The 230686-nt window shown below is 45.3% G+C and carries 195 protein-coding genes, 5 tRNA genes, 1 other RNA gene and 5 pseudogenes (1 of these 206 cut by a window edge); 111 read left to right on the top strand and 95 right to left on the bottom strand.

The window, feature by feature from the left end; translation table 11 throughout:
* The first annotated feature begins 61 nt into the window (after window positions 1-61).
* Both L4C34_RS00085 and L4C34_RS00090 read left to right on the top strand, forming a co-directional pair.
* Window positions 62-138: transfer RNA gene (locus tag L4C34_RS00085), tRNA-Asp, on the top strand.
* Between the two features lie 33 nt (window positions 139-171).
* Window positions 172-248: transfer RNA gene (locus tag L4C34_RS00090), tRNA-Trp, on the top strand.
* 215 nt (window positions 249-463) lie between these two features.
* On the opposite strand, the gene L4C34_RS00095 is transcribed toward L4C34_RS00090, so the two are convergent.
* On the bottom strand, window positions 464-823 hold the full coding sequence (locus L4C34_RS00095) for a coiled-coil domain-containing protein (RefSeq protein ID WP_428787309.1): 360 nt from the start codon (window positions 821-823) through the stop codon (window positions 464-466).
* Window positions 824-1037: 214 nt separating this feature from the next.
* Between L4C34_RS00095 and mepA the strand changes: the two genes are divergently transcribed.
* Window positions 1038-1856: a penicillin-insensitive murein endopeptidase gene (mepA, locus tag L4C34_RS00100; RefSeq protein WP_428787761.1), complete on the top strand. Its 819-nt coding sequence runs from the start codon at window positions 1038-1040 to the stop codon at window positions 1854-1856.
* 37 nt (window positions 1857-1893) lie between these two features.
* Here mepA and L4C34_RS00105 read toward each other — a convergent pair whose 3' ends face one another.
* From L4C34_RS00105 to rdgC, 3 genes are all read right to left on the bottom strand, one after another.
* On the bottom strand, window positions 1894-2148 hold the full coding sequence (locus L4C34_RS00105) for a YfhL family 4Fe-4S dicluster ferredoxin (RefSeq protein WP_428787310.1): 255 nt from the start codon (window positions 2146-2148) through the stop codon (window positions 1894-1896).
* A gap of 6 nt (window positions 2149-2154) precedes the next feature.
* On the bottom strand, window positions 2155-3555 hold the full coding sequence (gene trhP, locus L4C34_RS00110; protein ID WP_428787311.1) for a prephenate-dependent tRNA uridine(34) hydroxylase TrhP: 1401 nt from the start codon (window positions 3553-3555) through the stop codon (window positions 2155-2157).
* Between the two features lie 173 nt (window positions 3556-3728).
* Entirely contained in the window at window positions 3729-4643 is a 915-nt protein-coding gene (rdgC, locus tag L4C34_RS00115; RefSeq protein ID WP_428787312.1) for a recombination-associated protein RdgC, read from the bottom strand.
* Window positions 4644-4858: 215 nt separating this feature from the next.
* Here rdgC and phoB point away from each other — a divergent pair, with 215 nt between their 5' ends.
* The 8 genes from phoB (at window position 4859) to phoU (ending at window position 14115) form a co-directional block, all read left to right on the top strand.
* Complete coding sequence (phoB, locus tag L4C34_RS00120) at window positions 4859-5548, top strand: phosphate regulon transcriptional regulator PhoB (protein WP_428787313.1); 690 nt, start codon at window positions 4859-4861, stop codon at window positions 5546-5548.
* Window positions 5549-5614: 66 nt separating this feature from the next.
* Window positions 5615-6913 carry a phosphate regulon sensor histidine kinase PhoR gene (gene phoR, locus L4C34_RS00125; RefSeq protein WP_428787314.1) on the top strand — a complete coding sequence of 433 codons (1299 nt, stop codon included), beginning with the start codon at window positions 5615-5617 and terminating at the stop codon, window positions 6911-6913.
* A gap of 64 nt (window positions 6914-6977) precedes the next feature.
* Window positions 6978-7901, top strand: a complete 924-nt coding sequence (locus L4C34_RS00130) for a PstS family phosphate ABC transporter substrate-binding protein (RefSeq protein WP_428787762.1) — start codon at window positions 6978-6980, stop codon at window positions 7899-7901.
* A gap of 194 nt (window positions 7902-8095) precedes the next feature.
* Window positions 8096-8218 carry a PAS domain-containing protein gene (locus L4C34_RS00135; RefSeq protein WP_428787763.1) on the top strand — a complete coding sequence of 41 codons (123 nt, stop codon included), beginning with the start codon at window positions 8096-8098 and terminating at the stop codon, window positions 8216-8218.
* Between the two features lie 427 nt (window positions 8219-8645).
* The gene (locus L4C34_RS00140) at window positions 8646-10871 is read left to right on the top strand and encodes an ABC transporter permease subunit (protein ID WP_428787315.1); all 2226 of its coding nucleotides are present in this window, start codon (window positions 8646-8648) and stop codon (window positions 10869-10871) included.
* Window positions 10872-10915: 44 nt separating this feature from the next.
* A complete protein-coding gene (gene pstA / locus L4C34_RS00145; protein ID WP_428787316.1) occupies window positions 10916-12562 on the top strand; it encodes a phosphate ABC transporter permease PstA in 1647 nt (548 codons plus the stop codon).
* A gap of 2 nt (window positions 12563-12564) precedes the next feature.
* Entirely contained in the window at window positions 12565-13383 is an 819-nt protein-coding gene (gene pstB / locus L4C34_RS00150) for a phosphate ABC transporter ATP-binding protein PstB (RefSeq protein ID WP_428787317.1), read from the top strand.
* A gap of 33 nt (window positions 13384-13416) precedes the next feature.
* Window positions 13417-14115 carry a phosphate signaling complex protein PhoU gene (gene phoU / locus L4C34_RS00155; RefSeq protein WP_428787318.1) on the top strand — a complete coding sequence of 233 codons (699 nt, stop codon included), beginning with the start codon at window positions 13417-13419 and terminating at the stop codon, window positions 14113-14115.
* Window positions 14116-14250: 135 nt separating this feature from the next.
* Here the strand turns inward: phoU and L4C34_RS00160 are convergent, their stop codons facing one another.
* The 4 genes from L4C34_RS00160 to L4C34_RS00175 all read right to left on the bottom strand — a co-directional run bounded on the left by L4C34_RS00160 (window position 14251) and on the right by L4C34_RS00175 (window position 17212).
* Window positions 14251-14427 (bottom strand): Flp family type IVb pilin, encoded by a 177-nt coding sequence (locus L4C34_RS00160; RefSeq protein ID WP_428787319.1) that lies wholly within the window; start codon window positions 14425-14427, stop codon window positions 14251-14253.
* A 494-nt stretch (window positions 14428-14921) separates the two neighbouring features.
* Entirely contained in the window at window positions 14922-15692 is a 771-nt protein-coding gene (locus L4C34_RS00165) for a copper homeostasis protein CutC (RefSeq protein WP_428787320.1), read from the bottom strand.
* Window positions 15693-15917: 225 nt separating this feature from the next.
* Window positions 15918-16244 (bottom strand): YebG family protein, encoded by a 327-nt coding sequence (locus tag L4C34_RS00170; protein WP_428787321.1) that lies wholly within the window; start codon window positions 16242-16244, stop codon window positions 15918-15920.
* Window positions 16245-16309: 65 nt separating this feature from the next.
* Complete coding sequence (locus L4C34_RS00175) at window positions 16310-17212, bottom strand: LysR family transcriptional regulator (RefSeq protein ID WP_428787322.1); 903 nt, start codon at window positions 17210-17212, stop codon at window positions 16310-16312.
* Between the two features lie 170 nt (window positions 17213-17382).
* On the opposite strand from L4C34_RS00175, the gene recC reads away from it, so the two are divergent.
* The 6 genes from recC to L4C34_RS00205 all read left to right on the top strand — a co-directional run bounded on the left by recC (window position 17383) and on the right by L4C34_RS00205 (window position 29458).
* Complete coding sequence (gene recC, locus L4C34_RS00180; protein ID WP_428787323.1) at window positions 17383-20895, top strand: exodeoxyribonuclease V subunit gamma; 3513 nt, start codon at window positions 17383-17385, stop codon at window positions 20893-20895.
* Between the two features lie 98 nt (window positions 20896-20993).
* Window positions 20994-24719 (top strand): exodeoxyribonuclease V subunit beta, encoded by a 3726-nt coding sequence (recB, locus tag L4C34_RS00185; protein ID WP_428787324.1) that lies wholly within the window; start codon window positions 20994-20996, stop codon window positions 24717-24719.
* Window positions 24719-26803 carry an exodeoxyribonuclease V subunit alpha gene (gene recD, locus L4C34_RS00190; protein WP_428787325.1) on the top strand — a complete coding sequence of 695 codons (2085 nt, stop codon included), beginning with the start codon at window positions 24719-24721 and terminating at the stop codon, window positions 26801-26803. Before recB ends, recD begins: the two co-directional genes overlap by 1 nt.
* 172 nt (window positions 26804-26975) lie before the next feature.
* Window positions 26976-28082: a murein transglycosylase A gene (mltA, locus tag L4C34_RS00195; protein ID WP_428787326.1), complete on the top strand. Its 1107-nt coding sequence runs from the start codon at window positions 26976-26978 to the stop codon at window positions 28080-28082.
* 118 nt (window positions 28083-28200) lie between these two features.
* Window positions 28201-29007, top strand: coding sequence for a tRNA cyclic N6-threonylcarbamoyladenosine(37) synthase TcdA (gene tcdA, locus L4C34_RS00200; protein WP_428787327.1), 807 nt, complete (start codon window positions 28201-28203; stop codon window positions 29005-29007).
* A gap of 16 nt (window positions 29008-29023) precedes the next feature.
* The gene (locus L4C34_RS00205; protein ID WP_428787328.1) at window positions 29024-29458 is read left to right on the top strand and encodes a SufE family protein; all 435 of its coding nucleotides are present in this window, start codon (window positions 29024-29026) and stop codon (window positions 29456-29458) included.
* Window positions 29459-29568: 110 nt separating this feature from the next.
* Here the strand turns inward: L4C34_RS00205 and L4C34_RS00210 are convergent, their stop codons facing one another.
* The gene (locus tag L4C34_RS00210) at window positions 29569-30012 is read right to left on the bottom strand and encodes a hypothetical protein (RefSeq protein WP_428787329.1); all 444 of its coding nucleotides are present in this window, start codon (window positions 30010-30012) and stop codon (window positions 29569-29571) included.
* Window positions 30013-30339: 327 nt separating this feature from the next.
* Between L4C34_RS00210 and L4C34_RS00215 the strand changes: the two genes are divergently transcribed.
* Window positions 30340-30915, top strand: a complete 576-nt coding sequence (locus tag L4C34_RS00215; RefSeq protein WP_428787330.1) for a recombinase family protein — start codon at window positions 30340-30342, stop codon at window positions 30913-30915.
* Between the two features lie 456 nt (window positions 30916-31371).
* Here the strand turns inward: L4C34_RS00215 and L4C34_RS00220 are convergent, their stop codons facing one another.
* On the bottom strand, window positions 31372-31614 hold the full coding sequence (locus tag L4C34_RS00220) for a hypothetical protein (RefSeq protein WP_428787331.1): 243 nt from the start codon (window positions 31612-31614) through the stop codon (window positions 31372-31374).
* Window positions 31615-31931: 317 nt separating this feature from the next.
* Here L4C34_RS00220 and L4C34_RS00225 point away from each other — a divergent pair, with 317 nt between their 5' ends.
* Window positions 31932-32822 (top strand): retron St85 family effector protein, encoded by an 891-nt coding sequence (locus L4C34_RS00225; protein WP_428787332.1) that lies wholly within the window; start codon window positions 31932-31934, stop codon window positions 32820-32822.
* 168 nt (window positions 32823-32990) lie between these two features.
* Entirely contained in the window at window positions 32991-33950 is a 960-nt protein-coding gene (locus tag L4C34_RS00230; protein WP_428787333.1) for a retron St85 family RNA-directed DNA polymerase, read from the top strand.
* 253 nt (window positions 33951-34203) lie between these two features.
* Here L4C34_RS00230 and L4C34_RS00235 read toward each other — a convergent pair whose 3' ends face one another.
* The 3 genes from L4C34_RS00235 to smpB form a co-directional block, all read right to left on the bottom strand.
* On the bottom strand, window positions 34204-35442 hold the full coding sequence (locus tag L4C34_RS00235; RefSeq protein WP_428787334.1) for an integrase domain-containing protein: 1239 nt from the start codon (window positions 35440-35442) through the stop codon (window positions 34204-34206).
* A gap of 166 nt (window positions 35443-35608) precedes the next feature.
* Window positions 35609-35976: a transfer-messenger RNA gene (ssrA, locus tag L4C34_RS00240) on the bottom strand.
* A gap of 78 nt (window positions 35977-36054) precedes the next feature.
* The gene (smpB, locus tag L4C34_RS00245) at window positions 36055-36540 is read right to left on the bottom strand and encodes an SsrA-binding protein SmpB (RefSeq protein ID WP_428787335.1); all 486 of its coding nucleotides are present in this window, start codon (window positions 36538-36540) and stop codon (window positions 36055-36057) included.
* 180 nt (window positions 36541-36720) lie between these two features.
* Here smpB and L4C34_RS00250 point away from each other — a divergent pair, with 180 nt between their 5' ends.
* Both L4C34_RS00250 and L4C34_RS00255 read left to right on the top strand, forming a co-directional pair.
* Window positions 36721-37164, top strand: coding sequence for an SRPBCC family protein (locus L4C34_RS00250; protein WP_428787336.1), 444 nt, complete (start codon window positions 36721-36723; stop codon window positions 37162-37164).
* The gene (locus tag L4C34_RS00255; protein ID WP_428787337.1) at window positions 37154-37465 is read left to right on the top strand and encodes an RnfH family protein; all 312 of its coding nucleotides are present in this window, start codon (window positions 37154-37156) and stop codon (window positions 37463-37465) included. Before L4C34_RS00250 ends, L4C34_RS00255 begins: the two co-directional genes overlap by 11 nt.
* Window positions 37466-37587: 122 nt before the next feature.
* Here the strand turns inward: L4C34_RS00255 and bamE are convergent, their stop codons facing one another.
* The 3 genes from bamE to nadK all read right to left on the bottom strand — a co-directional run bounded on the left by bamE (window position 37588) and on the right by nadK (window position 40984).
* Window positions 37588-37953, bottom strand: coding sequence for an outer membrane protein assembly factor BamE (gene bamE / locus L4C34_RS00260; RefSeq protein WP_428787338.1), 366 nt, complete (start codon window positions 37951-37953; stop codon window positions 37588-37590).
* Between the two features lie 301 nt (window positions 37954-38254).
* Window positions 38255-39919: a DNA repair protein RecN gene (gene recN, locus L4C34_RS00265; protein WP_428787339.1), complete on the bottom strand. Its 1665-nt coding sequence runs from the start codon at window positions 39917-39919 to the stop codon at window positions 38255-38257.
* Window positions 39920-40099: 180 nt separating this feature from the next.
* Complete coding sequence (gene nadK, locus L4C34_RS00270; protein ID WP_428787340.1) at window positions 40100-40984, bottom strand: NAD(+) kinase; 885 nt, start codon at window positions 40982-40984, stop codon at window positions 40100-40102.
* Between the two features lie 151 nt (window positions 40985-41135).
* Between nadK and grpE the strand changes: the two genes are divergently transcribed.
* From grpE to dnaJ, 3 genes are all read left to right on the top strand, one after another.
* Window positions 41136-41753: a nucleotide exchange factor GrpE gene (gene grpE / locus L4C34_RS00275; RefSeq protein ID WP_428787341.1), complete on the top strand. Its 618-nt coding sequence runs from the start codon at window positions 41136-41138 to the stop codon at window positions 41751-41753.
* Window positions 41754-42061: 308 nt separating this feature from the next.
* Entirely contained in the window at window positions 42062-43975 is a 1914-nt protein-coding gene (gene dnaK, locus L4C34_RS00280) for a molecular chaperone DnaK (RefSeq protein ID WP_428787342.1), read from the top strand.
* Window positions 43976-44241: 266 nt separating this feature from the next.
* On the top strand, window positions 44242-45396 hold the full coding sequence (gene dnaJ / locus L4C34_RS00285) for a molecular chaperone DnaJ (protein WP_428787343.1): 1155 nt from the start codon (window positions 44242-44244) through the stop codon (window positions 45394-45396).
* Window positions 45397-45531: 135 nt separating this feature from the next.
* Here the strand turns inward: dnaJ and L4C34_RS00290 are convergent, their stop codons facing one another.
* Entirely contained in the window at window positions 45532-45951 is a 420-nt protein-coding gene (locus L4C34_RS00290; RefSeq protein ID WP_428787344.1) for a type IV pilin protein, read from the bottom strand.
* 115 nt (window positions 45952-46066) lie between these two features.
* Between L4C34_RS00290 and L4C34_RS00295 the strand changes: the two genes are divergently transcribed.
* The 5 genes from L4C34_RS00295 to tadA are packed head-to-tail and all read left to right on the top strand — an operon-like array spanning window position 46067 to window position 49468.
* Complete coding sequence (locus L4C34_RS00295; RefSeq protein ID WP_428787345.1) at window positions 46067-46564, top strand: GspH/FimT family pseudopilin; 498 nt, start codon at window positions 46067-46069, stop codon at window positions 46562-46564.
* On the top strand, window positions 46545-47168 hold the full coding sequence (locus L4C34_RS00300) for a PilW family protein (protein WP_428787346.1): 624 nt from the start codon (window positions 46545-46547) through the stop codon (window positions 47166-47168). Before L4C34_RS00295 ends, L4C34_RS00300 begins: the two co-directional genes overlap by 20 nt.
* Entirely contained in the window at window positions 47161-48468 is a 1308-nt protein-coding gene (locus L4C34_RS00305) for a hypothetical protein (RefSeq protein ID WP_428787347.1), read from the top strand. Before L4C34_RS00300 ends, L4C34_RS00305 begins: the two co-directional genes overlap by 8 nt.
* On the top strand, window positions 48458-48889 hold the full coding sequence (locus tag L4C34_RS00310) for a type IV pilus modification PilV family protein (RefSeq protein WP_428787348.1): 432 nt from the start codon (window positions 48458-48460) through the stop codon (window positions 48887-48889). Before L4C34_RS00305 ends, L4C34_RS00310 begins: the two co-directional genes overlap by 11 nt.
* A gap of 42 nt (window positions 48890-48931) precedes the next feature.
* Entirely contained in the window at window positions 48932-49468 is a 537-nt protein-coding gene (gene tadA, locus L4C34_RS00315) for a tRNA adenosine(34) deaminase TadA (protein WP_428787349.1), read from the top strand.
* A 48-nt stretch (window positions 49469-49516) separates the two neighbouring features.
* Here the strand turns inward: tadA and L4C34_RS00320 are convergent, their stop codons facing one another.
* Window positions 49517-49648, bottom strand: a complete 132-nt coding sequence (locus L4C34_RS00320; protein WP_428787350.1) for a hypothetical protein — start codon at window positions 49646-49648, stop codon at window positions 49517-49519.
* Between the two features lie 294 nt (window positions 49649-49942).
* Window positions 49943-51484, bottom strand: a complete 1542-nt coding sequence (gene mltF / locus L4C34_RS00325) for a membrane-bound lytic murein transglycosylase MltF (RefSeq protein WP_428787351.1) — start codon at window positions 51482-51484, stop codon at window positions 49943-49945.
* Window positions 51485-51826: 342 nt separating this feature from the next.
* On the opposite strand from mltF, the gene purL reads away from it, so the two are divergent.
* Window positions 51827-55738, top strand: coding sequence for a phosphoribosylformylglycinamidine synthase (purL, locus tag L4C34_RS00330; protein ID WP_428787352.1), 3912 nt, complete (start codon window positions 51827-51829; stop codon window positions 55736-55738).
* A 128-nt stretch (window positions 55739-55866) separates the two neighbouring features.
* Here purL and L4C34_RS00335 read toward each other — a convergent pair whose 3' ends face one another.
* On the bottom strand, window positions 55867-56058 hold the full coding sequence (locus L4C34_RS00335) for a DUF4250 domain-containing protein (protein WP_428787353.1): 192 nt from the start codon (window positions 56056-56058) through the stop codon (window positions 55867-55869).
* A 423-nt stretch (window positions 56059-56481) separates the two neighbouring features.
* On the opposite strand from L4C34_RS00335, the gene L4C34_RS00340 reads away from it, so the two are divergent.
* Window positions 56482-57198: a class I SAM-dependent methyltransferase gene (locus L4C34_RS00340; RefSeq protein ID WP_428787354.1), complete on the top strand. Its 717-nt coding sequence runs from the start codon at window positions 56482-56484 to the stop codon at window positions 57196-57198.
* Here the strand turns inward: L4C34_RS00340 and L4C34_RS00345 are convergent.
* Both L4C34_RS00345 and L4C34_RS00350 read right to left on the bottom strand, forming a co-directional pair.
* Complete coding sequence (locus L4C34_RS00345; RefSeq protein ID WP_428787355.1) at window positions 57143-58429, bottom strand: MFS transporter; 1287 nt, start codon at window positions 58427-58429, stop codon at window positions 57143-57145. The two genes, L4C34_RS00340 and L4C34_RS00345, sit on opposite strands and share 56 nt — an antisense overlap.
* On the bottom strand, window positions 58401-59123 hold the full coding sequence (locus tag L4C34_RS00350; protein ID WP_428787356.1) for a PAS domain-containing protein: 723 nt from the start codon (window positions 59121-59123) through the stop codon (window positions 58401-58403). The genes L4C34_RS00345 and L4C34_RS00350 overlap by 29 nt, the downstream gene beginning before the upstream one ends.
* Before the next feature lie 359 nt (window positions 59124-59482).
* Between L4C34_RS00350 and L4C34_RS00355 the strand changes: the two genes are divergently transcribed.
* Together L4C34_RS00355 and tsgA are read left to right on the top strand one after the other, a co-directional pair.
* Complete coding sequence (locus L4C34_RS00355) at window positions 59483-60133, top strand: Qnr family pentapeptide repeat protein (RefSeq protein ID WP_428787357.1); 651 nt, start codon at window positions 59483-59485, stop codon at window positions 60131-60133.
* Window positions 60134-60393: 260 nt separating this feature from the next.
* Window positions 60394-61584 (top strand): MFS transporter TsgA, encoded by a 1191-nt coding sequence (gene tsgA, locus L4C34_RS00360; RefSeq protein WP_428787358.1) that lies wholly within the window; start codon window positions 60394-60396, stop codon window positions 61582-61584.
* Window positions 61585-61618: 34 nt separating this feature from the next.
* Here tsgA and L4C34_RS00365 read toward each other — a convergent pair whose 3' ends face one another.
* Complete coding sequence (locus tag L4C34_RS00365) at window positions 61619-62137, bottom strand: GNAT family N-acetyltransferase (RefSeq protein ID WP_428787359.1); 519 nt, start codon at window positions 62135-62137, stop codon at window positions 61619-61621.
* Window positions 62138-62291: 154 nt separating this feature from the next.
* On the opposite strand from L4C34_RS00365, the gene L4C34_RS00370 reads away from it, so the two are divergent.
* Window positions 62292-62684, top strand: a complete 393-nt coding sequence (locus L4C34_RS00370; RefSeq protein ID WP_428787360.1) for a VOC family protein — start codon at window positions 62292-62294, stop codon at window positions 62682-62684.
* A 104-nt stretch (window positions 62685-62788) separates the two neighbouring features.
* Here L4C34_RS00370 and L4C34_RS00375 read toward each other — a convergent pair whose 3' ends face one another.
* The 5 genes and pseudogenes from L4C34_RS00375 to L4C34_RS00395 form a co-directional block, all read right to left on the bottom strand.
* A complete protein-coding gene (locus tag L4C34_RS00375; protein WP_428787361.1) occupies window positions 62789-64504 on the bottom strand; it encodes a proline--tRNA ligase in 1716 nt (571 codons plus the stop codon).
* Between the two features lie 86 nt (window positions 64505-64590).
* Window positions 64591-64791: a hypothetical protein gene (locus L4C34_RS00380; protein WP_489686354.1), complete on the bottom strand. Its 201-nt coding sequence runs from the start codon at window positions 64789-64791 to the stop codon at window positions 64591-64593.
* 47 nt (window positions 64792-64838) lie between these two features.
* Window positions 64839-65286 (bottom strand): annotated as a pseudogene (gene tsaA / locus L4C34_RS00385) (tRNA (N6-threonylcarbamoyladenosine(37)-N6)-methyltransferase TrmO); the annotation flags it as partial.
* 15 nt (window positions 65287-65301) lie between these two features.
* Window positions 65302-65748, bottom strand: a complete 447-nt coding sequence (locus L4C34_RS00390) for a YaiI/YqxD family protein (protein WP_428787362.1) — start codon at window positions 65746-65748, stop codon at window positions 65302-65304.
* Window positions 65749-65752: 4 nt separating this feature from the next.
* A complete protein-coding gene (locus L4C34_RS00395) occupies window positions 65753-66067 on the bottom strand; it encodes a hypothetical protein (protein ID WP_428787363.1) in 315 nt (104 codons plus the stop codon).
* Window positions 66068-66360: 293 nt separating this feature from the next.
* Between L4C34_RS00395 and L4C34_RS00400 the strand changes: the two genes are divergently transcribed.
* On the top strand, window positions 66361-66852 hold the full coding sequence (locus tag L4C34_RS00400; protein ID WP_428787364.1) for a GNAT family N-acetyltransferase: 492 nt from the start codon (window positions 66361-66363) through the stop codon (window positions 66850-66852).
* Here L4C34_RS00400 and L4C34_RS00405 read toward each other — a convergent pair.
* Together L4C34_RS00405 and L4C34_RS00410 are read right to left on the bottom strand one after the other, a co-directional pair.
* A complete protein-coding gene (locus tag L4C34_RS00405) occupies window positions 66827-67126 on the bottom strand; it encodes a DUF3301 domain-containing protein (RefSeq protein WP_428787365.1) in 300 nt (99 codons plus the stop codon). The two genes, L4C34_RS00400 and L4C34_RS00405, sit on opposite strands and share 26 nt — an antisense overlap.
* Before the next feature lie 17 nt (window positions 67127-67143).
* Window positions 67144-68184 carry a DUF3549 family protein gene (locus tag L4C34_RS00410; RefSeq protein WP_428787366.1) on the bottom strand — a complete coding sequence of 347 codons (1041 nt, stop codon included), beginning with the start codon at window positions 68182-68184 and terminating at the stop codon, window positions 67144-67146.
* A 76-nt stretch (window positions 68185-68260) separates the two neighbouring features.
* On the opposite strand from L4C34_RS00410, the gene L4C34_RS00415 reads away from it, so the two are divergent.
* Together L4C34_RS00415 and truC are read left to right on the top strand one after the other, a co-directional pair.
* On the top strand, window positions 68261-68584 hold the full coding sequence (locus tag L4C34_RS00415; protein ID WP_428787367.1) for a YqcC family protein: 324 nt from the start codon (window positions 68261-68263) through the stop codon (window positions 68582-68584).
* Window positions 68578-69306, top strand: coding sequence for a tRNA pseudouridine(65) synthase TruC (gene truC, locus L4C34_RS00420; RefSeq protein ID WP_428787368.1), 729 nt, complete (start codon window positions 68578-68580; stop codon window positions 69304-69306). Before L4C34_RS00415 ends, truC begins: the two co-directional genes overlap by 7 nt.
* Window positions 69307-69423: 117 nt before the next feature.
* Here the strand turns inward: truC and dxs are convergent, their stop codons facing one another.
* Genes dxs through xseB form a run of 3 tightly spaced genes read right to left on the bottom strand, consistent with a single transcriptional unit; the run spans window position 69424 to window position 72459 of the window.
* The gene (gene dxs / locus L4C34_RS00425; protein WP_428787369.1) at window positions 69424-71289 is read right to left on the bottom strand and encodes a 1-deoxy-D-xylulose-5-phosphate synthase; all 1866 of its coding nucleotides are present in this window, start codon (window positions 71287-71289) and stop codon (window positions 69424-69426) included.
* A gap of 24 nt (window positions 71290-71313) precedes the next feature.
* Entirely contained in the window at window positions 71314-72198 is an 885-nt protein-coding gene (gene ispA / locus L4C34_RS00430) for a (2E,6E)-farnesyl diphosphate synthase (protein ID WP_428787370.1), read from the bottom strand.
* A 15-nt stretch (window positions 72199-72213) separates the two neighbouring features.
* Window positions 72214-72459, bottom strand: a complete 246-nt coding sequence (gene xseB / locus L4C34_RS00435; protein ID WP_428787371.1) for an exodeoxyribonuclease VII small subunit — start codon at window positions 72457-72459, stop codon at window positions 72214-72216.
* Window positions 72460-72821: 362 nt separating this feature from the next.
* On the opposite strand from xseB, the gene pomA reads away from it, so the two are divergent.
* The 7 genes from pomA to rlmM all read left to right on the top strand — a co-directional run bounded on the left by pomA (window position 72822) and on the right by rlmM (window position 79506).
* On the top strand, window positions 72822-73586 hold the full coding sequence (gene pomA, locus L4C34_RS00440) for a flagellar motor protein PomA (RefSeq protein WP_428787372.1): 765 nt from the start codon (window positions 72822-72824) through the stop codon (window positions 73584-73586).
* A gap of 8 nt (window positions 73587-73594) precedes the next feature.
* A complete protein-coding gene (locus L4C34_RS00445) occupies window positions 73595-74548 on the top strand; it encodes a flagellar motor protein MotB (RefSeq protein WP_428787373.1) in 954 nt (317 codons plus the stop codon).
* A gap of 143 nt (window positions 74549-74691) precedes the next feature.
* Window positions 74692-76140, top strand: a complete 1449-nt coding sequence (gene thiI / locus L4C34_RS00450) for a tRNA uracil 4-sulfurtransferase ThiI (RefSeq protein ID WP_428787374.1) — start codon at window positions 74692-74694, stop codon at window positions 76138-76140.
* A 364-nt stretch (window positions 76141-76504) separates the two neighbouring features.
* Entirely contained in the window at window positions 76505-77413 is a 909-nt protein-coding gene (locus L4C34_RS00455) for a transcriptional regulator GcvA (protein WP_428787375.1), read from the top strand.
* Window positions 77406-78023: an alpha/beta family hydrolase gene (locus tag L4C34_RS00460; protein WP_428787376.1), complete on the top strand. Its 618-nt coding sequence runs from the start codon at window positions 77406-77408 to the stop codon at window positions 78021-78023. Before L4C34_RS00455 ends, L4C34_RS00460 begins: the two co-directional genes overlap by 8 nt.
* On the top strand, window positions 78020-78418 hold the full coding sequence (locus L4C34_RS00465; protein WP_428787377.1) for a DUF423 domain-containing protein: 399 nt from the start codon (window positions 78020-78022) through the stop codon (window positions 78416-78418). Before L4C34_RS00460 ends, L4C34_RS00465 begins: the two co-directional genes overlap by 4 nt.
* Window positions 78415-79506, top strand: coding sequence for a 23S rRNA (cytidine(2498)-2'-O)-methyltransferase RlmM (gene rlmM, locus L4C34_RS00470; RefSeq protein ID WP_428787378.1), 1092 nt, complete (start codon window positions 78415-78417; stop codon window positions 79504-79506). Before L4C34_RS00465 ends, rlmM begins: the two co-directional genes overlap by 4 nt.
* Before the next feature lie 75 nt (window positions 79507-79581).
* Here the strand turns inward: rlmM and xni are convergent, their stop codons facing one another.
* The 5 genes from xni to queF form a co-directional block, all read right to left on the bottom strand.
* Window positions 79582-80349, bottom strand: a complete 768-nt coding sequence (xni, locus tag L4C34_RS00475; RefSeq protein WP_428787379.1) for a flap endonuclease Xni — start codon at window positions 80347-80349, stop codon at window positions 79582-79584.
* Between the two features lie 143 nt (window positions 80350-80492).
* Window positions 80493-81869, bottom strand: a complete 1377-nt coding sequence (gene ppnN, locus L4C34_RS00480; protein WP_428787380.1) for a nucleotide 5'-monophosphate nucleosidase PpnN — start codon at window positions 81867-81869, stop codon at window positions 80493-80495.
* Between the two features lie 198 nt (window positions 81870-82067).
* Entirely contained in the window at window positions 82068-83348 is a 1281-nt protein-coding gene (locus L4C34_RS00485) for a GGDEF domain-containing protein (RefSeq protein ID WP_428787381.1), read from the bottom strand.
* A 238-nt stretch (window positions 83349-83586) separates the two neighbouring features.
* Entirely contained in the window at window positions 83587-85869 is a 2283-nt protein-coding gene (locus L4C34_RS00490) for a tetratricopeptide repeat protein (RefSeq protein WP_428787382.1), read from the bottom strand.
* Window positions 85870-85883: 14 nt separating this feature from the next.
* Window positions 85884-86729 carry an NADPH-dependent 7-cyano-7-deazaguanine reductase QueF gene (gene queF / locus L4C34_RS00495; protein ID WP_428787383.1) on the bottom strand — a complete coding sequence of 282 codons (846 nt, stop codon included), beginning with the start codon at window positions 86727-86729 and terminating at the stop codon, window positions 85884-85886.
* A 220-nt stretch (window positions 86730-86949) separates the two neighbouring features.
* Between queF and syd the strand changes: the two genes are divergently transcribed.
* Window positions 86950-87495 (top strand): SecY-interacting protein, encoded by a 546-nt coding sequence (syd, locus tag L4C34_RS00500; RefSeq protein ID WP_428787384.1) that lies wholly within the window; start codon window positions 86950-86952, stop codon window positions 87493-87495.
* Window positions 87496-87497: 2 nt separating this feature from the next.
* A complete protein-coding gene (locus L4C34_RS00505; protein WP_428787385.1) occupies window positions 87498-88271 on the top strand; it encodes a Zn-ribbon-containing protein in 774 nt (257 codons plus the stop codon).
* Window positions 88272-88381: 110 nt separating this feature from the next.
* On the opposite strand, the gene metQ is transcribed toward L4C34_RS00505, so the two are convergent.
* Genes metQ through metN form a run of 3 tightly spaced genes read right to left on the bottom strand, consistent with a single transcriptional unit; the run spans window position 88382 to window position 90928 of the window.
* Complete coding sequence (metQ, locus tag L4C34_RS00510) at window positions 88382-89188, bottom strand: methionine ABC transporter substrate-binding lipoprotein MetQ (protein ID WP_428787386.1); 807 nt, start codon at window positions 89186-89188, stop codon at window positions 88382-88384.
* A gap of 38 nt (window positions 89189-89226) precedes the next feature.
* Entirely contained in the window at window positions 89227-89904 is a 678-nt protein-coding gene (locus L4C34_RS00515) for a methionine ABC transporter permease (protein ID WP_428787387.1), read from the bottom strand.
* Window positions 89894-90928 carry a methionine ABC transporter ATP-binding protein MetN gene (gene metN / locus L4C34_RS00520; protein WP_428787388.1) on the bottom strand — a complete coding sequence of 345 codons (1035 nt, stop codon included), beginning with the start codon at window positions 90926-90928 and terminating at the stop codon, window positions 89894-89896. The genes L4C34_RS00515 and metN overlap by 11 nt, the downstream gene beginning before the upstream one ends.
* A 236-nt stretch (window positions 90929-91164) precedes the next feature.
* On the opposite strand from metN, the gene gmhB reads away from it, so the two are divergent.
* Window positions 91165-91713, top strand: coding sequence for a D-glycero-beta-D-manno-heptose 1,7-bisphosphate 7-phosphatase (gene gmhB / locus L4C34_RS00525; protein ID WP_428787389.1), 549 nt, complete (start codon window positions 91165-91167; stop codon window positions 91711-91713).
* A 120-nt stretch (window positions 91714-91833) separates the two neighbouring features.
* Here the strand turns inward: gmhB and L4C34_RS00530 are convergent.
* The 3 genes from L4C34_RS00530 to L4C34_RS00540 all read right to left on the bottom strand — a co-directional run bounded on the left by L4C34_RS00530 (window position 91834) and on the right by L4C34_RS00540 (window position 92262).
* Window positions 91834-91918: transfer RNA gene (locus L4C34_RS00530), tRNA-Tyr, on the bottom strand.
* A gap of 86 nt (window positions 91919-92004) precedes the next feature.
* Window positions 92005-92089 (bottom strand) — tRNA-Tyr (locus tag L4C34_RS00535).
* Between the two features lie 88 nt (window positions 92090-92177).
* Window positions 92178-92262, bottom strand: a tRNA-Tyr gene (locus L4C34_RS00540).
* Window positions 92263-92619: 357 nt separating this feature from the next.
* Here L4C34_RS00540 and L4C34_RS00545 point away from each other — a divergent pair.
* The 4 genes from L4C34_RS00545 to L4C34_RS00560 all read left to right on the top strand — a co-directional run bounded on the left by L4C34_RS00545 (window position 92620) and on the right by L4C34_RS00560 (window position 99091).
* Window positions 92620-93672: an efflux RND transporter periplasmic adaptor subunit gene (locus L4C34_RS00545; protein WP_428787390.1), complete on the top strand. Its 1053-nt coding sequence runs from the start codon at window positions 92620-92622 to the stop codon at window positions 93670-93672.
* A gap of 2 nt (window positions 93673-93674) precedes the next feature.
* Window positions 93675-96770: a multidrug efflux RND transporter permease subunit gene (locus L4C34_RS00550; protein ID WP_428787391.1), complete on the top strand. Its 3096-nt coding sequence runs from the start codon at window positions 93675-93677 to the stop codon at window positions 96768-96770.
* Between the two features lie 346 nt (window positions 96771-97116).
* Entirely contained in the window at window positions 97117-98367 is a 1251-nt protein-coding gene (gene glyA / locus L4C34_RS00555) for a serine hydroxymethyltransferase (protein ID WP_428787392.1), read from the top strand.
* Window positions 98368-98662: 295 nt separating this feature from the next.
* A complete protein-coding gene (locus tag L4C34_RS00560) occupies window positions 98663-99091 on the top strand; it encodes an SRPBCC family protein (protein WP_428787393.1) in 429 nt (142 codons plus the stop codon).
* Window positions 99092-99211: 120 nt separating this feature from the next.
* On the opposite strand, the gene L4C34_RS00565 is transcribed toward L4C34_RS00560, so the two are convergent.
* The 15 genes from L4C34_RS00565 to leuS all read right to left on the bottom strand — a co-directional run bounded on the left by L4C34_RS00565 (window position 99212) and on the right by leuS (window position 114355).
* Window positions 99212-100621 (bottom strand): APC family permease, encoded by a 1410-nt coding sequence (locus L4C34_RS00565; RefSeq protein ID WP_428787394.1) that lies wholly within the window; start codon window positions 100619-100621, stop codon window positions 99212-99214.
* A gap of 114 nt (window positions 100622-100735) precedes the next feature.
* Complete coding sequence (locus L4C34_RS00570; protein WP_428787395.1) at window positions 100736-101023, bottom strand: YerC/YecD family TrpR-related protein; 288 nt, start codon at window positions 101021-101023, stop codon at window positions 100736-100738.
* A 346-nt stretch (window positions 101024-101369) separates the two neighbouring features.
* The gene (locus L4C34_RS00575) at window positions 101370-101696 is read right to left on the bottom strand and encodes a hypothetical protein (protein WP_428787396.1); all 327 of its coding nucleotides are present in this window, start codon (window positions 101694-101696) and stop codon (window positions 101370-101372) included.
* 179 nt (window positions 101697-101875) lie between these two features.
* Complete coding sequence (gene lipA / locus L4C34_RS00580) at window positions 101876-102841, bottom strand: lipoyl synthase (protein WP_428787397.1); 966 nt, start codon at window positions 102839-102841, stop codon at window positions 101876-101878.
* Window positions 102834-103487, bottom strand: coding sequence for a lipoyl(octanoyl) transferase LipB (lipB, locus tag L4C34_RS00585; RefSeq protein ID WP_428787398.1), 654 nt, complete (start codon window positions 103485-103487; stop codon window positions 102834-102836). Before lipB ends, lipA begins: the two co-directional genes overlap by 8 nt.
* Before the next feature lie 167 nt (window positions 103488-103654).
* Window positions 103655-103933: a DUF493 family protein YbeD gene (ybeD, locus tag L4C34_RS00590; protein WP_428787399.1), complete on the bottom strand. Its 279-nt coding sequence runs from the start codon at window positions 103931-103933 to the stop codon at window positions 103655-103657.
* Between the two features lie 117 nt (window positions 103934-104050).
* The gene (locus tag L4C34_RS00595) at window positions 104051-105232 is read right to left on the bottom strand and encodes a serine hydrolase (protein ID WP_428787400.1); all 1182 of its coding nucleotides are present in this window, start codon (window positions 105230-105232) and stop codon (window positions 104051-104053) included.
* An 89-nt stretch (window positions 105233-105321) separates the two neighbouring features.
* Window positions 105322-106104, bottom strand: coding sequence for a septal ring lytic transglycosylase RlpA family protein (locus tag L4C34_RS00600; RefSeq protein WP_428787401.1), 783 nt, complete (start codon window positions 106102-106104; stop codon window positions 105322-105324).
* A 3-nt stretch (window positions 106105-106107) separates the two neighbouring features.
* Window positions 106108-107229 (bottom strand): rod shape-determining protein RodA, encoded by a 1122-nt coding sequence (rodA, locus tag L4C34_RS00605; RefSeq protein ID WP_428787402.1) that lies wholly within the window; start codon window positions 107227-107229, stop codon window positions 106108-106110.
* Window positions 107229-109121, bottom strand: coding sequence for a penicillin-binding protein 2 (gene mrdA / locus L4C34_RS00610; protein ID WP_428787403.1), 1893 nt, complete (start codon window positions 109119-109121; stop codon window positions 107229-107231). Before mrdA ends, rodA begins: the two co-directional genes overlap by 1 nt.
* A gap of 6 nt (window positions 109122-109127) precedes the next feature.
* A complete protein-coding gene (gene rlmH / locus L4C34_RS00615) occupies window positions 109128-109598 on the bottom strand; it encodes a 23S rRNA (pseudouridine(1915)-N(3))-methyltransferase RlmH (protein WP_428787404.1) in 471 nt (156 codons plus the stop codon).
* Window position 109599: 1 nt separating this feature from the next.
* Window positions 109600-109917 (bottom strand): ribosome silencing factor, encoded by a 318-nt coding sequence (rsfS, locus tag L4C34_RS00620; RefSeq protein WP_428787405.1) that lies wholly within the window; start codon window positions 109915-109917, stop codon window positions 109600-109602.
* 41 nt (window positions 109918-109958) lie between these two features.
* Window positions 109959-110996: a DNA polymerase III subunit delta gene (holA, locus tag L4C34_RS00625; protein WP_428787406.1), complete on the bottom strand. Its 1038-nt coding sequence runs from the start codon at window positions 110994-110996 to the stop codon at window positions 109959-109961.
* Complete coding sequence (locus L4C34_RS00630; protein ID WP_428787407.1) at window positions 110996-111652, bottom strand: LPS-assembly lipoprotein LptE; 657 nt, start codon at window positions 111650-111652, stop codon at window positions 110996-110998. Before L4C34_RS00630 ends, holA begins: the two co-directional genes overlap by 1 nt.
* 126 nt (window positions 111653-111778) lie before the next feature.
* Window positions 111779-114355 carry a leucine--tRNA ligase gene (gene leuS, locus L4C34_RS00635; RefSeq protein ID WP_428787764.1) on the bottom strand — a complete coding sequence of 859 codons (2577 nt, stop codon included), beginning with the start codon at window positions 114353-114355 and terminating at the stop codon, window positions 111779-111781.
* 122 nt (window positions 114356-114477) lie between these two features.
* On the opposite strand from leuS, the gene L4C34_RS00640 reads away from it, so the two are divergent.
* Complete coding sequence (locus L4C34_RS00640; RefSeq protein WP_428787408.1) at window positions 114478-114948, top strand: zinc ribbon-containing protein; 471 nt, start codon at window positions 114478-114480, stop codon at window positions 114946-114948.
* Between the two features lie 132 nt (window positions 114949-115080).
* On the opposite strand, the gene lnt is transcribed toward L4C34_RS00640, so the two are convergent.
* From lnt to miaB, 5 genes are all read right to left on the bottom strand, one after another.
* The gene (gene lnt, locus L4C34_RS00645) at window positions 115081-116598 is read right to left on the bottom strand and encodes an apolipoprotein N-acyltransferase (protein WP_428787409.1); all 1518 of its coding nucleotides are present in this window, start codon (window positions 116596-116598) and stop codon (window positions 115081-115083) included.
* A 37-nt stretch (window positions 116599-116635) separates the two neighbouring features.
* A complete protein-coding gene (gene corC / locus L4C34_RS00650) occupies window positions 116636-117535 on the bottom strand; it encodes a CNNM family magnesium/cobalt transport protein CorC (protein WP_428787410.1) in 900 nt (299 codons plus the stop codon).
* Between the two features lie 61 nt (window positions 117536-117596).
* Entirely contained in the window at window positions 117597-118076 is a 480-nt protein-coding gene (gene ybeY / locus L4C34_RS00655; RefSeq protein WP_428787411.1) for an rRNA maturation RNase YbeY, read from the bottom strand.
* Between the two features lie 16 nt (window positions 118077-118092).
* A complete protein-coding gene (locus L4C34_RS00660) occupies window positions 118093-119196 on the bottom strand; it encodes a PhoH family protein (protein ID WP_428787412.1) in 1104 nt (367 codons plus the stop codon).
* A gap of 70 nt (window positions 119197-119266) precedes the next feature.
* Window positions 119267-120691: a tRNA (N6-isopentenyl adenosine(37)-C2)-methylthiotransferase MiaB gene (miaB, locus tag L4C34_RS00665; RefSeq protein WP_428787413.1), complete on the bottom strand. Its 1425-nt coding sequence runs from the start codon at window positions 120689-120691 to the stop codon at window positions 119267-119269.
* A 369-nt stretch (window positions 120692-121060) separates the two neighbouring features.
* Between miaB and L4C34_RS00670 the strand changes: the two genes are divergently transcribed.
* Window positions 121061-122221 carry a 2-octaprenyl-3-methyl-6-methoxy-1,4-benzoquinol hydroxylase gene (locus L4C34_RS00670; protein ID WP_428787414.1) on the top strand — a complete coding sequence of 387 codons (1161 nt, stop codon included), beginning with the start codon at window positions 121061-121063 and terminating at the stop codon, window positions 122219-122221.
* 76 nt (window positions 122222-122297) lie between these two features.
* Here L4C34_RS00670 and crr read toward each other — a convergent pair whose 3' ends face one another.
* The 5 genes from crr to cysZ all read right to left on the bottom strand — a co-directional run bounded on the left by crr (window position 122298) and on the right by cysZ (window position 127151).
* Complete coding sequence (crr, locus tag L4C34_RS00675) at window positions 122298-122807, bottom strand: PTS glucose transporter subunit IIA (protein WP_428787415.1); 510 nt, start codon at window positions 122805-122807, stop codon at window positions 122298-122300.
* 103 nt (window positions 122808-122910) lie between these two features.
* Complete coding sequence (gene ptsI, locus L4C34_RS00680) at window positions 122911-124635, bottom strand: phosphoenolpyruvate-protein phosphotransferase PtsI (protein ID WP_428787416.1); 1725 nt, start codon at window positions 124633-124635, stop codon at window positions 122911-122913.
* A gap of 141 nt (window positions 124636-124776) precedes the next feature.
* Window positions 124777-125034, bottom strand: coding sequence for an HPr family phosphocarrier protein (locus tag L4C34_RS00685; RefSeq protein ID WP_428787417.1), 258 nt, complete (start codon window positions 125032-125034; stop codon window positions 124777-124779).
* 290 nt (window positions 125035-125324) lie between these two features.
* Entirely contained in the window at window positions 125325-126293 is a 969-nt protein-coding gene (gene cysK, locus L4C34_RS00690) for a cysteine synthase A (RefSeq protein WP_428787418.1), read from the bottom strand.
* A 108-nt stretch (window positions 126294-126401) separates the two neighbouring features.
* Window positions 126402-127151 carry a sulfate transporter CysZ gene (cysZ, locus tag L4C34_RS00695; RefSeq protein WP_428787419.1) on the bottom strand — a complete coding sequence of 250 codons (750 nt, stop codon included), beginning with the start codon at window positions 127149-127151 and terminating at the stop codon, window positions 126402-126404.
* A 228-nt stretch (window positions 127152-127379) separates the two neighbouring features.
* On the opposite strand from cysZ, the gene zipA reads away from it, so the two are divergent.
* Entirely contained in the window at window positions 127380-128312 is a 933-nt protein-coding gene (gene zipA, locus L4C34_RS00700) for a cell division protein ZipA (RefSeq protein WP_428787420.1), read from the top strand.
* Window positions 128313-128369: 57 nt separating this feature from the next.
* A complete protein-coding gene (gene ligA / locus L4C34_RS00705; RefSeq protein ID WP_428787421.1) occupies window positions 128370-130379 on the top strand; it encodes an NAD-dependent DNA ligase LigA in 2010 nt (669 codons plus the stop codon).
* Between the two features lie 116 nt (window positions 130380-130495).
* On the opposite strand, the gene L4C34_RS00710 is transcribed toward ligA, so the two are convergent.
* The 3 genes from L4C34_RS00710 to L4C34_RS00720 form a co-directional block, all read right to left on the bottom strand.
* Window positions 130496-130948, bottom strand: coding sequence for an NfeD family protein (locus L4C34_RS00710; RefSeq protein ID WP_428787422.1), 453 nt, complete (start codon window positions 130946-130948; stop codon window positions 130496-130498).
* A gap of 9 nt (window positions 130949-130957) precedes the next feature.
* On the bottom strand, window positions 130958-131875 hold the full coding sequence (locus L4C34_RS00715) for an SPFH domain-containing protein (RefSeq protein WP_428787423.1): 918 nt from the start codon (window positions 131873-131875) through the stop codon (window positions 130958-130960).
* Window positions 131876-132190: 315 nt separating this feature from the next.
* Entirely contained in the window at window positions 132191-133045 is an 855-nt protein-coding gene (locus tag L4C34_RS00720) for a co-chaperone YbbN (protein ID WP_428787424.1), read from the bottom strand.
* A gap of 68 nt (window positions 133046-133113) precedes the next feature.
* On the opposite strand from L4C34_RS00720, the gene L4C34_RS00725 reads away from it, so the two are divergent.
* Window positions 133114-133269, top strand: a complete 156-nt coding sequence (locus L4C34_RS00725; protein WP_428787425.1) for a hypothetical protein — start codon at window positions 133114-133116, stop codon at window positions 133267-133269.
* 77 nt (window positions 133270-133346) lie between these two features.
* Here L4C34_RS00725 and L4C34_RS00730 read toward each other — a convergent pair whose 3' ends face one another.
* Complete coding sequence (locus L4C34_RS00730; protein WP_428787426.1) at window positions 133347-134174, bottom strand: SDR family oxidoreductase; 828 nt, start codon at window positions 134172-134174, stop codon at window positions 133347-133349.
* Between the two features lie 43 nt (window positions 134175-134217).
* The gene (locus tag L4C34_RS00735; protein ID WP_428787427.1) at window positions 134218-135132 is read right to left on the bottom strand and encodes a TIGR01777 family oxidoreductase; all 915 of its coding nucleotides are present in this window, start codon (window positions 135130-135132) and stop codon (window positions 134218-134220) included.
* 312 nt (window positions 135133-135444) lie between these two features.
* On the opposite strand from L4C34_RS00735, the gene L4C34_RS00740 reads away from it, so the two are divergent.
* From L4C34_RS00740 to L4C34_RS00755, 4 genes are read left to right on the top strand one after another with little or no spacing between them, the layout of a single operon-like run.
* Entirely contained in the window at window positions 135445-136179 is a 735-nt protein-coding gene (locus tag L4C34_RS00740) for a DUF1538 family protein (RefSeq protein ID WP_428787428.1), read from the top strand.
* Window positions 136176-136946 (top strand): DUF1538 domain-containing protein, encoded by a 771-nt coding sequence (locus L4C34_RS00745; protein WP_428787429.1) that lies wholly within the window; start codon window positions 136176-136178, stop codon window positions 136944-136946. Before L4C34_RS00740 ends, L4C34_RS00745 begins: the two co-directional genes overlap by 4 nt.
* A 19-nt stretch (window positions 136947-136965) precedes the next feature.
* Window positions 136966-137316, top strand: a complete 351-nt coding sequence (locus tag L4C34_RS00750) for a P-II family nitrogen regulator (RefSeq protein WP_428787430.1) — start codon at window positions 136966-136968, stop codon at window positions 137314-137316.
* Window positions 137313-137714 carry a CBS domain-containing protein gene (locus L4C34_RS00755; protein ID WP_428787431.1) on the top strand — a complete coding sequence of 134 codons (402 nt, stop codon included), beginning with the start codon at window positions 137313-137315 and terminating at the stop codon, window positions 137712-137714. The genes L4C34_RS00750 and L4C34_RS00755 overlap by 4 nt, the downstream gene beginning before the upstream one ends.
* Before the next feature lie 38 nt (window positions 137715-137752).
* Here L4C34_RS00755 and L4C34_RS00760 read toward each other — a convergent pair whose 3' ends face one another.
* The 3 genes from L4C34_RS00760 to L4C34_RS00770 form a co-directional block, all read right to left on the bottom strand.
* Window positions 137753-138031, bottom strand: coding sequence for an Rdx family protein (locus L4C34_RS00760; protein WP_428787432.1), 279 nt, complete (start codon window positions 138029-138031; stop codon window positions 137753-137755).
* Between the two features lie 144 nt (window positions 138032-138175).
* A complete protein-coding gene (locus L4C34_RS00765; RefSeq protein WP_428787433.1) occupies window positions 138176-138700 on the bottom strand; it encodes a regulatory protein ToxS in 525 nt (174 codons plus the stop codon).
* A gap of 14 nt (window positions 138701-138714) precedes the next feature.
* Complete coding sequence (locus L4C34_RS00770) at window positions 138715-139575, bottom strand: winged helix-turn-helix domain-containing protein (RefSeq protein ID WP_428787434.1); 861 nt, start codon at window positions 139573-139575, stop codon at window positions 138715-138717.
* A gap of 258 nt (window positions 139576-139833) precedes the next feature.
* On the opposite strand from L4C34_RS00770, the gene htpG reads away from it, so the two are divergent.
* The 3 genes from htpG to hemH all read left to right on the top strand — a co-directional run bounded on the left by htpG (window position 139834) and on the right by hemH (window position 143784).
* On the top strand, window positions 139834-141744 hold the full coding sequence (gene htpG, locus L4C34_RS00775; RefSeq protein ID WP_428787435.1) for a molecular chaperone HtpG: 1911 nt from the start codon (window positions 139834-139836) through the stop codon (window positions 141742-141744).
* A 260-nt stretch (window positions 141745-142004) separates the two neighbouring features.
* A complete protein-coding gene (gene adk, locus L4C34_RS00780; protein ID WP_428787436.1) occupies window positions 142005-142649 on the top strand; it encodes an adenylate kinase in 645 nt (214 codons plus the stop codon).
* A gap of 172 nt (window positions 142650-142821) precedes the next feature.
* The gene (gene hemH / locus L4C34_RS00785; RefSeq protein ID WP_428787437.1) at window positions 142822-143784 is read left to right on the top strand and encodes a ferrochelatase; all 963 of its coding nucleotides are present in this window, start codon (window positions 142822-142824) and stop codon (window positions 143782-143784) included.
* Window positions 143785-143868: 84 nt separating this feature from the next.
* Here the strand turns inward: hemH and dtpA (L4C34_RS00790) are convergent, their stop codons facing one another.
* From dtpA (L4C34_RS00790) to L4C34_RS00800, 3 genes are all read right to left on the bottom strand, one after another.
* Window positions 143869-145356: a dipeptide/tripeptide permease DtpA gene (gene dtpA, locus L4C34_RS00790; protein WP_428787438.1), complete on the bottom strand. Its 1488-nt coding sequence runs from the start codon at window positions 145354-145356 to the stop codon at window positions 143869-143871.
* 795 nt (window positions 145357-146151) lie between these two features.
* Window positions 146152-147639, bottom strand: coding sequence for a dipeptide/tripeptide permease DtpA (dtpA, locus tag L4C34_RS00795; protein ID WP_428787439.1), 1488 nt, complete (start codon window positions 147637-147639; stop codon window positions 146152-146154).
* A gap of 603 nt (window positions 147640-148242) precedes the next feature.
* Complete coding sequence (locus tag L4C34_RS00800) at window positions 148243-149361, bottom strand: ISAs1 family transposase (protein ID WP_428787440.1); 1119 nt, start codon at window positions 149359-149361, stop codon at window positions 148243-148245.
* A gap of 26 nt (window positions 149362-149387) precedes the next feature.
* Here L4C34_RS00800 and L4C34_RS00805 point away from each other — a divergent pair, with 26 nt between their 5' ends.
* From L4C34_RS00805 to L4C34_RS00835, 7 genes and pseudogenes are all read left to right on the top strand, one after another.
* A complete protein-coding gene (locus tag L4C34_RS00805; RefSeq protein WP_428787441.1) occupies window positions 149388-149561 on the top strand; it encodes a hypothetical protein in 174 nt (57 codons plus the stop codon).
* A 1226-nt stretch (window positions 149562-150787) separates the two neighbouring features.
* Window positions 150788-158314 (top strand): annotated as a pseudogene (locus L4C34_RS00810) (amino acid adenylation domain-containing protein); the annotation flags it as partial.
* Window positions 158315-158443: 129 nt separating this feature from the next.
* Window positions 158444-159874 (top strand): annotated as a pseudogene (locus L4C34_RS00815) (amino acid adenylation domain-containing protein); the annotation flags it as partial.
* 99 nt (window positions 159875-159973) lie between these two features.
* Window positions 159974-168493: pseudogene (locus tag L4C34_RS00820) on the top strand (amino acid adenylation domain-containing protein); the annotation flags it as partial.
* The gene (locus L4C34_RS00825; protein ID WP_428787442.1) at window positions 168490-169761 is read left to right on the top strand and encodes an ATP-grasp domain-containing protein; all 1272 of its coding nucleotides are present in this window, start codon (window positions 168490-168492) and stop codon (window positions 169759-169761) included. The pseudogene L4C34_RS00820 and the gene L4C34_RS00825, both read left to right, overlap by 4 nt.
* 16 nt (window positions 169762-169777) lie before the next feature.
* Window positions 169778-170731 (top strand): TauD/TfdA family dioxygenase, encoded by a 954-nt coding sequence (locus tag L4C34_RS00830; RefSeq protein ID WP_428787443.1) that lies wholly within the window; start codon window positions 169778-169780, stop codon window positions 170729-170731.
* Between the two features lie 295 nt (window positions 170732-171026).
* Window positions 171027-172421 (top strand): MFS transporter, encoded by a 1395-nt coding sequence (locus L4C34_RS00835; RefSeq protein ID WP_428787444.1) that lies wholly within the window; start codon window positions 171027-171029, stop codon window positions 172419-172421.
* 273 nt (window positions 172422-172694) lie between these two features.
* On the opposite strand, the gene bcp is transcribed toward L4C34_RS00835, so the two are convergent.
* Window positions 172695-173165 (bottom strand): thioredoxin-dependent thiol peroxidase, encoded by a 471-nt coding sequence (bcp, locus tag L4C34_RS00840; protein ID WP_428787445.1) that lies wholly within the window; start codon window positions 173163-173165, stop codon window positions 172695-172697.
* Window positions 173166-173175: 10 nt separating this feature from the next.
* Window positions 173176-173718: a glycine cleavage system transcriptional repressor gene (locus L4C34_RS00845; RefSeq protein WP_428787446.1), complete on the bottom strand. Its 543-nt coding sequence runs from the start codon at window positions 173716-173718 to the stop codon at window positions 173176-173178.
* A 309-nt stretch (window positions 173719-174027) separates the two neighbouring features.
* Between L4C34_RS00845 and dapA the strand changes: the two genes are divergently transcribed.
* The gene (dapA, locus tag L4C34_RS00850; RefSeq protein ID WP_428787447.1) at window positions 174028-174906 is read left to right on the top strand and encodes a 4-hydroxy-tetrahydrodipicolinate synthase; all 879 of its coding nucleotides are present in this window, start codon (window positions 174028-174030) and stop codon (window positions 174904-174906) included.
* Window positions 174907-174954: 48 nt separating this feature from the next.
* Window positions 174955-175983 (top strand): NlpB/DapX family lipoprotein, encoded by a 1029-nt coding sequence (gene bamC / locus L4C34_RS00855; protein WP_428787448.1) that lies wholly within the window; start codon window positions 174955-174957, stop codon window positions 175981-175983.
* Between the two features lie 57 nt (window positions 175984-176040).
* On the opposite strand, the gene L4C34_RS00860 is transcribed toward bamC, so the two are convergent.
* The 10 genes from L4C34_RS00860 to cobA form a co-directional block, all read right to left on the bottom strand.
* Window positions 176041-176250: a DUF2897 family protein gene (locus L4C34_RS00860; protein WP_428787765.1), complete on the bottom strand. Its 210-nt coding sequence runs from the start codon at window positions 176248-176250 to the stop codon at window positions 176041-176043.
* An 85-nt stretch (window positions 176251-176335) separates the two neighbouring features.
* Window positions 176336-177007: a M15 family metallopeptidase gene (locus L4C34_RS00865; RefSeq protein WP_428787449.1), complete on the bottom strand. Its 672-nt coding sequence runs from the start codon at window positions 177005-177007 to the stop codon at window positions 176336-176338.
* The gene (gene dapE / locus L4C34_RS00870) at window positions 177007-178143 is read right to left on the bottom strand and encodes a succinyl-diaminopimelate desuccinylase (RefSeq protein ID WP_428787450.1); all 1137 of its coding nucleotides are present in this window, start codon (window positions 178141-178143) and stop codon (window positions 177007-177009) included. Before dapE ends, L4C34_RS00865 begins: the two co-directional genes overlap by 1 nt.
* Before the next feature lie 9 nt (window positions 178144-178152).
* Window positions 178153-178503, bottom strand: a complete 351-nt coding sequence (locus tag L4C34_RS00875) for an ArsC family reductase (protein ID WP_428787451.1) — start codon at window positions 178501-178503, stop codon at window positions 178153-178155.
* 126 nt (window positions 178504-178629) lie between these two features.
* Window positions 178630-178962 carry a DUF2956 domain-containing protein gene (locus tag L4C34_RS00880; RefSeq protein WP_428787452.1) on the bottom strand — a complete coding sequence of 111 codons (333 nt, stop codon included), beginning with the start codon at window positions 178960-178962 and terminating at the stop codon, window positions 178630-178632.
* A gap of 60 nt (window positions 178963-179022) precedes the next feature.
* Window positions 179023-180774, bottom strand: coding sequence for a bifunctional protein-serine/threonine kinase/phosphatase (locus tag L4C34_RS00885; RefSeq protein WP_428787453.1), 1752 nt, complete (start codon window positions 180772-180774; stop codon window positions 179023-179025).
* Window positions 180775-180850: 76 nt separating this feature from the next.
* A complete protein-coding gene (locus tag L4C34_RS00890) occupies window positions 180851-182320 on the bottom strand; it encodes a NarK family nitrate/nitrite MFS transporter (RefSeq protein ID WP_428787454.1) in 1470 nt (489 codons plus the stop codon).
* Between the two features lie 35 nt (window positions 182321-182355).
* A complete protein-coding gene (gene nirD, locus L4C34_RS00895) occupies window positions 182356-182697 on the bottom strand; it encodes a nitrite reductase small subunit NirD (protein ID WP_428787455.1) in 342 nt (113 codons plus the stop codon).
* A gap of 71 nt (window positions 182698-182768) precedes the next feature.
* Window positions 182769-185288: a nitrite reductase large subunit NirB gene (gene nirB / locus L4C34_RS00900; RefSeq protein ID WP_428787456.1), complete on the bottom strand. Its 2520-nt coding sequence runs from the start codon at window positions 185286-185288 to the stop codon at window positions 182769-182771.
* A gap of 10 nt (window positions 185289-185298) precedes the next feature.
* Window positions 185299-186135 (bottom strand): uroporphyrinogen-III C-methyltransferase, encoded by an 837-nt coding sequence (gene cobA, locus L4C34_RS00905; protein ID WP_428787457.1) that lies wholly within the window; start codon window positions 186133-186135, stop codon window positions 185299-185301.
* Between the two features lie 414 nt (window positions 186136-186549).
* On the opposite strand from cobA, the gene L4C34_RS00910 reads away from it, so the two are divergent.
* From L4C34_RS00910 to L4C34_RS01050, 29 genes and pseudogenes are all read left to right on the top strand, one after another.
* On the top strand, window positions 186550-189027 hold the full coding sequence (locus tag L4C34_RS00910) for a molybdopterin oxidoreductase family protein (protein ID WP_428787458.1): 2478 nt from the start codon (window positions 186550-186552) through the stop codon (window positions 189025-189027).
* Window positions 189028-189254: 227 nt separating this feature from the next.
* Window positions 189255-190157, top strand: a complete 903-nt coding sequence (locus L4C34_RS00915; protein WP_428787459.1) for a Dyp-type peroxidase — start codon at window positions 189255-189257, stop codon at window positions 190155-190157.
* 93 nt (window positions 190158-190250) lie between these two features.
* Window positions 190251-191384, top strand: a complete 1134-nt coding sequence (locus tag L4C34_RS00920) for a flagellin (protein ID WP_428787460.1) — start codon at window positions 190251-190253, stop codon at window positions 191382-191384.
* Between the two features lie 235 nt (window positions 191385-191619).
* Window positions 191620-192753, top strand: a complete 1134-nt coding sequence (locus L4C34_RS00925) for a flagellin (RefSeq protein WP_428787461.1) — start codon at window positions 191620-191622, stop codon at window positions 192751-192753.
* 274 nt (window positions 192754-193027) lie between these two features.
* Window positions 193028-194158 (top strand): flagellin, encoded by a 1131-nt coding sequence (locus L4C34_RS00930; protein WP_428787462.1) that lies wholly within the window; start codon window positions 193028-193030, stop codon window positions 194156-194158.
* A gap of 77 nt (window positions 194159-194235) precedes the next feature.
* On the top strand, window positions 194236-194664 hold the full coding sequence (gene flaG, locus L4C34_RS00935) for a flagellar protein FlaG (RefSeq protein ID WP_428787463.1): 429 nt from the start codon (window positions 194236-194238) through the stop codon (window positions 194662-194664).
* A gap of 23 nt (window positions 194665-194687) precedes the next feature.
* Window positions 194688-196673, top strand: coding sequence for a flagellar filament capping protein FliD (gene fliD / locus L4C34_RS00940; protein ID WP_428787464.1), 1986 nt, complete (start codon window positions 194688-194690; stop codon window positions 196671-196673).
* A gap of 3 nt (window positions 196674-196676) precedes the next feature.
* On the top strand, window positions 196677-196982 hold the full coding sequence (locus L4C34_RS00945) for a flagellar protein FliT (RefSeq protein WP_428787465.1): 306 nt from the start codon (window positions 196677-196679) through the stop codon (window positions 196980-196982).
* A 12-nt stretch (window positions 196983-196994) separates the two neighbouring features.
* A complete protein-coding gene (gene fliS, locus L4C34_RS00950) occupies window positions 196995-197405 on the top strand; it encodes a flagellar export chaperone FliS (protein ID WP_428787466.1) in 411 nt (136 codons plus the stop codon).
* A 248-nt stretch (window positions 197406-197653) separates the two neighbouring features.
* Window positions 197654-199123, top strand: a complete 1470-nt coding sequence (locus L4C34_RS00955; protein WP_428787467.1) for a sigma-54 dependent transcriptional regulator — start codon at window positions 197654-197656, stop codon at window positions 199121-199123.
* A 117-nt stretch (window positions 199124-199240) separates the two neighbouring features.
* Window positions 199241-200299, top strand: coding sequence for a sensor histidine kinase (locus L4C34_RS00960; protein ID WP_428787468.1), 1059 nt, complete (start codon window positions 199241-199243; stop codon window positions 200297-200299).
* Between the two features lie 2 nt (window positions 200300-200301).
* On the top strand, window positions 200302-201711 hold the full coding sequence (locus tag L4C34_RS00965) for a sigma-54-dependent transcriptional regulator (protein WP_428787469.1): 1410 nt from the start codon (window positions 200302-200304) through the stop codon (window positions 201709-201711).
* Window positions 201712-201796: 85 nt separating this feature from the next.
* Entirely contained in the window at window positions 201797-202108 is a 312-nt protein-coding gene (gene fliE, locus L4C34_RS00970) for a flagellar hook-basal body complex protein FliE (protein WP_428787470.1), read from the top strand.
* Between the two features lie 72 nt (window positions 202109-202180).
* Window positions 202181-203869: a flagellar basal-body MS-ring/collar protein FliF gene (gene fliF, locus L4C34_RS00975; protein ID WP_428787766.1), complete on the top strand. Its 1689-nt coding sequence runs from the start codon at window positions 202181-202183 to the stop codon at window positions 203867-203869.
* Window positions 203862-204920: a flagellar motor switch protein FliG gene (gene fliG / locus L4C34_RS00980; RefSeq protein ID WP_428787471.1), complete on the top strand. Its 1059-nt coding sequence runs from the start codon at window positions 203862-203864 to the stop codon at window positions 204918-204920. The genes fliF and fliG overlap by 8 nt, the downstream gene beginning before the upstream one ends.
* Before the next feature lie 102 nt (window positions 204921-205022).
* Window positions 205023-205823, top strand: coding sequence for a flagellar assembly protein FliH (gene fliH, locus L4C34_RS00985; RefSeq protein ID WP_428787472.1), 801 nt, complete (start codon window positions 205023-205025; stop codon window positions 205821-205823).
* Window positions 205823-207145, top strand: coding sequence for a flagellar protein export ATPase FliI (gene fliI, locus L4C34_RS00990; RefSeq protein WP_428787473.1), 1323 nt, complete (start codon window positions 205823-205825; stop codon window positions 207143-207145). Before fliH ends, fliI begins: the two co-directional genes overlap by 1 nt.
* A gap of 10 nt (window positions 207146-207155) precedes the next feature.
* Entirely contained in the window at window positions 207156-207599 is a 444-nt protein-coding gene (fliJ, locus tag L4C34_RS00995) for a flagellar export protein FliJ (protein WP_428787474.1), read from the top strand.
* Between the two features lie 143 nt (window positions 207600-207742).
* Window positions 207743-209737 (top strand): flagellar hook-length control protein FliK, encoded by a 1995-nt coding sequence (locus L4C34_RS01000; protein ID WP_428787475.1) that lies wholly within the window; start codon window positions 207743-207745, stop codon window positions 209735-209737.
* Between the two features lie 59 nt (window positions 209738-209796).
* On the top strand, window positions 209797-210294 hold the full coding sequence (fliL, locus tag L4C34_RS01005; RefSeq protein ID WP_428787476.1) for a flagellar basal body-associated protein FliL: 498 nt from the start codon (window positions 209797-209799) through the stop codon (window positions 210292-210294).
* Window positions 210295-210301: 7 nt separating this feature from the next.
* Complete coding sequence (gene fliM, locus L4C34_RS01010) at window positions 210302-211351, top strand: flagellar motor switch protein FliM (RefSeq protein ID WP_428787477.1); 1050 nt, start codon at window positions 210302-210304, stop codon at window positions 211349-211351.
* A 12-nt stretch (window positions 211352-211363) separates the two neighbouring features.
* Complete coding sequence (fliN, locus tag L4C34_RS01015; RefSeq protein ID WP_428787478.1) at window positions 211364-211774, top strand: flagellar motor switch protein FliN; 411 nt, start codon at window positions 211364-211366, stop codon at window positions 211772-211774.
* Between the two features lie 3 nt (window positions 211775-211777).
* A complete protein-coding gene (gene fliO / locus L4C34_RS01020; protein ID WP_428787479.1) occupies window positions 211778-212161 on the top strand; it encodes a flagellar biosynthetic protein FliO in 384 nt (127 codons plus the stop codon).
* 64 nt (window positions 212162-212225) lie between these two features.
* Window positions 212226-212981 (top strand): annotated as a pseudogene (gene fliP / locus L4C34_RS01025) (flagellar type III secretion system pore protein FliP); the annotation flags it as partial.
* A gap of 13 nt (window positions 212982-212994) precedes the next feature.
* Window positions 212995-213264, top strand: a complete 270-nt coding sequence (gene fliQ, locus L4C34_RS01030) for a flagellar biosynthesis protein FliQ (protein ID WP_428787480.1) — start codon at window positions 212995-212997, stop codon at window positions 213262-213264.
* 6 nt (window positions 213265-213270) lie between these two features.
* The gene (gene fliR, locus L4C34_RS01035) at window positions 213271-214053 is read left to right on the top strand and encodes a flagellar biosynthetic protein FliR (RefSeq protein ID WP_428787481.1); all 783 of its coding nucleotides are present in this window, start codon (window positions 213271-213273) and stop codon (window positions 214051-214053) included.
* Window positions 214054-214076: 23 nt separating this feature from the next.
* Window positions 214077-215207, top strand: coding sequence for a flagellar biosynthesis protein FlhB (gene flhB, locus L4C34_RS01040; protein WP_428787482.1), 1131 nt, complete (start codon window positions 214077-214079; stop codon window positions 215205-215207).
* 99 nt (window positions 215208-215306) lie between these two features.
* Window positions 215307-215441, top strand: a complete 135-nt coding sequence (locus tag L4C34_RS01045) for a hypothetical protein (protein WP_428787483.1) — start codon at window positions 215307-215309, stop codon at window positions 215439-215441.
* Between the two features lie 6 nt (window positions 215442-215447).
* Window positions 215448-215786, top strand: a complete 339-nt coding sequence (locus L4C34_RS01050) for a hypothetical protein (protein WP_428787484.1) — start codon at window positions 215448-215450, stop codon at window positions 215784-215786.
* 89 nt (window positions 215787-215875) lie between these two features.
* On the opposite strand, the gene smrB is transcribed toward L4C34_RS01050, so the two are convergent.
* On the bottom strand, window positions 215876-216406 hold the full coding sequence (gene smrB, locus L4C34_RS01055) for an endonuclease SmrB (protein ID WP_428787485.1): 531 nt from the start codon (window positions 216404-216406) through the stop codon (window positions 215876-215878).
* Window positions 216407-216464: 58 nt separating this feature from the next.
* Between smrB and prmB the strand changes: the two genes are divergently transcribed.
* Window positions 216465-217397, top strand: coding sequence for a 50S ribosomal protein L3 N(5)-glutamine methyltransferase (prmB, locus tag L4C34_RS01060; RefSeq protein ID WP_428787486.1), 933 nt, complete (start codon window positions 216465-216467; stop codon window positions 217395-217397).
* Window positions 217398-217583: 186 nt separating this feature from the next.
* Window positions 217584-218669 (top strand): chorismate synthase, encoded by a 1086-nt coding sequence (gene aroC / locus L4C34_RS01065; RefSeq protein ID WP_428787487.1) that lies wholly within the window; start codon window positions 217584-217586, stop codon window positions 218667-218669.
* A 106-nt stretch (window positions 218670-218775) separates the two neighbouring features.
* Here aroC and L4C34_RS01070 read toward each other — a convergent pair whose 3' ends face one another.
* Window positions 218776-219402: a trimeric intracellular cation channel family protein gene (locus tag L4C34_RS01070; RefSeq protein ID WP_428787488.1), complete on the bottom strand. Its 627-nt coding sequence runs from the start codon at window positions 219400-219402 to the stop codon at window positions 218776-218778.
* Between the two features lie 219 nt (window positions 219403-219621).
* On the opposite strand from L4C34_RS01070, the gene L4C34_RS01075 reads away from it, so the two are divergent.
* The 3 genes from L4C34_RS01075 to L4C34_RS01085 all read left to right on the top strand — a co-directional run bounded on the left by L4C34_RS01075 (window position 219622) and on the right by L4C34_RS01085 (window position 221164).
* A complete protein-coding gene (locus tag L4C34_RS01075) occupies window positions 219622-220182 on the top strand; it encodes an elongation factor P hydroxylase (protein ID WP_428787489.1) in 561 nt (186 codons plus the stop codon).
* 32 nt (window positions 220183-220214) lie between these two features.
* Window positions 220215-220478 carry a YfcL family protein gene (locus L4C34_RS01080; RefSeq protein WP_428787490.1) on the top strand — a complete coding sequence of 88 codons (264 nt, stop codon included), beginning with the start codon at window positions 220215-220217 and terminating at the stop codon, window positions 220476-220478.
* A 161-nt stretch (window positions 220479-220639) separates the two neighbouring features.
* Entirely contained in the window at window positions 220640-221164 is a 525-nt protein-coding gene (locus L4C34_RS01085) for an NADPH-dependent FMN reductase (RefSeq protein WP_428787491.1), read from the top strand.
* Between the two features lie 153 nt (window positions 221165-221317).
* On the opposite strand, the gene mnmC is transcribed toward L4C34_RS01085, so the two are convergent.
* Window positions 221318-223372, bottom strand: a complete 2055-nt coding sequence (gene mnmC / locus L4C34_RS01090; RefSeq protein WP_428787492.1) for a bifunctional tRNA (5-methylaminomethyl-2-thiouridine)(34)-methyltransferase MnmC2/FAD-dependent 5-carboxymethylaminomethyl-2-thiouridine(34) oxidoreductase MnmC1 — start codon at window positions 223370-223372, stop codon at window positions 221318-221320.
* Window positions 223373-223498: 126 nt separating this feature from the next.
* On the opposite strand from mnmC, the gene fabB reads away from it, so the two are divergent.
* The 4 genes from fabB to L4C34_RS01110 form a co-directional block, all read left to right on the top strand.
* Window positions 223499-224710 (top strand): beta-ketoacyl-ACP synthase I, encoded by a 1212-nt coding sequence (gene fabB / locus L4C34_RS01095; protein WP_428787493.1) that lies wholly within the window; start codon window positions 223499-223501, stop codon window positions 224708-224710.
* A gap of 185 nt (window positions 224711-224895) precedes the next feature.
* Window positions 224896-226029 carry a 4-phosphoerythronate dehydrogenase gene (locus L4C34_RS01100; RefSeq protein ID WP_428787494.1) on the top strand — a complete coding sequence of 378 codons (1134 nt, stop codon included), beginning with the start codon at window positions 224896-224898 and terminating at the stop codon, window positions 226027-226029.
* Window positions 226026-227039, top strand: coding sequence for an aspartate-semialdehyde dehydrogenase (locus tag L4C34_RS01105; RefSeq protein WP_428787495.1), 1014 nt, complete (start codon window positions 226026-226028; stop codon window positions 227037-227039). Before L4C34_RS01100 ends, L4C34_RS01105 begins: the two co-directional genes overlap by 4 nt.
* A 216-nt stretch (window positions 227040-227255) precedes the next feature.
* Window positions 227256-230686: the 5' portion of a FimV/HubP family polar landmark protein gene (locus tag L4C34_RS01110; protein WP_428787496.1), read on the top strand. It continues 4036 nt past the right edge of the window; 3431 of the gene's 7467 nt are visible here — the first part of the coding sequence; its start codon is at window positions 227256-227258; the stop codon falls past the right edge of the window.

Below are 230686 nucleotides of genomic sequence, written 5' to 3' on the forward strand. Positions count from 1 at the left end.
GCCAAAACCTGAATAAAGCAATCTAACCATAAGACTTTATTTAGGGTAACAATATCACTGCGGAGTGGTAGTTCAGTTGGTTAGAATACCGGCCTGTCACGCCGGGGGTCGCGGGTTCGAGTCCCGTCCACTCCGCCACTTATTTAGAGCATCACCTCTTAAAACTGAGATAGGGGTGTAGCTCCAATTGGCAGAGCAGCGGATTCCAAATCCGCGTGTTGGGAGTTCGAATCTCTCCACCCCTGCCATTAATTCTAAGCGCTAGCAGAAATGCTGGCGCTTTTTCGTATGCGTGAAATAAAAACCACAGATTCCTTTCATCAATCCCATCTTTCTCGAATCCTATTTTCATTGTTTGGATTTATTAATCTAGCGACTAATCTTGAATTGGCCGCTAGATTATCCCTTGCTTAGAAACCGGGCTTTGTTGAGCCAAATTAAATACACATCCGACTATTTCACGCTACTTTATCGTTTCACAACTCACTTTATCTTTGGTGCAGAACATCTGGTTGTTTGCATTGGAGCACTTCTCCATAGCTCTTAGCGTTGCTTTGGCATGGCTGTTGGATTTTCCGCGGTAGACATTACCAAAGGCATCGATGGAACAGACATAGATCGCACCATGAGGCGGAACGATATTGTTATGTGACTCTAGAATCGTGACTCGCTGAGTCAGCTGGCTTACTTCTTGCTCCAAAAACTGTACTTGCTGTTGCAGCTCTGCAATTTTCTGACTGTTTTTTTGTGCATGTGCTGAAGCAGTCGGACTTAAAAAAGCTGCCATAGTCAGCAAGCAGCACAAGATTGATTTTGTCTTCATATGTATATCCATCAGTGATTTTTGTTATCACTGTTGTTAAAGGGAGCATCCCAAGTTGAGTAAGAATGCAAGTATAACATGTCTATATTTACCAGAATAATGAGTCGGTTAGCAAAATCTGTTTACGTTGCTTTCTTTCTCTACTCTGACGTTTTTACACAACTATGCTTTATAGGTCGGCGGATCTAAAGGAGGAAAGATGACGAAGTGGCGAATGTATTTATTGTTGTTAGTTGGGGTGCCCTTAGTATCCAAGGCGACGCCGTGGGAAGATATACGGATTCCGTCCTCTTCGATGACGGAATCCATTGGTGGTTACGCTAATGGTTGCTTAGCTGGCGCCAAAAAATTGCCTCTACAGGGGCAAGGATATCAAGTTATTCGCCGTCAAAAAGAGCGCTTTTATGGGCACGCGGAAACGATAGAATTTATTAAAAGGTTATCTGGCCAGGTGCAAAGAACGTTAGGCGTTAATCTATTGATTGGCGATCTTTCTTTGCCGCAAGGAGGGAGGTTTTCTTCCGGTCACAAGAGTCATCAAACTGGGTTGGATGTCGATATCTGGCTGCGTATAGCGGATCAAAAGTTATCTCGTATTGAATTAGCCAAGCCTTCTGCGATTAGTGTGGTGCACCAACAGCGGTATACGATTAACCATGAAAATTGGCGAGCGGAGCATTTCCCTATCATGAAAATGGCTGCGAAAGATGATTCCGTCGCCCGTATCTTTGTCCACCCCGTCATCAAGCGTCAATTGTGCACAGCGGAGGTTAGCGATCGATCTTGGTTACGAAAATTACGACCATGGTGGGGGCACCATGCACATTTTCACGTACGGCTAAAATGTCCAGCGGGGGATTATCATTGCCGAGCGCAAAAAGCTATTCCAGAGGGAGATGGTTGCGGTGATGAATTGGCGAGTTGGTGGCCCGAGAATCGACCAGAGCCAACAGCTTATGTGAAGAAAAAGCGCCGAGCAGTCCCTATTATTCCTCAGCTTTGTGTTGCGATGCTAAGAGAAGCTAGTTTCTAATAAAATAAAAGCCCTTGCGGGCTTTTATTTGTTGTGATTAAGCGAGACCTTGAATAATGACAAACTTCTCAAGCAACTGCTCTTCGGTCTCGACATTATTAGGGTCAGTAATAATACAGTTATTAATAGGACATACCGACTGACATGTCGGTATGTCGTAATGGCCTTTGCATTCAGTGCACAAGTCAGGGTCAATCTCATAAACGCTAGCCCCCATGGAGATAGCATTGTTAGGACACTCAGGTTCGCACATGTCACAGTTGGTACACTTGCTCGTGATGGACAAAGACATGCTCGATTATTTCCCTGTTGGCTTGCGAGTATCAAGTCCTTGTGGCAGGTTGCGCATTAGCAAACCGTAGTCCAAATCCATATCTTGCGGGACAGGGATAAAGACAAAGTGGCCATTACCTTTGGCATCGTCAATCGATTCAGATTTACGGTTTTCCATCGCTTCGAGAGTGAAGACTACGTTGCCGTTCGGTGTCATAAGCTCTAGACTGTCACCGACAATAAACTTGTTTTTCACTTCGACTTCCACAAAGTCACCTCGGCGTTTCCCTGTAATCTCACCAACAAATTGTTGAGCATCAGAAACCGAATAACCGTATTCGTAGTTTTGGTAGCTATCGTGTGTGTGGCGACGTAGGAAGCCTTCTGTGTAACCACGGTGCGCTAGGCTTTCTAGAGTGCCGAGTAAGCCTTCATCAAATGGTTTACCCGCAACGGCGTCATCAATGGCTTTACGATACACTTGAGCGGTTCGTGCACAGTAGTAGAAAGATTTGGTACGGCCTTCAATTTTGAGCGAATGAATCCCCATTTGGGTTAGGCGCTCTACATGTTGAACGGCGCGAAGATCTTTCGAGTTCATGATGTAAGTACCGTGCTCGTCTTCAAAAGCCGCCATTTTTTCTTCTGGGCGGTGCGCTTCAGAAAGGAGAACTACTTCGTCGCTTGGTTTGCCAAGGCCGAGAGTATTGTCTGGGCGTTCTTCTTTAACTTCGATGGCATTTTCTGCCGCGGGATCAAATTTTTCGACGATTTGGCCTGCGTCGTCTTCCTTGCCTGATTCCACGTTGTATTGCCAACGACAAGCATTGGTACACGTGCCTTGGTTCGGGTCGCGCTTGTTCATGTAGCCAGAAAGTAGACAGCGTCCAGAGTAGGCCATGCAAAGGGCACCGTGGACGAAAATCTCTAGCTCGGTTTCAGGACAATGCTGGCGAACTTCTTCTATTTCTTCCAGTGACAGTTCACGAGATAAGATGACGCGTTCAACACCTTGAGTCGACCAGAATTTCACCGTCGCCCAGTTTACCGCATTCGCTTGTACCGAAAGGTGGATTGCCACCTCAGGGAACGCCTCACGTACCAACATGATTAAGCCAGGATCAGACATGATCAGAGCGTCAGGGCCCATTTCTACAATTGGTTTCAAGTCGCGAATGAAAGTTTTTAGCTTCGAGTTATGCGGTTGAATATTGCAAACGACATAAAACTTCTTCCCTTGAGCATGTGCTTCATCAATACCTATTTGTAGGTTTTCATGATTGAATTCATTGTTACGTACACGCAGGCTGTAGCGAGGTTGACCAGCATAAACGGCATCTGCGCCGTATGCGAATGCGTAACGCATGTTTTTAAGGCTGCCGGCTGGAGAAAGAAGTTCTGGTACAAATGGGGTAGTGCTTGTCATAGCTTTGATCTCTAATTCTGATTTCAAGTCAGACCAATACCACCCAATGGCATTGGAGGGCGCAAATTTTACGTTAGTTAGCGCTCAATGCCTAGGAAATGTTTTCACGGTTTAAAAGATCAGTAGGTTAGGTGAAGGAGGCAGGTCTATCTGCCTCTGTAAAAAGTGATGTGTTATTGAGTTGGGCCAGCTAAACCACCGAGTGCTTCATACAAGTTTGGCAAGAAAGCGCTAAATTCTGCCGCGATAAGAGAAAAATCGGCATCGAAGCGAGCGGCTTGCTCTTCTCTCGGAATGTCGTCATTTTGCTCTTTTAATTCATCAGAATATTTAAGGCGTTTAATTGCGCCATCTTCTGAAAGAACAAAGTCGAGGCGGCTTTGCCAATTAATCGCGAGTTTGGTGACCACTTTATCGACTTCGATGTGATGCTGAATCTCGTCTGCCGCCAACTCTTGGTTCTTGCAGCGGATCACCCCACCATCTTCTTGAACTGATTTGAGCTCCGCTTCATCTAGCACTGTAAAGCCAGCAGGAGTGTTACCTGTTTTCACCCATTCTGTCATCGTGCTTTCAAGCGCTTGTTCAGGTAGCGCAGGGACAACGGGTAGGCTGCCCATGGATTTGCGTAGTAAGGCCAATACATCTTCGGCTTTTTTGTAGCTGCTGGCGTCAACGACAATCAGTTGTTGCTTAGGTAGAATGAGCACAAATGTTCGCTGGCTGCGGCTAAATGCACGCGGCAGCAAATCAATGATGATTTCTTCTTTCAGGGTGTCTTTTTCTTTTTTCTTCAGAGGACGACCTTCCTGAACTTCCAAAGCCTCTGCTTTGTTATTCAAACTTTCTTGGATGACGGAAGCTGGCAGCATCTTCTCTTCTTTTTTAGCACAGATGAGGATATTGCCATCGGAAACATGAGTCATCATGTCGCCATGTTTTCCCATTGCACTTGTCCAGCCAAACTTTTGCTTGTCTTGGCTTTGACAAGGCGTGAAGGCAAACTCATTTAGTTGCTGCTCAAGTTGCTCAGCGTTGAAGACGATATCTCGATTAAAACGATATACCAGACAGTTTTTGAACCACATAATTATCTCACTACCCGCACAAAAGGACGCAATGATAGGCAATTTTTTATCGCTTGTCCTACCCCAAACTCAAACTATCTTAATGAAGTCATTTAAAAGCTTGTATGAAAATTTGTTTTCAATGGTCACAAAAGTGTCATAATTACTGGTAATAATGCTTGCTATCGCAAGGGCCTATGCCTATTTAGAACTTAATTCTCATAAGGTTACTCATCATGTCTCGAAGGATTCTAGTAGTTGAAGACGAAGCCCCTATTCGCGAAATGTTATGCTTCGTGCTTGAACAAAAAGGATATCAAGCGGTTGAAGCGGAAGATTATGACACTGCGGTCAACAAATTGGCCGAACCGTTTCCAGATTTAGTTCTATTGGATTGGATGCTGCCAGGTGGCAGTGGTATTAACTTTATTAAGCATATGAAGCGGGAAGAGCTAACTCGTAATATCCCCGTCGTTATGTTGACAGCTCGCGGTGAAGAAGAAGATAAAGTGCGTGGGCTTGAAGTAGGAGCCGATGATTACATCACTAAGCCATTCTCCCCTAAAGAACTGATTGCCCGATTAAAAGCCGTTATTCGCCGAGTTACTCCCACTGCATTAGAAGATGTCATTAATGTGCAAGGCCTCGCGCTTGACCCTGTTTCACACCGAGTGAGTGCCAACGATAAGCCGTTGGATATGGGACCAACAGAGTTCAAAATGCTGCACTTTTTTATGACTCACCAAGAGCGAGTGTATAGCCGTGAACAGCTTTTAAATAATGTATGGGGCACTAACGTCTATGTGGAAGACCGCACCGTTGACGTGCATATTCGTCGTCTACGTAAGGCACTAGAACATGCAGGCCACGACAAGTTAGTGCAAACAGTACGAGGTGCAGGTTATCGCTTTTCTGTTAAAGCTTGATCAATGGGAGCTTCATCAATTAAAGCTTAATCAATTACAGCCTAACCAATGCGAGCGAGGTGACCAATGGTTGCGAGGTTAACTTGGAAAAAACTGGCTTGGGGGTTAGTTTTTTTCTATGCACCTTGGTTTATTGTCGGTTGGTTCTTTGGCCATCTGCCTTGGCTTCTATTGGCTGCTACGTCATTGCAACTGACGTGGCACTTGTTCAACCAAATGCGCCTATCCATATGGTTGTGGGATGAAAAACGCTTAGCGCCGCCTTCTGGTACGGGCGATTGGGAGTCCATTTTCAATGGCATCTATCGTGTTCAACAAAGACAGCGTAAAAAACGTAAAGAGCTGACCAATATCATCCGCCGCTTCCGCAATGGTGCAGAATCTTTGCCCGATGCTGTGGTGGTGTTTCGTAGTGAAGGGAATATTGTTTGGTGTAATAAACTTGCCCAAGCACTTTTGGGTTTTCGTTGGCCAGAAGATTCGGGACAACCGATTTCAAATTTAATCCGCACGCCAGACTTTATTAAGTACCTCAATAAAAAAGATTTCTCAGAACCCCTTGAATTGAGTTCGCCGCTGAATGTAGAGCGAGTGCTCGAAATGCGGATTGTTCCTTATACGGAAGGGGAACATCTGATGGTAGTACGTGATGTCACCCAGCTTAATCAGCTTGAAGGAATGCGCCGTAACTTTTTTGCCAATGTTTCTCATGAACTGCGCACGCCGATGACGGTGTTACGCGGTTATTTGGAAATGACCGAAGATCCTGACATGCTCGTGGGTCCAATGTGGACGAAAGCACATGGCGTGATGACTGAGCAGCTTAATCGGATGAATGCGTTAGTTAATCAATTGCTTACTTTATCTAAGATTGAAGCATCGCCAATACACGAACTCGAAGACATTGTAGATATTCCTTCTATGCTAGAGGTGTTGGAAAAAGAAGCGAACAGTTTGAGCGGTGATCAAGAGCATAAGCTCACGTTTTCGGTCGAGGGCAAACTACGTGTTTTGGGCGACCAAGATCAGCTGAGAAGTGCGATTTCAAATTTGGTGTACAACGCGGTGAAATATACGCCAGCCGGTGCAGATATTCATGTGAAATGGTTTCAGACGGGCCAAGGTGCGTGTTTGGAAGTGTCTGATAGTGGTGAAGGGATTGAGCCTCAGCACTTGTCTCGTCTCACGGAACGTTTCTATCGGGTCGATAAAGCTCGCTCCCGAGATACCGGAGGCAGCGGGTTGGGACTCGCGATTGTAAAACATGCCCTGAACCATCACGACTCGCACTTAGATATCTATAGCGAGGTCGGGGTGGGCAGCAAGTTCTCTTTTGTCTTGCCTTATCGCTTGATCGCAAGCTAACTGAGACGCTTGATATGAACGAGAGAGACATCGAATGAAAGCGGTAGTCACAGTCTTACTGCTGATGTTGTTACCTTTATCGCAGAGTTTCGCGAATGCTTTGCCGAATTACGTCAAGCAGTCAGGCGTATATGGCAGTATTGCATCGACAGGCTCAGATACACTCGCTGGTATGATGACGTTATGGGTAGAAGCATTCAATCGTCTCTACCCTGGGGTAAGTATTCAAGTACAGGCTTCAGGCTCTTCAACTGCCCCCCCAGCTTTGATTGGAGGTACAGCGCAATTAGGACCGATGAGCCGTCCGATGCGGACCAAAGAAATCGAAGCATTCGTCAATCACTATGGATACCAGCCAACTCAACTCATCGTTGCCATTGACGCGATTGGAGTGTTTGTTTACCGCGACAACCCGATTAAAGGGCTCAACTTTTCCCAAATAGACAGTATTTACTCTGCTACTTTGCGCTGTGGTGGCGTGAAGCCAATCAATACATGGTCGCAACTTGGGTTGAAGGAAGAGTGGGCGAAAAGAAGTATCCAAATTTTTAGTCGTAATACTATTTCTGGTACTTACGGTTATTTCAAAGATCACGCCCTATGCGGCGGTGATTACAAAAGCCGTGTGAACGAATTGCCGGGTTCATCGTCTGTAGTGCAATCGGTCGCGTCAGCAATCAATACTATCGGCTACTCTGGTGTCGGTTATCAAACATCCGGTGTTCGTTTACTACCGATTGCCCAAACGGGCACAGAATATATAGCGCCTACGCGAGTGAACATACTGTCTGGCCGTTACCCATTAACTCGTTATTTGTACGTTTACATCAATAAAGCGCCGAATAAGCCTCTACCTGCCACGACTCGCGCTTTCATTCGCTTTATTTTTTCCTCTCAGGGACAATCTCTGGTGGTGAAAGATGGCTATGTGCCGATTTCCAATAAGATAGCCCAACGCGAGTTAGCCAAAGCAGGCCTGACTCGCTAGCCTCTTCTTCATAGCACAAAAAACAGTTCTCTATGCCACATAACTTATTCGTTACAAAGCCTACTGAGATATAGCTCTCATTCTATACTTCAAAGAGTTTGTGCTGAGATCATCGAATATTCGTAGAAGCTAACTATGCATCGAGTAGTGAATATCGTGAGTTTTGGCAGCAATTTAATCAGGGAGAGGTTTTAATCGGTGAATTTGAACGAGTGGCGAAAACTGGTCGAGATGTTTGGATTCATGCCAGTTATAACCCGATCTTTGATCCCAGTGGGCGAGTATTTCAAGTCGTTAAATATGCCACTATTGGTTGAACGTGTCTCTTCGCTAGGTAAACAGATGTCGGGTCAAGCGAAAAGCATGAATGACACGCTGCAGTTTTTCTCTCTCGGTGATGACGCTGAATAAAATAACGCGAGTTATTGGTCTGGCAGTGTTCCTTTCAAATCACTTGAAAAAGCAAGTACCCAAGTTGTTAGGTAAGTGCTAGACAAGTTGTTAGAAAATATACTTAAAAATCTAATGTGTTGGTTTTCTATCTCTCGGTTTTCATACGATATCTGCTATGGAAAAGCAGATGTCGGTGCCTAAAGCATTTAGTTTGTCTGTAATGCAATCCATAATCTCTGCTCAGCTTCCTTCATATACTTCTATTGTTTTCAGTAATTTATTTGGTTTTGTAATATAATTGTCATTTAAGCGACATACGATAATAGTGCGTTGAAGTAGGTAGAGCAGTTGATGGCCGAAAAGGGTATCCCTTTAAAGGAACAAGACAGAAAAAGACTAATCAAAGATCGCATCATTCGAGCCGCTGTGACGTGCGGAGGCTTGGGTGTGCTTGCCGCTTTAATTTTAATTTTCGTTTACTTGGTGATGATGGTGATGCCGCTGTTTTCTGCAAGCCAACTTAAACCGAATGTTGCCCATCAACTTATTAGCTCCCCCGTACCTAGTTCATCCGCACCGAGTTCACCAGCGCCGTTAGCCATGCGAATAGATAACTCTGGCCAGTACGCTTATACCTATTCAGCGTCGGGGAAACTAGCATTGTGGCATATTGGGCAAAGCGATCTGCCCACACAGTCTTGGCAGATTAGCGAGGGTGTGACGGCATTTTCCCGTATGCTGGAACAAACAGGCTGGTTGGCCAGTGCCGATGCCAAAGGGCAAGTAACGATCTTTAAGCCAGCATTTGCTCACCACTACCAGCATCAATCAATGCATATCAAGGCCAAGATAGACTACCCAGCGGGAGTTCAAGGGCGTTATTCCCTTACTCGCTCCGACGCAAGCTTGCGTACCTTCACATTTGCGGTGGATAAGCAGCAGGTGACAATCGCAGGCTACTACTCTGACGGAAAAGTTGAAGTGTGCTGGTATCATGGCCGCACGGAAACTCACCATTCGATCCTGCCCCTTCCGCATCAAACGATTGATCAGTTGCTAATGACTCCTGACGGGAAAACTTTGTATTTGCGCTCTGGAGATCAATTGACGGTTGCCGTGATGCAAGGCAAGCAATTCCAAATTCGAGAAACCGTTGAACTTCAGCCTAATCATCAAGGTGGGAATGTAAAAAATATTCAGCTGCTGGCTGGTGCTTATTCGTTGTTGGTGACGGATACCGAAGGGAGCGTGTCGCAATGGTTTGATGTGCTCAAGCAACAAAAGCGGAGTTTGACTTATATTCGCTCGTTTCATATTGGCTCTGAGCTCAAATACATTCTTCCTGATAGCTACCGTAAAGGCTTTTATGCCTTTTTAGCCGATGGTAGCGTGAGAAGTTATTATACGACTAGCGGCCGTGAGGCGACCTTTAAACATGCGTACTCCCACCCCCCGCAAGTGATTGCCATGTCGAACAATGAGTCTTACTTGGCAACTGTGCAGGGCTCGACTTTATCGGTGTCACACATTCATGCTTACGCTCCTGAGATTTCATTCTCTTCGCTATGGCGCAAGGTGTGGTATGAAAGCTATCCAGAGCCAAGTTATGTGTGGCAAACCACCTCGGCGAGTAAAGACTTTGAAGCCAAATACAGCTTTGCCCCTATTGTCTTTGGTACGTTAAAAGCCGCTGTTTTTGCCATGCTATTCTCCGTCCCGATTGCCATCTGTGGTGCCATATACACAGCTTATTTTATGTCGGTGCGAATGCGTGGTGTGGTGAAACCCTCAATTGAGTTAATGGAAGCCCTACCGACTGTCATTATTGGTTTTTTGGCGGGATTGTGGTTTGCACCCATTGTGGAGGCGAATTTGGTCTCCGTGGTGTCGGTCATGGTGCTGTTGCCGCCATTTATCATTTTAATTGGTTTTAGTTGGCGATTTTTGCCGCCAGCTTTTTTGCAACGGTGTCCGAATGGGCTGCATCCTATTATCTTGATGCCGCTAATCGCTTTGTTTACCTATTTTATTTTGCTCAATGGTTCAGCCATTGAGTTTGGATTGTTCCATGGTGATGTGCGGGTATTTCTTGCCGAGCATGGTATTGATTACGATCAGCGTAATGCGTTGGTGGTGGGGTTTGCGATGGGCTTTGCGGTGATCCCAACTATTTTCACCATTGCCGAAGATGCCGTCTTTTCAGTACCTAAGCATTTATCAGACGGCTCGTTGGCATTAGGGGCGACTCCGTGGCAAACCCTAACTAATGTAGTGCTGTTTACCGCAAGCCCGGGGATTTTCTCAGCGGTGATGATGGGTCTTGGCCGGGCGGTTGGAGAGACCATGATTGTATTGATGGCCACGGGCAATACGCCGCTCATGGACTGGAATATTCTTGAAGGCATGCGCACGCTGTCCGCGACGATAGCTGTGGAAATGCCGGAGTCTGAAGTCGGTAGTCCACATTTTCGACTACTATTTTTGGCCGCACTGCTTTTACTGATATTTACTTTTGCAGTGAACTCCTTGGCTGAGTGGGTTCGACAACGGCTGAGGGATAAATATCGTGCGATGTAATCAAGGTTTTATCGTTAAGGATTCAGTAGAAGATTGGTGTGGCCATGCTGAAATGGTTTAGAGGTGGTGCACCTTGGGTCTGGTTAACGGGTGGGGCGGTAAGTATTAGCTTACTGTCGGTACTTGGCTTGCTTGCCCTAATTGGTTGGAAGGGCTTGTCGTATTTCTGGCCAGCGCCTTTGTATATGTGGCAAACCGACAATGGACATATCATGGTGGGGCAGTTGTATCGCTCAGAATCTGTGCCTGTGAGTCATTTACGTGAAATGAAGATCCCTTTACCTGCGAGTGCTCGCGATAAGGGAGAAGTCGAGCGATTGAATATCAAGATTGCCAATCGAGATTTGTATACTGCTGATTTTGTCACCTTACTTGCGGTTAATATTGCCTCCCAAACAACGCCAGCGAACTGGGCCGTGATTGAGCGTACCGAGGATGGTGATTTTTACGGAAAGCCGCTCGGGTTAGTGACGAAACATGGTACTCGATATAAAAATGTGCGAGCGCATCTTGCCAGCATGCTAGCTCGTGATGTAAAAATTCGCTCACAGATTCAAGATGTTATTCATAATCAAATTCAGTTAATTAGCTCAAAGGCGGAAAATCTACGTCTTGAACAACGCAGTAAAGAGCTCAAAGGTCAGCTCTCTAGTGCTGATATTGCTCACTACCAATATCAGCAACATGAGCTCGCTGCGCAGCAACAGGCTGCGAGTGGCGAGATTGATAGACTGCGTGCAGAGCTTGGTCAGCGCTACTTGTTGATGCAGGATATGACAGGACAACAGGTGAAAATCCCACTGAGTCACGTGTTGGATATGTGGTATCCAAATCAAATGACATTGGTTGAAAAAATCACGCATTGGGGCAAAAAAGTGTGGGCTTTTTTGTCGGATAACCCAAGAGAGTCGAATACGGAGGGCGGTGTTTTTCCCGCGATTTTTGGCACCGTCTTGCTGGTGATTATTATGTCGGTCATCGTGATGCCATTGGGTGTGCTTGCCGCAATATACTTACATGAATACGCTAAAAATAACTGGGTGACGCGTCTTATCCGCATTGCGGTGATAAACCTCGCTGGAGTTCCATCCATTGTTTATGGTGTATTTGGCCTCGGTTTTTTTGTTTATACCATTGGTACCTCAATCGATAAGTTGTTTTATGCTGAGCGTCTTCCGTTACCTACATTTGGCACGCCGGGCTTATTGTGGTCGGCGCTCACGCTTGCCGTGCTAACCCTTCCCGTGGTGATTGTGGCCACAGAAGAAGGCTTGTCACGCATTCCGGTAACTGTCCGTCATGGCTCGTTGGCGTTAGGCGCGACGCAATTTGAAACCTTATGGCGTATTATTTTACCTATGGTGACGCCCGCTATGTTAACAGGCCTTATTTTGGCGGTGGCCAGAGCGGCTGGAGAAGTTGCGCCGCTGATGTTAGTGGGGGCAGTGAAGCTGACCTCAAGTTTGCCTGTTGATGATCAGTTCCCTTACCTACACTTAGAACGTAAGTTTATGTATTTGGGGTTTCATATTTACGATATAGGCTTTCAGAGCACCAATATTGAATCTGCGCGGCCGTTAGTTTACGCAACCTCGTTTCTTTTAGTGACGGTGATTGTTGGTTTGAACTTGACGGCCATTAGCATTCGCAATAACTTGCGTGAGAAGTATCGAACCTTAGGACAAGATTAACTATGTTTTCTGTCAATCAGGCGCTTGGCTATTCGAGCCCAATAGATGTGAACAAACTTACTGAAGATCAAACGGCAATTGCCATTGAAGATCTAAATTTGTTTTATCACCAGACCCAAGCATTGACGAACATTTCAATGCGGATCCCTAAAGGTCAAGTGACGGCGTTTATTGGTCCATCAGGGTGTGGGAAATCCACTTTGCTGCGCTGCATCAACCGTATGAATGACTTGGTCGATGGTTGTCGCGTGGAAGGTGAAATCAAACTGCAAGGTGGTAATGTCTACGACCCTAAGGTCGATGTGTCAACGCTGCGTCGCCGGGTAGGGATGGTCTTTCAGCGGCCGAATCCATTTCCTAAATCGATTTATGAAAACGTCGTGTATGGCTTGCGTTTACAAGGGATTAAAAATAGCCGTGCGCTTGATGAAGCCGTGGAACGATCTCTCGTTGCCGCTGCCTTATGGGATGAGGTTAAACATCGTTTACATGAAAATGCATTCGGCTTATCAGGCGGTCAGCAGCAGCGATTGGTGATTGCTCGCGCAATCGCTATTGAGCCAGAAGTATTATTGTTGGATGAACCGACTTCAGCATTGGACCCGATATCCACGCTCACGATTGAAGAGTTGATTAACGATCTGAAAAAGCAATACACGGTAGTTATCGTGACTCATAACATGCAGCAAGCCGCACGAGTAAGCGATCACACTGCGTTTATTCATTTAGGGCGCTTAATTGAATACTCGGATACGGACTCTATTTTTACCTCGCCGAGAAAGAAGCAAACCGAAGATTACATTACTGGTCGGTATGGGTAAGGCTACAAACGTTAATAATAAACAGGAGCATCAATGAACTTTGGTCGTCATATTTCTGGTCAATACAATGTCGAGCTTGAGTCGATTCGTACTCACGTGCTTACCATGGGAGGCCTAGTTGAGCAGCAGTTATCGTTTGCTATGCAGGCATTGCATAAAGAAGACATTGAATTAGCGAGGAAAGTCGTTGCGGACGATCATAAAGTGAACGCGATGGAAGTGTCGATCGATGAGGCTTGCACACGCATCATTGCCAAACGTCAGCCTGCTGCGAAAGATTTGCGTTTGATCATGGCTATTATTAAAACCATTACCGACTTAGAGCGAATTGGCGATGTGGCGCGTGATATTGCCAATAGCGCTATCGAGAGCCAAACGGTGCAAGAGCGACAGTTTCAAGTGTCGTTAGAGCCACTCTATCGCCAAGCCACCTTTATGTTGCATCAAGTTTTGGATGCCTTCGCTCGTATGGATGTAGAAGCCGCTGCCCAAGTGTATAAGTTTGATGAGAAAATCGACGAAGAATATCAAGCGGTGATTCGCCAACTCATGAGTTATATGATGGATAACCCAGAAAATATTCCGAGTATTTTGCAGGTGATGTGGTCAGCAAGGGCGATTGGGCGAGTTGGCGATCGATGCCAGAATATTTGTGAGTACATTATTTATTTCGTGAAAGGGAAAGATGTGCGTCATTTAGGCGATCAGAGTATCGATGATGTACTCAAATAGATAAACGCCATTGTTATGATGCAAAGTTGCTGTTTAAATATGAACTGTAGCAGAAATGCCTAGGAAAAAGAAAACCCAAGCTCTTAGCTGAGCTTGGGTACGATGATTGTGGAGCAGCTTTGTATAAGTTTCTTCTCACTCGTCGGGCACTGTGAACACTGTACCTAATTGAGCTTCTAGGGTATCGCTAAATGCACCAAATATTCCAGTAAGTCCGGCAACCAATAGCCCGGCACCAACCACATACTCGACTACTGTTAGTCCTTCTTCGTCTTGCATGAATTCTTTCGCATTTTCCATTAATGTTTTCATATCAGTCGTCCTTCCATTTGCGACAATTTGTTCATCTTGTGCTTTGTCTAATTTAGATAGGCTCCTTATGATGAGTTAGGACTTTTTTGCTGTTAACTAGGACTTTTTTGTTATGCATTGGATTATTTTGTCGTCAGCTAGGACTTTTTGACCCCTTTATTGATAACTCTGTATTTATATAGGTAGGGATGTTGAAGGTGTTTGGTTTTTTGGGCCCAATCATTAACTGACTGTTATTAAATTTCTTTTTTCTTTTTTTCTCTTAGGGAAACGAAAATGATGAGAAAAAAAACAATGTCTTATATTTGAGACGAATCCTGTTGGTGCTAAAGCGCGATAATGAGATCTAGATATCATTAAATATACACTATCTTTTTGATTATAAAGATAATACGGTGTAATAGCTAAAATGGGAGGAGGCAACAAATTCAGCTGCCTCATTTTATCGAGTAGGGGCGATGTGGTGAGCCAGAGTGTAGTGGATCGATTCTCGTTTACTTGCTCGATTGTTCAATATTTAGCTTCAGTAATCTTGATTTCGCGTTTTCTATGGCTGTAGAGCTGGTGGTCGGAATACTAAATTCATCGATGTCACTCTGGCCCATTTGGGCCTGATTCGTTTGATAGCGCATTAGGCTAGGGCGTACTGATTTCCCAGAAAGGTGAAACTCATGAATCCCGGTAGCTTGATGAATAGCGGGAATGTTGGCAGCGTTCACGCCCGCGCCTGCCATGATGGAGATTTTCCCCTGCGCTGCCGCATACATGGCGCTGATAGTATCGGCTCCCTCTAGTGCATTCGAAGCGCCGCCAGAGGTCAGGATGCGCTCGCAGCCTAAGCCCACCAGAAGTGTAACTGCCTCGACAAGATTTCGGCACAGGTCAATCGCGCGGTGGAACGTCACAGCAAGGCTAAGCTCATGGGCTTTATTGACGACGGCACGTGTAGCATTGAGATCAATATCCCCATCGGCAGTCAGTGCGCCAAAGACTACGCCTTGCAATCCGGCGTGAGCAGCCATTTCAATATCGACAAGCATGGCGGCTAAGTCGGCTTCTGAATACAAAAAGTCCCCTTGGCGAGCACGGATCATGGCAAAAACGGGCACCGTAGAGGTTTGCGCGGCCATTTTCATAAGCCCGGCACTTGGCGTTAAACCGCCTAACGCGAGAGAAGAACACAGCTCAATACGCGTTGCGCCACCGATGAGGGCATGTTGCAGCGATTCTAAGCTGTCGATACAAACTTCTAATTGAAATGACATGGTGCTTCCTGATATCGAGTGAGTCGTTGGGGGAGTTCGAGGAGTATTGTAACCCTATCAGGCGCTTTGATAAGGGTAAGACTGCGCCTGTTTTTTTCCTCTTTTTAACTTTGTGTATTGAGCAGATTAATTTTGAGTATTGCGTAGATAAAGAAAACCTCGCATTTCGCGAGGTTCTATTAAAGGGTGACTCTTATTGGCAAAGCGTTGGCAATGAGAGTGCGATTAAGCAGCGTCTTCGTTGCTGTCTTGCTCGTCATCTTCATCTTGCTCAGACTCGATATCAGCGTCTTCAACAGCTTTTGGCTTTTTAGGCGTAGGGCGACGTTTCGCTCCCAACGCGTACAAAACTTCTTCTTTGTTTTGCGCTAGGTAAAGAGCCACTTCTTCTTGTTTTGCTTCGTCTTCGATTAATTCACTTTGCTCAATCAGTGCGAATAAGGCATCTGCCATATCGAGCATTTTATCGTAGGCGTCCGCTTCAGCTTTAGAGGTAAAAGTCATCTTTTCTTCTCCGTTACGCTCGACCACGTACTTGACGATTACAGCCATGGTTAATCCTCAAAATTATAGTTATAAAATTACTGTCTATTTATACAGTTTTTGTTAATAAAAGTCTACCCGAGGTTCGCTTGTGGTGATTGTTGGCAAAATTCAATGAAACACTTTAGTAGTGCGCTTTGGTATTTTTCTTTATGGACGACTAGAGAGAAGGTTCGCTTCATCTCGATAGGGAGGTTGATTGCAGCTACACGGCCATCGGCGAGAGCATGTCTCGCCGCAAGCTTCGACAGGCACCCTAGGCCTAAACCGGACGAGACGCTGTTGATCAGCGCTTCTGTGGTATTGAGCTGCAATGTCTCCTGCCACTGGTCTAAATGTTGGGTTAATGCTTTTAGGAAAAACTCTCGCGAGCCAGACCCGGCCTCTCTCAGCACCCAGTCGTTGTTCTCCAAAGGGTGCCAATCACGTAAGGTTTGGTTGGCAAGGGAATGTGCGGGCGGGCAAATTACACACATTTCATCTTGACTAAATGGAGATACCAGTAGCTCTTTATGCTGAGTTACGCCTTCAATCAGGCCAATATCCAGATCGTATGCGATCAATTTTTGACAGATTTGAGCGGTGTTAGAAATCATCAAACTTTGCGATTTGTGTTGATAGGCACTGCGAAAACCGCTGAGTAATTCCGGCGCAATTTGGTTACCTATGGTGTCGCTGGCCCCGATTCGAAGTTGTCCTGCGAGCGTTTGACTGCCAGTAAATAGTGAACCAATTTGTTCAGTCCGCAGCAAAATCTCGTCCGCTAGGGGCAGTAATTTTTGTCCTTCTTGATTGAGCACGAGCCGGTTATTGATCCGATCAAACAGCGCATGGCCGATTTGTTTTTCTAATTCGGAAATCGTCATGCTGACGGCCGCTTTGGACAAGAATAACGCTTCTGAGGCTTGAGTTAGGGTTTTACAGCGAACTAAGGTGGTGAATACCTTTAGCTGTTTGAGAGAAAAGTGGGTCGCCATAGGTGTGGGTTTTCGTTTAGTTTGCCTTAACAATAGCTTTAATCATTCAGGGAGGAAAAACAAGTGCTCAGTGTGCCAGCATCTTGCGCGAGTCGCGACGCGTCACCTTCAGGTTGTTTTGAGTTCTGTGCTACTCTGGCTGTTAATAGCGAATAGAACGTGAGTTGCTCTTGTTTACTGTTTACCATTCTAATCAAATCGACATCCTAAAATCTCTGCTGGTTGAACTTATTCGCCGCGACCCTTTACCTAACCCGTTTGCCAAAGAGCACATTCTAGTGCAGAGCTCGGGTATGTCACAGTGGTTAAAAATGGAACTTGCGCAAGAGTTCAATGTGGTGGCCAATGTCGAGTTCACCCTACCTGCTGCGTTTATCTGGGATTTATTTAACCAAGTGCTTGATGGTGTGCCAAAGAAAAGCGCGTTCAATAAAGAGTCGATGAGCTGGAAGCTGATGCTACTGCTCCCCAAGCTACTGGATAGGCCGGAATTTGCACCGCTGCTGCGTTATTTAGAAGACGATGAGGATCAATCCAAACTCTACCAATTGACAGAGAAAATAGCCGATACTTTTGACGGCTATTTAGTGTATCGACCTGAGTGGGTAGCCAGATGGGAAGCGGGAGACTCCGTTGCAGAGATCGAAGGCGAACATGAATGGCAACCCATCTTATGGCAAGAGCTGTATGACTATACGGTGCAACAAGACCAGTCGCCTTATCATCGGGCGAATTTGTATCAGCACTTTATTGAAACCCTTGAAAATTATTCCGGCACCTTAACGCAATTACCAAAGCGACTGTTTGTGTTCGGCATTTCCTCGTTACCCCCGCGCTATCTTGATGCGTTAAAAGCCATTGGTGAGCATATTGATGTGCATCTGATGTTTACTAACCCTTGTCGTTATTATTGGGGGGAAGTGAGAGATAGAAAATACCTGACGAAATTAGCGGTGAGGCATCGCCAACATGTCGAGTGGCAACGGGATCATTCGCAAGCAGACGGCGAAACGGAGCAATTAAAGGGCACGGTCGCGCAAAATGTCGATGATGCGCTGCATGCCAGCGAAGTGGGGAACAGTTTATTGGCGTCAATGGGTAAACTTGGCCGAGATAATTTGTATTTGTTATCTCAGTTGAACTCCCATGAGGTTGAGGCCTTTGTTGAGGTGGAGCGGCTGAGTTTATTGCATCATCTGCAGGCGGATATCTTGAATCTAGAAGAGCATCAAGATGATCGCGAGTTTGAGACTAGCCAGCATAAGCAAGCGGTCGCAAGTGGTGACAGTTCTGTATCGGTGCATAGCTGTCACAGCGCACTTCGAGAAGTCGAGGTACTGCACGACCAACTACTGGCTATGTTTGATCACGATCCAAGTCTTACGCCGCGAGACATCATTGTGATGGTCGCAGATATCAACAGCTACAGTCCTGCCATTGCCGCGGTGTTTGGCAATGCCTCTGCTGATCGCTACATTCCGTATTCCTTGTCTGATTTAAGCGCCGAGGTTGAAAATCCAATCCTGACCACTTTTATTCGCTTGTTGGAATTACCAAGCAGTCGTTGTATGGCCTCGGAGCTGTTAGAGATCTTAGAAACCCCCGCGATCATGGAAAAATTCTCGCTCTCAAGTGAAGAGTTTGATCGCTTGAAGCTGTGGACGGAAGAGTCAGGCATTCGCTGGGGGTTAGAGCCGGAAACAGGCTCGGAATTTGATGTGCCGAGCATTCGGCAAAATACGTGGCAGTTTGGTATTCAGCGTATGTTATTGGGCTACGCGATGTCGCAAGATAGCGGGTTATTTGAGCAGCCAGGGCAAAGCCTCGCCCCATTTGAAGAAGTGCAGGGGATGGATGCGGAGCTTGCAGGCAAACTCTCCTACTTTATTCAGTTGATTGGCCAATATCGTCGCCAACTTGCCCAAGAGCAGTTCATCGAGCAATGGAAGGGGCATTTGTTTGATTTACTCGATGATTTCTTCTCAGTGGATATTGAAGGTGAAGTGGCGTTAAAAACCATTCGCGATGCAATTGGGCACTTGCAAGAGAATATCGAGCAAGCCCATTTTGACCAAACACTATCGCCTGCTATCGTTACTCGTTACCTCAAAGATAGTATGTGTAATGCGCGTGTCAGTCAGCGCTTTTTAGCGGGGCAAGTGAACTTCTGTACTTTGATGCCGATGCGCTCGGTGCCGTTTAAGGTGGTCTGCTTGTTGGGAATGAATGATGGGGTTTATCCCCGTTCGATTCCACCAGAAAGCTTCGATCTGATGGCGAGTAGAGCTCGTGCTGGCGATCGTTCGCGTAGGGTCGACGACCGTTACTTGTTTTTAGAAGCACTACTCTCAGCCCAGAAGCGCTTGTATATCAGCTATATTGGCCGCTCGATTCAAAATAACAGTGAACGGGTAGCGTCTATTTTGGTGTCTGAACTGCTGGAATATTGTCAGCAAAATTATTGTTTAGAAGGCGATCAATCGCTGAGTAGTGATGACTCCGGCCAGCGACTTGTTGACGAGGTGAGTTACCAACACGCGATGACTCCATTTAGCCCAGAGAGCTTTTCTGGTCGCTGGGGAAGTTATGCCAGAGAATGGTTGCCAGTGCTGAACCACAGCCACGTCCAAACGCCATTAGCGCCGGAAATGTTGCCGCCTTACCTGACAGATTCAATGCTCAGCGTTGAGCTTGATTTTAAAGATTTGCAACGCTTTTGGCGTTTGCCCGTGCAGCAATTTTTTAACCAGCGACTTAAAGTGTATTTTACTTCCTCGCAAACATTGGTCGACGATCAAGAACCCTTCAATCTTGATGGATTAACCAGCTTCAATATTCGTCAGCAATTGCTAGAAACTTTCCTGCGTTCTGAGTGGGAGGCTAAGGCTGGAGATTTTCAATCATTACCAGCACAACAGAAAGATAAGTACTTTGCTCAGCAGCGCGCACAAGGAAAATTGCCCGTTGGTTACTTTGGTGACATGGAGTTTGAAGCCCTTCGGGAACGAGTGGATATGTTGTTTAACGAGCTACGCGAGTTATGTGCTTATCCGCAGCTAGATACTGAGCTTGTATTAGCGGTGCCGATTCACGAGGGTCAAAGGGTCATTCATCTCACTGGCTGGCTCGGTAATCACTTTTCATCGGGTTATGTATTTTATCGCCCGGGAGATATTCGAGCGCAGGATTATCTATCAGCATGGTTGCAGCACGTTGCATTGGCGGCGGCTGGCCTATCTAAACCGACTCACCTTGTCGGCGCGAGCAAAGATAAATATAAAGGGGCTGGTGGGGCTGGAAAAATCATTCACAAATGCTACCAACCAATTGATGACCAAGCTTTTGCTCAGCAATTATTGACTCAGTTTATTGAGCTCTACACACAAGGTATGGATGAGCCGCTGCCTTTCTTCCCTAATACAGCGCTGGCAAATGTTGAAGCGGAGATCGTAAAGGGTGAATTCAAAGAGGATCTAGAAAAAGCCTTACAGAAGATGAAAGATTCTTTTGTAGGCCAAGAAGGTGGGTTTGGTGGGAATCATCGAACCGATGGGAAAAATGCTTACGTGGCGCGAGTTTGGCCAGAATGGAGCGATGAGTTGGCTCTGCAAGTGCGCCATCTGTCAAACCTTGTAATGCAATCGGCGTTTTTACAGGCTGAAGATTTTAACACTGGTAAATAAATTCGCGAGCAAGTGGTGAATAGCGTTTACTTAGTCACGGCTTAGCGGCTATTCGGTGAGCAGTGATGACAGAAAGAAAAGAATAATGAAGGTTTGATATGACAGTGACGAACACAGCCGAAACTCTTGACGTAATGAGCTTTCCTTTGCATGGCGCGCGGCTGATTGAGGCCTCGGCAGGAACGGGAAAAACTTACACGATTACAGGCTTGTATTTGCGGTTGTTGCTTGGCCATGGCGATGAGGCGAGTCGTTTTGAGCGCATCCTGACCGTTGATCAAATCTTGGTCGTGACGTTTACTGAAGCGGCCACGGAAGAACTAAAAGACCGAATTCGCTCGCGTATTCATCAAGCGCGTATTGCGTTTTTACGCGGCCAAACCGACGACGGCGTCTTACAACCGCTACTGGATGATTACCCCGATCACCAACAAGCGGCGAGTTTGTTATTGAATGCCGAACGGCAAATGGATGAAGCGGCCGTGTTCACCATTCATGGCTTTTGTAAGCGCATGCTGACTCAAAATGCGTTTGAGTCTGGTGCTAGCTTCCAGCAAGAATTTGTTAGTGATGAAGACCCGCTTAAGTTACAAGTCGTCTCCGACTATTGGCGCCGTAATTTTTATCCGCTTTCATTGTCATTAGCGCAGACGGTACGCAGTTATTGGTCGTCGCCCAGCACGCTCTACAAAGAAGTCGGGCGGTATTTATCCGGCGCAGAAATTACTTTAACAGCCGAGCCACTGCAAGGTGGTTTGGATACCTTACATCAAGAGAACTTGGCGCGTATCGCTGCGCTAAAGCAAGCGTGGGCAGAGCACTGCGACGACTTTGCCGAGATATTCAGTCAATCTGGAATCAAGAAAACTAAATACAGCAGCCGCTATTTACCAAGTTGGCTGAAGAGTGTCTCTGAATGGGCGTTAAGTGAGACTCATGATTATAAGATTGATGCAAAACTAGAGAAGTTTTCTCAGCAGGTACTGATAGAAGCGTCGACAGCGGGCAATGCGCCTCAGCATCCAGTATTTGCTTTGGTTGAAGATTTTTTAGCCCAACCCGTTGATCTCCGGCCGGCGTTAATTGCCCATGTAATTAAGGAATGCCGAATACGCTTAAAGGAGGAGAAGGAAAGACTGAGTGTCCTCTCTTTTGATGACTTGTTAACCCAGCTATCATCGGCGATTGATGCTGATGAATCTGCTTCTCTAGTGGATAAAATCCGGGTTCAATATCCAGTCGCGATGATTGACGAATTTCAAGATACCGACCCGCTGCAATACAACATTTTTGGCCGGATTTATTTGCCAGAGCCAAGCTGTGGCCTATTTATGATAGGTGATCCAAAACAGGCGATCTACGGCTTTCGTGGCGCAGATATCTTTACCTACATTAAAGCAAAGAAGCAGGTTTTGGCTCATTACACACTGGGTACGAATTGGCGCTCGACGGCGAGTATGGTGGAGTCCGTGAATCAAGTGTTTTCCTTGCCGGATAACGCCTTTATTTATGATGATGACATTCCATTTTTATCCGTGCAGTCATATCCCGGCGCGCAACGAAGAAGCTGGTGGTTTGCAGAAGACGGTCAGATTCCAACACAGCAATCAGCGCTTAACTTTTGGTTGTTAGGTAATGGCGAGTCTTTGGTTACTCAAAAGCAGTCATTGCCAGAGCTTGCTGAAGTTGCTGCAAACCAGATTTACCACTTGCTGAGCGCCGCGCAACACGGCAAGGCCTATTTTGCTAAAGACGGTATTGCTAAGGACAGTTTCGCGAAGGAAAGTTTAGAGAACGAAACTCGCCAAGATGCGATTCAGGCCGGAGATATTGCCGTATTGGTGCGAGATCGCACAGAAGCCCGTTCAATTCGCAAAGCGCTTTCTGAGCGTGGTATCGCCAGCGTGTATTTATCCAATCGTGACAGTGTGTTTGGCAGTGCGGTGGCGAGCGATATATGGATGTTGCTACAAGCGGCATTGTCGCCAGAAGACGACCGTAAATTACGCGCCTGCTTGGCAAGTCCACTCTTTGGCCTAGAGATAGCTCATTTAGATCAGCTCAACGTAGATGAAAATGCGTGGGAGTCTGCGGTGGTCGAGTTTAAGGAATACCGTAATATCTGGATGAGTCGCGGCGTTCAGCCAATGCTGCGTTCTGTGATGAGTAAGCGACATATTGCGGAGCAGTTGGTCGATGCGCCCGATGGTGAACGCCGTTTAACGGATTTAATGCACATGACCGAACTGTTACAACAAGCAAGCTTAGAAATAGACAGCGCCCATGGTTTACTACGTTGGCTGGCGCAAAAAATTGAGCGAGCCAACGAACCGGGAAATACTGATGAGCATAATCAGCGCTTGGAGTCAGAAGCCAATCTTGTACAAGTCATTACTATCCATAAGTCAAAAGGGTTGGAATACCCCTTAGTGTTTGTTCCGTTCGCTTGCAATTTTAAATCGGCGAAAGAAGGCAAATATTATGATGCAGAAAAGCAGACAACAGTATTAGATATCCGGACTGACAAAACTGCAGAATCGCAAGCCAAAGAGAAGGCGGAGCAAGAGCGTTTGGCCGAAGATTTGCGGCTTCTCTATGTTGCCCTGACACGCGCCGTGTATGGTTGTTATCTTGGGTTAGCCCCACTTACCCAAGGAAGAAAGAAAGACGGTAACAGCAGTGCACATTTAAGTGCGATGGGTTACTTGCTACAAAACGGTGCGGAAGGTGATAGTGAAGCGCTACTGATTGCGGTCAATCGTTTGATCAGCGAAGCGGAGACGATAGCTTTGCAGGAACCGTTAACGTGGGAAGGGCAAAAGTTCGTTCCATTGGACATCAGCCGCGAGAAGATTTTTGCCAAAGAGCTCAATCAGCCAATTGAGCGCAGCTGGCGCGTGACCAGTTATTCTAATTTAGCCAAATTCAGCAGCCACGCACATCCGGTGCAACAATCTGAACCTGTGCTTGATGAGAGTGGGCTCGATCTTGATGCGTACGAGGAAAAGTCAGCTCAAGAAGAGTCACTCGTCGCCGAGGAGAGGTCGATATTCAACTTTCCACGCGGGGCAAGACCGGGAACCTTTTTACATACCTTGTTCGAGCAAGTGGATTTTAACCAACCCGCCAATAGCGATGAGAATCAAGCGACAGTGACAAAGCTGTTGGCGCTGGAAAATTTGGAGCCGGAGTGGCAACCGGTGCTCACTCAGCTGGTTGATGATGTGTTATTGGCACCTCTGGATGAGCACGGCCTGCGGTTAGCGGATGTGCCTACGCCAAGTCGTTTGGTTGAAATGGAATTTTTGCTGCCGATTGCATTACTGAACGCGAGTGAAGTGAATCGTTTGGTGAAGCGTTACGACCCACTTTCAGCTCAGGCGGGCGAGTTAGGTTTTAAAACCGTGCAGGGAATGATCAAAGGCTTTATTGACTTGGTGTTTGAGCACCAAGGTCGATACTACGTGCTTGATTGGAAGTCCAATCACTTGGGTGACTCTAGCAGCGACTACCACCCAGATGCGTTAGCCGCGGCCATGGCGGATCACAGATATGATTTGCAATACCAAATTTATAGCTTGGCCTTGCACCGATTTTTAGCCAGCCGAATTCCAGATTACGATTACCAGCAGCACTTTGGCGGTGTGTATTATATTTTTCTACGTGGCGTGAACCAAGACGAACAAAGCCAACACGGCATTTTTTATCACAAACCCGACCAACGTTTGATTGAGCAGCTTGATGCTCTCGCGCAAGGGCAAGTGAATCAGCCACAAGACGGTGACGACAGTCGTGACACAGGACAAATGGAGCTAGATTGGTAATGGGCGTATTTCTCAATACCTTGCAGCAACTCTCAGAGCAAGAAAAAATCCGTCAAATTGATTACCAGTTTGCACACTTTATTTATCAGCAAGCGCGTGTTCAGCAAGATGAGCTGGCCTTATTGGCTGGGATGCTCAGTATTGAATTGGGCAAAGGCAATATTTGCTTGCCGTTGTTTGATAGCAATGGGGCAACAATGCCTTGGGAAGTCGCGCTGCCACTCACGGATGTTGAACTTGGCGGTTTATCTAAGCAGGTGCGAGCGGTAGATTGGCGCGCTTTAATACAATCATCCGCCTTGGTCGGCAGCGCCGATCAGTCGATGCCAATGATTTTCGATGGCACGCGCCTTTATATGCAGCGCTACTGGCACTATGAATCCGTGCTAACCGATAGGTTTACAGCGCTGTCGCAGACGGTGAGCTTAACAACGCATGATATTCAAACTTTAACTCAGTTACTTGACCAGCTGTTTGCGCGCAATTACGCGTTTTTGCACAGCGCATTGAGCAGTGCTCGCAAGCTAGGGCAAGACAGCCAAGTGATTGGTCAGCAATTAATTTGTGATCAGCTTGATGTGGTGAACCCAAGTGTTTTGGATTGGCAAGCGATAGATGCGCTGTTGCAGGGGGCGAAGCACGCCAAAGATTTGCAGCCGCTAGATACGTTGGTGCCCGCTCAAGCTTGTCTAAACTGGCAGAAGGTCGCCGCCGCGATTGCTCTGACACGTAGGCTGGCAGTGATTTCAGGTGGGCCGGGGACAGGAAAAACGACGACGGTGGCCAAATTATTGGTCGCGTTAATTACCCATGCCCAGCAGCAAGGCGTGAGCCCGAAAATTAAGCTGGTGGCACCGACGGGGAAAGCGGCTGCCCGTCTGACCGAGTCCATTGGTCGAGCGGTAGAGCAACTACCTATTGCCCCTGAGCTGAAACAGCACATTCCAACCGAATCGAGCACACTCCATCGCTTGCTTGGCCCAATTCCCAATAGTAATCAGTTTCGCCACGGCCAACATAACCCTCTGCATCTAGACGTACTAGTGGTGGATGAAGCCTCTATGGTGGATTTGTCGATGATGTATCGTTTGATTGATGCCTTGCCGCCCCAAGCTCGGCTCATTTTACTTGGCGACAAAGATCAGCTGGCCTCCGTAGAAGCGGGTTCTGTATTGGGGGATATGTGCATGTTTCATCAATATGGCTACAGTCAGGCTCAGGCGCAAACTGTGCAAACCTTGACTCGTTATCCAGTCGAAGCGAATTCAGCCTCTGTACCGAGCATGGCCGATAGCTTGTGCGTGCTGCAAAAAAGTTACCGCTTTGATGCCCGTTCTGGGATTGGTCAACTGGCTAGAGCAATCAATTCTGGCGATTTGATGCAGATGGATAAAGTTTGGCACAACAGCTTTGCTGATATTGAGCGGTATGCTCTGAGTTCCGCCAATCTTAACCAGATGGTGGGCCGATTAGCGGAAGAATATAAACGCTATTTGCAATGTATCCCCTTAGCAGAGTGTCATGCAGATACCGTCACGACCATGGCGAAAGCTGCGCTGGATACGTTTGGTCAGTGTCGCCTGCTATGTGCGGTGCGTGAAGGCGAATTTGGCGTGGCAGGGCTAAACCTTACTATTGAGCGAGCTCTAGCCAAGCGCCGCTTAGTGCTTGGCCATGATGAGCAGTGGTATCATGGCCGCCCTGTGATGGTGACACGTAATGACCATAATTTGGGCTTGTACAATGGCGATACTGGCATCTGCATCTTTGATGGCGAGCGCCTGAAAGTCTTTTTTGAGTTGCCAGATGGAAGCGTGAAGGCGATTTTGCCGAGCCGAGTCCCTGATCACGATACAGCTTATGCCATGACCATCCATAAATCTCAGGGCAGTGAGTTTAATTTGGTGATGATGGTGTTGCCGAAAGAGCACAACCCAGTGCTTTCACGGGAGTTGATTTACACCGGAGTCACCCGCGCCAAGCAAGCTTTTGCTCTATATAGCAATGTTGGCGTATTGAAAAAAGCGGTGAAAACCAAAACAGAGCGCGCTAGCGGCTTAGCCGTTAAATTACATCACCACTGAGTTATCTGTTTATTGGTTTGCTTATTGAACGTCTTATTTATTGAACTATCTATTTGTCTATTTATCTATTCATTATGACTTTTTTGTCTATTGAACTTTGTGTTGGTTTCTCTCGTATTGCGGCACTTTTGCCATTGGAGAAACCAAACATTTTTACCCGAAAGGACCCTACATGAAAAAACTGGTTTGTTTGCTGGGCACAGCACTGCTTTTAACAGGTTGCGTGAACCCGACATCTCGAGGTCAGCAGTATCAGGATGGCGAATTTCATGGCGTGTTAACTCCTACGACCGCCGTCAAATCGAATTCCCCACAAGATTATTCAAAATTCGCTCGCCAAGCTCAGCAAGTGACCGAGAGTTCGCCCTCTTTATCCGATAAGTATAAGGCCCTTTATCAGCGTCTAAATGAATGGGTACAACAAAGTGGCGATCCCAATACCCTGCAACAATTTGGTGTTCAGTTAGACCAACTTGGCGGCGCTGACGACCATGGCAATGTGTTGTTCACGGGTTACTTCTCACCGATCATGGAACTGAGCCATCAACCCGATGAGAAATTTAAATATCCGGTATACGCTAAACCTGATTGCTCGAATGATTGCCCAACGCGCGCTCAAATTTATGACGGAGCGCTAAAAGGGCAAGGGTTAGAACTTGGCTATGCCGCCAATATGATTGACCCGTTCATTATGGAAGTGCAGGGCAGTGGTTTTGTGCACTTTGTCGATGATGACAGCCGCGAGTATTTTGCTTACGCCGGTAAAAACAATAAGGCTTATGTCAGCATCGGAAAAGTGTTGATTGAACAAGGGGAGGTGGCGCGTAAAGACATGTCTCTAAAAGCGATCAAGCATTGGGTCGCGACTCACAATCAAGCGGAAGTTAAAACGCTGCTGGAACAAAACCCTTCTTTTGTCTTCTTTACTCCTCGCGCCGCCGCGCCAGTAACGGGCACGGCAGGTATTCCTTTGATGCCGATGGCCTCAGTGGCTGGAGATGCAAAAATCTTCCCAATGGGCACCCCGATTTTAGCGGAAGTTCCGCTAGTGAACGCTGATGGCACATGGAGCGGCCTGCACCAGTTGCGATTGTTGATTGTGCTCGATACAGGCGGTGCGGTAAAAGATAGCCACCTAGACTTATATTATGGCGCAGGGCCAAGAGCGGGCAGCACCGCGGGTCACTACAAGTATTATGGCCGAGTGTGGAAGTTAGCAGACGCTCCGTCCTTGGCGCAACCTGCTCGCGCGGTGGCAGAGATAAAGCCGGCTCAGTAGTTGGCAGGCCTTGAGCAGTAGTTTTGGCTGTTAGGCTACAGGCATTTGGGTATAGACATTTGTGGGCAGAGTGCGTATAAAACGCACTCTCTTTTTATGAACTTTCTGGGTTTATTTTATGCGTGAACTAGATTCTCCAGCCTCCGACACTTATGAGCAACGTTTTGGCGGCACCCGCCGACTTTATGGCCGCAGTGAAGTGGACATTTTGCGTGCGGCGCATGTGTGCGTGATTGGCATTGGTGGAGTCGGCTCATGGGCGGTGGAAGGGCTCGCGCGTTCAGGCGTTGGCGAATTGACTTTGATTGATATGGATGACGTGTGTGTCACCAATATCAACCGTCAAATTCATGCGATGAGCGGCACCGTTGGTGAGAGCAAAGCGGAAGTAATGGCCGAGCGCGTCAAGTTGATTAACCCAGATTGCAAAGTGAATGTGATTGATGATTTCATCGGCCCTGAGAATCAGCATTTATACCTCACCAAAGATTATGACTACGTGCTGGATGCCATTGATAGCTTAACAGCGAAAGCGGCGTTACTGGCGTATTGCCGTAGCAATAAAATTAAGGTGATTACTGTGGGCGGCGCTGGCGGCCAGGTTGACCCAACGCAAATCAAAACCGCCGATCTCACCAAAACCATTCAAGATCCATTAGCCAAAAAGCTCAAGGAAAGGCTGCGTCGTCACCACAATTTCCCGAAGAACCCGCAGCGTAAGTTTAGCATTGAGTGTGTGTTCTCAACGGAACAGCTCAAATACCCACAAGCCGATGGCAGTGTGTGTGGGGTGAAATCGTCCGCAGAAGGGCCAAAACGAATGGATTGCGCGAGTGGATTTGGCGCAGCGACTATGGTGACTGCGACTTTTGGCTTTGTTGCTGTCTCTCGCATCATTGAAAAATTGATCCAAAAATACTCTTAATAGTACGGCGGCAAGCATGACGGATAAACAGCATTCTCCTTTTGGCAGTGAGATCACTAGCGAACAAGTAGTCGCCACCATGAAAACTTTCACGACGTGGGAGCAGCGCTACCGTCAAGTGGTGCAGTGGGGCAAACTGCTGCCTAAAATGGCCGACGAGCAGAAAAGTGCTCAGGTGATGGTGTCAGGCTGCGAAAGCCAAGTATGGCTGGTGTGTGAGCTAGCTGATGGTGTTTGGCATATCCAAGCCGACTCCGACGCTCGTATCGTGCGTGGTTTAATTGCGCTGGTGCTCGCCGCCTATCAAGGTAAGTCCAACCAAGCTATCCAGTTATTCGATATCAAAGACTATTTCGCCCAAATGGGACTTATCGAACATCTCAGCCCATCTCGCAGTAATGGCCTAATGGCAATTATTGCCGAGATCCAAAAAATCGCCGCGGCAGAGTAACGCCGAATACGGTCGCTATTTTGCCTCGAACGCTCATTAGGCAATGCGTGGTCACATCGCTTTGTTATCGAGAATTTAAGCGCACCTTTGATTTCTCATTGAGTTATATTTCATTCTTTGCTTGAGGCTTGGATATATAACGTAAGCTGTCTTTGGCACCAATCCACGGCTTCATCATGATCGAGAAAGAAGCGCGTTTCGTAGTTTCTTTTGGGAGGGTTTGTTTCTTCTCCAGCGGGAATATCGTCTCTCAATTTTGCCGTGATCCCCTTGTAGACGTTGTTGCTAACGACAAGCGCTTCAAACTTGAGATGATGGGAGTCTAACCAAGGTATGAGTAGGTTCACTTCCTCAAATATATCGGGTGGGCCCAGTTCCCATGCCCGCATATCGGTTACTATCGCCCAAGGCTTCCCCTTAAAGTCCAGTGCAGTATTTTTCAGTTCTCGGCTAAAAGATTGACAAGTCGGCAGGTTCCATGACCCTGATGCGGTGAAGAAAACCACTTGATCACGAACACTGAATTGATACCTTCCATGCTCCTTCATTGACATCTTCACTCTCAGTATAGTTTCTGTCTATTCACTCTCAGTATAGTGTCTACCTATCGACAAGCAGAGTTATTGGAGAAACTAGTGGCACCGGAATCTTATAACATTTGAGATGGAAGAGTTAATTCAGAAAACAATGCCGAAGATGTTAAATATGTAATGAGCATTGACTGTTTGGTAGGTATCAAAAAATAGTCATATATTGATACCAGCTTTTGTTTTAATTTGTGGGTATCATCAAGTTAGGGTATTTTATTTATGATACAAAATCTATGTGATACCCCTATACTTGATACCAATCAACGCCACAATAATAAGAGTGAGTGATCAATGCGTATTTTTTCCTATTGCCGAGTTTCGACAACTGAGCAAACCACTGAGAATCAAATCATAGCTATTCGCCAGAAAGGTTATGAAGTCTCAGACTCGCGAGTAATCAGTGAAACCGTGTCAGGCTCTGTCGAGGCGATTAAACGAGAAAAGTTTAAGATGCTCATTAACCACCAGATGGAAAACGGCGATATGCTGGTGGTCTTAAAGCTCGATCGCCTTGGGCGAGATAATATCGATGTGCAAAACACCATTAACCTGCTCACCAATAAAGGCATCAAAGTGGTCTGCTTAGATTTGCCCGTCGCTGATTTATCCAGTGCGGAAGGGAAGTTGATGCTGCAAATGTTCTCTGCCTTTGCCGAGTTTGAACGTAACCGGATTAGGGAGCGAACAAAGGAGGGTATCGAACGAGCTAAAACTGAGGGTAAAAAGCTTGGTAGGCCAGAGGCTCGCGCGACTACTATTTCAGTTCAAGCAAAGAAAGCTGAGGGATTGTCTCAGTCTAAAGTAGCAGAGGTATTAGGCTTAGGGATTGCGACAGTAAAAAGACATTGGAATAAATATTGTAGCTAGGGAAAACTGATAAACAAGATCTTAAGCTCTAGCTCATTATTTTAGGTATAAAAAGTGCCTCATCTATGATCTGATAATCGTCGCCAAACAAATAAGCATGACCAGCCATGAATCCGTCGACGATTATCGCCCTAAAACACTAATTAGCACAATTCTTTAACGCCGATTTTAGTAGAACAGATTGAAGTATACCGCCAATACGATGGCAATCGTGGTGGTGCAGATAGTGAAGCCTACGATGTGTTCATTCAAGTAACGAAATAGTTTCATGTGTGGCACCCTTTAAGTTCGGAAGCGTTTCCCCCTCCTTATCCGTTTATGGTTTAAGCTGGTGGCGGTAATTAAAAAACAGCTGTTAGTGGTATTTCTGTGGCTAGTTTTACAGCTTCTAGCTGCTTCTTTCTCGACTCTTGCACCAACATCTTATTTTGTGAGTAGTAATGGAGGCTTTGTTAATTAAAAAGCTAGCCAGCCTGTGGCGATAGCAATCAGAGCAAATATGAGACTCGTCAGTGCAAAATTATCCTCTATCCACTCATCAATATTTATCCGCCTCGTAGCCCAATAAAACGTAGCTCCACAACGACAAACTTCTTTCCCTTTGCCACCAGTATAAACGTTGTGTTCTTTATCGCATTTAGGACAAAAAGCAACGGAATACGTTCTTTTTTTCGTCCTAGCTTTCAATATTTTCTTCATGTTTACAAACCTTTAATGCACGATGCTAGACTTGACCCCTACATGCTTATGTTTTCAATGCTAAGAAGCAGGCTGCTACCGAAGTTATTGACCTAGAGGATGATGAACATCATTGATGAGTTTGTCGAGGTAATGGTGATGCAAATTTGTCAGCTTTTTGAGCAGGGTATACCGAAAGTTAATAACCTTGGTTCGTTCACCCAGTGAGAACAATAGCATGCAAGGTCATCTCCCCCCCCCTCATTTATTAATGCAGCTGATTGACCACGTTTCATTTTTTCATGTACTGTACTATTCAAGATTGAGGGTATATCAAAATGAAAAAATCTTTTAATGACAATCATCTAAAAGATATCGTAAAAGTGATCAAAGGTAGCATTTTTGTTCCATTGACGGCAAAGAAAACCACTGTCTTTCTTTGTGGAGGTGCAATTGATAGCGAGGATAATGGGCGCTATAAAATGGCAAGTATCTTTAATGAGCATTCAAAGTATGAGTTACTTTATCCTGAAGATATTTTTGATGACTTGTTGGCGGGGCCAGGGCAGCACAGTTTACTACACCTTGAAAACATTCTAGCTGACTGTGTAGACGCTATTGTACTCTTTCCTGAAAGTCCGGGCTCTTTTGCTGAAATCGGAGCTTTCTCAAATAACCCTCGATTAGCCCAAAAGTTAATAGTGTTGTCCGACAAAAATTATAGAAGCAACAAGAGCTTCATCAATTATGGGCCTTATCGGTTGATTAAGGAGTCTAAGACTGGGGCTGTTTTCCATATAAATTATAAAGACTTAGATGATGATGTTCTTGGGAAAAAATTGTACAGAAACATAAACTCAAAGATCTCTAAGATCAAAAAAGCTCACCCAGTACAAAAGGATGTCACTAATATCTTAGAGGTGGAGCACTTTATACTGCCTTGCATTTACTTAATCGATGACTCGAATTTTCTCACACTGACAAAGTTGATTGCTCTTGCAACGGGTGAAGACTCAAAATTCTGTGAGATTGCAATTAAATCATCGTTGGGTAGGCTTGCCGCGAAGCGTTTTATTTCACGTACATCTGATGGGTATAATGTGACTCCTGAGGGGGCAAGTTATGTTAGAAATACATTTAATAACACTGCTTTAGATAAAGTTAGGTTGGAGGTTTTGAATGCAGAAAATCGTAGAAATGCCTCTATAGATAGTGTTAGGATGTGTTAAGGCAGATACCCTTAGCACATAGTGTACTTTTTGTTCACTGGATAGCGTTTCGCTGTCCTGTACTAAATCCAGTTCAATATCGCATTTCACTGTGCCGAGCAAGAAGACATTCGCTTCTTGAACGGCACAGTGAAATTCGTAAATTTAGACGTAAGGGTATCTCGCCTAATGACCTCCAGCAGTATATACCACCTAAAAAACCTAGGATTACCCGCATTAACCTCTTTAGATGAGTTCGCTCATGCAATGAAATTAGGTTCAAATACTGTCAGATCTCTCTCAATCTCTTCTAATTCATTATATAAAACATACAAAGAACCTAAAAAAAGTGGCGGTTTTCGGGAGATAGCTCAACCGTGTAGAGAGCTAAAAGCGGTTCAATCTTGGATTCTAAGAAATATATTGGACAAGTTGAATTGCTCTCCTTACTCAAAAGGATTCGAAAAAGGTAAGTCGATTCTCGATAATGCACAGCCACACGTAGGGGCGAGTTACTTACTATCAATGGATTTAGAGAATTTCTTTCCATCTATTGGGTCATATAAAGTATATGGTGTGTTTAGATCGATTGGTTACAACAAGGAAATGTGTAAATTACTGACTAACTTGTGTACCTACTATGACAATCTTCCCCAAGGTGCTCCATCATCGCCTAAGTTAGCTAACCTGACCTGCTCGAGACTCGATGCTAGGATTCATGGCTATGCTGGACCTAAAGGAATAACTTATACAAGGTATGCTGATGATATTACCTTGTCAGCGAACACCGCTGTAAAAATTGAAAAAGCAAAGGCTTTTATCGGTACTATCGTACACGATGAAGGTTTAAAGGTTAACAAGACCAAAACCAAGATATGTGGTACTAAACGACAAAAAAAAGTTACAGGCTTAGTGCTATCTGGAAACAGTGTAGGTATAGGTCAGAAAAAGTACAGAGAGTTACGTTCAGCACTACACCGTATTTTTGTTGGTCGCAGCACTGAATACAGTTTTGTTAATGGATGGTTGTCCTTTACGTATTCTGTCGATAAAAAAGCATATAATCAACTTTACGTTGTGATTTACTCACTATCTAAAAAGTACCCGCAATCTGATGCGCTTGAGCATTTATATGCAAAAAAAGGTTAATTTTCTTCGTAAGGTTTTGGGTTAGGGAAATATAAAGGTGCATGTTGGAAGGGATCATATTGTAGCGACCTTCAATCCAAGAGAGCAGAGGGGGTAGGTCTTGTATTGTGCAAATCAAAGCGTACCCATTTTCTCATCCACTCTGGGCTTTTAGTGCTGGCAGCCTGTAACGATTGTTTCCAAAAATACCTTCACGAATGCATATCAGACCATTTGTGATAGCAGCCACTAGCTGTGTGTGGCTGCTATCTTGCTAAATCACTTTCAACTGTTTAGTTCCAGTCACGGAGAGGCTGCCTTTTGCAGCTTCTTCTATATGGCCGCTCCACCAGCACATCATCGGTCGACGGCGTTCAAGGAAGTCTGTACGGTTGTAGGCACTACGTACTTGATTATCATCAACGTGGGCTAAAGCAGCTTCTATCAAATCAGCCTCAAAACCTTGCTCATTGAGCGTTGTACTAGCCAAAGAGCGAAGACCGTGGCTAACTAGCCTTCCTGCGAACCCCATGCGCTTGAGTGCCATATTAGCGGTCTGACTATTACATGGCTTTTTAGGATCGCGATCTGAAGGGAACACAAATTCTCTATGTCCGCTGATTGGTTTTATCACTTCGAGAACCTCAAGCATTTGCTCTGTGAGCGGAATGCGGTGCTCTCTACGTTTTTTCATTCGTTCAGCAGGGATGGTCCATACTTGCTCATTCCAGTCAATCTCTTCCCAGCGAGCACCAGAGGCCTCACTTGGTCGTGTCATGGTATGGAGCTGCCACTCGATTAAGCAGCGGGTTGTCCTTTTAATACTGGCGTTAGCAATTGCTCCTATTAGCTCTGGTAACTCGGCAGGAGCTAGAGCTGCCATATTCTCTTTTTTGGGTTTCTTGAAAGCAGCTTTGATTCCAGTTAGCGGGTTAGCCTGAATCAAGCCGCAGTTAGTGGCAAAGTTCATTACCTCGTTAAGACGCTGCGCTAGACGTTTTACGGTTTCTAGACTTCCTTTCGCCTCGATCGGTTTTAATAACTGGATGATCTGTGGAGCGGTAATATCTTTCACGGGCGTATTAGATAAGCTCGGGAAGATATGAAGTTCAAGAGAGCGCCAGATATCGACGGCATAGTCAGGCGTGACATCATCCTTTTTAATCTCAAACCAATTGGTTGTTACATTGATAAATGTGTGCTCATGGATTGCCTTCTTCTTTAGCTGGTGGCGTTTTTTTTCTTCTTGAGGGTCGATGCCTTGTACAAGTAATTCTTTAGCTTCAAGTACACTCTTACGAGCATTGGCAAGAGATAGGTCAGGGTACTTGCCTAAACTTAGATTAGTACGACGTTTTTTTGTCGGATGAGTGTAGTTGAGTAACCATAACTTAGAGCCATTGGTTTTTACCCTTAGACGAAGTCCATCACCATCAGAAAGCGCATACTCTTTTTCTTTTGGCTTTGCCGCTTTGATTTCTTTGTCCGTTAATCTAGTCGTTGTTCTTGCCATAATTGGTACACCAAATTGATACACTAATAGTAGTGTATCAATTTGGTGTACCTAAAAATCAAAGAAGCCATTGGACAGTAAAAAACGCCACAGGACGCTAAGTTATTGATTTTACTGGATTGCAGATACAAAAAAAGACGCCCTAGGACGTCTTTAAATGTTGAATTGGTGGAGCTGGCGGGAGTTGAACCCGCGTCCGAAAATCATTCATCTTTGGTACTACATGCTTAGTCGATCTTTAAATTCACCAAGTACCTGCGAACCGACACGCTAGTAAATGACTAACCTGAATTGTAATTCGCGCTTTTCCTCTCAGGTGGGAGAAGCCACGCTAGCCTGTTTGGGTTTGATCTCTCGTTATTCCCCGTCTTACTGGCGGAAGCTAGGGCGAGAGAGCTCTGAGCAGGTTATTAAGCTGCTAGTGCGTAGTTTTCGTCGTTTGCGACTATTTTTTTGCGGTTTATTAACGAGGCCTACCGCACCTCGGCATGCACCTCAGACTGCAAAATTCCCGTCGAATCCTGAATCAGCCCCAAGGTAGAGTCTGCATAGTAACAGGTTTTACTTAACTGTCTATAACTATGCAGTATTTTTAGGTTTAACTGGTTAATATTAACGCAATCCGCTTTTCATCACGCGGGCTTTTTGACGTTCCCAGTCGCGATCTTTAGCGTCGTCACGTTTGTCGTGCAGTTTCTTACCTTTCGCCACACCGATTTTAATTTTCACCCAAGAGCGAGACCAGTATAGCGATAGCGCAGCGAGTGTCATGCCTTCACGGTTGATGCGGCCAAATAGGTTGTCTAACTCGCGGCGAGAAAGCAACAGCTTGCGCACGCGGGTTGGGTTAGCCACCACATGGGTGGACGCTTGATTAAGAGGAGTGATCGTCATGCCACTGACAAAGGCTTCGCCATCACGCATAAATACGTAACTTTCAGCGATGTTGGCTTTGCCCTGACGTAGAGATTTTACTTCCCAGCCTTGCAGCTCCATGCCAGCTTCCATTTCATCGTCAATGAAATACTCGTGGCGAGCTTTCTTATTTAGCGCGATAGTATTACTACCCGCTTTTGATTTCGATTTTGTCTTTGCCATAATCCCTGCATTATACGGTGAGGATTTCGCTGAGGAAATGCTTTTGTGGATTCAAGCTGCAATTATTCAACAACTTTGCGTAAATTGGTAATTGTTACTGGATGAGAAAAGGCGATCTTGAGCAAAAAGCGCGTTAAAAGTACAATATAGGGAATTTAGTACCACGAATAGGTTGCAACTATGAAGCAAGTCACCCGCTCTGCATTGGTTTCTTTCAGTGCCGAGCAGATGTACGATTTGATTAATGATGTCGAACAGTACCCTCATTTTTTACCAGGCTGCTCTGGATCGCGCGTGCTGGAAAGCTCGTCAGAAAAAATGGTGGCATCGGTCGATGTATCGAAAGCGGGCATCAGTAAAACGTTTACCACACGTAATGACTTGGTTCCTGGCGCGGCGGTATTGATGAGTTTGGTTGATGGTCCATTTAAAGCCTTAACGGGGGGGTGGTACTTTACGCCGCTCGATGACATGGCTTGTAAAGTTGAGCTTAAACTTGAGTTTGAATTCGCCAGTAAATTAGTGGAAATGGCTTTCGGTAAGGTCTTCAATGAGCTGACTTCCAACATGGTTAGTGCTTTTACCCAGCGCGCCAAGCAGGTTTATGAGTGCTATGAGTATTGAGTCGCAGATGATTCACGTCGAGGTGGTCTACGCGCTTCCTGACGAGCAACGCGTTTTTACTCTGGTCGTTGACAAATCGATGACAGTGCAAGAAATCATCGAGCAATCAGGTGTTTTGGCCTTGTATCCTCAAATTGATTTGGCGAGCAATAAAGTCGGTGTGTTTAGCCGCAACGTTAAGCTCGATACCACAGTGAACGATAAAGACCGCATTGAAATCTATCGCCCCTTGCTCGCTGATCCAAAAGACATTCGTCGCAAGCGTGCAGAGCAGGCTAAAGCGACTGCTGGAAAAAAATAGACGAAAAGTAACACGCATAAAAAACTCGTGCATCTTGAGAAACAAGAGCACGAGTTTTTTATGCGTGGACTTTAATACATGAGCTTTAAAGGTGCAGTGCGTAAATGGTGTCGCGTCTGTACCTATTGAGCCTGTACGACTTGATCAAAGTTTTTCCCCGGTGAGTAATTTCCGGTCATTTTCACAAGTTTACCTGCGTTATCGAAATGAACGATCAAATCTTTTTGAACTGGTGCGTTGTGTCCTTCGGTGCGGCGGAATATGTAGTACCAAATATTTGGGTATCCATCTTCAACTAGCATAGGTGAACCCATCACGTAGCGCACCTGATCCTTGGTCATACCGAGTTTAAGCTGATTGACTTCTTTCTGTTGCACATAGTTGCCTTGATTGATGTCAATTCGATAAACAAATTTTTCTAATACTGAGCAGCCTGAGAGCAGTGAGACTGACAGTGGTACTGCGATGAGCCACTTTTTAAATTGCATACTGAAGTTCTTTCTATAATCCGTGAAACTGGGCTGATAATAAACAAGCTCGCCGTCAATGTATAGCCAAACTGCCTAGCGCTGTTATATATGTAAGCATCCTTAGGAAGCTTGAGTATCTTTTAAATGCAGCTAAATGCGATTAGACGCCAAATTGGCGAATTGGTTGCATGGGGGGGGAATAATTATCTTGCTGCTAGAAAAGAGCAGCGCGACGCAAAAGGTGGGGGATTGCGCCGCGCTGTGGTTATCTATTGTAGAATTTTTCGTTGCCGTGCTATGTCGTTGTTATGCGATAAAGCTAAGCTGCCACCAATAGCTCTTTGGCATTGGCTAGCGTTGATGCTGTGATCTGACTGCCTCCAAGCAATCGGGCTAGTTCTGAAATTCGCTGTTGCTCATCAAGTAAACGCATTTGGGTTTCGGTTTTGCCTTCACTGCTGTGCTTCGCAACGAACAGCTGTTGATGACCACAGCCAGCAACTTGTGGCAAGTGAGTCACACACATGACTTGAGTCGATTTACCTAGTTTGCGCAGCATTTGGCCAACGACTGCGGCGGTTGGGCCACTGATACCGACATCCACTTCATCGAAAATTAAACTTGGTGTATCCACTTTTTGTGCCGTAATAACTTGTATGGCGAGTGATATCCGTGACAGTTCGCCACCAGAGGCTACTTTGGCGATAGGTTGCATCGGTTGGCCTGGGTTAGCCGAGACAAGGAATTCAACATGATCGGTGCCAAGCGGAGAAGGGCAATTGTTGGTGTCACACACTTCAATGCAAAATTGCGCTTTTTCCATGCTGAGCTCGTGCATGCTTTCAGTAATCAGCTTATTGAGTTCTTTAGCGTAGCGGCAGCGAGATCTATGCAGTTTAGCTGATTGAACTAAAAACTCTTGATACTTGTGTTCGACATCGGCGGCCAATTGCTCCAGTTTTTCATCGGAACAATCGAGTGACTCAATTTCGGCGGTGAGGTTTTGATGGTGCTGGTACAACTCTTCTGGCGTGACATGGTGCTTGCGAGCCATTGACATGATTTTGGAAAAGCGTTCTTCAACGAAAACCATTCGTTCTGGATTGATATCAATGTTTTCGGCGTAGTGACGAAGTTCGTTGTTGGTTTCTTCTATGTGAATCATCGCTTCGTCTAGCATGCTAGGGAGAGTCGCTAATTGTGGGTCGAGCTCGGCAAGTTGCACTAGATAGTGGCTGGCCGATTGCAAGATTCCGAGTGCATTGACCGCCTCACCTTCATACAAAAGCTCGATTGCTTGCTGACAATGGCTGGCTAGATCGCCACTGTTGGCCAGCCGTTTGTGCTCAGCTTCTAATTCGGTGAATTCTTCTTCACCAACAGCTAGTTCATCGAGTTCTTTAATTTGGTATTCCAACAGTTGTTTTTGCGCGATATTTTTTTGACTGTTTTCTCTTAGTTTCGCGAGATGGTTATCCGCATCGCGCCAATTTTGATAGCACTGGCGAGTGGTACTGAGTAGAGAGTGATGCCCGGCGTATTGATCGAGCATAGTCATTTGATAATCGCATTTGAGCAATTGATGATGAGCATGTTGGCCGTGGATATTGATCAGCAATTGACCGAGTGATTTTAACTGCGTAAGTGGCACTGGGCTGCCGTTGATGAACGCGCGTGAGCGGCCTTCTTTGGTGATCACTCGGCGTAAAATACACTCATGGCCATCAAGTAATTCATGCTCTTCTAGCCAGTGGGTTGCATTGGGGTTGTGCTTAACCATGAAGGTCGCGCTGACTTCGGTTTTGTCTTCCCCTTGGCGCACCACATTGGGATCGGATCGCCCGCCTAGGCATAGGCTTAGAGCGTCAATAGCGATGGATTTACCCGCGCCTGTTTCCCCCGTTATGGTGGTCATTCCTTTGAAAAGTTCAAGTTGTAAAGATTTTACAATGGCAAAATTATTAACATTTAAATGAACCAACATGCGACTTACCTGTGTATATAAACAAGACTGTATGAATGCTCAGTATATACTGTTTGTTCGTACAGTAAAGTTACATGCATAAAAAACAGGGTCAATTCGATAAGAACGAGTGCGAGAGGCCAATAGATTGGCCTCATTTGGTGGGAGGTTTCTTGGGCTGAGGATCTTTACTTCGCTGTTCTAGAACAGTTTGCTCGACCAGCCGAGTTTATTTCTAAGGACGTGGTAGTAACTGTAATCTTTCGGGTGAATTAAACGCAATTTATCCGGACTTTGATAAATATGGATCTCGTCACCTGGGGAGACGGGCAGTGATATTTGGCCATCACATTTTATTTCTAACGTGCCTTTATTGGTTGGCGATACAATAAGTTTGATGGTTTTCTGTCCGTCGACAACCAGTGGGCGGCTTGATAGCGTATGTGGGAACATAGGCACCAAGGAAATGGCATTTAAGCTAGGCGATAAAATCGGGCCACCACCTGATAGAGAATAGGCAGTTGAGCCTGTCGGTGTGGCGATAATTAGCCCGTCAGAGCGCTGTGAGAAGGCAAAGCTGCCTTCAATGTACACTTCAAACTCAATCATGTGCGCGACTTGCCCAGGGTGCAAGACGGCTTCATTCAAGGCGGCGTTGTGACTTTTGACTTGACCGTGGCGGTGGATTTCAGCTTCAAGTAAAAAGCGCTGCTCTTCGATGTAGTGCCCGGCTAGTACTTCTTTAAGCGCAGCTTTGAAATCTTCTGGGTTGAGATCAGTCAAAAAACCTAAGTTGCCACGATTTACCCCGATAACGGAAATGTCAAAACGGGATAGAACACGCGCAGCACCGAGCATGTTTCCATCGCCCCCCACCACAATGGCGAGGTTTGCTTGCTGACCAATATCAACTAATGTGGCAAAATGTTCTGCGGGGATATCGTTTAAAGTATCGGCCAGTCTTTCGTCGATGAGAACTTGGTAACCCTCTGAAGATAACCATAAAAATAGCTCTTTGTGAGTTTGAATAGCTTGTTGATCTCTGGGTTTACCAATGATGGCGATCACTTCAAATGGTGTTTTCATATTTCTTCCAAACGAAAATAGGCTTGATTCGGGAGTCTTCATCCCCATAATAATGGCAAGTTAGCCTAATACGCGAATTTTTGTGTATCCTGCCAATGAGCAGATCTGGCATGCGATACCCATTAAGTTAAACTCAGGAATTATCATTATCATGAGCCACGAAGAAAATAAAGTGAAAGAAGAAGAGCTACACGCACAAGAAGCACAACTTGATCAAGCAGTTGAACAAGAAGCAGAAGTGATTGGCTCCGACGCAGATATCGAATGGAACGAAGACGCACCAGTGGATGAGCAAGAAGCGAAAATTGTTCAACTAGAAGCTGCGCTGCTTGCAAGCGAAGCAAAAGTACAAGATCAAAAAGATTCTGTACTGCGTGCTAAAGCCGAAGTTGAAAACATGCGTCGTCGTACTGAGCAAGAAATTGACAAAGCGCGTAAATACGCTTTGAAAAAATTCGCAGAAGATCTATTGCCAGTTATTGATAACTTAGAGCGTGCGATTCAAGCGGCAGATACTGAAAACGAAGCTGTGAAGGCAATCGTAGAAGGTGTTGAGCTAACTCATAAAACGTTCGTAGATGTGACGGCGAAGTTTGGCTTGAAAGAAATCAACCCAGAGGGTGAAGTATTCAATCCAGAATTCCACCAAGCAATGTCTATTCAGGAAAGCCCTGATCACGAATCCAACACTGTTATGTTCGTGATGCAAAAAGGTTACGAGCTGAATGGTCGTGTTGTTCGTCCTGCAATGGTCATGGTTGCTAAGTAACCATATTGGCGTTAACGAGTTTTAAAGGGAGGCACTTGTGCCTCTCTTTTTTATTGATGTCTTGCTAAAAAATTTATTGATGTCTTGGTAAAAGAGCTGTGAGGCAAAGAAAACATCGTTAGAGCAGAAAGAAAGTGTGAAGTTTTTTAAATTTTGCCCTTGAAATGTGATTTGCTGCCCTTATCTAAGGTGCATACAAGTTGCAAACAAATTCATTTTGTTTATGAGCTAGGGTTGAAAGCCCACTCAGCATCCCAATATAAGGGATAGAGCAAAATAACATATAGAATATATTCGGAGATAGCCTGATGGGTAGAATCATTGGTATTGACTTAGGTACTACTAACTCTTGTGTTGCTGTTTTAGACGGTGACAAGCCACGCGTAATTGAAAACGCAGAAGGCGAGCGTACAACTGCATCTGTTATTGCATATACAGATGGCGAAACGCTAGTAGGTCAACCTGCAAAACGTCAAGCGGTAACTAACCCAACTAACACGCTATTTGCAATTAAGCGTCTTATCGGTCGTCGCTTTGAAGACGAAGAAGTACAGCGTGACATCGAAATCATGCCTTACAAAATCGTAGCAGCTGATAACGGTGATGCTTGGGTTGAAGCGCAAGGCCAAAAAATGGCGGCTCCTCAAGTTTCTGCAGAAGTCTTGAAGAAAATGAAGAAAACTGCTGAAGACTTCCTAGGTGAAGAAGTTAGCGGCGCTGTTATCACAGTTCCTGCTTACTTCAACGATGCTCAGCGTCAGGCAACGAAAGATGCTGGCCGTATTGCTGGTCTAGAAGTTAAACGTATCATCAACGAACCTACTGCTGCTGCACTAGCATACGGCCTAGACAAGAAAGGCGGCGATCGCACTATCGCAGTATACGATCTTGGTGGTGGTACTTTTGATATTTCAATCATCGAAATCGATGAAGTTGAAGGCGAGAAAACATTCGAAGTTCTAGCAACTAACGGTGATACTCACCTTGGTGGTGAAGATTTCGATAACCGTCTAATCAACTACTTGGTAGGCGAATTCAAATCAGAGCAAGGTATCGATCTTAAGAACGATCCACTTGCAATGCAACGTGTGAAAGAAGCAGCTGAAAAAGCGAAAATTGAGCTTTCTTCTGCACAGCAAACTGACGTAAACCTACCATACGTAACAGCGGATGCGACGGGTCCTAAGCACATGAACGTTAAAGTAACGCGTGCGAAACTAGAATCTCTAGTTGAAGACCTAGTTCAACGTTCTCTTGAGCCAATGAAAGTAGCTCTTGCGGATGCGGACCTTTCTGTAGGCGACGTAGATGACGTTATCCTTGTCGGTGGTCAGACTCGTATGCCAATGGTTCAAGCAAAAGTTGCTGAGTTCTTTGGTAAAGAAGCTCGCCGTGACGTGAACCCAGATGAAGCAGTTGCAGTGGGTGCAGCGGTTCAAGGTGGTGTACTAGCAGGTGACGTGAAAGACGTTCTTCTACTAGACGTGACTCCACTGTCTCTAGGTATCGAGACAATGGGCGGCGTGATGACGAAGCTTGTTGAGAAAAACACAACTATCCCAACAAAAGCGAACCAAGTGTTCTCTACTGCTGAAGATAACCAAAACGCGGTAACTATCCACGTACTTCAAGGTGAGCGTAAGCAAGCGACTTACAACAAGTCTCTAGGTCAATTTAACCTAGAAGGCATTCAAGCTGCACCACGCGGTATGCCTCAAATCGAAGTAACATTCGACCTTGATGCGGACGGTATCCTACACGTTTCTGCGAAAGATAAGCAGACGGGTAAAGAGCAGAAAATCACTATCCAAGCTTCTAGTGGCCTAAGCGATGACGACATCGAGAAAATGGTACAAGAAGCGGAAGCGAACAAAGAAGCTGATAAGAAGTTCGAAGAAGTAGCAACAGCGCGTAACCAAGCTGACCAAATGATTCACGGCACTCAAAAGCAAATCGAAGAAGCAGGTGATGCTCTTCCAGCTGACGAGAAAGAGAAGATTGAAGCAGCAATTAAAGAGCTAGAAGAAGCGAAGAAAGGCGACGACAAAGAAGCCATCGAAGCGAAAGTTCAAGCTCTAATGGAAGCGTCTAAAAAGCTAATGGAAATTGCACAGCAGAAAGCTCAAGCTGAACAAGCTCAAGGCGAAGATGCTGGGCAACAACAAGCGAAAGAAGACGACGTTGTTGATGCTGAGTTCGAAGAAGTTAACGACAAGAAGTAAGTTGTTAACCTAGAGAGTCGTATATAACTCTCTAGAACAAGCTTAAAAACGGGCGTTTGAGGTAACTCTAACGCCCGTATGTTTGTAATAAGAAGTGTGTTTTTTTGCCAGTAGTGGCGAGGTAAATTACGCTTTATTACATCCATATCCTTCTAACTAAAGGTATTAGTGTAAGGCCAGTCATTGGACTTGGTGCCCTTAGTTAGAACGATATAATCACCAAGCGATAGTGAATCGCTGGTAGTACAGGACTGGTAACGAATAACATGTCAAAACGTGATTTTTACGAAGTATTAAGTGTCGGTCGCGACGCATCTGAACGCGATATCAAAAAAGCGTATAAGCGCTTAGCGATGAAATATCACCCAGACCGCAATCAGGGCGATGATTCCGCAACAGAAAAATTTAAAGAAGTAAAAGAAGCGTACGAGATCTTACTCGATCCTCAGAAGAAAGCCGCTTACGACCAATACGGTCACGCAGCCTTTGAACAAGGCGGCATGGGCGGTGGTGGCGGTTTCGGTGGCGGCGGTGCTGGTGCTGATTTCGGCGACATCTTCGGTGATGTATTTGGTGATATCTTTGGCGGTGGTCGTCGTGGTGGCGGTGGTCAAAGCCGTGCACAGCGTGGCTCCGACCTACGTTACAACATGGAGCTGTCTTTAGAAGAAGCAGTTCGTGGTGTATCGAAAGAAGTTGAAGTTCCAACGTTAGTTCACTGTGACACTTGTCATGGTAGCGGTGCGAAAAAAGGCTCGTCTCCAGAAACCTGTGGTACTTGTCATGGTCATGGCCAAGTGCAAATGCGTCAGGGCTTTTTTGCCGTTCAGCAAACTTGTCCAACCTGTCACGGTAATGGCAAGGTCATCAAAGATCCTTGTAACTCATGCCACGGTAAAGGTCGCAAGCAGAAGACTAAAACGCTTAGCGTGAAGATCCCTGCCGGTGTTGACACTGGTGATCGCATTCGTCTTTCTGGTGAAGGTGAAGCCGGAGAAATGGGCGCTCCAGCGGGTGACCTATACGTACAAGTACACGTGAAAGACCATAATATCTTTGAGCGTGACGGCAACAACCTATACTGCGAAGTGCCTGTGAGCTTTTCAATGGCAGCATTAGGTGGTGAAGTCGAAGTACCGACTCTTGATGGTCGTGTCAGCCTGAAAGTGCCAGAAGAAACGCAAACGGGTCGTATGTTCCGTATGCGCGGTAAAGGCGTGAAAGGTGTTCGTGGTGGCGGTGTTGGTGATCTGATTGTCAAACTTGTGCTTGAGACTCCAGTGAAACTGAGCTCGCGTCAGAAAGAGTTACTGCGTGAATTTGAAGAATCTTGTGGTGGCGATGCAGCCAACAAGCATAAGCCTAAATCTGAAGGCTTCTTCAATGGCGTGAAAAAGTTTTTTGATGATTTAACTAGCTAATTAAGTTGCGCTATTTCTAGCGTTCTTGATATCTGAAAAAGCCTGCTCTGATGCAGGCTTTTTGCGTTTATGGCTAATATGTACAAGATGCAAAAAAGTAGATTTATATTTCCCCTATCATTACTCCTCTCAGCATTACCAGCAGATATCTGGCAATCGTACGCCTGTTTCGTTGAGGCTTAACGTCGAGTAGAGTTCCCCCTGACAGCGGTCTTGGTTTTGCCCATAAGTCGATTGTGGCGTAGCGGTAATGGTGTATTCATTGTCATTCGTCTCAATCTGAATCTGATAGCGTGCGACATCGGATTGGCAGAAATCATTGCAGTGTGCCTCGCTAGTTAGTTCGCTAGCATCATACCCTTCAGAGTAGTGGCTTTCTAAATACAGCTGGATACGTATTAGATCCGCCATTGCTTGCTGGCGGTAGCTTTGCCGCGTGTGCTCTTGGTAGCTGGGGTAGGCAATCGCGCTGAGCATTCCAATAATCGTAATCACTATCAGAAGCTCGATCAATGTCATTCCATACCAGCTTTGTTTACAAATTGTTGGTTGCATTTGTTGTAAATCGCTCCCGCTCGTCGGGTGAATGATTCGAACCAGTGTTCACCTTTTGTTAGTGTCCAGCCAGACTGGTTTGTTTGGATTTTCGACTTACAAAGGACTTTGCGAGATGACGCGAGGGTTTACCTTACTGGAATCATTGTTAGCGGTGGCACTGCTAGCAGGCCTGACGGCTTGGGCATTGCCAAGTTTTCAACATTTTCGCCAAGATAGAAACATGGCTCGTTTGGCCTCCGGCTTACTTGGTTATGTGCAGCAAGCTAAATCGATGGCGAAATATCGCCATCAAGATTTATGGGTTCATTTAACTTTGCTTAGCAATTCTAGTGATCCTTGGGCGTTGGCACTGACGAATTCAGATCAGGTAGGGAGTGAGGATTTAGCTCATTTTTCTGGCAAGCCTTATCAAGGCATCATGCTGAGTAGCACTTTCCGTTCAGATCGCATAAAGATTTATGCCCTGCGCGGAAAAATTACCAGCGGTAGTATCACCTTTTATTCATCGTCACAGTCGGAACGAGCATTGAAACTCATTACATCCTACGGCGCGGGTAGGGTGAGAATATGCGCACCTGACGGAGAAGATTATGGTTACCCCAGCTGTTAGGCAAAAAGGAGTCAGTCTTCTGGAACTGATGCTTTCAGCTGCGATTGGCGTATTGATCCTTGGCATAATTGGCGCTGTGTTTCTGTCTAGTCAGAAGCTTGCCATGGCGCATCGCCAGCATTTGGTGTTGCAACAGGCTTTGTCATTGACCATGCGGCAGATAAAGCAAGATATTCAGCGTGCAGGCTATGACATAGAGAAGGGGAAGCCCATTACCTTACAAGGGCAGGCTCAACCTGTTGTATGGCAGGCTGAGCCGCCTTTGCTTGCTTACGTGTACCGAGATGATTCAGATGGCAGTGAACCGTATCGAAATCTTGTTTATTGGCTTGATGAAAGTAGTCATCAGCTTAAGTTGTGTGAGAAGACCTCAGCAGAGCCGCTCAGTGTGGAGCAGGCGGTTCAATCTGGCTCTGGTGGGGTCTGTTATTCGACATTTGATAGCAATGTTGTGCAAGTTGAACAACTGACGGTTACCAGCCATACCGTGGGCAGTGCACAAGCTCAGAGCACTTTGTATTCTATGACGCTTCGAGCGGCGCTGGTTGCCAATTCAACCGTGAGCGAACAAGAAAGCATAACTTGGGTGGCAAGAAATGGCTGATGGGCGACGGCCTAGTGCACCGCGACAATTTCGGCGACTGTCAGGGTACGCGACCTTATTTGTCACGTGTGTATTGCTGGTTGGGGTTTTAGTTATTGTGTTGGGTTTATATCAGGGTGTCTGGCTACACCTTCGCCAGGCGCAATTTGAAAACCGCGATCGTATCGCTTATTGGCGAGCAGAAGGAGGATTGGAGTGTGCGTTTTCCTACCTGCGTAGTGGGGTGATGGATACTCAAGCTTGGCCAAGCTGCTCTGAGATGAATCTAGACGTACTAACTAATACTAAATTAAGCCTCGGCCGCTACCAGATAGAATCACGCGCCGGATACGTACAATTATCAAGGCAGGTCAATACGATAGCTCAGCCTCCAAACGGCGCCATTAATGCAACAGCCAACTTGTGGTTTACCGCAAGCCTGAATGTACATCCTGATTTGGTCGAGCAAATTGGCTCATCAGATTGGGTGTGTTTGGCGATGCGTTATCAGCATCAAATATTTGCTGATTCTGTCAGTTCATTATCTCCCGATGAAAGCGCTTGGGTTGACCCTCAAAATGTTCAATGCGCTTCTGAGTATCAAACTTGGCTTTCATCTATTGCTCATGCGGGGCAAGATTTTCAACAGCAAGATGATCTGGAGCTATTTTTGACCTTATTTTCAGTCCCAAGGAGTGATTGGTTTTGGGTGATGTCTCACCCAAGCTTTACGCGCATTCCAACCTCATTAGAGGCGGCGGATGGAAGCTTGTTAGCGCATGCCAGCCCCGATCTCCCCGAGCCCGATTATATTGCCAATTGTGGTGAGAAAATCTCGCAACGAGTTCGTGAGCAGCGTGCCTTGATTTGGTTATATGGAGACTGCGAAATCACTCAGGCTCAGCTTGATGAGATAAACTCAGCAATCAATCTATGGCTCCCAAGTGGTATTTTAATCGTGATTCAAGATGGTTTCTTTACCACCGCCAGCCATGGGGAATTGAATGGCTTACTTTATCAGTTTATGTCTCCCCTCAATGCTGATGGGGCTCTACAACATTGGCCAAAAGCGTCAACCTATGACTCGTTGCAAGCTCAACTTGCAGACCAACCTTTTTCGCCAAGCATTTCAAGTGAGCGGGTTAGTTACTACCAGGCAGGCTCTTTTTATCCTAGGGGAGGGTTGATTATCGATGCGCTGGGCTATGAAGCTATCTTTGGCTCGGATTTGGATTTTGATTATCAGAGGGCGACGGTCGAATACGCGCTCAGTCAATATTATCAACCAAGTTGGCAAGGAGGGAGCTGGTATGCCAACTAAAAATGTCGGTTTTTCCTTTCTTGAAGTTCTGATTGCATTGCTGTTGATAAGCTTAGGTGCATTTTCTTTGATTCAATTACAAATCGATATTGAACGCCAATCAGGATTTGCGTTAGACAGCAGTCAAGCGCTGAAAATTGCAGAAAACAAGCTAGAGTGGTTTCGTACTCGAGGCGCGAAGGCGCAGTATTCGACGCTGTCGGTAGCCGATTTTTCGCATGATATGATTGCGGGCGAAGAGCAATTACCGCCTTATCAGCTGCAATGGAGTGTGGAGACCATGGAGCCTGATGGCACGCTAAAGTTACTACATATCGAAGTTTTATGGCTAGACAGGTTGGCCGAAAAGCGAAAAGTTGAGCTTGATACGTTAATTTCACAGTACAGTGAATTTGATGCGGTGGTGCGGCCGAACGATTAAGGGGGAACGGCAAGCCTACAACAAGAGAATTTGCTATTATGCATGACATACAGAGATCAAGAGAGCACTAAGTTGAGCAGTAACTTTTCTGACAGTGATAAACAATTTATGCAGCGCGCAATGGCATTGGCTGCGAATGCTGAGCAAGCCGGCGAAGTGCCCGTGGGCGCGGTGCTGGTCAAAGATGGTGAAGTTCTTGCTGAAGGTTGGAACCAGTCTATCGGTAGTCACGATGCGACCGCCCATGCAGAAATCGGAGTGCTGCGCAGCGCAGGTCAAGCACTTGAGAATTACCGTTTACTGGGCACCACCTTATATGTGACGTTGGAGCCATGCCCTATGTGTGCAGGGGCAATATTGCACAGCCGAGTCAATCGGGTGGTGTTTGGTGCTTACGACCCTAAAGCGGGTGCGGCAGGCAGTGTGCTGGATTTATTCGATAGCCAAGCGGCCTATCACTATGCTGATGTTACAGGAGGGGTGCTTGAAGAAGAATGTCGTTCTCAGCTGCAAGCTTTCTTTAAACGTCGTCGTAAAGAAATTAAAGCTAAAAAGCAGCAGGATAAGCTAATTAAGTAGTGTTTTAAGCAAACACTCATTTGATTAAGTGTTTGCTTTTTTGCGGTGTTAGTCAGTAATAAACTGATTAAAGGCACGGTTGCGCCAGATAATTTTCTTTTTATTGTTGGCTAACATTCTTTTACGACGAGTTGTCGAAGCCATAGGCTTGAGGCGCTTAGTACGAAAATTACTTTTCATAATAGCCTCCCTTATTAAGTAATGTATTGCATATGTCGCTTAGCCAGTGATTTTAAAGCTAACGACGAGATCTGGATGTTAGGCGTAAACAAGTCTTTCATTTTACTCGACCAAAAGGGCAGGTTCGGCATCTTCACTTCTACCTTTCCGTTTCATTTAGCACGATATATCATCCAGCCGAGGTAGAATATAGGCCTGCTTAGCGCCTAATTCAAGTATTAACCTAAAAAAGTCGCCTAAAAAAACAACGACCTTATGCCTTTAAACAGGTTAACCTAAGGCGTATTTCTATTTTTAGTCTGCCTTTTTCTCTTGGCCTTCTGGGTTGCTAGCCGTCGAGGTGGCGGCTGATTGCTCGGGGGGAGTCAGCAGGCTAGGGCTTGGCTGAATGACCGTCAGATCATTCATGTTTACTTCTTGAGAGCTAGCGATACGCTGATCGATATGGCCAATGATACTTTGGTAGTAACGTCGGATATTCTCCACATAATCTCTTGCTTCATCACCGCGTGCGTAGCCGTATCGAGTATGGCTATAGTATTTGGCTTGTTTTAGTAGCGGTAAGCGATCTTTTACATCCGCCCAAGAATCTGGGTTGCCACCTTGTGCTTTGGTTAACCTCCGAGCATCCATCATATGACCAAAGCCTACGTTATAAGAGGCTAAAGCGAACCAAATCTTTTCATGGTCATTAATGCTATCTGGCACTCTTTGCACCATGCGGCGTAAATACTCGACGCCACCACGAATGGATTGATCAGGATTGAGGCGGTTGGTTACGTTCACACTTCTTGCCGTCGGTTGAGTGAGCATCATGATTCCACGCACACCCGTTGGCGAAACCGCTTTTGGGTTCCAGTGAGACTCTTGGTAGGCGACGGCTGCAATCAAGCGCCAATCAAAGTTGCCCGCGTATTGTTTAAATAAGGGTTCCCAGCGTTCGAGCTTGCCATTCAAAGCGCGGATAAATGCTCGGGTATCAACGTAGTCGAATGTGTTGATATGGCCTATGTATTTTTCTTCTAAGGTCGCGAGCTGGCCTGATTGTTTGAGGTGGCCAAAAAATTCAATCATGAGCGCGTATAACCCTTCATCATCAGAGCGCCTCAAGTACCAAGAGATAGGTTGGTCTTCGGTTAGCTCTATTGCAGAAGTGAGTGTGGGATAGACACGTTGTGATAGCGAGAGTTCAACGGAGTCGGCGACAGTGAAGTCAAGCTCTCCCAATGCCACCTTTCTTAGTAGCTCATTGACATCGGCTTCTTTCTCCGCTTTGAAGATTAAGCTCGGGTAGCTCTTCTTTAAATTCTTGGCCGTTGCGTCAAAGCGAGATTCGCCGACGACTTCAAAAATAGGCTTACCTTGATTTTGTTTTAGGAGTTCGTCTTGCTTGGCAACCAGCTGCTTAACACTTTTTGGTTTCCAGTTTCCTTTTTTATACACCAATTGTTGGCTGACATAATAATAAGCCGGTCCGGCTCGGAACTGATGTCGGGTATCCGCTGGAGGGCTAACGCCTGCGGCGATAATATCAATTTCGCCTTTTTTCAGCGCTGGGTAGAGGGCCGATACACGATAAGCGGGTTTCATCTCCAACTTGACGCCCAGTTCGTCGGCAAATTCGCGTGCCAGCTCATAATCAACACCCGCAGGGCCGTCTGGACCTATATAGTAGGAGAGTTGATTATTTAAGGTGCCTACGCGCAATACGCCGCGTTCTCGGATCAGATCAAGCTCGCTTTTTGGCTTGGATTCAATTTGGCAGCCAGATAAGATCATTGACACTGCGACAATGGCGACGGTGTTACGTAGTTGGTGGAAACAAATTTTAAACATTACTCATACGTCTCATACATTCTATATAGCCAATTGTTCTAGGACTAAACGTCTCAAAACGCTTACGGCATATGCCTTTATATCAAAGCGATAGTGATTGGCAAAGCGGATTCCGCCAAACCACGGCCTACGTCTGCAATTTACCCATCACAATGTAGCGATAGACGTCTAGGAAAAAAATGACGCAAACGGTTGCTTTTCTTGTTACATCGCAAAAACAAATGCTTTATAATGCGCGCATCAACACAAGGTGTGATCGGCATAAGTCTCAATTTCTAAGTACTAACTTATTGAGTTTATACCAATATCACTTTAATCAACTGCATTAAGAGACCTAAGCACATGAGAATTTTGCGTGGTTCCCCAGCTCTTTCAGAGTTTCGTGTTAACAAACTACTAGAACTTTGTCGTGAACAGCAGCTACCTGTTACTGGTATCTATGCTGAGTTTATGCACTTCGCTGATCTTACGACGGAGCTAGATTCTCAAGAAGTTGAGAAGCTAGAAAAATTGTTAACTTACGGTCCGACGATCGAAGAGCATACACCAGCAGGTCTAATGCTGTTTGCAGCGCCTCGCCCAGGTACGATTTCTCCATGGTCATCTAAATCTACCGATATCGCGCAAAACTGTGGTCTGGACAAAATTAAACGTCTAGAGCGTGGTACGGCTTACTACATTGAAACATCCGTCGAGCTGACAGCGGATCAAACGACCGCACTGAGAGCTCTGATTCACGATCGCATGATGGAAGTCATCTTTACCGACTTCGATGCTGCTCAAGCCTTGTTCCAAGTCGCAGAGCCTGCACCTCATGCTGAAGTAGACCTTCTTACTGGTGGTCGTAAAGCGCTAGAAGAAGCGAACGTGACCTTAGGTCTTGCGCTTGCTGAAGATGAAATTGATTACTTACTTGAAAGCTTTACGGTTAAGCTTGAACGTAATCCAACTGACATTGAATTAATGATGTTTGCTCAAGCAAACTCAGAGCACTGTCGTCACAAGATCTTCAATGCAGATTGGACCATCGATGGCGTAGAACAAGACAAATCCTTGTTCAAAATGATTAAGAACACTTACGAGACCACACCTGAACATGTCTTGTCTGCTTATAAAGATAACGCAGCGGTAATGACCGGCTCTGAAGTCGGTCGCTTCTTCCCAGATTCAGAAACTCGTCAGTACAACTATCACCAAGAGAAAACGCACATCTTGATGAAAGTTGAAACGCATAACCACCCAACGGCAATCTCTCCTTGGCCGGGTGCATCGACAGGTTCAGGCGGTGAAATCCGTGATGAAGGCGCGACAGGTATCGGTGGTAAACCTAAAGCTGGTCTGGTGGCTTTCTCTGTTTCAAACTTGAAGATCCCGAACTTTGTTCAGCCATGGGAAACGGATTTTGGTAAGCCAAGCCGTATCGTAAATGCACTTGATATCATGCTTGAAGGTCCTCTTGGTGGCGCGGCATTCAACAACGAATTTGGTCGTCCTAACCTGCTTGGTTACTTCCGTACTTACGAAGAGAAGGTTAACTCTCACGCAGGTGAAGAGGTTCGAGGTTACCACAAACCAATCATGTTGGCTGGTGGCCTAGGTAACATTCGTGATGAACACGTTCAGAAGAAAGAGATCCCAGTAGGCGCAAGCCTAATCGTTCTTGGCGGCCCGGCGATGAATATCGGTCTTGGTGGCGGCGCGGCGTCTTCAATGGCTTCTGGTCAATCAGCTGAAGATCTTGATTTTGCTTCTGTTCAGCGTGAAAATCCAGAAATGGAGCGTCGCTGTCAGGAAGTGATCGACCGTTGCTGGCAGCTAGGTGATGACAACCCAATTGCCTTTATCCATGATGTGGGCGCGGGTGGTATCTCGAACGCACTTCCTGAGCTTGTAGATGATGGCGAGCGTGGCGGTATCTTCAACTTACGTGATGTACCAAACGATGAGCCGGGTATGAGCCCACTTGAGATCTGGTGTAACGAATCTCAAGAGCGTTACGTAATGGCCGTAGCAGATAAAGACATGGCTACCTTCGAGGCGATTTGTAAGCGTGAGCGTGCGCCATACGCTGTTGTGGGTAAGGCCACCGAAGAGCGTGAACTCAAATTAGAAGATTCACACTTCGACAACACGCCAATCGACATGCCAATGGACATTTTATTAGGTAAAACACCTAAGATGCATCGTGATGCTAAAACGTTGAAGGTGAGCAACCCAGCCCTCGATCGCTCAGGCATTGAAATGAATGAAGCGGTTGACCGCCTTCTTCGCTTGCCAACCGTTGCAGAGAAAACATTCCTTATTACCATCGGTGATCGCTCGGTAACTGGCCTAGTTGCTCGTGACCAAATGGTTGGCCCTTGGCAGGTTCCTGTTGCTAACTGCGCAGTGACTGCCGCGAGCTACGATTCTTACCACGGTGAAGCCATGTCTCTTGGTGAGCGTACGCCAGTGGCGCTACTAGACTTCGGCGCATCTGCTCGTCTAGCGGTGGGTGAAGCAATTACTAATATTGCAGCGACGAACATCGGTGATATCAAACACATTAAACTCTCGGCGAACTGGATGTCTCCAGCGGGTCACCCTGGTGAAGATGCAGGTCTTTACGAAGCGGTAAAAGCGGTTGGTGAAGAACTATGTCCGGCACTAGGTCTTACTATCCCTGTGGGTAAAGACTCTATGTCGATGAAGACTCAGTGGGAAGAAAACGGTGAGCACAAAGAAGTGACGTCTCCGCTTTCTCTTGTTATTACTGCATTTGCTCGTGTTGAAGATGTACGTAAGACGATTACTCCACAACTTCGTACAGATAAAGGTGCTTCAAGCCTAGTACTTATCGACCTAGGTAACGGTAAGAACCGTCTAGGTGCAACGGCACTAGCACAAGTTTACAAACAGCTGGGTGATAAACCTGCAGACGTCGACAACGCAGCACAGCTGAAAGGTTTCTACGAAGGCATTCAAGCGCTAGTGGCTAACGATCAAATTATCGCTTACCACGATAAAGGTGATGGTGGTCTATTCGTAACGCTTGCGGAAATGGCATTTGCTGGTCACTGTGGTGTTAACGCAAACATCGAAGCACTGGGTGAAGACGTACTAGCGGCGCTATTCAACGAAGAGTTGGGCGCGGTCATTCAGGTTCGCAGCGAAGATTTAGCCGCAGTGAAAGCGACGCTGGCGGCAAACGGCCTAGAAGCATGCTCACATGTGATTGGTTCGGTAGAAGCATCAGACGAAGTTGTGATTAAGTCTGGCGAACAAGTTATTGTTGAGCGTAACCGTACAGAGCTGCGTACCATTTGGGCAGAAACGACGCATAAGATGCAATCTTTGCGTGATAACCCAGAGTGTGCGAATCAAGAACACGAAGCGAAGAAAGACAACTCAGACCCGGGTCTGAACGTTGAGCTTAGCTTTGATGTGAATGAAGATATCGCCGCGCCTTACATTGCTGGCTCCATGATCAATAAGGGTGCTAAGCCTAAAATGGCTATTTTGCGTGAGCAAGGTGTGAACTCTCACGTTGAAATGGCAGCGGCATTTGACCGTGCTGGTTTTGAATCTGTCGACATCCACATGAGTGATATCCTGACCGGTCAAACGGTACTGGATGAATACAATGGCCTTGTCGCGTGTGGCGGCTTCTCTTACGGTGATGTTCTGGGCGCAGGTGAAGGTTGGGCGAAATCAATCTTGTTCAACGGCCAAGCGCGAGACCAGTTTGAAGGCTTCTTCAACCGTGAAGATACTTTCTCATTAGGTGTATGTAACGGCTGTCAGATGCTATCAAACCTGAAAGAGTTGATCCCAGGTGCAGAGTTGTGGCCACGTTTTGTTCGCAATGAATCTGAGCGCTTTGAAGCTCGATTTAGCTTGGTTGAAGTTCAGCAATCGGATTCTGTTTTCTTTAATGGTATGACTAACTCTCGTATGCCAATCGCGGTTTCTCATGGTGAAGGTCGTGTGGAAGTGAAAGACAGCGCGCACCTTGCGGCACTTGAGAACTCTGGCACAATCGCGCTACGTTATGTAGATAACAATGGTAATACGACTCAGCAATACCCAAACAACCCGAATGGTTCACCTAACGCCATCACAGGTCTAACGACGACCGACGGCCGTGTGACCATCATGATGCCTCACCCAGAGCGTGTATTCCGCACGGTTGCAAACTCTTGGGCACCAGAAGGCTGGGGTGAAAACGGTGCTTGGATGCGTATGTTCCAGAACGCTCGTAAGAATATTGGGTAAACGAAGATAGAGTCAGCACAACTCTTATAGCCTCAATTTCCCCAACAGAGGGAGGCGAGGCAGAAACAACTCAGGAAGTAATCAAACCGCAGTCGAGAGGCTGCGGTTTTGTTCTATCTGGAGTGTGGCTATCGAAACTGGCCACTTTCTGGCATGAATTCAAACTCTGCTGTCGCAAGTTTGGCTTCTAGTTCGTCTCGATTAATTTCAAAGTTCGTGGCTAATTGGTCGAGATCTCCGGAGAAGTCATCACGCAGCTTCATATTGATGATGCTCATTAGCATGATAGGGTCCATGCTGGGGAATTGTTGTAGGTTCATAGGTCTGTCTCCAAACGAGGCGGGTATTAATATATTGATTGTGTGGGGCAATCGTCCCAAACGAGCGTGATTACGTCAATTTATTGGAAAAAAAAGCCCGCATGAAATGCGGGCTAACTAAATCAGCTGATGCCTGAATATGGACGGCACATTAAGTTGGCTATGACAACGTTCTAGAGAGACTACCGAACGTTACACTATATGAGTTTGTGTAACCAAGCTCATATGTCCATGAGACTATATAAGATATTGTTTTAGAAAACATACGGGGATTACCCGTATGTTTAACATTTGTGAGATATTTACAATCACTTTTCTAGCTACAGATAAGGTAGCGGGGCAGCCGTAAGCTAACAATAGCGACGACTGTCAATGATCGAGAACGATATGACTAGACGAAATTGTTTTTAATTGAAGGAGCCTATGAACACTTTTATACAAAAGAAGCACCTATTAGCAGAAGTGAGAAAGGGAGACTTTACTCACCCTGGTGGGAGAGAAGCGGTAGACTATGTCATGAGTAAGGTCGATATCACGAATAAAAAGCTCGCATTAGACATAGGTTCAGGGTTAGGTGGGACCGTGGATATAATGAGTAAACAGGTGCCGACTGCAGGCATTGATAGAGACATTAATGCTATCCAATATTCTCGGGAAAAGTATGGGCAGCATCCATTCCTACTGGGTGATGTGATGGATATTGATCAAGTGGCTTCGGAGTCGTATGACTTGTTCACAATCTTTTCTGCCTTTTATGCGTTTAGCGACCAAAAAGCAGCCTGTACCGAGCTTGCTAAAAAAGCGATGCCTGAATCAGATTTGCTGGTGTTTGATTACTCCTCACAAGGCGTATTTGAAGAAAACTTGTTTCATGACGACGATAGTCCATTCAACCCGATCAATCTCAATGACGTCACAGACATCTTTTCACCGTGGAAGGTCTTACAGGTTTACGATCTAACTGAGATGTTTCACGCTAGTTACAGCGATATTTTGACTTCTATGCATGAGCAGAAAGAGATACTTTGCCATAAGCACGGTCAATTTGCGTATGACAAAGTATATGAGCCATTTCAGCACTTAGTTAAGCACTTGGAAGCGGGGACGCTTGGTGGTTGTTTAATTCACGCCCAAATTTAATCACTGCCGGAATCGATAGTAGAAGAACAACATCTATCATAATGGCTGGCATCATGAGCCAGCCTGTTTGATGAATAAGCCATGTAGCAATGAGAGGGGAAAATCCACCAAAAAATACCGCAGGAAGAGTAAAAGTGAGGTTCATTCCAATCCCTCTAATATCTGATTTGAACAAATCCCCTAAAAAGCTCAGTGCGATGGCATCAATAATGCCAACCAAAATAGCGAAGATGACACTGACAGATATCAGAGTAAAGTAGCTTTGGTTATGGATCAGCAAATAAAACAGAGCAGGAACGACGACGACTTGCACACCCATCAATTTGAGTAAGAGCTTTTTGCCATCAAATCTTATTAACGCGATCCCAGTAGCAATGACTGTGACGACCATAATCGATAGGCTCATCGTATTGAAAGCGGAAGCCGTGAGTTTTGGCACTTTCAAAAACAAACTTAGATAGCTCGGAATCCAGATAAACATTAAGTAGAAGGAGATCTGTAGCGACGCAATAACCATAAAACCTGTTAGAAATGATGCTTTGTGTTGGAGTATTGTTTGCCAGTAGCTGGCTGTTTTTGCTGATTTAGGCTTTTCTTCTTTGTCCATCAAAAGTAAGTCTTTTCGCATCCAAAATAGAAATAAGAACAAAGGAATGGAAAAATAAAAAGGATACTTCCATGCGCCAGCAATAATTTGCTCAGAGGTTAATGTGGCGTGCATGACAGTGATAGTGACAGAAGAAAGTAATACACCGATTAATGAGCTGCAATTCACTAAAGCGCAGGCGAGCCTTTTATATTTACTTTCTGAGTGGTTATAGGCAAATGTGGCGCTAGCTGGTAGCTCCCCGCCCGCAGCAAACCCTTGTACGAGACGTATAGACACCAGCAAGATCGGGGCGAGAATACCGATTTGCGAAAAACTCGGGATGAATATGATAGTAATGGGCGGGATCGCCATCATAAACATAGCGATCCTTGCCGATTTTGATACTGAATGATTGTCGGCGAGCCAGCCAAAGAATAGGCTGCCAAATGGCCGAGCTAAGTAGCTCAAGGCAAAAACACTAAAGGTTTCTAGTGCCGCGACCATAGGGACTGATGTAGAAAAGAAGTGTTTGCCGATGGCTGAGTAAAGAAAGGCAAAGATAATGTATTCGTACCATTCCAATACATTAGACGCCATGGTTATTTGTATTACCTTACGTAAGGTTAATTTTCCGTCTGTCATTTCTCATTAATTCCAATAATATTGTCCAAAAATATTCGTCTTTGAGTTTGTTTTTTCTTATTTTTCGTACGTTTTCTTCTACCGTTCTGATAGAAATGTTCATGTTTTTAGAGACTAGTTTTTGACAGCCCAATATGGCGATAAATATGATAGTTTCCATCTCCCTTATAGAGGGAGGGGTGCTAAACAGAGAGTCTATCCCTAGGTATTTCAAAAAATAGCCAATAGCAGTTTGTTTTGAGGGGTAAAACTTTACATACACTCGAAGTAAGTCTGTCAGTGCTATGCTGTTCGTTAAATTCTCGCTAAAGGTAAAGATTGAAGTGACTTTGTTTGATAGTTTATTGACCATTGGCTTTTTGATCATATTTTGCACGCGCAAAGTGCCATCTTGGCACGGAATGGTTCTCATGCGGTCATGGCCCGATCGGTGTGCACGTACGACATATGCGTCAAGATCGGAAACTGCTTGTTGATAATCATTGTGCCAACGATGCACCACTTTATTGTTTAACTCTTTGGCGTTGATTCCAATCAAGTCACTCTGCTTTTTCATACCAAACAGTTCGATGCTGGCTTGATTGGCATACAAGTATCGGCCGTTTTTGTCCTTTAAGAGAACAGGATTAGACATCTGTTCAGCAAGGTCGACGATATCATCGATAATAAGGTTACTAACGCCGTCGTTGGTCAAAATACTCTATCCTTGTCACCATTAATCTCTAACCAATTAGATACATATAACCTTTTGAAAATTAAATTTTTAAGGTTGAGTATCATGACGGAGCCATTTGTATCACGATTTGTCAGATGAGTGTAGCTCGATCGGTGAAGCGAGAAATTGTCAGATGTTCTAAATGGCACAGTATTGAACCCAACTTTTTTGTAGTGCTGTTCATATCCAATTGAATATTACACTACCTTAAAATACTCTCTACCCCTCTTAAAATAGCCATTTAGAGGGCTTTTAATATGTTGTTTTTCAAAGGGTTATTTTTGTTGAAAAGCAAGGGCTTAAGCTGCTAGCCTGTGGGAGTTCATTCGGGAGGCACTATGACACATCGTGACACTATATACTCACAACATGACTTTTCTCAGCAAGACCTGCAAGGCGCTAGGTTTCACCAGTGCCAGTTTTATCGCTGTGACTTTCGCCGCGCTAATCTGCAAGACGCTACTTTCAGCGACTGCCGCTTTATAGAAGTGAACACAACCGAAGGCTGCCAATTTTCCTACGCCAACCTAAAAGATGCGAGCTTTACGAATTGTCTTCTCGCGATGAGTCAGTTCAATGGCGCGGAATGTTTTGGCATCGAATTACGTCAGTGTGACTTAAAAGGCGCGAATTTTCAGAATGCGAACTTCACTAACCGGATCAGTGAACGTGTCTTTTTTTGCTCTGCGTACATCACTGGCTGTAATTTGAGTTACTGCAATTTCGAACGTGCTGTGATTGAAAAGTGTGAGTTATTCGAGAACCGATGGAGTGGGGCTAATTTATTTAGTGCAAACTTCAATGGGTCGGATTTATCACGGGGAGAGTTCGAAAAATCGCAGTGGGGGAGCTTTAATATTGAAGGTTGTGACCTCACTCACATTGACCTTGAGGGGCTCGATATACGGCGTGTTTCATTACATGGAGCCAAAATTTGTGACTGGCAGCAAACTCAGCTGCTCGAACCTTTCGGAGTTATTGTGTTATAAGATGACACGATTTAAGAACCATTGCTTCTATGAATGAAATTATTTCGCAAACGTTTGCTATTTTCCGTTCAAATATCCATCAAACAGTGATTTTGGTCATATATTCTTGCAACAGCTTCTAGTAGAATCACCGCCTTTCTGGGATGAAGATCTCTAACGGTCATCCCAAACGCATAACCAAAAGCCCTATTCGCGATGACGACGAAAGTGGTCATTGGCAAAACGTGAAACACATTTACTTATTTTACTTTGGTGTTTAAATGAACAATGTAAACCGTATGCAGCTGACTTGGATCAGTTTCCTTTCTTATGGCCTTGTGGGTGCACTAGTTGCCGTAACGGGTATTGTAATGGCTCCAGTTGCTGAGTTTTTCAATATCCCTGTATCAAGCATGAGTAACACTTTCACCTTCCTAAATGCGGGGATGCTGATTGCGATTTTCCTTAACGCTTGGTTGATGGAAATCGTGCCGCTTAAGCGTCAACTTAACTTCGGTTTTGTATTGATGATCTTGGTTGTGATTGGCTTGATGCTGACACACAGTTTGGCGGTATTCTCACTGTGTATGTTCGTGCTTGGTGTCATGGGTGGTATCACTATGTCGATTGGTACGTTCCTGATCACTCGCCTCTATGATGGTCGCCAGCGTGGTTCTCGCCTGCTATTTACCGATTCGTTCTTTAGCATGGCTAGTATGATTTTGCCTGCGATTGCGGGTTATATGCTAGGTAAGCACACGCCTTGGTACTGGATTTACACCATCATCGGGGTTATCTATCTAGCTATCTTTGTGTTGACTCAGATTTCTGAATTCCCTGAGTTAACCAAAAAAGCAGCAAGTAATAAAAACCAAGCTAAAGCCCAAGAAAAATGGGGTCCAGCGGTTTATGTGCTTGCCATTGCTGCAACGTGTTACATTCTTGGTCAGTTGATATTCGTATCTTGGGTTCCTCAATACGTTCAACAGAACCTGCACATGAGCGTAGAAGAAGCCGGTACTATGGTTGCGCGCTTCTGGATGTCTTACATGTTTGGTATGTGGGCGCTAACCGTCGTTTTACGTTACGTTGATATGCAGAAGTTAGTGGTTGTTTTAGCTCTATTGGCTGCGACTTTCATGTACATGTTTAACACATCGACTGTGGCTCATATGGGTTACTGGATCATCGCGCTAGGCTTTGTATCAAGTGCGATCTACACAACGCTAATTACGCTAGGTTCGCAGCAAACTAAAGTCGCTTCACCTAAGCTGGTTAACTTCATCCTTACCTGTGGCACGGTTGGTACTATGCTAACTTTCGTAGTGTCTGCTCCGATCGTTAAGGCGTCTGGTATTCATACGGCGCTGCTAACCGCTAATGCTTTATACGGTGTGGTGTTCTTGCTGTGTGTGGCACTTGGTTTTGTTACAAAGCACAAAGAGAACTCAGTTGGTGCAACTGCGCATTAAACCAGTCTGATTTGCAGAAAAAAGGCCAACGTATTTACGTTGGCCTTTTTTGTTTGTATTTAGGTAGTGTGTGTGACTCAAGGTCATCGGCCGACATTGAGACAAAATGTTGTTCGTGCTCGATGATGGAGTAACCAAGGCTTTGATAAAACCGAACGGCCCCTTGGTTGGCTATAAAACTGGAAAGGGTAAGTTGCCGTTTACTGTTTTGCCGCGCGATTTGATGGATATGGCGCATCAGAAGCTTCCCCACTCCTTGCCCTTGAAACTCAGGGAACACTATCAGAAGGTGGAGATGGTAGCTGGTGTCAATAGGCCTGCAGCACACAAGGCCAATCCTTTTATTCCCTTTATACGCCCAATAGTACCAATCCACTTGATAATCTCGGCTTAACCTCTGCCTTTGGAATTCCTCATCCCAGCCATATACCTGTTCGATGTAGGTGAATAAGGTTTGCTTAACAATGAGGTAGATGTCGTCGAATTCATCCGAGTGAATTGGTTTTAAGTTGATTGAGATAGGGTTAGTCTCGCTGGGAATTCGTGTAAACACGTTAAAACAGGAGGGTTGGAAACTCAAATAACATGTCTAAAATGTGGAACTAATTAGTGGTATAAGATAGAGAAATTGACTATTCGTTAGCATGTTTTATGATGCCAAGTTATACAGCAGTTAATGCGCTAATTTAGTATGGTATAACATCAAGATGATGGGAAACCTCCACCACGTCAGCTTTACCTGTCGCTCGCTGAAAGCGAGCCAACAGTTTTATCAGCAATTTGATTTTAACGAAGAGAAACGTTACCAAGATGAAGAGGTAACAATTGTGCTACTAAAAAGTCGCGCAGGTACTCGTATCGAGTTATTTCACTTCCATTCAAATACCTCAAGTGATGTGCGAGATTTTATGAGTTTGAAACCGATTGGTATCTCGCATATCGCGCTCACCGTACCTGACTTGGATGCTTGCTTAGAACTTGTTCGTTCCGGGGCGAAGTGTAGCCCTATCACACGTGCAAGGATGGGAGGTTTTCGCTATTTCTTTACCACTGATCCAGATGGCAATAACGTCGAGTTTATTGCTACGGACACAGAATAGCTTGATAGACTACTAATAGATTGATAGTTCACTAATAGATTGTAAAAAAGGGCTGATCTTGCGATTAGCCCTTTTTAATCGTCACCAGTTATATTCGTTTTAGTTTAAGCTAATTGATCTTTGATGTGAGCAACAATGTCAGTCATTGCAATTGGTGTTTTATCCCCAGTGCGACGGTTTTTGTACTCGAAGTTGCCTTCTTTCATGCTACGGTCGCCGATCACAACAGTGTGAGGGACGCCAACCAATTCCATATCAGAGAACATCACGCCCGGACGCTCTTTGCGATCGTCAAATAACACTTCGATGCCCATTGCTGTGAGTTCCGCGTATAGCTTCTCAGCCGCAGCTTTCACTTCTTCAGATTTGTGCATGTTCATTGGCACGATAGCAACTTGGAAAGGTGCGATAGCGTCAGGCCAGATGATTCCATATTTATCGTGGTTTTGCTCGATGGCCGCCGCCACAACACGTGATACGCCGATGCCGTAACAACCCATTTCTAGGATGGTATTCTTGCCATCTTGGCCAAGAACGCCACAGTTCATTTTCTCAGAGTAGTTGGTGCCTAGCTGGAAAATGTGGCCGACTTCGATGCCACGTTTTAGAAGGATAGTTCCTTGGCCACATGGGCTTGGATCGCCTTCTACTACGCTACGTAAATCTTCAACTTGACCGAGTTCAACATCACGGCCCCAGTTGATACCGAAGTAGTGTTTGTCATCAATGTTTGCGCCAGCGCCAAAGTCACTCATGACTGCCACTGAGCGATCAACGATAAATGGAAGCTGTAGACCAACTGGGCCTAGGGAGCCTGGACCTGCGCCTATAAGTGCGCGGATCTCTTCTTCCGTCGCCATCTCAAGTGGCGCAGCCACTTCTGTTAAGTTTTCTGCTTTGACTTCGTTTAGCTCATGATCGCCACGAACAATTAGCGCGATGATGTCGGCATTAACGTTATCTGACGCTTTAACGAATAGCGTCTTAACGGTTTTCTCGATAGGTAAATCAAATTGTTCAACGAGCTCTGCAATCGTTTTAGCGTTTGGCGTATCAACCGTCGTCATTTCTTCAGTTGGAGCGGCACGTTCAGCTGTCGGCGCTAGCGCTTCAGCTTTTTCGATGTTGGCTGCGTAATCAGACTCAGAAGAGAATGCAATCAGGTCTTCACCGCTTTCAGCTAAGACGTGGAACTCTTTGGAGCCGCTACCACCGATTGCACCAGAATCTGCTAATACTGGGCGGTAATTAAGGCCCATTCGATCAAACGCTTTGCAGTAAGCATCATGCATGTTGTCGAAAGACCGTTGCAGGCCGTCTTTGTCGATGTCGAAGCTATATGCGTCCATCATTGAGAATTCACGTGCGCGCATCACACCAAAGCGAGGACGGACTTCATCACGGAACTTGGTTTGGATCTGGTAAAGGTTTAGCGGTAGCTGTTTGTAAGAATTGACTTCATTACGCACAAGGCTGGTAATCACTTCTTCAGCCGTTGGGCTGAGTACAAACGGACGCTCATGGCGGTCAGTAAAGCGAAGTAGTTCAGCACCCATCTTTTCAGAACGGCCTGTCTCTTCCCATAGTTCAAACGGCTGAACAACGGGCATCAAGGTTTCAACTGCGCCTGCATTATCGATTTCTTGACGAACGATGTTCTCGACTTTACGTAGTACACGTAGACCAGTAGGTAGCCAAGTATATAAACCTGAAGCCAGCTTACGGATCATACCTGCACGTAGCATGAGCTGGTGGCTCACTACTTCGGCGTCGTTTGGAGTCTCCTTCAAGGTAGAAAGAAGATAGTTACTGGTACGCATTTAGGTATCCGTTCATTTAGGTGTTAAGGGATATTCCCATCATGGGAATAGAGTTAGCCGCTAATGATATCAGTCAATGCGTCTTGTCAAAAGTCTTCAATAGCCGTAACGGTGACTATGTCATCAGATACGCAGAATTTGACGTTTAAATCGAATAGATACACTGCATATTCTTTCTCATCGAGCTGCTTTTTCTTATAGGCCGGACGCGGATCTTGCGCTAACACTTGAGTAATCACTTGGATTTCGTGTGCGCCATCAGGGCGCTCGGCAAATTGTTGCTGCACGCGTTCCAAATAGATGACAGCCAATTCGTCAGGCTTAGTTTGAGCGTAGCCTGCTTTTGCTTCTGGGATAGAGTCGGAGTAAGGCACATAAGGTTTGATATCGATGATGGGCGTCCCATCGACCAAATCGACACCTGCAAGTTCGAGATAAACATGTCCATCGTGTTGGGATACGCCCATCAATTCGACGGCCGACATTCCAATCCCATTTGGGCGAAATGTGGCTCTTGATGCAAATACGCCAATTCTCTGATTACCGCCTAGGCGCGGTGGCCTGACGGTCGGTTTCCAGCCGGCTTCAAGATTTTTATCGAACATGAATAATAGCCATAAGTGACTAAATTGCTCAATGTCTCGCACCGACTCAAGACAGTTGGCAGGGCCAACTAGCTTCACTTTAGCGCTGGCATGAGTCACTAATCCGGGCTGTCTTGGGACAGAGAACTTTTCACGGTATGGGCTTTCAATAAGTCCGATGGGTTCGAGGGAATACATAGTTAGATGAAGCCGTTAGCGTTTAGCGAGAATGCGATCAAGATGATTAGCAAATTCACGTCGGTCGGTTTGAGACAGTGTGCCTGGGCCGCCCGTCTGTATACCACTGGAGCGCATGGTATCCATAAAATCACGGATATTAAGTCGCGCTTTAATGGTTTCTTTCGTGTATAGCTCACCTCTTGGGCTTAGCGCAAGTGCGCCCTTACTGATTACTTCATCGGCAAGAGGAATATCGGAGGTGATAATAAGATCACCCGCTTCGGTACGCTTAACGATTTCGTTGTCTGCGACATCAAAGCCACTAGGGACTTGAATACTATGGATGTTATTGCGTTTTGGAACAGGCACATTGTGATTGGCGATAAAAGTACATTCAACTCCCGTGCGTTCAGCGGCACGTACGATGGTTTCTCGAATGACTTTTGGGCAGGCGTCGGCATCGACCCATAATTTAAGCATGAAGTTATTGCTCGCTGGTAAGTTGTTGTGTTTGTTTATCAAGTTGTAGCTGTTTTTCAAGTTGTTCTACCCGCTGACTAAGCGACGCAACTTGTTTCTCTAACTGCTCTATTTTTCCGGAGTCTTGCACAGCTGAGGCTACTTCAACCTTGGGTACCTGACGGTTGGATTTCCACTTTTTTATCGTAGCAATTAAGGCCGGCATTGGCACTGAGGTGGTCATTCGTGCTTTGACAAGTGCTACGGTGGGTTCTTTGCCTTGCTGTTCTAATGCGCTGAGCACCGTATGCAGTTCTTGGGTGACATCTTGAGTAAGCATGATGGAATCTCTTGAATAATTGAGCCCATTTTAGCGACTATTGGGAGCTTGCGCTACTGGCAGGCTAAAGCATCAGTAGGGTTTTATTTTGTTTCAATTCGTTTCACATGATGAGGATTTATTCGTAAGCAGGAAAAGTGTGATCATCACGCCGTCTGAGCGGAAAAAAAAAGAGTAAATTGGAAGTGAAGTGCCAATTTAGAGGGAATCGAATTGGCCTCACGTAATGCGTCTCAAGAGGAGGCGAGGGGATGTATACCGTCTCTAGCTTCACCACGGAAGGGAGGTCATTTATGACGATAGTGACTAAAAGGACATTGCTGTTACCTTATAGCGAATCACTGCAATCGGAGTTTTTGTTGCTAAATTGTAGTGCGGCAAATCGAACGGGAATGGATGGGGCTTATACGTTGGCTTCAGCCAAAGGTTTATTCAATCAAGTTCTGGCCGGAAAAGGCCTGTATAGCATGGCAGTGGTTGAGCACGCGACACGGGACTATATTGGTCACGTATTCGTTAATCACATTAACCAAGAACCTGAGCTTGGTTTTATTTTTGCCAAGCCATTCTGGGGGAAAGGCATTGCGACCGAAGTACTGAAAGCTTTTTTACCTCGAGTGTGTTCGGTAAAAAAGTTGGTTAGGGTGAGCGCTATGGTTGACGTTAATCACTCAGCTTCAGTGGCTGTGTTAAACAAGGTTGGCTTTACCTACAAAGGCCAAGCGGTAAATTCGCAAGGCCCTTATTCATGTTATGAGTTTAAACTCGGTGCAGCGGCACATTAAACGTGACAGCTCGATTGCCTTGCAGGATCAATTCACCCTGATAGCAATCGTCGCCGAGTGACGAAAACTCGAACTGATAGGATGTATTCCAGACGAACTTGCCATTGGCATCTCGAAATTGGTGCCGATTGAGCGCGACACTAATGAGTTGTACATCCAATTGTTGGCATTTGACGGCAATTAAACGCTTTGCAACCTCTGACTGGCGGCGCTGTTTTAAGAACACCCCGCCAATCACAATGATGCCTAGCATGATGAACAGATTACTGAGCATAGTGGTGAGTTACCTAATTACTGGTTTTTTGCCGATTGTTGCAGCTTTTCTAACGCGTGAGCAAGCGCTGGCGTTGGCGAAGAGTGTAACAATGGCAGCAACACAATACGCAGTTCAGGCAACATCACTAAATCTGCAAATAGCTGATTAAACAACGCTTGGTTGTTGGTTTCAGCTAAGCGAATCAAAAACTGTTCGGCGTGAGCTGGATCTGTCAAAAACTGCCAACTTCTTCCTGCAATACCAATAAGCACTTCTTGATGACTCAGCTTGGCACTGGCTAAAATCGCCGACAGAACGGGGTTTGCATACTTTTCGTCAGCGTCAGAAAGAGCTCGGCAAAGCGCTGACAGTAAGAATATATCCGGCTGTGTGGCGTTGATTTGTTCATGAGCCATATCGGCTACCGTTTCGGCCACTCGGTTAGGTAAAGAGCAATGCTCCAGTGCGCCTAGCAATACATACAATGGCTGAGTTGGGAGCTGACGCATGGCTTTTTTAAGCATGACGCTTGTCGGTTGCTTTTGAATGCGTGCGCATAAATCGGTAATGCCTTGCAGTCCCACCGTTTGCCAATTTTCCCAGCCGAGTGTCCCAGAAAAATACTGTTCTGCATGCGAGTAATATTGGCTGACGGGAAGATCTAAGTGCGCGCGTATTTGGCTATGAAACATGGCCAGTTTGTCTTCGGCAGGCTTAAAGGTGTATGGGTTGCTCGCCAGTTTTTCCTGCTGTTCGTCAGACATCTCTTGATTAAGGTGAGAGCCCATTGCTTCCATAACATACTTAAGGAAGTTACCAATGTCAGACTGTTTGAGCAGGCCACGTTCATCTAAATCAAACTTCAGAAACCAAATCCACGGCTGGCGTGTTTCGTTCCAATAGCTGATGGCTAGCTGAGCTTGGCGCTGAACAGGGTAGGGGTAGGCCTGCTGCCCTTGTTCTACACGGACAAAATCAGCGTTGTCGATCTGAATGATACGGCGGCCCAAGTCAAATATTTGATATTGGCAGCCACTGTTACTGAGTAGTTCAGTGAGAGTATGAATATTGTCCATGAGAAAGGTTGCTTAAGAATATTTATCTTATAAATGGTATCATCTTCGCCAATTTCAAGGGGTATTGGTTCAGAGTATGACAACCAACGTAGATAATATTAATGAGTTATTCGATCAGTTGGAACTTGAACTGAAATCGAACCAGCTGTGGCAAGTACATCCACCTAGTCAGCAAGCTATGATGAGCCAACAGCCCTTTGCGGTCGATACATTGGAAGGTCACGAATGGTTACAGTGGGTATTCTTGCCTAAGATGCGTACTGTACTTGAAACAGGTAGTGTTCTGCCACACGGTTTTTCTGTCTCGCCTTATTTTGAGCAGGTTTGGGCAAATTCACCACGGTGCTCGCCAGCGCTCGCTATCTTAGTGCAACTCGATAAGGCTTTTCAGGCATGTTAGAAATCATATATCAAGATGAGTATTTGGTAGCGGTTAATAAGCCCGCAGGGATGTTGGTGCATCGCAGTTGGTTGGATAAACACGAAACTCAGTTTGTCATGCAAACCTTGCGTGACCAAATTGGCCAGCATGTTTTTCCCCTGCACAGGCTAGATAGGCCCACCTCAGGGGTGTTGGTGTTCGCTCTATCATCCGAGGTTGCGTCCCAAGTGATGCCGATGTTTGCTGAGCACGATATGGAAAAAACTTATCATGCGATTGTGCGTGGCTGGGTCGAGGAAGCTGACACGCTAGATTATCCGTTGAAAGTTGAGCTCGATAAGATTGCTGACAAATATACCCAAGTGGATAAACCGCCCCAAGAGGCAGTCACAGCTTACCGACCTTTAGCGCAGGTGGAATTGCCTTTCCCAAGTGGTCAATTTGCTACCAGTCGTTACTGTTTGATGGAGCTCAAACCCAAAACAGGGCGTAAACACCAATTGCGCCGACACATGCATCACCTGAGTCACCCTATCATTGGTGATACCACACATGGTGATGGTAAACACAATCGATATTTCCGTGACAGTTATGACGCACATCGATTGTTGCTGCATGCATCTCGATTAGCATTTCGCCATCCTATCACGGGAGAGGCGCTTGAATTTAACGCGTCCTTCGATGCGGTGTGGCAAAACTTGTTGGCTATGTTTAATTGGAACTTAGATTTGCTTGAATAGAATGAAAAAGCCCTCGAAAGAGGGCTTTTTCATAGTTCTATGTACAGTTCTATATATTCAGTTCCATATATATGTAGAGCTAAATATATGGGTATATAGAGTTGGCGTGACTAGAGCTTATTTGTCTAGATACGTTTGGATTGCTTGAGCAATGCCTTGGGCGTCTAAGCCTAATTCAGCATGCAGTTCTTGCTGGGTACCTTGGGCGACGAATTGATCGGGCAAACCTAGGTTGAGTACGGGTTTGATGATCTTTTCAGCCATCATATATTCCACTACACCTGCGCCAGCGCCACCTGCGATGGCGTTTTCTTCAAGCGTGACGAATACGTCGTGTGATTCTGCCAGTTGCTGGATTAATTCTTCATCTAGCGGTTTAACAAAGCGCATATCTGCGACGGTCGCATCCAATGTTTCTGCGGCTTCAAGCGCACCTTCGAGTAAAGCGCCGAAGTTTAATATCGCGACTTTTTGCCCTTTGCGTAGCACTCGTCCTTTACCAATGGCTAAAGCAGTAAATTCTTGCTCAGCCTCCACTCCCATACCTGAGCCTCTTGGGTAGCGAACCGCGCTAGGGCCATTGTGCTGGTGGCCGGTGTAGAGCATTTGTCGGCATTCATTTTCGTCGCTTGGCGCCATAATTGTCATGTTAGGAATGCAACGCATAAAGCTAAGGTCGAACGCGCCTTGGTGCGTTTGGCCATCCGCTCCCACCAATCCTGCGCGGTCGATAGCAAACATAACTGGCAAGTCCATGATAGCGACATCATGGATTAATTGGTCGTAGCCACGCTGTAAGAACGTAGAATAAATCGCAACGATCGGTTTGTTTCCAGCAATTGCCATTCCTGTCGCTAGAGTCACCGCATGTTGCTCGGCGATAGCGACGTCAAAATATTGCTCGCGGAACTCTTTCGAGAAGCGCACCATACCTGAGCCTTCACGCATAGCTGGTGTAATGGCCATCAGCTTAGGATCTTGCGCGGCCATGTCACAAAGAAAATCGCCGAAGATATTTGAGTACGTCGGCTTGGCATCCGCTTTTTTAGGCAGCTTTGAATTCGTTAAGTCAAATTGAGGCACCGCATGATAACCGATTGGATCTTTTTCCGCGGGTTCATGACCTTTGCCTTTTTTGGTCATGATATGCAGGAATTGAGGGCCTTTTAGCTCTCTCATATTCTTGATGGTTTTGACCAGTTCAATCACATCGTGGCCGTCAACGGGACCGATGTAGTTGAAGCCGAGTTCTTCGAATAAGGTTCCCGGTACGACCATGCCTTTCAGGTGCTCTTCGGTGCGGCGTACCAGTTCCTTGATCGAAGGCATACCAGACAGAACTTTTTTGCCACCTTCACGGATCGACGTGTATAGATTGCCCGACAGGATTTGTGCGAGGTGATTGTTTAGTGCGCCAACGTTTTCTGAAATCGACATTTCATTGTCGTTCAGGACAACCAGCATATTAGGGTGGACGTCGCCCGCGTGGTTCATGGCTTCAAACGCCATTCCAGCGGTTATTGCACCATCACCAATGACGCTGACAACCTTACGGTTCTCACCTTCTCTCTCTGCGCTGATGGCCATGCCAAGCGCTGCACTGATCGAGGTGGAGGAGTGGCCGACCGATAACGTATCGTAAGCGCTCTCTTCACGCCACGGAAACGGGTGTAAGCCACCTTTTTTACGTATGGTCGCCATCTGGTCGCGGCGGCCAGTCAAGATTTTATGTGGGTATGCCTGATGGCCTACATCCCAGCTCAGTTGATCAAAGGGGGTGTTGTAGACGTAATGCAACGCCACCGTCAGTTCAACCGTGCCTAGCCCTGAGGCAAGGTGGCCACTAGTTTGGCTGACTGAATTAAGTAAATAGGTCCGTAGCTCGTCACACAGGGTTGGCAGTGTTTCTATTGGCAGACTTCGTAATTCTTCCGGAATGCTAGCCAGAGCGAGTGTAGGATATTTTGAGATATCAAGTGTCATATTATATCGCGCGTTTTTATTTTGTTAGTGCTTGCGCTCGATGACATATCGGGCGAACTGTTCCAGTAATTCTGTATTGTAAGGGATAGCTTCTAAAGCGAGAAGGGCATCCGTCAATAACGACTGAGCTTTTGCGATGGCGCCATCTATTCCGAGCAGCGCTGGATAGGTGCTTTTGTTCATCTGCTCATCAGAGCCTTGTGGTTTACCTAAGGTAGCGGTATCGCTGATAACATCTAAGATGTCATCTTGTACTTGGAAAGCAAGACCCACTGCATCAGCATATTGATCTAACTTATCCAGCACGGCGATACCTTTATCGCCCGCAGCGTACGCACCCAAGCGAATCGCACATTTGATTATAGCGCCAGTTTTGTTGTGGTGGACATTTTCCAGCTGCTCAATCGAGATATGTTGATTCTCGTAAGCAAGATCTAGCGCTTGGCCAATACACATACCTTGAGCCCCCGAGGCGGTCGCGAGCTCTTTGATCATGTTGATCCGCTGCGCTTCTCCTTCAGCCGAAAGTTGTCCTTCCGCTAAGATAGAAAAGGCAAGCGTTTGCAGGGCATCCCCCGTCAATATTGCCGTCGCTTCATCAAACTTCTTATGGCAAGTTGGCTGGCCTCGGCGGAGATCGTCATCATCCATTGCTGGCAAATCATCGTGGATGAGCGAGTACGCATGAATACATTCTATTGCCGATGCTGGTGTGTCGAGCTCGCTGAGAGAGCAGCCGAGCATTTGCCCGGTGATATAGACTAAAAACGGTCGCACACGTTTGCCACCAAGCAGCAATCCATAGCGCATCGCGTTAATGAGACGCTCGTTTTGGTGCGGCATGGTATCCAGCCACTGATTGAGCTGCAGATTGTTTCTTTCTCTAAAGGAGGTGAGGGCCTCAATCATAGCAATGCTTCTTCATTATTGTTCTGGCTGAGAGTGAAAATCACTCAACGGAGCTTGATCGTTATTCTCAAGTAAAATCTGAACCCTTTGTTCGGCAGCGGTGAGCTTATTTTGTCCTGCTCGGGCGAGTGAAATACCGCGTTCGAATTTCTTTAGTGCTTCATCTAGCCCTAAGTCGCCACTTTCTAGTTGTTCGACAACAGTATCGAGTTCACTAAGCGCTTCTTCAAACGACATGTTTTCCGGTTTTTTACTTGCCATGATGGGTCCAGATTGTGAAGGATGCACGAAAGTTACCTTAGCCAGTAGTCATGGTCAAATTTAACTGGGATATTTATCGGAAATTGCGCCGTGGATGGCGGCTTGGAACTTATAGCCTCGTTGCGATTCTGTTCGCTCTATTGAGCACTAAACTCCCTTGATTCAGAGACCAATAATAGTGGCTATTTCCCGATCTGGGCGGATTGAAATTCATGTGAACCACGTAGTGTGAGTTTGCTAGGTTATAAGTGTGAGAGATGTTGCAATAAAAATTACTAAAGATCTTATTATCTTGCCGATAATTATTGTAGTGTTTTAAAAGCGGTAATGGTGGCCAATCGGCCAAGCAAAAGGAGTGCTGTGTGGATTTAGCGACGCTGATAGGATTAATTGGCGGCCTTGCCTTTGTTGTGATGGCGATGGTGCTGGGTGGCAGCATCATGATGTTCGTGGACGTCACCTCGATCCTAATCGTGGTGGGGGGGACAACATTCGTAGTCTTGATGAAATTTACCATGGGGCAGTTTTTCGGCGCGGCAAAAATTACCGGTAAAGCCTTCATGTTTAAAGCCGATGAACCAGAAGATTTGATTTCAAAAGTTGTTGAGATGGCGGATGCGGCCCGTAAGGGCGGTTTTTTGGCTTTGGAAGAAATGGAAATAACCAGTAGCTTTATGCAAAAAGGCATTGATTTATTGGTGGATGGCCATGATGCCGACGTCGTGAGAGCGGCTTTACAAAAAGATATTGCTTTGACGGATGAACGTCACGAGCAAGGAAGCGCCGTATTTCGTCAGTTTGGTGACGTAGCCCCTGCGATGGGAATGATCGGTACTTTGGTTGGCTTGGTTGCGATGCTATCGAACATGGATGACCCGAAATCCATTGGGCCTGCGATGGCGGTGGCCTTGTTAACGACGCTCTATGGTGCAATCCTTTCTAATATGGTTTTCTTTCCAATCGCCGATAAGTTGTCATTGCGTCGTGAGCAAGAAAAATTAAATCGACGCTTAATTATGGATGGCGTGTTAGCGATTCAAGATGGTCAAAACCCACGTGTCATTGATAGTTACTTGAAAAACTACCTCAATGAAGGCAAACGTGGCATCGATGTAGATAATGAGTAGGATGTACTATGTCTGATGACCAAGAACCGTGTAAATGTCCGCCTCCCGGTTTGCCCGCTTGGATGGGGACTTTTGCTGATCTTATGGCGCTATTAATGTGCTTTTTTGTCTTGCTCTTGTCTTTTTCGGAAATGGATGTATTGAAGTTTAAGCAGATCGCGGGCTCGATGAAATTTGCTTTCGGTGTGCAAAACAGGCTTGAAGTGAAAGATATTCCGAAAGGCACCAGTATTATCGCCCAAGAATTCCGTCCCGGCCGTCCCGAGCCAACCCCAATAGACGTTATTATGCAGCAAACAATCGATATCACTCAGCAGACTTTAGAGTTTCAAGAAGGGGATTCTGAGCGCGCTGGTGGTACTCAGCGTGATGAAGGGAAACTGCAAGGTGGTAAATCACCCGAAACGTCGACTAACAATAACCAAAATACCGAATCTGACCAGCGGCAAAAACAAGCGGAAGCGCTCGCCAAAGAACAAGAAACATTATTTGACAATATCCAGAAGGCACTGGCGAAAGAGATAGAAGATGGTGCTATCGATGTTGAACATTTGGGCCAGCAAATAATCATTCGTATTAGAGAGAAGGGCGCGTTTCCAGAAGGTTCGGCTTTTCTTCAGCCAAAATTTAGACCTCTGGTTCGCCAAATTGCAGGGCTGGTGAAAGATGTTCCTGGGGTTATCGCTATCTCGGGTCACACCGACAATGTGCAGGTGGAATCTGAACTCTATCGTTCCAATTGGGATTTGTCTTCCCAGCGAGCGGTGTCCGTTGCTCAAGAGATGGAGAAAGTTCGTGGTTACCCTCATGAGCGAACGGAAGTGGTCGGTTTTGCTGATACGCGGCCATTAGGGCCCAATGATACTGACGCTGAACGAGCGAGGAATCGCCGCGTTGAAATTGGAATTATGCAGGGTAAACCAACCTATAGTCCTGAGGTTCCGTCTTTACCGCAGAATTGAAGGCAATAAATTCAGTGAATTAAGGCGAGCGAAAGGCTCGCCTTTTTAATGCACCGCGAGTTGTGTATAATTTCGCGCCCAGAGAGATGCAAAGGCGTCTCCGGTAAGCTCAACTGACTGCGAACTAGACTGCGAATATGACTATGAAATTTATTGTAAAACCTCATCCAGAAATTTTTGTTAAAAGTGATTCCGTGCGCAAACGCTTCACGAGAATTTTGGAATGTAACATTCGTAACGTTATTCAAAGTCGTACAGAATCGGTGGCTGTATTTAACCGACGTGACCACATTGAAGTGACTGCGCAAAGTGATGAGTTTTATAAAGAAACGCTGGAAGTCTTGACTCAAACACCGGGTATTCACCATGTCCTTGATGTCATACAGTCAGAATTTGAAGACTTGCACGATATTTACCTGCAAGTCTTGGAACTGAGTCGCAGTAAGATTGAAGGGAAAACTTTCGTCGTACGCGCGAAGCGCCGCGGTAAGCACGATTTTACGTCCGTTGAATTGGAGCGTTATGTTGGCGGCGGCTTAAACCAGGCGGTCGAAAGCGCACAAGTGAAATTACGTAAGCCAGATGTGACGGTGAATATCGAAGTTGCCAATGAAAAGCTTTATCAAGTGCTGGCACGTCATAAAGGTCTAGGCGGTTTTCCTCTTGGTACCCAAGAAGATGTACTTAGCTTGATCTCTGGTGGGTTTGATTCAGGTGTATCGAGCTATCTGCACATTAAACGTGGTTCGAAAGTCCACTACTGTTTCTTTAATTTAGGCGGGCCTGCGCATGAGATTGGCGTAAAGCAAGTCGCCCACTATTTGTGGAACAAATACGGCTCCTCCGCCAAGGTGAAATTCATTTCAGTGGATTTTGAACCTGTGGTTGCTGAGATTTTAGAGAAAGTTGAAGATGGTCAAATGGGCGTTGTGCTAAAACGTATGTTTATGCGCGCAGCGGGCATGTTGGCTGAAAAGCATGGCATTCAAGCTTTGGTTACGGGTGAGGCATTAGGCCAAGTCTCTAGCCAGACGCTCACGAACTTACGTCATATTGATGGTGTCACTGATAGCCTTATCTTACGTCCGCTTATTAACTGGGACAAAGAAGATATCATTGATCTTGCTCGTGAAATAGGCACAGAAGATTTCGCTAAGACAATGCCTGAATACTGCGGTGTGATTTCGAAAAAGCCAACGGTAAAAGCAGTACAAGCCAAGTTAGAAATTGAAGAAGCCAAGTTTGACTTCGATATTTTAGAAAACGTGGTGCTCGAATCCCGTAAGATGGATATTCGTGACATTGAAAAAGAAAGCCAGCAATCGGCTCCGGAAGTTGAGTTAGTTGAAGCTGTTGAAGAACACGCAGTGGTTCTAGACATCCGTAGTCCAGATGAAGAAGACGATAACCCATTAAACATCGATGGCGTTGATGTACAGCATATTCCATTTTATAAGCTGTCGACTAAATTCGGCGATCTTGATCAGAGCAAGAGCTATCTATTGTATTGTGATCGGGGCGTGATGAGTCGCTTGCAAGCGCTCTACCTGCAAGAGCAAGGGTTTGCCAACGTCAAAGTGTATCGCCCATAAGAGAAAAGTTTAACAAAAAGCGAAGTCGATAAGGTTTCGCTTTTTTTATACGTATTTTTCAGATAAAAAAACACCGCCACAATGGGCGGTGTGCAAATTGACATTTGGTCAAAAAAATAAATACAGGAAGTATAAGTTTCATTGCTAAGGGGTTTAGCAATGAAACAATGGTAGAACTCTACCTAACTCGAAAAATCGAGCTGCAAACACAACATTGCAACAACTAAGCTAATTGATTCCGCGAGGAACCAAGCCGTTCAAGCTAGCGCTGCGGGATGAAATATAGAATTTCTCTGGCCGCTAAGCAATGGACAATTTATAATGTTTCGCATAAGAAAAACTAATGCATTTTTAGGGCGCTTTTATGTCAAGAAGATTACCTCCTCTCAACTCGTTAAAAGTCTTTGAAGCTGCGGCTCGTCATCTCAGTTTTACGCGGGCAGCGGAAGAACTATTTGTTACGCAAGCCGCTGTTAGTCATCAAATTAAAGCGCTAGAAGAGTTTCTCGGTCTGAAATTATTTCGTCGTCGCAATCGCGCTTTACTGCTCACCGAAGAAGGGCAAAGCTATTTTCTCGACATCAAAGATATCTTTACCTTGGTTGCGGAAGCGACAGACAAAGTGTTGGAACGCAGCGAGAAAGGTGCTCTGACCATTGCTCTTCCTCCAAGTTTTGCCATTCAGTGGCTAGTACCTCGCCTCGCCGACTTCAATTCCCAAGAGCCTGATATTGACGTGCGGATTAAAGCGGTGGATATGGATGAAAGTTCGTTAACCGATGACGTTGACGTTGCAATTTATTATGGCCGCGGTAACTGGCCTGGCTTGCGTGCTGACAAGCTGTATCAAGAATATTTGATTCCTCTATGCTCGCCAGCCATTTTGCTTGGCAGCAAGCCTCTCAATTCACTTTCAGATCTGCAGCACCACACGTTATTGCACGATACGTCGCGCAAAGAGTGGAAGCAGTTTGCTAAACAAAACGGGTTAGTCGGAGTGAATGTGAATCACGGGCCTATTTTCAGTCACTCAACTATGGTGTTGCAGGCGGCAGCGCACGGACAAGGCATTGCGTTAGGCAACAACGTATTGGCGCGGCCTGAAATTGACGCAGGCCGTTTGATTGCGCCGTTTGATGAAGTGTTAGTCAGTAAGAATGCGTTTTATGTTGTCTGCCATGAGAAACAAGCGGATACCGGGCGCATCGCTACCTTCCGAGATTGGATGTTGGCCAAGGCGCAAAGTGAACAAGAGGACCTACTGGATGAGTAATGTGCTGATTGATGGAGAGCAAGGCAATCCATTATTTATTTTTGCCCACGGAGCGGGAGCGGGCATGGACCACGCTTTTATGCAGACTGTCGCCAAAGGATTAGCCCTACAAGGTATTCAGGTGCTGCGCTTTAACTTTCCGTATATGGAAAAGCGTCAACTAGACGGAAAAAAAAGATTCCCAGATAAAGGCCCTAAACTGATTGAAGCATTCGAATCGGTACTTAAGCAATATGCGGAGCAACCAGTCGTGATTGGTGGGAAATCGATGGGCGGTCGCATCGCGAGCCACTTGGCTGATTCTCCCTATGTGAAAGGTGTCGCGTGTCTAGGGTTCCCTTTTCATCCGCCGGGCAAACCTGAAAAACTAAAAGGGGAGCATTTGGCTGAATTAGAAACACCTTGTTTAATTTTGCAAGGGGAGCGAGATACGTTTGGCAAAAAGGATGAATTTTCTAATTTTTCCTTATCCGATTCAGTGTCGGTACGCTTCTTACCGGATGGCGACCACAGCTTTAAGCCGCGTAAAGCTTCTGGTTTCAGCGAAGAACAAAATTTGGCGCTCGCGATAGAAGAGCTTGCGGCCTTTATAAAAGGAACCTTGTCATGAAAGGACGTTGGTTGTTGGCTATCGCTGGCTTTTATGGATTTACAGGTGTGGGCCTAGGGGCATTTGCCGCACATGGTCTACGTGAGCAGCTGACCCCTTTGATGCTCAACGTGTTTGATACAGGCGTTCGCTATCAGTTTGTACACGCCCTAGCGATTATCGCCTGTGCGGTGTTGCTGCAACTGAAATTGCCTGCGCGGGCACAAAAGTATTTCTTTGTTGCCGCTATTTGCTTTATTATCGGCGTCCTTTGCTTTAGTGGCAGTTTATATGCCCTAGCAATGACCAATATTTATTGGTTTGGGCCGATAACCCCAATTGGGGGGCTACTATTTATGCTTGGTTGGTTGGCATTTATTTGTGCTGCGATGAAAATGAAAGAGGTGACATCTTGAAACACGTTATGTTTTATTGCCGTTCTGGGTTTGAAAAAGAATGTGCAGGTGAAATTCAAGACAAGGCGACAAATCTCGAAGTGTATGGATTCCCGAGAGTGAAAAACAACACGGGATACGTCTTATTTGAGTGTTATCAAGATGGAGACGCTCTTAAGTTGGTGAAGCAACTTGAGTTTAGTTCTTTGATTTTTGCTCGGCAGATGTTTGTCGTAGCGCAAGAGTTTAGTGCGCTACCGAAGGAAGATCGCATCTCTCCTATTCTGAGTGAGCTGTCGGAAGTGGACGCTCTGCCTCGCTGTGGTGAGCTGCGCATTGAAACTCCTGATACCAATGAAGCGAAAGAACTGCTGAAATTTTGCCGAAAGTTTACCGTACCAATGCGCCAAGCACTACGTGGTAAAGGCTTGCTGTATGGAAAAGACACTGAGAAAAAGCCAGTACTGCATATTTGCTTCATTGCTCCGGGACATTGTTTTGTGGGTTTTTCGTACGCGGGTAACAACTCTCGCTTTTTCATGGGCATCCCACGACTAAAATTCCCATCGGACGCACCAAGTCGCTCGACATTGAAATTAGAAGAAGCTTTTCATGTGTTTATTCCTAAAGAAGAGTGGGATACACGACTGGCTTCAGGAATGTGGGGCGTGGACTTAGGCGCTTGCCCTGGGGGTTGGACTTACCAATTGGTGAAACGTTCGATGTTTGTCCATGCTATCGATAATGGCATGATGGCAGATAGCTTGATGGACACAGGACAGGTCAAACACCATATGGAAGATGGCTTTAAGTTCGAACCTGCACGGAAAAACGTTACTTGGCTAGTATGTGACATGATTGAGAAGCCATCACGCGTTGCACAGTTGATGGGTGAATGGTTGATTAAAGGTTGGGCAAAAGAAACGATCTTCAACCTAAAGCTGCCGATGAAAGGCCGTTACGATGAAGTATTAGAAGATATCGAAAACTTAAAATATTTTTTAATCGAGCATAAAGTAAAATTCAAGCTGCAAGCGAAGCACCTTTATCATGACCGCGAAGAAATCACGGTGCACATCCAGTGCTTGTCCAACATATCTCCGCACTAAGCACTCGCAGTAAGCGCGAAAAAGTAACAACCGAGACATTGAGCCCCTCAGTCTATTTTAGGCTGAGGGGCTACTTTATCCAGAGAAGCGCAAATCTTGTAAGTTGAAGCCGAGTTCAATATCGGTTTTGAGTGTAGCCACTTGTTTGCATACGCGAGCTAGTTCAATATGTTGGTCAAACTTCTTACGGTATTTACTTGGCAAATCTTGCGCGGCAAAAGCCGTTTCTATCGAGTCGAACTGAGTGAGAATATCCTGCGCGGACTTGGCGCCAATACCCGGAATGCCAGTGACTTGACTTGAGCTAACCCCGGCTAACCCCCAATAATCCGTGAGTTGCTCAGCTTTTACGCCAAAACTCGTTTGAATAAATTGTTCATCAAGCCATCGATGTTGAAAGTAATCGCGGATCTGCAAAGTCGGCGCTAGCAATTGACAATAACCTTTGTCTGTTGAAATAATTGTGACTTTTTTATGCTGACTGGCTACTTTCATTGCCAGTGTTGCCACTAAGTCATCAGCTTCATCTCCATCAGAAAGTAACGAATCTATGCCAAGTTCCCACCAAGCTTCTTGGATACTATCGAGCCCTGAGAAAAGAGCCTCGGGCATGGGCTTACGGCTAAGTTTATATTCGGGTAAAATTTCGGCGCGCCAGCCTCTGTCACTGAGCTGGTGATCGAACACGGCAATAATGTGAGAAGGTTGCGATTGTTTAATTATTTTATTGAGTGTGCGCTGGGTCGTTTCGATGGTTTTTTTTATGTCAGTCTCGTCAGGCTGGGCGGAGTGAACCCGGCGGATTAAGTTGAGCGCGTCAATAATTACAAGATGAATGGACATAAGTAGCAAATTAATAAGGGCATAAAAATATGCCCTTATTGTATACCTAACTGCTACGTCAATGCAGTATATGATGTGGTGTAGGTGCAAAGATTCTCTTTGTTATCTTTCCCTTTACATCAACTGCTTAAATTTTTAAGCAGTTACTTAAGCGTAGTTTCTCCTGTTGCCACTCTATAACACGGTTCGTAAGCACTGCCGCCCGGTAGCTTCATTCGATCTTGGACAACGAAGTCTTTCAGCAACCGATCCATTTTCTTCATCAGTGAGCTATCGCCATCAATCATAAAGGGTCCGTTGCGCTCAATTTCCTGAATGCCTTCCGCTTTGACGTTACCGGCGACGATACCTGAGAAGGCTTGTCGAAGTGCTGCCGCAAGGTTTTCTGGCCGTTGATTGAGGTGTAGGTCTAAACTGGCCATGCTTTCATGAGTCGGCTCGAACGGCAGTTGGAACTCAGGGTCAATCTTCAATGACCAATTGTAGCTGTACGCATCGCCAATGTTTTTCCGATATTGGCGAACGTCAGTCATGGCTTCTTTCATGATTTGCGCCGCTCTGGCCGGATCATCAATCACAATCTCGTAATGCTTCTGCGCCTGCTCGCCGAGCGTATCACCAATAAAGCGATCAATAGATTTGAAGTACTCTTCGCTTTCTTTCGGCCCCGTTAACACGATAGGCAGTGGTACATCTTTGTTATCGGGATGCATCATAATACCAAGGATATATAAGAGCTCTTCCGAGGTGCCAGCGCCGCCGGGGAAGATGATGATCCCGTGCGCCATCCGAACAAACGCTTCTAGGCGCTTTTCGATATCAGGCATAATGATCAGTTCATTGACGATTGGGTTTGGTGGCTCGGCTGCGATGATTGAAGGTTCAGTAAGACCTAAATAGCGTTGCTCATCGTATCTTTGCTTCGCGTGCCCGATGGCCGCGCCTTTCATTGGCCCTTCCATTGCTCCGGGGCCACAACCTGTACAGATGTTAAGCTCACGCAATCCGAGTTCATGACCAACTTCGCGAGTATATTGATATTCGACTTCGTTGATTGAGTGACCACCCCAACAAACCACTAGATTTGGGGTGATACCAGGCGTGAGAGCGCCAGCGTTGCGCAAGATACCAAACACTAAATTAGTGATGTGGGCTGAATTGGTTAAATTGAGTTTTTGATTGTCCGCAAGGTGCATGTTGACGTAGACAATGTCTCTAAGGACAGAGAATAAATGCTCTTGAATGCCTTTGATGATGTTGCCATCGACAAAAGCATGTTCTGGTGGGTTATTTAATTCCAGTTTGATACCACGCTCTCGGCGCATCACGTTGACGTCAAACGAGCGGTATTTGTCGAGTAATTCTTTGGAGTTGTCGGTATGACTGCCAGAGTTAAGCACCGCAAGGGTACAATTGCGATACAATTGATAGAGTTCACTTGAGGCGGTTTTTTTAAGGCGCTCAACTTCAAGTTGAGAAAGCAGATCCATGCTGCCAGCTGGGCTAATATGAGTAATCATACAGGCCTCCTTATTGTAGAATACTGAAGGCTCCACAAATTCGATAAGGTGCTAAATTTGCAGGTAGCCTTAAATAGCTTAGCAAACTCTATTCAAAAAGGAACGCACTAACTTCTTGAAACGCTGACGCAAATTACACAATACGGCTTATTAATTTTCGGTTGGTCGTTTTGTCATCAATATGTTGTAGTTAAAGGGTTATCGCCAATGGAATTGCTCAATACCATTTCGTTTCAATTTTGCCATGCCTTTGTCTAACCGGCTCAACACATCATCTGGCGTGTCATCGCTTTGGAAAGCGTCTGCGCAAACGGAAACCGTGATAGTGATATTTTGTTGTCGAAAACTAAAGGGTAAGCCACTAACCTTTTTTTGTACCCGCGCGATTAATTTTTGGTTATAGCTTTTCTCTTGTTCAGTGAACATGACGATAAATTTGTCTCCGTACATCCTCGCCGCATACCCTTTTTTCCGCGTCTCTTTACCAATGGTTTGAGCAATGATTTTGAGTGCCTTATCTCCTGCTGAATTGCCAAAGCGCTCATTAATAGTAGTGAACTGGTCAATATCCAATAGCACGAGCTGTAGTGTCCCTTGTTCCGTTTGCCAATGGGTAAAGGCTGATTCGAGCGATTCGCTAAATGCGCTGCGGTTGTATACTTTGGTCAGTGGATCGAGTTGGGCTTTGTGGCGCTGTTCTTCGAAGCGTTTCCGATAGTCGTGAGTCTCTTCAATCAACTCTGTCATCTGCTCGTTAGTGTATTTTAGTTTATTGAGCATGTTATTTTCTCTTTGCTCAGCATGCTGCAGCGAACCAGACAGTTGTGCGATTTGGCTCAGCAATGGAGTAATGCTGCGCTTGAGGGCTACTAGGTTTCGGGCATTGTTTGTTTCGGTGATCGCCGCGGATGAAAGTCCGGACAACTCCTTAGTGATTCCGTGTTTCTCGGACATATCTTGTTCTACTTGCTGGGTACTATCTTGATAGACTTTGATTGCGTCGAAGAACGATGCGTTAATTTGGTCGAGAAACTGATGTGAGGATTGACGTTCGGCAATTGTGCCATCAATGACGAGTTGTAAGGTTTCAAGTGTATGTTTAATCAATTCAGAGTGATTGCTGTCGAGTAATATTTTTCTGCGTACTTCAACCAGTTTGTTACCCACCTCATCAGCAAAGTCTAGTTTTTGAATCAAGAGTTGAAGTTGGCGACTGAGCTGTTTGAGTTGAGGGTTCGGTTGAGGCGCTGGGTCTTGGTAAAGCAGGTTGTGTGAATTGGCGTTGATGATTTTGATCGACTTCTCGTAGATGCTAATTAAATTGATAGAGTGCTCAACATGTTCTTCGCCTGTGGTGAGAGTATCGTTGAGTAGGTGCTGTAAATCTTGTCTAACGGCAGGAGGCAACGAGGGGAGTTTGAGAAGCGTTTCTCCGCAGTGAGCGATTTTCTGTTCAAGGACTGTCCGCGGGTTAGCCATTTCACACCTTTCGTTTGTTGTTCTGTGGGCCTATTTCGTCTGTTAAGATAAGACCGTTTAGTCACGATCTTTATTTCATACTCACTAAATGTTTATATGCAATCGAGCTCTATGGATGGTGCCTACATGGGTAGCACCTATAGCGATACGTTTAAACTGCATTAATGCGGGTTCCGTGCCACAATATCAGCATCACCTACCTGTCTATCTAATAACTATCGACCTTTAATCAATCAACTTAAATGTCTTTTAGCAAATCTTTGATGTGTTCCTCATTTTGACAAGAGGAATGGACTTTAATTAGCCCCTGACGAATGGCTTGTTGACAGGCTGAGCGGAGATTTCCTTGTGCTAGGCTGGCTGCGGGTGCATTTTTAATTGCTTGGAAATGAACCCATTGGCTGGAGTTCTCTTTCCAGCTTAGATCACGCGCCAAATTACTTGCCATTAACAAGATATCGAGTAGCTGTTTGTCGTTAATGGCAGTATAGGCACGTGGTAAAAATGGGTAATCTGTCATTCCGACTCGCACAATGCGAGTCAAATTGAGTTCAGGTTCAAAATCATTCACCCATTGCTGCACTTTGGTGAACATTTGCTCCGATGTGACAGGGTTACCACTGCTATTTTCTATGTACAGCAAACTTGCATCGGAAAAGTGGTACAGGCGAGCTGGAGAAGGAATCACACTCTTCAAGTAGTCGCCGAACTTGCCTTCCAGAGCGAGCCCTTCACTATAGCCATGCTGTAAGTACATATTGCTGAGGAAGGGTAAGTCAATCATAACGAAGCGTAGTCGATCGTTAAGGGGTTCATGGATCAGTTCGCCGATGTGCCACTTTTCAAATTTGTGGCTACTGTGAGCCAAGGATTTGGGTAAGCTCGCGTTGAGCATCCGTAAATTGCGTAATCCAGATCGAGAGTGAGCAAACAAGTCCTCGCTCAGTTCCTCGATTTGATTCTTCTGCTTGTGGGAGACGTAGCTATTGCGCAGGGCAAACAGCGACAAAATGACGGAAAGTGAAAACAAACCAAACGCAATTTTTTGGAAGGTTTGATAATCGTCGTAGGTCTTCTCTAGCTCTTTCTTTTGACTGACTAGGTGCAAGGTCTGTTCGATAAATTGTTTTTGTTGCCGGAAGTCGTCCTCACTGATGAGGTTGAGCTCCCTTTGTTTTAGCTTGTTTATTTGGTTGTACTTTTTCAGGTTATCTAGCGCTTTCTCAAATTTCCCATTGTCTTGATAGGCGAGGTACAACAAGTTATAGGCTGACTTCTCTAAGTCAATTTTCTGCTCTTCTGAGGTTTTCTTGGCCTGTGCAAGTGCCATGGTCGCACTGGTGATCACTCGATTTGGGTGGCGATAATGATAGGACAGTCCCGCACTCAGAAGCTGCGCTTTAGCCGTTAAATACGGATGGGGCGGCGTGTGTTTTATGATGGTCTTTGCGTGCTCTAGGTAGCGCTTGGCTAAAAGGTAATTGTCTAACTTGAGGTAAGTGTCGGCCACTGACAAGCGCACTTCGGCGATTTGTTTTGGATCGCTGTGCATATTTTCATGGTCAATAACGTTGAAATATTGTACTAAGGCGAGGTTATACTTACCTTGAAATAAATAAATGTCACCGAGCTTCTTTAGTATCTCTGGCAGAACGGGTGAGTTTTGATAATTATTATAAAAATCGGCAGCTTGAGATAGGTGCTCAATCGCTTTGTCTAGCACTCCGCGTTGGTAAAATAATTCACCCAACGATTGATTAATGGCAGCTAGCCTGACACTGGCATTGACTTCGATTGCTTGCCAATAGGCCGTTAATAAATCAGACAAGGCACGGTTGTAGAAGTGATGTTTCAGTAAATAGCGTCCGACGAGCATATGATAGTCGATGGTGGTGTATTCTGAATCATCGTTGTCTGTAATGGATTTGAGCTTGTCGTAATTAAGCTTTGCTTCATCTAGTTGGCCATTGGCGGCCGCGAGTTCTGCTTTTAATTTGTAATACTCAAAAAAAGTACGATGTGAGAGCGGATCTTTTTTATTTAGTGTGTCGAGTTGAATTTGCACCGTAGATAGGCGCTTTTCTGCTTTATCTAAATCGTGGTCATACAACCAGCGTAAATGGATATCTTGGATTTGTACTAATAGCCCTGAAAACATCAAATGATATTTCTGCGCTAAATCTTTTGCTTGTTGTAGTTGTAGGAAGGCTTGCGGGTATTGATGCAAAGTGAATTCAGCGCGCGCCAATATTTGTAGTGCATCAATTGAGCTACTAGGCGTTCGTATATTGCCCTCTACGGTGTTGCGAGGTAGTGGAGATAAATTGCGGACTGTCATATCCGCCAAGGTTCGCTGGTAAAGGAAATTCTCTGTTAGCTTCTTTGATTGCTGAGGTAAAAATCCTAATAATTGATGGGCTTCCTCCAAAACGGGCGAGCCATATCGAGGCGTCGAGTCCGCCCATGCAGGGAAGATTAGCAGTGAGGCTAGCAGCAACAGTGTCCAGCGAAGTCTTGGCATAATAAAGTTGATTCCTATTGACGAGCCATACGCTGACTAGAGCTAGGTGCCGTTTGGTTCGAAGAGCGGAACGGATTAATGTCTAACCCACCTCGGCGAGTATAGCGTGCATAAACCGATAAATGTTCTGGCTGACAGTACTGCATGAGATCGGTGTAAATCCGCTCGACACATTGCTCGTGGAACTCATTATGGTTGCGGAAAGAGACGAGGTAGCGCAACAGTGCTTCACGATCAATTTTTTTACCTTGGTATTGAATCTCGACACTGCCCCAATCCGGTTGGTTGGTGATCAAGCAATTTGATTTTAGCAGGTGGCTGTGCAGAGACTCAGTGACGATATCATCATGGGTAGCGTTGGCTAACAAAGCGGCATCAAACTCATAGTCGCTGATTTGAATATCTTGGTCATCAATGCAATCGCCAGCCATCGTGACGATGGGTTGATTGGTATAGTGGGTCACAGGTAAAACTGAGACACTAACCTCACCATCGGCGCAGGCTGATAAATCACGACCAAGGGTGGATTGAACTTCGTCCCAGCTTCGGAATTGGGTTTGGTTGAAGCTATTCAAATACAGCTTAAATGACTTCGATTCCACTAAATTAGTGCTAGTGGCAGGAATAAACACTTCTCCGATCGCCACTTGTGGTACGCCTTTAGGGTTTAGCCAAGAAAGCTCATATAAAGTCCAAATATCACAGCCCTGGAAGGGTAAGGTCTCACCGAGTTGTAAGTCATCTCGATTGAGGCTGCGAGGAACAGGTTGCAGCAAGCTAGCATCATACTCACTGGCATAATCGGTCTTCTGCCCCAAGGTTAGGCCCGTAAGTTCTTTGGCTTCGGAATATTTATTCATGGTTTGATTGCAAATTGATTTAGAATAGTTGGAATATTACGAAATCCCGTTCTTTATGTCATTAGATGAGTAGGCGTGGTTGATCTTACGCGATGCTTTTTACGGCAATTTGTCGTTTTTTTGTGTAAGAGCGCGCTCGAAACTTGAATGAAGTTGCGGCTCATCGGGCCGATGCATTCAAAGAGCGGTGAATCAATAGGTGAAAAATTTGGAGATAACTATGGCCTCTACTGGCTCACAAGCTCTACTCGCGTTTGGCAAAAGGTATATTGACACGTTTGTTGCAGAGCATGGCACTTTACCGTGTAACCATGACATGGCGGATATGCCTTCGTCGTGTTTGCAAGGCGATGCTGATAATGATGGGCAATGGCAGCCAGTGGCACTAGAGCCGATGGCGAGTTTTGATAACGTGGAGCAAGGTATTGAGCTGGAGTTGCACAACGATATTAAGGCCTTTTATTGTTCACAATATAGTGCGGATATGGACGCAATTTGGCGTGGTAATTCACTGACCTTGCTGCAAGTATGGAATCAAGATGATTTTGTGCTCTTGCAAGAGAATATACTCGGCCATTTGGTGATGCAACGCCGTTTGAAGCTACAGCCCACCGTATTTATTGCGACAACGGATGATGAGATGGAAGTTGTCTCAATTTGTAATTTGTCTGGCAACGTATTGCTGGAGGAGCTAGGAACCAAGAATCGACAGGTTTTGGCTGTCAGCCTAGCAGAGTTTCTTGATGGTTTGGTACCGGCGGTTTAACGATGTACGTAGTTGAAATACAATTTGAGTGTTTTGATAACACCACGATTAGCGCCGTTGACAAGGCAATCAATGGTTTGATGGACGCGCTGCGTTATAACGGTCAGGTTCTTGGCCGAGAGTTCCCAATTGTGATGGGAGAGGGCATTTTTACGCTTAGACTCGTTTGTCCAGAGCAAGATAGCCTGCATCCTCAACACCATTCAGACTTTGTGAAGGTTTGTATAGAACGCTTAGCAGACGCAAAGCTCTTAGCACCTAAAGTACGTTTGATTGGGCGTGATATCAATTCAGAAGAAGCGGCAGAAGATGACCCAAGCTGGCAGGTGCTGTACACCACGTATGTACATACTTGCTCGCCGCTGCGCAGCGGTGACAGCTTGCTGCCAATTCCTTTGTACCGGAATCCGGCCACGCTAAATGGTGACCACAAAGCGGTCATAAAGTGGCAAACAGAATGGCAAGCCTGCGATGAAATTCAAATGGCGGGTGGTTGCCGAGCTGAGCATGCGGTGCTGCATGAAATATGCGATACCGACAGTGTGCTGTATAAGCGTGGAATGGGTTTGCGCGGCCGCATTGAACATATTACTAAGGTCCCAACTTACTACTATCTGTATCGCGTCGGCGGCACCAGTTTGCAAGATGAGCAAGCACGACTGTGCCCGTCTTGCTCAGGCGAGTGGCTGCAACCTGAACCAGTGCTCGATATTTTCCATTTCAAATGTGACAAGTGTCGTTTAGTCTCGAATATGTCTTGGGATCATATCTCTTAATATAAGAAGCTGATTGTAAGCATAAAAAAAGCCAACCTATTTCGAGGTTGGCTTTTTAGTTTTGTTTTTTAGCGACGGTACTAGGACAGATCGCTAGGAAAGGGTGAACGTTACCAGCCTTTCGCAACGCCACCATGGAAGATTTTTAGCGCGGCATTGTAAACCGCATCGGTTTGGTAGGCTTTTACAAATTCTTGCACTTTCTTTGAATCAACGTTGTCTTTGCGCGCCACAATCAGGTTCACATACGGTGAATCTTTATCTTCGACAAAGATACCATCCTTTTGTGGAGTTAGGTTGATTGAGCTAGCGAATGTGGTGTTGATTACGGCAATCGCGACGTCGTCTAGTGATCGAGGTAGCTGAGCAGCATCCAGTTCAATGATATCTAAATGCTTCGGATTTTCGACAATGTCGCGCACAGTCGCTTGTAAGCCTGAGCCTTCACGTAACTTAATCAAGCCTTGTTGCTGAAGAAGCAATAGTGAGCGACCTAAGTTAGTAGGATCGTTAGGAATCGCGATTTTTGCTCCGTCTTTTAACTCTTTAACAGATTTAAGTGTTTTTGAGTATCCAGCAATAGGGTAAACCAACGTTTTTCCCGCGATCGCCAGTTTGTAGCCACGAGTGTCAATTTGCTGATCTAAATAAGGTTTATGCTGAAAAGCATTAGCATCGATTGAGCCGTCTGCCAGCGCAGCGTTAGGCGTCACATAGTCCGTGAAGGTGACTAACTTAACGTCTAAACCATATTTTTCTTTTGCTACTTTTGCTGCGGCTTCAGCAACTTGTGCTTCAGATCCAGCCATGACGCCTACTTTAAGCTGTTGGCTGTCTGACTTATCGCCACAGCCTGCGAGAGCAAGAGCAGAGGCTGCGGTAGCAACCGCTAGTAAACGTTTCAGGTTAAGTTTCATTACTGTCTCCTTGTGTAACCTAATTAGAATTTGTTGGATTATTTGTGGTCGACTTGGCGCACGATAGCGTCACCGAATGACTGCACCAATTGCACTATGATAATGAGTAGGACTACTGTGGCTGCCATGACGCCAATGTCGTAGCGATAGAAGCCGTAGCGGATAGCCACATCACCTAGACCGCCGCCGCCGACTGTGCCCGCCATCGCCGAGTAGCTGACTAAAGTTACGAGCGTGATGGTGACAGAGTTAATAATGGTCGGCAGTGCTTCAGGAAGAAGCACTTTACGAATAATCTGCATTGGGGTCGCGCCCATAGACTGCGCCGCTTCAATAAGACCCGTTGGCACTTCAATCAAGGCACCTTCGACTAATCTCGCCACAAATGGAATGGCGCCGATGCTAAGAGGAACAATAGCGGCAGTGGTACCGATAAAGGTGCCGACAAAAAACTTAGTGACAGGGATAATGGCTACCATCAAGACGATAAAGGGTACTGAGCGGCCAATATTGACTACCGCGCCTAATATTCTATTGAGCGCAACGTTTTGCCACAGACCGCCTTTTTTGGTGGTATGCAAAACGACACCTAAAGGAATGCCAACGGCAAAGCCAACGATGCCCGCGACGCTGACCATGTATAAAGTTTGCAGAGTCGCATCGAAAATTAAGCTGCTGTTCAGGCTGAGCCAGTCAACGACAGAATTAAAGAACATAACCCAGTACCTCTACTTTTACATGGTGATTGCGAAGAAATTGAATCGCTGCTTGGTCGTCGGCTTCGCTACCAAACATTTCGGCTAACATCATGCCGAATTTAACGCCGCCAGCGTAGTCGATATCTGAGCTTAATACACTGATATCAATATTAAACTGACGGGCAATTTGCGAAATGAGTGGCGCTTTAACCGTCGCTCCTGTGAACTCTAGTCGCACTAACGGGTAGCTACCTTCAATGCGGTTTGCTTGCAAACGCTGTTGAAAATCTTCAGGGATAGTGAGATCCAAAGTTGAGCGAATGAACTGATGAGCCAATTCCGTTTTTGGATGGGCGAATATGTCGCCCACGCTGCCTTTTTCTACTAACTGACCATCCCCAATGATCGCCACTTGATGGCAAATACTCTTTACTACGTCCATCTCATGAGTGATGAGTAGGATCGTGAGGTTCAGCTTACGGTTAATTTCTTTAAGCAAATCTAAAATCGATTGAGTAGTTGCTGGGTCGAGGGCACTAGTGGCTTCGTCGCACAGCAATACTTTTGGATCTGATGCCAGTGCGCGTGCAATCGCAACGCGCTGCTTTTGCCCACCACTTAGGTTGGCTGGGTAGCTGTCGCGCTTGTCGGTTAAGCCAACAAGTTCGAGTAGCTGTGTCACCTTATTTTCGATGCTGGCTTTGTCTTTATTCGCGAGCTCTAGTGGTAAGGCGATGTTACCAAACACCGTACGCGAAGAGAGCAAGTTGAAGTGCTGAAAAATCATGCCTATGTTGCGGCGTGCTTGTCCAAGTTCAGCTGAGCTGAGGGTTGTTAAGTCAACCCCGTCGACAATCACCGAGCCCGATGTAGGTTGCTCAAGCATATTGACGCAACGGATCAGTGTGCTTTTTCCAGCACCAGAAGAGCCAATTACGCCAAAAATCGCACCTTGCTCAATCGTCAAATTGATGTCTTTCAGTGCGGGAATTGGGCTTCCGTTTTGATAGAAGACTTTATTTACCTGTTTGATCTCAATCATTTTTTAACCTACATCAGATGAGAATATTTGGTTGTAAACAACACATTAACTAGCCAAAGATGCTATGAGTTTCGTTTAAATAAGTCAATAGATATTTTTACGTCTAGACGTCTAGATGACCTTTTAAGGAGATATAGAGGCGGTGTTTGAGAGTTGGTTACGCGGGAAATTAGGGTGATGTCACTTATAAAGCATGCAATAATTGTTCTATTGGAAAGTGAATTGAGAATTAAATTTTGGCCAAACCTGCAGTGTTTTTAGATCGTGATGGAGTGATCAATGTCGATCACGGTTATGTTCATGATGAGCATGATTTTGAATTTGTTGACGGCGTTTTTGAAGCGACTAAGCGATTGAAAGACATGGGATACCAGTTGGTTCTCGTGACGAACCAATCGGGTATCGCGCGAGGCCTGTTTAGCGAAGACCGTTTTCTATCGCTGACCCAATGGATGGATTGGAATTTTGTCGACCATGGTGTTGAGTTTGATGGCGTATACTATTGTCCGCATCACCCAGAGCACGGTGTGGGTAAATACAAACAAGATTGTGACTGCCGCAAGCCGAAGCCGGGTATGTTTTTATCTGCTAAAGAGCATCTTGAGATTGATATGGCTAAATCAGTGATGGTCGGCGATAAAGCGGAAGATCTGATGGCTGCTGATGCTGCTGGCGTTGGCACGAAAATATTGGTGCGTACCGGGAAATCGGTGACTGAGCGAGGCGAATCTATCGCAGATGTCGTGCTAGATAGTATTAAGCAAGTACCTGATTATTTGTCATAAGTGATCTTCTCTGGTTTCAAGTAGGTGGCTGTGTGTCACTTACTTAAAATTAAATGCACTTTTTGATATGTTTTTGCTTCAGATGCAAAAAAGCCAGCTTTTCAGCTGGCTTTTTATATATGGTGGAGGGGGACGGATTCGAACCATCGAAGGCGGAGCCGGCAGATTTACAGTCTGCTCCCTTTGGCCACTCGGGAACCCCTCCAGGGGTGTTCTCACTTCTTTTAAGAAGTGAACTTAACTAAGGTTTTCCCAACGCTTTAGCTAAGTAATTTCCAGTTAAGGAAAATATGGTGGAGGGGGACGGATTCGAACCATCGAAGGCGGAGCCGGCAGATTTACAGTCTGCTCCCTTTGGCCACTCGGGAACCCCTCCAGGGGATGTTCTCACTTCTTTTCAAAAGTAAGCTTAACTAAGGTTTTCCCAACGCTTTAGCTAAGTGGTTTCCAGTTAAGGAAGAATATGGTGGAGGGGGACGGATTCGAACCATCGAAGGCGGAGCCGGCAGATTTACAGTCTGCTCCCTTTGGCCACTCGGGAACCCCTCCAGGGGTGTTTCCCACTTCTCTTGGAAGTGGCTTAAGTGATGTTTTCCCAACGCTTCACTCAAGTTCGGAGCGAATCATAGCAAACTCTTAAAACCTGTAAAGACTTTTCTTGTTATTTTGAATCGAATGCTGACTTTTTGGTCAGAGTTGCCAATATTTATCTGTTTTGATGGCTATTTGTTCACTAAAAACATCAAGTTCTCTCATTCTATTTATTATTTGTGTACCGATCTCACTCAATCGATTTCATCTCAATAATAAAATTGGTGCCGATAACACTATTGTAAGCTGGTGCGAGCCAATGGCTCACTTAGGTATATATTTATATCAGTTTATTATGTTTAGGATATAAACACGGTGAATAAATGGAATCTGTATGGGCTAACGGCGTTTTTTCTGCTGAGTAGCCTTGATCTGTTCGCTAACCCAGCCGCTCAGCAGCGCCGTGTGTTTGTGGTGACGGAACGCGTGGAGTTACAGCAGTTATCACAAACGCTGAACCTAGTCGGTAAGTTAGCCTCCGAGCAAGCTGTGGATGTGTCGACTGAAGTGGCTGGAAAAATAGCCGAGATCAACGTTACCACCAACCAGCGTGTGCAGTTGGGGCAAGTTTTAGTTCGTTTAACTAGTAATAAAGTACAAGCTTCGCTGCTGGAAGCGAAAGCATATTGGCAAGATGAGCGGCGGAAATTTAGAGAATTTAGCCAATTGGTGAAGAAACACGCCGTGACACAGACTGAGTTGGAAGCCCAAGGCGCATTGGTCGATATTGCTAAGGCCCGTTTTGATTTGGCTAAAGCGGCACTGAATGAACGTACGATTCGTTCTCCTTTTGCGGGCACTGTTGGCCTTATTCATCTAAGTCGTGGCCAATACCTTACGGTAGGCAGCGTGCTGTTTACGTTAGATGACCTCTCCAAAATGGAGCTAGATCTTGCCGTTCCTGAGCGTTATTTATCTTATTTATCGCTTGATACAAAGGTGGTTGGCATAAGCGACGCTTGGCCACAGCTGAGTTTTACTGGAGTGGTAAAAGCGATTGATTCTCGCGTTGATGCACAATCTTTGACGATAACGACTCGTGTCCAGTTTGATAATTCTGAGCGCAGCTTGAAGCCTGGCATGCTGATGTCGGCGCAGATCCCTTTACAGCCAATAGAAGCGGCGACGATTCCAGTACAAGCGCTTGAATACGCAGGCAGCAAGCGATTTGTCTACCTTGTCGGAGGCGATCAGACTGCCATACGTACCGAGGTGGAGCTGGGTGCGCGAATGGGAAATAAGGTGGTGATTAAAAAGGGCGTGCACGTTGGGCAAAAGGTTGTCGTGCAGGGGCTTATCAATATGAGAGATGGGGTAAAAATTCAAGAAGTCACGAAAATTGGTACAGCAATTAAGAGTGAGGGATAACTGTGTGGCTCTCTGACGTTGCAGTCCAACGGCCAGTTTCTTCAGTCGTACTGGGGATACTGCTGTGTGTGTTTGGTATGGTCTCGTTTTCAAAATTAGCGGTGCGAGAAATGCCGAATATTGAGACGCCAGTTGTGTCGATAAGCACTCGCTATGAGGGGGCGTCGGCCACCATTATCGAGAGCCAAATTACCTCAGTGCTAGAAGACCAGTTAGCAGGTCTAACCGGCGTTGATGAAATCACCTCAACTACCCGCAATAGCTTTTCGCGCATAACCGTCAGTTTTAAATTGGGCTACGATTTTCAGGCTGGAGTGAGTGACGTGAGAGATGCTGTGACAAGGGCGCTCAATGCACTTCCAGAAGAAGCTTCAGAGCCCGTGGTGTATAAAAATAATGGTTCGGGAAAGGCTTCTTTGTACGTCAATCTGAGTTCCGCCAATATGGACCGGGCTCAGCTCACTGATTACATTAACCGTGTGTTGCTTGATCGCTTCAACTTGCTTGCCGGAGTTAGTGCCGTCAATGTTGTGGGCGGGCTATCGAAAGTGATGTATATCGAGCTAAACCCGGCGCAAATGGCAGGGCGGGGGATCACCACCCAAGATATAAGCCAAGCCCTGCGGCGAGAAAATATAGAAAGACCCAGCGGAGAAATACGAAACGATGCCGTTGTGATGTCGGTGCGCACGCTGCGCGCCTATCAAACGGCGCAAGACTTTCAATCTTTGGTGGTCAAGCAGGAAGGAAATCGCCCAGCCGTCTATTTGCGGGATATCGCTGAGGTTTATATTGGCGCAGAAAATGAGTCGTCAATGTTTAAAAGCTCGGGGGTAGTGAATGTGAGCATGGCGATTGTGCCACAAACAGGGGCGAATCCGCTCTATGTCGCCAAAGCGGTGCGTGGGCAAGTGGACTCCATGCAGGCGTTTTTACCCGAAGGAACGCGACTGGCGATTGATTACGACTCGACTGTGTTTATCGAACGCTCGATTCATGAAGTTTACCGAACTCTCTTTATTACCGCAGCGTTAGTGGTGGTGATTCTCTATCTATTTATTGGCCAAGTTCGGTCGACTTTACTTCCTGCGATTGCAGTGCCCGCTTCGTTACTCTCTGCCTGTATGGCGGCGTATTATTTCGGCTATTCGATCAACTTGATCACCTTGATGGCACTTATTCTCGCAATCGGATTAGTGGTCGATGATGCCATAGTGGTAGTGGAAAATATCTACCATCACATTGAACGAGGCGAGACGCCTTTGATCGCGGCATTTTTAGGTACGCGAGAAGTGGGGTTCGCGGTGATAGCGACCACATTAGTTTTGGTCGCGGTGTTTTTGCCCATCGCCTTCGTTGACGATATGGCTGGCTTGCTGTTTAGCGAATTTGCGGTGCTGTTATCTATGGCCGTGGTGTTTTCTTCTCTGATTGCATTAACGCTTACCCCAGCATTGGCGAGTAAACTATTGCGCGCACACCGAGAGCCGCACGGGTTGCAAAGGTTGGTCAACCAAGCTTTTAGCTTCGTTGAGCGACATTATCGGCGCATTTTGTCCCGTGCGCTAAAGCTAATATGGTTGGGACCAAGTTGCATTGTGCTTTGTATCGCCGGGAGCTACGTTTTGTTTGGCAAAGTGCCGCTGCAACTTACACCCACCGAAGACAGAGGTGTCGTCTTTGCATTTGTGCGCGGTGCGGAAGCCACTAGTTTTAACCGTATGGCGGCCAATATGGCGTTGGTCGAGCAAAGGTTGCTGCCCTTGGTTGAAAAAGGTGTACTGAAATCTTTTAACCTGCAGTCGCCAGCCTTTGGTGGTAATGCTGGCGATCAAACTGGATTCGTTATCATGATTTTGGAGGATTGGCAGCAGCGAGACTTAAGTGCGAACAATGTGCTGGCTCAAGTGCGCCAAGCCTTAAAGGGCATTCCAGATGTGCGGGTTTACCCATTTTTACCCGGCTTTCGTGGTTGGTCGAGTGAGCCTGTTCAGTTTGTGCTAGGCGGCGCGGATTATCAGGCGCTCAAGCTGTGGGCTGAAACGCTAAAGCAAGCCGCGGAAGAATCGCCAATTATGGAAGGCGCCGAGCTTAATTATTCGGAAAAAACGCCTGAGCTTATGGTGTCAGTGGATAAACATCGCGCTGCCCAGTTTGGTATTCCAGCGACGGAAATTGCTGATACTTTGGAGATCATGTTGGCGGGTAAGCGCGACACCACCTTTGTTGAGCGCGGTGAAGAATACAACGTGTACCTGCGAGCGGGAGAGCAGCATTTTTTGCACAGTGGCGATTTGAGTAAAATCTACCTACGCACTAGTTCAGGGGAGTTGATTAGCCTAGCTAGTCTAGTGAAAGTCGATGAAGTGGCTTCGTCGATTAAGCTATCTCATCACAATAAGAAAAAATCGATTACGATCTCGGCGAACTTATCACAAGGACACGGCCTTGGTGATGCGTTGGCTTTTCTTGATGAGTTAGCCATTGAGAAACTGCCAAGTGATATCTCGGTAAGCTATAGTGGGGAGTCGAAACAGTTTAAAGAAAGCCAATCGAGCATTGTGCTGGTGTTTGGCTTGGCACTGTTGGTGGCTTATTTAGTGCTGTGTGCTCAGTTCGAAAGCTTTATCAATCCCTTGATTATCATGCTCACAGTGCCAATGGGGATCGTTGGCGGGTTGTTTGGCTTAGTCTTGCTGCAACAAGGGCTAAATATTTACAGCCAAATCGGCATGATCATGTTGATCGGTATGGTGACAAAAAATGGCATCTTGATTGTCGAGTTTGCCAATCAGCTGCGTAATCGCTCCGTTGAGTTTGAAACCGCGATTATCGATGCCAGTGTCCGCCGCTTACGGCCCATTATTATGACCGCCATGACCACGCTCGCCGGCGCTATTCCTTTGTTGTTGGCGTCTGGTGCGGGCTATGAAAGCCGGATGGCCGTTGGCACCGTGATTTTCTTCGGCATGGCGTTCGCCACGCTCGTCACCTTATTTGTGGTGCCTATGATGTATCGCTTGGTTGCAGCTTCTACTCAACCGCCTGGGCATGTAGCCAAGGAACTGTCGAGTCAGTTGAAGGAGAAGGAGAGGTAACGTATTGCTCTAATTCTGCCCAATTAACTCACTTAGCGGTCAAACCACTGGGGTAACTGACGAAAAGGCGACCCTGTCGCTAGTTTAAAACGGCAATTTAGGGTAAACATATGGGCACTCAGTTTTTGGGAGGGTTCGGTATCACTCGCTTTGTTACCCACTTATTGGGCTGAAATATAGCTTTGGCCTGATTAATGACCAGCATGATAAGAAAAGTCGAATTTTCCCTTTGTGATATAAATCATTTTATGTAGAATACGCGCCATAAACGGTGACGAAAACGTTTGCTTTTGGTCGTTGTGTGGTTTTTTGCTATTTTCAGCGCTTGCTGAATCAGGAGATACAGATGCTAAAACGTGATATGAATATTGCGGATTACGACGCGGAGCTATTTGCAGCTATCCAAGAAGAAACTCTTCGCCAAGAAGAGCATATCGAACTTATCGCTTCAGAAAACTACACCAGCCCACGAGTGATGGAAGCGCAAGGTTCTCAGCTTACTAACAAATACGCAGAAGGTTACCCAGGCAAGCGTTACTACGGTGGTTGTGAGTACGTAGATAAAGCGGAATCGCTAGCGATTGACCGTGCGTGTGAGCTATTTGGTTGTGACTACGCTAACGTTCAGCCTCACTCAGGTTCTCAAGCAAACAGCGCAGTTTACATGGCGCTACTGAATCCAGGTGATACCGTTCTAGGTATGAGCCTAGCGCACGGTGGACACTTAACTCACGGCTCACCAGTAAACTTCTCAGGTAAGCACTACAATGTGATCCCGTACGGTATCGACGAAGCTGGCCAAATTAACTACGATGAAATGGAACAGCTGGCTCTAGAGCATAAGCCTAAGATGATCATCGGTGGTTTTTCAGCATACTCTCAGGTTGTTGATTGGGCTCGTATGCGCGAAATTGCAGATAAAGCGGGTGCTTACTTGTTCGTTGATATGGCGCACGTTGCTGGTCTAATCGCAGCAGGTGCTTATCCTACGCCAATCCCACACGCACACGTTGTGACAACGACTACACATAAAACGCTTGCAGGCCCTCGTGGCGGTTTGATTCTTTCAAACGCTGGCGAAGACATGTACAAGAAGCTGAACTCAGCTGTCTTCCCTGGTGGCCAAGGTGGCCCACTAATGCACGTTATCGCAGCCAAAGCAGTGGCGTTTAAAGAAGCGATGGAGCCTGAGTTTAAAGACTACCAAGCGCGCGTTGTAGCTAACGCTAAAGCAATGGTTGCTCAATTCCAAGAGCGTGGCTATAAGATTGTTTCTAACTCAACAGAGAACCACTTATTCTTGGTTGATCTGATTGATAAAGACATCACAGGTAAAGAAGCGGATGCAGCACTTGGCGCAGCCAACATTACCGTAAACAAAAACTCTGTGCCAAACGATCCACGTAGCCCGTTTGTGACTTCTGGTATTCGTGTTGGTACGCCTGCAATCACTCGCCGCGGCTTTGGCTTGGAAGAAGCGAAAGAATTGGCGAACTGGATGTGTGATGTGCTAGATAGCATCAATGACGAAAGCGTGATTGATGCAACGAAAGCGAAAGTGCTAGAAATTTGTAAGCGCCTTCCAGTTTACGCATAAATTAGGTTCGAGTAGAAAGTGCGTTAGATTAGATTGTTCTAACTCGTTTAGTTTAGGTTCGTGTTGGTTATCTAGGCTTGCGCTTACAATTTGATTCTATTGATGCTTTGAAAGGGTGAGTGGAGAGATCTGCTCACCTTTTTTGTTTGTCTGAATTTTCCGCCTCCTGCTCGTCGGCAATTTTTCTTGGTCTAGCTAAAATTAGTTAGGAGATGGACTCGTTAGAGAGTGGATTAACCAAGGAATGCTGCCATGCAGCGTAGGTTCGCAGTTCAGGGGGAAAGAGGGGCTGATTATGGGTAAGTGTTACAACAAAATTGAATTAAACCAACCGATCGATAGTGTTTGGCAAGAGGTGAGTGACTTTCACGATATGTCTTGGGCCAGTGGCGTGGTCACGTCGTTACAAAAAGTAGGGGCGGTGGATGGGCATCATGTCGGCGCGAAAAGAGTGATTAACGATGCTTTTCACGAAACATTGGTCGAGTATAACGATGATGCGCACCGCTTTGCCTATCACATTGATGATGGTCCGGGACCTGTTTCCGACTCTGTGGTACAAGACTATGTCGGCGTGGTTCAATTAACGGAAACAGACAATGGCACTTTAGTGGAATGGAGTTCGTCGTATCATTCTGCTCAAGATGGCGAAATCGCAGATTTGTGTAACCCCATCTATATTGCGTTGCTGTCGGAGCTGAAAAAGAACACGACAATGCACTAAATTGATACGATACCGAGACTAAAATAGCCACTCAATCGAGTGGCTATTTTAGTCTGGAGCACGGAGCGAACTTATAATCAGGCTCTATTCTTGCGTAGATCTCAACAACAACTTAATTACCTAGGCGATATTGGTTTCTTGATCGGTCTTTCTTGCCGGAATCAATAATGGCACGATACAGACTAGGGCTATGCCACCAATCAAAATAGATTCATAAGCCGTCTTGCTCATGATGTTGATTTGTGAAGGTGGGAAGAAACCTAGCACAAGAACAAATAAGCATGTAATGATGCCGACGCCGCCCACGATCACCGCACCCGCCGTGCCACCCGGGATAGAGTATCCACGTGGGACATCCGGTTGAGATATTTTCAGTTTGATTAAAGCTGCGAACAAGAATAGGTAGAAAATCACCGACAGCTGAGCCGTCATAGCCGTCAGCAGCCAGTATGAAGCGTTGAATCCGGGGAAGTATAAAAACAGGGTCGCGAGCGCGGTAAACAGAATCCCTTGTACTAATAAAATGGCAATTGGCGCACCGTTGCGGTTACTTTTGGCTAAAAAAGCGGGTGCAGTACCATCTTCACTGGCTTGGCGAATACATTTACTTGGGCCGATAATCCACGCCGATACACCAGAAAAACCACCTAGTATGATACATACCATGATGATGGGCATCATCCACGACATTTTATAGCTTTCAAAAAAGATAGAGAACGAAGTGATGACGGCCGATGATAGGTTGATCTTGTCTTGTGGGATAACCATTGCCACAGCAAGTGAACCTAAGATGGAGCAAGTCAGGATCAAGATGGTCGAATAAAAAAGTGCTCTTGGGTAATCTTTCTTCGGGTTCTCAACATCTTGAGCGTGAATGGCCGACATTTCCATGCCCACCAGACCAAATAACATACCTGACAAAATAGCTAAGTTGTCTAGGCTGCTCAAATCTGGCATTGCATCGTGCCAGCTCAGGTTGATGGCAATTGGTTTGCCCGCCATTACCCAACCAACCGCTAAGATAATAATCAGTATCATAGGTAACAGAGTGCCAAAAATGGAGCCTAATGTACTAATTACGCCTGAAACCTTCATACCAAAGCAGTTGGAAAGCGTGGCGAGCCAAAACATGATCACGATAGCAACGAAAATCATACTCTTATCGGTTGCTAGACTTGGGTCTATGATGAAGAACAGCGTTGAGGCGAGAAAAGACAGAATGGTTGGGAACCAGATAATGTTATACAGCCATAAAATCCACGCGACCATGAACGCCGCTTTTTTGCCAAATGCTTCTCTTACCCATACATAGATACCGCCGTTTTGTGGCCAGCCAGTCGACATGTCCGCAGCCGCAAGGGCACTTGGGATCATAAAGAATAATGCGCCAGCGATGTAATAAAATACGAGAGAAAGGCCGTACTCAGCGCTGATTGGCAAAGAGCGTAAGCTGTCCACAGCGATCACATTGATCATCACGAGTGAGAAAACGCTGAGCGCTTTTTTGTTCTTGCGATTGGTGGTTACCATATAAATCCTACCGATAGAGTTTGAAGCAAAAAATGAGTGCTTGAGCGGGACAATTCGTTATTTGATTTGCGTGGCCAGAAGCAGGTTAGCTGTATAAATTTTGATAAAACGGGTTTAAGACGATGCTGGGAGTCTCTCTAAGAGCAACTCATAACCACCTTCTCCGTAATTCAGTGAACGTGCTACCCGCCCGACTGTGGTGACACTGACTCCCGTTTTTGCCGAAATTTCACGATAAGACATATCTTGCTGCAAATATTTCGCAACTCTCAATCTCTCAGCCATACCGTGTAGTTCCTGCGGAGTACACAAATCGGCAAAGAATAATTTGGTCTCTTCTGCTGATTTCAGGAGAGCAATGGCTGCATAAAGTTCGTCGGCTAAGTCAGTAGAGTTTTTCACGGTAAAGTCAGTACGATGTGTTAGTGTGATAGCATGGTAATACAGTGTTACATTTGAGGCAACGTTTATGTGACCTCAAAATATAATGCTGGTGAAGTAGCCATGCTTAGGGGGAATTTTCAGCAAAAGCTTAGTATCACCTTACCTCGGCTGGACAGGTATATCTGTGATAGTTAATGAAATGTTAAATTTTGCAGGTGCAGGTGCAGGTGCAATTGGCAGCGATATAGAGTCGTTGGTAGCTATGTAGAGTAGTGGGTGTCGGCAGAAAGGCCTGAATAGTAAGTTAGCAGAAGTTGAAAACGAAAAAAGCTGGCATAGAGCCAGCTTCGAAGCAGAAAGGCGATTATTTAGAGATACTAAGCAAGGTGCCAGATTTACATTTGAACGAGTAGTATTTACGACTTTCGTTAAACTTACCTAGACCTTCGCCGTCACAGTATTCGATGTTGATGTCTTTCATCGTTGCCAGCGTGCTCTCACTGTTTAGAGCAAATTTAGAACCGTCAGAGCATATAATACGTACGCGGCCATCATCACTAACCGAATAAACGCTCACTTCGGTGTTACAGAGTTCGAAAGAGGCTTCGCGGTAATTATCTTCTTGCGTATTCGATGCACAACCCGCGAGTAGAGCTGATGCGACGAGCGTGAACAATCCAATTCGATTCATTGTGGTTCCTTAGCCAAATGTCTGTTGCCAATTAATTATGTTAATTATTTAAGGTTAGCCTATAGAATTAAGTGCATACATTCAAGTGAGGAAAAATTGTGATATAAAAAGGGAAGCCATGAATGGGCTTCCCTATAAAGTGGTGACCTAATAAGGTCGTCGACTATTAAAGTTGGAGATTATTTAATCTCAACGCCTTTTGCTTGTAGATCGGCGTGGTAAGAAGAACGCACAAATGGTCCACAGGCAGCGTGAGTGAAGCCAAGTTCTAAGGCGATTTCTTTTAGTTCGTCAAATTCTGATGGCGGAACATATCTTTCTACCGGAAGGTGATGTCGGCTTGGTGCTAAGTATTGGCCTAGCGTTAGCATAGTCACACCATGCGCGCGTAGATCTTTTAGCACTTCAACGATTTCTTCTTTGGTTTCACCAAGGCCCATCATGATCCCTGATTTAGTCGGGACATCAGGGTGCTGCTGTTTGAATTTTTGAAGCAATTGTAGTGACCACTTGTAGTTAGCCCCTGGTCTTGCTTTTCGGTACAAGCGTGGTGCTGTTTCCAAATTGTGGTTAAAGACATCTGGCGGGTTGTCTTTTAACAGCTCAAGCGCAGTATCCATACGGCCACGGAAATCAGGTACCAAAGTTTCGATGCGAATTTCTGGGTTAAGTGCACGGATTTCACGGTTACAGTCTGCAAAATGTTGAGCACCACCATCACGTAAGTCATCACGGTCAACCGATGTGATCACCACGTATTTGAGCTTCATATCTTTGATTGTCTGAGCAAGCTTTTGTGGCTCACCAGCTTCAGGCGTCAGTGGGCGGCCATGGGCAACGTCGCAGAATGGGCAGCGGCGAGTACAGATGGCACCGAGAATCATAAACGTGGCTGTTCCATGGTTGAAACACTCTGCAAGGTTAGGGCACGAGGCTTCTTCACATACCGAGTGTAACTCGTTTTTACGCATGGCAGCTTTGATTTCTTGGATACGTTTGCTGTCTGATGGAAGCTTGATCTTCATCCAGTCTGGCTTACGAAGAATTTCTTTTTGCTCCGCTGGCATGTTTTTTACTGGAATCAATGCCATCTTATCGGCGTCACGGTATTTAACGCCTTTTTCCATTTGGATTGGTTTACTCATGATTGTCTGCTTCTGTTATAAGTTCGACTTGCTCATAATCGAGTTGTGAAATAAGTTCTTTAACGAGTTGTTGCTCTACGACGACCATATCTTCTGGGCCGCCGAGTTGGCTGATCTGCGTCATTTCCATACCTTGATAGCCACATGGGTTAATGCGATGAAAAGGCGATAAATCCATGTTAACGTTGAGGGCAAGGCCATGGAAGGAGCAGCCTTTACGAATTCTTAGCCCTAAGGAACAGATTTTTTTGCTTTCGACATACACGCCTGGAGCGTCAGGTCTGGCGCTGGAATCAATTTGATAGGCGCTGAGTGTATTGATGACGATGTTTTCTATATGGGTGACTAAATCACGCACACCGAGTTTTTTCCGGCGTAGGTTAATCAAAAAGTACGCCACCAGTTGGCCAGGACCATGGTAGGTAACTTGTCCGCCACGGTCGCTTTGTACAACAGGGATTGCGCCCGCATCCAGTACGTGCTCAGCTTTGCCTGCTTGGCCCTGAGTAAACACAGGGTTATGCTCTACCAGCCAAATTTCATCGACGCTTTCGTCAGTTCGGTTATCGGTAAAGTCGTGCATGGCTTGCCAGACAGGAAGATAATCTTGTCGACCGAGTCGTTTCACTAAAAGTTGCTGTTGCATACTTGATATCATATAGAGATTGCAGTGGGGGCATTATAAAGGGATAACGCGATTGGCACTACTCCAGCGCTGAAGAATTTAATCAACAGTTAATAACTTCCGTATAAAAAGTTAATAAAAAAGCAGCCTGAGCTGCTTTGCGCCATTTGTTCTGGCCAGTTATTCGTCTACAGAACCATGCGAACGATATCAATCTCACCCAGCTCTTTGTACAAGGTTTCAACTTGTTCAATGGAGGTCGCGTTGATATTGATTGAAATGGAATGGTAATTCCCTTTCGCGCTTGGCTTTACCGTCGGGCTGTAGTCGCCTGGCGCATGGCGTTGGATGACTTCTAGAACCTTCTCGGTTAATTCAGGTTTTGCATGCCCCATGACTTTGTAGGTAAATGAACATGGGAATTCTAGTAAATCTTTTAATTTTGCATCTGAATTGATGGTTAACATGGTAGAAGCTCCAGCTATTTCTTTAAGTCTTCGAGCGCCATATTACTGACAAATACCTTGGAACTCAAGAGCAACGAAATCCGTGTCTATGCGGTTTCATTGCCCTTGGTTCTTTGTTTAAAACAAGCCTTTGAAGAATAAAACAATGTGGTCCCACATACGGCTAAAGAAGCCACCCGTATCCACATTTTCTAACGCAACAAGAGGGTATTCGGCGACATCTTTACCGTTCAATTGATAGTATAGCTTACCAACTACGTCCCCTTTATTGATTGGCGCTTCAAGTGCTTTTTCTAATACGAAACTGGCTTTTAAGTTTTTCGCTTCTCCGCGCGGTAGCGTGACGTAGGTATTCTCGTTGACTCCCAACGCAATGGTATCTTTGTCACCCATCCAAACGCGGTCTTGGATAAAGGTTTCACCGGCTTTATGTGGTTCGACAGTATCAAAGAAACGGAAGCCGTAGGTGAGCAGCTTTTTACTTTCAGCGACACGAGCGTTAGCACTTTTCGTACCCATCACCACGGTGATTAATCGCATGTTGCCTTGCGTTGCTGAGGTCACTAGGTTGTAGCCAGCGTTACTTGTGTGGCCTGTTTTGATGCCATCGACGTTTAGGCTGGTGTCCCAAAGTAAGCTGTTGCGATTGTATTGCGTAATTCCGTTGTACGTGAATTTTTTCTGTTTATAAATCTTATACTCTTCTGGCACATCATGAATTAAGGCTCTTGCCAGTATCGCCATATCATACGGTGTGGTGTATAAATCTGAATTGTCTAGGCCGTGAACATTGGCGAAGTGTGAGTTCTTCATACCGATGTTTTTCGCCCAAGAGTTCATTAAATCAACGAATGCACCTTGTGAACCAGCAACATATTCAGCCATTGCGACACAGGCATCGTTGCCTGAATCAATAATGATGCCTTTGTTTAGGTCTGCCACACTGACTTTGGTCCCGACTTCGATAAACATTTTTGAAGACTCAGGAAAGTTTTTCGCCCATGCGGCTTTACTGATAGTCACTTGATCATCGCGGTGGATATTGCCACGTTTTAACTCTTGACCTATGACGTAGCTGGTCAGCATTTTGGTTAAGCTGGCAGGGTGCATCTTGGAGGACATGTTGTTTTCTGCCAATATCTTACCGGAATTGTAGTCCATCAGCACGTACCCTTTCGCCGCGATATCTGGAGCATCCGGAATCACAACTGGATTGGCGAAAGAAGAAAATGCCGCGAAGGCTGCGGAAAGTGCAGTAGCGGATTTGAACACAGTTTTTAGAAACGTCATTTTTATCATGTCCGTATAAGTAGTCAGTTACATCTATTATGAAATTCGGGCTCAGTTGTCCATCTTGATACAAAGAAAATTGAAGGACAACCGAAACCTTAATGTGTTGTTGGTTGCGCTTTAATAAATGCCGTACTGTAGCCGAGCTTTTTTACTTTGCTCAGGGCACTTTGTGTCGCGTTATAGTCACTAAATGGGCCTAAATAGATACGATATAAGCCCTTATTGTCATTGACATAACTAGTTACAGATAATCGTTGCGCTAAGTCCTTGGCCAGGACTTGTGAGCGAGCAGAATGCTCAGATGCGGCGACTTGAATGATGTATTTAGGGTGTTGGTTTTGTTTATGCGGCGTGCTTGGTTTGGCAACGCTAATATAATCCACCTCAACATTGGCTGTACCTGTTTGAGTGACGCCAAGTTTATTGGCTGCTGCGTAGCTTAAGTCAATGATGCGACCGGGATGAAAAGGGCCTCTGTCATTGACTCTCACAATTGCTGTTTTTCCATTATCCAAATTGGTCACTTTGACATAACTAGGTATCGGCAATGTTTTGTGCGCTGCCGTCATCGAGTACATATCATAAACTTCACCGTTGGAGGTAGCATGGCCATGAAATTTCTTTCCGTACCATGATGCTTTACCGGTTTGCTTGAAGCCTTTAGGATTGGTGACGATATGGTAACGCTGCCCCAAGACGGTGTAGTCTTTATTTCCGCCAAGGCTATACGGCTCGTATTGCGGCACGGCGTCCTCAACATGTTTTGTCGAGATAGGGTGGCTTGGAGCGACGTCATTTTTAATGTTGTAGCGGCCTGAGGAGGCACACCCAGCGAGGAGCGTGACTAAGATAGCAATAGCAGCATGTTGCAATTTCATTGATTAAGTTGCCTTTGAGAATGCTTTACGGTGTGTATGGATGGACATTATCATGCCAAAGCCTGCCATAATCGTGACCATAGACGTGCCACCATAGCTGACTAATGGTAATGGAACGCCAACTACAGGCAAAATACCGCTCACCATCCCCATATTTACGAAGACATAGACAAAAAAGCTTAAGGTCAGGCTACCTGCCATCATTCTACCGAAAGAGGTTTGCGAGTTACTTGCGAGATAGAGGCCTCGGCCAATAATAAATAGGTAGACAGTGAGTAGCGCCAAGCTACCAATTAGCCCCCACTCTTCAGCGATAACGGCGAAGATGAAATCGGTGTGCCTTTCAGGAACGAACTCTAATTGTGATTGGGTACCATGCAACCAGCCTTTACCGAGCAGGCCACCAGAGCCAATCGCGATTTTACTTTGAATAATATGATAGCCAGCCCCTAACGGGTCTGATTCTGGGTTAAATAACGTTTGCACGCGGACCTTTTGATATGGCCTCATCAAAAAGAACCACATTACAGGGAGAAACCCCCCAATCGCGACGGCGGCTGCGGCAATGATCTTCCAGCTAATCCCAGCGAGAAAAACAACAAACACCCCAGAGGCCGCGATGAGAATCGAGGTTCCTAAGTCTGGTTGTTTCGCGATCAAAATCGTCGGCACGATAACCAGTACCATCGCCATCACGACGGTCTGGAAACTCGGTGGGACTGAACGGCGGCCAATAAAACGGGCCACCATCAGCGGTACCGCAATTTTGAGTAGCTCTGATGGTTGGAAACGGATGAAACCTAAATCAAGCCACCGCTGCGCACCTTTAGACGAATCGCCAAATAACAATACGCAAACGAGCAATACAGCTCCTACAACATACAGTAAAGGGGCTAAAGCCTCGTAAGTGCGAGGCGGGACTTGTGCTACCAAAATCATCACGCCTAGTGACAGCAGCATTCTCATTGCTTGTCTGTCCATCATATGAATATTTTGTCCGCTGGCGCTATACATCACAACCAAAGCGAACACCATCAACACCAAAACGCCGAGTAGCAGCGGCAGGTCGATATGAAAGCGTTCTAAAAAGGCGCGATTCTGGCCAGTGGAAGGATCTAAATCCATTATTTTTTTGCCTCGTTCTTATCGCCTAACAGGGCGAAATCTAATACTTTTCTAACAAATGAGCCCCCTTGACTAGAGCCACCACCGGCATTTTCTAATACGACAGTGACAATGTATCGAGGGTCTTTATATGGCGCAAACGCGGTAAATAGTGCGTGATCGCGGAGATGCTCTGCGAGCTCCTCTGCATTGTAATCTTCTCCTTCGGCTAAGCCAAATACTTGCGCAGTTCCTGACTTTCCACCGCTAGTGTAAGGGGTGTTTTGGAAATAATAACGCGCTGTTCCTCTTTCCCCATTGGTGACCAAACGCATGCCTTCTAGGGCAATATTCCAATATCGCTCAGGAACGCCTTGGATAGCCATTAACGGGGGTACTGTTTCTGCTAGAACTTGAGAATCGAAGTCATCACCACTGTCGATTGTTGCTTTCAGCAGGTGTGGCGGACTCATTTGGCCGTGATTAACCAGTACTGAGGTTGCTTGTGCTATCTGAATCGGAGTCGCTGTCCAATAACCTTGGCCGATCCCAACCGGAATGGTATCGCCCTCATACCAAGGAGTTTTGTGGCGAGCACGTTTCCACTCTCGCGTTGGCATGTTGGCTCTGCTTTCTTCGTAAATATCAATTTCTGTGTGTTTACCAAATCCAAATAGCTTCATCCAGCGTGAAATATCATCAATGCCCATATCGTAGGCGACTTGATAGAAGAAGGTATCGACAGACTCTTCGATTGCCTTGGTTATATTGACATCGCCGTGCCCCCAACGTTTCCAATCTCGGTAAACTTTTTCTGTTTTAGAGTTAGGAATACGCCAATAGCCGGGGTCATTACGTGATGTATAGGGAGTAACCGCGCCTTCTTTGAGCGCCGCAATGGCCATAAACGGTTTGATAGTTGAGGCGGGAGGGTAAACTCCCAAAGTGGCACGATTAACAAGAGGGCGTTCTTTGTTGTCCAATAATAAACGGTAGTTCTTGCTCGAAATACCTCGAACGAATGCGTTCGGGTCGTAGCTTGGGCTTGAAACCATGGCTAAAACACCGTTGCTTTCAGGCTCAAGAATAATGGCACTGCCACGTCGTCCTTCGAGCAACTTGTATAGGTATTTTTGTAGATCGATATTGATGTTGAGAACAATATCTTGCCCCGGGATTGGCGGGATATATTTCAACGTTCGTATCACGCGCCCACGGCTGTTGACTTCAACTTCTTGATAGCCAGCGATACCGTGCAGTTTGGGCTCGTAATAACGTTCGATGCCAATTTTTCCGATAAATCGGGTGGCTTGATAATTTGATTCGCGGCCTTCGTTCGCTAGCCTTTGGATGTCTTTATCATTAATACGCGATACATACCCAATGGTATGAGTCAGCATTTCACCGTACGGGTAGTAGCGGGTCAAACTAGCGTCGACGGATACTCCGGGAAAGGCATGTTGATTAACCGAGAACTTGGCGACTTGCTCGTGGGTCAGATGAGTGAGAATTGGGATAGATTTAAAGCGGCGACTGCGGCGCAAATCTTGTTTAAAGTCTTCTATTTGCTCCGGAGTGATATCCAGAATGCTTTGTAGCCTAGCTAATGTGTCATCGATATCATCGACGTCTTCGGGGGTTATTTCAAGATCAAATACGGGGCGGTTTTCCGCCAAAATCACACCGTTTTGGTCATAGATCAGCCCGCGAGTGGGAGCAATGGGCACCACTTGAATACGGTTGTCATTTGAACGCGTTTTATAGTCTTGGTAGCCGCTTATTTGTAGGTTGTACAAATTGGCAAACAGCAACCCAAGCAAGAAAACAATGCCGATAAACGCAACTAAAGCACGGAACTTAAACAGCCGTGCTTCAGCTTTATAATCCCTTATTTGACTGCGTTTTCGTAGCATATCGTTTTATTCTCGGTGATAGGGATGATTCGCAGTGATACTCCATGCTCGATATAAGCTTTCTGCCATTATTACTCTGACAAGAGGATGGGGAAGAGTCAAAGGGGAGAGAGACCAACTTTGATCTGCCGCGGCTTTACAGGCGGGTGCTAGCCCTTCAGGGCCGCCAATTAAAATAGAGACGTTGCGCGCATCCAGCTTCCAGGCTTCCAGTTGCTCGGCGAGTTGCTCCGTATCCCATTTCTTACCTGGGATATCTAACGTGACTATTCTATGCCCCTTGGGAACTGCGGCTAGCATGGCTTCGCCTTCTTTTTGCAGTATTCTGGCTATATCGGCGTTTTTCCCGCGTTTACCAGCAGGGATTTCAATCAGCTCAAGTGGCATATCTGCTGGGAAGCGGCGGCGATATTCTTGAAAGCCTTCTTCAACCCATTTCGGCATTTTAGTGCCAACGGCGATAAGTTGAATCTTCATGTTAGCCCCAAAGCTTTTCTAGCTGATACAGAGTTCTATGGTCTTCTTGCATGATGTGGAGCATATTTGAGCCTAGGTCTAAGACGACCCATTCGCCTTCAGCTTCGCCATCTAATCCAAGTGGCTCGATACCTAATTTTTTCATTTCTGCTGCAACGTGCTCAGCGATAGAGACAACGTGGCGCTTTGAGGTGCCCGTGCAAATAATCATGTAATCAGTAATGTTGGATTTATCTTGCACATCGATAGTGACGATGTTTTTCGCTTTCATATCATCGGCTTTATCAGCTAGAAAGTGGGGCAATTCGTTGTGGTGCAATTGAAAATCCTCTGTATGGGTAACGAGCATTATAGAGCCGCTTAGTACGACTGGAATAAGGGTGCGAGTTCGCGTTCGGCGTAGCAAAGCTGTAATGATAACTGCTGTAGCAACGGCCAAGGCGATGTGTCAAAACTGGTTTTAGTTAGCCTTTCAGCTTGTGCGAGCAAAGTCATGGCTTGTGTGAGCTGTCTCTGGCTAAGCCGGGACAAAGCCGCAGTATACTGCGGGCGCTTGGATTGCCAGACTTTATACTGGTTCATTACTTGGCTGATTGGGCTGCCTTGCTGCATTTCATCGGACATGCTGGTGAGTTGCATTAGCTCTTTTTGTATCGTGCGTAAAAGCACTATGGGCTCAGTGCCTTCACTTTGTAATTGACGCAAAATACGCTGGCAGCGGTTGGCTTTACCAGCAAGCAACGCGTCGACCCAATGAAACGCGGTAAAATGATTGTGTCGGCTAAGTGACTCTTCTAAACGCACAAGGTTGAGGTTGCCATCGGGATACAGCAGCGCCAACTTTTCGAGGCTTTGTGCTAAGGCCGATAGATTGCCTTCATGCCATTGGGCAAGCATTTGGCAGGCCTCTGCGTCGGGCTTGAGTCCAAGCGTTTGGCAACGAGCGCGGACAAATTGGGGGAGCCGTTCGATATCAGGCGTAAGGCAGCTGATCCAGCAGCCTTGGTTAAGCAGTCCCGTAAACCATTTTGCTTTTTCTTGCGCTTTAGTCAGTTTGTGGCCAACGATAATAACCAGTAAATCGTTGTGCAGCTGTTCGCCAAATTGTACTAACTCTTTGGCTATCGCCGCCGTAACGCCAGCTTCTGGCAGTGAGAGTTCAATGATTTGCCTGCTACTAAATAGGCTCATAGACTGACAGCAGTCGTACAAGGGGCTCCAGTCCATTTTGTCACTGATGACGAACTTGTGCTGCTCTGAAAAATCATGCTGCTCGGCAGTTTGTCGGATCTGGGTTAGAGATTCATCAATCAGTAAAGGTTCGTTACCAAATACTAGGTAAACACTGGCCAAATGCTGTTTAAGCTGGCTGGCCAATCTATCAGCGTAGAGACGCATTATTGGCCTTGTGAGCTATCGGCTGACGGAGCACTGGCATCCGGCTCAGCCTCAGCCTCAGTATTTGGCACAGAGTTGCTAGACGCCTCACCGCTAGGTTGCGTAGTTACATTGTCGTATTGGTCTTCATCACTGGCGAGTGTCATCGAACCTGCTTTGATATTGGCCTTTAGACGTGCCATTTGCAGCATGATTCGTTCCGCGGCCGCTTTACGCATCTCGTTTTCTAGCATGTCGACTTCGACAGATTTTGCTAGTGCTGCGAGTGAGTTCGCGAGGTAGGTGCGAGTGACCTTGGTGGTAAAGGATTTCGAGCCTAGGTTGGGAATCGTGACTTGGTAAGAGACGGTGAGCTGAAGCTGCTTTTCTGCCGCGTTCGTATTTTGGTAAATAGACAGGGTGGTTTCGCCTGTACTTTCACTCAATAGGTGAAGGTTTGGCATATCGACCGCTGGCTGGACAATTTCTACGTTACTGAGGCGCAGCTGGTTTTTTACATCACGGGTCAGCACGCTGTATTGGTCGTAACTGGTGACCGACATCTGACTGAGCTCTTTTGGCACTGAGTAGTCGCCGCGGAGGTGGAACCCACAGCCTGATAGAATTAGGGCGGAGACAAAAACACACAGTAGTTTTAGATAGGAATTCAAACGCATTACTAGAAGGCTCTCTATTGGCTCAACAATTTATCTTATGGCTTTGTCGCCAAAAACATAAGATAAATAAACAGGGTGGCAATATACCACCCTGTTTGGACCACTAAAAATTATATTGGTTCTTAATTAGTTCGCAACGATATTCAGCAGCTTACCTGGTACGTAGATCACTTTACGGACTGTCTTGCCTTCCGTGAACTTAGTAACATGTTCGTTGCTTAGGCCAAGTGCTTCTACTTGCTCTTTTGAAGCATCGGCGGCCACCGTCAGTTTAGCGCGCAGTTTGCCGTTCACCTGAACGACGATCAGCTTCTCGTCTTCAACAAGCGCCGATTGGTCGAATAGAGGCCATGCTGCATTGTCAACATCGCTTTCGCCTAGTGCAGACCACATTTCAAAGCTGACGTGTGGAGTGATTGGGTAAAGCATAGTGACGACGGCTTTAAGTGCTTCATCAAGGATCGCACGATCTTGCGTAGATTCTTGCGGCGCTTTAGCCAGCTTGTTCATTAGCTCCATTATGGCTGCAATGGCCGTGTTAAACGTTTGGCGACGAGCGACATCATCCGTTACTTTAGCAATGGTTTTATGTACATCGCGGCGAAGTGCTTTTTGCTGGCCAGATAGCGCTGCAGTATCAAGGGCTTCTGCTGAACCTTTCTCTGTGTGCTCTTTAACGAGCTTCCAGACACGTTTAAGGAAACGGTTAGCCCCTTCCACGCCAGACTCTTGCCATTCAAGCGTCATGTCAGCAGGTGAAGCGAACATCATGAATAGGCGTACAGTATCTGCGCCGTACTTATCAACCATTTCTTGTGGGTCGATACCGTTGTTTTTCGACTTCGACATTTTGATCATGCCAGAGTGTTCAACTTCGCGCCCTTGGTCGTCTACCGCTTTTTCGATGCGGCCTTTACCATCGCGTTCAATGGTCACGTCAGTCGGGGCAACCCATTCTTTGGTGCCTTTTTCATTGGTATGGTAGAACGCATCTGCCAGTACCATACCTTGACACAACAGCTGCTTGAACGGTTCGTCAGATGTTACGTAACCTGCGTCACGTAGCAATTTGTGGAAGAAGCGTGAGTACAATAGGTGCATGCATGCGTGTTCGATACCACCCACATATTGGTCAACAGGTAACCAGTAGTTGGCTTTATCTGGGTCTAGAATATCGTCTGCTTGTGGTGAGCAGTAGCGAGCGTAGTACCAAGACGACTCCATGAAGGTGTCGAAGGTATCTGTTTCGCGCAGTGCTGGCTCACCATTAAACGTGGTTTTGGCCCACTCTTTGTCGGCTTTGATTGGGCTAGTTACTCCATCCATCACCACGTCTTCAGGTAGAATCACTGGCAATTGGTCTGCAGGAACGGGATGAACTTCACCGTCTTCTGTGGTCACCATTGGGATAGGAGCACCCCAGTAACGTTGGCGAGATACACCCCAGTCACGCAGGCGGAAGTTAACGGTTTTCTTGCCTTTGTTTTCTGATTCTAATTTGGCCGCAATTGCGTTGAACGCTTCTTGGAACGCCAATCCATCAAATTCACCAGAATCAAAGAGAACGCCTTTTTCTGTGTATGCGCACTCAGAGATATCAAGTTCGCTGTCGTCAGCGGGTTTGATGACCGGCACGATGTCGATGCCATATTTAGTCGCAAACTCGTAGTCACGTTGATCGTGCGCTGGAACTGCCATGACTGCGCCAGTGCCGTAATCCATTAGGACGAAGTTGGCAACGTAGACCGGAACTTCGCGTCCGTTCAACGGGTGAATGGCAGTTAGGCCGGTCGCCATGCCTTTCTTTTCCATCGTAGCAAGTTCAGCTTCAGCCACTTTCGTGTTACGACATTCTTCAACAAATGCTGAAAGTTCAGGGTTATTGCGTGCCGCTTTCTCTGCCAGAGGGTGGCCAGCCGCGATACCGACATACGTCACACCCATTAGCGTGTCTGGGCGAGTCGTGTAAACTTCCAGTGGCGCTTCTTCGCCTTTGACGTCAAAAGACAGCTCGACACCCTCAGAGCGACCGATCCAGTTACGTTGCATCGTTTTAACCATTTCTGGCCAGCCGTCTAGGTTGTCGAGGTCATCCAGTAGCTCTTGAGCGTACTCTGTGATCTTAATGAACCATTGTGGGATTTTCTTTTGTTCAACTGGGGTATCACAACGCCAACAGGCGCCATCTTCAACCTGTTCGTTAGCTAATACAGTTTGGTCATTCGGGCACCAGTTAACTGACGAGGTTTTCTTATACACTAAGCCTTTCTCATACAGCTTAGTAAAGAACTCTTGCTCCCAACGGTAGTACTCAGGGGTACAAGTGGCGAACTCACGGCTCCAGTCGTAGCCAAAACCGAGCAACTTAAGCTGGTTTTTCATGTACTCAATATTTTCATAAGTCCATGGTGCAGGCGCAGTGTTATTTTTCACTGCCGCGTTTTCTGCAGGTAGGCCAAATGCATCCCAACCGATTGGTTGCATGACGTTTTTGCCTTGCAAACGTTGGAAACGAGACACCACATCACCGATGGTATAGTTACGCACGTGGCCCATGTGCAGTCGGCCACTTGGGTAAGGGAACATTGATAGGCAGTAGAATTTTTCTTTGTTTGGGTCTTCACTTACAACAAAGGTTTTATTGTTGTCCCAATGCTGCTGAACTTTTTGTTCAATGTCTTGTGGGTTGTATTGCTCTTGCATCGATGATATCCGGTTATCTTGGAATTTGTGAGTTCTGTTCGAAAAGACACTCATAGATCGCCATAGAATACCTAAAGCCGAGGAGCACAACAATAGCCAATCTATCATGGAGGGAATTACTGATGCCAAAGCACGAGAAAGGGTATGAACAGCGGTTCCAAGAAATTGTTGATACTCTAAAACATAGCCCAGACGAACTTGCCAATGTATTGGAAAATTCGGGGAGGTGGGTTCATGCTGCTAACGATTTGACTAAAGATGAATTAGCGCTGATTTCTGCTTATGTGAAGTATGATCTAAAAGAGTTTTCAGACAACTATGCGGACAGAAAAAACGGGCACTTTTACTTGATGATACGCGATTCAATCTGGCAGGGGCTGCTTGATATTACGGATCGCACTAGAGTTGAGTGGGTGGAATTGTTTGCGGATTTGGAGCACCAAGGATTATATCACGCGGGAGATGTGATTGGGTTAGGGGTCCTAGTGTGTGAACATTGTGGTCACAAAACCGAATATATCCATCCCACCAAGATCATTCCTTGTATTCAATGTGGTAAGAGTGAGTTCAGTCGGCAGTTATTGAAGCCGTAGTTTTGATTCACGCCCAGCGACTGTTGATGGCTGAATGATTACCTAGGATTGAGTACACGTTGAAGGTTTAGTCGAATGGGGAATGAATCTCGCAGTTCAAGTGAGCTGCGAGACTCTTGGTGCGGTTTGATTTTAGCGGCGGATTTTTTGCCAGCGCCTTGCCAAAACTAAGAAGACACCTGCCAATAGGTATAAGGGGTATGGCCCTACGTACCAGTACGGTGTTTCCCCTTTGGTAGAGGTGATGGTTGTTTTTAGCACGCCAGTGGTAAAACTCGGCAGTTTCTTAATGATTTTACCTTTAAAATCAGTCACAGCGGTAATACCGTTATTGGTTGATCGAATCAGAGGTTTACCCAACTCCAACGCGCGCATACGAGCGATTTGCATGTGCTGCACTGGGCCAATGGAATGACCAAACCAAGCATCATTGGACAAGGTTAAGATGAAATTGGTTTTCTTGGTGACATTTTCTCTAACTTGATTACCAAAAATAATTTCGTAGCATAATGCAGCCGCAAAGTATCGCCCATTAGCCACCAAATTAGGCTGAATGTAAGGGCCACGGCTAAACGATGACATCGGTAAATCGAAGAGCTTTGCCATCGGTCTCAATAGGCTTTCAAACGGGACAAATTCACCAAATGGCAGTAAGTGGTGTTTGTGGTAGCGCTGTGCAGGATCGTAATGGTATGCCCCATTTTCTGTATCTCCGACCGTCAGGATACTGTTGTAGAATTTCCCAGACTTACTTTGATCGATAATTCCAGTAATTATCGATGAATCATGTTTTCTTGCCGCCGCATCCAACCCTTTTAAAAATGGCCGAATATCATACTCAATCGCTGGAATCGCTGCTTCTGGCCAAATTACGATGTCTGAACCCCAATTCTTTTCGGTCAGAACCGTATATTTGTCGATGATTGGCCAGCGCTGATCGGGAATCCATTTGTGCGCTTGATCAATATTGCCTTGAACTAACGCGAGTGTTGTTTGGCTGGCAGGATCAGGTGTTACCCAATTAATGTTGCGCAGACCGAATCCGAGACTGAAGATCACCGCGGGAATAAGCACCAAGCTCCAACGTTTGCTTAGAATTGCGAGAGCGATGGCACCAGACGATAGCACCAGTGCCAGAGTGATGAGTTCGACACCACCAATTGGAGCAAAAGACGCAAGAGGAGAGTCTATCTGGCTATAGCCAAGCCACAGCCATGGAAATCCCGTCATGACCCAGCCTCTCAGCCAATCGGTGACGAGCCATAAAGCAGGCGCAGCTAATAGAAAACGCGACAGGTTAGGGGCAGAGAAAAACTTATTCAGACTCCAAGTAAACAATCCCGTGTAAATAGCCAGATAGGCGATTAGCAGCCCCATAACAAATAGGTTTGCGATGAGAGGCATACCGCCAAACGTTGCAATACTGACGTACACCCAGCTGACGCCAGTGGTAAATTGGCCAAAACCCCACGCGTAGCCGATACCGAGTGCTTGTTTGGGAGAGCGCTGGTGTATCAACAGTAACAATAAAATGGGGCTAATAACGGCGATTGGCCAAAGATGATAGGGTGCAAATGCGAGTGTAGTCGACGCGCCGACCAGCGCAGCCGCTAGCGGCCGCGCAAATAAATGAGTAATACGTTGTATCATGATGGTGGTTTAGATTTGCCCAAGTAGGGAGGTTACATTACTCTTCAGCGGTAGCAGGAAGAGACTCTTCGTCTGGGACCGTTACCTGTAGCTGTAGTACGCGACGGCTATCGGCAGCGGTGACTTTAAAGTAGTAATGATCGAGTTCGACCACTTCTCCTCGGGCTGGTAGATGGCCAAACGCTGTCATCACCAAACCGCCGACGGTATCTACTTCGTTGTCGCTAAAACGAGTATGGAATGTGTCATTAAATTCCTCGATGGTTGTCAGAGCTTTGACAGCAAACGTATGCTTGCTGAGTTTACGGATTTCCAGCTCTTCTTCGTCATCAAATTCATCTTCGATTTCGCCAACGATCTCTTCTAGAATATCTTCGATCGTGACCAAACCAGACACACCACCGAACTCGTCGACCACAATAGACATGTGATAGCGCTCCTCTCGGAACTCTTTCAATAAGCGGTCAACTCGTTTACTTTCTGGTACAACATCGGCGGCGCGCATCACTTGATCTATATCAAAAGGCGCACAGCCCGAACCAAGATATTTTAGCAAGTCTTTGGCCAGTAGAATGCCTTCGACGTGATCTTTATCTTCACTGATCACTGGATAGCGTGAGTGCTGCGCATTGGTGAGTAAGGAAACGATGGTTTCTAAATCGTCGGAGCGGTCAATGGTAACCATTTGTGAGCGGGGAATCATGATGTCGCGAACACGTTGTTCTGAGATCGCCATGACCCCTTCGAGCATGTCGCGTGTATCGTGATCGATGAGCTCATTTATCTCGGAGTCGCGAATGACTTCGACTAGCTCTTGGCGATCTTTTGGTTCACCTTGAAACAATTGCCCGAGTCGTTCAAAAAAGGACTTTCGACTCGGACCTTCTGACTTGTCTTTTCTTCCATCTGTACCTGTGGGAGGTTTTTCTTCGTTCATTGCACATCTATTAAGTCACGCTATCAAAAGTGTGATAGCTCACATTGGCCACTTTGCTTGTTTATCCTTGAGCTGATGGCAGCTTTTCTGCAAGATACGGGTCTTCGAAGCCTAGTCCCTGCATGATCTCTGTTTCGAGTGATTCCATTTCTTCAGCTTCGTCATCCTCGATATGATCATAACCTAGCAGATGCAGACTACCATGTACAACCATGTGCGCCCAATGTGCTAAAAGAGGCTTATTCTGTTCAACCGCCTCAGACTCCACCACTTGTTTACAAACGATTAAATCGCCAAGTAAATCAAGCTCGATACCGGGTGGCGCTTCAAACGGGAACGACAGCACATTGGTAGGCTTATCTTTGCCTCGATACTCGTGATTGAGCTGTTGGCTTTCTTTACTATCCACGATGCGAACTGTGACTTCGGCTTGCGGCTGAAATAGAGAGACAGTTTTGTTTAGCCACTCTTGAATTTGCGCTTCAGTCGGGAGGTTGCTTTGCTCTTCGACGGCTATTTGCAGATCTAACATGATGCTCATAAGCGTGCTGGGTACCTTATTTGTTTTCTTCACTGAGCGGTTCAGCCTTAGGGAGGTCGGTAGGTTGGGTGATGACCAGTTTGGCCTCACGTTCCTCTTGGCGACGCTTTTCGTAGGCTTTGCGCTCTTTTTGATCTTGCGATTCCCATTTTTCATACGCATTAACGATACGAGCGACAACTGGGTGGCGCACGACGTCGTCCGATTGAAAGAAGTTGAAACTTATCTCATTGACTTCGCTTAACACTTCAATCGCATGTCTTAGGCCTGATTTGGCACCACGCGGTAAGTCTATCTGAGTCACATCCCCCGTGATAACAGCGCGAGAGTTGAAGCCGATACGGGTTAAGAACATTTTCATTTGCTCGACGGTCGTATTTTGGCTTTCGTCGAGAATAATGAAGGCGTCATTTAGGGTTCGGCCACGCATGTAGGCTAGAGGGGCAACTTCGATAACGTTTCTTTCGATAAGTTTTTCGACTCGTTCAAAGCCAAGCATTTCAAACAAGGCGTCGTACAGTGGACGTAGATACGGGTCGACCTTTTGGCTAAGGTCGCCGGGTAAAAAGCCCAGTTTTTCGCCCGCTTCGACCGCTGGACGAGTGAGTAAAATTCGGCGGATTTCTTGTCGCTCTAAAGCATCGACGGCCGCGGCAACGGCGAGATAGGTTTTACCTGTACCCGCAGGGCCGATACCGAAGCTGATATCGTGCGTGACCATGTTGACTAAATACTGGGCTTGATTAGGTGTGCGCGGCTTAATCATGCCTTTTTTGGTTTTGATGGTCACTTCTTTGCCGTGTTCGATCGCAGTTGACTGATCTTGTTCAAGTACGCCGGACTCTTTGATCGCAAGATGAATTTGTTCGGGTTCAATATCTGGGGTGTGGCCTTTTACCGGTGCAGTGTCGACGTACAGGGATTTAAGAATATCTAAACTTGCCGCAGAGGTATGTGGCTTGCCGACTATGGTGAAAAAGTTGCTTCGGTAGTTGATTTCAACGCCAAGGCGGCGTTCTAATTGTTTGATATTGTCATCGAAAGGTCCGCAAAGGCTGGCAAGTCTGCGGTTATCTGAGGGTTCTAGAGTGATCTCTAGTGTCACAATTTTATTGCTCAATGTTGCCTCACATTATGCTCATTAGTTGGCACCCACTTTAGCAGGTGCCTACTGAAAGTATAGTACGAGCTTATGGAGTAAAGGTAGCCACTCCTAGCTCATTTTCACGACGTGTTTTATCCTTCATCTCAGAAGGGGAGGTGGCTACGCGAAGGTCCATTTCTGGCTCGGTTCTGACAAGCTCACCACGCAATGAATTCGGGAGTACATCAACAATCGTGACATCAACGAACTGGCCGATCAAGTCTGCAGAACCTTCAAAGTTCACAACACGGCTATTTTCAGTCCGGCCACGCAACTCCATTAAGTTTTTCTTCGATGGACCTTCAACAAGGATACGTTGTACTGTGCCTTGCATAAGGCGAGAGTAACGCATTGCTTGTGTATTGATGGTTTGTTGCAGTTCGTACAGACGCTCTTTCTTCTCTTGTGCTGGAGTATCACAAGGATAATCTGCCGCAGGCGTTCCTGGGCGAGGAGAGAAGATAAAGCTAAAGCTCATATCAAAATCTACCTCTTTAATAAGCTTCATCGTGTCTTGGAAATCTTGCGCTGATTCACCTGGGAAACCAACAATAAAGTCTGAGCTGATTTGGATATCAGGACGTGCTTTACGTAATTTACGGATGATGGACTTGTATTCGATCGCAGTGTGCGGACGTTTCATCATAGTCAGAACGCGATCTGAGCCACTTTGTACCGGTAGATGTAGGAAGCTAACCAATTCTGGCGTGTCTTCATAAACGGCGATGATGTCGTCAGTAAATTCTAGCGGGTGGCTAGTGGTGAAACGAATACGGTCGATACCGTCAATTGAAGCAACGAGGCGAAGTAGTTCAGCGAATGAGCAAATTTCACCCTCGTGCGTTAGACCGCGGTAAGCGTTTACGTTTTGACCTAATAAGTTAACTTCACGGACGCCTTGATCTGCTAACTGGGCAATTTCGTAGAGTACGTCGTCGATAGGGCGGCTGACTTCTTCACCACGTGTGTATGGCACCACGCAGTAAGTACAGTATTTAGAGCAGCCTTCCATGATAGAAACGAACGCAGTCACTCCATCGGCTTTTGGCTCTGGCAGACAGTCAAACTTTTCAATTTCAGGGAAGGAAATATCCATCACTGGTGCGTCGTCGCTTTGAGAGCGCTTGATCATTTCTGGTAGGCGATGCAGAGTTTGTGGGCCGAAAATCACGTCAACAAACGGTGCGCGTTCGCGGATATGATCGCCTTCTTGAGTCGCAACACAGCCACCCACACCAATCACAACACCAGGTTTTTTGTCTTTAAGAGTTTTCCAACGGCCTAGCTGGTGGAATACTTTTTCCTGCGCTTTTTCGCGAATTGAACAGGTGTTCAGTAATAATACATCTGCTTCAGCTGGTTCTTCCGTTAATTCATAACCATTTGCTGCGTTTAGCAAATCGGCCATTTTTGATGAATCGTATTCGTTCATCTGGCAGCCCCAGGTTTTTATTAGCAGTTTCTTACTCATCTCACTTTCGCTCGTTTTGTTGTGATAAATCGATTGAGCCGCAGCTCTTGCCATTGCCTATGGCGACAATTAAGCGGCGTATTGTACTGCTTTAAATGCAGGCTGACTAGGGGATGTTTAAGTTTGGCGGTTGAGTTTTACTCAAAGTGATGCGCCTTTTATTATGTGAAAATATAAGCAATTGATTTAGATAAATTTAATCGTTCTTATTCATTTGATGTAGTATCCGTATTCAGCTCGTACTAAGATTGACATAAGTCATTAAACCTTGTTTCTGTTATGGTTTTTTTTGGGGCGGTGAGAATACTAGTTACATTTTTTTTGTGTAATTCGTACAATAAGCACAATTAAGAAATAGGGTGAACTCAGGTGGAAACAGTAAGCAAATTTGACGTGGCAATCGTCGGCGGAGGCATGGTCGGTGCCGCACTCGCGATAGGCTTAGCAAAACAGAATAAATCTGTCGTAATCATCGAAAGTACCCCTTTAGAAAGCTTTCAGCCGTCTCAGCCCATGGATATCCGAGTTTCTGCTATATCGGTCGCCTCGGTGAAAATATTGCAGCAATTGGGAGTGTGGGACACGATAGCTGAGATGCGCATTTGCCCTTACCGCCGTTTGGAAACTTGGGAGATGCCCGAGTGCCGAACTCGTTTCCACGCGAATGAGTTAGGGTTGGAGCAATTGGGTTACATCGTTGAGAATCGCGTCTTGCAGCTCGGCTTATGGGAGCATTTTAAGCAGTACGATAATTTAACCGTTTTGTGCCCTGATAAATTAGCGGATATCTCATTTGCTGAGACCAACCAACTCACCTTAGAATCGGGTAAGCAAGTTCAGGCCACCTGGGTGGTTGGAGCCGACGGCGCGAACTCAAAAGTACGTCAATTGGCTAATATTGGTGTTACCGCATGGGATTATCGTCATCACTGTATGCTGATCAGTGTTGAAACCGCCGCAGAGCAACAAGATATTACTTGGCAGCAGTTTACCCCGATGGGCCCGCGTTCGTTTTTGCCCTTGCCGGGGAATCAAGCTTCTCTAGTCTGGTACGATTCACCAACTCGGATAAAGCAGCTGAGTTCGTTATCGAATGAACAGCTACGTGAACAGGTGTTGTCTCATTTCCCGTCTGAGCTGGGGGATATTAAGGTGGTTCAGCATGGATCGTTTCCGTTAACTCGTCGTCATGCTCAGCAGTATTATTATCAAGGATGTGTGCTAGTCGGTGATGCGGCACATACTATTAATCCGTTAGCAGGGCAGGGAGTCAATCTAGGTTTTAGAGACGTCCACGCGCTTTTGGAAATCACGGCAGATAAGGGTGAGTTGGCTGAATCAGGGCTGGCTGAATATCAGAAGCGGAGGCGCAAAGACAATTTATTGATGCAGGCTGGAATGGATGTGTTCTACAAAGGCTTTAGCAATAATTTTACAGGTATAAAAGCGCTGCGTAACCTCGCGATGAAAGTGGCAGAGCACTCAGGCCCAGTTAAAAAACAGGTGCTTAAATATGCGCTTGGATTATAGTTGCTGAAATTTGCTTTCTAGCGCATCAAAAAACGCTGCCATCGGGCAGCGTTTTAACAATCAGAGTCAGTAAGAGTTACTTAGTAACGCGTAGCACTGGGTTTGTGCCAACGGTTACAGCGCCAGATAGCTTCTGTAGCTCTTTGATTTCATCCATGTTAGAGATGACAACTGGAGTTAGCGTTGATTTCGCTTTTTCTTGCAGTAGCGCAAGGTCAAATTCGATTACAGTGTCGCCAGCTTGTACTGATTGACCTTCTTCTGCAATGCGCTTGAAGCCTTCGCCTTTCAGTTCTACAGTGTCGATACCGAAGTGAACAAACAGTTCTACACCGTCATTTGACTCAATAGAGAACGCATGGTTCGTTTCGAAAATTTTGCCGATAGTACCGTTGACAGGAGCTACCATTTTGTCACCGTTAGGCTTAATTGCGATACCGTCACCGACAATCTTTTCAGCGAATACGACATCTGGCACATCTTCGATATTTACGATCTCACCTGACAGAGGCGCAATGATTTCGATCGCGCCAGCATCGTTGCTGTCATCAGATACAAACTTTTTAATTTTGTCAAACAGACCCATTGTGTCGTGCTCCTAACGTTTATTTATTCTATCGAATTATAGTATACCAATCGAACAAGATAGACGACTACTTTTAGAAGCCTATCTCATTGGTATTTGCAGACTATTGTGTTTTAGCCGCAATGAATTTATCTACACAAGCTTGAATCTCAACAGCCGTTGGTAGAGAAAGGGCTTCTTCAGCCATCGCTTTCACTTCAGTGAAATTACTATTGCGGATTACTTTCTTAACTTGTGGGATAGAGATGCCGCTCATGGAGAACTCATCTAAGCCCATACCAAGTAGCAATAACGTTGCGCGTTCATCGCCCGCTAGTTCACCGCACATACCTGTCCATTTTCCTTCAGCGTGAGATGCGTCGATCACTTGTTTGATGACGGTCAATACTGCCGGAGAGAGAGGGTTGTAAAGGTGAGAAATCATCTCGTTGCCACGGTCAACCGCCAATGTGTACTGGGTAAGGTCGTTGGTGCCGATTGAGAAGAACGCGACTTCTTTTGCAAGGTGGTGAGCGATTGCAGCTGCTGCTGGTGTTTCCACCATAACGCCAATTTCGATCTCTTCGTCAAACGCAAGACCTTCAGCACGAAGCTCAGCTTTGTACTGTTCGATTGCCGCTTTAAGTTCACGGATTTCTTCAACCGAGATGATCATTGGGAACATGATACGCAGCGTGCCGTGTGCTGATGCGCGTAGAATACCACGCAACTGATCACGAAGGATTTCACGACGGTCTAAGCTGATACGCACTGCGCGCCAACCTAGGAATGGATTCATTTCTTTCGGCAAGTCCATGTAAGGCAGATCTTTGTCACCACCAATATCCATGGTACGAATAATGACGGACTGACCTTCCATCGCTTGCGCGACTTCTTTATAGGCTTGGTACTGCTCTTCTTCAGTTGGGAGAGATGTGCGATCCATGAATAGGAATTCAGTACGATATAGACCAACGCCTTCACCGCCATTACGTAAGATACCGTCACAGTCCTTTACCGTACCGATATTGCCGCAGACTTCGACATGGTGGCCATCTTTTGTTTCAGCTGATAGGTCTTTTAGCTTAGCTAATTCTTCTTTTTCAGCGAAGAAGGCATCACGAACTGCTTTTGCTTCGTTAAGCTGCGTTTCCGATGGGTTAGCAATTATCTTGTTGTTAATCGCATCTAGAATCAGCGTATCGCCATTTTTTACTTGCTTAGTGATGTCGTTAGTTCCGACAATTGCAGGTAATTCAAGAGAACGAGCCATAATAGAAGTGTGAGAAGTGCGTCCGCCGATATCGCAAGCAAAACCTAGTACGTAGTCTAAGTTAATTTGCGCGGTTTCTGATGGCGTCAAATCGTAGGCCACAAGAATCACTTCTTCGTTGATATCGCTAAGCGACACAATGTTAATGCCTAGAGTGTTTTTGACAAAACGAGAGCCGATATCACGAATATCTGTCGCACGCTCCTTAAGGTATTCATCATCCAGAGATTCTAGGGCAACTGCCTGCTCTTCAATCACAGTATGAATGGCGTTGTCAGCGTGCATTTTGTCTTTTTTGATCAGTGCCAAGATCTCTTCTTCAAGCTCTTCGTCTTCAAGCAACATAATGTGCCCTTCGAAGATGGCTTCTTTTTCTTCGCCAAACGTTTCAAGTGCTTTTTGCTTGATGGTTTCTAATTGCTCTGAAGATTTGGTGCGGCCAGTATAAAAACGTTGAATTTCCGCTTCTATTTGGTCATCTGAGATTGGATGTGTGTTTAGGACAATTTCATCTTCTTGTAACAATAGTGCTTTGCCGAAAGCAATACCAGGAGATGCCGGAATGCCTGAAATCATAGCCTTACCTTAAGTTGGTCAACAGTGTAGGGGAGAGGGTTTGGACTCGGTGTAATGTAATATGTAGACTAATTCGCTGCCCATTTCCAACAAAGCCACTTTGCTTACACAAAATGGCTTTGAAAAATGAGGTCGCTGAGATTAGTGCAGTTGGTCCATTAGAGCAACTAGGTGGTCTACAGCTTGTTCAGCTTGAGGGCCTTCAGCTGTAATAGTCACTGTTGTGCCTTTTACTAAGCCTAGAGTTTGAAGTTTGAACAGGCTTTTCGCACTAGCGCTTTTGCCATTAGAAGTCACAGTAATGTCTGCATCGAAAGATTTCGCTTCTTTTACAAACTGCGCAGCAGGACGAGTGTGAAGGCCGTTTTCTGCAGTGATTTCTACTTGCTTCTCGTACATTGTGTATACCCCGATTGATTTATTTTGTTAATTAATTAACCAAAATTAGTTTAACGTTTGCGGAGCCGATTATAAACCGACCCTGCGTGATTAGATTACAGAATCCGTATCTGGTTAATCCTCAGTGGTGGCGACAGTATCCGCAGCCACTGTACAGAGACGTTTCACGCCTCTTTTTATTTTGAAGCTAAAAATAAAGCTGTGGTGATATTACCAAAGGTGCGGCAGGGATCAACAAAAAAGCCCCGAATCGGAGCTTTTTTTGGCCTAGATCATAATATGCGGTTCTACTATTGCTGAACTTCTTTGTCGGTGAAAGTGCCAGCAAAGAGCACTGAACTTAGGTAACGCTCACCTGAGCTTGGAAGTATGGTAACGATATTTTTACCTTTGAAATCAGGGTGGTTAGCGATTCTGTTTGCCGCCACAACCGCCGCGCCCGATGAGATTCCCGCCAAAATCCCTTCCTCTTCCATAAGGCGTTTCGCCATTTCGATTGCTTCTTCAGAGCTGACAGTTTCTACTTTATCAACAAGCTCTAAATCTAAGTTTTCAGGAATAAACCCTGCACCGATGCCTTGAATCTTGTGCGGAGCCGGTTGAATAGCTTCTCCAGCAAGCACTTGAGTGATGACTGGTGACTCGCTTGGTTCGACCGCAACCGAGGTAATTGCTTTGCCTTTAGTTTGTTTTATGTATCGGCTGGTGCCTGTAATCGTACCACCAGTCCCTACGCCGGAAACAAAGACATCGATTTCACCGTCGGTTGCCTCCCAGATTTCAGGCCCGGTGGTTTTTTCGTGAATGGCTGGGTTGGCTGGGTTGTTGAATTGTTGTAACAGTAAGTAACGCTCAGGGTCGCTTGCGACGATTTCTTCTGCTTTGTTAATCGCGCCTGTCATTCCTTTCGCCGCTTCAGTCAGTTCTAATTTTGCGCCTAGTGCTTTGAGCAATTTACGACGTTCCAAACTCATGGATTCTGGCATCGTAAGTGTGAGCTTGTAGCCACGAGCAGCTGCGACAAAAGCCAGTGCAATACCGGTATTGCCGCTGGTAGGTTCAACCAATTCAACTCCAGGCTTTAGCAAGCCTTGTTTCTCAGCCTGCCAAATCATATTTGCGCCGATACGGCATTTGACACTAAAACTTGGGTTGCGAGATTCGATTTTCGCTAATACATTGCCATTGCTGACTCGGTTTAGGCGAACTAACGGTGTGTTGCCGATGGTGAGGGAATTATCTTCAAATATTTGACTCATGGGCTGTTTCCTTTTCCGTTTTATTTTTCAGGCTACGTTAGCAGAATATGTGTCGGCTAAACATTGGGAAAATATCAAATTGCTATAAGCTATACACTTTGATTTCCGTTAGTCATGCTGTTCGTTTTTAAACTCTTCTACCCACATGGCGGTCGCGCCGCAAACCGCGACAGGGACGATGAAGAGATTGACTACAGGAATACTGGTGAAGAACGCGACTAAGAACCCAAAGCTATATACTTTCGTTTTTTTGCGTTTCAGATCTGAGCGCATGTTCTGGAAGGAAATCTTGTGATTGTCGTAAGGGTAATCGCAATATTGCACCGCAAGCATCCAAGATGTGAACAAAAACCAAAGTAATGGGCCTAACGTTTGTCCAAGTGCTGGAATCAGCAACAGTATGAATAAGCCAATGGCTTTTGGTATGATGTAGAGCAGTTTTTTCCATTCACGAGCCAGTACTCGTGGTACATCTTTGATGACATCAAAGACACCATCGTCATTGATTTTTTGACCGGTTAAGGCTTGTTCCACTTTTTCTGCCAATAACCCATTGAAAGGCGCCGCGATGAAATTGGCGAGGGTGCTAAAAAAGTACGAAAAAGTCGCGAGGATGGTGATGACCAATATTGGCCATACTAGATAACTCAACCAATCGAGGAAACTTGGCATTAACCCCATGAAGTGAGCGACCCAAGTGTTTAAGTGAGAGAACAGGTAGTAGAGTGCGCCGCCAACGAGTAAAATGTTGGCCAATAATGGCAATATAACGAACTTACGTATCCCGGGTTGGCGAGCTAATTTTAGCCCGTAAAGGAAATAACCAAATCCAGTCATTTTTTTTTGCGATGTGATCATAATTATTTGTTGTCTATAGTAAAAAGGTTAAAAGGTATTCTACCGATACTTTTTGAGAAAAAAAGCGTGGTAACTGTCACGATATATTGACAACTTCTCACATTAATCAGTTCTAAAACATATAAAAGTTTTGGTAAAGTAGACCTAAAGCGCTTAATGACGTTTATAGACGCGCAAGCAAAGTGCGGATTTAGGATACATCCACAGACAATTAGCTGAGAGTAAATAATGCAGGAATTGCGACTTGTACTCATTGTTGTTGGCGCGTTAGCAATTGGCGCGCTGCTTTTCCATGGTCTTTGGACCAATAAACGAGAAGGAAAGTCTAAGTTTGCAGATAAGCCTCTTGGTAAGCTTCGTGTTGATCAAGAGACAGAAAGCTTAGATGAGCCAGAAGATGATTATCTGGTTGAGAGTGGGGAAATCAAACGTAAGCACAGAAAAGAACCCGACTTCAGCCGTGACGACCGAATGCCGGATCCTCTTATTGATGATTTCCCGGCGATGGTACCCAGTGGTGCTGAGCCTGAGGAATCAGGTTTTGATGCCGAACCTAGCGCTGTGAACTTACAAGAATCGCAAGAAGAGCAGGATACGCTTTTAGCCACAGAAGCTTCTGTGGTGACTCCTCAGCCTGACATAGCGCCTACCTCTGTGGTCGAACCGGAAGCTACGCTAGACTCTGTGGATGAGCCAGCTCAGGTGGAACCGAGTGTGAGTGCTGAGCCAGAAGAATTGGAGATGCAAGTGTTGGTGTTGAACGTACATGCTGCGGGAAATGCCCCATTTATTGGCACCAAGCTGTTTGATAGCATGCAGCAACACGGGCTAAGCTATGGTGAAATGGATATTTTCCACTACCGCGTGGAAGTCTCGGGTACGAGTAAAGTGCTGTTTAGCGTCGCCAATATTATGCACCCCGGGACGTTAGCGCACAGCGATCCCGCGCAGTTTTCCACGCAAGGTATTTCTTTTTTCATGACGCTACCTTGTTACGCTGAACCGGATCAAAACTTTAATTTGATGCTAAAAATCGCGCAACAGATTGCCGATGATCTTGGTGGAAACGTGTTAGATGATCAACGCAACCTCATGACGCCTGATCGGTTGGCTGCGTATCGTCGCCAAATTCAGGAATTTACTTCGGCCAAAATTGATTAAACATTGTAAAGGCTCCGAAAGGGGCCTTTTTAATGCGACTTACTGCAAGAGTTACTTATGTCTCAAACCATTTTAGAAAAACTGAACGCGTTGAAAGATACGCTTCATTATCATGCTGTTCGTTATTACGTTGAGGATAGCCCAGAAGTCCCAGATGCCGAATACGATCGTTTGATGCGCGAACTATTGGCAATTGAACAAGATCACCCAGAGTTAGTGACCCTCGATTCTCCGAGCCAGCGTGTCGGCGGACAACCATTGGATGGGTTTGAGTCCGTGGCTCATGAAGTGCCGATGCTGTCGCTTGATAATGCTTTCGACGATGGTGATTTAGATAGTTTTCATAAGCGAATGCAAGATCGGTTAGCGATTGCTCAGGTCGATGCCTTCTGCTGTGAACCAAAGCTTGATGGTCTCGCCGTGAGTCTGTTGTATGAAGAGGGTGTGTTAGTCCGCGCCGCGACCCGCGGCGATGGTAACACTGGCGAGAACATTACCGATAATGTGCGTACCATCAGTGCCATTCCTCTTAAATTGCAAGGTGAAGGCTGGCCAACGCGGCTCGAAATTCGCGGCGAAGTCTTTATGCCTGTCGCAGGCTTTAAACGGCTCAATGATAGTGCGCAAAAGAAAGGTGACAAAGTGTTTGTGAACCCACGCAACGCTGCCGCAGGAAGTTTACGTCAGTTGGACTCTCGTATTACCGCCACCCGGCCGTTGGCTTTTTATGCCTATAGTGTTGGTTTGGTTGACGGTGGGGAGCTGGCAAGCAGTCACTATGAGCGTTTTTTACAAATTAAGCAGTGGGGACTGCCTATTTGCCCAGAAACGCGCCAAGTGACAAGCATGAATGAAGTGAAAGCATTTTATCGAGACATCCTTGAGCGTCGCGATCAATTGGCGTATGAAATTGATGGTGTTGTCATTAAAGTCGATGATATTGCGTTGCAAGAGCGACTTGGTTTTGTCGCGAGAGCGCCGCGTTGGGCCATTGCTTATAAGTTCCCAGCTCAAGAAGAAATCACCCGTCTCAACGACGTAGAATTCCAAGTTGGTCGCACCGGTGCGGTTACGCCGGTGGCGAAGCTGGAGCCGATTTTTGTAGGTGGGGTGACGGTGAGCAATGCCACGTTACACAATGCCGATGAAATTGCCCGTCTTGGCGTAAAAATTGGCGACAGTGTTGTGATTCGCCGAGCCGGAGATGTGATACCGCAAATTGTGTCTGTCGTGCTAGACAGACGTGAAGCGTCAGTGACCGAAATCGAGTTCCCAATTCGCTGCCCAGTTTGCGATTCTGAATTGGAGCGTATGGAAGGTGAAGCGGTCACTCGTTGCACGGCAGGCTTTTTATGCCAAGCGCAGCGTAAAGAAGCGCTGAAACATTTTGTTTCTCGTAAAGCGCTAGATGTCGATGGCCTTGGCGAGAAAGTGATTGAGCAGCTCGTTGATAGAGAAATGGTTGAATCACCCGCAGACTTGTTCAAACTCTCAGCTGGTGTGCTAACGGTATTAGAGCGAATGGGGCCGAAATCGGCGCAAAATGTGGTTAGCGCTTTGAACAAATCAAAGTTAACGACTTTACCAAGATTTTTGTATTCACTTGGCATTCGAGAAGTGGGTGAGGCAACGGCAAGTAATCTGGCTCAGCATTTTAAAACGCTTGATGCGATTGAGAAGGCATCGCTAGAAGCCTTAGTGGAAGTGTCAGATGTTGGCGATGTGGTTGCGAGTCATATTGTGGCATTTTTCTCTCAGCCGACCAATCAAGCTGTCGTCAAAGATCTCTTGGTTCAGGGCATTCATTGGCCAGAATTAGAAGAAGCGAATGGCGATGTGCCACAGCCATTGTTAGGTAAAGTGGTGGTATTAACGGGTTCACTGTCTCAATTATCTCGCACGGAAGCGAAAGAAGCCTTACAAAAGCTTGGCGCTAAAGTTACTGGCAGCGTATCCAAAAAAACCGACATTTTGTTTGCAGGAGAGGCGGCAGGTTCGAAGCTGGCTAAAGCACAAGATCTAGGGGTAGAAGTGCGCAGCGAGCAAGACTTGATTGATCTTCTTTAAACGTAATACCTGAACTAAAGCTCTAAACGAAAGAGAAGAGGCGTAGTGCCTCTCCTTAAATGACTTCGCTTCATGAGGCTGATTATTCAGCCTCATGGCAAGTTAGGTATCGAATGTTAGTCGATTTTTTCGACGATAAGCATGATACCTTGCACATCAATCACACGCACTTTACTGCCCGCAGTCAATGGTTCATCGCATTTAGCGGGCCAGCTGCTGTCGCTGATTCGAATCCGACCTTTTCCGTGAGGGAGATCTTCGTCTAATACAGTGGTTTGTCCGATCAGCTGTTTTTGTTTTTGGTTTAAATCTCGCTCACTATCGCCTTGGTTATCTTTTTGGGATTGCTTTTTCCACCATAACCAAGTGGTGATTAAAGACAAAACACCGAATATGATCCACTGCGTTGACCAATCTATTGGAACAAAAGCGTACAAAGTGCCGACAATCAGCGCGGAAATGCCTAGCCAAAGAAAGTAGCCAGCGGTACCTAATATCTCTAAGGCAAGCAATGCAAAGCCAAAGGTGAGCCAATGCCAATGATTCATTTGTTCCAATAGTTCGATCATGACGTGCACCTATTCGTTGTTGACGTCTTTTGCCTTAAACATTTCTGCAATGCCAGCAATTGACCCCATTAAGCCTGATGCTTCTAATGGTAGCATAATGATTTTGCCGTTTTCAGCTTGCCCAATGGTTTTCAGCGCTTCTGTATAGTTTTGGGCAATAAAGTAATTGACCGCCTTCATATCGCCATTGGCAATGGCGTTGGATACCATTTCGGTTGCTTTGGCTTCTGCTTGAGCGGCACGTTCTCTTGCTTCGGCTTGGAGTATAGCGGCTTGTTTTTCACCTTCAGCGCGTAGAATCTCAGACTGTTTTTGTCCCTCAGCACGCAAGATTTCTGCTTGTCGAACCCCTTCCGCTTCTAATACTTCGGCACGCTTATTCCGCTCAGCCTTCATCTGCGCGTTCATAGCTGCAGTTAAGTCAGCCGGTGGTTGCACATCTTTAATCTCAATACGAGTGACTTTGACGCCCCAAGTGTTGGTGGCTTCATCAACAATGGTCAGCAATTTGGTATTGATCATATCTCGATGGCTAAGCATTTCATCGAGCTCCATTGAGCCGAGTACTGTCCGCATATTCGTTAGGGTGAGGTTACGAATGGCATTTTCTAGATTATTGACTTCATAGGCTGCTTTCGCTGCATCGATGACCTGCACAAAGCAGACTGCGTCTATGGTGACGTTGGCATTATCTTTGGAGATGACCTCTTGAGCTGGGATGTCCAATACCCGCTCCATCATATTGATTTTCTGCCCGATGCGGTCGATGAAAGGAATGATGATATTCAATCCGGGCGTAAGGGTGTTGATGAAGCGGCCAAATCTTTCTACAGTCCAACTGTTCCCCTGAGGAACGGTTTTAACACTCGACGCAACCACGACGATCACGACGACAATAAATACCCCAATAGTAATTAACGAATCCATGATGAATACCCTGTTGTGTATATAACTAGATGTGAGTATACCCAGTTAACCTGAAGGATCTGATCTCAGAGGAAGTCGCAAGGCAGTAGGCACTTAGTAAGAAAGAAATAATCCTTATTAAGTCGATTACTTTGTCTTCATCAAGAGGTCAGACCTCGTGTGTATTTTTCAGATAGTCTGGGGGTGACTAATGTATTTTACGTACTAATGTATTTTACGTACAAATGGGGGAGGGAACAAAGTTTTTATGCGCTCAGTAACATAAAAAAGAAGGTCATTTTATTATGACCTTCATCCAAGTTACCAGCGTTCAGTTTAGTAGAGTAGTGAGTAAAGTTGGCGACGATATTTGCTGGCGACCGCGCTGCCTTGACCGAGGGCAGTTAAAATATCCATAAAGGCTTTTTTAAGTTCACCGTCAAGAGCATTAAGATCGGTGCGTAAAAATGACCAGATTAATTCTAGTGCCTCTTCGTCTCGGTTCACTTGGTGATATTGCAGCGCAAGATCGTGGGCTGCTTGTACGCACGTCGGATCGGTTTTTAACGCTTGCTCCAATGCTTGTACTTCGGGGCTGTTAGCTGCTTGCTCATGCAACTCAAGTTTTGCGACCAAACCTTTATAGTAGTTGTCTTGATATTCAAGCGGGATGTGGTCTAGCAGTTTACTGGCAAGCTCAAATTGATTGCATTCTAATAGGCAGTCTGCAGTGGCTAACTTTACGTCGCCTTTTTTCGTCATTTCTTCTGGTAGGGCTTGCAGAGCTTGTAGGGCTTCTGAAAACTTGTCTTCTTCCATTAGAGCTTGAGCGTTTTTGAACGCTATTTCATCTTGGCTTGGCAGGTGTTTGTTGAGCATTGCTTGCACATTGGGCAGAGTTTGTGGTCCGCCAAGTCCGTCAACCGGTTGGCCTTTTACAAACAAAGCGATGGTCGGTAAGGCTTGAATACCAAATTGCGCGGCAATGGCTTGCTGTTCTTCACAGTTGACTAACGCGAGGGTGAAAATACCGTTGTATTGTTGGGTGAGCTGACGAAGTTCTGGAATAAGATCAGAGCTTTCTGGACTCATCGGTGCCCAAAAGTGAATTAATACAGGTGCCTGCATTGAACTCTCTAAAGTCTGGCGGAAGTTTTGCTCATTTAAATCCACGATATAGGGTGATTGCATTGGTGTGTCCCTTACTTTTCTTGTTAATTAAGAAATGAGGGCACGAGCGCCTGAAATCAAGGAAAAAAATGAAAAAGCACCACGAGAAAGTGGTGCCGATTCTTTGGATGCTTTGTTATGTGAAAGCAACGAGGATGAGTGCTACTCCCACACCTAGCCAATTTAATTGGGTCAATGTCATTTTACTGCGCACCGATTGTGGAACATTAAAAACTAGTGGTTGAAAAACCAGTGGTTGCCGGCAATGCCGTAGCTTTGATAATTGCATTCCAATGTGACGCAAAAATGACAAGGATCTTTTTTATGCCGCTCGCCGTAAAATAGGATCAAGCCACTTGCTGGGTAATAGGCGTTTCATGATCGCAAAGATCTTGGTTGGGGTGGTGATGGGGTAGCGATGCTTAGGGTTATCCGACTCTAGCGCGTGGAGCAGAGGCGGTATACACGCTTCCGGTGGTAAGACAAAACGATTATTGGAGCTGGTGGCCTGCAAACGATCAACTTGCTGCTGATAATGATGGCTATGACGGCTGCTGCTAATATTGATCCAACGCTGAAAAGCGCGTAATGCATTGGCACGGAATTCGGTATTAATTGGTCCAGGTTCCAGCAAACTAATATCCACATTGGTATCAAATAGCTCAAGCCGCAGTGTATCTGTCCACCCTTCGATAGCAAATTTAGACGCGTTGTACGCACCTCGATATTTCATCGCGGCAAAGCCGAGTACGGAACTGTTCTGGACGATACGGGCTTTTGGTTGAGCCAGCAAAGTTGGTAACAGAAGGCGAATTAGCTCATGCCAGCCAAACACATTGCTTTCAAACTGGGCTCGTAACGCATCGGTTGGCAAGTCTTCTAGTGCTCCCGGTTGTCCATAGGCACCGTTATTAAAGACGGCAAAGAGACTTCCTTCACAAAGTTCTAAAGCGAGCGCAGTTGCTTGCTGGATACTGCTGGGATCATTTAGGTCGAGCTGAATGCATGTCAGCCCTTCTGAACGTAGCCGTTCTACATCAGTATCTTGTCGGCAAGAGGCGATGACTTGGTAACCCCGTTGGTGAAGGGCGTGTGCGCACGTGTAACCGATACCAGTTGAACATCCAGTTATGAGGATGGCTTTTTTCATGGGCGAACCATTCGTAATAGTATGAAATATAGAGGGTAAAGGATTATTGGGATAAGTGTAAAAGGTTTTTTAATGCAGGCTCTAATCGAGAGAAGTTGAACTCAAACCCTAATTCAGTGAGGCGCTTGGGCTTAGCTCTTACGCTGTCGAGTAATAACTGTGAGCGCTCGCCCATTGCTAATTTGATTAGCCAAGTGGGTGTTGTCATAAGACATGGCCGCTTGACGCATTTCGCAAGGGTGCAACTAAAATCGTCATTGGTGACGGGGTGAGGCGCGCAGAGGTTAAAAGTGCCATGAGCGTGCGGGGTTTTTAGTAGATAAAGAATGCCCCGCACCATATCCTGCATGTGAATCCAAGGCATATATTGCGTCCCCGTTCCTATCTTTCCTCCGAGTCCAAATTTAAAAGGTAGTAACATTTTACCTAATGCCCCGCCGTCTGCCTTTAGTACGATGCCAGTACGTAGCAAACAGACTCGGATGTCTGGCGTTCGCGCTCTCATGGCGATGTGTTCCCATTCACTGCACAAACGATGAGAGAAATGTTCTTGGTTGACGTGCAGGTTTTCGTCAAATGGTTGGTCGAACTGGCAACCATAATAGCCAACCGCCGATCCGCTAAGGAAGGTGCCGGGCGGCTCAGTGCTAGCATGTATGAGCTCGACGAGTCGTTCAGTGATCGTCCATCGACTATCACAAAGGACTTGTTTTTGTTTGGTAGTCCAACGTTTATCAATGATGGGCTCGCCCGCGAGGTTAATGACCGCGTCAAAACAATTGAGGTCGTGTAGGTCAGACAGGGTAGTGATGTAACTAATATTAGTTTGCGCAATATGTTTTAGAGCCGAACGAGCCCGTACGACATTGCGTGTTAACAGCACTAGCTGATGAGTGGCTAGATGCTTCAGGAGCTCTTGGCCGATAAAGCCGCTACCACCCGTTACTAATATTTTCATCACTAATCCTTCCATTGTTGTAATCAGTATATACCTAACCCTTATCGGGTGCGTATTTCAGTGATGAGATCACTGTGGTGACAAGAGTTTGAGGGGCTAGAGGAAAGCACTTTAGACGCACGAGGTAATGGGTAAGAGATGGAGTGATGTCGCCAAGTTTGGCTTCCAGACGGGCGAGCCGGAAAATATCGTCTATCTTGAAATATATACTTACTTTCTAGGGTAGGGCTTGTAGCGAGAAAAACGGACTTAAAAAGTCATATTGCCGACCCCAATATTATACCCTCCTCATTTCGCCACTATGGAGCTAGGATGGAAGCACTGACGACCCTGATGAAATCCTTGTATTCGAGTGTGCGCGATCTGTCGCCTATCATTTTGGTCATTGCTTTTTTCCAACTAGTGGTGCTGCAAAATCCATTGCCAAACTTAGCGTCTATATTAGTCGGTTTATGCCTTGTCGTATTCGGTCTGACAATATTTGTATACGGGTTGGAGATGGGGCTATTCCCGATCGGGGAGTCGATGGCTCACGCGTTTGCACGCAAAGGTAGCGTTACCTGGTTATTGATTTTCGCGTTTTGTTTAGGGTTTGGCACCACGATTGCCGAGCCAGCTCTTACGGCGGTTGCAAAGGAGGCGGCTGAGGTCGCGGCGGAAGGTGGAGTGATTCCTCACAACGCGGACGAGATGGATAGATATGCTCAAGGGCTTCGCTATACGGTCGCGTTGTCAGTGGGCATCGCCATTATGTTAGGAGTGATACGTATTTTAAAGGGCTGGCCAATTCAATACCTGATCATTGGTGGCTATGCTGGCGTGGTTATCTTAACGGCGTTCGCGCCCGACAGCATTATTGGCGTGGCTTATGACTCTGGAGGTGTTACGACATCGACCATTACGGTGCCATTGGTGACCGCACTAGGAGTCGGTTTGGCGTCTGCAATCAAGGGGCGTAATCCTATGATTGATGGATTTGGCCTGATCGCGTTTGCGTCTTTATTGCCGGTGATATTCGTCATGGTCTACGGAATGATTGTGTCATGATAGCCGCCAGTCAAATTATCGATACTTTTGTTAGTACTGTCGGGGATGTTATCCCGATTACGGTCATCATTTTCGGCTTTCAATTTGCCGTTCTGAGGCGACCTATCACCAATTTTACTACGGTAATTTTAGGCTTTGTTTATGTGCTGGTGGGCTTATCACTTTTTTTGATGGGCTTGGAACTTGCGTTATTTCCACTGGGCAAGACCATGGCTCAACAGCTGACCGCACCTGAATTTTTGCAAGCCGTAAAGTGGAGCCATGGATTGGTGCTCAGCTGGCAAGACTATTACTGGGTGTATTTATTTGCTTTTTTAATCGGCTTCAGCACCACGGTGGCGGAACCATCGTTACTTGCGGTGGCCATCAAGGCCAATGAAGTCTCTGGGGGCAGTATTAGCGTGAATGGCCTTAGGATTGCGGTGGCGTTTGGTGTGGCATTTGGTATCGCGCTGGGGAGCTATCGAATTGTCGTGGGAGATCCTATTCATTACTACATTATCTTCGGGTATTTGGTGGTGATCGTACAGACCTTCTACGCGCCGTCGATGATTGTTCCACTCGCCTACGATTCGGGTGGGGTAACAACGTCAACCGTTACTGTTCCTTTAGTCGCGGCTCTGGGGTTGGGGTTAGCTTCCACGGTTCCTGGGAGAAACCCTGTGATTGATGGCTTTGGTTTGATTGCGTTTGCTAGCTTGTTTCCAATGATGTCAGTGCTAGGGTATGCGCAAATTACGCGTTGGCTAAATGGAAGAAAAGAGTAGTGACAAGGAGGGTGTAAGCATGCGTTTTAAGTTGATTGTGGCATTTGTCGAAGAAAGTAAAACCGAGCAAGTGCTGGATGCTGCTCGCGAAGCAGGGGCTACTGGAGCGACCGTGATCAATCACGCTCGTGGCCAGGGATTGAAAGAAAAGCGGACGTTTTTGGGGCTAACTCTGGAGGTACAAAAAGATGTCGCCCTTTTTGTGGTTGAGGAGCACCTCGCTCGACATATATTGGAGCGAATTAGTGAGGTGGGGGAATTCGATCAATCATCGGGCCAAGGGATTGCTGTGCAGATTGATGTCGAAGATGCGGTTGGAGTCGCCCATCAAGTTGAGCAATTAAGCAAGATAGTAGAGGACAATCTATGAGCGAACCAAGGAAGGTATGGGTGCGAGATGTCATGGTCAACTCTTACGTGATAGTCGATGGATTAACGACGGTGCAAGATAGCATTATGTTGGCCCGCAAAAATGAAGTGAAGGTGATGATTGTGGCCAAGCGGCACCGAGAGGACGAATATGGCATTGTGCTTATGAATGATATCGCCAAAGACGTCCTTGCCAATAATCGCTCTGCCGAGAGAGTCAACATTTATGAAATAATGACGAAACCCGCGCTCTCCGTGAACCCAGATATGAATGTGAAATATTGCGCAAGGTTATTTGAACGCTTTAGCATCAGCCAAGCGCCTGTGGTCGAAGATGGTGAGATCATAGGTATGGTTAGTTACAACAACATCGTGCTCAACGGTATGGCAAGAAGCTAAAATTTTCTGTCGATAGAGCTTGAGTTAGTCTCGCTGAGTTAAGCTTTATCGACATGGCCAAGAGAGCGCTCAGGGGCGATAACATCTCGTACTCTTTGTTTGAGTTGTTTTGCTTCGGGAAATCCGCCATCGCGCTTCCTTTCCCAGATACTTTCGCCATTACACACTATTTCAAATCGCCCACCAGTGTCGGGGTGCAAATTGATTGAGTTAATATCGTCTGAAAATGTATGCAATAACTCTTGAGTTAGCCACGTTGAGCGCAGCATCCAATTGCACTGGCGACAGTAATAAATCGAGATTGTAGCTTTGTCCATATAGCACCTGTTAGTCTCATTGAGGTAGGGCAACATAGCGCCGCCCTACCAACTCATTAACTTATTGCTTAAGTTTTTCAGCCACTTACTCGAGTGATTACCTGCACCTTTGGTGGTTTTGGTATGCCTCAACCGAGGCATCACTTAATACGTGGTTAGCAGAGTAGAACCGTGACCTAAGCTGGTGAGCAGTAACGTATTTTCGTTCACGATATCAATGCGTCGACTTTGTTGTGCATCCATACGTATTAGCTTGGTAATTAAATTAAGTTGCTTTGACGTGAACGTTTGAGATTGTGCCGAAGAGACATCTTTAAAGCTCGTTGGAGAAACAATCAAATAGTTGTCACTGATGCTCCATTTACCCGATTCCGAGACATTGATGACGTCGGTCACTTGCCTGTGCCCATGTTTATCGGAGTATAGACGTACGATGGATGAGCGAATGTAGGTGCCATTGGGCAAGTATTTTACGTTGGAAACAAGTGCGCCTTCTTTTAGTGGGCCAACCATCCTCTCGACCAGTTGAGTGTCGATTAGGGTCGTCATTTTAGACTGCCACTCACGAGACGTTAGCACTTGTTCGATTTTCAGGTTGCTGCCCCAATACAGCCAGCTACTAAACAGAGCTGAAATCACCAACAAAACCGATGCTATCTTCTTATTCATTGTCGACGTGTTCCTTATTTGCATATTTTGGCAAGGTTTTCTTGGTTGGCGTAGATGCGAACGGTAACATTTTCATTCGAGTGACTTAGTGAATGAATGTAATTGAGAAACAGCTCATTGTCTTGACTACCTGTGGCAATGACTTTGATTGGCGATTCGGCACCTTGGTGCTGTTCAGTATACTTGGTGACACACACTTTAATCGATGGTAGCCATTGTTTAATGGAAGGGTGGTCAGCCAATGCCATGACAGGAATTTGGTTAACAGTCAGTAATTGGCTGAACTTAGTGTCTGTCGGGTTGGCAAACAGGTAAACGCCCACAGGTAACAAGATGGCCAGCAGCAGCATCAGATAGCCAGCTAAGCTAGAATTGGCCGGGGCTACTGCTGCGTGCTGTGTCGGAATATCGTTGGCTGGAGGGGGCTCTGATTGTGATACGCCAGCGGGTGGTTCGTGCTCCGTGCTCGCTGAGAGTTCGGCGAGGTCGCAGCCTTCAGGCAATACTGGCGTATCATTGGCCAGTAGTGGAGTGGCTCGCTCAACGTTACAAATAAGTTGGTAACCACGTTTTGGGACCGTTTTAACAAAAATCGGCGATTTGGTTGAGTCTCTCAGCATTTTACGTAGCGTTGAAATCGCTTGCGTTAGACTTGAGTCATCGACCTCAAAGCCTTGTTCTCGCCATACAAATTCATGCAATTCATTTCGTGATATGACTTCATTCGGCCGCTCAGAGAGCAGCAACAGAATACGGCTTTCGTTACTGCCTAGTCGAACGGTTTCAGTATCGCTGGTTTGATCGACAAGCGAATTGCAGTTTGGATCAAAAGTAAAACGATGATCGAGAATAAATTTAGTACCAATATTGCTCATGGAATTCTTCTTCTACTTAGAATGTCGTCTAGCCAAAACTCGTCTCAGTATCCCTACCAAGCACACAAACATCCAATTTTAGATTGTTTGATGTATTTTGAATGCCAAGAATAATAAAAATAAATAAAAAAAACATCGTTTTTATGCATATCGACCTTGAATTTATGTATCTGCCCCTCATCTTTACAATCAAAGCACGGTCAAGTGGACGCAAAATGAAGAAGTGCGTACACATTTAGCAGATGTAACGGAGTTAATATGAGCGAAACAGCAACGATGAATAAAGAGACCCGTGGGTTTCAGTCTGAAGTTAAACAACTACTTCATCTTATGATTCACTCTTTGTACTCAAACAAAGAGATCTTTTTACGTGAGTTAATTTCTAACGCATCTGATGCATCAGATAAATTACGTTTCCAAGCGTTATCGAATGCTGATCTATACCAAGGTGATGCCGATCTAGGTGTGAAATTGTCATTCGACTCAGAAGCAAACACGCTGACAATTTCTGACAATGGTACAGGTATGAGCCGCGAAGATGTGATTGAGCATCTTGGTACGATTGCTAAATCAGGTACAGCGGACTTTTTCTCTAAGCTATCTGATGACCAAAGCAAAGATTCACAACTGATTGGTCAATTTGGTGTGGGTTTCTACTCAGCCTTTATCGTTGCAGATGCCGTGACAGTACGCACTCGCGCTGCAGGTCTTGCGACCGATCAAGCGGTGCAATGGCATTCAGCTGGCGAAGGTGACTACACCATCGAAGACACCACGAAAGAATCTCGTGGTACTGATATCGTTCTTCATATGCGTGAAGAAGGCAAAGAGTTCTTAAATGAATGGCGCCTACGTGAAGTGATCAGCAAGTACTCTGACCATATCGGCATTCCTGTTTCTATCCTAACTAAAGTAAAAGATGAGGAAGGTAACGAAACGGAAGAGACTAAGTGGGAGCAAATCAACAAAGCTCAAGCACTTTGGACTCGTAACAAGTCAGATATCAAAGACGAAGAGTACCAAGAGTTCTATAAGCATGTTTCACACGATTATGCTGAGCCACTTGTATGGAGCCACAATCGAGTTGAGGGTAAAAACGATTACACCAGCTTGTTGTACATCCCAGCTAAAGCTCCGTGGGACATGATGAACCGCGACCATAAATCTGGTCTAAAACTGTATGTTCAACGTGTATTCATTATGGACGATGCAGAGCAGTTCATGCCTTCATACCTACGTTTTGTTAAAGGCTTGATTGATTCAAACGATCTACCGTTGAACGTATCTCGTGAAATTCTGCAAGACAACAAGGTAACTCAGTCGCTACGCGGTGCTTGTACTAAGCGTGTACTTACTATGCTAGAGCGCATGGCTAAGAATGATGACGAGAAATATCTAGGCTTCTGGAAAGAGTTTGGCATGGTGTTGAAAGAAGGCCCTGCTGAAGATTTCTCTAACAAAGAAAAAGTTGCTAGCTTGCTACGTTTCTCATCAACGGAGATCGATTCTTCTGACCAAACCGTTGGCCTTGCCGCTTACGTTGAGCGAATGAAAGAAGAGCAAGACACAATCTACTACCTAACAGCAGATAGCTACGCCGCCGCTAAAAATAGCCCACACTTGGAGCAATTCAAAGCAAAAGGCATTGAAGTTGTCTTGATGTATGACCGCATCGATGAGTGGTTGATGAACTACCTGACTGAATTTGATGGTAAGAAATTCCAATCAATCACTAAAGCGGGCTTAGATTTAAGCAAGTTTGAAGATGAAGCGGAAAAAGAGAAACACAAAGAAACTGAAGAAGAGTTCAAAACAGTTGTTGAGCGTACGAAAGAATACTTGGGCGACCGAGTGAAAGAAGTCCGTACTACGTTCAAACTGGCGAGCACTCCGGCTGTTGTCGTGACTGATGACAACGAAATGGGCACCCAAATGGCGAAACTGCTTGAAGCAGCGGGCCAAGAAGCGCCACAAGTAAACTACATCTTTGAAATCAACCCTGAGCATGCACTTGTAAAACGCATGGCGGATGAAGCGGACGAAGAAGCCTTTGGCCGTTGGGTTGAAGCGCTACTAGGTCAAGCAATGCTGGCTGAGCGTGGTTCGATGGAAGATCCGTCTCAATTTTTAGGCGCGATTAACTCACTATTGGGCCAAATCTCTCACTAAGTTTTGCTGATACATCTTTTTAAGAAAAGCTCGCTTTGCGGGCTTTTCTTGTATCGAAAGTGAAGGTTAGAGATAAATCACATTATGATTGCCACCCTCCAATGGTAAATATATGTTACAATCTCCGGCTATACGTAATGAATCAGGCGGACTTTGCTCCGTTTGGTAACACTTAGACTATTTTTCGTTGTGTCGATTTTTGAGTAGATACTCTAGCTTGGCAATCGAGACCAAACATAAATTTCTAAAGAGGATTAAACATGCGCATCATTCTTCTAGGTGCTCCAGGTGCAGGTAAAGGCACTCAAGCTCAATTCATCATGGAGAAATATGGTATTCCACAAATCTCCACTGGTGACATGCTACGTGCTGCTATCAAAGCCGGTACTGAGCTTGGTAAACAAGCCAAGGCGGTTATCGATGCTGGTCAGCTAGTTTCTGATGGAATCATCCTAGGTCTAATCAAAGAGCGTATCGCGCAGAGCGATTGTGAGAAAGGCTTTTTGCTCGATGGTTTCCCACGCACAATTCCTCAAGCCGATGGCTTAAAAGAAATGGGTGTGAATGTTGATTACGTAATTGAGTTTGACGTTGCAGATGATGTGATTGTGGAACGCATGGCTGGCCGTCGTGCGCACTTAGCATCTGGTCGTACTTATCACGCGATTTACAACCCACCGAAAGTGGAAGGTAAAGACGACGTGACCGGTGAAGATCTTGTTGTTCGTGATGACGACAAAGAAGAAACGGTACGTGCACGCTTAGGTGTCTACCACGACCAAACTGCACCTTTAATTTCTTACTATGGTAAGGAAGCAGAGGCGGGCAACACCAAGTACCTTAAATTCGATGGTACTAAGCAAGTTGTAGAAGTTAGCGCTGATATCGAAAGTGCTTTGTCTTAATGCTCTAAGTAGCTGACAAAATTTGTTATATTAAAACGGCCTATTAAGGCCGTTTTTTTTCGTCTTGGTATTTCGCTTATCGTGCTGCTTATTGAGTATGAAGCAAATTGGCTGGTGAGCCACTTGAAACAAAATCGGCCATTGAACTTCAGTCAACAGATGTTGGGATATTATGGAACAAAACATAAAGCTGGGCGTGCTGCTGGTAAATCTTGGTACTCCCGATTCGCCGAACACATCCGATATCAAACGATTTCTGAGCCAGTTTCTTCATGACAAACGTGTGGTCGATATGACTCCTTGGTTATGGTACCCAATTTTGCATGGCGTGATTTTGCCTGTGCGATCACCAAAAGTCGCCAAACTTTATCAAAGCGTATGGATGGAGGAAGGCTCTCCACTGATGGTGCACTCAAAACGTCAAGCTAGCAAGCTAGAAGCGCGATTAGGAGTGCCAGTGGAACTAGGGATGACCTATGGAAGTCCGAGCTTGCACAGTGGCGTAGAGCAGCTTATTAGACGAGGAGCCGATCAGCTTGTTGTATTACCGTTATACCCTCAGTATTCCAATACCACTACCGCCGCGGTTTCAGATGCCTTGTTCGGCTCATTCCAGAAATTACCGGTGGTTCCCTATTATCGATTTATTCGCGACTACTACAATCATACGGGCTACATTAAAGCGTTGGCGGCCTCAGTGCGGCGCTCTTGGCAAAAAACGGGTCGCGGCGATTATTTACTGTGCTCATATCATGGCATACCGCTGCGCTTTGCCCAAAACGGGGATGTGTATCCACAACACTGTGAAGAAACGACTCGCTTACTAGCTCAAGAACTGGAACTGAACGAAAGCCAAATTGGCTTAGCGTATCAATCACGTTTTGGCAGAGAGGAGTGGTTACAACCCTACACTGAAGATGTGCTCAAAAACGTAGCAGGACTTGGTGTGAAGAACTTAGATGTTATTGCCCCTGCATTTTCAGTGGATTGTTTGGAAACGCTAGAAGAGTTATCTGAGCAGTATCAGCACCAATTTATGGAGCTTGGAGGCGAGGCGTTTAATTACATTCCTTGCTTGAATGATGATGACGAGCATATCGAGATGATGGCTTCTCTAGTTGGTGAGCATCGCTAGCAGGGCACTAGGTTCTAAAATAAAAAACCGCAGCGATTAAGCTGCGGTTTTTTTTATTAAAGTAATGTACTAACGCAATGCTAATTATGCAGCGCTTTTCGTAAGAGTAACTTCGTCGCCAGATTTTGCTTGGCAGATTTTAGTTAGCTTAGGTGCGATGATGAAAGTAACAACGGCGATTGCTGCTGTTGCCCAACCAATTTGACCAAATACGTGTCCATAAGTGTGCAAGATTTGCTGAGGATCGGTAATGTTTTTTGGAGCTGCTGTTAGGCCTGCAACCCAACCAGCTAATACAGAAGCAGTTGCGGTAGTCAGGAACCATAGACCCATAGCAAAGCCCATCATACGTTGAGGTACAAGCTGTGCAACCATGGCTAGACCTAGACCAGAGACTAATAGCTCACCGATAGATTGGAATGCGTAGCTCGCCACTAACCAGTCTGAGTTTACAACACCATTTGTGTTACCGAAGTGCGTACTCCACTGCAGAACTAGGAAAGATATAGCGCATAGCACCATGCCGATTGCGAATTTGAATGGCATAGACAGTTTTTCACCTAGCTTACCGTAAATCATCGCTAGAAGCGGGCTTGCTAGCATAATCCACATTGGGTTCAATGCTTGGAACTGTTCTGGTTCAACGGCGATGCCAAACACATCGTGAGTAACACTGTGGATAGCGAAGAAGTTAAGTGAGGTTGGCATTTGGAAGTAAAGAACAAAGAATACAACACCTTGTAGCATCAGCACGAAGGCAACCAACATTTTAGAACGCTCTACACCAGACAAAGAGAAAGCATCTTTCATGTACAACCCAACAATGACAAGACCTGCGATTGCTAGCATTATGTGAGCGACAGATAGGTGTTGCAGTAGGTATGCGCTGACGAAGCACATAGCCACACTGCCTGCGATAACTGCTGCGAACTTAGTCATGTTTAGTTTTTTGGAATCTGCAGGGGATCCGAGACCTTTTAGGATGCGTTGGCAGAAGATAAAGTTAACAATAGTAATTGCCAAGCCAACTGCACTTACTCCAAACGCAAGGCCGTAGCCCATTTTAGCGGCAACGATAGGTGTTAGGATCATTGAGATGAAAGAACCCATATTTACTGCCATGTAGTACATAGTAAATGCACCATCAAGGCGAGGATCGTTTTCATCATAAGCTTTGGCTAGTAGGCTAGAAGGGTTAGCTTTAAATAGCCCGTTACCAACGGCAATCACACTCATGGCAATATAGATGATTGAAGTTGAATGGTGTGCGCCAGCAGTGGATAAGCCAAGTAATACGTAACCTATAGCAAGCGTTATAGCCCCTAACGTAATAGTACGTTTGGTACCGAGTACTTTATCTCCAATCCACCCCCCAGCAGCTGTGTATCCGTAGACAAGTGCGTTGAAAGCTCCAAACAATACGAATGAAACGGATTCACTCATACCAAGGATTTGTACGAGGTAAACAGTCAAAATTACCTGCATACCATAGAAGCCAAAACGTTCCCAGAATTCGATAGAGAAAATTAGATAAAAGGGTTTTGGCTGCTTGAATACGTTCAAGTCGGACATAGAGATTCCCTGTGTAATATTAATAATGTTGTGTTTAATTATGTTTGCTTGGTGCGTCCATTACTTTTGGAATAATTTGTTTAATGTAAGAACAGTGCACCAATTAGCCAAGAAAATTAGCATTCCTGAACAGAACATGAAATAACAAAAAAGAAATGTAACTATTCATTTTTGATTGTTGCAAGGTGTGTTGTGAGGTTATCTTGTGGTTAATTGTTAAAAAATAACTCGTTAAGTTGTGGTTATTTATACCATTTGTTAGTTGTTTGGGTGGTATTTGGACGTGGCTTAATGCTACTGACCAGTCGATTGTTTTGAGCGCATTGAGAATGGTTGGTTAATTGTTTTGTGACGTTGAATCGTTTGCGTTGGTAGTCTATTGATGGTTATTTGTCCAGTTTTTGACTGGGTTGTTGATGAATTTTGCGTAGTATTGATCGGTTTATGATGTGTTTGTTTTTATTCTTCGCATTTAATCAATGATTAAAAGTGCTGATGAAATAGAAATGATTGGCCTGAGCGGTAAGAAATGAAACCCATCGAAATCAAATCAAACGTTCTCTGAGAAGCCCGCTGAGAGCTTGGATAGCGAGGTCGACGTAACCTAACCCCTAACCCATCTATTCTTTGTGCCGAGAGGACGGAGCTCATGTGAGCGAATCTATGGTTATGTAATTCAGAGTAGTAATACTTCTCTAGGGGTAGGCTGATACTGAGGAACGGAGTACGAATTCAAAATACAAAAAAACCGCAACCCAAAGGCTGCGGTTTTCGAATTAGGTATTAACTCAGTTATTACGCTGCGCTTTTAGCTAAAGTCGCTTCGTTACCAGATTTAGCTTGGCAGATTTTAGTTAGTTTTGGTGCGATGACGAAAGTCACTACTGCGATAGCCGCTGTAGCCCAACCAATTTGACCAAATACGTGACCATAAGTGCTTAGGATCTCGTGTGGGTTGGTAATGTTTTTTGGTGCCGCTGTTAGGCTTGCAATCCAGCCTGCTAGTACAGAAGCAGTCGCTGAAGTTAGGAACCACATACCCATAGCAAAGCCCATCATACGTTGAGGAACAAGCTGAGCCACCATGGCTAGGCCTAGGCCAGATACAAGCAATTCACCGATAGACTGGAATGCGTAGCTTGCTACCAACCAGTTAGAATCTACGATGCCGTTAGCATTACCGTACTGTGTGCTCCATTGAAGAACTAAGAATGAAGTCGCACATAGCGCCATACCGATTGCAAATTTGAATGGCATAGACAGTTTGTCACCTAGCTTGCCGTAGAGCATCGCTAGAAGCGGGCTTGCCAGCATGATCCACATTGGGTTCAGCGCTTGGAACTGCTCTGGTTCAACTGCGATACCGAATACGTCGTGAGAAACACTGTGAATAGCAAAGAAGTTTAGTGACGTTGGCATTTGGAAGTAAAGTACGAAGAATACGATACCTTGCAGCATTAGCACGAAAGCAACCAGCATTTTCGCTCGCTCAACACCAGTGATAGAGAAAGCGTCTTTCATGTAAAGAGCAACGATTGCAATACCAGCAACAACAAGCAGACTGTGTGCAATAGAAAGGTGTTGAAGAAGATAAGCACTTAGGAAGCTAACGGCGACAGTACCAGCGACAACAAGTAGCAGGCTGGTTTTATTCACTTTCTTAGAATCTGCAGGTGAACCTACACCTTTTAGGATGTGTTGGCAGAAGATAAAGTTAACAACAGTAATTGCCAAGCCAACTGCACTTACGCCAAACGCAAGGCCGTAACCCATTTTAGCGGCAACGATAGGTGTTAGGATCATTGATATGAAAGAACCCATGTTTACGGCCATGTAGTACATAGTGAATGCGCCGTCTAGGCGAGAGTCGTTCTCATCGTAGACTTTTGCTAGCAAGCTTGAAGGATTAGCCTTAAATAGACCGTTACCGACCGCAATTACGCCCATTGCAATGTAAATGATGGATGTAGAGCCATGTGAGTTGGCGGTAGAGTAGCCGAGTAGAACGTAACCAAGAGCAAGAACGGCCGCGCCGAGCATGATAGTTCGTTTGGTGCCGAGAATCTTATCACCGATCCAGCCACCAGCAGCAACATAGCCATAGACAAGAGCGTTGAAAGCACCAAACAATACGAATGAAGTCGATTCTTTCATTCCGAGGATTTGTACAAGGTAAACAGTCAGGATTGCCTGCATACCATAAAAGCCAAAGCGCTCCCAGAATTCGATCGAGAAGATCAAATAAAAGGGTTTTGGCTGCTTGAATACGTTCAAGTCGGACATAAAGAGTTTCCTGTGCAATGTTGTGTTAAGTCAATTTGCTTGGTACGTGTGTTATTTTTTTAAATTGAGTGGCTAAATGTCAGAGCCATGTACCAATTGGCCAGGAAAACTAGCATTCCTGAACAGAACATGAAATAACAAAAAGTAAATATTATTGTTCATTTTTGGTTGTTGTTGGTTTTTTGTTTGTATGAAACTGAGAGGTTTACCTTTGTTTTTTAGTCATTAGTGCCTAGGTATATCTACTGTTTAAAGCACATTGTGCAGGATTATTGTACTGGTAATTTTTTAATCACTGGTGGTTGTTGTTAGTTTTTCGTTGGTTTATGGTTTATTATTTCTGTGATTTAAGAGGGGGGTGACATCTAAAGATTTGGGTAATTATTCTATATTAGTATCGATGATTTTTCTGATCAAACTATCAATATCACTTCACCATTGGGTCAGAATAGCAGCGTTTGGTACTTGGCTATCGGGGTTGCGAATGGGCGAATACCGTTAGAGTTGATCCGTCTAAAAAACAAAAGCCTCATCGAGGTGAGGATTTTGTTTTGCTGTATATAAAGAGGGGGATTAGTGCCAGGGCTACCGCATGATCACTATTTAACCAGAAAAACCTGCCACTAATACGTCTTCTAGTGATGTCATTTTCATCCAACACATCTTTTGTTTACTCGCGATACTCAGTTTGCTTTTTTCCTTGCGCAACATATTCAACGCAGCTTGCCGTACTACCGCTAGGTTTTCTGCTGAATGATCTTTATGAATCCGGCAAGCATCTTCCGACATCGTCACATCCAAAACCCAATGAAGACTATTTTCAATCGCCCAATGCCCTCGAACTGCCTGACCAAGCTGTTTATCATCTAATTCTGAGGAACTGATGTAATAACGTTGTTCAAGCTGGGGTTGCTTCCCTTTTTCTAAACGATAGCCCAGTGACATACCGAGCGTTTTGAGTTCTGCCCATCTTGAAAAGTCACCGTCGAGAGCATTGGCATCCAAGGTATAGTAGCCACGAGCTTCCACTCGACCGTGCCCTTGCGATACGTCCAACGGGTGCTCTTTTAAATACTCTGCCGTCACATACTTAAACGCCAATTGAATCGCTTTTGATAGTGTCCCTTGGTTACCTTTAACGGCTAAAAGGTAGTCTGCTTTCTTTTCGACAATGAGTTCAGCAATCTCTGTTTGACAGCCCATTGCGTCCATTGAAACCAAAGCCCCTTTAATATCAAGTAATCGAATCAGCTCTGGAATGCCCGTGATCTCATTTGATTTTTTATCGGTTTTTAGCTGACCGAGCACAAGCTTGTTTTTACAGGCAAATGCATTAATCACGTGTATCGCACTGGCTTTATCGTCTCGTTGATAGGAGTGCCTCAGTGTTTTTCCATCAATCGATATCAGCTCTCCCGCGGTAATTTTGTTTACCTGAGACATCCACCCAATAAAGTTCTTGCGAAACTCATTCGGACAGATTTTAGCGAAAACACGAGTGAACGTATCTTCAATGGGGACGCCTTCTAGGAAAATGTCGTGACGATGGAACCAGTCAAGATGTCCGATTGTATAGAGTCGTATTTCGTGCCATCCCTTTGCTCCAGCAATCATTGAGCAAAGAGTAGTAAAGAGAATATCAAACAGTGGGTAAGTGACTTTCGCTGACTGCCTAGGGTCGGTAATATCATCGAATTGAGCAGCGAATTGTTCCAAGTTCATTAGAGTGACCGTTAAAAAGTAAGTATATGATCACAGGTAAAAGTGATCGTCAACCTGATCCTTTTTGCTCAAAAAATATTAATGCGGTAGCCCTGGATGGCAAGCTGGACGACTATGTGGGAAGGCTGGGACGAGCTTCAAGCTCAAGTAAAAGGTTATCTTTAGCTAAAGCGATGGTTGAGGCTGGAGAAGCGCTATAAGATCTGATCAAGAGACAGGTCTAGGGTCGGTAATATCATCGAATTGTTCCAAGTTCATTAGAGTGACTGTTAAAAAGTAAGTATATGATCACAGGTAAAAGTGATCGTCAACTCGATCCTTTTTTGCTCAAAAAAATATTCATGCGGTAGCCCTGGTGTGATACCCCACTTTGTTAGTAGGGCTCAATCAATATCTTATAGTCCTGATATTTGTGTCTACATATCGACAACTTATTCTTTAACGCAGGGCTTTCACGCTTCATATACGAACTGTGGAGTCGAAATGTCAGATTGTAGCCGAGATAACGGAGATTCATTCATCAGAAAACGTCAGTTTTAATCACTGTTTCTTTTTATTCACCACTAAAAAAACCATTAAATACCTAACCTCGAGGTATCTACCCTACGGTATTTTCGCTTGCTTTATATACATGTTTAGTCATTGATCAGCTTTATTTCGTAGTTGTAGTAACTTGATTATTCTCTCTTCTTCGTATCGAAATTTCAGCAGTGGATTCCATGTTAATTCCAGAGTAAATAGAAAAAATCAAGTTTCTAATTTCTATTATCTAGACACTCTTTGGTTTACCAAATTTGGAAACACACATTACAATATTAAAAGTTAAATGTATTGATAAGTATATCTATAATGCGCACTGCGTTTATGTGCGTATAGTGTGGGTTGCTTATAGATGAACTTAAATATATGGACTCTATCTATCCCTAAGCTACCTTTAGAGTAGAAGAGCTTAATTGTTACAGTCTTTCCTATCTTAGTATTCAGATGAATACATAAATGTGAAATAGCTCACCATTGTTATGGTGTTAAAAAAAACACATATTGAAAGATTAATCATAGGGTATAAGGTCGTTGAGTTATATAAAGCACTCATAATAGTAATAATCACGACAAATTTAGGAATACCCTTGATTTTATTAAATCTCATGTCGAGTGTGGTTTCTAGGTTTGTAAAGCTAAAAATACTGTGTCTTGACTAAGTTTTAAATGATGATCATAAAAAGTCTGGATCTATGCTAAATATAATAAATAGAACCAGTACGCCACCGGGTAATAAGGAATAGACGCTCACTTCTTACAATCGAATAAACATCAACATCGTGTTCATTAAATCAACAATTCTTTAGTAAGCCCAAAATCTTCAGCCTTAGAGTTTTAAAGCTCTATGACCCTTTATTTAATAAGTAATATTTGGTGATGAATTAATATGATACATAGTCTGTTTGAATATCAAGCTAAAATCAACCCTGAAAACATAGCGTTAGTTTCTGGTAGTGGAGAAATGACTTATCAGGAACTAAATGAAAGAGCAAATAAAATTGGACATCTTATCCAAGAACAGTTTCATTTGACGTATGGTCGGGATATAAAACCTGGCGATATAGTCGCTTTTTATGAAGATTGTTCCTTTGATATGATAGCATTTACTATTGCTATCCTTAAGTCTGGTGCAGCTTACTTATCTTTAGATCCAAACTCTCCAAAAGAACGATTGAAATATATATCTAAAGATGGAGATATTTCCCTTCTTATAACAAAAAAAAATAATTTAGAGAAGCTAGAGAGCATATATGATAGAAATAAGATGATCGTTATTGACGATCTTGATCTTATTTCTAGATTAGATGAATGTTCAGGAAAAAATATACTCGCAGATATTGATCAGAAAGATCCAGCTTATATAATATACACTTCTGGCTCAACAGGGAAGCCTAAGGGAGTTGTGGCAAGTCATGAGTGCTATACACTGAAGCATAGCGAAGATAGAGAAAATTATAACGCAGAAACCTCTAGCTTATACTTTGTACAGTCATTTTTTGATCCATCGGTAAGGCAAACATTTTTACCTCTATCTTCTGGTGGTAGTCTCGTACTATACGATAAAAAAACCCTTAGTGATCCAAATAGATTACTAGAAATAATTGATGATCATGATATAGATATATTATATATGGTGCCGTCCGCGCTTTCTTTACTATTGTCACATATATCTTCTGAAGGCAGTAGTGTGAAGCGAAAGCTGAAATGTATTTTTTCAGTTGGGGAGAGGACTAATGAAAAGGTAACCAATTTAGCTCTAGAGCTTCTGTCTGATAAATTTGTAAACCAGTATGGGATGACAGAGGTGCCTGGGGTCGCTTCAGAGTGTATTATTACGAAGTATTCTGGTGGTCTAATAAACATAGGCAAGCCAGTCAAAGGTGTTAGTTTTTATGTTTTGGGCGAAAATGGATCACTTTGTGATGCTGGACAGAGTGGTGAGCTTTATATTGGTGGCAAGACCGTTGCTATTGGGTATTTAAATAACCCTGATCTTACAAAGGAAAAATTCATTCCTGGTATGGATTTTTATGGGGGTATAAATGGCGATTATCATGTATATAGTACAGGAGATACTGTTCGCCAACTTGAAGATGGGAGTTTTGATTATATAGGGCGCTCTGACTACCAAATAAAGTTGAGAGGCTTTCGTATTGAGTTGGGAGAGATTGAGTATCACTTAAATAAATGTGAGCATGTCAGTCAGGCGGTTGTTGTATTACGTAATGATTATGGGTTTGATTCTCTTTCAGCATATTATATCTCTGACTTTAAAAATAAAAATGAGTTAGCGAGAGCTATAAAAAAGTATTTATCTAATATTTTACCTGAGTACATGCTTCCTGATACGTATACAGGTGTAGAATCCTTCCCTCTAAACGCCAATGGGAAAGTTGATAGGAATTTACTTCCATTACCTGACAGAGAATTATTTAAAGTTGGTTATAGTGCTCCTAGTGGTGATATGGAAATTAACATTTCTACCGCTTGGTCAGAGCTTTTAAATATAGAAAACATAGGTCGAAATGACGACTTTTTCCAATTAGGCGGGAATTCGTTATTAGTTATGAGGCTAATTTCGATTTTGTCTATTAAATTGGGTGTTCGTATTCCCACTAAAGTAATATTTACGTATTCTAAGTTGCATGAGTTAGCAGGATATATTAAGAAAGAAAAATCAAAATTGCATACGGATTGTGACTTTGAAATAATTACACCTAATAAAGCCTATGAATATGAAGTTTTTCCTGTAACTGAAGTTCAGCAAGCTTATTTAATGGGGCGGGGGGAGCAGTTTGAGTTAGGTAATATCAGTACACATAGATATATAGAATATAAGTATAAAAACTTAGATATTTCTCTTTTGGAGAGATCTTTGAACTTGATTATAAAAAGGCACCCTATGCTTAGGGCAAGCTTTTTAGGTAATGAACAAAAAATTGTAGCAGATGTTCCTTATTACTCCATTCGCATACAGGAAGTTGAAAGTCTATCCACGCTAGAGCAAGATCTTGTATTAGATCGCTGTAGGGATGAAATGTCCCATCAGGTTTTTGATTGCGGCCAGTTTCCACTATTTGACATCAGAGTTACAAAACTCGACGCTCATTATATCCTCCATATTAGTATGGATATTTTAATTCTAGACGCGTACAGCATGGATACTTTTATTAATGAGTGGCGTGGAGTATACCAGTCAAAAGGACAGTGTGACTTTAAAAGTCAGGAACTTAGCTTTAGAGATTACGTCCTAGCGCTGGAAAAGTTGAAAGAGAGTAGTCAGTATCTTCGTGCCCGAGACTACTGGTTAGATCGTGTACCTACAATGCCGCTGGGGCCAGTGTTACCGTTATTAAAGCAACCTCACGAAGTTGTAACACCTACCTTTACTCGGGCAAGTGGATTTATTGCTGAAGAGCACTGGACTGCATTTAAAGAAAAGGCTTTGCACCATAAAGTAAGCCCAACCAGTGTGTTGTTATCGTTATTTGGCTTAGTACTTTCTCGCTGGAGTCAGCATTCTCAACTGTTGATTAACTTAACCTTGTTTAACCGCTTGCCTTTACATGAGGAAGTGAATGACATTTTGGGCGATTTTACTACATTGGAGCTATTTGCTTTTGATGCTAACAAACGAGGGAATTTTGCTCAGCTAGTTAAGGAGCAGCATGACTTGCTATGGGATGACTTGGAACATAGTTTATTTACCGGATTGTCGGTACAAAAAGAGCTTATTCGTCATCATGGTTTAGACTTTTCTCGTACAATCGCTCCCGTTGTTTTGACTAGTGTCTTGAATGATAGCGACGACAACAATGGCCCAGCTCTGCCGAGTGATTTTATGGGGCTTGGACACAGTATTACTCAGACGTCTCAGGTGTGGTTAGACAATAATGTTATTGCGCAAAATTCAGGGTTATTGGTCGAGTGGGATTATGTAGAAGAGCTGTTCTGTCCTGAGGTGATCCATTCCATGCATCAAGCATATTGTGGCTTGATTGAGTATGTTGCTGCTCATGCATGGGAAGAGGAGCTCCCAGACTTCTTACCAGAAAAAGATCAGTCTCAGTTAGCTCATTATCATGCGACAGAGAACCCATCGTTACTTGCGTGTCAGTCGGTGTCTGATTTGTTTGTGACTGCGGCTGCTCGTTATGAGTCTCGTCCAGCGGTCGTCTCGACGCAATCTCGTTGTAATTACGGTGACTTGGGGGATCAAGCTGCACGTATTGCCCATAAATTGATTGAGCTGGGTGTCGAGCGCAACGAGCTTGTGGCCGTTTTGACCGAGAAAGGGGTTAATCAGGTTTCAGGTTGCCTTGGTGTATTGCAATCCGGTGCGGGGTACCTCCCATTAAATCTTGAGTGGCCGATGCATCGAGTTAAAGATGTATTGGAACAGGGGCAAGTCAAAGTCGTTCTGTCTACTCAGTCGGTACTGGCCGCATTGCCAGCCGACAAACGCGCTGAACTCATGGACGGTTACCGTATCTATTGTTTGGATGAGGCGTCCATTTGGTCTGGATATTCAGTGACGCCAGTGCTGTCCCGAGCTCAGTTGGATGACATTGCTTATGTGATCTTTACATCTGGGTCAACGGGCAAACCGAAAGGGGTAACCATCACTCACCGTGCGGTTGTAAATACTCTGCAGGACATGAATCATCGATTCTCAGTGACGGCGAATGATCGTACGTATGGTCTGTCTAGTTTGAGTTTTGATTTGTCGGTCTATGACATCTTTGGCATGTTAATTACGGGCGGCAGTCTTTTTTGCCCAGAAGAATCGGTTTTAAAAGAGCCGAATGTTTGGATACAAGAGTTGGTGGATCATAAGGTTTCGATTTGGAATACCGCACCAATGTTTATGCAAATGTTGGTTGAAGCCCTTAAAGATACAGAGCTAACGAAGGTGTTACGTGACGGGTTGGGTGAGACATTGCGCTTAGTCTTACTCAGTGGTGACTGGATCCCTTTGGAATTACCAGCGTTAGTGAAACAGTATTTCCCGAACGCGGAAGTCATGAGTTTAGGTGGCGCGACAGAAGCCTCTATTTGGTCGATTCTCTACCCAATTCAAGAGGTCTTGCCTGAGTGGAAGAGTATTCCGTATGGCTATGCAATGGCGAACCAAACGATGCACGTGCTGGATGAGCACTTGCAACCGTGTCCTGTGGGCGTAACTGGCGAAATTCACATCGGCGGTGTGGGTGTTGCCCAAGGCTATTGGCGTGATGAGGAGCGCACAGCACAATCCTTTATCCATCATCCTCTGACAAATGAAACCTTGTACAAAACGGGCGACTTAGGGGTGTTCTGCCAAGAAGGTTATATTGAATTTAAGGGCAGAAAAGACAACCAAGTGAAAGTCCGAGGTTACCGAGTTGAGTTGGGTGAAATTGAAAGTGCTCTTAATGAGCTGAGCTCAGTAAAGCAATCAGCCGTTATTTTGCATGACAATGGAAACAGCAAAACGTTGGGGGCATATGTTGTACCGTCACAGTCGGTGACTACGCTGGACCATGAAAAACTGATGTTCAAGCTTGCTCAGCACAATCTTCGAGACATTTCTGGTATTCAAGACCGACACCCAAGTAGTCAGAGTCACTTCGATCTTGAGCGCTACTTCTCACGTAAGAGTTATCGAACGTTTGAAGGCGAGCAGCTGGATGTGAACGATATCGTACAAACTTTAGATAGCGCACGTCCAACCATGGGCAGTGTGTCTCCAATGGAAGCCAGCTTCGATTTACACAAGCTCTTATTTGTGTGTGCTGGGTTTATGGATCAAAGCGGAGGTTTTGCGAAATACGTTTACCCTTCAGCAGGAGGACTATACCCAGTTCAAATGTATTGTGAATTGCGTGAATCCGTTGGCACTCTTACACCAGGGTACTACTACTACCACCCAATAGAAACGACATTCTACCGAGTTGCAGGCTTCCCTCATCAGAGTGACAGCTCTGCTCCACGTCGCTCGGCAGTGACGTTACATTTAGTGGGGCATAAAGCAGCGATTGAACCAGAATACGGGGATTTGTCTTATGGTTTCTGCGCACTTGAAGCGGGCTATATGGGGCACTTGCTGTCTTCCCAAGCCGTGAGCCAAGGGATAGGTCTGGAGTCGGTCGCAGGCTTTGATGCTAATGAGTTACTGACGCAGATTAACCAGTCAGAAGATTGGTTACTGGGCAGTTACTCGGTCATTAATGATACGGTCTCGCCTGAAATAAACCATAGTGATGTTACTGTATACGTTCAACTATTTAAGGATGTTGGCGCATTAACATCAGGGTGTTATCAGTACATTGATGGCAATTTGTTCGCTGTTGATGCGTTGTCAGAACTGGTGGATCTCACCTCTCTGAGTGATGGTGATCCATTGCTTGGCAGTGATTTTGTCGTCACGCTTCATGGGCACGGTTCGCTTGAAGACTATCGCCGAGCGGGAGCATTGTCACAACATTGGATGCAGCAGGGTCTCGATAATCAAATCGGGTTCTGTGTGCTAGGGAAAGTGAAAATAACGGAACAAGCTCGCACAATGTTGGGAGACACGGCCGTATTAACTTTCTTAGCAGGGGGGAAAGCCTCTTCAGAGCAGCTTATTTCACGAGCGGTGAGCGAAACACACTCTGTCACAGAGGATGAGGTGCGGAGCCAGATATCGTCTGAGCTATCAGATCTTTTACCGTCCTACATGCTTCCGGAGTGGTACAGCCTATTAGATCAAATACCGGTCAGTGCGAACGGTAAAGTGGATCGTAAAAAGCTGCCAGAGCCAGATCAAGGTATGACAGGACATGAACACGCAGAGCCGCAAGGAGAAGTGGAACGCGAACTGTCCAGTATTTGGTGTGAAGTCTTACAGTTGGAAAAAGTGAGCCGTTATGATGACTTTTTCTCGTTAGGTGGTGATTCTCTCTTGGCGATGAAGGTAGCGACACGTATTCAGAAGGGACTGGATATTGACATGACGGTTAAATCGATTTTTGATCATCGACGCTTTGATAGACTAGCCGCAGAGATCGAACAGCAAATTCAATCAGAGAACTACATGGGATATGAGGCAATTCCTTGTATTGACCGCCATGAGGTATCAGAGTTTGAGCTGTCGTTTGCACAGGAAAGGCTGTGGTTTTTAGACCAATATGAAGGTGGGAGTACCCACTATAATATTCCAATTGTGATGAATATTTCTGGTGAATTGGATATTAATGCCTTACAAAACAGCCTAAATAAACTGGTTGAACGACATGAAGTTTTGCGTTCAAACTTTATATCAGATACTGAAGGGACGCCGGTTCAAAAAATAAATTCTGAAATTCATTTGCCTTTAAACTTGGTAGAGGCAGGGAATAGAGATCTGAACGATATAATTGAAGGTGAAATTAACTATAAGTTTGATCTAACTGAAGATTCTCTAGTTAGGACCGCGTTGGTTGAAATTAGTGATAACGAATTTGTGTTTATTTTAAACCACCATCACATAATTAGTGATGGATGGTCTGTCGATATTATATTGGAAAATTTATCTGAATTTTACGCGTCAGAAGTAGAGGGTCGATATTCTAATTTAAAAAACATTAGAGTTAAATATACTGACTTTTTATATTGGCAAAAGGCAGAGGCGAAAACGAAATCATACCAGAATAAGCTTTCCTATTGGTGTGACTTGCTTTCCGACTTTGAGCCGATGGAGTTACCTACAGACTTTAATAGACCGGGAAGATTAAGCCAACGTGGTGGCTCTATTGATTTCTCAATAAGTGAGCAAACCTCTAGGAAATTGACCTCGCTAGTGATAAAGAATGGCTCAACCAATTTCTCCTTGCTTCTATCAGCCTTTGGTATTTTATTGAGTAGATACTCAGGGAAAAATGATATTGTTATCGGCAGTCCAATTTCGAATCGATATCACCAGGATATAGAGAATGTTGTTGGTTTTTTTGCGAATACAATTGGTTATCGACTAGAAGTAAACAATGAACAGAATTACACCGAATTCCTTAATTCTATAACCAACCAAGTCTTAGATGCGCAAACTAACCAAGAGGTCTCATTTGAAAAGATTGTCGAGGCCCTTAACGTTGAACGTGACCCTAGCCGAAATCCCATATTTCAAGTGGCTATAGTGTATCAAAACTATAGTAGCGGCAATAAAATGCTACTTCCTGGTGTGGATGTTAAACAGCGGGAAGACGTGAAATATGGTACATCAAAGTTTGACTTGCTGCTAGAAATGAAAGAGTGTGCCGACGGCAGCATATTATGTCGAATGGAATACAGTATCGATCTATTTGATGAGTCTACGGTTGTTAGATTTGCAAATAGCTATAAGAGAATGGTTGAAGAAATTGTTGATATCGAAAAAGCATATGTTTCTGATATCACTGGGCTTACAGATGTTGAAAAGCATAAAGTATTACACGAATGGCGTGGTGTTGATGCTCATTACCCAGATGGACAATTGAATGAGCTATTTGAACAGCAGGTTGAAAGAACGCCACACGGTATAGCGTTAGCTTCTGAAGACGAGGAGCTAACATATATTGAGCTAAATGAAAGGGCGAATAAGCTTGCAAGAAAGATAAGGCATGATTATGTCCAAAGAAATCATTCTGAATTAAAACCTAATACGCTGGTTGCTTTATTCTTAGAAAGAAGTATTGATACCGTGGTCAGTATTTTGGCGACATTGAAGGCAGGTGCTGCTTATGTGCCAATTTCCGTCACTGATCCTAAACAGCGTATACAGTACATTTTAGAAGATACTAAAGCACCTGTTGTCCTTACTCAAAATAGACTTTTTCAGAGTTTAGTCCACAATATAGATAATTCAAGCCTTTCTCAACGACCAACAATGTTAACTGTTGACTCGGGAGATGGCTTCTCAAGTTTCAGTAGCTCAAACTTGTCTCGTGCTGAAGGAAATAGCTCAGACCTAGCTTACGTAATCTATACCTCCGGAACAACAGGCAAACCAAAGGGCGTTTTAATTAGCCACAGCAACGTCGCCAGCTTAGTGTTTAACAACTTTTTAAACGCTAGCCATGAAGATGCATTTGTTTTTCTATCTTCACCGGCTTTCGATGCAGCAACATTTGAAATTTGGATGCCAGTATTACATGGTGGTAAATTAGTTGTGCCAAGTGATGTCAAATCTCAAATGGCTTCCCCTGACGAACTGGATAAGTTGTTCAAGACGCACAAGATCACCAATCTATTCTTAACAAAGACGTTATTTGACAACTTGTATTCAAGCAAACCCAATCTATTCGCAGATCTTACCCATCTACTTGTGGGCGGAGAAGCACTCAACAAAGAAGTCATTAATCATCTTCTTCAGTCACCATACAAGCCTAAGCACTTGTTCAACGTCTATGGGCCGACTGAAAGTACAACGTTCACTAGTATTCACTTAATGGAGAAACCAGTTACCACAGCCGATGTACCTATAGGTAAGCCTATTCAGGGTAGAAGTTGCTATGTGCTTGATGGTGACGCGAACCCTGTGCCAGTAGGGGTAATTGGAGAACTTTATATTGGAGGGGCAGGGCTCGCTTCAGGTTATCTAAATAATACTACGGTCACTTCAGAGCGTTTTATTGAAAGCCCGTATGCGACTGAAGAAGAACGGGAAAAAGGGCACGATCGACTATATAAAACAGGTGATTTAGTCAGCTGGATGCCCGATGGTAATTTGCGATATGTGGGGCGTAACGACTTTCAAGTGAAAATTCGCGGCTTTAGAATTGAGCTCGGAGAAGTAGAGAGTGTGTTAGCGTCTATTGCACAGGTACAACAAGCTATCGTTATGGTAAAAGAACATTGTGATAGCAAATACCTTGTCGCATATGTCATCCTTGAAAGTGAAATCAGCAACGATGACATGAGATCCATACTCGCAGAAAAACTACCTGACTATATGGTTCCTAGCCTCTTTATGCAGATTGATTCGGTACCAGTAACAGCCAACGGTAAATTAAACTATAAAGCTTTACCGAGTCCTAAGTTTACTGGGTCAAATGGAGGTACTCCGAGCACGACACTTGAAAAGCAACTTTGCGCTATCTGGCAAGAGCTCTTAGGTATAGACGATATTGGTATCTATGACAATTTCTTTAATTTAGGTGGGCATTCTCTTCTAGCAATTAAGCTGAATACGCTAATTTCTAAACAGTTGGAAGTTAGCTTCCCCGTTGGAGCTATATTTGAGAACCAAACTATACGAGAACTCTCTAAATTTATTGACAATCAATCAGACAATAATGGCGAATATTCTAAAATAGAAGAGATTACGTTAGATGCAAGTGAAGCTAAATCCAGTTTCCCTGTAACTGAAGTACAGCAAGCGTATATGCTAGGTCGAAGTTCTACTTTCGAACTCGGTGGTGTTGGGGCACATGCTTACAACGAATATATATATAACTACCTTGATCACCAAGCCTTGGAGCGTGCGCTAAATAAACTAATACAGCGTCACTCTATGTTGAGAGTTTGTTTTGATGAGAAAACAAACTCTCAAAAAGTTTCTGATCCCTTTGAGTACCATATTCAGTATCAAGATTTGAGTACGTTAACAGAGAACGAGCAGAAAGAGAGGCTTGAACTTTGGCGTGATGAGCTATCCCATCAAGTGTTTGATATTGACCGTAGTCCATTATTTGACTTTAGGTTGAGCAAGACAAGGGAAGTGTATATTTTACACGTAAGTTATGATGCATTAATCTTTGATGGAATGAGCACGGAGATTTTCTTTAAGGAATGGAAGGCGTTTTATAATAATCCCGGCTTGTTGCTTCCAGAGTTAAATTTAACTTTTAGAGATTACGTCATTGCACTAGAAAGATTGAAAGCCAGCTCTCAGTACCATCGTGCACGTGATTACTGGTTAGGTCGAGTGCCACAGATGCCGCTTGGACCTGTGCTGCCGTTGTTAAAGCAACCACATGAAGTGAAAAAGCCGAGCTTTGCTCGCGCGATTGCCAGCATTTCTGCGGAACACTGGAGCGTATTTAAGAAAAAGGCGCTTCATCATAAAGTCAGTCCAACCAGTGTGTTGTTGACTCTATTCGGTACTGTATTAGCTCGTTGGAGTCAGCGTCCTCAATTACTTATTAATTTAACCCTGTTCAATCGTTTGCCCTTGCATGAGGAAGTGAATGAGATACTCGGTGACTTTACGACACTCGAGCTTTTTGCTTTTGATGCCACGAAACAAGACGGCTTTGCGCAGTTTGTTAAAGCTCAGCACGATCTTTTGTGGCAAGACTTGGAGCACAGTTTATTTACTGGCCTGTCAGTACAAAAAGAATTAATTCGTCATCATGACTTAGATTTTTCTCGTACAGTCGCGCCGGTTGTCTTAACCAGTGTGTTAAATGAGAGTGATGACAACTATAGCTCAGTTTTATCTAACGAATTTATGGGCGTGGGGCACAGTATTACTCAGACTTCTCAGGTGTGGCTGGATAATAAAGCTTATGAGAAAGATGGTAAGTTTATTGCCGAATGGGACTATGTTGAAGAGTTGTTCTGTCCTGAGCTGATCCAATCGATGCACCACGCGTATTGTCGTTTGATTGAGCATGTGGCAACGCACAGCTGGGATGAAAAGTTGCCTGAGATCCTGCCAGAAAAAGACCAGCAAAAATGGGCGAATTATCATGCCACTAAGAATCCATCTGTGCTGGCACAGCAAACGTTGTCTGACTTGTTTGTAGCGGCCGCTTCTCGTTATGAAGGCAGAGTAGCCGTGAAGGCAGGGTCATCACATTGCCACTATGGAGAGTTGAGTCAGAAGGCAGCGCGTATCGCGCATAAATTGGTTGACTTAGGAACCGAGCGCAATGAACTGGTCGCGGTATTGACGGAAAAAGGGGTAAACCAGGTTTCTGGGTGCCTAGGCGTAGTCCAAGCGGGGGCGGGCTATTTACCTCTGAACCTAGAATGGCCTGTTCACCGAATCAAAGATGTGTTGGAGCAAGGCCAAGTAACCGTATTGTTGTCGACACAGTCGGTCTTGGACACCCTACCGACTGAGCATCGCGCTGAGTTGGAAGAGAGTTACGATATTTACTGCTTAGACGAAGAGCGTATTTGGTCAGACTACCCAATCACTCCTTTGGTCTCTCGAGCACAGCTGGATGATATCGCCTATGTCATTTTTACGTCCGGTTCAACAGGGAAACCGAAAGGGGTGACGATCACTCATCGCGCAGTCGTGAATACCCTACAGGATATGAATCATCGCTTTTCAGTGACAGAGGATGATCGTACGTATGCCCTCTCTAGCTTAAGCTTTGACCTGTCAGTCTATGACATCTTTGGTATGTTAATTTCGGGTGGCAGTCTTTTCTGCCCAGAAGAGTCGGTGTTAAAAGAGCCAAATGTCTGGATACAAGAGTTAGTTGATAACCAAGTTTCGATTTGGAATACCGCGCCAATGTTTATGCAAATGTTGGTGGAGGCTCTGAAGGACACAGAGTTAACGACAGAGCAATGTGAGGCATTAGGCAAAACATTGCGTCTCGTCTTGCTCAGTGGAGACTGGATCCCATTAGAACTGCCTGCACTTGTTAAGCAATACTTCCCGAATACGGAGGTCATCAGTTTAGGAGGAGCGACGGAAGCATCGATTTGGTCCATCCTCTTCCCAATTCAAGAGGTGTTACCTGAGTGGAAGAGTATTCCGTATGGTTATGCAATGGCGAACCAAACGATGCAAGTGTTGGATGAACATCTACAACCTTGCCCGGTGGGTGTGACGGGAGAAATCCATATTGGCGGTGTCGGTGTTGCCCAAGGTTATTGGCGTGATGCAGAGCGAACCGCACAATCCTTTATCCATCATCCTCTGACAAATGAAACCTTGTACAAAACGGGCGACTTAGGGGTGTTCTGCCAAGAAGGTTATATTGAGTTCAAAGGTCGAAAAGACAATCAGGTGAAAGTCCGAGGCTACCGTGTTGAGCTTGGTGAAATTGAAAGTGCGCTGAATGACCTGGCTACGGTGAAGCAATCTGCAGTTATTCTTCATGACAACGGAAACAGCAAAACTTTGGGGGCGTATGTCGTTCCTACACAGCAGCTGAATGCGTTAGACCACGATAAATTGATCTTCAAATTAGCGCAGCATAATCTCCGAGAGGTTACAGGCGCTCATGATGCTTACACGGGGACTCAAAGGGCCTTTGATCTTGAGCGTTACTTTTCACGTAAGAGTTACCGGACGTTTGAAAGCGGACAACTGAATGTCACCGATATCTTACAGACACTCAATCATACACTTTCAGAGATAGGAAGTACGTCTCCAGCTGATGCTCGCTTTGATTTGGAAGAGTTATTGTTTGCTTGTGCAGGCTTTGCAGATCAAAACGGAGGCTTTGCTAAATACCTCTACCCTTCAGCAGGCGGACTGTATCCAGTCCAACTTTATTGTGAAGTGCATGAATCGGTTGGGGATATCACACCTGGGTATTATTATTACCACCCATTAGAAAATACGCTTCATCGTATTGCTGGTATTGGTCATAAGGGTGAAGAATCAATATCCCCTCGCTCTGCTGTGACGCTTCACTTAGTGGGTCGAAAAGCGGCGATTGAACCAGAATATGGCGATTTATCTTATGGTTTTTGTGCTCTAGAAGCAGGCTATATGGAGTATCTATTATCTACCCAAGCGATGACACAAGGCATTGGGCTAGAGCGGAGAGAACACTCGGAAGCATCAACCCTACTTGCCCAGATTCATCAGCCGGAAGATTGGCTATTGGGTAGCTTTTCGGTTATCAACGATACGGTTTCTCCAATCTTAGATAACAGTGAACTAGCGGTGTATGTCCAGCTATTCAATCACATCGGAGAGTTAGAGCCAGGGTGCTATCAACTAACAGACAATACACTGATGAGGTGTGACGCACTTCAAGAGATGGTTGACCTTAGCTCCTTAGATGAAAGTGACCCGCTTCACGGCAGTGACTTTGTTGTAACGCTTCATGGAGCGGATACGGCTGAGAACTATCGTTATGCTGGGACGCTCTCACAGCATTGGATGCAGCAAGGGGCAGATACCCAAGTTGGGTTCTGTGTACTAGGAAAGGTAACTATAACCGAAGATGCTCGAAGCATGTTGGGGGATAACGCCGTTTTAACTTTCTTGGCCGGGGGAAAAGTCTCACAAGAGCAGCAAGCCTCACGGGCCGTAAGCGAAACCCATTCCTTAACTGAAGAAGAAGTACGAAGTCAAATATCATCCGAACTATCGAATCTTCTGCCTTCTTATATGTTGCCTGAGTGGTATAGCTTTTTAGAGCGTATTCCAGTGAGTGCGAATGGTAAAGTTGACCGTAAAAAACTGCCAGAGCCAGATCAAGGGGTGACAAGGGGTGAACACACAGAGCCGGAAGGTGAGGTAGAGCAAGCGCTGTCCAATATTTGGTGTGAGGTGTTACAGCTGGAAAAAGTGAGTCGTTACGATGACTTCTTTGCTTTAGGAGGGGATTCGCTGCTAGCGATGAAGGTTGCTACACGTATCCAAAAAGGATTAGACATAGATATTACGGTTAAATCTATCTTTGATAACCGACGATTTGATTTGTTGGCATGGGAGATTGAACAGCAAATACAATCGGATAACTACATGGGTTACGAAGCGATTCCGTGTATTGACCGCAATGAGGTATCAGAGTTTGAGCTCTCTTTTGCGCAAGAAAGGCTATGGTTTTTAGAGCAATCTTATGACACTGGCGCAAGATATAACATCGCAATTATTCTCAAAATAAAAGGTGATTTATCTATTCTGAGTCTTGAAAAAGCCATTGACCAATTGGTGAAAAGACATGAAAGTTTTAGAACAGAGTTTTTTACAAACGAAAGCGGAATTTCCTTACAACGAGTACATTCTAATTTATCTGTAAAAATCGATACTATTGAATTGTTGAGCGAAAATGAAATTAATCAGCATATTGATAACGAAGTTTATAAGTCTTTTGACTTGACTTGTGCACCGTTATGTCGTGTGAAGCTTTTGAAACTCAAAGATGAAAATATTCTTATTTTTAATCATCATCATATTATTAGTGATGGGTTTTCATGTGGGCTTATAGTTAAAGAGCTTCAATCATTATACGAAAATCCTACTAGTTCTTTTTTAATAGAGCCTAATGGAGTTGATGTACAGTATGCTGACTATGCACATTGGCAAAAAAATAGAGCAAATAAGTCTAGTCATAAAGAGAAGATAGCATATTGGAAAAATTTACTTAGCGGATACCAACGGCTCTCTCTCCCACTGGATAAGCACAGGCCTGCAAACCCGACATATAAAGCGGGAATCTTGAATTTTGATTTAAATGTGGAGGTTATTGATAGACTATCTAGTATCGCCCAAGAAAGTGGAGGCAGTCTATATTCTTCGCTACTATCCGCATTTTCTGTATTTTTATCAAAGGTATCAGGGCAAGATGATATTACTTTCGGAGGGTTTGTTGCGAACCGTTACCACTACAACCTAGAGGGTATTATAGGGTATTTTGCCAATACTATTGTCCATAGACATAGCATTAACCAGAATGATGGGTTCCACTCTCATTTGAGAAGTGTAATAAGTCAGGTTAATAAGAGCCTTACCCATGAAGATGTCCAGTTTAATGAGATTCTCGATGAGGTTGAGTGGAGTAGAAAATCTGGTGAACACAACTTAATTAATGTAGTTTTCGCCTTTCATGATGAATCTTTTAAGCCGAATATAGAAATAGGTAAGTTTGATACTGAGTACTATAGTAAAGACAACCTAGGTGACTTCATTGATCTAGATTTAAAGTTTGAAGTCTCGCCAAGTGAAAAAGGTTATGCATTAAAAGTCAGCTATTCAAAAGATTTATTCTTTGAAGAAACAGTGCATTTGTTTGTCGATTACTTCAAGAGTACTTTGGAAAGCGTTGCTAAGAATGACTTTGAGAAAATTAAAAATCTTAATGTAGCTAAGTATGGGTTAGAAAAGGACGCATTTAGGGCGCAATTCGATAATGTTTCTATGGAACTAGTTGATAAGTCGATACTACACCTGTTTGAAGAAGTTGCTGCCAGTTGTCCAAACAAGGTTGCTATTGTTCATAATAACCAGAAGTTTACTTATGGCGAAATTGATAGAAGAGCTAACCAACTTAGTAGATATTTACATGAAACTGTTGAAGCTAATGATTATGGTAAAGAACGCATTATTAGTTTTTATATGGATCAATCTATATTAAGTATTATATCTATTTTGGCAATTCACAAAATAGGATATGCATACTTACCATTAGATATAAGTGTGCCAGAGGGGAGGGTTGTAGATATACTGAACGATTGTGCATGTGGTGTCTTACTGACCAACTTATCAGCAGAAAATGAAATGTCTTCTATTAATACAATAAAAGATGTCAACCTAATTGTTCTAGATAGCAGAGACACGGTTGAATCTATTAATGCTCAGTCTGGCGGGAAAATAGATGTAAATGTGACACTATCAGATATTGCTTATTTGATATACACGTCAGGGTCTACTGGTAAGCCAAAAGGTGTCAAAGTATCACAAGGGAATTTATCTAATTATATTCAAAGCATGATGTCAGTTATAAACATGGACATTGTTGAGTCTTATGGTCTTGTTTCTAGCATATCTGCAGACTTAGGCTACACAACCCTATATAGCTCCCTAGTACGAGGTAAGTCACTACACCTGATTGACAAGGAAATTAGTATAGATGCTGTGGAGTTAAGCCAATATGTTGTAAATAATGAAATTGACTGTTTGAAAATAGTACCATCACACCTACAAGGTTTAATATCCTCGTCAAATGATTATGAGTTTCTACCTAGAAAGGTGTTGATTCTAGGAGGAGAAACACTTGAAGGTAAATTGTTGAAAACAATAAAAGATCATACTCCAATATTGCAAGTGTATAATCATTATGGGCCGACTGAAACTACGATTGGGGTTTGCGTTTATGATTGCAATAATCTTGATGTGCTAGGTTGGGGTAGAGGAAGTATCCCAATTGGCAAGCCTTTACCTAACAGTCAAGCCTATATTTTGGATGAAAATGGAAATTTATGTCCTCCAGGTATTATTGGTGAGCTTTATATTGGAGGCCTTGGTGTAACACAAGGCTACATGGCGCGACCAGAGTTAACTCAGGAAAAGTTCATTGAGAATCCAGTAAGTTGCGATGTCTTTGACAATCGAGACGTTGTATTTAAAACTGGCGACCGAGTGAAGCTGCTTAAAGATGGTTGTATTGAATATATCGGAAGAAACGATTCTCAGATCAAGGTTCGAGGTTATCGAGTTGAGCTTAATGAAATTTCACAGATACTAGCGACTCATGATGATATCGAACATTGTGTAACCTTATATGATAAGGGAGCTATTAGAACTTATTATACAACAGATATGTTCTCGCCTGAGAGCTATGAACTTAAGGACTTCCTTTCGGAAAGGGTTCCTAGTTATATGCTACCAGTGAACTATATTAATTTGGATGCAATTCCTTTGACAGCAAATGGTAAAGTTGATCGAGTAGCATTACTTAGCATTGCTAGTGAAACAGAAGCTGAAATTAGTGACACTATTCATACTCAACCTAGTAATCCTACAGAAGAGCGCCTAAAAGAGCTCTGGGAACAGGTTGTAGGCAGTAGTACATTTGGGGTAAGCGATGGGTTTTTTGAGTCAGGTGGTCATTCAATATTAGCGATACAGCTTGTTACTTTGATTAATAAAGAGTATGGAACTAACTATAGTACTATTTGGGTGTTTACACATGACACAATAGAGAAACAGGCATGTAGTATTCACGACGAAAATGATTTCACGAGTGAGTTTAAAGACGTTGTCTCGTACAATGAAGATGGAAATAATCTCCCGATTGTATTAATTCACGATAGCTTAGGCGGTGCTGAAGTTTATCATAATCTAGTAAATGAACTTGATGACAACCAGCCTATTTACATAGTTGAGCCTTATAATTTATATAATGATATTAAAATAATGTCTATTGATCGACTGTCTGATGTTTATATAGATAAAATACTAGATATATTACCTTCTAATAAATTCTCTATTGGTGGGTGGTCTCTTGGAGGGGTTATTGCACATGAGATGGCAAGAAAACTCAATGAGAGGGGAGTATGTTTAGGACAAGTTTACCTCATTGACTCGATTGTTTCTGAAGATAAGAAAGAAACTAATGTTTCTGACTTCAATAGCCTTATGTCCCTATTGCCTAACGATTATGGCGATTTGTATGAGAATTTATCTGATAGTGACAAGGAAAAAATAGTTGAAAATGCGCGATCATCGTTTCAAATGTTATCGAATTACACTTCGGGGACTTATAATGGAGATGTAACCATATTTAAAGCTAGGAGAAATAACTATTTCAACCTCACCAACGATCTAGAGGTAAACAGTAGTAATTGCCAAGTTTTAAGCTTAGATGCTGATCATTTTTCTATCATGAAAGGTAATTGCATAAGAAATATATCGAATTATATTAGAGAAGTTCAACAGTCTTTGAATGTTGAAGGTGGTAATGAATTATGAACGGCTATGCGACTTTTGAAAAATTGATTTTTGTTATCTCAGGCAGAGGGGTTAATCACTATGATATTAAAGCGTTGAGACAATCAGGTTCAAAGGTGGTGGTTGCTATAGTGAATGATAACTATAGACATACCATAACCGATAAAACACTCAACGATTTTGATGAGGTTTGTTTCGTGTCGACATCTTCAAGAAACTATGGATTAGACGAAGTAGATGAAGAAGAAACACGTAAACTAATTCATGAGAAAATGTCACATTATAGGTCAGAACACCAATATATTGTCTGTGCTAATGAAGGAAATATGGTTGTTAGTGCGAGCCTGAGAAGCCACTTTAATATTCCTGGTCTAAAGCATGAAGATGTCTTTTTGTTTAGAAACAAGTGTATGATGAAGACTAAGCTTGCCGATAACGGAGTTAACACGGCTAAGTTTATTGACTTTGACATTAACCTTGCACGTGAGCATGGATCATATTATGAAAATATTGTTCAGGAACTCGGCTCTCCCTTTGTGTTAAAGCCTAAGAGCTCTGGAGGTGGCAAGGATGTTTATATTGTAAAGTCAAGTAGACAATTTTCACAAATAACAAATGATATTTGTAGCGCCAAATACGAGTTTTTTGCTGAGTCTATTATTATGGGTGGTTTATATCATTGTGATATTATGATTCACAATCGAGAAGTTGTATTCTCCGAATGCTCGAAGTATAACTGGGATGAATTTGATGAGGGCTCAAAGCACCAGATTATATCGAGCTTACCTTTAGAAAACTCTGTGATGATAAAAAACAAGATTGTCGAATTTTGTGAGAAGATAATATCAATCTTGGGTGCCCTTGACGGGACGTATCATATAGAGGTATTTGAAGAGAATGGTGAGTTGGTATTTCTTGAGTTGGGATTGAGAATGCCTGGTACCTTGATCCCCAAGATGTATGAACTAATGTATGATTGTAATCTTTGGAATATCGATTTATCTATACAGTGTGATTTTTTTGCAGGAAACCGTTATAAACAGCAAAGGTATGCTCTGTGGGCTTATTTTTTGGAATATGAAGTTGGTACAATTGTAAAAGTTGAGCCACTAAATGAAAACGTTGATGGTTTTATTGACTGGTACTATGGGGTTGGTGATGCTGTTAGTGATACACCGGCCCTTACGGGCAGCGTTGTTTATTCAAGTAATAGTTATGAAGAAATTGTTTCAGTATTTGATTGTTTTAGAAGTAAAAGCCCACTAGTGCTTGAAAAAGAGGTTAATTGAAATGTGCTCAAATGAGATGAGTCAGTCTTATGTATCTGGCTACGTAACGCGTAATAATGAGTCTGTGTTCCCTATTGTATCTCCAGATAACAAAGGGGTTAAGCCAAGTGGGTGGGTTAATAAAAATAAGCAATGGCTCGATGAAAATTTACGTGAGAATGGAGCAGTGTTACTTAGAGGTTTTGATATCCACTCTCTATCCGAGTTTAATAAATTCTCTCTAAACTATAAGGGTAATTTGTTGAGTTATGATAATGCATCTACCCCAAGGACACGGCTTGGTGGAAATATCTACACATCGACAGAGTACCCTAAAGATGTTGTGATCCCTCAGCATAATGAGAAATCATATACGAATCAATGGCCAAATACGTTGATGTTTTTTAGCATAACTGTTGCTGAAGAAGGAGGATATACTCCGTTGGCTGACTCGGGAAGGATCTTGGCTAGACTAAATCGAGATATACTTTCAAGAATGGAAGAGTATGGAATATTGTACGTACGTAATTATCATGAAAACTTAGATTTAAGTTGGCAAGAAGTATTTCAGACTGAAATAAAAGAAGACGTCGAGTCTTATTGTTTGAATAATGAGATTGACTTTGAATGGATTAATTCTGGGGAACAATTACGCACTAAGCAGAAATCTAAATTTACTTTAGTACATCCTGAAACGAATGAACAAGTTTGGTTCAATCAGTCTAACCTATTTCATATTTCTGCGTTAGGGAAGGCTGGAGGTGAACTGCGTACTCAGCTTGGGTTGGATAATGTGCCACGGAACTGCTACTTCGGTAACGGAGAGGAAATACCTAACGAATTTATGGAAAAAATTAACGAAGCTATTCATGCTGAAACATTTTCTTTCCCATGGAAAAAGGGAGATATTCTACTAGTTGACAATATACGTATGACTCACGGAAGAACCACATTTTCTGGTCAGAGAAAAGTGGCAGTCGCAATGGCTTAAAGTTCAGGCTATACCTTGATTAGTCGGGTGATGGTTTTTGGTAGTTCAATACAAAAGCCGTCACTGAGGTATGCCAATCAGCCATATACTTATTTGAACATGCTTACTTTAATACTCACTAATGGGACTTTTAGTGAGTATGTTCGGGACTAATGTACGCCGTTTTAGTTACGTACTTTATAATATTTATTACAAAGGAATATCTCTTTACTCTAGTACGGCTGTAGTAGCCTAACTAGATGGCGAGTTTAATGAATCTAGCTAAAAACTGGTCTCATTTTCATTTAGAGGACATATGCAAAGTAGTGTAATATATAATAATAATAATAAAAATAAAATAGGCTATATAGTAGCTGTTTGTATGTTAATGGAGGTGATTGATACAACTGTATTAAATACATCTCTTCCACAAATGGCACTGTCATTTGGCGTAAGCCCTATTGATTTAAAAGTTGTGATTACAACGTACCTTCTTACATTAGGAATATTTATTCCAGTCAGTGGGTGGCTAGTTGACCGGGTAGGAGAGAAGTTAACTTTAGTCGGCGCAATACTATTATTTACCATTAGCTCTATAGGGTGTGGACTATCGGTAAACCTGGTAATGTTGGTTTTTTTTAGAATGTTGCAAGGTGTTGGGGGAGCATTTCTTATACCAGTGGCACGTTTAGTCCTGATAAGAGTATTTGAACAAAAGAATATGATTTCAGTGATGGCCAGAATATCGACAGTGACAATCATAGGTATGGCAGCTGGCCCCATTATTGGTGGAGCGATTACTACGTATGTTGGATGGAGGTGGATTTTTTTTATTAATATCCCTTTTGCGTTGTTTGGAGTTTTCCTAATTTCAGTCTATTTGCCAGAAATATCAGAAAGGGTTAAGGTACCATTTGATTTTTTTGGTTTTATTTTTTTGGGGGCCTCTGTAGGCTTAACGCTCTTTTTTCTTGATATTATTACTTATCCTTCTTTTAATTCCGTTGAAAAGACAACGACTATATTACTTGTTGTGTTTCTGATATCAATATATGTCGTTCGATATAGTAAATCTAAATCCCCTCTAGTAGATTTTTCTGTATTTAAAAATCGTACATTTAGGTTTACTGCCTTTGGTAGTTTGGCTGCTCGTTTTACCATTACAACCCAGCCATTTTTAATCCCATTAATGCTACAGTCAAGCTATGGGTATTCGGCTTTTCATGCTGGGTTACTTGTTATGCCTACAACGTTAGGAGCCCTTTGTAGTAGGGTGTTCGTTGAGCGTATAGTTAAATTTATGGGAAATAGAAATGCTTTGGTAATTAACACATTGCTTATATTTGCAATATATCTGAGCTATATAATTGACGTTTATTATCTTTCCGAGTTTATTTTGGTGGTTCAGCAGTTTTCTTTTGGTTTTTTTATCACTATTCAGTTTACCGCCATGAATGCACTAATTTATAGCGCAATGGAGAAAGATCAAGTAAGTAGGGGGACTAGTATATATAGTGCTATCGTTCAGCTGAGCTCTAGCTTTGGAATCGCTTTTTCTGCACTTGTCGTTACCATCGCGTTATACAATAGTAGTTTTTCAGGCACAATCCCATCGACTGTTTTTAAAGATGTCTATATTTTTCAGTCTATATTTCTTCTTGTATCTCTTTCACTTTTTTTTAAATTAAAGCCGACTCCTGCAGCTTTGTAAGGTAGGGGTAATTGCTAACCACATAATACCAGAAATGTGATTTTGATATTATGTGGTGGTCCGGTGTTCATTATGTTGTTGTTTCACTTCAGTGGCTACTTTTTCCGTCTTTGTGTCAAACGCTGCCTAAAATTGAGACTCCACGGCTAATCTTAATTTGGGGTGATGGTTTTTCACTTGAAAAACAAAGTGCGAACCCACTCTAGTGTCCCCCAAAAAAAACAAAAGCCTCATCGATATGAGGCTTTTGTTTTGCTGTATATAGAGCAGGGATTAATTCTCGTTTGAAAAGTAGTCGAGAATAACCTCGTGATGATTTTTGGTTTTAAACTTATTGAAGACATGCTCTACGAACCCTTCTTCATTAATGAGGAAACTGATTCTGTGCAAGCCATCATAGATTTTTCCCATAAATTTCTTTTCTCCCCAAACACCAAATTGTTCGGCGACTTGGTGATCTTCATCGGATAGTAGAGTGAAGTTCAGCTCATCTCGTTCGATGAACTTCGTGAGTCGCTTTACAGGATCAATACTCACGCCAAGCACAACAACATTCAGCGTATCGAGTTGCGTTTTGATATTGCGTAAACCTTGTGCTTGCACGGTGCAACCTGGTGTCATTGCTTTTGGGTAGAAATAAAACAGAATCTTCTTGCCTTTAAAATCACCCAAAGAAACGGTGTGACCGTTTTGGTCTAGAAGAGAGAAATTCGGCGCGGGAGTGCCTGCTGTAATGGTGTCCATGGAAGATCCTTTATTGCGTGTTATGAACAAAATTAAGTGTGCCAGTCACATTTAAGGTCTGGCAAAGCGCATCAAATTCTTGTTTGAGCTCAGTTAAGTTTTGTTGGGTATCGAGTTCTGCGGATATGGCGATGGTGAACCGGTCTTGATTCAGTTTTAGCTTGGCCCCGTCTTCTGTTTGCGCGCTTAATGAAGCTAAGCTAATGTTTCGATCTGCAAAGAACTGAGTAAATTGTTCGGTCAACCCTAATTTGTCATCTCCAGTCACGTGTAAATCTAAGTGGTACGGCTGATCGGGCAACTCACTTGGCGACGTTCGCTTCATCATGGTAATGATGTCTTGCTGTTGCCCCAATAGAGGGAGAGACGTTTCCACACGCGTGATGCCATTCGCGTTGCCTGTGATCCACATGCTGATTGTACACTCACTGCCAAAAAGAGCGATGCGGCTATCGATGATGTTGCACCCTGAGTTCGTCACTAATCTTACGATTTGATGACACATACCCGGACGCGCGGTGCCGATTGCAGTGATAACGGAATGTTGGCTCATATTTATATTTATAATTGGCTAGGTTGGCTGGTTAGCTTAGCATAGCTAAAGCAGAAGAAAATAACAGTTGAGATAAATCCAATTGGCACGCTGTACATCACTAAGTGCAGTTCTTCCGCGCTGTGGCTATGACCTCTCGTTGACACCGAGGACGATGATTTTTTTTATAAATAGAGACATTGTGGTGAAGCGGTGAACCAGTAATGCTTCCCCACGTTTTTATTCTGAGAGATTAACGATATTAATCGCTTGTATTTGACAATGGGCATACAGTACCATTCCAAAAGATTTGAAGTATTGGAGAAAGGCATGTTTTCAGGAAGTATAGTGGCACTCATTACACCGTTTCACCATGACGGTGAGGTAGATTTCATCAGCCTGAAGAAATTGGTAGATTTCCATGTCGATGCTGGAACAGATGCGATTGTTGCGGTAGGTACGACGGGAGAATCGTCGACACTGACTGTTGAAGAACATGTAAAGGTCGTTAAAAAGGTAGTCGAGTTCTCTGCTGGTCGAATTCCAGTGATTGCTGGCACTGGCGCCAACGCGACTCATGAATCCGTGACGTTCAGTCGTTTACTCAATAACTCTGGTATTTCTGGCTGCCTGAGCGTGACACCTTATTACAATAAGCCAACCCAAGAAGGCCTTTATCAACACTATAAAGCCATTGCTGAAGAAAGCGATGTCCCTCAAATCCTCTATAACGTGCCAGGTCGCACAGCTGTCGACCTATTACCTGAAACGGTTGCCCGTTTAGCGAAAATCGATAACATCGTGGCTTTGAAAGATGCAACAGGTGATCTGAGCCGAGTCGATATTCACCGTGAACTTTGTGGTGACGATTTCATCTTGCTAAGCGGCGATGACTCGACTGGCTTGGACTTTGTGAAGCGTGGTGGTAAAGGTGTTATTTCTGTGACGAACAACATTGCGGCAGCAGATATGGCGACAATGATGCGTTTGGCGCTAGAAGGTAAATTTGCGGAAGCGGAGATTATTAATCAACGCTTGATGGTGCTGCATAAAGACCTGTTTGTAGAGTCAAGCCCGATTCCAGTCAAATGGGCAGCCCACAAAATGGGATTGATTGATAATGGTGATTTACGATTACCTCTGACTGAGTTGGCAGAGCAAAACCAATCTACCGTCTTGAAAGCATTATCGGATGCTGGCCTTAATTAATATCTTGCCGTTGCTCAGCCAGCAGCGGCTTTCCCTTTAGGAGTTTCGATGAAATTTACTCGTCAGCTAGTGATCGGCTCACTGGCTGTTCTATTTTTAGGGGGTTGTACTGACAGCCCCGCCCAGCGCCGTGAAGCACGCGGGAATTTTGACTATCTGACGACGCCTGCGTTGAAAAAATGGCAAGAGCCAGCGGATGCTAAAACCACGACTTACACTAAGTATCAGATACCTCAAGGACAATTTCCAGGGGAGCTCGGTAAAGGGGTGGATATTCGACCACCACAGCAAGTATTAGACTTTATACCGACGGCTCAAGTTGAGCGAAAAAATGGTGATGCCATCTTATGGTTCTACAACCAAGATGAAATGAATAAAGTTTGGCAGATGGTTGGAACTGTACTGAAAGAAAAGCAGGTTGCCTCTACTGATCAAGCCGACTCAGATATCCGTACTGATTGGGTTTCGTTTAAATCGAAAGATGAACCTTCGGTAGTCAGTGCTAGATATGACATTCATAAACAGCAATCCGCTGACCGTTTTGGTATTCAGTTTTCGCTTATTGAATGGCGCGTAGGTAATGAACAGAGCAAGGTTCCACCACTCGATAAAGCGCGTTATACCGCGAAAATGACTAACTTAGTTACGCTGCATTATGATGAAGTAAAACGAGCGGAAGAAGAGAAGAAAGCGAGAGAGCTGGTTAAACAGATCCCGATCTCTATGGGGACAGATCGCAGTGGCCTCCCCGTGATTATTGCACGCGTTCCGTATGGATTAGTTTGGCCCCAATTGCCAAGTACACTCGCTGAGATGGGCTTTACGGTCGAAGACCGTAATCAATCTCAAGGGACTATCAAAGTGAAATATGAGTCTCCGGACAGCGATTACTGGAAGCAGTTGGGCGAAGCGCCAATTGATCTAAAAGAAGGGAAGTATATTTTCTTATTTGGTGATTTGGTTAACCGAACTTCGATTAACTTGACGACTTCAGCAGGAAAACCTGTTGATGAGGCTGTGCTAAAAGCGATGGTGCCGATGTTTAAAGAGGCAAGCAAAAAGCACCGCGAGAAATAACGTAGTTAATGGGTATTTCGTATCCAGTCAACTAAGACAAGTAAACCAAGATAGCGCTTAGCTATCTTGGTTTTTTTCTGCCATGGGTTTTTGCTCGGCTTGATGATTGTGCTTATCCAGCGCGTTTAGTTTATCAAGGTCGCGCTGCGTTTTATCGGTGTAATCAAACTTCATCTTAGCCGAGTATTTGAGCGCGGCGATATTACCAGCGACCACACTGACCACGACGATACAAATTACCCAAGGGTTAAACAACCATTCAATAATATTCATTGTGTCTCTGCCTATATTTTGTGTCTTATAACTATTTTCTGTCTTATAGCTATATTGTGTTTTATAGCGATATCGCGTGTTACCGATTAACGTTGATAACGTATTGGCGGTATATCTGTTCTATTTGATTCAGTATGACGCTTTTTCCTTGTAAATCACTATCGGCCAACTGCTGCTCTAGCGTAGACACTGATAGTGCCTGCATGCATTCAGTCGAGGACTCATGGTGGCTAATGTGCCACGGTTCACAAGCAACGCCCCCTCTATCTTCATTATAGGGGAAATAGAATCCATATTGCTGAGCATGTTGGCTAAGCCACTGATAAAATTCAGCCTGATGGCCGGAGTAGTATTCCCAAGGCTCTAGAAGTAACGAGGTGCCTTTTGGAAGTAAGCTTGGATCAAAGACATCGAAATCTGTCCCCCAGTGATGGCGACTGGCACCAGGCAGCGCCGACCATTTAAGGATTGCTTTAACGCGTTCTTGGTCTGGTTGGCTTTTTTCGATCAGTTTTTTATTCTCATCATAGATGGGCACATCGCCGGACATTTTACGATTCCAAATGGCTAATTGCCGATCAAAGCTGCGAAAACCACTGGCGATGCGGCAGGAGAGCCCAGCGTGAGCAGCTGCATGAATTAGTGCCTGCAAGTCCGAGATAACAGCAGGATGAACATCGAACGTTGCGTCATCAAGTTGAAATTGCGTTAAGTGGCTCTTGGTTTTTCCTGTCAGCTGCTCTGGAGTCATTATTTGCCCAATAAATTGACTAATGTTTGCTCGTACATATCGGTGAGTTTTTCAAGCTCTACGATAGAAACACACTCGTTTACCTTGTGAATTGTGGCATTTACGGGGCCGAGCTCCACCACTTGTGCGCCCATTTGTGCGATGAAACGTCCATCGGATGTGCCGCCAGTGGTAAGTAACTCAGGGGCTTTATGGTTGATTTCATCGACAGCCTTGACCACAGAGCTTAGTAAGCTGCCCGAGTCGGTTAAAAACGGTTGGCCGCTCAGTGTCCAATCTAGGTCGTAATCTAACGCGTGAGCATCTAGCATCGAATGTACTCGACGTTTGATTTCTTGGTCGGTGATTTCCGTACTAAATCTAAAGTTGAATTGGACTGTAAATTCGCCAGGGATCACATTCGATGCACCTGTACCGGAGTGTAAGTTCGGGATTTGGAAACTTGTCGCCGGGAAAAATTCGTTGCCATTATCCCAATGGGTGGTTGCAAGTTCTGCGAGAGCCGGCAGCGCTTGATGAATCGGGTTGTTGGCTAAGTGTGGATAGGCCACATGTCCTTGTACACCTTTGATGGTCAGGTCACCTGTGATTGAGCCTCTTCGGCCATTTTTAATCACGTCTCCGACATAATATGTACTAGACGGTTCTCCCACGATACACATATCAATCAGTTCATTGCGCTCAGTTAATGCGTCAACGACCCGAGTGGTGCCGTTAATAAATGGACCTTCTTCGTCGGAAGTAATCAAAAAAGCGATGGATCCATGATGATCGGGGTGCTGAGCGATAAAGCGCTCAACGGCGACGATCATACAGGCGAGTGAACCTTTCATGTCAGCCGCACCGCGTCCATGCAAATAGTCGTCAATGATGGTCGCTTCAAATGGCGGGGTATGCCATTGCTCTAGATTTCCTGCCGGTACGACGTCAGTATGACCTGCAAAGGCAAAAAGTGGCGCAGTTTGTCCGCGGCGCGCCCAGAAATTAGTAGTATCTTCGAAGACCATTACTTCGATTTCAAAACCAAGGCTTTCCAAGCGCTTGATCATCACGTCCTGACAGCCAGCATCTTCAGGTGTCACTGACTGCCTATTGATCAGGTCTTTGGCCAGTGCAAGGGTTGGGGTATCAGTCACGAGAGCTCCTTATGATGTAAAAATGTTGGCGTATTGCTCAGGCTTAAAGCCAATATGCAGCTGGTTATTGACTGAGATAATCGGTCTTTTCACCATCGCTGGCATCTCAATAAGTAGAGTAATAGCAGACTGCTCATTCAGTGATTGCTTTTGTTCGTAGCTAAGCTGGCGGTATGTGGTGCCACGCTTATTGACAACGCTCTCCCAGCCTAATTCTTGACAGAAGCGACGTACGAGTTGCTCGTCGATACCTTGTTTACGGTAGTCATGGAACTGATAACTGATGCCTTGGGAATCTAGCCATTTCTTCGCTTTTTTGATGGTATCGCAGTTAGGGATACCAAACATGGTCACACTCATTTTTATCCTTACATCACATGATCTTTCGTTCAAATCCTAACAGGAAGGTCGTTAGGACACAAAGGGTGACTGGCATCTGTATACCGAGCTTAATTATCTGGGGAAAGCCGCTGGCGTGGTTAAGCTCTATCTTGACCAAATCAAGTAGGCAGCAAACATCCCCCAGCTCACAATAAGAAGTAGCCAAGGTAATTTAGCTACTGAAGATACTTGCTCAGGCGCGATATCGAGGTCTTCTACAACAGGCTCGCTCAGTTTAGCTTTCTGAACTTTCTTTTTGGCTTTACTGGTTTGGCGGTTTTTTTCTTTTTGTTGCTTTTTGTATATGGCGATGCCTTTCTCAATGCCTTGTGCGACCAGTCGTGTTTGTTCTTTGGTTTGCCCAGGTTTCTGTGTGGCTTTGGCGATTTTCATGGATTCTTGTTGTGTTTGCTCTGAAGGAACAATTTTCTTTTTCATCTGAATTGGCAATGAGTTGAGGAATGAGAGGTGAGAATAACATGTTCTCTATTAGGCAGGTTAATTCGCGAGAATAAACAGCAATTCAAGGAGGGCAATCAATAACATAAGTGCCGACACGCCTCGCCAAAATGCGATTGGTTGGCGCTTGAGCAATGGCTGTTGAGATAACTCCTTTTGTAATGCCACATTGGGTGTATAGAGATCCGTCATAAAGTCGCCGAGTGCTTGGTAGCGTTGAATGGGAGAAGGTTGGCAGGCTTTTTCGAAGGTGAGGTCGAGCCACTTTGGAAGGTCGTGGCGAAAGCTGACTAGCGGGCGGTATTGCCATTTTTTGTGTCTGGCTTGCAGAATAGACTGAGAAGTAAAGGCGGAATAAGGCAGTTCACCGGTGAGCATCTCAAATCCGATACACGCGATCGAGAATAAATCTGATCGGCTATCGGATGAGCCATCACGTATGCTTTCTGGGGCGGTGTAATTAACGGATCCGACGGGTAATTCATGTTTAGGCTGTAAGCTTGTTTCTGCTAGCGACTCAACTTTGGTGGCGCCGAAGTCGATGAGTTTTACGTGGCCAGTAGGCGTAATCATGATGTTTTCGGGTTTGAGATCGCGATGTACCATACCAGCACGCTGGAACACACGGGTTGCGCTGATTACCTCAGCAAGTATGTTTCGTGCAATGGATAACTCGGGCGTTGGGTGGTCGTGCATCCATTGGCGTAAGGTGATGCCCTCAATGTATTCGCAGAGTAAATAAGAAAACTGTGAGCTTGCGACATATGGGAAAACTTGCATGGCATGTGGGCTATGTATTTGTTGCCCAACCCAATATTCGTTTAAAAACCCATCCCTTAAGGTGCTCTCTTCAGACATGGAGGGTGAGATCGCTTTAATGACATATTTTTCCTGAGACGGTTCATGAACCACCTGATAGACATGACTCCTTGAGCTAGCGTACAAGATCTTGCCGACTTCAAATTGGTCGATACGCTGGCCAACTTTCAATATCGGAAGCAGAGGTTTCTGTTCGGTTTCTTGGTGCTGCTCGATGGTAGAGTTTGGGGGGAGGTGAGTTATGTCGATAATCAGGCAGCTAACATTGTCTGGACTACCGTTGCCTATTGCGTGTTTGCAGATAGCTTGGCTAAGTTGCTCTTTATCTCGCTCCATGTCGCCACATTGCTGCGCCAGCCATGCTTTGGTAAGCCAATCATGGACACCATCAGTCGTAAATATAAATCGATCACCAGCTTTAAGTGCGATCGCTTGGTAATCTATTTCTACCCTGTGATCCATGCCTAAAGCACGAGTTAAAAACGTGTGGTGACCTGAACTACCTCGGCGGTGATCTCGGGTGAGTTGCTGTAAGGTATTCTCGCGCAGCCGATAAATACGAGTATCGCCAGCATGAAATAGGTAGGCTAGGTTGGATTTGAAAACCATCGCACTTAAGGTAGTCACGAAACTGTTATGGCTGAGAGCTTGCTGTTCCCCTTGTTGAAACAGCCAGCGGTTGAGAGCGTCGAGTACCTTGCCAGCCGAGCGCTTGACGCCCCAAGATTCTGGGGTAGCGTAATAATCAAGCGCCATTTGGGTGACTGCGGTATGGCTGGCTTGCTGCCCATGTTCACTGCAACTCGCTCCATCCGCCATACAGGCTACGATCCCTTTCAACGACAGCTCTGAGGTGTTTTCTGGGCTTCTTACCATCAGTGCATCTTGATTGGTGTCACGCGCACCTTGATTTGAATACCCGCCATAATCTACTGTGAGTTGATTGAGATTAAGCGTAAAGAGCGTATTCATAGGCGTATGCTCCAATCAATGAATGTAGGTTGCTATTGAGATCTAGAAAACTATCATACCTGTAGCACCGAGTGAGTTAACGTGACACATCAATCAGTGTGACGCTGCCATCTTCGTTGACTTCGGCAATTTTCCCTTTCGGCTCTTCCATGATGAGTAGAACTAATAATCCGAACACGGCTGTCCCTGCAATCACATAAAAGAAAGTCTGGTAGTCGACAAATGACAGTACCGTTAAGTAGACGACGGCTCCGACATTACCGTAGGCCCCTGTCATGCCAGCGATTTGGCCAGTTAATCTGCGCTTGATCAGCGGTACAGTCGCAAACACTGCCCCTTCTCCGGCTTGGACAAAGAATGAACATGCCATGGTGACCGTGAGTGCGAACCAAAGTGACCATTGGTGAGTGATGTGTCCCATCAAGAAGTAGCCTACGGCCAGTCCTGCGGTAAGAATGAGTAAAGTAGGCTTTCGGCCAAATCGGTCGGAGATCCATCCGCCTCCGGGACGAGACATCAGGTTCATGAAGGCATATCCTGAGGCGACCATCCCAGCCATCACGGGAGATAGTGAGAAGGTATCGGCAAAAAATAATGGCAGCATAGAGATCACGGCTAGCTCGGAACCAAATGTGGCAAAATAGAGTAGATTTAACACGGCGACTTGCTTAAATTTGTAGCGGTGAATTTCTTCAACAGACTGATGAAAAACAGGTTTGTTGAGTTTCCAAAGCTGGCGCGCTTCGTAAATATAGAGAATGAAGAGTGCTAAATAAATCCCATTGACATAAACCTCAGCCAGCATATTAACCCCGGCAGGAGAAAGTTTCCAAGCCAGCAATGCCAAAGCGGCGTACATAGGAATTTTCATGATCAGAAGCAATAAGAAATCGCCTCGGCTGGTGACTTCAATTCCAGCTAATTGCTTAGGTTTGAAATAGGTCGCACCTTTAGGGGTATCGGATATATTTTTGTAGAAAATAATAGAAAAAATAACACATAGCACGCCAGTAACACCCACCGCGTAGCGCCAGCCATTCTCACCGCCAAATACCAAAGCAAGACTAGGTAACAGGAAAGCCGCGGCAGCTGAACCAAAATTGCCCCAACCGCCATAGATACCTTCGGCTGTGCCTAATTCGTTGTGAGGGAACCATTCAGAAACTAACCTAATTCCGATCACGAATCCTGCGCCGATAAAGCCGAGAAGAAAGCGTGCGACAGCCGCTTGTACGAAGCTGTCGGCCAGCGCAAACATAAAACACGGAATAGAGCACAGCACAAGCAAGGCACTGTACACCAGTTTGGGCCCGTATTTGTCTGTCAGCATGCCTATCAATACGCGAGCAGGAATTGTCAGCGCCACATTAAGAATTAATAGGGTGTTTATTTGCTGTTTGGTGAGCCCCAAGCTGGTTTGAATCATGGTTAGCAGAGGAACAAAGTTGAACCAGACCAGAAAGGTGATGAAGAAAGCCATCCAGCTCAAATGCAGCACTTTCATTTTGCCGTGAAACGACAAAAGTGAAAACGATTGATTTTCCATGATTAAAGTCCTTTTAAGGGAAATGCAGTCAGGCTTTAGAGCGACGCGGGCTCGACAGCAACTTGTACGCTGCCTTGGTATTCTCTGATCTCGTAGGTTTCCACTTGTACGGAAGGTTCTTCAAGGCAGCTGCCATTAACGAGGTGGTAATGATGCTTGTACAGCGGAGAGGCAATATAAGGTGCGCCATCAATGGAGCCCATGATACCGCGTGATAAGACGCTGGCTTTGCCAATCGGGTCGTAATTGGATAAGGCGTACAATTGTTCAGTACGGCTACAGTAAAAAATGGCAATTTGCTCATCGCGAACTTTCGCGCAAACGCCTGTTTGTGGCGTTAATTCTTTGATATGACATATGGTTAGCCAGTCTTTCATGATGTTTATCCTTATTCGGGCGTGCAGCTCCGCAGCTTGGGAGTACCTATTTGCTACGAGAGCTGCATTCGTTATTTAACTTCAATGGTTTGCACGGGCATACGTTGGCCACGGCGAGGCTGATAAGCCAGTGTGTCGTCCGCTGAATCACTATTGATAAAGTGTTTGAATCGCTGTAGCTTTTCTGGGCTTTCTAGTGTTGTCTTCCATTCACATTGATAGTTAGCAATATTGCGGGCAATCTCTTGCTCCAGTTCATCACCAATGCCTAGCTTGTCGTGGATGATGACTTGCTGTAAGTAATCGATGCCACCGTCGAGGTTTTCTAACCAAACGGACGTACGTTGTAGGCGATCAGCGGTGCGGACGTAGAACATGAGTAGGCGATCTATGTATTTGATCAGAGTCCCTTTATCTAGGTCACTGGCAAATAGGTTGGCATGTCTTGGGCGCATCCCTCCATTACCGCAGACATAGAGATTCCAGCCATTTTCTGTAGCAATCACGCCAACATCTTTTGATTGCGCTTCGGCGCACTCGCGGGTACACCCTGAAACGGCAAATTTAAGTTTGTGCGGGGATCGCAGACCTTTATATCTGTGTTCTATTTCTAGAGCTAATTGCATGCTGTCATCAACGCCAAACCGACACCAAGATGAACCGACGCAAGACTTCACGGTACGCACTGACTTTCCGTAGGCATGGCCCGTTTCAAACCCGGCATCAACGAGTTTTTGCCATATCTCTGGCAGCTGGTGCAGCTGAGCGCCAAACAAATCGATCCGTTGTCCACCCGTAATTTTCGTATATAAGTCATACTCTTTGGCGACACTACCCAGTGTGATTAGTTTGTCGGGAGTAATTTCGCCAGCGGCAATACGCGGCACGATAGAGTAGGTGCCGTCTTTTTGCATATTGCCTAAGTAAATATCGTTGGTGTCTTGCAGCTCGATGTGCTCATCTTTCAAGATATATTCGTTCCAGTAAGCCGCGAGAATCGAGCCGATTGCAGGCTTGCAAACATCACAGCCCAACCCTTGACCATAGTCATCAAGTAAAGTCTGGAAGGTTTCAATTTTTTTGATCCTGATGATATCGGTGAGTTCTTGGCGTGAAAACGCAAAGTGTTCGCATAGGTTATTGTTGACTTCCATGCCAAGCTGAACGAGTTCGTTATCCAATACTTGTTTTGCTAGCGCGCTGCAACCGCCACAACCGGTTGATGCATTGGTTGTGGCTTTTAGCTCAGACATATTTGAGCAGCCGGACACAACAGCCTCTTTAATTACTCCTTTGCAGACATCAAAGCATGAACAAATGACGGCGGAATCAGGCAGGGCATCAACCCCGATCGCCGCTGAATCTTCTTGGACTACATTGGGTAAAATTAGTATGGCTGGGTTCTCGGGGAGGGGAAGCTCGTTGAGCTTGCTTTGCAATAGCGTCCCGTATGCGTCGGTGTCACCAACTAAAACGGCGCCAACAATCTGTTTGCCGTCGGCTGAGATAATCAGTCGTTTATATACCTCAGCTATTTCATCATGATAAGTGTAAGATTGCGCCCCTTCTGTTTGTCCATGGACATCGCCAATACTAGCGACGTCAACGCCAAGCAACTTCAATTTAGTGCTCATATCCGCGCCACTAAATGTGGGTGCTTCGTCGTCAGGCTGAGTGATGTGCTTCGCCGCGACCTTCGCCATTTGGTAACCAGGTGCGACCAAACCGAATATTTTCTGCTGCCATAAGGCACACTCACCGATTGCGTAGATGTTTTGATCGCTTGTTTGGCACAGATCGTTGATAACCACACCGCCACGCGGTCCAATTTCAAGCCCTGCTTGTCGGCCTAATTCATCTTGTGGGCGAATGCCTGCTGAGAAGACAATCATGTCTGTTTCTACATGCGAGCCATCGGCAAACTTCATACAGTAACGTTGTGTTTCCCCCGCCACAATTTCTGTGGTGGCTTTTTCCAGATGCACTACCACATCAAGCTGTTCAATTTTCCGTTGTAGTAGTTCACCACCACCTTGATCTAACTGCGCAGCCATTAATCTTGGCGCGAATTCAACGACATGCGTTTTTAGGCCTAAGCTTTTTAGCGCGTTAGCCGCTTCTAGTCCTAGTAACCCACCACCAATCACGACGCCTGATTGACTGGTTTTACTTGAGGCTTCAATTGCCTGAAGGTCCTCAATGGTGCGATAAACATGGCAATGTGTCTGCTCGTTACCGGGTATTTCCGGTACAAACGGATAAGAGCCCGTGGCTAAAATGAGTTTGTCGTAATGCTCAACGTGACCACTTTGGGTGGTCACTTGCTGCGTATAGCGGTCGATAGTCGTTACTTTATCGCCAATGCGATAATGTACATCATGTTCTTGGTAATACCGCTCATCGGTTAATGCGAGATCATGTTCGGTTGAGCCAGAAAAGTAGCTTGTTAGTTGCACTCGATCGTAGGCGAGGCGAGGTTCAGCGCAGAATATGCTTATCCGACTATTGGCCTCTGGTTGAGCTAGCAAGGCGTCTATAAATTTATGTCCCACCATGCCATTGCCCACAACGATAATTTTAGTTTGTTCCATGTTAGATCTCTTATTCGGTTATGTGAGTCGGAAGGTGAGACTGGATCTCAAGTAATGATTTCCAGTTTTGTTTACATGTATTGAGAGACGGAACAATTGGAGATGTTAATTCTTGCTGGAGTGAAACCACTTCACCCACGACAATGAGCGCAGGAGACTGAACATGGTATTCATGTTTTAGTTCAGTCAGCTGATGTAACTTTCCAATAATATTCCTTTGCTCAGGCGTACAACCTTTTTCAATGATGGCGACGGGGGTTTCTCTGGGTAAGCCATTGGCAATCAACTCTGCTGATATTTGCTCTGTTTTAGTGAGCCCCATGTAGATCACTAGAGTTTGCTTGAGCTGGGCGAGGGCGGGCCATGGGAGCGCTTCATCATTGCAGGTATGCGCTGTGATAAACGTGCAGCCTTGAGCGACCCCGCGATGGGTGAGTGGAATACCGGCATAGGTTGTACAACCGGAAGCTGCGGTGATACCGGGAATGACTTCAGCTTGGATGCCATAGTGTGATAGGTAATGCACCTCTTCTGCGCCACGGCCGAACACATACGCATCTCCCCCTTTTACTCGGCAAAGGTTACGTCCAGATAAAGCGTGCTGCGCGATAAGTTGGTTTATTTCACCTTGAGAATGGCTATGCTTTCCCTTGGCTTTACCCACATAGATGGCTTTCGCATCACTTGGAAAAAGCGCGCGAATCTCTCCGCTTACGAGGTTATCAAAAATTAAAACGTCTGCGCCTTGTATCGCTTTCATCGCTTTGATGGTTAGTAGATCAGGATCGCCGGGCCCAGCCCCTACAATCGATACTTTGCCTATCCCTGTTGATGTTCCCTTCATCATTCCCTCCTAGATTGACGATTGGCTTTGGCGAAATTAACTCGCAGCTCAGCGATCAATAGAGAGCAAGCAGAGTGCCAATGCTTAAAAGTCAAACGAACTGGGTTAGATCTGTTTAATTAACATGGGGTTATGGCTTATTGGTGCAATTTGGTGTGTTTTCTAGGGTAGAAGTATTGATTGGATTTACATGTTTTATGAGCAGACTTGGTGCGCTGTGGTACGACTTGGTGCAAAAGTTAAGCGGTAATGATTAAGAAAACAGTCGAATGCGTTTTGTTGTTAAAGGAAGTAAATGAAGAGCAATATAACAGTTTGATTTTTATATCAAATGACTGAATATTCTTAATGGGGGAGTTATGGCTTACATGTTGCTACTAATAAAGTATGGAGCGTAAGAACAAGGAAGTGAGTGGCATGGAAGATAAAGAGGAAGGGTGGATAAAGACCACATGTGCCTATTGCGGTGTTGGATGTGGAGTAGAAGCGCGGTCCCTGTCTTCAGGAAAGCTCGAAGTTCGTGGCGATGCAACCCACCCAGCCAATTACGGTAAGCTTTGCACTAAAGGTATCGCTCTGGGCGAAACTCTGGGATATGAAGGGCGATTACTCTATCCACAAATAAGATCGGAAGGAGTGTGGAAAAAGCGAGATTGGGAGACGGCGCTACAGCATGTGGCTGATCGTATGATGACCATTATTGAAGAGTATGGACCGGATGCGGTGGCGTTTTATGTCTCGGGACAGCTGCTTACTGAGGATTATTATGTGGCGAATAAGCTGATGAAGGGATTCATTGGCAGCAGTAATATTGATAGTAATTCACGGCTTTGTATGGCATCGGCGGTAGCGGGTCATAAACGCGCATTTGGCGCAGATTTGGTGCCTGTCTGTTATGAAGACATTGAGTTGGCTGACATGGTGGTGTTGGTCGGTTCAAACCTAGCTTGGTGCCACCCGGTACTATTTCAAAGATTAAGACTGGCTAAGCAAGGCAAGCCAGAGATGTTCATCGTGGTTGTGGACCCACGTGAAACAGAGACCTGTTCGATTGCCGACTTGCATTTAAACCTTACTCCAGGCTCAGATGTTGCTCTATTTAATGGTCTGCTCGACTATTTGTCCAAACACGAAGGCCTTGATGCTGCTTATATCGACGCGTACACCCAAGGATTTTCCAAAGCCTTAGATGAAGCCGAAAAGCAAGGTGCGTTGTCATCTGTGACAGGTTTAAGTGCGGAGCAATTGGCCTACTTTTATCAAAATTTTATCGATAAGAAAAAAGTGCTCTCCATTTATTCTCAGGGCGTGAATCAATCTGAGCAGGGTACGGATAAGGTCAATAGCATCATAAATTGTCATTTGGCGAGCGGAAAAATAGGGAAGGCTGGCTGCGGTCCTTTCTCCGTTACAGGTCAGCCCAATGCCATGGGCGGGCGTGAAGTCGGCGCACTGGCAAATATGTTAGCCGCTCATATGGAGTTGGATAATCAAGAACATCGAGCTTTGGTGAGTCAATATTGGAAAACGGAGACGCTGGCTGAGCGTCCGGGGTTAAAAGCGGTTGAGCTGTTTGACGCAGTCTCGCGAGGAGAGGTGAAGGCCATTTGGATCATGGCAACTAACCCTGTCGTTAGCTTGCCTGACAGTAATAAAGTTGCACAGGCGTTGCAAAAGTGCCCATTGGTTGTAGTGTCGGATTGTTTTGCTGAAACGGAAACCGCTCAATATGCTGACGTGCTATTGCCCGCTCAAGGTTGGAGTGAAAAATCGGGCACAGTGACTAACTCTGAGCGGCGAATTTCTAGGCAAAGAAAATTAGTGCCTGCTCCGGGGGAGGCGAAGCCAGATTGGTGGATCGTTAGTCATGTCGCTAAGAAAATGGGTTATTCAGCAGCGTTTAATTTCCAGCATGAGGGGCAAATTTTTGCTGAGCATGCTGGCTTAACCGCATTTGGCAATGGTGATGGTTCAAGAGCATTTAATTTAGCGGGTTTGAGCCAGTTAGACGCCGAAAGTTATGCGCAGATGGACCCGCAGCAATGGCCGATAACTCAGTTAGCGACAAATATCTCACAGCGCCGACTCCTGACTAATCATCGTTACTTTACTTCATCAGGCAAAGCGCACTTTATCCCTGTCACTCAGCAGACAAAGTCTGATGAAAATGGGCGGGGAGGAGATTTTGTGCTGAATACTGGTCGTTGCCGAGATCAGTGGCATACCATGACCCGCACTGGGCGTGCTGTATCCCTATCTCAACACGCCCCCGAGCCTTTTATACTCATTCACCCAACTAGTGCGAATGAATATCAACTGGAAGAGGGGAGTCTAGTACAAGTAAGTAATGATAAGGGGGAAGCGATCGCGCGCGTGAGTACTAGCGAAGAGATTACCATTGGGCAAATATTTATGCCAATCCATTGGAGTGATACCAATAGTCAAAGTAGCAAGCCTTGCCGAGTGATTGGCGGTGATATTGACCCTATATCAGGGCAGCCTGCTTTTAAAAGCGCAAGCGTGAATTTGACGCCTCTTGTAAGTAAAAGCAGCGTACTAGTGATGAGTCGTACTGAGCTACAACTCAAAGGTCATATTTATTGGTGCCGACAATCCGTTGAAAACGGTTTTCTTTATCGTGTGGAATCTGGTCAGCCAGTCGAAGAGCTGGTGATGCAGCTACGCAGCGACGTTGAGGTATATGTGACAGGTTCTACATCTTTCAGTGCGCTGACTGACTCCGGTGTTAGGGTCGTGGCCGTCGATGGGGAGCGGTGTTTGTGGATGATATTGGCGCGGCAGAGTGTAATGTTCAATCAGCAAACTATAGACTTTTGGCTTCAGATGTTTAACCAAACCTGCGACTCTGAATGGCAACGAACATTTTTCTGTTGAGCGGCTCAGGTAATTGTCCCTTAGCCTGAGTTTAGATAATAACTGCGACATTCAAGTTGAAGGTGAGTATATACAGAGTAGCACCGTTTTAACCAAACAATATGGCGTTAGATTTGTGCTAAATTATTCAAAGCGTGAGTAACAAAGCTGGTCAAACAGTGACTATGATTTAGTATCGTTAGTTTGATTGTTATATCACATTGTCTATTCAAGACTCGAGGCTGTTCATGTCCACATCTCAAAGCGCTATTCTCCCTGAAGCAGGGCCTTTTGCATTGTATTCACTGCTTAAAATCCACCAACACCCGCAGAAAGTGTTGCATGCTTTGCAAGCACTTCCGAATCAAGTCGAGCAACTTAATACACGGTATGTAGATGCGAACCTTCATTTGTCTATCGCCTTCACCAAGCAATGCTGGCAACACTTCGACGCACCAACACCTGATGAACTTATCGAATTTCCCGAGTTTGGAGAAGGGGACGTATTTGCCCCCAGTTCAGATGTGGATGTGCTTATTCATTGTCATTCTCATCGCGCCGATTTACATTTCCATCTGCTCGACACCCTAATGAATGACATTAAAACTTGCGTTAGCATCGTAGATGAAACGCCTGCGTTCCGTTATCTCGACGCAAGAGATATGACGGGTTTTGTCGATGGTACTGAAAATCCTAAGCAGCAACAGAGACAGCAAGTCGCCATTATTCCGGAAGGTCCATTTTCTGGTGGGAGCTATGTGATGCTACAGAGATTTGTGCATCAGCTCGATGGCTGGAAAGTTCTGCCTACGGAAGAACAAGAAATCATTATAGGGCGAACTAAGGCCGATTCTATTGAGTTAGACGATGTTGCATCAGCTTCACATGTTGGGCGTGTTGACCTGAAAGAGCAAGGCAAAGGATTAAAAATTGTCCGACATAGCTTACCATATGGCACCGTAAGCGGTGCACACGGACTTTTATTTATTGCTTATTGCAATACCGTACATAATTTCCAGGCCATGCTGGAAAGTATGTACGGCAGCCGAGATGGAACCAAAGATCAATTACTTAACTACACTAAAGCTGTAACTGGTGGCTACTTTTTTGCTCCTTGCCAGAAAATGTTGGCCGATCTTCAAGTGATCTGAGTATGATTTTTATGCAGAGATGGAGCTTATAGGCTAAAGAACCACCGTTTTCACCCGATATAAGATTATACGAATAGATATTGGGGGTGTGGTATGCCCATTACTGTTAATACAAATGTATCGGCGATGCTTGCCCAGAGGCACTTGGGCAATGCGACCGATCAGCTAAACCAATCCTTGGAGCGTTTATCTTCAGGGAGTCGTATTAATAGCGCCAAAGATGACGCGGCAGGCTTACAGATTTCTAACCGGCTGGAATCTCAGATGCGCGGTCTGGATGTCGCGGTAAGAAATGCTAACGATGGTATTTCTATTCTTCAGACCGCCGAAGGAGGAATGAATGAGTCCACCAGCATCTTACAGCGCATACGCGATCTGTCTCTACAATCCGCAAATGGTTCTAATAGTAGCCAAGAAAGAGATGCATTACAGCAAGAAGTCGCCGATTTAAATGATGAATTGTCTAGAATCGCTGAAACAACCTCTTTTGGCGGTAGAAAACTACTCAATGGCAGCTTCTCTAATTCAGCTTTTCAAATCGGCGCAAGCTCAGGCGAAGCCGTGCAATTCTCGTTAAAAAATATGCGCCCCGACGGTATAGATATGGGGGGATTTAGCTATCAAGCGGCAAATTCAGTGAACGCATCTTGGCAGGTCACTCAGGGTAATCAGCAGTTTTCCATGCAGTACGTGGATGCTTTCGGTGAGCAGCAGTCCATCGATCTCCAAGCTAAAGTTGGTGATGATATTGAAGAGTTAGCCACTTATATTAATGGTCAAACCGACAAGGTGTCTGCTTCTGTGAATGAAAATGGCCAGCTGCAGATATTTATGGCGGGGCGTGAAACGTCTGGCACCATTTCGTTCTCTGGTAACCTTGCCAGTGCTCTATCAATAGACAATATAGGCTATGAGTCCGTTGATAATATTGATATTTCTAGTGCCGGTGGCGCCCAGCGAGCGGTGTCTATTGTCGATGCATCATTGCAATATGTTGATAGCCACCGAGCAGAATTAGGGGCGCTACAAAACCGATTTAGTCACGCCATATCTAACCTAGGTAATATTAATGAGAACTTAGCCGCCTCCAATAGCCGGATAAAAGATACCGACTACGCTGAAGAAACCGTGAAGATGCTCAAGCAACAGATCTTGCAGCAAGTCAGTACCTCAGTATTGGCTCAAGCCAAAGAAAGCCCTAACCTCGCGTTGAAGCTACTTAAATAGCGTTGGCCTATCGACAACTTTGTCTGCAGCTTTAGAAAAAATCGTCATAATTTCTCTGTTTTTTTACCTTTCATCACACTTGTATCGACTGCATGTTTTTTTAGCCAAAAAAGTAAAAAAAGTTGCTCAAGAAAGCGCTCATAACGTCGTTAATAAAAGTAACGTAATCAGAACAACTTGGTTTTCCGAAGAGTCGGAAAACGGAACTTTCGGAAAATCAATTGGAGATATCAACATGGCAGTGAATGTAAACACAAATGTCCCAGCAATGACCGCACAACGTTACTTAAACTCATCAAACCATGCCCAGCATACGGCCATGGAACGTCTTTCTTCTGGGTTTAAAATCAATAGTGCGAAAGATGATGCGGCAGGTTTACAGATTTCTAACCGTTTGAAGTCACAAAGTAATGGTCTTGCAACGGCAGTGAGAAATGCGAATGATGGTATCTCTATTGCGCAAACCGCAGAAGGCGCCATGGACGAAAGCACCACGATTTTGCAACGTATGCGCGATCTTTCTCTGCAATCTTCTAATGGTTCTAACTCCAAGTCTGAGCGCGTTGCGCTTCAACAAGAAGTTTCTGCATTGAATAAAGAGTTAAACCGTATTGCTGAAACCACATCCTTCGGGGGACGTCGTTTACTGAATGGTCGTTATGGAACGAGTGCATTTCAGATTGGCGCAAACAGTGGTGAAGCCATGATGATCACCCTAATGAATATGCGTACGGACAGTGATGAAATGGGAGGGACGAGCTATATTGCGGCCAATGGGAAAAGTGAAGACTGGGGAGTACCAGCAGGTGCACGTGATTTAGTTGTCGGTTACACGGATCCAGAAGGTGAACAACAAAGTGTAACTATCAACGCTAAAGCAGGCGACGATATAGAAGAGCTTGCAACTTACATTAATGGTCAAGCTGAGTTTCTAAGCGCTTCGGTCAATGAAGATGGGCAGTTTCAAATATTCGCCGGCAACAATAAAGTCTCTTCTCCACTTTCATTTTCAGGCGGACTTGCTGGAGAGCTTTCTATGCAAGCGGGAAAAGCGGTGAATGTTGATGGTATTGATGTAACCACTGTTGGAGGAGCACAAGAGTCCGTTGGTATTATTGATTCTGCGCTTACACATGTAGACAGTAATCGCGCTAAATTAGGTGCGTTTCAAAACCGACTCACTCACGCGATTACTAACTTAGATAATATCCACGAGAACGTGGATGCGTCGAAAAGTCGGATTAAAGACACGGACTTTGCTAAGGAAACGACGGCGCTTGCCAAATCTCAGATTCTTACTCAATCTTCCAGCTCAATTTTGGCTCAGGCTAAACAAGCACCCAATACAGCGCTCAACTTGCTTGGATAGCCGTCACCAAAGTAAACGCAAACTAAAACCAAAAAAGGGCCTTCGGGCCTTTTTTTGGTTTTTATCGCCTAAAAAAGTGAATTTTTTTTCGCATGTTAATTATTTGATTTTTAAATGATTAACTTTAAATTCATCCATTTGATGAAGATAAAATGTAATTTCTTTCTAAAGCTTATTTTTTGACCGCCGTTACAGGACTGAGAGAAATGAGATATACCAATGTGAGGTGAGAGACACGGCGGTATGTCATTCTTCAGCCAAAGGAGATCAACTTATGTCGATTAACGTAAATACAAACGTGGCGGCGATGACGGCGGAGCGTTACCTCAATAACGCGACCGAAGGCGTTCAAAAGGCCATGGAACGCTTATCATCTGGGTACCGTATTAACAGTGCTCGAGATGACGCGGCAGGTTTACAAATAGCTAACCGTCTAACCTCGCAAAGTAGAGGCCTTGATATGGCGGTAAAAAACGCCAACGATGGGATATCTATCGCGCAAACGGCAGAGGGGGCGATGGGAGAATCGACCAACCTGCTACAACGTATGCGCGATCTGGCGCTGCAATCTTCCAACGGTTCCAACTCTTATTCAGAGCGGGTCGCTATTCAACAAGAAGTGTCCGCACTGAATGATGAGCTCAACCGTATCGCGGAGACAACGTCATTTGGTGGTAACCGCCTCCTTAATGGAACTTATGGTAATCAGTCTTTTCAAATCGGGGCAGCCTCTGGCGAGGCCGTTATGTTGACGATGGGCAATTTACGTTCAGATACGAGAGAGATGGGCGGCCGCGAATACGTCGCTGTTGATGGCAAAGCACCCGACTGGCGGGTGACAACGGCAACGGATTTGACCCTGGACTATACTGATAACAATGGTGAAGCGAAGAACATCACGATAAACGCTAAAACTGGGCAAGATATTGAAGAGCTGGCGACTTATATAAATGGTCAAAGCGCGGATGTTCAAGCATCAGTAGGGGAAGAAGGTAAGCTACAATTTTTTGCGGCGAGTCAGAACGTCACGGGTAATTTGGGCATTTCTGGCGGGCTTGCATCGGAAATTGGATTTGGGGCAGGGAAAGATGTCACTGTATCTGATATAGATGTGACCAGCGTAGCTGGGTCTCAGCAGGCAGTGTCTATTATTGATGGGGCTCTAACGACAGTAGATAGCCAGCGAGCGTCTTTGGGTGCAATCCAAAACCGTTTTAGCCACGCAATCAGTAACCTTGAAAATATCGATGAGAATGTTAACGCTTCGAAAAGTAGGATTCAGGATACAGATTATGCGAAAGAAACGACCGAGATGACCAAGCAACAGATACTGCAGCAGGCGAGTACGTCTGTTTTGGCTCAGGCCAAGCAAACTTCCTCTGCAGCTCTTAGCTTATTAGGTTGATCGGTAAGTTCTGACCGAGCTTATTGGGAAGGGCGAGATTTATGTTTGCCAACCTATAAGGTGGAAGGGAGATTGTTATGGAAATACCATCCGACACATCGAACGTCCAGCCTTACGGCTCACAAAGTGGCATTAAACTTGCTTCAAAAAACGATAGTGCTCAGCGTACTCCTCCAAAGGCCGAGAGCAATGTTGCAGTCGAGGTAGACCAAAGGCACGCGCAATCCGTGGATGCGGCAATTGAATTGGCGCAGCAGCGGGAAAGGATAAATAAAGCCGAGCGTGCAAAGATGGTGGAGCAGATGAATGATTTCATCTCTTCGATAAATACTGGCTTATCATTCCGATTGGATGAAGAGTCGGGAAGAGACGTAGTCACCATCTACGAAGCGAGTTCTGGTGATATTATTCGCCAGATACCTGAAGAGGAAATGCTAGAAGTATTGCGACGTCTTAGAGACCAAAATAGCCGTTATTCATCAGGCTTGTTGATCGATAAGGTATAATCGTAGTTTTTTGAGGTGATTTGATGAGCTTAGGCCCAATGGGTATGAATTCTGGCATGGATATCAATTCCATGGTCAGCAAGATTGTGAATGCGGAGCGCGTACCTAAGCAGCAACGTATTGACAATCAGCAGTCCAAGAATGATGCCAGTATTAGTGCTTATGGGCGGCTCAGAGAGTCGCTGGATACGATGAAAAACCTGATGATGAAATTTCGTCAGGATAAGGCGTTTGCCGCTCGAAAAGTAGAGACCAGCAACGAAAATGTTGTTTCTGCAACGGCAACGACTGATGCAATAGCGGGTAGATATGCTGTCGATGTGTTGCAGCTTGCCCAGAGTCATAAAGTAGCGTCTGATGTATTACCAGAAAACGCTAAATTTGGCCCGGGTAAGCTGCATGTTTCTTTGGGTGACCAGCAGTTTTCTATCGACGTAAGAAAAAATTCTAAATTGATTGATGTAGTAAAAGGCATCAATAATGCAAAAGATAACCCCGGAGTTCGTACTTCTGTCATCAATGATGTTGACGGTCCAAGGATGATTGTGGCTTCGACTGTATCAGGGGAAGAACACCGAGTTAAAATCAGCGCAGAAGCACAAAGCGGCGATCCCCTAAAGAAATTAGAATATAAAACGTTAGAAGAGCGGGTTAAAGACTTAGAAAAAGCTCGTGCGGCGGCGCAGGATTTGATTAGTCCGTTAACAGATGATGAGAAAAAAATCGCGCAAAAGATTGCCGATAAGATGACCGATGCCGCCAAGAAAGTGGACCAAGAAGTTGCACAGCAAGTTCAGCAGGCAGCGCAAGTCGGTGCCGATTCTAACGCGGATTCTGGCGATTTATCTGATGCAGCAGTAGCGGCAGCCGCTGCTGCTGGAGAGGCGGCGAAAAGCCTAAAACCGGAAGACCGGATTCCTGGTTGGTCTGAAACCGCATCAGGGACACTGCTTGACTCTTATTGGGAACCTGAAGTTGAGCTGGATGCAAAAGCCGCGGGCAAAGCGCCAGATGTTCCTGGTTGGAGTAATACCGCTTCTGGTACCTTGACTGACTCTTACGTCACGCCCAAAGAAGCCCAGCAGGCTTTGGATCAAAAAATTGCTCAAGAGCAGGTAAAAATAAAGCGGGCGCTGGACAGCGGCGAAATTACACCAGATCAAGCTAAGCAAATGGAAAGGGCTAAGCTGACTCCTGAAGAACGAGCGCATCTGGAAAAAGTGGACACCGCTGATGCTAATTTAAAAGCGGCGCAAGAATCTTTTGATACTTATCGTGGTATGACCGAAGTGCAAGCCGGTCAAGATTCTAAAGTAGTGCTAGACGGCGTAGCCCATCTTTCTAGTGACAACAACATTATTGAAAATGCCATTGAGGGCGTTGACCTAACCCTAAAAGGGAAAACTGAACCCAATAAACCAGCTTCTGAAATTGATATTGAATACGATCGCCCAGGTGTGCGAAAAGATATTGAACAGTTTGTAGCGGCTTATAATCAGTTTTATCAAACGTCGCAGCAACTAGGGACCGTCGATCAACGAACAGGCAAGGCAGGGCCTTTAGCGGGAGACAGTGTGGTACGTAGCTCAGACGCTAAGCTAAAACGACTATTTTCGAGTGAAGTTGCTGCTGCGCCGGAGAACTTAAAAACCTTGACTGAATTTGGGATCACAACAACTCGGCAAGGTACCTTAGAAATCAACTATAATCTGTTGAACAAACAGCTCAACAATAATTTCAACAAGCTGTCTGACTTCTTTGGTGGTAATGATGGCTTTGCCAGAAAGGTTGAAGACACCGTTCAGCAAATGACTGGTGTGACGGGCTCAATTCGTACGAGAGAAAAGAGTTTGACTGAAAATAATCGTCGTTTAGTTGATGATCAGTCGGCATTAGATCGTCGAATGGATAGCTTGGAAAAGCGTACCCATTCTAAATTTTCTGCCATGCAAGATGCGACGGGTAAAATGCAGTCGCAGCTAGCGGGAATGATGAATGCTTTGGGTTAATACATGGAAAATGAGTTGAAACAACTTAGTGATATTAATCACAAAATTGAGTCGTGTGTTACTGCAAGTGAAATAAATACTGAAGAACTTGCGATATTTGTCGATAAAAGGGAACAGTTACTGCGTACCGTAATTGAATGTATTCAATTAGATCCAAGTGTGGTGGATGAGTTGCAATGGCATGCTGCGATTGCAGAAACACAAAAAGTTGTCGTGTTAATGCAATCAAAAACAGCAGAGCTTGGACAGGCGTTACAAAAATATCGCCATGGCAGTAAATCGGTACAGCAATACAAAAAGTTTTTATAGAAGAGGGAAACTATGCGTGGTTCGTTACAGGCTTATAAAAAGGTATCGGTAGATAGCCAACTCAGTGCGGCATCCCCACATAAGGTTGTGCAAATGCTTATGTCGGGAGCGATAGAGCGTTTGATTCAGGGCAAAGCGGCAATGGAGCAAGGCGACATCCCTGCAAAAGGTGAGCGCCTGGGTAAAGCGCTAGACATTATCATTAGTTTGAGAAGCTGCTTATCGATGGATGATGGTGGAGATGTCGCAAAAAACCTCGATCAGTTATACGAATTTATGATTACTCAAATTGCCGACGCAAATCATAAAAATGATCCTCAATCATTGGATGACGTAATTGATATCATTAGAGAGATAAAATCGGCTTGGGATAAGATCCCGGCGGAGTACCATAATTTAACCGAGACAGGCGCTAATGCGTAAATTGTAGTCAAGAATTCACAAACTGCCTGATATTGGATTGAGAGTCATTAATTGGGTCACATTGCTTAAATGGTTGGTTGCCTTATTTTTTTTATGCAATAAAATGAAAGTTACTAACAGGACTTGTAGAAATGTTGTGTCAACCCTAAGTGATTTTTTTATCAGTATTCCGTTTTCTGCCTTAGATAAGTGAATGCCTGCAACTTTAGAGTCGTCACAATAACTAACTGAAGGCAATCATTCTCCCTATGCAAGGTTTAGAAAAACTACTCGTGATTGAAGACGATCCTCAGGAGCGCATCAATCTGAGTACTATATTGGAATTTGTCGGAGAGCAATGCGAAGTCATCTCGTCTAATCAGATCGAAGACCAAGATTGGTCACAAGCTTGGGCCGGTTGCATTGTCGGCTCTTTAAACGGCAGCAACTTTCCTTCTCAGCTCAGTGATAAGCTTTCTCAATTTAATCATATTCCTCTGCTTATCGCAGGTCAGCGCGCTTACCCTGTCGAAAATTATCCTCAATACATTGGGGATTTAGTTTTCCCATTGAATTATCCCCAGCTAAGCAAAGCACTACTGTTTTGTAAAGACTTTTTAGGTCGCAAAGTGCCCGGTACTGAAGCGTCTACACAGAACAACGTATTGTTCCGTGATCTCGTTGGTCAAAGCGTTGGTATTCAGCAGGTTCGCCACCTTATCGAACAAGTTTCGGCCACCGAAGCAAATGTTCTGATATTGGGTGAATCTGGGACGGGTAAAGAAGTCGTCGCAAAGGGCTTACATCACTACTCATCACGTAAGAAAGGACCGTTTGTTCCCATCAATTGTGGCGCTATTCCTCCAGAACTATTGGAAAGTGAACTATTTGGTCATGAGAAAGGTGCCTTTACCGGTGCCATCACCGCTCGAAAAGGGCGTTTTGAGCTCGCAGAAGGTGGCACTTTGTTCTTGGATGAAATTGGCGATATGCCGATGCCGATGCAAGTGAAATTGCTGCGTGTATTGCAAGAGCGCAGCTTTGAGCGGGTGGGAGGTAACAATACGATTCAGGCCAATGTGCGCGTGGTCGCAGCGACTCACCGAGACTTGGAAAAAATGATTGAGCAAGGGGACTTTCGAGAAGATCTTTATTATCGCTTGAACGTTTTCCCGATTGATATGCCTGCTCTAAAAGAACGTAAGGAAGATATTCCTCTGCTTCTACGTCAGTTAATGCGTCGCTTAGAAGAGGAAGGATCTCGTTCGGTATGTTTTAATCCGAGGGCGATTCAGTCACTGATGGAACATGACTGGCCGGGCAATGTTCGTGAATTAGCGAATTTAATTGAACGTATGATGATCATGCACCCCGATAGCGTGGTGGATGTGAATCACCTGCCAGTTAAATATCGGCATGGGGCTTTGCCGGAATTTCAGCCTGAACAGCCTTTGCCTCAGTTATCAACAGAAGAGCTGGAACGTGACGCTTTAGCGGAAGTGTTTTCAGAAAACTTTAAGTTTGAAGAACCAGAAGCCCGTTGTAATGGCGCAACCTCAATGCAGTCATTACCGCCTGAAGGGGTAAATCTTAAAGATTTGCTGGCAGAGTTTGAGGTGAATTTGATCAATCAGGCATTAGATGCCCAAGAAGGGGTGGTCGCAAGGGCGGCGGATATGCTCGGGATGCGCCGTACAACATTGGTAGAAAAAATGCGTAAGTATCACCTCAATAAATAAGTGTTCTGGGGAGTCAAATTTTTGTCACCTGTTTAACTTGTTGATTTTAAATTTAAATTCCAATGGCCTGTATTTTGCAATACAGGCCATTGTGTTATTTATTGACAGACGAGTGATATGGACATAACGCAGACGACAACAGGACAATCACACCTTGGCTCGATGCAAGAGCAGTTAGAGCGCTATCAGCAAGTGCTTGATGTGATGCCCGCCGGGGTTATTTTGCTCGATACGCAAGGGATAGTGCGTGAAGTGAATCCAGAAGCTGCAAAAATCTTAGAGGTCCCTTTGCTGGGAGAAAAATGGGTAACGGTGATTCAGCATGCTTTTGCTCCGAGAGAGGACGATGGGCATGAGATCTCGTTACGTAATGGCCGCAAGGTTCGCCTAGCGATTTCCGCGTCTGTTACGGGGCAATTGATCCTTATCACCGACTTAACAGAAACCCGCTTGCTGCAATCTCGAGTAAGTGATCTACAGCGGTTATCTTCCCTAGGAAAAATGGTGGCATCCCTTGCTCATCAGGTGAGAACGCCCTTATCCAGTGCACTGCTCTACGCCTCGAATTTGTCTGCTGATAACTTACCTGTAGCCACGAAACACAGGTTTCAAACTAAGTTAGTTGATCGCTTGAAAGATTTGGAAAAACAAGTGAATGATATGTTGTTGTTTGCTAAAGGAGGGGACAATAAAGTCGTTCAGCCTTTCTCTAGTGAACAGTTGTCGAACGAATTCTATCCTATGGTAGAAACCGCTCTTAAATCTGGCTCCATTTGTTATGAACAATACGTCGACTCAGATACGGCTCAGCTCCTCGGTAATGTCAATGCACTTGCTTCAGCATTAAGTAACTTGGTTTTAAACGCCATTCAAATTGCAGGGAAGAACGCAAAAATCACCGTTTCGTTTCTTGTAAAAAGTGAAGAGTTACATGTCTCCGTTCAGGATAACGGGCCGGGCGTGCCGGATGAGCTGAAAGACAAAATATTAGAACCATTTTTTACCACTCGGTCTCAAGGGACGGGGTTGGGATTGGCCGTTGTACAAATGGTCTGTAGAGCACATGACGGCCGTTTAGCGCTGAGCTCTCAAGAGGGAGTAGGAGCATGCTTTACCATGTGCATTCCTCTACATCGTGGTGCCCACGGAAATAGCAACTCTAGTATTGGAGAATAATAATGGCTCAAAGTAAAGTTTTGATCGTAGAAGATGACGAGGGTTTACGTGAAGCCTTGGTGGACACGCTGGCATTGGCTGGTTATGAGTGGCTAGAAGCCGACTGTGCGGAAGAGGCGATACTGAAACTGAAGGAAAACAGCGTTGATATTGTTGTTTCTGACGTACAAATGGCGGGTATGGGCGGGCTTGCTTTGTTGAGAACAATCAAGCAGCACTGGCCGAATCTGCCAGTATTGTTAATGACAGCATACGCTAATATCGAGGATGCCGTTGCAGCCATGAAGGATGGTGCCATTGACTATATGGCGAAGCCATTTGCGCCAGAAGTGCTCTTGAATATGGTCAGCCGCTACGCTCCGGTGAAATCGGATGAAGATGGTGATGCGGTTGTCGCGGATGAGAAAAGTATTCGATTATTGGCGCTGGCAGAAAAAGTCGCTAAGACAGATGCCAACGTTATGGTGCTTGGGCCAAGTGGTTCAGGTAAAGAAGTGATGTCACGTTACATTCACAACGCTTCTTTGCGTAAAGATGGCCCATTTGTGGCGATCAACTGTGCGGCGATTCCCGACAATATGTTGGAAGCGACCTTATTTGGCTACGAAAAAGGTGCCTTTACGGGAGCGGTTCAAGCCTGTCCTGGCAAATTTGAGCAAGCGCAAGGCGGGACGATTTTACTCGATGAAATCAGTGAAATGGATCTGAACCTGCAAGCTAAGTTATTACGAGTTTTGCAAGAGCGAGAAGTGGAGCGGTTAGGCAGCCGAAAAAGTATTGCGCTTGATGTCCGGGTGCTGGCGACCAGTAACCGAGACCTGAAACAATACGTTCAAGAAGGTAATTTCCGTGAAGATCTCTATTACCGTCTCAATGTGTTTCCAATTGCATGGCCTGCTTTGTGCGAGCGAATTGGGGATATTGAACCGCTCACCATGCATTTAATTGAGCGCCATTGCCAAAAGTTGGGGCTGCCAATGCCTGAGGTGAGCTCACGAGCGGTGCAGAAGCTATTGAGCTATCCATGGCCGGGGAATGTGCGTGAACTTGATAATGTCGTGCAACGTGCCTTGATTCTCAGTGATAACCGCCAAATTACGGATGAGCATATCTTGCTCGAAGGGGTGGATTGGCAAGACGCGAGTAGCTTACAACGCGTGGTGGAATCCGGAGATGCAATAGTACCCAATGTAAAAAATGTGGCTGAGTATGAGTCGATACCAGAGCCTGTTAGTGCAGTCTATTGCTTAGGTGGTGAGCTGAGAGACCAAGAATTTTCGATTATTCTTGAAACCCTTGCAGAGTGCGATGGAAAACGTAAGGACATGGCACAGAGGCTTGGGATTAGCCCTCGTACCTTGAGATATAAACTAGCGAGAATGCGTGATGCAGGTATTGATATACCAGGCTGATATAAAAGGTATGTATCCGGCATATTAATTGCTTCGATACCCTTATCAAAGTGAAAGCGCCAAAACGTTGACATTGGAGGCGAGTATGAAAATTGACGGAATAAATGCAGACATGCAGGCTATGATGCTAGAAGCCGCCAATGCGAAACCTGCAGCGACAGGTCACAGTGTGAGTGCTGAGTTTGGTGATATGCTCGCGAAAGCGATCCAAAATGTCAACGGGTTACAGCAAACTTCCAGCAATTTGCAAACTCGATTCGATAGAGGCGACGCGGACGTTTCTCTATCGGATGTCATGATTGCACGTAACAAGTCAACGGTTGCATTTGAAGCGACGATTCAAGTGCGCAATAAGCTTGTTGAAGCGTACAAAGACATGATGAACATGCCGGTTTAAGAGTAGAGGCGATCTGTAGTGGATGATAATCAAACAACCGACCTAGCCGTATCTGATAGCTCTGGCGGTTCCATGCTCGCGGATTCGACAGCCAGTATGGAAGGTCAAAACCCCGATGCCGGCGAAAAAAGTTCAGCGAAATTCGATTTTGCCGTTGGCGACTTAGATCTCATGCGCCAAGTGGTGCTGGTATTATCCATTTCAATTTGTGTAGCCTTAATTGTGATGTTGTTTTTCTGGGTAAGAGAGCCAGAAATGCGTCCGTTGGGTTCATATGATACCGACGAGCTGATCAAAATACTCGACTACCTTGATGGCCAGAAGCTCGAATATAGATTGGAAGGCAATACCATCTTGGTGCCAGATGCTGAATACAGCAGCATGAAGCTAGATATGGTACGTGCGGGGTTGAATCGAGGCAGTCAAGCCGGTGATGATATCCTGATGCAGGATATGGGCTTTGGCGTATCACAGCGCCTAGAGATAGAACGCCTTAAACTGAGTCGAGAAAGGCAATTGGCGAAAGCCATTGAACAAATGAGCCAGGTCAATAAAGCTCGTGTGCTGCTTGCTCTTCCCAAGCAAAGTGTTTTTGTTCGGCACAACCAGCAAGCATCCGCCTCCGTCTTCCTCACGTTAAGAACGGGCGCCAACCTTAGCCAAGAAGAAATAGATTCAATTGTTGATATGGTGTCTAGCGCGGTTCCGGGCATGACGCCGACTCGTGTGACGGTCACTGATCAATATGGCCGTTTGCTAAGTTCAGGTTCACAAGATGCCGAGTCCACAGCACGTCGCAAAGAGCAAGAAATAGAGCGTAAACAAGAACAGGTTCTGCTGGATAAAATAGATTCTGTACTTATTCCTATCTTAGGGCTCGGCAATTATACCGCTCAGGTAGATTTGCAACTCGACTTTAGTTCTATCGAACAAACTCAGAAACGATTTGACCCCAATACCCCTGCAACTCGAAGCGAATACACGCTGGAAGACTATAATAAAGGTAATGTAGTAGCAGGTGTGCCAGGAGCTTTAAGCAATCAACCTCCAGCCGATGCGTCTATCCCTCAAGATGTGGCGCAGATGAAAGATGGCTCGATGATGGGTCACGGTTCGTCGCATAAAGAGGCGACGCGAAATTACGAGTTGGATACCACGATTAGCCACGAGCGCAAGCAAAGTGGTGTGATTGCTCGCCAAACGGTGGCGGTCGCGATTAAGGAAAAACCTGTGGTTAATCCTGAAACGGGCGATACAACGTATTCTCCAATCCCTGAGAATCAGCTAAAAGCGATACGTCAGGTTTTGATTGGTGCGGTGGGTTTTGATGCGAAGCGCGGTGACTTGCTCAATGTATTGGGGATGCAGTTTGCCAAACCTGAAATAGAAACAATGGTAGATATCCCAATTTGGGAGAATCCTAACTTTAACGAATGGATACGTTGGGCGGCCAGTGCTCTCGTTGTGATTGTGGTGATTTTGACGCTAGTACGTCCTGCGCTTAAGAAACTGCTTAACCCATCTGCAGGTGATGATGAAGATTCTATGTATGGTCCTGACGGTATACCGATTGGCTCAGACGGTGAAACTAGTTTGCTTGGTGGTGAAATCGACGCAGGGGAAATATTTGAGTTCGGCGCGGGGATTGATCTGCCGAACTTAAACAAAGACGAGGATGTGCTTAAAGCAGTACGAGCACTGGTGGCTAACGAGCCTGAACTGTCGGCTCAAGTAGTGAAGAATTGGATGGAAGATGGCTGACAACAACTTACCAAGTGAAACTGAAGGCGGTGATATCGTGGACGCAGACGTCGATATTTCATCGATCCCCGGTGAAGAGCGAGCTGCGATACTTTTGCTCAGCTTAAACGAAGAAGACGCGGCGGGAATTGTACGTCACATGGAGCCAAAACAGGTTCAACGTGTGGGTAGTGCGATGGCTAAAGCGTCAGACTTGAGTCAAGAAAAGGTGGGAGCAGTTCACCGTGCATTTTTGGAAGATATCCAGAAATACACCAATATAGGTATGGGCAGCGAAGACTTTATGCGTAATACCTTAGTGGCGGCACTGGGTGAAGATAAAGCGAGTAACTTGGTTGACCAGATTCTGCTTGGTACCGGCTCTAAGGGTCTAGATTCGCTCAAATGGATGGACCCACGTCAAGTGGCTAGTATTATCATTAATGAGCACCCTCAGATTCAAACTATCGTACTGTCATACCTTGAATCAGACCAATCTGCGGAGATTCTTACTCAGTTTGCTGAACGTGACCGACTCGATCTCATGATGCGTATTGCTAACTTAGAAGAAGTACAGCCATCAGCATTAGCGGAGCTAAATGAGATTATGGAGAAACAGTTTGCTGGTCAAGCCGGGACACAAGCGGCCAAAATTGGTGGTCTAAAAGCTGCTGCAGAAATAATGAACTACATGGATAATAGTATGGAAGGGGTATTGATGGATCAAATCCGGGATCAGGATGAAGATTTGGCTACCTCAATTGAAGATTTGATGTTTGTGTTTGAAAACTTGATTGAAGTTGATGATCAGGGCATTCAGAAATTATTGCGTGATGTACCACAAGACGTACTGCAAAGAGCACTTAAAGGTGCAGATGAAGATCTGCGTGAGAAAATCTTTAAGAACATGTCGAAACGTGCCGCTGAACTTATGCGTGATGATTTGGAAGCCATGCCTCCAGTGAAAGTCTCCGATGTTGAAGCCGCGCAGAAAGAAGTACTGGCTGTGGCTCGTAAGTTGTCAGACAGTGGCGAGATTATGTTGTCTGGTGGTGCTGACGAATTCTTGTAACTTGACCTCCGATATTTAGAGCTCTTCCAACTTGAGCTCTCATAACAGAGCTCTCATAACAGAGTTACCCCCCGAAATTGACTGCCTTGGATAGGACAAATTATGGCTGGTGAGCGAAAGCGTGGTTATTTGCGTTTAAATGAAGACGAAGTCGTAAAAAAGGCGACGGTATGGGGGCTACCTGACTACAGCGCAGAAGTTTCTAAGGAAGCTAAAGATACTGCTTTTAATTATGATCCAGGCTGGCTGCCTAGTGTCGAAGAGCCTGAAATTGAAGAGCCTGCAGCACTAACTGCTGAAGAACTGGAAAATATTCGCCAAAGTGCGTTTCAAGAAGGTCTGCTCTCTGGGCAAGAAGCCGGTTTTAAGCAAGGATATGACAAAGGGAAAGAGCAAGGTGTCGCTGACGGCCACCAAGAAGGGTTTGATAACGGGAAAAATGACGGGTTGGAAGCCGGCCAAGAGCTTGTTCAAACTCAAATTCAAAACTTTGTCACTATCGTGAATCAATTCTCACAGCCACTGGAATTAATGAACGACCAAGTTGAGAAACAGCTGGTCGATATGGTGTTACGTTTAGTCAAAGAAGTGACCCATGTTGAGGTGAAGATCAATCCTCAAATTATTTTAGATACGATAAAGCAGTCGGTTGAGTGCTTACCAATTGCTGGCCATCGAGTCGGCATCAAATTAAACCCTCAAGATGTTGAAGTGGCAGAAAGCGCATACAACCAACAAACCAGAGAGTTTCATAACTGGACCTTAATGCCTGACCCTGCTCTTAGCCAAGGTGATGTCCAAATAGAAATCAGCGACTCAAGTGTTAACTATCGAATTGACGAGCGTATTAAAACCGTACTCCACAATTTCTGCGAAGCGAACCGCCATCAAGGTGGCGAGTGATGCACGCACTGGCAGATCGGCTTGGTCAATATTCTACTCATAATGTAACTTGTCGCCCCGTTGCATCGGGCAAGTTGGTTCGTGTTGTTGGACTGACTTTGGAAGCCACAGGGTGCCGAGCACCAATAGGCAGTCTTTGCACCGTCGAAATAATGTCGGGTGAGATTGAAGCGGAAGTCGTTGGTTTTTCTGGTGATAGTCTATATCTAATGCCAAGTGAGCAAATTACTGGGGTGCTGCCCGGTGCGAAAGTAACGCCTTTAACCTCGATATCAGGGATTCCTGTCGGTATGGAGTTGCTTGGGCGGGTCATCGACGGGGTAGGGAATCCGCTCGATAGCGGCGGACCTATTTTTGCTGAGCACAGAGCAACCTTTGATGCCGACCCGATAAATCCGTTGATGAGAAAGCCTATCTCAGAGCCATTAGATGTGGGTTTAAAATCCATTAATGGCCTGTTAAGTGTGGGTAAAGGCCAGCGTCTTGGCCTGTTTGCAGGCTCGGGCGTCGGTAAATCGGTAACGCTGGGTATGATGACCCGCGGAACGACGGCACAAGTCGTCGTCGTTGGTTTAATCGGTGAGCGTGGACGAGAAGTTAAAGAGTTCATTGAAGACATTTTAGGTCCAGAAGGAAGGCAGCGCTCTGTCGTGGTCGCAGCTCCTGCAGATGCTTCGCCTTTGATGCGTTTAAAAGGTTGCCAAACGGCTCTGACTATCGCGGAATATTTCAGAGATCAAGGGCTGGATGTTTTGTTGTTGATGGACTCTTTAACTCGCTTTGCTCAAGCGCAGCGAGAGATTGCGTTATCCGTCGGTGAGCCTCCTGCAACCAAAGGTTACCCGCCGTCGGTGTTTGCTAAATTACCCGCGCTTGTTGAAAGAGCAGGAAATGGAGCGGAAGGCAAAGGGTCTATTACGGCCTTTTTCACCGTTTTGACCGAAGGCGATGATTTACAAGACCCGATTGCTGATGCCGCGCGAGCAATCTTAGATGGCCACATAGTCCTTTCTCGTGAGCTTGCTGATGCGGGACATTATCCAGCGGTAGACGTTGAGAAATCAGTCAGTCGAGTTATGCCACAGATTGTGACTGAAGAGCATATGCTAATGTCGAAAGCGGTGCGACAAGTGTTGTCTATTTGTCGAAAAAATCAGGATCTGGTATCCATTGGGGCTTATAAACCGGGGACAGATCCTGCCATAGATAGCGCATTTACCATCAAACCTAAGCTCGATGAATACCTCCAGCAAGGCATGAAAGAAAGCGTGCCTTACGACATGAGCGTAAATATGCTCAAGCATATGCTACAAGGTCAGTAGGGAGCTTTAGATGGACCACGCATTCGAAATACTGCTGAAACAGGCCAAGGACAGAGAAAATCAAGCTGCGATTTCTTTGAACACAGCCAATCTGGAGCTTGATGACTACTACAAACAGTTGGCTCAAATTGAGCAATATAGACTGGACTACTGTCAGCAGTTAGTTCAAAGGGGCATGAATGGTTTGACAGCCAGTCAATATACGCACCTCAATCGATTTTTAACCCAGCTAGATGAAACGTTAGCGAAACAGAAAGAAGCAGAAGATCACTTTAAACAGCAAGTGGTTAGTAGTGAAGATCATTGGCAGGAAATGCGAAAAGATCGCCGCTCTTACGAATGGCTACTAGAAAAAAAACGCATTGAAAGGCAGCGTCAAGCCGATCGTTTAGAACAGAAACAAATGGATGAATTTTCAAGTCAAGCTTACGCGCGCAGCCGACGATTGATGTGATGCTGCCGGCGAGTCTAGCAAGGGATTTACTTTTCCGTATATACCTATCACACATGGTTCACTTTTTGCATTGGTCGTATGGGAAACCGCTTTATACAAGGTATGAAGTTGGTGCACATCATTATTGAAGTGAGTGTCAAAATATGAATGTTAACTTAACCCCAGCTACGGATAGCGCCAAAGCCACTAAAGTGGCTGGTGAGGTCGTCGACAGTTCCAACGAATCCAGTGAGGTTACAGAAGGAGAAGGCTTTCTTGCTAAGCTTGCTTCGCTTATTTTGGGTGATAAAAAGGCGGGTAAGGAATCGGTTGAGAATCATGATGTTAAAACAGAAGCAACGACGAAATCAGGCGAGGTGATTGACGCCTTGTTAGATGGCGAGTCGTCAGACGATGGCACGCCGATTTCGTTGAGTGCGAAAGCGGGATCGGCTACTGATTCAGCGAAAAACCAGAGCGACGTTGCCAGTGACGTGGATGTTGCTGATCTTAAAGCAAAAGTGGGCACGGAGAGGTTTGATACTGCCAAAGTATTTGATGAAGGGGATGAGCTGCTGGCTAAGCTTAACGATGCAACGGAATCATTGCGTGGTAAAAACGGCAATAAATTGCCTGCCGACGAATTAACTAAACTGAAACCCACGGAAAAATCAGCTAAAGAAGGCCTAAAAGAAAGCCTAAAAGAAAGCCTAAAAGAAAGCCTAAAAGAAAGCTCTAAAGGTGCCGCTGAGCCGGTTGTTGAGCAAGGAGCCGTATGGCAGCAATTTGGTGATACTCAACCCGTGAAAAAGGGTGAACAGGCGGTTAAAGAAGGTCCCTCAGCCGACGATATGAAATCAGCTCAGCAAGTGTTGCTATCGGGTGGTAAGGGTCAGCCGCATGTCGGTCAAAACCAAGCAGTCGATACGACTCAATTGACTCAGGCACAAGAAAAACAAAGCCAAAGTACAACTGAGGAACTCACATTTAATCAACAGAGCGTAAGTCCAGCCTTACAGGGTAAAGGTAGCGAGCTGCTCGATGGCCAAGCTAAAGCGGAACACGTGGATGAACTGGCCGCGCTTCCTCAGTGGCAGCAAGGAAAAGCAGGCTTGGTGAAGGGTGAGAAAGCTCCCCAGCTACTTAAAGAGAAAGGTCAGCTAGATCCTCGGCAAATATCAGTGCCAAATATCGACCAACAAGTTGTGGCAAGCAATGGCGTAGGCGTCAAACCACAGAAAGCGAGTGAAACTCAAGCCGCGGTGAGCGCCTCAGTATTGCCGACTAACGTGCCCGTGCCAATGGAAGAACTGGTGCATGGTAAGTCGGCTGCAGTATTGAAACATGGTCATGATCAAGTGGCGCAGTTAACTCCGCAAGTTTTACATCAGTTGGCGACATCTCAGTTACCGGCTGATAGAACGTTAGCGCAGCAATTGTCTGCTGGGCAAGCATTGGATGCATCGCAAACAAATGCACAATCCTTGGCAAGCCAAGTCACGATGCCAATGATGGTCAATATGCCAAATCAGCAAGTGAGTAGCCATGCAGCATTACGTTCGGCGATGGGCGCCAAAATGGTTGCGGGCCTTGCAGCAGATAAACGCGCGAGTGAGCATAAAGATGCGGGACTCGCGGGGCAATTAGCGGGAGCTGCGGGGCAGCAAACAAGTGCTGCGACACAGTCTCTAAGGGCGGAAGCCGCTCAGAGTACCAACACTCCGTTGCATTTGACCCGAGATGCTGCTGGTGATCAGGTTGCTGAAAAAGTGCATATGATGATGTCGAAGAATTTGAAGAACATTGATATTCGCTTAGATCCCCCTGAACTAGGCCGAATGCAAATACGTCTGCACATGAATGGAGATGGTGCCGGAGTGCATTTTACGGTCGCGAACCACCAAGCTCGAGATATGATTGAGCAGTCTATGCCAAGACTCAGGGAGATGTTATCCCAGCAAGGGGTTCAGCTTGGTGATACTTCTGTGCAGCAACAAAGTAGTGGACAGCAGCAAGGCTACGCAGCTCAAGGAGGAGATGGCTCGAATGGAGCCTCAGGCCCATTAGGCGCTGCGGCTGATGATGAAAACCTTGAAGCAGGTGTCAATCTTGATGTGAATGTGAGTTCGGCACGTGATGGAATCAGTTATTACGCTTAAACTATATCCAAGTACCCTGAGGTCACAGGGTATATAAAATTGAAACAATAGAGAAGGTTATGGCGGACGAAGAAAAAGAAGCACCCGAAGAAGGTGGTGGTAAAGGTAGATTAGTAATAGTGATCGTGCTGGTTGTCGTATTGATAGGCGCGGGTGCTGCTGCTTTCTTTCTCTTAGGCTCTGACGAGGAAGCAGCACCTGATCAAGCTCAACAGGAGCAAGCGGCTTTACCAGGGAATCCAGTGGCTTATGTCAATATCCCGCAGCCATTTTTGTTTAACGTGACGGGTGACGACCGAGATCGCTTAGTGCAAATTAAAGTGCAGTTGATGGTTCGTGGTCTCGAAAACGAAGAATTGGCGAGGTATCACTCACCACTGGTTGAAAGTTCCCTGTTAGGGACATTTGCTTCCGCGTCGGTCGAACAGCTTAGAACGGCCACCGGACGGACTGAGCTAAGGGACCGAGCGACAGAAGATATTAAAGCGAGCTTAACCCGCGCAGTGGGTAAGCCTGTGATTGAACGTGTGTTATTTACCGATTTTGTGATCCAGTAGGTGATGAGTGACCGATCTATTAAGCCAAGATGAAATTGATGCACTACTGCATGGTGTAGACGACGTAGAAGACGTCGAAGAAGAAATTGAAGCCTCAGGGGAAGACGCGACCAATTTTGACTTCTCTTCGCAGGACAGAATCGTCCGTGGCCGGATGCCAACCCTTGAGTTGATTAACGAACGTTTTGCCCGTCACTTGCGTATCAGTTTGTTTAACATGTTAAGAAAAACCGCCGAAGTCTCGATTAACGGCGTGCAAATGATGAAGTTTGGTGAATACCAAAATACTCTGTATGTCCCGACCAGTCTTAACATGGTGCGCTTTCGTCCATTGAAAGGGACGGCGCTGATCACGATGGAAGCGAGGCTGGTATTTATCCTAGTGGAGAACTTTTTTGGCGGTGATGGCCGCTTTCATGCCCGAATCGAGGGGCGCGAATTTACGCCGACAGAGCGTCGAATTGTCCAGTTGCTACTCAAAATTGTATTTGAAGATTATAAAGAAGCCTGGTCACCTGTGATGGGTGTTGAGTTTGAATATTTAGACTCAGAAGTGAACCCGAGTATGGCGAACATTGTTAGCCCCACGGAAGTGATTGTGGTCAGTTCATTCCATATTGAAGTGGATGGCGGGGGCGGGGACTTTCACGTTGTTATGCCTTATTCCATGGTGGAGCCTATCCGTGAATTGCTTGATGCGGGTGTCCAATCGGACAAAATGGAAACCGACGTACGTTGGAGCTCCGCATTAAGAGAAGAAATCATGGATGTACCCGTGGATTTTCGGGTGAATTTGTTAGAGCACGATGTTTCCCTGCGTGATCTAATGGAATTAGACGTTGGGGATATTATTCCGGTAACTATGCCAGAACATGCCGTGATGTTTGTGGAAGAATTGCCAACCTATCGAGTCAAGATGGGGCGTTCTGGCGAGTTTATCGCAGTACAGGTGTCTGAGAAAATTAAACGACCAGATGTGGTCAAAACTGATATTGCTTTCTTGGGCAAGGACATTATGTCTGAGTTTGAAGAAGATATGGGCGATGAAGAAGTATAATAAGGTGTTGTGATGGAACCAAGTGATGATCAAAAATTGGCCGACGAATGGGCGGCAGCCTTAGGGGCGGATCCTGATGCGCCAGCCGTGGATGTCGATGATGTATTAGCTGCGCCATTAGATGAGTTAGAGGATACGTCTTCTCCCATTTCAGAGGATGAACGTCGTAAGTTAGATACCATTTTAGATATTCCGGTCACAATTTCGATGGAAGTTGGGCGGTCTCAAATTAGTATTCGTAACTTATTACAGCTCAACCAAGGTTCGGTCGTTGAGTTAGAGCGTGTCGCAGGTGAGTCGTTGGATGTATTAGTTAACGGTACCTTGATTGCGCACGGAGAGGTGGTAGTGGTCAATGATAAATTCGGTATTCGATTAACGGATGTTATCAGCCAAACTGAACGTATTAAGAAGTTAAGGTAGGCGATGAAGCGGTTTATCATTGCGCTAGCGCTGTGGCCAACACTGGCTTATGCGGCCACCGACAAGCAATTAGATTTAGCGACCACCTTTGGGTCGCTTTTACTTGTTATTGCCCTCATTTTATTTTTGGCGTGGCTGCTGAAACGGATGAAGGTGCCAACCCTCACAAACCAAAAGGGATTATGTGTCGTACGTCAACTTCAAGTAGGCCAAAAAGAACGTATTATGATCATTCAAGCGGGGGACGAACAATTGTTAGTCGGCGTTACTTCGCAATCGATTCAGCTCATTTCCAAACTAGATAAGCCACTTACTCAGGAGGAGTTGGAGAGTCGCTCATTTGCCACTCAGTTATCCCAGCTATTCAATAAAAATGATAATACCTAGCCGCGTCGCCAGTCTCGTCATTTTCTTATTCACTTTGTGTTTTTCTCCGCTGACTCTTGCGGCGGGCGAGACGGTGACCACAAGCTCACCCACGCATTCTATTACTCAATCGACAAGTTCTGATATCACTAACGGTGGTTTTGGCGCAGGTATTCCGGCACTGACCATGACAACTAATCCAAATGGTAGTGAAGAATATTCAGTTAACTTACAAATACTGGCGTTGATGACCATGCTCGGGTTCTTGCCCGCGATGGTTATCCTGATGACCTCGTTCACCCGTATTGTGGTGGTGTTGTCGATTTTGCGCCAAGCGATGGGCTTGCAACAAACGCCATCGAACCAAGTGATCATCGGCATCTCTTTATTTCTGACCTTTTTTATTATGTCGCCGGTGTTCCACAAGATTAATCAGCAAGCGCTGCAACCTTATATCGGAGAAAAGATTTCCGCTAAACAAGCTTTTGATCGAGCTGAACAACCAATGAAATCTTTCATGCTCAAGCAAACTAGGGTGAAAGATCTAGAAACCTTTGTCAAAATCTCAGGCTCAGACGCGAAAAACCCTGAAGATGTATCAATGTCAGTATTGATCCCAGCATTCATTACTTCGGAGCTTAAAACGGCGTTTCAGATAGGCTTTATGTTGTTTTTGCCCTTTCTGATTATTGACTTGGTTGTGGCCTCGGTGTTGATGGCCATGGGTATGATGATGCTGTCACCTATGATTGTATCGTTACCGTTTAAGCTAATGCTGTTCGTGTTGGTGGATGGCTGGAACTTAATCTTGTCAACGCTGGCTGGCAGCTTCGTCACGTAAGGGAAACAAGCCCATGACTCCAGAAATGTTTGTCGAGCTGTTTCAGGATGCACTTTGGATGGTGATCATCATGGTGAGCGCGATCATTATTCCCAGCTTGTTAATTGGTTTGATTGTGGCGGTGTTTCAAGCAGCCACTTCTATCAACGAACAAACGCTGAGCTTTTTGCCCCGCTTAATTGTGACTCTGCTTGCCTTGATGTTGTTTGGTCACTGGATGACGCAAATGTTGATGGAGTATTTTTTCTCCATCATTGAGCGTATGCCGCAAGTGTTGTACTAGGTCGATATGGAATATCCCACACACGTCATACTCGATTGGATCGCGAACTATTTCTGGCCGTATACCCGAATCGCGGCGATGTTAATGGTGATGTCAGTCACTGGGGCTCGGTTTGTTTCTACCCGATTGCGCCTGTACTTAGGGTTAGCGATAACCTTCGCCGTGATGCCTGCTATCCCTGCAGTGCCGCAAAACTTGCAATTGGTGTCACCGGAAGGTTTTCTGGTGGTGCTAGAGCAGATCATCATCGGCGTTGCTATGGGCACGGTCACCCAATTTATGATTCAGACCTTTGTTATTCTGGGCCAAATTTTAGGTATGCAATCGAGCTTGGGTTTTGCTTCTATGGTTGACCCTGCAAATGGGCAAAACACGCCGCTACTTGGTCAGTTGTTTATGCTACTGGCCACCATGTTTTTCTTGGCCACCAATGGTCATTTAAAAATGATCCAGCTGGTGGTTATGAGCTTTAAGACTTTGCCTATTGGCACCGGCACACTCAATGCCGTAGATTTTCGTGAGCTGGCGTTATGGCTCGGTATCATGTTTAAGGTGGCCTTGAGTATGTCGCTGTCGGGTATAATTGCCTTGCTGACCATCAATTTGTCATTTGGTGTGATGACTCGTGCTGCGCCGCAGCTGAATATATTCTCGCTGGGCTTCTCCTTCGCTCTGTTGGTCGGGATATTGCTTTGTTGGTATATCGTGGCGGGCTTATACGGGCAATACCAAACGTTTTGGATTCAAGGTGAGCAGCAAGTGTGCCGCTTGATTCGATTAAATTGCTAACTCAATCGGTTTAGGAGACGGCGATGGCTGAATCTGATGGTCAAGAACGTACTGAAGCGGCGACCCCCCGACGGATAGAACAAGCACGCGAGAAAGGGCAGGTCGCTCGTTCAAAAGAGCTGGCTTCAGTTTCTGTATTGGTCGCTGGGGCAGTGGCGTTGATGTGGTTTGGTACCTTACTAGCCAAAGCGCTCTATACAGTGATGACCCGTATGTTCACCTTGAGCCGAGAAGAAGTATTTGATTCACATAAGCTAATTGACATCATCTCTAGCTCCTTGGGCCATTTGATAATGCCTCTCGTCTTCATTTTAATGATGCTATTTGTTGCGGCTCTGATAGGCGCCGCTGGAGTTGGGGGCGTTCGATTCTCTGCCGAGGCCGCTAGGCCTAAGCTTTCAAAGATGAACCCTCTGAGCGGTCTCAAACGTATGTTTGGGGTGCAAAGTTTGGTGGAGCTTATTAAGTCGACCTTAAAAGTGGCACTGGTTGCGGGTATGGCGTTTTATTTGATCACGACAGCCAAAGATGATTTGTTTCAGCTTAGCCTCGACGTTTTCCCAAATAACATTTTTCATGCCTTAGATATCTTGCTCAATTTTGTCCTGCTGATCAGCTGCTCGTTGCTGATTGTGGTTGCTATAGATATCCCTTTTCAGATTTGGCAACACGCTAACCAGTTGAAAATGACCAAGCAAGAAATTAAAGATGAATACAAGGACACCGAAGGTAAGCCTGAAGTGAAAGGCCGCATCCGGATGCTACAAAGGGAAGCGGCTCAAAGGCGCATGATGGCCGACGTGCCACAAGCCGATGTTATCGTGACTAACCCTGAGCACTTTTCGGTGGCATTAAGATATAAGCAAGATATGGATAAAGCGCCGATCGTGATTGCAAAAGGGGTCGATCATATGGCGCTAAAAATTCGAGAAATCGCACGCGAGCACGATATTTATGTGATTCCCGCACCAGCGTTAGCTCGGGCGCTCTACCACACCACGGAGCTAGAGCAGGAAATTCCCGATGGCCTGTTTACCGCCGTGGCACAAATTCTCGCTTATGTATTTCAGCTCAAACAGCATCGACGTCGTGGGGGCTCAAGGCCAATTCTCAAGCAGGACAATATCCCTATTCCACCAGATTATCGGTATTAGTTTTTCTACATTGCATTGAAATTGAGGGTTAGGACATTGTCTTTGACGCCCTTAACGCAGGTGTTTACCATAAGCATATTTTTTCGAGGCTCTCAAGTAATGGATACTTCCGAATATCGACATTTTCCAATTGAAAAAGGTACGAAAGGCGGATTGCTTTTTGGCGTAGTATTTTTTACGTTGGTGGGGCTTCTTGGGCTTTCTTTGTTGTTCTTGCCATCGACTTCTCCTTAAGAGCATTTGAGTAATATCCGGCTTGCTTGTTTTAACTTATTGATGATGCTTGGCATGGCGTATGTGGTTTATCGCTCTCTTAATAAATTGCCCACTTATACTGTCTCTATTGATGATGACGGGATTTGGCAGGGGCATCTTAGCAAAGAGGGCAATATCGTGAGTTGGGATCAAATCTATAGCTCTCGGCATGCCACGGCATTTTTTAAGTGTTTTTACTTGTTAGATGGCGATAGGAAGAAGCTTTTCACGGTTCACTATCAGTTGGAAAACTATGAGATGTTAGTGCAAATTATCCGCTTTAGAGGCGGCGTTGAAGTCGGTGAACAGGCACGTTCACATTAGCTCCGGTCGTTGTGTATGGGGGGCTTAGTGGTTGCGATAGAGTTGGTAGAGCCGAGTGCACGAACGCTCGGCATTATACGAGTAAATGTCTACTTTTCTGGAATTGACAACAAAACCAACAACGCTCCATCGCCACCAAACTCTAACGGCGCTTGGTGAAAAGCCATCACGTCAGGGTGTTGCGCGAGCCACAGTGGGGTTTTCTGCTTTAAGATATGTTTGCCGATGCCGTGTTGCACACAGGCACAATGCACTTCATTTTTCAGGCAATAGGCGATCATCGCCGCCAGCTCTCTTTTGGCTTCTTTTTGCGTCATGCCATGCATGTCTAGAAATACATCCGGTACATACACGCCGCGGCGTAGCCGTTTCACTTCATATTGAGATACACCATCTCGGGCGTAGCGGGTTGGTCCTTCTTCATTGAGTCTAGGGACAAATTCATCGGAAAAGTAAAATTCGTTGTCGTTGGCGTCTCTGGCCGTTTTGATCAACTGTTTTTGCTTAACGTTTTTTGTTGCTTGCTGGAGTATGGTATCCTGTGGCAACTTTTTTACGCCCTTTACTGCGTCTTTAAATAAGGCGAAATCGTCGTCGTGTTCGTTATCGTTTTTGCTCATTGCGATATAGTAAAAATTGATCGAGTTAGCAGTATTGTAGCGCTTTTGGGAGACAATTTTGGATAAGATTTTTGTAGAAGAAGCGGTATCTGAGCTGCACACGCTTCAAGACATGGTGCGTTGGACGGTAAGTCGTTTTAATGCGGCCAATTTATTTTATGGCCACGGCACAGATAACGCTTGGGATGAAGCGGTTCAATTGATTCTGCCAACCTTATATTTGCCGATAGATGTACCTACGCATGTTATGAACTCGCGCCTAACTAGCGGCGAGCGTCTACGAATCGTCGAGCGTGTTATTAAACGCATTAATGACCGCACCCCAACGGCCTACCTAACCAACAAAGCTTGGTTTTGTGGTTTAGAGTTTTTTGTTGATGAGCGCGTATTGGTGCCTCGCTCGCCGATCGGTGAGTTGATTGAAGCTCAGTTCCAGCCCTGGTTGGTTGAAGAGCCAACTCGCATTATGGATTTGTGTACGGGCAGCGGTTGTATTGCGATTGCTTGCGCGCACGCTTTTGAAGATGCGGAAGTGGATGCCATTGATATTTCTACCGACGCACTGCAAGTTGCTGAGCAGAATGTGCAAGATTACGGCATGGAGCAGCAGGTATTCCCAATTCGCTCTGATTTGTTCCGCGATCTTCCAAAAGAAAGCTACGATCTGATTGTGTCGAACCCGCCATATGTCGACCAAGAAGACATGAGCTGCTTGCCAGATGAGTTCACTCATGAGCCAGAACTTGGCCTAGCAGCAGGTAGCGACGGTTTAAAATTGGTGCGCCGCATTTTAGCCAACGCCCCGGATTACCTGACAGATCAAGGTATTCTTATCTGTGAAGTGGGTAACTCCATGATCCACATGATGGAGCAGTACCCAGATATTCCATTCACTTGGATTGAGTTTGAAAACGGTGGCCATGGCGTGTTTATGCTAACTAAGTCTCAATTAGTTGAGCATGGCGCAGAGTTCGCACTCTATAAAGATTGAGAATAAAACTTAACTCAAACTGTCAACACCAAGCCTAACCGCTTGGTGTTTTTTTTTGGTTGCGATAGCGTCAATAAGACTTTACAACGCTGGGTATTAACGCGACTATGAAGGTACGAAGAATTGCGTAGTTGTGATTTCTGATCGTCGCGCTGACACGATCAGACACAACATATAGAGGAAACAATGGCAGGAAACAGTATCGGACAGCACTTCACAGTGACCACGTTTGGGGAGAGCCATGGAATTGCACTGGGATGCATTATTGATGGTTGTCCTCCTGGACTTGAGCTTACCGAAGCGGATCTGCAAAAAGACTTAGATCGCCGCCGTCCAGGCACTTCGCGCTATACCACCCAACGCCGCGAACCTGATGAAGTCAAAATTCTGTCAGGTGTGTTTGAAGGTGTCACCACTGGAACCTCGATTGGTCTTTTGATTGAAAATACCGACCAGCGTTCGAAAGATTACTCTGAGATCAAAGATAAGTTTCGTCCCGGACACGCTGATTATACTTACCACCAAAAATATGGTGTGAGAGATTATCGTGGAGGTGGCCGTTCGTCTGCTCGTGAAACGGCGATGCGCGTTGCAGCTGGTGCCGTTGCCAAGAAATATTTACAGCAAGAGTTTGGCGTGGAAATTCGAGCATACCTCTCGCAAATGGGCGAGGTATCTATCGATAAGGTTGATTGGCAAGAAATCGAAAATAACCCGTTCTTTTGCCCGGATGTCGATAAGGTCGAGCAATTTGATCAACTGATTCGAGATCTAAAAAAGCAAGGTGACTCGATCGGCGCTAAATTGCAGGTGGTTGCCACCAAGGTGCCTGTTGGTTTAGGTGAACCTGTATTTGATCGATTAGATGCCGATATCGCTCATGCGTTGATGAGCATCAATGCGGTGAAAGGCGTTGAAATAGGAGATGGTTTTGATGTTGTTGGCCAAAAGGGCAGCCAGCATCGTGACCCTCTAACGCCAGAAGGATTTGCCAGCAACCACGCAGGTGGCATTTTAGGTGGCATTTCAACGGGGCAAGACATTGTCGCGAGTATTGCGCTTAAGCCGACTTCAAGTATTACTGTACCCGGTGACACTATCACCAAAGAAGGTGAAGCGACTCAGTTAGTAACGAAAGGTCGCCACGATCCATGTGTGGGTATTCGCGCGGTGCCAATTGCAGAAGCCATGCTTGCGATTGTGCTGCTTGATCACCTGCTGCGTCATCGTGGTCAGAACCATGCAGTGCAAACGGATACACCGAAAATCTAATTAATGGTGTACTGATAAGATAAAAATAACGCCCTCGATTTGAGGGCGTTATTTTTGGAAGAGATATTTTTCTACAAGTATTCTCTAATGGGGGAATACAATTGGCTTAGTGAATTGAGCCTTCACTCTCCTCTACATGGAAAGAAGGTAAGCGCCACTGATATTTCACAGCCGACATGCGCAATACGTAGCCTGTCACTATGGTGATCATGCTAGCGGCAAAGTCTGCCACGCCAAAGTGAAGTAGTAACATATAGAGACCAGAAGAGAGAAACGCAACAGAGGCGTATAGCTCTTCATGTAAAACGAGTGGTGTTTGACGGCAGATCAAGTCACGCAACAAACCGCCAAATATTCCTGTCACTACAGCAGATACCATACAAATCAAAATGGTGTGATGAGTCGTCATTGCGACTTTAGTCCCGATAATGCTAAAAACAATCAGCCCAATCGCATCGAGGCGGATAAATAAGCCTTTTAGTTTGATAACCCACTTGGCTAATCCTGTCGTTACAATACCTGCAATGGAAGTAATGACTAAATATTCTGGATGCTGTACCCAAGACACTGGAAAGTGGCCGAGTAAAATATCACGTGCTGTGCCACCACCAATCGCAGTCGCGCTTGCCACAAGCATAACCCCAAACCAATCCATTTTCTTTTGACCCGCATTTAGCGCGCCTGTCATTGCTTCGGCTGTAATGCCTATGATGTACAAAATACTTAGCAGCATAGTGAAAAACTCAAGTAACCACCGATACGGTGAATTAGTAAAAAAGTGAGGCGTGAGTGTAGTCGCAAAATGAGGTGATGGCGAATGAGATTTTATATAGAAAAAGTGCTTTTTGGATTATAAAAACTAATCCAAGTTGCATGATTTTGATAGATTGCAGTTTACCTGAATCGTGAAAAAATGGACAATACAGCCTGATACTCACTTTTAATGCTAGTTATGACTCATCAGTACCAAGATCTGATTACGATTTTCAACCAGACTTTTTATAAAAAATACAACACTAAGCTAGAGCTCGGTGGCGATGAGCCTATTTATCTTCCTGTTGATGGATCAACGCTTTATCATCGGATTGTTTTTGCGCGCGGTTTTTATGCCTCGGCGCTACATGAGATCTCACACTGGTGTGTTGCGGGGCCTAAAAGGCGGTTGCTGGAAGATTTTGGTTATTGGTATGAACCAGATGGACGTGATGAGTTGACCCAGCAGAAGTTTGAGCAGGTTGAAGTTCGCCCGCAATCTTATGAATGGATTTTATCTCGTAGTGCCGGCTTTTCCTTTAATGTTAGTTGCGATAATTTGCATGGCTCTTTTGAGCCCGATCGTTTTACATTTCAGCGTAGAGTGCAAAACGAAGTATTGACCATCTTGGAAGTCGGTTTGCCCGAGCGAGTATTGAGATTATCGGAAGCACTGAGGCAGTTTTACTCGGTGCCAACATTACGCCCAGAACATTTTGCGTTACCTGAAGACGTCGCGTTAGAAGTGGCGTTAAATTAGACGATTTTTGAATTTAAGAAAGAAGAGATATTATGATTGTTGAATTTGAAGAAAAACTACTGAACTTGATCGATGTCCGTATCGATAATGCCTCTGATGATGAATTATTTGCTGGTGGCTACTTGCGTGGCCATATTTCGTTATCTGCGGCATCATGTGAAGAAGACGGGGTTAATGAAGTCGGTGAGCTTAAAGTACGTATTGGTCAAAGTTTGAAAAATGCTCGTAGTGAATTGTCGCCTTCCGATCAAGTGATAGTGCACGATCTTTGGTTAGAGCTTACCAATCAGATGTAAGCTACGTATACAGACAGATGTAAGTTACGTATACAGGTCTAGCAGCGCTGAGCATTAAAGTTGTTCGAAATTTTTGAACAACTCAATGCATGGACTACGATTGTCGCTTTCTCTCAGTTTGTTATTCTGTTATTCAACAACTGGAACGCAGGAATAACCTTATGAAAATTATCGCTTTTGGTGCTAGTACTAGCACAACTTCAATTAACCAACGTTTAGCAACATACACCGCTAATCTAGTTGAAGGCGCTGACGTGCAGGTATTGGATCTGAACGATTATGATGTACCGTTATTCTCTGAAGACGTTGAAAAGCAGATCGGCCAAGCCGAGGGTGCAAAACGTTTTTTAGCTGATGTAGCCAGCGCAGATGCTTTGGTTATTTCTTACGCTGAGCATAATGGTTATTATCCTGCCGCTTACAAAAACTTATTTGATTGGGCGACACGTATAGATCGTGACGTATTTAAAAAGATTCCAGCGGTCTATTTAGCGAGTTCACCGGGAGCGGGTGGTGCGCAGTCGGTACTTGCCGCAGCGACCAACTCAGCTGGGCATTTTGGCGGTAACGTTAAAGCGTCGATTTCAGTGCCGAGTTTTTACGACAACTTCGATGTAGAAGCGGGTGTTGTTACCAATCAAGACATTAAAGCCCAGCTTGAGCACGCAGTGCATTTGTTAGCCTAGTTTCGGTTTTAAAAGCCATGTTTGTGGGATTAGCCTACAAACATGGCTTTTTATTTCACCTCAGTTACCTAACCTACTTACCAGCAAACTGTCGGTCTCTAACGGCTTATCTCCTGTACGTCTATTCGTCGCCTGTTGTCTATTTATCTTCTACTACGACTTAGGCTCGTTCGACGGCTGTGAACTTATTGGCCTACCTTTCAATAGTTTACGAACCCACATCTTGCTTGGATGAATACTGCTTAGTAAATCGGCGGGTAGTGGCATAGGATCACCGCATAGCTGTGACGCCAATACTTCGGCCATGAGCGGCGCAGAACTTAGCCCTCTAGAACCAAGGCCCACGAAGCAATATAGACTTGAATATTGTGGCAACGGTGGGATTTCTTCCGCAGGCTTATTACGCAAATCTTTGTAGCGGGTCAAAATCTGATCGACTTTGCCAACTTGACCAACGAAGGGCAGGTGATCACGGCTCACGCAGCGGATCCCTTGCCTTGATTGATTGGCCGACACATCGACTTCTGATGGCCAGCTTTGCTCAGGTAAGCAAGCCTTAAGCTTGTGGGCGTTGTCAGCATGGGCGTTAGCATCAAAATGATTATCGAGATTCACTTTGTCGTAGCTAGCGCCAATGCAATGGTATTGGTTTTTAGGATTCTGCGGGGTTAGGTATCCGTCGTAGCACAGCACGGTCTTGAGCTGCTGTAACGCTCCGCTAGTCGGAACATGACTGACTTGCCCTTTTACCTTGCCAAGAGGCAGAGCCTTGGTTTGTTCAAAAGTATCGAATTGATGACCATTGGCGATGACAACTACTTGATGAGAGAAAGTTTGATGAGAGGAAGTTTGCTCGGCGCTGGACAGCTGCCATTGCTGGCGTTGCTCATCATAATTCAGCTCGGTAATTGGCGTATTGAAGTGGGTCGTCATTAGTCCTTGCTGCTCAAGTTCCTTGATGAGGTTGGCAGTGAGCTGAGAGGGGCATAGCCAGCCGCCTAGAGAGTAATGAACGCTTTCTTTATCTACGGGTAAGCCAATAGTGTCATTAGTTTGTTGGCGATCGTGTTTGGTGAGTAGTTCCTTAGGTAGGCCACTTTGCAGTATTTTTTCTAGCTTGATGGTGGATTTGTCATCCCACATCAGCTGAGTTACACCACACCAATCATGATCGAATTCTATCGTATCGGCGCATTGCTCGAATAACTGACGCGCGAACAGCATACCGGGCGAAAAAACACGTGACACGCCGCTGTGGTCACGATTGATTAGTGGATAGACGGCTCCTTGCTTATTACCAGAGGCGCCTGTTGCGGGTTTATCGTCTGCGCAATAAAGTGTGGTTTTGATGCCGCGCCTTGCCAATACTTTGGCTAATGTAGCACTAGCAATGCCGCCACCAATGATAGCCACATCTTCAAGCTCTTCAACGGCTTGGCGTGCAAAGCATGTTGCAATGTTAGAGTAACCTTTAGGCTCTTGCATTACTCCGGCTAGCATTTCACGTTTGGTGCCAAACCCTTTCACTTTCTTCATATTAAAGCCTGCCTCAACTAGCCCACGCCGAACAAACCCAGCAGCGGTAAATGTGGCGCAGGAGCAATCTTTTTTAGATAAGTTCGCCATGTTGTTGAACAAGGTTTGATTCCACATTTCTGGGTTTTTGCTAGGTGCAAAGCCATCTAAAAACCATGCGTCGACTAAGCCCGATTGGGTGCTTGGCACCGTGGGCATACAGTCTTTGATATCGCCAAACCAAAGGTCCAGTGTTATTGCGCCATCAGCCAAGACAATTCGGTGGCATTCGGGTACCGGGATAGGGTAGTGCTTCGCAAGTTGATCAGCATAGTCTTTTAGTTCCGGCCACTTAGAGTGAGTGTGGCGTAAATCCTCTTTGGTTAAAGGGAATTTTTCGAAACTAATAAAGTGCAGTTCTTGCAATACGGCAGTAGGATTGTTCTGCCTAAATTGGTCGAACTCTTGCCAAGCTGCGAGAAAATTCAGTCCGGTGCCAAAGCCCGTTTCTGCAATCACAAAACGGCGGTGGTTGAATTGATGCCAACGCTCCGGTAATTGGTTCTGATGCAAGAACACGTAGCGGGATTCGGCGAAACCGTCGACATTAGAAAAATATACGTCGTCAAACTGATCGGAGACAGGGGTGCCGGAATCATTCCAGTCTAACTTGGCGTTGGTTATAGTAGTCATATTGAATTGAATTTTGTAAATTGGCTCGATATATAGCATGATTGTACGAATTATTAGGAAAGCTGACCACTTCTGTTGGCCTTCTTGGTTATCATCAAGCAGATTTTAGAATTATAGGATTGTCACATGAAACGTGTCGTAATCACCGGTATGGGTATTGTTTCGAGTATCGGTAACAACGTCGAAGAGGTGCTAGCATCTCTTAAAGCAGGTAAATCAGGTATTAACGCCTCTGAGCAGTTCAAAGAGAAAGGTCTGCGCTCACAAGTCTGGGGTAACCTTAAGATGAACCCTGCCGACCATATCGATCGCAAGAAAATGCGCTTCATGGGTGATGCGGCAGCCTACGCTTACCTTTCTATGGAACAAGCGATCGCTGATGCTGGTCTGACTGACGATCAAGTTTCCAACGATCGTGCAGGTATTGTGGCTGGCTCTGGTGGTGCTTCGTCTCTAAACCAAGTCAACGCGGTAGATATTCTGCGTGAGAAAGGCGTGAAGCGTGTTGGTCCGTATATGGTGCCACGTACCATGGCCTCAACAGTGTCAGCGTGTCTCGCGACACCATTTAAGATCCGTGGCGTGAACTACTCAATGAGTTCAGCGTGTGCAACTTCTGCACACTGTATTGGCCACGCAATGGAATTGATCCAGCTGGGCAAACAAGATGTAGTGTTCGCAGGTGGCGGTGAAGAGCTAGATTGGTCATTGACTATGATGTTCGACGCGATGGGTGCACTTTCAACAAAATACAACGATGATCCAAGCCAAGCTTCTCGTACTTACGATGCAGACCGTGACGGTTTTGTTATTTCTGGCGGTGGCGGTATGGTTGTCGTGGAAGAACTAGAGCACGCGCTAGCGCGTGGCGCGAAAATCTACGGTGAGATTGTTGGCTACGGTGCCACTTCTGACGGTTACGACATGGTTGCTCCTTCTGGTGAAGGCGCGGTTCGTTGTATGAAGATGGCGATGCAAAACGTTGACGGTGTTGACTACGTGAACACTCACGGTACTTCGACTCCTGTTGGCGACGTGAAAGAGTTAGGTGCTATCCAAGAGCTATTTGGTGACAACAGCCCTGCAATTTCTGCGACTAAAGCGATGACTGGTCACGCACTCGGCGCAGCTGGTGTACACGAAGCTATCTATTCAGCGCTTATGCTAGATAACAACTTCATCGCGCCAAGCATTAATATTGCTAACTTAGATGAAGCTGCTGATGGCCTAGATATCGTGACAGAAATGCGTGAGCAAGAGCTAAACACAGTTATGTCAAACAGCTTTGGTTTTGGCGGTACTAACGCCACGCTAGTTCTGAAAAAGTATCAGGGTTAATCCCGCTTTCGGCGGTTCGTATTTTGTAAACACCGCCCGATAAGATACTCCAATGCCCGACTTCGCTTGAAATCGGGCATTTTTGCCTTCATCTGTAATGAAAAATGAGTCGGGAGGCGAGTTATACTCGACACTGCCGCTGGTTTTTAGCAATATTGCATCTCTAATGACTACTGAGCACTAACATGAAGATTCTTATCGACGAAAATATGCCCTACGCAGAGCAGTTATTCAGTCAATTAGGTGAAGTGATATTGAAACCGGGGCGTTCACTAACGAGTGACGACTTGGTTGATATCGACGCCTTGATGATTCGTTCTGTCACTAAAGTGAATAGTGCCCTTTTGGCAAAAGCGAATAAACTTAAGTTTGTTGGTACCGCGACGGCAGGGATGGATCATGTTGACCAACAATTGCTACGTGAGAAAGGAATTTATTTCACGGCGGCACCTGGCTGCAACAAAGTCGGTGTGGCTGAGTATGTGCTGAGCGTCTTGATGGTGTTATCGCAACAGCATGGTTTTTCAATTTTTGATAAAACGGTGGGGATCGTTGGTGCGGGCCAAGTCGGTAGCTATTTACATAAATGCTTAACTGGGTTGGGTATTAAAGTCTTATTGAATGATCCGCTGAAGCAACAGCAAGGTGATGAACGATGCTTCACCGATTTAGATCAGTTGCTTGAGCAAGCGGACGTAGTGACGCTGCATACGCCAATAACCAAAGGTGGAGACTATCCGACCTATCATTTGATTGATGAACAACGACTTGCCCATTTACGGGGCGACCAAATTCTTATCAACGCCGCACGAGGGCCGATAGTGGATAACCTTGCGCTTAAAAACCGCTTGCTGAAGCAAGATGGTTTTATTGCAGCGTTAGATGTGTTCGAACATGAACCTCAAGTTGATATGGATCTGCTGCCATTGCTGTCTTTTGCTACTCCTCATGTTGCAGGATATGGCTTGGAAGGTAAGGCGCGTGGCACAACCATGATTTTCAACTACTTTTGTGAGTTTATCGGGCAAGAAACAAGGATTAGCGCGACGGATTTATTGCCAGTCGCGCCAATCCCGAAAATGCATTTAGCACAAGCTTGGGATGAATCTGCGTTGCGCAATTTAACCCAAGTTATTTATGATGTGCGCAAAGATGACGCATTATTCCGCCGAGAGATAGCGAAACCCGGTGCTTTTGACCAAATGCGTAAGGCATATTGGGATCGCCGAGAGTTTGGCGCGGTTACTATCAGCGGAACAGAAAGCTGCAATCTACAGCCACTACAACAACTGGGTTTCCAAATAGAGGTATTACAATGAGCCAGCAATTTAACATCGCCATTTTGGGTGCTACAGGCGCAGTAGGCGAAACAATTTTAGACGTGCTGAAAGATCGTGAGTTCCCAGTAGGTGATCTATACCTATTAGCCAGTGAGCGAAGTGAAGGCAAATCTTACCGCTTTAATGGTAAAACTATTGGTGTTCAGAACGTTGAGGATTTTGATTGGTCTCAAGTCCATATCGCTCTGTTCTCAGCTGGAGGTTCTCTATCTGAAAAGTGGGCACCGATTGCGGCTGATGAGGGCGTGGTTGTGATCGATAATACTTCTCAGTTTAGGTATGACTACGATATTCCATTAGTGGTACCAGAAGTAAACCCTGAAGCGATTGCTGAGTTTCGTAACCGCAACATCATCGCCAACCCAAACTGCTCAACTATTCAGATGCTAGTAGCACTAAAGCCGATCCATGATGCGGTAGGGATTGAGCGTATTAATGTGTCGACTTATCAGTCAGTTTCAGGTGCAGGTAAATCTGGTATTGATGAGCTTGCTGGTCAAACAGCGAAGTTATTGAATGGTACGCCAGCTGAGCCAGAAGCATTTCCTCAGCAAATTGCGTTTAACTGTGTGCCTCAAATCGACCAGTTTATGGATAATGGTTACACCAAAGAAGAAATGAAAATGGTGTGGGAAACGCAAAAAATCTTCAACGATTCGTCGATCATGGTAAATCCGACATGTGTTCGCGTACCGGTTTTTTATGGGCATGCTGAAGCCATTCACCTAGAAACGCGCGCGCCAATTGATGCAGAAGAAGTCACCCAGCTATTAGAAAATACTCAAGGTATTGAGGTGTTTCATGGGCAGGATTTCCCAACTCAAGTCCGTGACGCGGGCGGTAAAGACGACGTGCTTGTCGGGCGTATCCGTAACGACATCAGCCATCACAGTGGTGTGAACCTATGGGTTGTCGCGGATAACGTGCGTAAAGGGGCAGCAACCAACGCAGTACAAATTGCAGAAGTCTTAGTTAGAGACTATTTTTAATAATTAACTTGCTAAATTCCGCAATCTAAGCCTCGCAACTCCTCGCGGGGCTTTTTTGTAAAAGCGGCGGGTTAGTCCTAGGAATTGTGTGAGATTACCGAGGTTATTACCGCTGAGCCAGAATTTTTGCCATACTTCCTATAGTTTTACCGACTTTATCCGATATATTTAACAGATCAAGTTATTATTTCTCAAGAGCACATAGCTGAGCCTTATATGCGTCGACTTTTTAAGCATTTACTGTTACCACTTGTTGCATTCGCCGTGATTATTTCTTCTTTTGCTTATGCAGAAGGCATTCGTCTCACGGGACCAAATGGTACTGTTCAGTCAGCCCCACAGTTTTCAGGGCCTATTGTTAGAAACCTGCCGAGTAATGAACCTTCTCAATTTTATGGCCCGACAGGGGCCGCGGAAACGTTGTGGAGCATCGCCTCTCGCATTCGTCCAAACACTTCAGTCTCTGTCCAGCAAACTTTATTTGCGATTTATCGCCTGAACCCCAGTGCATTTGATAATCAAAATATTCACGAGTTGAAACCACGTAGTACCTTACGGGTGCCATCTTTAGCGCAAATCCGTTCAGCTTCTACTCAGCAAGCTGTGAATGTAATGCGCGCGCATCAAGCCCGCATTGATTCCGTAGGGACAGTGGTCCGACGCCAAGCTGAACCTATTTTACGCAATCAACCTACTTCGGTTCCTGTGAAATCTGTTCCTAAGGTGGCCGTAAAACCGACTACATCGGTGCCAGAGCGACCTACCGTACCGACTAAGGCAACCCCTCCTCCAGCCACAATCACTAAGGTTCGTCCTCCTGTGGTGAATCAGCTAGAAGAGCAGCTGGAACTTTCTGAAAGTGAGCTCCTCGCTTTAGAGCAGAAAAATCATAAGCTGCATTTAATGCTAACGGATGTTCAAACGGAAGTAGATTCACTGAAATCAGAGCTTGCAGATGAAGGGCGATTACGCTCAGAAGTTGAACGGTTGTTGACGGAAGAGCGCGAGAGGATGGCTCATGAACAAAAACTTGCTCCGACGTTAGCGGACAATTTGTTAGCCAGTGGCTGGTTTGTGGCGGCATTAGCCATCGTTCCTGGGGTGCTGATTTGTATCATTGTGATGCTGCTATTGCGCCGACGCTCAAATAAAGAGGAGCCAAAGAAAGAAGAAACACAAGAACAAACTTCGCCAACGGCTCCAGTCGATCAATTGGCAGATGACGATCTTCAGCTCGATGATGACTTGTTTGGTCCATCTGATGAGGATGACTCGCTATTCACCGACGATGATTCGCTCGGGGAAGAAGATCAACCAGAGCAAGAAGAGAATGACGTCTTCGCTGATCTTGATGATAAAGATCTGGATTTCAATCTTGAAAGTGACGATGGAGAAGACCCGTTCGCCAGCATTGGTGATGACGGCGATTTGTATGCCGGACTTGATGATAGCGAAAATAGTGCTAACCCAGATGATGAGGCATTGGGCCTCGATGATATGGAAAAAGCATTGGATGAAGTTGTCAACGGAGATAGCGACCTAGAAGGTGACTTTGACCTGAATGACGATGCTCCAATGTCAGCAGACGATATCGACTCTCTTCTATCTGAAGATGGAGACCTTGAGGATCTTGATTCAGGTGGGTTGGACCAATCCATGCTGGATGATTTGTTATCAGATACGGATGACGATGATGGCTTAGATTTAGATTCCTTACTCTCCGACGACGATGATGGCTTCGATCTCAGCGACTCTGAGCCTCAAGAAAGCGAGCCTGTAGAAGATGATGGCATGCTCGCATCCGACAGTGAGTTAGATGATTTGTTTGCTAGTGTCGAAGCTCAAGCCGACCTCGATACTTTGGAGGCCGAATCGCTTGATGAAGCTTCTCTATTGGATGAAATGCTCGATGCTGATGGCCCTTCTGTTGATGAATCGAGTACTGAATTATTAGATGAGTTACTTGATGAAGCAGAACCAGAACTACAACCAGAAGCTCTTGCGCTAGATGAGAACAGCATTGATACGTTTGATGAGCTACTTACTGAGGAAAATGATGGTTCGGTTAGTGAAGACAGTACTGATCTTTTAGACGAATTCCTCGATGAAGAGGAAAGCAAAGTCGGAGACGATCTGGAAACAGCGGACGCTTTTGATGAATTATTGACGGCAGAGGAAGGCGATCTGGCTGGTGATGAGAGCACTGAGCTTTTAGATGATGTGTTGGACAGCAGCGATGATGGAGAAGAATTTCCCGAAGATGAGCGCACCCTGAGTGAATTGTTGGGCGATGAAGACCTAGCGAAAGATGATGGAGAAAGTCTTGAGTCATTGGATGATTTGCTCGATATTGAACCAGAACCAGAACCAGAACCAGAACCAGACATAGACCTAGAGGATGAGCTCGTTGATGTCGACCTAGATGATATCGACCTAACATCTTCTGACGATTTTGTTGTCCCTGAAACCAGCGAAGAAGATACGCTCTCGTTACCTGATGATGAACTGGCGGATTTTGATGAAGACTTAACTGTCTTTGATCCCGAAGCGGAAGATCTCCTCAAAGATTTATCTCACCAAGACAGCGAAGCTGAACTAAGTGATGAAGATACCGCTCTGATCAATGAATTGTTGGATGTTGAAGAGCCAGAACCTCAGCCAGAGGAAGAAAGCACTGAATCGGATCCAACAGATGTTATCACTGAACCTGACGAGGATTTGGTGACGGAAGAGTCACCAACGAGTGAAAGCCCAGAACCAGAGCGATTCGACAGCAATGACTTTAGGGAAGACATGCTCAATGTCGCCCCAGACGCCGATCCCCTGCTGGAAACGGCAACAAAGTTCGATGATTTTAAAGACTCAGAGCGGTCATCAGCGCTTGACGAGAGCGACATCGATCTAAATGCTGAAGAGCCAGAGCCAGAGCCAGAGCCAGAGCCAGAGCCAGAGCCAGAGCCAGAGCCAGAGCCAGAGCCAGAGCCAGAAAATGAATTTGGCGTTCCTCAAGATGATGACTGGGAAACAGAGGAGAGTGAAAGTACGGCGCAAGTACATCCTGACGCTACCACTTCCACAAACAATGTTGTCTCTGAACGGCAGGCTGATATTACTGAAGGGACAGCAGAGGAAGAATTAAGCGCTGAGGAAGAGTCTGGCTTATCCACATTGAAGTCCGCCGATACTGATGATAAAGAATTTGAGTTTGGCGACCCAGAACAGCTTAAAGCGGATGATACAGGGGCAGAAAGCGAACCCGAAGAAGAAAGCTCAGCCAGTGAAAATGCACGGGTAGATGAAGAGCCTGTAGCTGATAGTGCGGGCGAAGCTGTCTCAACGGCCGACTCGGAAGAACAAGAGACTGATCTAGAAGATATTCTCCTGGAACCTGAACTTGCTGAGGCTGTAGCAGTCGCGGAAGAAGCAAGTGAAGCGGTCGAAGAGTCTAATGATGACGTACTTGAAGGTCCACCGGAAAGTGATCTAGGACTAGAGCCGGAAATGGTTTCTGATGAGATAACAGAAATCGAGGCTGAACTGGAAGAACCTGCGGCACCAGAAGAAATAGAGACTGTGGAAGAGCCAGCCTCTGAACTAGAAGATACTCCCTTAGAGCCTGAACTCGCTGAAGACACGGCTGTGTTGGA

The sequence above is a fragment of the Vibrio profundum genome, from assembly GCF_050337555.1.
Classification (GTDB): domain Bacteria; phylum Pseudomonadota; class Gammaproteobacteria; order Enterobacterales; family Vibrionaceae; genus Vibrio; species Vibrio profundum.

Excerpts from the sequence above, each read along its gene's own strand:
- L4C34_RS00095 (WP_428787309.1), bottom strand. The coding sequence starts at position 823 with ATGAAGACAAAATCAATCTTGTGCTGCTTGCTGACTATGGCAGCTTTT.
- mepA (WP_428787761.1), top strand. The coding sequence starts at position 1,038 with ATGTATTTATTGTTGTTAGTTGGGGTGCCCTTAGTATCCAAGGCGACG.
- L4C34_RS00105 (WP_428787310.1), bottom strand. The coding sequence starts at position 2,148 with ATGTCTTTGTCCATCACGAGCAAGTGTACCAACTGTGACATGTGCGAA.
- trhP (WP_428787311.1), bottom strand. The coding sequence starts at position 3,555 with ATGACAAGCACTACCCCATTTGTACCAGAACTTCTTTCTCCAGCCGGC.
- rdgC (WP_428787312.1), bottom strand. The coding sequence starts at position 4,643 with ATGTGGTTCAAAAACTGTCTGGTATATCGTTTTAATCGAGATATCGTC.
- phoB (WP_428787313.1), top strand. The coding sequence starts at position 4,859 with ATGTCTCGAAGGATTCTAGTAGTTGAAGACGAAGCCCCTATTCGCGAA.
- phoR (WP_428787314.1), top strand. The coding sequence starts at position 5,615 with ATGGTTGCGAGGTTAACTTGGAAAAAACTGGCTTGGGGGTTAGTTTTT.
- L4C34_RS00130 (WP_428787762.1), top strand. The coding sequence starts at position 6,978 with ATGTTGTTACCTTTATCGCAGAGTTTCGCGAATGCTTTGCCGAATTAC.
- L4C34_RS00140 (WP_428787315.1), top strand. The coding sequence starts at position 8,646 with ATGGCCGAAAAGGGTATCCCTTTAAAGGAACAAGACAGAAAAAGACTA.
- pstA (WP_428787316.1), top strand. The coding sequence starts at position 10,916 with ATGCTGAAATGGTTTAGAGGTGGTGCACCTTGGGTCTGGTTAACGGGT.
- pstB (WP_428787317.1), top strand. The coding sequence starts at position 12,565 with ATGTTTTCTGTCAATCAGGCGCTTGGCTATTCGAGCCCAATAGATGTG.
- phoU (WP_428787318.1), top strand. The coding sequence starts at position 13,417 with ATGAACTTTGGTCGTCATATTTCTGGTCAATACAATGTCGAGCTTGAG.
- L4C34_RS00160 (WP_428787319.1), bottom strand. The coding sequence starts at position 14,427 with ATGAAAACATTAATGGAAAATGCGAAAGAATTCATGCAAGACGAAGAA.
- L4C34_RS00165 (WP_428787320.1), bottom strand. The coding sequence starts at position 15,692 with ATGTCATTTCAATTAGAAGTTTGTATCGACAGCTTAGAATCGCTGCAA.
- L4C34_RS00170 (WP_428787321.1), bottom strand. The coding sequence starts at position 16,244 with ATGGCTGTAATCGTCAAGTACGTGGTCGAGCGTAACGGAGAAGAAAAG.
- L4C34_RS00175 (WP_428787322.1), bottom strand. The coding sequence starts at position 17,212 with ATGGCGACCCACTTTTCTCTCAAACAGCTAAAGGTATTCACCACCTTA.
- recB (WP_428787324.1), top strand. The coding sequence starts at position 20,994 with ATGACAGTGACGAACACAGCCGAAACTCTTGACGTAATGAGCTTTCCT.
- recD (WP_428787325.1), top strand. The coding sequence starts at position 24,719 with ATGGGCGTATTTCTCAATACCTTGCAGCAACTCTCAGAGCAAGAAAAA.
- mltA (WP_428787326.1), top strand. The coding sequence starts at position 26,976 with ATGAAAAAACTGGTTTGTTTGCTGGGCACAGCACTGCTTTTAACAGGT.
- tcdA (WP_428787327.1), top strand. The coding sequence starts at position 28,201 with ATGCGTGAACTAGATTCTCCAGCCTCCGACACTTATGAGCAACGTTTT.
- L4C34_RS00205 (WP_428787328.1), top strand. The coding sequence starts at position 29,024 with ATGACGGATAAACAGCATTCTCCTTTTGGCAGTGAGATCACTAGCGAA.
- L4C34_RS00210 (WP_428787329.1), bottom strand. The coding sequence starts at position 30,012 with ATGTCAATGAAGGAGCATGGAAGGTATCAATTCAGTGTTCGTGATCAA.
- L4C34_RS00215 (WP_428787330.1), top strand. The coding sequence starts at position 30,340 with ATGCGTATTTTTTCCTATTGCCGAGTTTCGACAACTGAGCAAACCACT.
- L4C34_RS00220 (WP_428787331.1), bottom strand. The coding sequence starts at position 31,614 with ATGAAGAAAATATTGAAAGCTAGGACGAAAAAAAGAACGTATTCCGTT.
- L4C34_RS00225 (WP_428787332.1), top strand. The coding sequence starts at position 31,932 with ATGAAAAAATCTTTTAATGACAATCATCTAAAAGATATCGTAAAAGTG.
- L4C34_RS00230 (WP_428787333.1), top strand. The coding sequence starts at position 32,991 with ATGACCTCCAGCAGTATATACCACCTAAAAAACCTAGGATTACCCGCA.
- L4C34_RS00235 (WP_428787334.1), bottom strand. The coding sequence starts at position 35,442 with ATGGCAAGAACAACGACTAGATTAACGGACAAAGAAATCAAAGCGGCA.
- smpB (WP_428787335.1), bottom strand. The coding sequence starts at position 36,540 with ATGGCAAAGACAAAATCGAAATCAAAAGCGGGTAGTAATACTATCGCG.
- L4C34_RS00250 (WP_428787336.1), top strand. The coding sequence starts at position 36,721 with ATGAAGCAAGTCACCCGCTCTGCATTGGTTTCTTTCAGTGCCGAGCAG.
- L4C34_RS00255 (WP_428787337.1), top strand. The coding sequence starts at position 37,154 with ATGAGTATTGAGTCGCAGATGATTCACGTCGAGGTGGTCTACGCGCTT.
- bamE (WP_428787338.1), bottom strand. The coding sequence starts at position 37,953 with ATGCAATTTAAAAAGTGGCTCATCGCAGTACCACTGTCAGTCTCACTG.
- recN (WP_428787339.1), bottom strand. The coding sequence starts at position 39,919 with ATGTTGGTTCATTTAAATGTTAATAATTTTGCCATTGTAAAATCTTTA.
- nadK (WP_428787340.1), bottom strand. The coding sequence starts at position 40,984 with ATGAAAACACCATTTGAAGTGATCGCCATCATTGGTAAACCCAGAGAT.
- grpE (WP_428787341.1), top strand. The coding sequence starts at position 41,136 with ATGAGCCACGAAGAAAATAAAGTGAAAGAAGAAGAGCTACACGCACAA.
- dnaK (WP_428787342.1), top strand. The coding sequence starts at position 42,062 with ATGGGTAGAATCATTGGTATTGACTTAGGTACTACTAACTCTTGTGTT.
- dnaJ (WP_428787343.1), top strand. The coding sequence starts at position 44,242 with ATGTCAAAACGTGATTTTTACGAAGTATTAAGTGTCGGTCGCGACGCA.
- L4C34_RS00290 (WP_428787344.1), bottom strand. The coding sequence starts at position 45,951 with ATGCAACCAACAATTTGTAAACAAAGCTGGTATGGAATGACATTGATC.
- L4C34_RS00295 (WP_428787345.1), top strand. The coding sequence starts at position 46,067 with ATGACGCGAGGGTTTACCTTACTGGAATCATTGTTAGCGGTGGCACTG.
- L4C34_RS00300 (WP_428787346.1), top strand. The coding sequence starts at position 46,545 with ATGGTTACCCCAGCTGTTAGGCAAAAAGGAGTCAGTCTTCTGGAACTG.
- L4C34_RS00305 (WP_428787347.1), top strand. The coding sequence starts at position 47,161 with ATGGCTGATGGGCGACGGCCTAGTGCACCGCGACAATTTCGGCGACTG.
- L4C34_RS00310 (WP_428787348.1), top strand. The coding sequence starts at position 48,458 with ATGCCAACTAAAAATGTCGGTTTTTCCTTTCTTGAAGTTCTGATTGCA.
- tadA (WP_428787349.1), top strand. The coding sequence starts at position 48,932 with ATGACATACAGAGATCAAGAGAGCACTAAGTTGAGCAGTAACTTTTCT.
- L4C34_RS00320 (WP_428787350.1), bottom strand. The coding sequence starts at position 49,648 with ATGAAAAGTAATTTTCGTACTAAGCGCCTCAAGCCTATGGCTTCGACA.
- mltF (WP_428787351.1), bottom strand. The coding sequence starts at position 51,484 with ATGTTTAAAATTTGTTTCCACCAACTACGTAACACCGTCGCCATTGTC.
- purL (WP_428787352.1), top strand. The coding sequence starts at position 51,827 with ATGAGAATTTTGCGTGGTTCCCCAGCTCTTTCAGAGTTTCGTGTTAAC.
- L4C34_RS00335 (WP_428787353.1), bottom strand. The coding sequence starts at position 56,058 with ATGAACCTACAACAATTCCCCAGCATGGACCCTATCATGCTAATGAGC.
- L4C34_RS00340 (WP_428787354.1), top strand. The coding sequence starts at position 56,482 with ATGAACACTTTTATACAAAAGAAGCACCTATTAGCAGAAGTGAGAAAG.
- L4C34_RS00345 (WP_428787355.1), bottom strand. The coding sequence starts at position 58,429 with ATGACAGACGGAAAATTAACCTTACGTAAGGTAATACAAATAACCATG.
- L4C34_RS00355 (WP_428787357.1), top strand. The coding sequence starts at position 59,483 with ATGACACATCGTGACACTATATACTCACAACATGACTTTTCTCAGCAA.
- tsgA (WP_428787358.1), top strand. The coding sequence starts at position 60,394 with ATGAACAATGTAAACCGTATGCAGCTGACTTGGATCAGTTTCCTTTCT.
- L4C34_RS00370 (WP_428787360.1), top strand. The coding sequence starts at position 62,292 with ATGATGGGAAACCTCCACCACGTCAGCTTTACCTGTCGCTCGCTGAAA.
- L4C34_RS00375 (WP_428787361.1), bottom strand. The coding sequence starts at position 64,504 with ATGCGTACCAGTAACTATCTTCTTTCTACCTTGAAGGAGACTCCAAAC.
- L4C34_RS00390 (WP_428787362.1), bottom strand. The coding sequence starts at position 65,748 with ATGCTTAAATTATGGGTCGATGCCGACGCCTGCCCAAAAGTCATTCGA.
- L4C34_RS00395 (WP_428787363.1), bottom strand. The coding sequence starts at position 66,067 with ATGCTTACTCAAGATGTCACCCAAGAACTGCATACGGTGCTCAGCGCA.
- L4C34_RS00400 (WP_428787364.1), top strand. The coding sequence starts at position 66,361 with ATGACGATAGTGACTAAAAGGACATTGCTGTTACCTTATAGCGAATCA.
- L4C34_RS00405 (WP_428787365.1), bottom strand. The coding sequence starts at position 67,126 with ATGCTCAGTAATCTGTTCATCATGCTAGGCATCATTGTGATTGGCGGG.
- L4C34_RS00410 (WP_428787366.1), bottom strand. The coding sequence starts at position 68,184 with ATGGACAATATTCATACTCTCACTGAACTACTCAGTAACAGTGGCTGC.
- L4C34_RS00415 (WP_428787367.1), top strand. The coding sequence starts at position 68,261 with ATGACAACCAACGTAGATAATATTAATGAGTTATTCGATCAGTTGGAA.
- truC (WP_428787368.1), top strand. The coding sequence starts at position 68,578 with ATGTTAGAAATCATATATCAAGATGAGTATTTGGTAGCGGTTAATAAG.
- dxs (WP_428787369.1), bottom strand. The coding sequence starts at position 71,289 with ATGACACTTGATATCTCAAAATATCCTACACTCGCTCTGGCTAGCATT.
- ispA (WP_428787370.1), bottom strand. The coding sequence starts at position 72,198 with ATGATTGAGGCCCTCACCTCCTTTAGAGAAAGAAACAATCTGCAGCTC.
- xseB (WP_428787371.1), bottom strand. The coding sequence starts at position 72,459 with ATGGCAAGTAAAAAACCGGAAAACATGTCGTTTGAAGAAGCGCTTAGT.
- L4C34_RS00445 (WP_428787373.1), top strand. The coding sequence starts at position 73,595 with ATGTCTGATGACCAAGAACCGTGTAAATGTCCGCCTCCCGGTTTGCCC.
- thiI (WP_428787374.1), top strand. The coding sequence starts at position 74,692 with ATGAAATTTATTGTAAAACCTCATCCAGAAATTTTTGTTAAAAGTGAT.
- L4C34_RS00455 (WP_428787375.1), top strand. The coding sequence starts at position 76,505 with ATGTCAAGAAGATTACCTCCTCTCAACTCGTTAAAAGTCTTTGAAGCT.
- L4C34_RS00460 (WP_428787376.1), top strand. The coding sequence starts at position 77,406 with ATGAGTAATGTGCTGATTGATGGAGAGCAAGGCAATCCATTATTTATT.
- L4C34_RS00465 (WP_428787377.1), top strand. The coding sequence starts at position 78,020 with ATGAAAGGACGTTGGTTGTTGGCTATCGCTGGCTTTTATGGATTTACA.
- xni (WP_428787379.1), bottom strand. The coding sequence starts at position 80,349 with ATGTCCATTCATCTTGTAATTATTGACGCGCTCAACTTAATCCGCCGG.
- ppnN (WP_428787380.1), bottom strand. The coding sequence starts at position 81,869 with ATGATTACTCATATTAGCCCAGCTGGCAGCATGGATCTGCTTTCTCAA.
- L4C34_RS00485 (WP_428787381.1), bottom strand. The coding sequence starts at position 83,348 with ATGGCTAACCCGCGGACAGTCCTTGAACAGAAAATCGCTCACTGCGGA.
- L4C34_RS00490 (WP_428787382.1), bottom strand. The coding sequence starts at position 85,869 with ATGCCAAGACTTCGCTGGACACTGTTGCTGCTAGCCTCACTGCTAATC.
- queF (WP_428787383.1), bottom strand. The coding sequence starts at position 86,729 with ATGAATAAATATTCCGAAGCCAAAGAACTTACGGGCCTAACCTTGGGG.
- syd (WP_428787384.1), top strand. The coding sequence starts at position 86,950 with ATGGCCTCTACTGGCTCACAAGCTCTACTCGCGTTTGGCAAAAGGTAT.
- L4C34_RS00505 (WP_428787385.1), top strand. The coding sequence starts at position 87,498 with ATGTACGTAGTTGAAATACAATTTGAGTGTTTTGATAACACCACGATT.
- metQ (WP_428787386.1), bottom strand. The coding sequence starts at position 89,188 with ATGAAACTTAACCTGAAACGTTTACTAGCGGTTGCTACCGCAGCCTCT.
- L4C34_RS00515 (WP_428787387.1), bottom strand. The coding sequence starts at position 89,904 with ATGTTCTTTAATTCTGTCGTTGACTGGCTCAGCCTGAACAGCAGCTTA.
- metN (WP_428787388.1), bottom strand. The coding sequence starts at position 90,928 with ATGATTGAGATCAAACAGGTAAATAAAGTCTTCTATCAAAACGGAAGC.
- glyA (WP_428787392.1), top strand. The coding sequence starts at position 97,117 with ATGCTAAAACGTGATATGAATATTGCGGATTACGACGCGGAGCTATTT.
- L4C34_RS00560 (WP_428787393.1), top strand. The coding sequence starts at position 98,663 with ATGGGTAAGTGTTACAACAAAATTGAATTAAACCAACCGATCGATAGT.
- L4C34_RS00565 (WP_428787394.1), bottom strand. The coding sequence starts at position 100,621 with ATGGTAACCACCAATCGCAAGAACAAAAAAGCGCTCAGCGTTTTCTCA.
- L4C34_RS00575 (WP_428787396.1), bottom strand. The coding sequence starts at position 101,696 with ATGAATCGAATTGGATTGTTCACGCTCGTCGCATCAGCTCTACTCGCG.
- lipA (WP_428787397.1), bottom strand. The coding sequence starts at position 102,841 with ATGAGTAAACCAATCCAAATGGAAAAAGGCGTTAAATACCGTGACGCC.
- lipB (WP_428787398.1), bottom strand. The coding sequence starts at position 103,487 with ATGCAACAGCAACTTTTAGTGAAACGACTCGGTCGACAAGATTATCTT.
- ybeD (WP_428787399.1), bottom strand. The coding sequence starts at position 103,933 with ATGTTAACCATCAATTCAGATGCAAAATTAAAAGATTTACTAGAATTC.
- L4C34_RS00595 (WP_428787400.1), bottom strand. The coding sequence starts at position 105,232 with ATGATAAAAATGACGTTTCTAAAAACTGTGTTCAAATCCGCTACTGCA.
- L4C34_RS00600 (WP_428787401.1), bottom strand. The coding sequence starts at position 106,104 with ATGAAATTGCAACATGCTGCTATTGCTATCTTAGTCACGCTCCTCGCT.
- rodA (WP_428787402.1), bottom strand. The coding sequence starts at position 107,229 with ATGGATTTAGATCCTTCCACTGGCCAGAATCGCGCCTTTTTAGAACGC.
- mrdA (WP_428787403.1), bottom strand. The coding sequence starts at position 109,121 with ATGCTACGAAAACGCAGTCAAATAAGGGATTATAAAGCTGAAGCACGG.
- rlmH (WP_428787404.1), bottom strand. The coding sequence starts at position 109,598 with ATGAAGATTCAACTTATCGCCGTTGGCACTAAAATGCCGAAATGGGTT.
- holA (WP_428787406.1), bottom strand. The coding sequence starts at position 110,996 with ATGCGTCTCTACGCTGATAGATTGGCCAGCCAGCTTAAACAGCATTTG.
- L4C34_RS00630 (WP_428787407.1), bottom strand. The coding sequence starts at position 111,652 with ATGCGTTTGAATTCCTATCTAAAACTACTGTGTGTTTTTGTCTCCGCC.
- leuS (WP_428787764.1), bottom strand. The coding sequence starts at position 114,355 with ATGCAAGAGCAATACAACCCACAAGACATTGAACAAAAAGTTCAGCAG.
- L4C34_RS00640 (WP_428787408.1), top strand. The coding sequence starts at position 114,478 with ATGCCAAAGCACGAGAAAGGGTATGAACAGCGGTTCCAAGAAATTGTT.
- lnt (WP_428787409.1), bottom strand. The coding sequence starts at position 116,598 with ATGATACAACGTATTACTCATTTATTTGCGCGGCCGCTAGCGGCTGCG.
- corC (WP_428787410.1), bottom strand. The coding sequence starts at position 117,535 with ATGAACGAAGAAAAACCTCCCACAGGTACAGATGGAAGAAAAGACAAG.
- ybeY (WP_428787411.1), bottom strand. The coding sequence starts at position 118,076 with ATGAGCATCATGTTAGATCTGCAAATAGCCGTCGAAGAGCAAAGCAAC.
- miaB (WP_428787413.1), bottom strand. The coding sequence starts at position 120,691 with ATGAGTAAGAAACTGCTAATAAAAACCTGGGGCTGCCAGATGAACGAA.
- crr (WP_428787415.1), bottom strand. The coding sequence starts at position 122,807 with ATGGGTCTGTTTGACAAAATTAAAAAGTTTGTATCTGATGACAGCAAC.
- ptsI (WP_428787416.1), bottom strand. The coding sequence starts at position 124,635 with ATGATTTCAGGCATTCCGGCATCTCCTGGTATTGCTTTCGGCAAAGCA.
- L4C34_RS00685 (WP_428787417.1), bottom strand. The coding sequence starts at position 125,034 with ATGTACGAGAAGCAAGTAGAAATCACTGCAGAAAACGGCCTTCACACT.
- cysK (WP_428787418.1), bottom strand. The coding sequence starts at position 126,293 with ATGAGTCAAATATTTGAAGATAATTCCCTCACCATCGGCAACACACCG.
- cysZ (WP_428787419.1), bottom strand. The coding sequence starts at position 127,151 with ATGATCACATCGCAAAAAAAAATGACTGGATTTGGTTATTTCCTTTAC.
- zipA (WP_428787420.1), top strand. The coding sequence starts at position 127,380 with ATGCAGGAATTGCGACTTGTACTCATTGTTGTTGGCGCGTTAGCAATT.
- ligA (WP_428787421.1), top strand. The coding sequence starts at position 128,370 with ATGTCTCAAACCATTTTAGAAAAACTGAACGCGTTGAAAGATACGCTT.
- L4C34_RS00710 (WP_428787422.1), bottom strand. The coding sequence starts at position 130,948 with ATGATCGAACTATTGGAACAAATGAATCATTGGCATTGGCTCACCTTT.
- L4C34_RS00715 (WP_428787423.1), bottom strand. The coding sequence starts at position 131,875 with ATGGATTCGTTAATTACTATTGGGGTATTTATTGTCGTCGTGATCGTC.
- L4C34_RS00720 (WP_428787424.1), bottom strand. The coding sequence starts at position 133,045 with ATGCAATCACCCTATATCGTGGATTTAAATGAGCAAAACTTCCGCCAG.
- L4C34_RS00725 (WP_428787425.1), top strand. The coding sequence starts at position 133,114 with ATGAAAAAGCACCACGAGAAAGTGGTGCCGATTCTTTGGATGCTTTGT.
- L4C34_RS00730 (WP_428787426.1), bottom strand. The coding sequence starts at position 134,174 with ATGAAAAAAGCCATCCTCATAACTGGATGTTCAACTGGTATCGGTTAC.
- L4C34_RS00735 (WP_428787427.1), bottom strand. The coding sequence starts at position 135,132 with ATGAAAATATTAGTAACGGGTGGTAGCGGCTTTATCGGCCAAGAGCTC.
- L4C34_RS00740 (WP_428787428.1), top strand. The coding sequence starts at position 135,445 with ATGGAAGCACTGACGACCCTGATGAAATCCTTGTATTCGAGTGTGCGC.
- L4C34_RS00745 (WP_428787429.1), top strand. The coding sequence starts at position 136,176 with ATGATAGCCGCCAGTCAAATTATCGATACTTTTGTTAGTACTGTCGGG.
- L4C34_RS00750 (WP_428787430.1), top strand. The coding sequence starts at position 136,966 with ATGCGTTTTAAGTTGATTGTGGCATTTGTCGAAGAAAGTAAAACCGAG.
- L4C34_RS00755 (WP_428787431.1), top strand. The coding sequence starts at position 137,313 with ATGAGCGAACCAAGGAAGGTATGGGTGCGAGATGTCATGGTCAACTCT.
- L4C34_RS00760 (WP_428787432.1), bottom strand. The coding sequence starts at position 138,031 with ATGGACAAAGCTACAATCTCGATTTATTACTGTCGCCAGTGCAATTGG.
- L4C34_RS00765 (WP_428787433.1), bottom strand. The coding sequence starts at position 138,700 with ATGAATAAGAAGATAGCATCGGTTTTGTTGGTGATTTCAGCTCTGTTT.
- L4C34_RS00770 (WP_428787434.1), bottom strand. The coding sequence starts at position 139,575 with ATGAGCAATATTGGTACTAAATTTATTCTCGATCATCGTTTTACTTTT.
- htpG (WP_428787435.1), top strand. The coding sequence starts at position 139,834 with ATGAGCGAAACAGCAACGATGAATAAAGAGACCCGTGGGTTTCAGTCT.
- adk (WP_428787436.1), top strand. The coding sequence starts at position 142,005 with ATGCGCATCATTCTTCTAGGTGCTCCAGGTGCAGGTAAAGGCACTCAA.
- hemH (WP_428787437.1), top strand. The coding sequence starts at position 142,822 with ATGGAACAAAACATAAAGCTGGGCGTGCTGCTGGTAAATCTTGGTACT.
- dtpA (WP_428787438.1), bottom strand. The coding sequence starts at position 145,356 with ATGTCCGACTTGAACGTATTCAAGCAGCCAAAACCCTTTTATCTAATT.
- dtpA (WP_428787439.1), bottom strand. The coding sequence starts at position 147,639 with ATGTCCGACTTGAACGTATTCAAGCAGCCAAAACCCTTTTATTTGATC.
- L4C34_RS00800 (WP_428787440.1), bottom strand. The coding sequence starts at position 149,361 with ATGAACTTGGAACAATTCGCTGCTCAATTCGATGATATTACCGACCCT.
- L4C34_RS00805 (WP_428787441.1), top strand. The coding sequence starts at position 149,388 with ATGATCACAGGTAAAAGTGATCGTCAACCTGATCCTTTTTGCTCAAAA.
- L4C34_RS00825 (WP_428787442.1), top strand. The coding sequence starts at position 168,490 with ATGAACGGCTATGCGACTTTTGAAAAATTGATTTTTGTTATCTCAGGC.
- L4C34_RS00830 (WP_428787443.1), top strand. The coding sequence starts at position 169,778 with ATGAGTCAGTCTTATGTATCTGGCTACGTAACGCGTAATAATGAGTCT.
- L4C34_RS00835 (WP_428787444.1), top strand. The coding sequence starts at position 171,027 with ATGCAAAGTAGTGTAATATATAATAATAATAATAAAAATAAAATAGGC.
- bcp (WP_428787445.1), bottom strand. The coding sequence starts at position 173,165 with ATGGACACCATTACAGCAGGCACTCCCGCGCCGAATTTCTCTCTTCTA.
- L4C34_RS00845 (WP_428787446.1), bottom strand. The coding sequence starts at position 173,718 with ATGAGCCAACATTCCGTTATCACTGCAATCGGCACCGCGCGTCCGGGT.
- dapA (WP_428787447.1), top strand. The coding sequence starts at position 174,028 with ATGTTTTCAGGAAGTATAGTGGCACTCATTACACCGTTTCACCATGAC.
- bamC (WP_428787448.1), top strand. The coding sequence starts at position 174,955 with ATGAAATTTACTCGTCAGCTAGTGATCGGCTCACTGGCTGTTCTATTT.
- L4C34_RS00865 (WP_428787449.1), bottom strand. The coding sequence starts at position 177,007 with ATGACTCCAGAGCAGCTGACAGGAAAAACCAAGAGCCACTTAACGCAA.
- L4C34_RS00875 (WP_428787451.1), bottom strand. The coding sequence starts at position 178,503 with ATGAGTGTGACCATGTTTGGTATCCCTAACTGCGATACCATCAAAAAA.
- L4C34_RS00880 (WP_428787452.1), bottom strand. The coding sequence starts at position 178,962 with ATGAAAAAGAAAATTGTTCCTTCAGAGCAAACACAACAAGAATCCATG.
- L4C34_RS00885 (WP_428787453.1), bottom strand. The coding sequence starts at position 180,774 with ATGAATACGCTCTTTACGCTTAATCTCAATCAACTCACAGTAGATTAT.
- L4C34_RS00890 (WP_428787454.1), bottom strand. The coding sequence starts at position 182,320 with ATGGAAAATCAATCGTTTTCACTTTTGTCGTTTCACGGCAAAATGAAA.
- nirD (WP_428787455.1), bottom strand. The coding sequence starts at position 182,697 with ATGAAAGACTGGCTAACCATATGTCATATCAAAGAATTAACGCCACAA.
- nirB (WP_428787456.1), bottom strand. The coding sequence starts at position 185,288 with ATGGAACAAACTAAAATTATCGTTGTGGGCAATGGCATGGTGGGACAT.
- cobA (WP_428787457.1), bottom strand. The coding sequence starts at position 186,135 with ATGATGAAGGGAACATCAACAGGGATAGGCAAAGTATCGATTGTAGGG.
- L4C34_RS00910 (WP_428787458.1), top strand. The coding sequence starts at position 186,550 with ATGGAAGATAAAGAGGAAGGGTGGATAAAGACCACATGTGCCTATTGC.
- L4C34_RS00915 (WP_428787459.1), top strand. The coding sequence starts at position 189,255 with ATGTCCACATCTCAAAGCGCTATTCTCCCTGAAGCAGGGCCTTTTGCA.
- L4C34_RS00920 (WP_428787460.1), top strand. The coding sequence starts at position 190,251 with ATGCCCATTACTGTTAATACAAATGTATCGGCGATGCTTGCCCAGAGG.
- L4C34_RS00925 (WP_428787461.1), top strand. The coding sequence starts at position 191,620 with ATGGCAGTGAATGTAAACACAAATGTCCCAGCAATGACCGCACAACGT.
- L4C34_RS00930 (WP_428787462.1), top strand. The coding sequence starts at position 193,028 with ATGTCGATTAACGTAAATACAAACGTGGCGGCGATGACGGCGGAGCGT.
- flaG (WP_428787463.1), top strand. The coding sequence starts at position 194,236 with ATGGAAATACCATCCGACACATCGAACGTCCAGCCTTACGGCTCACAA.
- fliD (WP_428787464.1), top strand. The coding sequence starts at position 194,688 with ATGAGCTTAGGCCCAATGGGTATGAATTCTGGCATGGATATCAATTCC.
- L4C34_RS00945 (WP_428787465.1), top strand. The coding sequence starts at position 196,677 with ATGGAAAATGAGTTGAAACAACTTAGTGATATTAATCACAAAATTGAG.
- fliS (WP_428787466.1), top strand. The coding sequence starts at position 196,995 with ATGCGTGGTTCGTTACAGGCTTATAAAAAGGTATCGGTAGATAGCCAA.
- L4C34_RS00955 (WP_428787467.1), top strand. The coding sequence starts at position 197,654 with ATGCAAGGTTTAGAAAAACTACTCGTGATTGAAGACGATCCTCAGGAG.
- L4C34_RS00960 (WP_428787468.1), top strand. The coding sequence starts at position 199,241 with ATGGACATAACGCAGACGACAACAGGACAATCACACCTTGGCTCGATG.
- L4C34_RS00965 (WP_428787469.1), top strand. The coding sequence starts at position 200,302 with ATGGCTCAAAGTAAAGTTTTGATCGTAGAAGATGACGAGGGTTTACGT.
- fliE (WP_428787470.1), top strand. The coding sequence starts at position 201,797 with ATGAAAATTGACGGAATAAATGCAGACATGCAGGCTATGATGCTAGAA.
- fliF (WP_428787766.1), top strand. The coding sequence starts at position 202,181 with ATGCTCGCGGATTCGACAGCCAGTATGGAAGGTCAAAACCCCGATGCC.
- fliG (WP_428787471.1), top strand. The coding sequence starts at position 203,862 with ATGGCTGACAACAACTTACCAAGTGAAACTGAAGGCGGTGATATCGTG.
- fliH (WP_428787472.1), top strand. The coding sequence starts at position 205,023 with ATGGCTGGTGAGCGAAAGCGTGGTTATTTGCGTTTAAATGAAGACGAA.
- fliI (WP_428787473.1), top strand. The coding sequence starts at position 205,823 with ATGCACGCACTGGCAGATCGGCTTGGTCAATATTCTACTCATAATGTA.
- fliJ (WP_428787474.1), top strand. The coding sequence starts at position 207,156 with ATGGACCACGCATTCGAAATACTGCTGAAACAGGCCAAGGACAGAGAA.
- L4C34_RS01000 (WP_428787475.1), top strand. The coding sequence starts at position 207,743 with ATGAATGTTAACTTAACCCCAGCTACGGATAGCGCCAAAGCCACTAAA.
- fliL (WP_428787476.1), top strand. The coding sequence starts at position 209,797 with ATGGCGGACGAAGAAAAAGAAGCACCCGAAGAAGGTGGTGGTAAAGGT.
- fliN (WP_428787478.1), top strand. The coding sequence starts at position 211,364 with ATGGAACCAAGTGATGATCAAAAATTGGCCGACGAATGGGCGGCAGCC.
- fliO (WP_428787479.1), top strand. The coding sequence starts at position 211,778 with ATGAAGCGGTTTATCATTGCGCTAGCGCTGTGGCCAACACTGGCTTAT.
- fliQ (WP_428787480.1), top strand. The coding sequence starts at position 212,995 with ATGACTCCAGAAATGTTTGTCGAGCTGTTTCAGGATGCACTTTGGATG.
- fliR (WP_428787481.1), top strand. The coding sequence starts at position 213,271 with ATGGAATATCCCACACACGTCATACTCGATTGGATCGCGAACTATTTC.
- flhB (WP_428787482.1), top strand. The coding sequence starts at position 214,077 with ATGGCTGAATCTGATGGTCAAGAACGTACTGAAGCGGCGACCCCCCGA.
- L4C34_RS01045 (WP_428787483.1), top strand. The coding sequence starts at position 215,307 with ATGGATACTTCCGAATATCGACATTTTCCAATTGAAAAAGGTACGAAA.
- smrB (WP_428787485.1), bottom strand. The coding sequence starts at position 216,406 with ATGAGCAAAAACGATAACGAACACGACGACGATTTCGCCTTATTTAAA.
- aroC (WP_428787487.1), top strand. The coding sequence starts at position 217,584 with ATGGCAGGAAACAGTATCGGACAGCACTTCACAGTGACCACGTTTGGG.
- L4C34_RS01070 (WP_428787488.1), bottom strand. The coding sequence starts at position 219,402 with ATGCTGCTAAGTATTTTGTACATCATAGGCATTACAGCCGAAGCAATG.
- L4C34_RS01075 (WP_428787489.1), top strand. The coding sequence starts at position 219,622 with ATGACTCATCAGTACCAAGATCTGATTACGATTTTCAACCAGACTTTT.
- L4C34_RS01080 (WP_428787490.1), top strand. The coding sequence starts at position 220,215 with ATGATTGTTGAATTTGAAGAAAAACTACTGAACTTGATCGATGTCCGT.
- L4C34_RS01085 (WP_428787491.1), top strand. The coding sequence starts at position 220,640 with ATGAAAATTATCGCTTTTGGTGCTAGTACTAGCACAACTTCAATTAAC.
- mnmC (WP_428787492.1), bottom strand. The coding sequence starts at position 223,372 with ATGACTACTATAACCAACGCCAAGTTAGACTGGAATGATTCCGGCACC.
- fabB (WP_428787493.1), top strand. The coding sequence starts at position 223,499 with ATGAAACGTGTCGTAATCACCGGTATGGGTATTGTTTCGAGTATCGGT.
- L4C34_RS01100 (WP_428787494.1), top strand. The coding sequence starts at position 224,896 with ATGAAGATTCTTATCGACGAAAATATGCCCTACGCAGAGCAGTTATTC.
- L4C34_RS01105 (WP_428787495.1), top strand. The coding sequence starts at position 226,026 with ATGAGCCAGCAATTTAACATCGCCATTTTGGGTGCTACAGGCGCAGTA.